This window comes from Methanolobus sp., assembly GCF_016278365.1.
In the GTDB taxonomy this organism is placed as follows: Archaea; Halobacteriota; Methanosarcinia; order Methanosarcinales; family Methanosarcinaceae; genus Methanolobus.
Map to the genome: position 1 here is coordinate 172,332 of NZ_JADQBZ010000008.1, position 230,686 is coordinate 403,017.

At 41.7% G+C, this 230,686-nt stretch carries 206 protein-coding genes, 5 tRNA genes and 1 pseudogene (2 of these 212 only partly in view); 83 read left to right on the forward strand and 129 right to left on the reverse strand.

What is annotated here, in order from left to right; all coding sequences use genetic code 11:
* Positions 1–982, forward strand: partial view of a DEAD/DEAH box helicase gene (locus QZZ22_RS09425; protein ID WP_292464308.1) — the 3' end only. 1,820 nt of this gene lie to the left of the window's left edge; only the last 982 of its 2,802 coding nucleotides appear in the window; its start codon lies beyond the left edge, outside the window; the stop codon is at positions 980–982.
* A gap of 66 nt (positions 983–1,048) precedes the next feature.
* Here the strand turns inward: QZZ22_RS09425 and QZZ22_RS09430 are convergent, their stop codons facing one another.
* A complete protein-coding gene (locus QZZ22_RS09430; protein WP_292464309.1) occupies positions 1,049–1,471 on the reverse strand; it encodes a peptidylprolyl isomerase in 423 nt (140 codons plus the stop codon).
* A gap of 482 nt (positions 1,472–1,953) precedes the next feature.
* Between QZZ22_RS09430 and QZZ22_RS09435 the strand changes: the two genes are divergently transcribed.
* Positions 1,954–2,496: a DJ-1/PfpI family protein gene (locus tag QZZ22_RS09435; protein WP_292464311.1), complete on the forward strand. Its 543-nt coding sequence runs from the start codon at positions 1,954–1,956 to the stop codon at positions 2,494–2,496.
* A gap of 126 nt (positions 2,497–2,622) precedes the next feature.
* Here the strand turns inward: QZZ22_RS09435 and QZZ22_RS09440 are convergent, their stop codons facing one another.
* A complete protein-coding gene (locus tag QZZ22_RS09440) occupies positions 2,623–3,399 on the reverse strand; it encodes an MBL fold metallo-hydrolase (RefSeq protein ID WP_292464312.1) in 777 nt (258 codons plus the stop codon).
* 81 nt (positions 3,400–3,480) lie between these two features.
* Between QZZ22_RS09440 and QZZ22_RS09445 the strand changes: the two genes are divergently transcribed.
* Positions 3,481–3,565 (forward strand) — tRNA-Leu (locus tag QZZ22_RS09445).
* Between the two features lie 181 nt (positions 3,566–3,746).
* Here QZZ22_RS09445 and QZZ22_RS09450 read toward each other — a convergent pair.
* Positions 3,747–4,817 (reverse strand): DGQHR domain-containing protein, encoded by a 1,071-nt coding sequence (locus tag QZZ22_RS09450; RefSeq protein ID WP_292464313.1) that lies wholly within the window; start codon positions 4,815–4,817, stop codon positions 3,747–3,749.
* An 11-nt stretch (positions 4,818–4,828) separates the two neighbouring features.
* Positions 4,829–5,449, reverse strand: a complete 621-nt coding sequence (locus QZZ22_RS09455; RefSeq protein ID WP_292464314.1) for a hypothetical protein — start codon at positions 5,447–5,449, stop codon at positions 4,829–4,831.
* Between the two features lie 143 nt (positions 5,450–5,592).
* Between QZZ22_RS09455 and QZZ22_RS09460 the strand changes: the two genes are divergently transcribed.
* From QZZ22_RS09460 to QZZ22_RS09470, 3 genes are all read left to right on the forward strand, one after another.
* On the forward strand, positions 5,593–7,953 hold the full coding sequence (locus QZZ22_RS09460; protein WP_292464315.1) for a DEAD/DEAH box helicase family protein: 2,361 nt from the start codon (positions 5,593–5,595) through the stop codon (positions 7,951–7,953).
* A 103-nt stretch (positions 7,954–8,056) separates the two neighbouring features.
* Positions 8,057–9,292: a restriction endonuclease subunit S gene (locus QZZ22_RS09465; protein ID WP_292464316.1), complete on the forward strand. Its 1,236-nt coding sequence runs from the start codon at positions 8,057–8,059 to the stop codon at positions 9,290–9,292.
* 3 nt (positions 9,293–9,295) lie between these two features.
* Entirely contained in the window at positions 9,296–10,849 is a 1,554-nt protein-coding gene (locus QZZ22_RS09470) for an N-6 DNA methylase (protein WP_292464317.1), read from the forward strand.
* Between the two features lie 142 nt (positions 10,850–10,991).
* Here QZZ22_RS09470 and cas1 read toward each other — a convergent pair whose 3' ends face one another.
* Both cas1 and QZZ22_RS09480 read right to left on the reverse strand, forming a co-directional pair.
* Complete coding sequence (cas1, locus tag QZZ22_RS09475; protein ID WP_292464318.1) at positions 10,992–12,206, reverse strand: CRISPR-associated endonuclease Cas1; 1,215 nt, start codon at positions 12,204–12,206, stop codon at positions 10,992–10,994.
* On the reverse strand, positions 12,203–13,063 hold the full coding sequence (locus QZZ22_RS09480) for a hypothetical protein (protein WP_292464320.1): 861 nt from the start codon (positions 13,061–13,063) through the stop codon (positions 12,203–12,205). The genes cas1 and QZZ22_RS09480 overlap by 4 nt, the downstream gene beginning before the upstream one ends.
* 162 nt (positions 13,064–13,225) lie before the next feature.
* On the opposite strand from QZZ22_RS09480, the gene QZZ22_RS09485 reads away from it, so the two are divergent.
* Genes QZZ22_RS09485 through QZZ22_RS09500 form a run of 4 tightly spaced genes read left to right on the forward strand, consistent with a single transcriptional unit; the run spans position 13,226 to position 17,085 of the window.
* Positions 13,226–13,375 (forward strand): hypothetical protein, encoded by a 150-nt coding sequence (locus QZZ22_RS09485; protein ID WP_292464321.1) that lies wholly within the window; start codon positions 13,226–13,228, stop codon positions 13,373–13,375.
* Positions 13,372–14,016 carry a ubiquitin-like domain-containing protein gene (locus QZZ22_RS09490; RefSeq protein ID WP_292464322.1) on the forward strand — a complete coding sequence of 215 codons (645 nt, stop codon included), beginning with the start codon at positions 13,372–13,374 and terminating at the stop codon, positions 14,014–14,016. The genes QZZ22_RS09485 and QZZ22_RS09490 overlap by 4 nt, the downstream gene beginning before the upstream one ends.
* Positions 14,017–14,041: 25 nt before the next feature.
* Entirely contained in the window at positions 14,042–14,392 is a 351-nt protein-coding gene (locus tag QZZ22_RS09495; protein ID WP_292464323.1) for a hypothetical protein, read from the forward strand.
* Entirely contained in the window at positions 14,389–17,085 is a 2,697-nt protein-coding gene (locus QZZ22_RS09500; protein ID WP_292464325.1) for a DNA polymerase, read from the forward strand. Before QZZ22_RS09495 ends, QZZ22_RS09500 begins: the two co-directional genes overlap by 4 nt.
* A 278-nt stretch (positions 17,086–17,363) precedes the next feature.
* Here QZZ22_RS09500 and QZZ22_RS09505 read toward each other — a convergent pair whose 3' ends face one another.
* Entirely contained in the window at positions 17,364–19,073 is a 1,710-nt protein-coding gene (locus QZZ22_RS09505) for a caspase family protein (protein WP_292464326.1), read from the reverse strand.
* A gap of 964 nt (positions 19,074–20,037) precedes the next feature.
* On the opposite strand from QZZ22_RS09505, the gene QZZ22_RS09510 reads away from it, so the two are divergent.
* Positions 20,038–20,973: a hypothetical protein gene (locus tag QZZ22_RS09510; RefSeq protein ID WP_292464327.1), complete on the forward strand. Its 936-nt coding sequence runs from the start codon at positions 20,038–20,040 to the stop codon at positions 20,971–20,973.
* Positions 20,974–20,984: 11 nt separating this feature from the next.
* Here the strand turns inward: QZZ22_RS09510 and QZZ22_RS09515 are convergent, their stop codons facing one another.
* Complete coding sequence (locus QZZ22_RS09515; protein ID WP_292464328.1) at positions 20,985–21,317, reverse strand: hypothetical protein; 333 nt, start codon at positions 21,315–21,317, stop codon at positions 20,985–20,987.
* A gap of 686 nt (positions 21,318–22,003) precedes the next feature.
* On the opposite strand from QZZ22_RS09515, the gene QZZ22_RS09520 reads away from it, so the two are divergent.
* The gene (locus tag QZZ22_RS09520; RefSeq protein WP_292464329.1) at positions 22,004–22,708 is read left to right on the forward strand and encodes a winged helix-turn-helix domain-containing protein; all 705 of its coding nucleotides are present in this window, start codon (positions 22,004–22,006) and stop codon (positions 22,706–22,708) included.
* A gap of 495 nt (positions 22,709–23,203) precedes the next feature.
* Here QZZ22_RS09520 and QZZ22_RS09525 read toward each other — a convergent pair whose 3' ends face one another.
* The 5 genes from QZZ22_RS09525 to QZZ22_RS09545 all read right to left on the reverse strand — a co-directional run bounded on the left by QZZ22_RS09525 (position 23,204) and on the right by QZZ22_RS09545 (position 28,347).
* Positions 23,204–23,464, reverse strand: coding sequence for a hypothetical protein (locus QZZ22_RS09525; RefSeq protein ID WP_292464330.1), 261 nt, complete (start codon positions 23,462–23,464; stop codon positions 23,204–23,206).
* A 346-nt stretch (positions 23,465–23,810) separates the two neighbouring features.
* Complete coding sequence (locus QZZ22_RS09530; RefSeq protein ID WP_292464332.1) at positions 23,811–24,536, reverse strand: TetR/AcrR family transcriptional regulator; 726 nt, start codon at positions 24,534–24,536, stop codon at positions 23,811–23,813.
* A gap of 42 nt (positions 24,537–24,578) precedes the next feature.
* Positions 24,579–25,379 carry an EFR1 family ferrodoxin gene (locus QZZ22_RS09535; RefSeq protein WP_292464333.1) on the reverse strand — a complete coding sequence of 267 codons (801 nt, stop codon included), beginning with the start codon at positions 25,377–25,379 and terminating at the stop codon, positions 24,579–24,581.
* 493 nt (positions 25,380–25,872) lie between these two features.
* On the reverse strand, positions 25,873–27,174 hold the full coding sequence (locus QZZ22_RS09540; protein ID WP_292464334.1) for a M18 family aminopeptidase: 1,302 nt from the start codon (positions 27,172–27,174) through the stop codon (positions 25,873–25,875).
* A 384-nt stretch (positions 27,175–27,558) separates the two neighbouring features.
* Entirely contained in the window at positions 27,559–28,347 is a 789-nt protein-coding gene (locus QZZ22_RS09545) for a winged helix-turn-helix domain-containing protein (protein ID WP_292464336.1), read from the reverse strand.
* A gap of 284 nt (positions 28,348–28,631) precedes the next feature.
* Here QZZ22_RS09545 and QZZ22_RS09550 point away from each other — a divergent pair, with 284 nt between their 5' ends.
* Entirely contained in the window at positions 28,632–29,285 is a 654-nt protein-coding gene (locus tag QZZ22_RS09550) for a hypothetical protein (protein ID WP_292464337.1), read from the forward strand.
* A 350-nt stretch (positions 29,286–29,635) separates the two neighbouring features.
* Complete coding sequence (locus tag QZZ22_RS09555) at positions 29,636–30,019, forward strand: hypothetical protein (protein WP_292464339.1); 384 nt, start codon at positions 29,636–29,638, stop codon at positions 30,017–30,019.
* Positions 30,020–30,308: 289 nt separating this feature from the next.
* Here QZZ22_RS09555 and QZZ22_RS09560 read toward each other — a convergent pair whose 3' ends face one another.
* From QZZ22_RS09560 to QZZ22_RS09570, 3 genes are all read right to left on the reverse strand, one after another.
* Positions 30,309–30,950 carry a VTT domain-containing protein gene (locus QZZ22_RS09560; protein WP_292464340.1) on the reverse strand — a complete coding sequence of 214 codons (642 nt, stop codon included), beginning with the start codon at positions 30,948–30,950 and terminating at the stop codon, positions 30,309–30,311.
* 208 nt (positions 30,951–31,158) lie between these two features.
* Complete coding sequence (locus QZZ22_RS09565) at positions 31,159–31,944, reverse strand: winged helix-turn-helix domain-containing protein (RefSeq protein WP_292464341.1); 786 nt, start codon at positions 31,942–31,944, stop codon at positions 31,159–31,161.
* 736 nt (positions 31,945–32,680) lie between these two features.
* Positions 32,681–33,436 (reverse strand): hypothetical protein, encoded by a 756-nt coding sequence (locus QZZ22_RS09570; protein WP_292464342.1) that lies wholly within the window; start codon positions 33,434–33,436, stop codon positions 32,681–32,683.
* Positions 33,437–34,080: 644 nt separating this feature from the next.
* On the opposite strand from QZZ22_RS09570, the gene QZZ22_RS09575 reads away from it, so the two are divergent.
* On the forward strand, positions 34,081–34,689 hold the full coding sequence (locus QZZ22_RS09575) for a hypothetical protein (RefSeq protein WP_292464343.1): 609 nt from the start codon (positions 34,081–34,083) through the stop codon (positions 34,687–34,689).
* 197 nt (positions 34,690–34,886) lie between these two features.
* On the opposite strand, the gene QZZ22_RS09580 is transcribed toward QZZ22_RS09575, so the two are convergent.
* The 3 genes from QZZ22_RS09580 to QZZ22_RS09590 all read right to left on the reverse strand — a co-directional run bounded on the left by QZZ22_RS09580 (position 34,887) and on the right by QZZ22_RS09590 (position 36,786).
* Complete coding sequence (locus tag QZZ22_RS09580) at positions 34,887–35,249, reverse strand: STAS/SEC14 domain-containing protein (protein WP_292464345.1); 363 nt, start codon at positions 35,247–35,249, stop codon at positions 34,887–34,889.
* 135 nt (positions 35,250–35,384) lie between these two features.
* Complete coding sequence (locus QZZ22_RS09585) at positions 35,385–36,170, reverse strand: winged helix-turn-helix domain-containing protein (protein ID WP_292464346.1); 786 nt, start codon at positions 36,168–36,170, stop codon at positions 35,385–35,387.
* A gap of 199 nt (positions 36,171–36,369) precedes the next feature.
* Complete coding sequence (locus QZZ22_RS09590; RefSeq protein WP_292464347.1) at positions 36,370–36,786, reverse strand: VOC family protein; 417 nt, start codon at positions 36,784–36,786, stop codon at positions 36,370–36,372.
* A 227-nt stretch (positions 36,787–37,013) separates the two neighbouring features.
* Between QZZ22_RS09590 and QZZ22_RS09595 the strand changes: the two genes are divergently transcribed.
* Positions 37,014–37,832, forward strand: coding sequence for a DUF1638 domain-containing protein (locus QZZ22_RS09595; RefSeq protein ID WP_292464348.1), 819 nt, complete (start codon positions 37,014–37,016; stop codon positions 37,830–37,832).
* Between the two features lie 69 nt (positions 37,833–37,901).
* Here QZZ22_RS09595 and QZZ22_RS09600 read toward each other — a convergent pair whose 3' ends face one another.
* Genes QZZ22_RS09600 through QZZ22_RS09610 form a run of 3 tightly spaced genes read right to left on the reverse strand, consistent with a single transcriptional unit; the run spans position 37,902 to position 40,687 of the window.
* The gene (locus QZZ22_RS09600; protein ID WP_292464349.1) at positions 37,902–38,678 is read right to left on the reverse strand and encodes an alpha/beta hydrolase; all 777 of its coding nucleotides are present in this window, start codon (positions 38,676–38,678) and stop codon (positions 37,902–37,904) included.
* Complete coding sequence (locus QZZ22_RS09605; protein ID WP_342765103.1) at positions 38,656–39,924, reverse strand: radical SAM protein; 1,269 nt, start codon at positions 39,922–39,924, stop codon at positions 38,656–38,658. Before QZZ22_RS09605 ends, QZZ22_RS09600 begins: the two co-directional genes overlap by 23 nt.
* Before the next feature lie 28 nt (positions 39,925–39,952).
* On the reverse strand, positions 39,953–40,687 hold the full coding sequence (locus QZZ22_RS09610; protein ID WP_292464352.1) for a hypothetical protein: 735 nt from the start codon (positions 40,685–40,687) through the stop codon (positions 39,953–39,955).
* A 318-nt stretch (positions 40,688–41,005) separates the two neighbouring features.
* Between QZZ22_RS09610 and QZZ22_RS09615 the strand changes: the two genes are divergently transcribed.
* Together QZZ22_RS09615 and QZZ22_RS09620 are read left to right on the forward strand one after the other, a co-directional pair.
* Positions 41,006–41,596, forward strand: coding sequence for an isoprenylcysteine carboxylmethyltransferase family protein (locus tag QZZ22_RS09615; RefSeq protein ID WP_292464353.1), 591 nt, complete (start codon positions 41,006–41,008; stop codon positions 41,594–41,596).
* A gap of 651 nt (positions 41,597–42,247) precedes the next feature.
* The gene (locus tag QZZ22_RS09620) at positions 42,248–42,517 is read left to right on the forward strand and encodes a hypothetical protein (protein ID WP_292464354.1); all 270 of its coding nucleotides are present in this window, start codon (positions 42,248–42,250) and stop codon (positions 42,515–42,517) included.
* Between the two features lie 164 nt (positions 42,518–42,681).
* Here the strand turns inward: QZZ22_RS09620 and QZZ22_RS09625 are convergent, their stop codons facing one another.
* Positions 42,682–43,224, reverse strand: coding sequence for a DUF4352 domain-containing protein (locus QZZ22_RS09625; RefSeq protein ID WP_292464355.1), 543 nt, complete (start codon positions 43,222–43,224; stop codon positions 42,682–42,684).
* 492 nt (positions 43,225–43,716) lie between these two features.
* Here QZZ22_RS09625 and QZZ22_RS09630 point away from each other — a divergent pair, with 492 nt between their 5' ends.
* The 5 genes from QZZ22_RS09630 (at position 43,717) to QZZ22_RS09650 (ending at position 49,025) form a co-directional block, all read left to right on the forward strand.
* Positions 43,717–44,115: a DUF6326 family protein gene (locus QZZ22_RS09630; RefSeq protein ID WP_292464356.1), complete on the forward strand. Its 399-nt coding sequence runs from the start codon at positions 43,717–43,719 to the stop codon at positions 44,113–44,115.
* A gap of 244 nt (positions 44,116–44,359) precedes the next feature.
* On the forward strand, positions 44,360–45,466 hold the full coding sequence (locus tag QZZ22_RS09635; RefSeq protein ID WP_292464357.1) for a tetratricopeptide repeat protein: 1,107 nt from the start codon (positions 44,360–44,362) through the stop codon (positions 45,464–45,466).
* Positions 45,467–45,927: 461 nt separating this feature from the next.
* Positions 45,928–47,610 carry a hypothetical protein gene (locus QZZ22_RS09640; protein WP_292464358.1) on the forward strand — a complete coding sequence of 561 codons (1,683 nt, stop codon included), beginning with the start codon at positions 45,928–45,930 and terminating at the stop codon, positions 47,608–47,610.
* Positions 47,607–48,074: a hypothetical protein gene (locus QZZ22_RS09645; RefSeq protein ID WP_292464359.1), complete on the forward strand. Its 468-nt coding sequence runs from the start codon at positions 47,607–47,609 to the stop codon at positions 48,072–48,074. Before QZZ22_RS09640 ends, QZZ22_RS09645 begins: the two co-directional genes overlap by 4 nt.
* A 258-nt stretch (positions 48,075–48,332) precedes the next feature.
* Entirely contained in the window at positions 48,333–49,025 is a 693-nt protein-coding gene (locus QZZ22_RS09650; protein WP_292464360.1) for a YggS family pyridoxal phosphate-dependent enzyme, read from the forward strand.
* Between the two features lie 666 nt (positions 49,026–49,691).
* Here QZZ22_RS09650 and lon read toward each other — a convergent pair.
* The 4 genes from lon to QZZ22_RS09670 all read right to left on the reverse strand — a co-directional run bounded on the left by lon (position 49,692) and on the right by QZZ22_RS09670 (position 54,401).
* The gene (lon, locus tag QZZ22_RS09655; protein WP_292464361.1) at positions 49,692–52,079 is read right to left on the reverse strand and encodes an endopeptidase La; all 2,388 of its coding nucleotides are present in this window, start codon (positions 52,077–52,079) and stop codon (positions 49,692–49,694) included.
* Positions 52,080–52,177: 98 nt separating this feature from the next.
* Positions 52,178–52,597 (reverse strand): MarR family winged helix-turn-helix transcriptional regulator, encoded by a 420-nt coding sequence (locus tag QZZ22_RS09660; protein WP_292464362.1) that lies wholly within the window; start codon positions 52,595–52,597, stop codon positions 52,178–52,180.
* Positions 52,598–52,687: 90 nt separating this feature from the next.
* Positions 52,688–53,389: a transcriptional regulator FilR1 domain-containing protein gene (locus QZZ22_RS09665; RefSeq protein WP_292464363.1), complete on the reverse strand. Its 702-nt coding sequence runs from the start codon at positions 53,387–53,389 to the stop codon at positions 52,688–52,690.
* A gap of 226 nt (positions 53,390–53,615) precedes the next feature.
* Entirely contained in the window at positions 53,616–54,401 is a 786-nt protein-coding gene (locus QZZ22_RS09670) for a winged helix-turn-helix domain-containing protein (RefSeq protein WP_292464364.1), read from the reverse strand.
* Between the two features lie 560 nt (positions 54,402–54,961).
* Between QZZ22_RS09670 and thiE the strand changes: the two genes are divergently transcribed.
* The 4 genes from thiE to asnB all read left to right on the forward strand — a co-directional run bounded on the left by thiE (position 54,962) and on the right by asnB (position 59,238).
* Positions 54,962–55,570 carry a thiamine phosphate synthase gene (gene thiE / locus QZZ22_RS09675; RefSeq protein ID WP_292464365.1) on the forward strand — a complete coding sequence of 203 codons (609 nt, stop codon included), beginning with the start codon at positions 54,962–54,964 and terminating at the stop codon, positions 55,568–55,570.
* A gap of 17 nt (positions 55,571–55,587) precedes the next feature.
* A complete protein-coding gene (locus QZZ22_RS09680; protein WP_292464366.1) occupies positions 55,588–55,896 on the forward strand; it encodes an MTH1187 family thiamine-binding protein in 309 nt (102 codons plus the stop codon).
* Positions 55,889–56,932, forward strand: coding sequence for an AIR synthase family protein (locus tag QZZ22_RS09685; protein WP_292464367.1), 1,044 nt, complete (start codon positions 55,889–55,891; stop codon positions 56,930–56,932). Before QZZ22_RS09680 ends, QZZ22_RS09685 begins: the two co-directional genes overlap by 8 nt.
* A 416-nt stretch (positions 56,933–57,348) precedes the next feature.
* The gene (gene asnB / locus QZZ22_RS09690) at positions 57,349–59,238 is read left to right on the forward strand and encodes an asparagine synthase (glutamine-hydrolyzing) (protein ID WP_292464368.1); all 1,890 of its coding nucleotides are present in this window, start codon (positions 57,349–57,351) and stop codon (positions 59,236–59,238) included.
* Between the two features lie 89 nt (positions 59,239–59,327).
* Here asnB and QZZ22_RS09695 read toward each other — a convergent pair whose 3' ends face one another.
* A complete protein-coding gene (locus tag QZZ22_RS09695; protein ID WP_292464369.1) occupies positions 59,328–60,704 on the reverse strand; it encodes a right-handed parallel beta-helix repeat-containing protein in 1,377 nt (458 codons plus the stop codon).
* A 343-nt stretch (positions 60,705–61,047) separates the two neighbouring features.
* Between QZZ22_RS09695 and mtaA the strand changes: the two genes are divergently transcribed.
* Positions 61,048–62,076, forward strand: coding sequence for a methylcobamide:CoM methyltransferase MtaA (gene mtaA, locus QZZ22_RS09700; RefSeq protein WP_292464797.1), 1,029 nt, complete (start codon positions 61,048–61,050; stop codon positions 62,074–62,076).
* A gap of 162 nt (positions 62,077–62,238) precedes the next feature.
* On the opposite strand, the gene QZZ22_RS09705 is transcribed toward mtaA, so the two are convergent.
* The 10 genes from QZZ22_RS09705 to QZZ22_RS09750 all read right to left on the reverse strand — a co-directional run bounded on the left by QZZ22_RS09705 (position 62,239) and on the right by QZZ22_RS09750 (position 78,195).
* Positions 62,239–63,861 (reverse strand): methylamine methyltransferase corrinoid protein reductive activase, encoded by a 1,623-nt coding sequence (locus QZZ22_RS09705; RefSeq protein ID WP_292464370.1) that lies wholly within the window; start codon positions 63,859–63,861, stop codon positions 62,239–62,241.
* Between the two features lie 15 nt (positions 63,862–63,876).
* Complete coding sequence (locus tag QZZ22_RS09710) at positions 63,877–65,001, reverse strand: uroporphyrinogen decarboxylase family protein (RefSeq protein ID WP_292464371.1); 1,125 nt, start codon at positions 64,999–65,001, stop codon at positions 63,877–63,879.
* Positions 65,002–65,046: 45 nt separating this feature from the next.
* On the reverse strand, positions 65,047–66,654 hold the full coding sequence (locus QZZ22_RS09715) for a TCP-1/cpn60 chaperonin family protein (RefSeq protein WP_292464372.1): 1,608 nt from the start codon (positions 66,652–66,654) through the stop codon (positions 65,047–65,049).
* Entirely contained in the window at positions 66,651–68,585 is a 1,935-nt protein-coding gene (locus QZZ22_RS09720; protein ID WP_292464373.1) for a hydantoinase/oxoprolinase family protein, read from the reverse strand. The genes QZZ22_RS09715 and QZZ22_RS09720 overlap by 4 nt, the downstream gene beginning before the upstream one ends.
* A gap of 138 nt (positions 68,586–68,723) precedes the next feature.
* The gene (locus QZZ22_RS09725; protein ID WP_292464374.1) at positions 68,724–70,628 is read right to left on the reverse strand and encodes a methyltransferase cognate corrinoid protein; all 1,905 of its coding nucleotides are present in this window, start codon (positions 70,626–70,628) and stop codon (positions 68,724–68,726) included.
* A 324-nt stretch (positions 70,629–70,952) separates the two neighbouring features.
* The gene (locus tag QZZ22_RS09730; RefSeq protein ID WP_292464375.1) at positions 70,953–71,693 is read right to left on the reverse strand and encodes a winged helix-turn-helix domain-containing protein; all 741 of its coding nucleotides are present in this window, start codon (positions 71,691–71,693) and stop codon (positions 70,953–70,955) included.
* Positions 71,694–71,810: 117 nt separating this feature from the next.
* Positions 71,811–74,297 (reverse strand): GAF domain-containing protein, encoded by a 2,487-nt coding sequence (locus QZZ22_RS09735; RefSeq protein ID WP_292464376.1) that lies wholly within the window; start codon positions 74,295–74,297, stop codon positions 71,811–71,813.
* 139 nt (positions 74,298–74,436) lie between these two features.
* Positions 74,437–76,080, reverse strand: a complete 1,644-nt coding sequence (locus QZZ22_RS09740) for a methylamine methyltransferase corrinoid protein reductive activase (protein WP_292464378.1) — start codon at positions 76,078–76,080, stop codon at positions 74,437–74,439.
* 706 nt (positions 76,081–76,786) lie between these two features.
* Entirely contained in the window at positions 76,787–77,569 is a 783-nt protein-coding gene (locus QZZ22_RS09745) for a winged helix-turn-helix domain-containing protein (RefSeq protein WP_292464379.1), read from the reverse strand.
* Between the two features lie 281 nt (positions 77,570–77,850).
* On the reverse strand, positions 77,851–78,195 hold the full coding sequence (locus QZZ22_RS09750) for a hypothetical protein (protein ID WP_292464380.1): 345 nt from the start codon (positions 78,193–78,195) through the stop codon (positions 77,851–77,853).
* 192 nt (positions 78,196–78,387) lie between these two features.
* Here QZZ22_RS09750 and QZZ22_RS09755 point away from each other — a divergent pair, with 192 nt between their 5' ends.
* Both QZZ22_RS09755 and QZZ22_RS09760 read left to right on the forward strand, forming a co-directional pair.
* The gene (locus QZZ22_RS09755) at positions 78,388–78,939 is read left to right on the forward strand and encodes a peptide-methionine (S)-S-oxide reductase (protein ID WP_292464382.1); all 552 of its coding nucleotides are present in this window, start codon (positions 78,388–78,390) and stop codon (positions 78,937–78,939) included.
* 68 nt (positions 78,940–79,007) lie between these two features.
* Positions 79,008–81,176 carry an FAD-dependent oxidoreductase gene (locus tag QZZ22_RS09760; protein WP_292464384.1) on the forward strand — a complete coding sequence of 723 codons (2,169 nt, stop codon included), beginning with the start codon at positions 79,008–79,010 and terminating at the stop codon, positions 81,174–81,176.
* A 1-nt stretch (position 81,177) separates the two neighbouring features.
* Here QZZ22_RS09760 and QZZ22_RS09765 read toward each other — a convergent pair whose 3' ends face one another.
* Complete coding sequence (locus QZZ22_RS09765; RefSeq protein ID WP_292464385.1) at positions 81,178–81,915, reverse strand: formylglycine-generating enzyme family protein; 738 nt, start codon at positions 81,913–81,915, stop codon at positions 81,178–81,180.
* A gap of 393 nt (positions 81,916–82,308) precedes the next feature.
* Here QZZ22_RS09765 and QZZ22_RS09770 point away from each other — a divergent pair, with 393 nt between their 5' ends.
* The 6 genes from QZZ22_RS09770 (at position 82,309) to QZZ22_RS09795 (ending at position 88,474) form a co-directional block, all read left to right on the forward strand.
* Positions 82,309–82,974 (forward strand): corrinoid protein, encoded by a 666-nt coding sequence (locus tag QZZ22_RS09770; protein ID WP_292464386.1) that lies wholly within the window; start codon positions 82,309–82,311, stop codon positions 82,972–82,974.
* A gap of 273 nt (positions 82,975–83,247) precedes the next feature.
* Positions 83,248–84,267 carry a methylcobamide:CoM methyltransferase MtbA gene (mtbA, locus tag QZZ22_RS09775; RefSeq protein WP_292464799.1) on the forward strand — a complete coding sequence of 340 codons (1,020 nt, stop codon included), beginning with the start codon at positions 83,248–83,250 and terminating at the stop codon, positions 84,265–84,267.
* A gap of 419 nt (positions 84,268–84,686) precedes the next feature.
* Complete coding sequence (locus QZZ22_RS09780; protein ID WP_292464387.1) at positions 84,687–85,397, forward strand: hypothetical protein; 711 nt, start codon at positions 84,687–84,689, stop codon at positions 85,395–85,397.
* 42 nt (positions 85,398–85,439) lie between these two features.
* Complete coding sequence (locus QZZ22_RS09785) at positions 85,440–86,849, forward strand: aldehyde dehydrogenase family protein (protein ID WP_292464389.1); 1,410 nt, start codon at positions 85,440–85,442, stop codon at positions 86,847–86,849.
* A 31-nt stretch (positions 86,850–86,880) separates the two neighbouring features.
* Complete coding sequence (locus tag QZZ22_RS09790; RefSeq protein ID WP_292464391.1) at positions 86,881–87,690, forward strand: SDR family NAD(P)-dependent oxidoreductase; 810 nt, start codon at positions 86,881–86,883, stop codon at positions 87,688–87,690.
* Positions 87,691–87,736: 46 nt separating this feature from the next.
* Positions 87,737–88,474 (forward strand): DUF5714 domain-containing protein, encoded by a 738-nt coding sequence (locus tag QZZ22_RS09795; protein ID WP_292464394.1) that lies wholly within the window; start codon positions 87,737–87,739, stop codon positions 88,472–88,474.
* A 16-nt stretch (positions 88,475–88,490) separates the two neighbouring features.
* On the opposite strand, the gene QZZ22_RS09800 is transcribed toward QZZ22_RS09795, so the two are convergent.
* The 15 genes from QZZ22_RS09800 to QZZ22_RS09870 all read right to left on the reverse strand — a co-directional run bounded on the left by QZZ22_RS09800 (position 88,491) and on the right by QZZ22_RS09870 (position 102,882).
* Positions 88,491–89,264, reverse strand: a complete 774-nt coding sequence (locus QZZ22_RS09800) for an ABC transporter ATP-binding protein (RefSeq protein WP_292464395.1) — start codon at positions 89,262–89,264, stop codon at positions 88,491–88,493.
* Positions 89,261–90,055 carry an ABC transporter permease gene (locus QZZ22_RS09805; protein ID WP_292464396.1) on the reverse strand — a complete coding sequence of 265 codons (795 nt, stop codon included), beginning with the start codon at positions 90,053–90,055 and terminating at the stop codon, positions 89,261–89,263. Before QZZ22_RS09805 ends, QZZ22_RS09800 begins: the two co-directional genes overlap by 4 nt.
* Positions 90,052–91,035 carry an ABC transporter substrate-binding protein gene (locus QZZ22_RS09810; protein ID WP_292464398.1) on the reverse strand — a complete coding sequence of 328 codons (984 nt, stop codon included), beginning with the start codon at positions 91,033–91,035 and terminating at the stop codon, positions 90,052–90,054. The genes QZZ22_RS09805 and QZZ22_RS09810 overlap by 4 nt, the downstream gene beginning before the upstream one ends.
* The gene (locus QZZ22_RS09815) at positions 91,036–92,031 is read right to left on the reverse strand and encodes a radical SAM protein (protein ID WP_292464399.1); all 996 of its coding nucleotides are present in this window, start codon (positions 92,029–92,031) and stop codon (positions 91,036–91,038) included.
* A gap of 51 nt (positions 92,032–92,082) precedes the next feature.
* Positions 92,083–92,823 carry a class I SAM-dependent methyltransferase gene (locus QZZ22_RS09820; RefSeq protein WP_292464400.1) on the reverse strand — a complete coding sequence of 247 codons (741 nt, stop codon included), beginning with the start codon at positions 92,821–92,823 and terminating at the stop codon, positions 92,083–92,085.
* A 64-nt stretch (positions 92,824–92,887) separates the two neighbouring features.
* Positions 92,888–94,024: an AMP-binding protein gene (locus QZZ22_RS09825; protein ID WP_292464401.1), complete on the reverse strand. Its 1,137-nt coding sequence runs from the start codon at positions 94,022–94,024 to the stop codon at positions 92,888–92,890.
* A gap of 39 nt (positions 94,025–94,063) precedes the next feature.
* Positions 94,064–95,506 (reverse strand): radical SAM protein, encoded by a 1,443-nt coding sequence (locus QZZ22_RS09830; RefSeq protein ID WP_292464403.1) that lies wholly within the window; start codon positions 95,504–95,506, stop codon positions 94,064–94,066.
* A 61-nt stretch (positions 95,507–95,567) separates the two neighbouring features.
* Positions 95,568–96,029 carry a hypothetical protein gene (locus QZZ22_RS09835; protein WP_292464405.1) on the reverse strand — a complete coding sequence of 154 codons (462 nt, stop codon included), beginning with the start codon at positions 96,027–96,029 and terminating at the stop codon, positions 95,568–95,570.
* A 44-nt stretch (positions 96,030–96,073) separates the two neighbouring features.
* Positions 96,074–97,186, reverse strand: a complete 1,113-nt coding sequence (locus QZZ22_RS09840; protein ID WP_292464406.1) for a uroporphyrinogen decarboxylase family protein — start codon at positions 97,184–97,186, stop codon at positions 96,074–96,076.
* 502 nt (positions 97,187–97,688) lie between these two features.
* Positions 97,689–98,471: a winged helix-turn-helix domain-containing protein gene (locus tag QZZ22_RS09845; RefSeq protein WP_292464407.1), complete on the reverse strand. Its 783-nt coding sequence runs from the start codon at positions 98,469–98,471 to the stop codon at positions 97,689–97,691.
* A 560-nt stretch (positions 98,472–99,031) separates the two neighbouring features.
* Positions 99,032–99,106 (reverse strand) — tRNA-Glu (locus QZZ22_RS09850).
* Between the two features lie 67 nt (positions 99,107–99,173).
* Entirely contained in the window at positions 99,174–99,524 is a 351-nt protein-coding gene (locus QZZ22_RS09855) for an Lrp/AsnC family transcriptional regulator (protein ID WP_292464408.1), read from the reverse strand.
* Between the two features lie 36 nt (positions 99,525–99,560).
* A complete protein-coding gene (locus QZZ22_RS09860; RefSeq protein WP_292464410.1) occupies positions 99,561–99,785 on the reverse strand; it encodes an LSM domain-containing protein in 225 nt (74 codons plus the stop codon).
* 139 nt (positions 99,786–99,924) lie between these two features.
* Positions 99,925–100,299 (reverse strand): DUF3467 domain-containing protein, encoded by a 375-nt coding sequence (locus QZZ22_RS09865; RefSeq protein WP_292464411.1) that lies wholly within the window; start codon positions 100,297–100,299, stop codon positions 99,925–99,927.
* A gap of 105 nt (positions 100,300–100,404) precedes the next feature.
* Positions 100,405–102,882, reverse strand: a complete 2,478-nt coding sequence (locus QZZ22_RS09870; RefSeq protein ID WP_292464412.1) for a DEAD/DEAH box helicase — start codon at positions 102,880–102,882, stop codon at positions 100,405–100,407.
* 108 nt (positions 102,883–102,990) lie between these two features.
* Here QZZ22_RS09870 and QZZ22_RS09875 point away from each other — a divergent pair, with 108 nt between their 5' ends.
* The gene (locus QZZ22_RS09875; RefSeq protein WP_292464413.1) at positions 102,991–103,821 is read left to right on the forward strand and encodes an RAD55 family ATPase; all 831 of its coding nucleotides are present in this window, start codon (positions 102,991–102,993) and stop codon (positions 103,819–103,821) included.
* Positions 103,822–103,856: 35 nt separating this feature from the next.
* On the opposite strand, the gene QZZ22_RS09880 is transcribed toward QZZ22_RS09875, so the two are convergent.
* From QZZ22_RS09880 to QZZ22_RS09920, 9 genes are all read right to left on the reverse strand, one after another.
* Positions 103,857–104,657, reverse strand: a complete 801-nt coding sequence (locus QZZ22_RS09880; RefSeq protein WP_292464415.1) for an MTAP family purine nucleoside phosphorylase — start codon at positions 104,655–104,657, stop codon at positions 103,857–103,859.
* The gene (locus QZZ22_RS09885; RefSeq protein WP_292464416.1) at positions 104,644–105,768 is read right to left on the reverse strand and encodes a DUF373 family protein; all 1,125 of its coding nucleotides are present in this window, start codon (positions 105,766–105,768) and stop codon (positions 104,644–104,646) included. Before QZZ22_RS09885 ends, QZZ22_RS09880 begins: the two co-directional genes overlap by 14 nt.
* Before the next feature lie 106 nt (positions 105,769–105,874).
* Complete coding sequence (locus tag QZZ22_RS09890) at positions 105,875–106,504, reverse strand: 6-hydroxymethylpterin diphosphokinase MptE-like protein (protein WP_292464417.1); 630 nt, start codon at positions 106,502–106,504, stop codon at positions 105,875–105,877.
* A gap of 17 nt (positions 106,505–106,521) precedes the next feature.
* Complete coding sequence (ileS, locus tag QZZ22_RS09895; protein WP_292464418.1) at positions 106,522–109,695, reverse strand: isoleucine--tRNA ligase; 3,174 nt, start codon at positions 109,693–109,695, stop codon at positions 106,522–106,524.
* Between the two features lie 476 nt (positions 109,696–110,171).
* The gene (locus QZZ22_RS09900; RefSeq protein ID WP_292464420.1) at positions 110,172–111,011 is read right to left on the reverse strand and encodes a DUF1638 domain-containing protein; all 840 of its coding nucleotides are present in this window, start codon (positions 111,009–111,011) and stop codon (positions 110,172–110,174) included.
* A gap of 39 nt (positions 111,012–111,050) precedes the next feature.
* Entirely contained in the window at positions 111,051–111,821 is a 771-nt protein-coding gene (locus QZZ22_RS09905) for a DUF1638 domain-containing protein (protein ID WP_292464421.1), read from the reverse strand.
* 150 nt (positions 111,822–111,971) lie between these two features.
* Complete coding sequence (locus QZZ22_RS09910) at positions 111,972–112,550, reverse strand: TetR/AcrR family transcriptional regulator (protein ID WP_292464422.1); 579 nt, start codon at positions 112,548–112,550, stop codon at positions 111,972–111,974.
* A gap of 186 nt (positions 112,551–112,736) precedes the next feature.
* Positions 112,737–113,321, reverse strand: coding sequence for a DUF2115 family protein (locus QZZ22_RS09915; protein WP_292464423.1), 585 nt, complete (start codon positions 113,319–113,321; stop codon positions 112,737–112,739).
* 823 nt (positions 113,322–114,144) lie between these two features.
* Entirely contained in the window at positions 114,145–114,339 is a 195-nt protein-coding gene (locus QZZ22_RS09920; protein WP_292464424.1) for a hypothetical protein, read from the reverse strand.
* 179 nt (positions 114,340–114,518) lie between these two features.
* Between QZZ22_RS09920 and QZZ22_RS09925 the strand changes: the two are divergent.
* Positions 114,519–114,634: pseudogene (locus tag QZZ22_RS09925) on the forward strand (IS1 family transposase); the annotation flags it as partial.
* Positions 114,635–114,690: 56 nt separating this feature from the next.
* Here the strand turns inward: QZZ22_RS09925 and QZZ22_RS09930 are convergent.
* The 9 genes from QZZ22_RS09930 to QZZ22_RS09970 all read right to left on the reverse strand — a co-directional run bounded on the left by QZZ22_RS09930 (position 114,691) and on the right by QZZ22_RS09970 (position 122,106).
* Complete coding sequence (locus QZZ22_RS09930) at positions 114,691–114,987, reverse strand: N-acetyltransferase (protein WP_292464426.1); 297 nt, start codon at positions 114,985–114,987, stop codon at positions 114,691–114,693.
* Entirely contained in the window at positions 114,984–115,268 is a 285-nt protein-coding gene (locus QZZ22_RS09935; protein WP_292464427.1) for a hypothetical protein, read from the reverse strand. Before QZZ22_RS09935 ends, QZZ22_RS09930 begins: the two co-directional genes overlap by 4 nt.
* Positions 115,269–115,460: 192 nt before the next feature.
* Complete coding sequence (locus tag QZZ22_RS09940; RefSeq protein ID WP_292464428.1) at positions 115,461–115,826, reverse strand: hypothetical protein; 366 nt, start codon at positions 115,824–115,826, stop codon at positions 115,461–115,463.
* A gap of 45 nt (positions 115,827–115,871) precedes the next feature.
* Positions 115,872–116,495, reverse strand: coding sequence for an NTP transferase domain-containing protein (locus QZZ22_RS09945; RefSeq protein ID WP_292464429.1), 624 nt, complete (start codon positions 116,493–116,495; stop codon positions 115,872–115,874).
* A gap of 1 nt (position 116,496) precedes the next feature.
* Positions 116,497–117,315, reverse strand: coding sequence for an adenosylcobinamide-GDP ribazoletransferase (cobS, locus tag QZZ22_RS09950; protein ID WP_292464430.1), 819 nt, complete (start codon positions 117,313–117,315; stop codon positions 116,497–116,499).
* Positions 117,312–117,908, reverse strand: a complete 597-nt coding sequence (gene cobZ, locus QZZ22_RS09955) for an alpha-ribazole phosphatase CobZ (protein WP_292464431.1) — start codon at positions 117,906–117,908, stop codon at positions 117,312–117,314. The genes cobS and cobZ overlap by 4 nt, the downstream gene beginning before the upstream one ends.
* Positions 117,909–117,948: 40 nt before the next feature.
* Entirely contained in the window at positions 117,949–118,935 is a 987-nt protein-coding gene (locus QZZ22_RS09960; RefSeq protein WP_292464432.1) for a cobalamin biosynthesis protein, read from the reverse strand.
* On the reverse strand, positions 118,932–120,425 hold the full coding sequence (locus QZZ22_RS09965) for an aminotransferase class I/II-fold pyridoxal phosphate-dependent enzyme (protein ID WP_342765097.1): 1,494 nt from the start codon (positions 120,423–120,425) through the stop codon (positions 118,932–118,934). The genes QZZ22_RS09960 and QZZ22_RS09965 overlap by 4 nt, the downstream gene beginning before the upstream one ends.
* A gap of 73 nt (positions 120,426–120,498) precedes the next feature.
* Positions 120,499–122,106, reverse strand: coding sequence for an aminotransferase class I/II-fold pyridoxal phosphate-dependent enzyme (locus QZZ22_RS09970; protein ID WP_292464433.1), 1,608 nt, complete (start codon positions 122,104–122,106; stop codon positions 120,499–120,501).
* A 99-nt stretch (positions 122,107–122,205) separates the two neighbouring features.
* Between QZZ22_RS09970 and QZZ22_RS09975 the strand changes: the two genes are divergently transcribed.
* The 6 genes from QZZ22_RS09975 to QZZ22_RS10000 all read left to right on the forward strand — a co-directional run bounded on the left by QZZ22_RS09975 (position 122,206) and on the right by QZZ22_RS10000 (position 126,780).
* Positions 122,206–122,958 carry a TIGR00266 family protein gene (locus QZZ22_RS09975; RefSeq protein WP_292464434.1) on the forward strand — a complete coding sequence of 251 codons (753 nt, stop codon included), beginning with the start codon at positions 122,206–122,208 and terminating at the stop codon, positions 122,956–122,958.
* A gap of 33 nt (positions 122,959–122,991) precedes the next feature.
* Entirely contained in the window at positions 122,992–123,663 is a 672-nt protein-coding gene (locus tag QZZ22_RS09980; RefSeq protein WP_292464436.1) for a metallophosphoesterase, read from the forward strand.
* Between the two features lie 44 nt (positions 123,664–123,707).
* The gene (locus QZZ22_RS09985) at positions 123,708–124,217 is read left to right on the forward strand and encodes a hypothetical protein (RefSeq protein WP_292464437.1); all 510 of its coding nucleotides are present in this window, start codon (positions 123,708–123,710) and stop codon (positions 124,215–124,217) included.
* A gap of 22 nt (positions 124,218–124,239) precedes the next feature.
* Complete coding sequence (locus QZZ22_RS09990; protein WP_292464438.1) at positions 124,240–125,403, forward strand: tRNA (guanine(10)-N(2))-dimethyltransferase; 1,164 nt, start codon at positions 124,240–124,242, stop codon at positions 125,401–125,403.
* Positions 125,404–125,512: 109 nt separating this feature from the next.
* Complete coding sequence (locus QZZ22_RS09995; protein ID WP_292464439.1) at positions 125,513–126,094, forward strand: MarR family transcriptional regulator; 582 nt, start codon at positions 125,513–125,515, stop codon at positions 126,092–126,094.
* A gap of 2 nt (positions 126,095–126,096) precedes the next feature.
* Positions 126,097–126,780 (forward strand): DUF2110 family protein, encoded by a 684-nt coding sequence (locus QZZ22_RS10000; protein WP_292464440.1) that lies wholly within the window; start codon positions 126,097–126,099, stop codon positions 126,778–126,780.
* Between the two features lie 2 nt (positions 126,781–126,782).
* On the opposite strand, the gene QZZ22_RS10005 is transcribed toward QZZ22_RS10000, so the two are convergent.
* Positions 126,783–127,517, reverse strand: coding sequence for an ArsR family transcriptional regulator (locus QZZ22_RS10005; RefSeq protein ID WP_292464443.1), 735 nt, complete (start codon positions 127,515–127,517; stop codon positions 126,783–126,785).
* A gap of 107 nt (positions 127,518–127,624) precedes the next feature.
* Between QZZ22_RS10005 and QZZ22_RS10010 the strand changes: the two genes are divergently transcribed.
* The gene (locus QZZ22_RS10010; RefSeq protein ID WP_292464444.1) at positions 127,625–128,647 is read left to right on the forward strand and encodes a class I SAM-dependent methyltransferase family protein; all 1,023 of its coding nucleotides are present in this window, start codon (positions 127,625–127,627) and stop codon (positions 128,645–128,647) included.
* Between the two features lie 40 nt (positions 128,648–128,687).
* Here QZZ22_RS10010 and QZZ22_RS10015 read toward each other — a convergent pair whose 3' ends face one another.
* The 4 genes from QZZ22_RS10015 to QZZ22_RS10030 form a co-directional block, all read right to left on the reverse strand.
* A complete protein-coding gene (locus QZZ22_RS10015; RefSeq protein ID WP_292464445.1) occupies positions 128,688–129,161 on the reverse strand; it encodes a DUF2124 domain-containing protein in 474 nt (157 codons plus the stop codon).
* A 77-nt stretch (positions 129,162–129,238) separates the two neighbouring features.
* Positions 129,239–130,201: a methenyltetrahydromethanopterin cyclohydrolase gene (mch, locus tag QZZ22_RS10020; protein WP_292464802.1), complete on the reverse strand. Its 963-nt coding sequence runs from the start codon at positions 130,199–130,201 to the stop codon at positions 129,239–129,241.
* Between the two features lie 118 nt (positions 130,202–130,319).
* A complete protein-coding gene (locus tag QZZ22_RS10025; protein WP_292464446.1) occupies positions 130,320–131,798 on the reverse strand; it encodes a response regulator in 1,479 nt (492 codons plus the stop codon).
* Positions 131,799–131,899: 101 nt separating this feature from the next.
* Positions 131,900–132,346 (reverse strand): hypothetical protein, encoded by a 447-nt coding sequence (locus tag QZZ22_RS10030; RefSeq protein ID WP_292464448.1) that lies wholly within the window; start codon positions 132,344–132,346, stop codon positions 131,900–131,902.
* Between the two features lie 376 nt (positions 132,347–132,722).
* On the opposite strand from QZZ22_RS10030, the gene QZZ22_RS10035 reads away from it, so the two are divergent.
* Complete coding sequence (locus QZZ22_RS10035) at positions 132,723–132,902, forward strand: hypothetical protein (RefSeq protein ID WP_292464449.1); 180 nt, start codon at positions 132,723–132,725, stop codon at positions 132,900–132,902.
* A gap of 32 nt (positions 132,903–132,934) precedes the next feature.
* Here the strand turns inward: QZZ22_RS10035 and QZZ22_RS10040 are convergent, their stop codons facing one another.
* From QZZ22_RS10040 to QZZ22_RS10050, 3 genes are all read right to left on the reverse strand, one after another.
* Positions 132,935–133,165, reverse strand: a complete 231-nt coding sequence (locus QZZ22_RS10040; RefSeq protein WP_292464450.1) for a cytochrome b5 domain-containing protein — start codon at positions 133,163–133,165, stop codon at positions 132,935–132,937.
* Between the two features lie 405 nt (positions 133,166–133,570).
* Positions 133,571–133,765: a hypothetical protein gene (locus QZZ22_RS10045; protein WP_292464452.1), complete on the reverse strand. Its 195-nt coding sequence runs from the start codon at positions 133,763–133,765 to the stop codon at positions 133,571–133,573.
* Positions 133,766–133,877: 112 nt separating this feature from the next.
* Positions 133,878–134,591 carry a protease inhibitor I42 family protein gene (locus QZZ22_RS10050; protein WP_292464453.1) on the reverse strand — a complete coding sequence of 238 codons (714 nt, stop codon included), beginning with the start codon at positions 134,589–134,591 and terminating at the stop codon, positions 133,878–133,880.
* A gap of 266 nt (positions 134,592–134,857) precedes the next feature.
* Here QZZ22_RS10050 and QZZ22_RS10055 point away from each other — a divergent pair, with 266 nt between their 5' ends.
* From QZZ22_RS10055 to QZZ22_RS10065, 3 genes are all read left to right on the forward strand, one after another.
* Entirely contained in the window at positions 134,858–136,867 is a 2,010-nt protein-coding gene (locus QZZ22_RS10055; RefSeq protein WP_292464454.1) for a heavy metal translocating P-type ATPase, read from the forward strand.
* Between the two features lie 312 nt (positions 136,868–137,179).
* Positions 137,180–137,419 carry an SHOCT domain-containing protein gene (locus QZZ22_RS10060; protein WP_292464455.1) on the forward strand — a complete coding sequence of 80 codons (240 nt, stop codon included), beginning with the start codon at positions 137,180–137,182 and terminating at the stop codon, positions 137,417–137,419.
* Positions 137,420–137,422: 3 nt separating this feature from the next.
* Positions 137,423–137,947, forward strand: a complete 525-nt coding sequence (locus tag QZZ22_RS10065) for a cytochrome c (RefSeq protein WP_292464457.1) — start codon at positions 137,423–137,425, stop codon at positions 137,945–137,947.
* A gap of 151 nt (positions 137,948–138,098) precedes the next feature.
* On the opposite strand, the gene QZZ22_RS10070 is transcribed toward QZZ22_RS10065, so the two are convergent.
* The 3 genes from QZZ22_RS10070 to QZZ22_RS10080 form a co-directional block, all read right to left on the reverse strand.
* Positions 138,099–138,227 (reverse strand): hypothetical protein, encoded by a 129-nt coding sequence (locus tag QZZ22_RS10070; RefSeq protein WP_292464459.1) that lies wholly within the window; start codon positions 138,225–138,227, stop codon positions 138,099–138,101.
* 202 nt (positions 138,228–138,429) lie between these two features.
* Positions 138,430–139,431: a glycosidase gene (locus tag QZZ22_RS10075; protein WP_292464460.1), complete on the reverse strand. Its 1,002-nt coding sequence runs from the start codon at positions 139,429–139,431 to the stop codon at positions 138,430–138,432.
* 89 nt (positions 139,432–139,520) lie between these two features.
* The gene (locus tag QZZ22_RS10080) at positions 139,521–141,068 is read right to left on the reverse strand and encodes an oligosaccharide flippase family protein (protein ID WP_292464461.1); all 1,548 of its coding nucleotides are present in this window, start codon (positions 141,066–141,068) and stop codon (positions 139,521–139,523) included.
* A 686-nt stretch (positions 141,069–141,754) separates the two neighbouring features.
* On the opposite strand from QZZ22_RS10080, the gene QZZ22_RS10085 reads away from it, so the two are divergent.
* Genes QZZ22_RS10085 through QZZ22_RS10095 form a run of 3 tightly spaced genes read left to right on the forward strand, consistent with a single transcriptional unit; the run spans position 141,755 to position 146,450 of the window.
* The gene (locus QZZ22_RS10085) at positions 141,755–144,073 is read left to right on the forward strand and encodes a glycosyltransferase (protein WP_292464462.1); all 2,319 of its coding nucleotides are present in this window, start codon (positions 141,755–141,757) and stop codon (positions 144,071–144,073) included.
* A 26-nt stretch (positions 144,074–144,099) separates the two neighbouring features.
* Positions 144,100–145,050: a glycosidase gene (locus QZZ22_RS10090; protein ID WP_292464463.1), complete on the forward strand. Its 951-nt coding sequence runs from the start codon at positions 144,100–144,102 to the stop codon at positions 145,048–145,050.
* A gap of 47 nt (positions 145,051–145,097) precedes the next feature.
* The gene (locus QZZ22_RS10095) at positions 145,098–146,450 is read left to right on the forward strand and encodes a glycosyltransferase (RefSeq protein WP_292464464.1); all 1,353 of its coding nucleotides are present in this window, start codon (positions 145,098–145,100) and stop codon (positions 146,448–146,450) included.
* Positions 146,451–146,507: 57 nt separating this feature from the next.
* On the opposite strand, the gene QZZ22_RS10100 is transcribed toward QZZ22_RS10095, so the two are convergent.
* The 4 genes from QZZ22_RS10100 to QZZ22_RS10115 all read right to left on the reverse strand — a co-directional run bounded on the left by QZZ22_RS10100 (position 146,508) and on the right by QZZ22_RS10115 (position 149,545).
* Positions 146,508–146,831 carry a hypothetical protein gene (locus tag QZZ22_RS10100; protein ID WP_292464465.1) on the reverse strand — a complete coding sequence of 108 codons (324 nt, stop codon included), beginning with the start codon at positions 146,829–146,831 and terminating at the stop codon, positions 146,508–146,510.
* 195 nt (positions 146,832–147,026) lie between these two features.
* On the reverse strand, positions 147,027–147,362 hold the full coding sequence (locus QZZ22_RS10105; protein WP_292464466.1) for a carboxymuconolactone decarboxylase family protein: 336 nt from the start codon (positions 147,360–147,362) through the stop codon (positions 147,027–147,029).
* A 143-nt stretch (positions 147,363–147,505) separates the two neighbouring features.
* Positions 147,506–148,417 carry a DMT family transporter gene (locus tag QZZ22_RS10110; RefSeq protein WP_292464467.1) on the reverse strand — a complete coding sequence of 304 codons (912 nt, stop codon included), beginning with the start codon at positions 148,415–148,417 and terminating at the stop codon, positions 147,506–147,508.
* 66 nt (positions 148,418–148,483) lie between these two features.
* Positions 148,484–149,545 carry a hypothetical protein gene (locus QZZ22_RS10115; protein WP_292464469.1) on the reverse strand — a complete coding sequence of 354 codons (1,062 nt, stop codon included), beginning with the start codon at positions 149,543–149,545 and terminating at the stop codon, positions 148,484–148,486.
* A gap of 121 nt (positions 149,546–149,666) precedes the next feature.
* Here QZZ22_RS10115 and QZZ22_RS10120 point away from each other — a divergent pair, with 121 nt between their 5' ends.
* From QZZ22_RS10120 to mtaB, 5 genes are all read left to right on the forward strand, one after another.
* Positions 149,667–151,157, forward strand: coding sequence for a small ribosomal subunit Rsm22 family protein (locus tag QZZ22_RS10120; RefSeq protein WP_292464470.1), 1,491 nt, complete (start codon positions 149,667–149,669; stop codon positions 151,155–151,157).
* A gap of 167 nt (positions 151,158–151,324) precedes the next feature.
* On the forward strand, positions 151,325–152,089 hold the full coding sequence (gene mtaC, locus QZZ22_RS10125) for a methanol--corrinoid protein MtaC (RefSeq protein ID WP_292464471.1): 765 nt from the start codon (positions 151,325–151,327) through the stop codon (positions 152,087–152,089).
* A gap of 269 nt (positions 152,090–152,358) precedes the next feature.
* A complete protein-coding gene (locus QZZ22_RS10130; protein ID WP_292464473.1) occupies positions 152,359–155,115 on the forward strand; it encodes a PAS domain S-box protein in 2,757 nt (918 codons plus the stop codon).
* 590 nt (positions 155,116–155,705) lie between these two features.
* Entirely contained in the window at positions 155,706–156,470 is a 765-nt protein-coding gene (mtaC, locus tag QZZ22_RS10135) for a methanol--corrinoid protein MtaC (RefSeq protein WP_292464474.1), read from the forward strand.
* A 12-nt stretch (positions 156,471–156,482) separates the two neighbouring features.
* Entirely contained in the window at positions 156,483–157,862 is a 1,380-nt protein-coding gene (gene mtaB / locus QZZ22_RS10140) for a methanol--corrinoid protein co-methyltransferase MtaB (RefSeq protein ID WP_292464475.1), read from the forward strand.
* 233 nt (positions 157,863–158,095) lie between these two features.
* On the opposite strand, the gene QZZ22_RS10145 is transcribed toward mtaB, so the two are convergent.
* Positions 158,096–159,004, reverse strand: coding sequence for a S16 family serine protease (locus QZZ22_RS10145; protein WP_292464476.1), 909 nt, complete (start codon positions 159,002–159,004; stop codon positions 158,096–158,098).
* Positions 159,005–159,168: 164 nt separating this feature from the next.
* On the reverse strand, positions 159,169–160,266 hold the full coding sequence (rsgA, locus tag QZZ22_RS10150; protein ID WP_292464477.1) for a ribosome small subunit-dependent GTPase A: 1,098 nt from the start codon (positions 160,264–160,266) through the stop codon (positions 159,169–159,171).
* 113 nt (positions 160,267–160,379) lie between these two features.
* Here rsgA and QZZ22_RS10155 point away from each other — a divergent pair, with 113 nt between their 5' ends.
* From QZZ22_RS10155 to QZZ22_RS10175, 5 genes are all read left to right on the forward strand, one after another.
* Positions 160,380–161,123 carry a class I SAM-dependent methyltransferase gene (locus QZZ22_RS10155; protein ID WP_292464478.1) on the forward strand — a complete coding sequence of 248 codons (744 nt, stop codon included), beginning with the start codon at positions 160,380–160,382 and terminating at the stop codon, positions 161,121–161,123.
* A 251-nt stretch (positions 161,124–161,374) separates the two neighbouring features.
* Positions 161,375–162,670: a DEAD/DEAH box helicase gene (locus QZZ22_RS10160; protein WP_292464479.1), complete on the forward strand. Its 1,296-nt coding sequence runs from the start codon at positions 161,375–161,377 to the stop codon at positions 162,668–162,670.
* A 273-nt stretch (positions 162,671–162,943) separates the two neighbouring features.
* Entirely contained in the window at positions 162,944–163,285 is a 342-nt protein-coding gene (gene eif1A, locus QZZ22_RS10165; RefSeq protein WP_292464804.1) for a translation initiation factor eIF-1A, read from the forward strand.
* Positions 163,286–164,218: 933 nt separating this feature from the next.
* Entirely contained in the window at positions 164,219–172,363 is an 8,145-nt protein-coding gene (locus QZZ22_RS10170; RefSeq protein ID WP_292464480.1) for a toxin TcdB middle/N-terminal domain-containing protein, read from the forward strand.
* Between the two features lie 60 nt (positions 172,364–172,423).
* Complete coding sequence (locus QZZ22_RS10175) at positions 172,424–173,020, forward strand: hypothetical protein (protein WP_292464481.1); 597 nt, start codon at positions 172,424–172,426, stop codon at positions 173,018–173,020.
* A 604-nt stretch (positions 173,021–173,624) separates the two neighbouring features.
* Here QZZ22_RS10175 and QZZ22_RS10180 read toward each other — a convergent pair.
* Together QZZ22_RS10180 and pncB are read right to left on the reverse strand one after the other, a co-directional pair.
* The gene (locus tag QZZ22_RS10180; protein ID WP_292464483.1) at positions 173,625–173,834 is read right to left on the reverse strand and encodes a TRAM domain-containing protein; all 210 of its coding nucleotides are present in this window, start codon (positions 173,832–173,834) and stop codon (positions 173,625–173,627) included.
* A 205-nt stretch (positions 173,835–174,039) separates the two neighbouring features.
* Positions 174,040–175,242 (reverse strand): nicotinate phosphoribosyltransferase, encoded by a 1,203-nt coding sequence (gene pncB / locus QZZ22_RS10185; protein ID WP_292464805.1) that lies wholly within the window; start codon positions 175,240–175,242, stop codon positions 174,040–174,042.
* Between the two features lie 183 nt (positions 175,243–175,425).
* Between pncB and QZZ22_RS10190 the strand changes: the two genes are divergently transcribed.
* Complete coding sequence (locus tag QZZ22_RS10190; RefSeq protein ID WP_292464485.1) at positions 175,426–176,199, forward strand: winged helix-turn-helix domain-containing protein; 774 nt, start codon at positions 175,426–175,428, stop codon at positions 176,197–176,199.
* Positions 176,200–176,222: 23 nt separating this feature from the next.
* Here QZZ22_RS10190 and QZZ22_RS10195 read toward each other — a convergent pair whose 3' ends face one another.
* Positions 176,223–176,600: a hypothetical protein gene (locus QZZ22_RS10195; protein ID WP_342765098.1), complete on the reverse strand. Its 378-nt coding sequence runs from the start codon at positions 176,598–176,600 to the stop codon at positions 176,223–176,225.
* An 84-nt stretch (positions 176,601–176,684) separates the two neighbouring features.
* On the reverse strand, positions 176,685–177,548 hold the full coding sequence (locus tag QZZ22_RS10200) for a hypothetical protein (RefSeq protein ID WP_292464487.1): 864 nt from the start codon (positions 177,546–177,548) through the stop codon (positions 176,685–176,687).
* A gap of 367 nt (positions 177,549–177,915) precedes the next feature.
* Here QZZ22_RS10200 and QZZ22_RS10205 point away from each other — a divergent pair, with 367 nt between their 5' ends.
* A complete protein-coding gene (locus QZZ22_RS10205) occupies positions 177,916–178,692 on the forward strand; it encodes a HAMP domain-containing protein (protein WP_292464488.1) in 777 nt (258 codons plus the stop codon).
* Positions 178,693–178,860: a hypothetical protein gene (locus QZZ22_RS10210; RefSeq protein ID WP_292464489.1), complete on the forward strand. Its 168-nt coding sequence runs from the start codon at positions 178,693–178,695 to the stop codon at positions 178,858–178,860.
* Positions 178,861–179,165: 305 nt separating this feature from the next.
* Here QZZ22_RS10210 and QZZ22_RS10215 read toward each other — a convergent pair whose 3' ends face one another.
* Complete coding sequence (locus QZZ22_RS10215) at positions 179,166–179,330, reverse strand: hypothetical protein (protein ID WP_292464490.1); 165 nt, start codon at positions 179,328–179,330, stop codon at positions 179,166–179,168.
* A 349-nt stretch (positions 179,331–179,679) separates the two neighbouring features.
* Between QZZ22_RS10215 and QZZ22_RS10220 the strand changes: the two genes are divergently transcribed.
* A complete protein-coding gene (locus QZZ22_RS10220; RefSeq protein WP_292464492.1) occupies positions 179,680–180,504 on the forward strand; it encodes a winged helix-turn-helix domain-containing protein in 825 nt (274 codons plus the stop codon).
* Between the two features lie 414 nt (positions 180,505–180,918).
* Here the strand turns inward: QZZ22_RS10220 and QZZ22_RS10225 are convergent, their stop codons facing one another.
* Positions 180,919–181,182 (reverse strand): hypothetical protein, encoded by a 264-nt coding sequence (locus tag QZZ22_RS10225; RefSeq protein WP_292464494.1) that lies wholly within the window; start codon positions 181,180–181,182, stop codon positions 180,919–180,921.
* A 397-nt stretch (positions 181,183–181,579) separates the two neighbouring features.
* Here QZZ22_RS10225 and QZZ22_RS10230 point away from each other — a divergent pair, with 397 nt between their 5' ends.
* The 3 genes from QZZ22_RS10230 to QZZ22_RS10240 all read left to right on the forward strand — a co-directional run bounded on the left by QZZ22_RS10230 (position 181,580) and on the right by QZZ22_RS10240 (position 183,949).
* The gene (locus tag QZZ22_RS10230; protein ID WP_292464497.1) at positions 181,580–182,338 is read left to right on the forward strand and encodes a peptidylprolyl isomerase; all 759 of its coding nucleotides are present in this window, start codon (positions 181,580–181,582) and stop codon (positions 182,336–182,338) included.
* Between the two features lie 98 nt (positions 182,339–182,436).
* Positions 182,437–182,522 (forward strand) — tRNA-Ser (locus QZZ22_RS10235).
* A gap of 542 nt (positions 182,523–183,064) precedes the next feature.
* The gene (locus tag QZZ22_RS10240) at positions 183,065–183,949 is read left to right on the forward strand and encodes a VOC family protein (protein ID WP_292464500.1); all 885 of its coding nucleotides are present in this window, start codon (positions 183,065–183,067) and stop codon (positions 183,947–183,949) included.
* Positions 183,950–184,039: 90 nt separating this feature from the next.
* Here QZZ22_RS10240 and QZZ22_RS10245 read toward each other — a convergent pair whose 3' ends face one another.
* The gene (locus QZZ22_RS10245) at positions 184,040–184,183 is read right to left on the reverse strand and encodes a hypothetical protein (protein WP_292464501.1); all 144 of its coding nucleotides are present in this window, start codon (positions 184,181–184,183) and stop codon (positions 184,040–184,042) included.
* Positions 184,180–184,458, reverse strand: coding sequence for a hypothetical protein (locus QZZ22_RS10250; RefSeq protein WP_292464503.1), 279 nt, complete (start codon positions 184,456–184,458; stop codon positions 184,180–184,182). The genes QZZ22_RS10245 and QZZ22_RS10250 overlap by 4 nt, the downstream gene beginning before the upstream one ends.
* A gap of 190 nt (positions 184,459–184,648) precedes the next feature.
* On the opposite strand from QZZ22_RS10250, the gene QZZ22_RS10255 reads away from it, so the two are divergent.
* Complete coding sequence (locus QZZ22_RS10255; RefSeq protein ID WP_292464506.1) at positions 184,649–184,855, forward strand: hypothetical protein; 207 nt, start codon at positions 184,649–184,651, stop codon at positions 184,853–184,855.
* Positions 184,856–185,282: 427 nt separating this feature from the next.
* Here QZZ22_RS10255 and QZZ22_RS10260 read toward each other — a convergent pair whose 3' ends face one another.
* The 17 genes from QZZ22_RS10260 to dph5 form a co-directional block, all read right to left on the reverse strand.
* Positions 185,283–185,720: a nucleoside 2-deoxyribosyltransferase gene (locus QZZ22_RS10260; RefSeq protein WP_292464509.1), complete on the reverse strand. Its 438-nt coding sequence runs from the start codon at positions 185,718–185,720 to the stop codon at positions 185,283–185,285.
* 591 nt (positions 185,721–186,311) lie between these two features.
* Positions 186,312–186,701, reverse strand: coding sequence for a cache domain-containing protein (locus QZZ22_RS10265; protein ID WP_292464511.1), 390 nt, complete (start codon positions 186,699–186,701; stop codon positions 186,312–186,314).
* On the reverse strand, positions 186,670–187,158 hold the full coding sequence (locus QZZ22_RS10270; RefSeq protein ID WP_292464513.1) for a hypothetical protein: 489 nt from the start codon (positions 187,156–187,158) through the stop codon (positions 186,670–186,672). Before QZZ22_RS10270 ends, QZZ22_RS10265 begins: the two co-directional genes overlap by 32 nt.
* 9 nt (positions 187,159–187,167) lie before the next feature.
* Entirely contained in the window at positions 187,168–188,313 is a 1,146-nt protein-coding gene (locus tag QZZ22_RS10275) for a transporter substrate-binding domain-containing protein (protein ID WP_292464515.1), read from the reverse strand.
* A 455-nt stretch (positions 188,314–188,768) separates the two neighbouring features.
* A tRNA-Ile gene (locus QZZ22_RS10280) sits at positions 188,769–188,843 on the reverse strand.
* 21 nt (positions 188,844–188,864) lie between these two features.
* A tRNA-Asn gene (locus QZZ22_RS10285) sits at positions 188,865–188,937 on the reverse strand.
* 251 nt (positions 188,938–189,188) lie between these two features.
* Entirely contained in the window at positions 189,189–190,226 is a 1,038-nt protein-coding gene (gene amrS / locus QZZ22_RS10290) for an AmmeMemoRadiSam system radical SAM enzyme (protein WP_292464517.1), read from the reverse strand.
* Positions 190,227–190,335: 109 nt separating this feature from the next.
* A complete protein-coding gene (locus tag QZZ22_RS10295; protein ID WP_292464518.1) occupies positions 190,336–191,289 on the reverse strand; it encodes a hypothetical protein in 954 nt (317 codons plus the stop codon).
* On the reverse strand, positions 191,249–193,219 hold the full coding sequence (locus QZZ22_RS10300; RefSeq protein WP_292464520.1) for a LamG-like jellyroll fold domain-containing protein: 1,971 nt from the start codon (positions 193,217–193,219) through the stop codon (positions 191,249–191,251). Before QZZ22_RS10300 ends, QZZ22_RS10295 begins: the two co-directional genes overlap by 41 nt.
* A 10-nt stretch (positions 193,220–193,229) precedes the next feature.
* The gene (locus tag QZZ22_RS10305) at positions 193,230–193,664 is read right to left on the reverse strand and encodes a type II secretion system F family protein (RefSeq protein ID WP_292464522.1); all 435 of its coding nucleotides are present in this window, start codon (positions 193,662–193,664) and stop codon (positions 193,230–193,232) included.
* On the reverse strand, positions 193,661–195,187 hold the full coding sequence (locus tag QZZ22_RS10310; RefSeq protein WP_292464524.1) for a type II secretion system F family protein: 1,527 nt from the start codon (positions 195,185–195,187) through the stop codon (positions 193,661–193,663). Before QZZ22_RS10310 ends, QZZ22_RS10305 begins: the two co-directional genes overlap by 4 nt.
* 10 nt (positions 195,188–195,197) lie before the next feature.
* Complete coding sequence (locus tag QZZ22_RS10315; protein WP_292464526.1) at positions 195,198–196,892, reverse strand: type II/IV secretion system ATPase subunit; 1,695 nt, start codon at positions 196,890–196,892, stop codon at positions 195,198–195,200.
* A gap of 289 nt (positions 196,893–197,181) precedes the next feature.
* Positions 197,182–198,081: a carbohydrate kinase family protein gene (locus QZZ22_RS10320; RefSeq protein WP_292464528.1), complete on the reverse strand. Its 900-nt coding sequence runs from the start codon at positions 198,079–198,081 to the stop codon at positions 197,182–197,184.
* 18 nt (positions 198,082–198,099) lie between these two features.
* Positions 198,100–198,441 carry a DUF555 domain-containing protein gene (locus QZZ22_RS10325; RefSeq protein ID WP_292464530.1) on the reverse strand — a complete coding sequence of 114 codons (342 nt, stop codon included), beginning with the start codon at positions 198,439–198,441 and terminating at the stop codon, positions 198,100–198,102.
* A gap of 46 nt (positions 198,442–198,487) precedes the next feature.
* Complete coding sequence (locus QZZ22_RS10330) at positions 198,488–198,769, reverse strand: DUF357 domain-containing protein (protein ID WP_292464532.1); 282 nt, start codon at positions 198,767–198,769, stop codon at positions 198,488–198,490.
* 23 nt (positions 198,770–198,792) lie between these two features.
* Positions 198,793–200,490, reverse strand: a complete 1,698-nt coding sequence (locus QZZ22_RS10335) for an ATP-binding protein (protein WP_292464534.1) — start codon at positions 200,488–200,490, stop codon at positions 198,793–198,795.
* 103 nt (positions 200,491–200,593) lie between these two features.
* Positions 200,594–201,397 carry a diphthine synthase gene (gene dph5 / locus QZZ22_RS10340; protein WP_292464536.1) on the reverse strand — a complete coding sequence of 268 codons (804 nt, stop codon included), beginning with the start codon at positions 201,395–201,397 and terminating at the stop codon, positions 200,594–200,596.
* Positions 201,398–201,906: 509 nt separating this feature from the next.
* Between dph5 and QZZ22_RS10345 the strand changes: the two genes are divergently transcribed.
* From QZZ22_RS10345 to QZZ22_RS10355, 3 genes are all read left to right on the forward strand, one after another.
* Complete coding sequence (locus tag QZZ22_RS10345) at positions 201,907–202,137, forward strand: hypothetical protein (protein ID WP_292464538.1); 231 nt, start codon at positions 201,907–201,909, stop codon at positions 202,135–202,137.
* 188 nt (positions 202,138–202,325) lie between these two features.
* Positions 202,326–203,276 (forward strand): endonuclease/exonuclease/phosphatase family protein, encoded by a 951-nt coding sequence (locus tag QZZ22_RS10350; RefSeq protein ID WP_292464540.1) that lies wholly within the window; start codon positions 202,326–202,328, stop codon positions 203,274–203,276.
* 217 nt (positions 203,277–203,493) lie between these two features.
* Complete coding sequence (locus QZZ22_RS10355; RefSeq protein ID WP_292464542.1) at positions 203,494–204,246, forward strand: radical SAM protein; 753 nt, start codon at positions 203,494–203,496, stop codon at positions 204,244–204,246.
* Here QZZ22_RS10355 and QZZ22_RS10360 read toward each other — a convergent pair.
* Positions 204,232–205,413 carry a three-Cys-motif partner protein TcmP gene (locus QZZ22_RS10360; RefSeq protein ID WP_292464545.1) on the reverse strand — a complete coding sequence of 394 codons (1,182 nt, stop codon included), beginning with the start codon at positions 205,411–205,413 and terminating at the stop codon, positions 204,232–204,234. The genes QZZ22_RS10355 and QZZ22_RS10360 overlap by 15 nt on opposite strands.
* Before the next feature lie 186 nt (positions 205,414–205,599).
* Positions 205,600–205,731: a hypothetical protein gene (locus QZZ22_RS10365; protein WP_292464547.1), complete on the reverse strand. Its 132-nt coding sequence runs from the start codon at positions 205,729–205,731 to the stop codon at positions 205,600–205,602.
* A 271-nt stretch (positions 205,732–206,002) separates the two neighbouring features.
* Between QZZ22_RS10365 and QZZ22_RS10370 the strand changes: the two genes are divergently transcribed.
* Genes QZZ22_RS10370 through QZZ22_RS10380 form a run of 3 tightly spaced genes read left to right on the forward strand, consistent with a single transcriptional unit; the run spans position 206,003 to position 211,476 of the window.
* Positions 206,003–208,846, forward strand: coding sequence for a DEAD/DEAH box helicase family protein (locus QZZ22_RS10370; RefSeq protein ID WP_292464550.1), 2,844 nt, complete (start codon positions 206,003–206,005; stop codon positions 208,844–208,846).
* 3 nt (positions 208,847–208,849) lie between these two features.
* Positions 208,850–209,968, forward strand: a complete 1,119-nt coding sequence (locus QZZ22_RS10375) for a restriction endonuclease subunit S (RefSeq protein ID WP_292464553.1) — start codon at positions 208,850–208,852, stop codon at positions 209,966–209,968.
* Positions 209,965–211,476: a class I SAM-dependent DNA methyltransferase gene (locus tag QZZ22_RS10380; RefSeq protein ID WP_292464555.1), complete on the forward strand. Its 1,512-nt coding sequence runs from the start codon at positions 209,965–209,967 to the stop codon at positions 211,474–211,476. The genes QZZ22_RS10375 and QZZ22_RS10380 overlap by 4 nt, the downstream gene beginning before the upstream one ends.
* Before the next feature lie 119 nt (positions 211,477–211,595).
* Here the strand turns inward: QZZ22_RS10380 and QZZ22_RS10385 are convergent, their stop codons facing one another.
* Complete coding sequence (locus QZZ22_RS10385) at positions 211,596–212,033, reverse strand: hypothetical protein (RefSeq protein ID WP_292464558.1); 438 nt, start codon at positions 212,031–212,033, stop codon at positions 211,596–211,598.
* Positions 212,034–212,100: 67 nt separating this feature from the next.
* Positions 212,101–212,703, reverse strand: a complete 603-nt coding sequence (locus QZZ22_RS10390; protein WP_292464560.1) for a site-specific integrase — start codon at positions 212,701–212,703, stop codon at positions 212,101–212,103.
* A gap of 302 nt (positions 212,704–213,005) precedes the next feature.
* Here QZZ22_RS10390 and QZZ22_RS10395 point away from each other — a divergent pair, with 302 nt between their 5' ends.
* Complete coding sequence (locus QZZ22_RS10395) at positions 213,006–213,467, forward strand: hypothetical protein (RefSeq protein WP_292464563.1); 462 nt, start codon at positions 213,006–213,008, stop codon at positions 213,465–213,467.
* 95 nt (positions 213,468–213,562) lie between these two features.
* On the opposite strand, the gene QZZ22_RS10400 is transcribed toward QZZ22_RS10395, so the two are convergent.
* Both QZZ22_RS10400 and QZZ22_RS10405 read right to left on the reverse strand, forming a co-directional pair.
* The gene (locus tag QZZ22_RS10400) at positions 213,563–214,687 is read right to left on the reverse strand and encodes a DUF3800 domain-containing protein (RefSeq protein ID WP_292464565.1); all 1,125 of its coding nucleotides are present in this window, start codon (positions 214,685–214,687) and stop codon (positions 213,563–213,565) included.
* A 241-nt stretch (positions 214,688–214,928) separates the two neighbouring features.
* Positions 214,929–215,423 (reverse strand): hypothetical protein, encoded by a 495-nt coding sequence (locus tag QZZ22_RS10405; RefSeq protein WP_292464568.1) that lies wholly within the window; start codon positions 215,421–215,423, stop codon positions 214,929–214,931.
* Between the two features lie 370 nt (positions 215,424–215,793).
* On the opposite strand from QZZ22_RS10405, the gene QZZ22_RS10410 reads away from it, so the two are divergent.
* Positions 215,794–216,195, forward strand: a complete 402-nt coding sequence (locus QZZ22_RS10410; protein ID WP_292464570.1) for a DUF1699 family protein — start codon at positions 215,794–215,796, stop codon at positions 216,193–216,195.
* A 317-nt stretch (positions 216,196–216,512) separates the two neighbouring features.
* On the opposite strand, the gene QZZ22_RS10415 is transcribed toward QZZ22_RS10410, so the two are convergent.
* On the reverse strand, positions 216,513–216,920 hold the full coding sequence (locus QZZ22_RS10415) for a hypothetical protein (protein WP_292464572.1): 408 nt from the start codon (positions 216,918–216,920) through the stop codon (positions 216,513–216,515).
* 613 nt (positions 216,921–217,533) lie between these two features.
* Here QZZ22_RS10415 and QZZ22_RS10420 point away from each other — a divergent pair.
* Positions 217,534–217,935, forward strand: a complete 402-nt coding sequence (locus tag QZZ22_RS10420) for a DUF1699 family protein (RefSeq protein WP_292464574.1) — start codon at positions 217,534–217,536, stop codon at positions 217,933–217,935.
* Positions 217,936–218,016: 81 nt separating this feature from the next.
* Here QZZ22_RS10420 and QZZ22_RS10425 read toward each other — a convergent pair whose 3' ends face one another.
* Positions 218,017–218,523, reverse strand: a complete 507-nt coding sequence (locus tag QZZ22_RS10425) for a CARDB domain-containing protein (RefSeq protein WP_292464576.1) — start codon at positions 218,521–218,523, stop codon at positions 218,017–218,019.
* 119 nt (positions 218,524–218,642) lie between these two features.
* Positions 218,643–218,933 (reverse strand): hypothetical protein, encoded by a 291-nt coding sequence (locus tag QZZ22_RS10430; RefSeq protein WP_292464578.1) that lies wholly within the window; start codon positions 218,931–218,933, stop codon positions 218,643–218,645.
* Positions 218,934–219,273: 340 nt separating this feature from the next.
* On the opposite strand from QZZ22_RS10430, the gene QZZ22_RS10435 reads away from it, so the two are divergent.
* A complete protein-coding gene (locus QZZ22_RS10435) occupies positions 219,274–219,561 on the forward strand; it encodes a hypothetical protein (RefSeq protein WP_292464579.1) in 288 nt (95 codons plus the stop codon).
* Complete coding sequence (locus QZZ22_RS10440; RefSeq protein WP_292464581.1) at positions 219,555–219,866, forward strand: hypothetical protein; 312 nt, start codon at positions 219,555–219,557, stop codon at positions 219,864–219,866. The genes QZZ22_RS10435 and QZZ22_RS10440 overlap by 7 nt, the downstream gene beginning before the upstream one ends.
* 77 nt (positions 219,867–219,943) lie before the next feature.
* Here QZZ22_RS10440 and QZZ22_RS10445 read toward each other — a convergent pair whose 3' ends face one another.
* Together QZZ22_RS10445 and QZZ22_RS10450 are read right to left on the reverse strand one after the other, a co-directional pair.
* Positions 219,944–221,023, reverse strand: a complete 1,080-nt coding sequence (locus QZZ22_RS10445; RefSeq protein WP_292464584.1) for a transglutaminase domain-containing protein — start codon at positions 221,021–221,023, stop codon at positions 219,944–219,946.
* A 40-nt stretch (positions 221,024–221,063) separates the two neighbouring features.
* Positions 221,064–221,909, reverse strand: a complete 846-nt coding sequence (locus tag QZZ22_RS10450; protein ID WP_292464586.1) for a hypothetical protein — start codon at positions 221,907–221,909, stop codon at positions 221,064–221,066.
* A gap of 203 nt (positions 221,910–222,112) precedes the next feature.
* Between QZZ22_RS10450 and QZZ22_RS10455 the strand changes: the two genes are divergently transcribed.
* Both QZZ22_RS10455 and QZZ22_RS10460 read left to right on the forward strand, forming a co-directional pair.
* Positions 222,113–222,523, forward strand: a complete 411-nt coding sequence (locus tag QZZ22_RS10455; RefSeq protein ID WP_292464587.1) for a hypothetical protein — start codon at positions 222,113–222,115, stop codon at positions 222,521–222,523.
* Between the two features lie 65 nt (positions 222,524–222,588).
* On the forward strand, positions 222,589–222,939 hold the full coding sequence (locus QZZ22_RS10460; RefSeq protein ID WP_292464589.1) for a hypothetical protein: 351 nt from the start codon (positions 222,589–222,591) through the stop codon (positions 222,937–222,939).
* 1,263 nt (positions 222,940–224,202) lie between these two features.
* Here QZZ22_RS10460 and QZZ22_RS10465 read toward each other — a convergent pair.
* From QZZ22_RS10465 to QZZ22_RS10480, 4 genes are all read right to left on the reverse strand, one after another.
* A complete protein-coding gene (locus QZZ22_RS10465) occupies positions 224,203–224,604 on the reverse strand; it encodes an SEC-C metal-binding domain-containing protein (protein ID WP_292464590.1) in 402 nt (133 codons plus the stop codon).
* 759 nt (positions 224,605–225,363) lie between these two features.
* On the reverse strand, positions 225,364–227,838 hold the full coding sequence (locus QZZ22_RS10470; RefSeq protein ID WP_292464591.1) for a DUF927 domain-containing protein: 2,475 nt from the start codon (positions 227,836–227,838) through the stop codon (positions 225,364–225,366).
* Between the two features lie 97 nt (positions 227,839–227,935).
* Complete coding sequence (locus QZZ22_RS10475; RefSeq protein ID WP_292464593.1) at positions 227,936–228,313, reverse strand: hypothetical protein; 378 nt, start codon at positions 228,311–228,313, stop codon at positions 227,936–227,938.
* A 958-nt stretch (positions 228,314–229,271) separates the two neighbouring features.
* Positions 229,272–230,686 carry the 3' portion of a tyrosine-type recombinase/integrase gene (locus QZZ22_RS10480; RefSeq protein WP_292464594.1) on the reverse strand. It continues 97 nt past the right edge of the window, so 1,415 of the gene's 1,512 nt are visible here — the last part of the coding sequence; its start codon lies off the right edge, out of view; its stop codon occupies positions 229,272–229,274.

Genomic DNA, 230,686 nt, shown 5'->3' on the forward strand with positions numbered 1-230,686 from the left:
CGATGATGATCTTGGCCAGTATTCCCTGCAGATGCCAAAGTTCACCTTGAGCACGGAAGCTCTATGGCTGGAGATGCCTGTTATGTTTGCTCAGGCAGTGGAAACGCATGACTGTGACTTTGCAGGCGGTATCCATGCCATCGAGCACGCAATTATCGGGATGTATCCCTTGCACCTGCTTGCCGATAGGAACGACGTTGGTGGAGTGTCAGCCACCGAACACCCCGACCTTGCAGGTAAAAGTGGGATATTCGTGTATGATGGGCACCAGGGTGGAGTAGGTTATGCTGAGAGCGGATATGGGAAGATCGTGGAGATGCTTGAGGTCACACTGCGGTCTATCGAGGGATGTCCATGCTCCGAAGGCTGCCCTTCTTGTATCCAGTCCCCAAAATGCGGGAACAATAACAATCCACTGGACAAGGATGCTGCCATCATTATGCTCAGGAAGATGCTTGGGAAGCCCGAGTATATCCCGCAGAAGAAAAAGACGAATCTCAAGCCCAGAGAGCATCAGGCGCCAGCAGCCATCGAGAGATCGAGGGAAAAACCCTTCGATACCGTAAGCGCTCTTGAGAGAGCAAGAAGGAAGCTCCGGCAAAGGGGTAACAGGAGCGCAGCAGAATGGATCAATGAAGGGATCACAGCAGGAAAGGAAAAGAAAGATCATGTTGCTGCCTATGAATGTTTTGAAGCCGCTTTGCAGCTTGAGCCTGATAACGGTCTTGCTTTAATGAACAAGGGCATAACATGCATTTACCTGCGAAGGTACCAGATCGCCCTTGACTGCTTTAACAGACTTATTGCCACGGGACGCCGGCAGAGTTCGGTCTGGGTGCAGAAGGGTATCTCTCTGTATTATCTTGGAGACTATAAGAACGCTATTGCAGCTTATGATGAAGGCCTTAAGTTAAAATCAGGAGATCCTAGGATACTGGACTTGAAAAAAAGGGCCGAGCAGAAGATGCCTGACCACAAATAAATTTCCTTTTTCCTTTAAACTTAAAGAATACCCGGAGCCTGTAGTCATAACACCGGGTTTTCTCGTTTATGCCTCGACAATCTTTATATTGAAATTCAAGGCCTTACCGGCAAGGGGATGATTCATATCAAGTGTGACCTGTTCATCGCCCACTTCAGCTACTTTTGCAGGTATTTCCTGCCCATCGGGGGTTTTCACCAATAACATCATTCCCTCTTCGATTTCCATGTCTGAGCTGATAACCGTTTTGGGAATCTTTTGGGTCAGATCTTCATTGTACTCACCATAAGCTTCTGATGGTTCTATCCTGAACTTTTTCTCTTCCCCTTCTTCCATGCCCCTGACGGCTTCTTCAAAACCGGGTATGACCTGGCCCGCACCTACCGTAAACTGGAGAGGTTCACGGTCATCTGAACAGTCGAACACAGAACCATCATCCAAGGTCCCTGTGTAATCTAGTTTTATTGTATCTCCATCACTTATTGACAATTTATCATCTCTATTATCTCTATTTGTTTAAAAACAAGCCTTAACTCATTCCATTATTCAGGAGGTCGCCCACTTTACTTAGGTTTTTTGCTTATGCCCTGGGTCTCTGCTGCTATAACAGAAGGCTGCGGGGATGTTTCTATCCATATACTATTCGCAAAGAGTTTTTGCACTTTGGAAGTGGCTCCGGTGAAGGAATATAAGGAGTGGCAAGCAAGAAAACCGCTTCTATTCCTATCGTAAAACTTTTATCTTATTGGAATACCTGTGGGACGGGTGCTTATGACTTAAGCGGGCGTAGTCAAGTATAAGTACCTGAAAATAAAATCTATTTCGTGATGACTATAGTAATGGCTGCTGTTGTATAAAGTGGAGGCTAGAAAGAAATAATCTGATAATATTTTACAACAGCCGGCTTCACAATATTGAGAGTATATTTAGAGTGATATTTAGAGTAATATTTGATAATTTAGAGTGATAATATGACAGGATCAGATATAGCAGACAAGAAAATACTAATGGTCATAGCACAAAAGAATTTCAGGGATGAGGAGTTCTTTGAACCCAGGGAGATATTTGAGGATGCAGGAGTGGATATAACAGTTGCAAGTAATAGTATGGATGAGGCTGTAGGTATCCTTGGCAGGAAGGTGAGACCTGATATTAGTATTGATAACGTCAATATTGCGGAGTTCGATGCTGTGGTTATTGCCGGTGGTGGGGGTTCAAGGGAATACCTCTGGTCCAATAAGAAATTGCACAAACTTGTCAGGGATGCACATGAGCATGAAAAAGTAGTTGCTGCGATATGTATCTCTCCCGTGGTCCTTGCCAGGGCAGGTGTGCTTGAGGACAGGAGGGCTACTGTATTCAAAGATTCCGCATGCATTAAGGAACTTGAGAAGGGCGGCGCTTCCTACGAGGATGAGGATGTTGTCATCATGGACAATGTGGTGACCGCCGCCGGACCAAAGGCTGCGGAAGAGTTCGGTGAGGCTGTTATCGAGGTTCTGGGAAAACTCTAGAAACTGCCGATGTCAAATTCCAGTCCTGTACTTTTTATCTGTAAAGGTCAAAATTAATAAGACCAACTTTCAGGGCAGCGGTGCTGGTGCACCGCGCCCCTGTGGGTATTTTTGAGGCCGGATGGACTATACCTCGATCTTCATCAGGTCAGAAGCAATGGTGATGTTGCCTTTAAAGTAGTTTATTATATGTTCTACAGCTTCTGCTTCACGTCCCTGCATGTGCGGGTAAAGATGTACAAGATAAAGATGCCCGACTTCGAGAGGATACTTTTGCATCATGCCGGTGAGCATATCCGGTGTGGCGTGATTCGTTGTCTCAAAGCCCAGAGGAAAGGAGCATTCATGGATAAATGCATCCGCACCGTCTGCGAACCTGAAGAGCATCTCCGAGGGCTCGGTGTCGCCGGTATAGACCACTGCCTTGCTCTTACTCTCCACCCGGTAAGCCAGTGAGGGAACACTATGGACCGTAGGCGTGCAGGTGATGATGCTGTCATCCCCTGTGTCTTCACCCCTGCCTTCCGGAGAGAATGCTTCTCCTCCGCGCAGCTCGGTTATCTCTACCTTGAACTTGTCCTGAAGATAGTCATAGGGCGCCATGACCTTGCCGAACCACTCCTGCGTTCCCTGTGGCCCGTAGATATGCACGGCATTTGTCGCGCCCGAGAGCCACCTGGCCTTGAGCAGCGCCAGCACGTCCCCCACGTGATCAAGGTGCAGGTGAGTCAAAATCACTGTATCGATGTCCGTATGCCCGTACCCCGCTTCCACGATCCTCCCAAGGACCCCGCAGCCGCAATCGAAAAGCACCGGCCTGTCGCCAATTTCCATGATCAGCCCTGACTGCACTCTTCCAACCTGCGGAATCCCGACACCTGTTCCAAGAAATGTTACCTTCATACTTATTAGAATAAGGGTTAAATAACTTAACTCTTATTAGTGGCTTACACTTCCAGAGCCAGTAACTCTGTTCTTCTCAATGCGAGGGTCGCCCAGCCAGGTCAAAGGCGCTGGACTTAAGATCCAGTATCGAAGGATTTCGAGGGTTCGAATCCCTCCCCTCGCATCTTGTTTTTGGGTAATAGGTATCCTGAAAAACAGATACTCAAAATTTTATGAAGTGTTGTTGAATAAAACTTGTTTATTTTGTGCGAAAACACTTAATAACATATTTGAAACAAGATTAAATTCATTAAAAAAGTTAAAATTTAGCGTATAACTATAATTACAATTATGTAAATATCCTACTAAAAAGTATTAGATTCGAAATCTTTTACACATTTGATTATGATATCAGCTAATTCCTTTTGCTCTTGCCTATTTGAACTAAAATGTTCTGAGGTTAGTTCTTTGTTTTGATTTTTAAGTTCATATTTAAGTTTTTCAAAAATTTCTGTAAAGAAATTAATTGACAGAGTCCCTTTCTTCTTACCTAATGAATATAATGGCTCGAAAGCAGTAAGAATTGCACCATATCCAAGTGTTTTTGAAAGGATATATTCATCAGGGTTATTCCATTCTTTTTCAAATACATTTTTGACAGCCGTAAATAGATTAAATAATATTTTATAAATTACTTCATCTTTATCATCTATAAAATAAGATCGCAATGGAACATTTTCATCAGGATCAAAAGGTATATCTTGCTTAGAACACCTCAAATCTTTATCTGGAGTCTTAGAAATTAAAGGTAGTAAATACTCTATGAAACTGCCTTGAGAAAGTGATTCCATTTCACTTTCTTTTCTACCTAGAACTTTTAATCTTCTATAAAATGGAGAATTGTAATCACTGTTTAAAAGTTTAGCAATTACGTGACATGTTTTCTGAGGACTCCTGTATGAACTCAATTCAAATAAATCATATATCAGCGATTTGGAAACTGGCCTCTGTGTGCTATTAATTATTGAAAAAACTTCGGCTTTTTCTTGATCGGTTAACCCGAACATGAAGATTATTGGAATATTAAATTTTACACGATACTCTGATCTCTTAAGACCTAAAAGTCTATGTTGACCATCAATAACTTCGCCTATAATATCTTCATCACAAAATTCAAAAACACTTTCATTTATTTTTAATCCTTTACTTTTATCTTTGTCAACAGCAATTATTATTGGAGTTGGAAAAGTTGCATTTGGATCAGAAGAATATTCTTTAATTTCTTTAATTCTTGGAGAGACTTCTTTTCGCTGAATTCCTTCATAGGAATCTGATTTTTCGTCGAACTTTCGTTGTCTAATTCTGGTACAATTTAGAATAGTTTCCACAGGTAACACGCTCATATAAAATGTACCAATTGGTTGCTCAACAGGCAACAGTGGTGCTTCTATTCTAATAAAATCCCCTCCCCATCATCCTCTACAGTGTCAACTTTATCCATTAACGCCTCTGTATCCGCGTCTGAGTCTATTTGATCATCTAATTTGTTATAACTAGGATAATCCAAATCCAAGTAAGATAAACAAAACAGATAAATCACCAATATTATAGAAAGAGTATGTACTGTAATTTGTATGAAATCTATACTTGAAGCTTCGTCTGTTCCTTTAGTAGCATACTCCACGAAAGTTGACATATACAATAAACTTAAGACAATTAAATCAACTACCGCAATTGAAATTGAAGAGAATTTATATGACATGAATGTAATTCTTTTTGCTTCCCTATTTCTAAGAATCATATCTATAAAAATTATTGATAAATAAGAAGCGCATAGAACTATCGAAATACTATAGAAGATACCCTGTTGAAAAATTAGTATTAATATTTCAGTAGGCTCCGACTGATTCTTGTAAGCTAAAAACACTGCTAGAACACCAATATGACTAACAATAACTGACAAAAACCAAATTATAAAAATTGAAGGTACTTTGAATACTACAGAGAAAGGCTTTAGAATTGAACCAAAGCATTCTATCAAAGATTTAGCCCAACTATGAGTACTCATAAGCTACATAAAATGTTTGATAGTTTATATCCTTTTTGTAATTTATTAAAGCTGAAAATAAATCTCTAATGAAAATAGAAAACATAACACATTTATAATTTATTGTACAATGCATACTACACAATAATTTATTGATGGTAAAAATGGGATATAACGAAGCAGATACCAGAGCAAAACTTATTGATCCAAAGCTTCATTCAATCGGTTGGAAAGAAGATCTAATAAGACGTGAAACTACTGCTGGTGCTGTTGAAATTATAAACGGCAAAACAAAAAGAAAAAGTGGTAAAGCTGATTACCTCTTATGCTTACCAACCACTAAAGGCCAAAATCCGTTGCCTGTAGCAGTTATTGAAGCTAAAAAGGAAGATGAGTTTGCTGGCTTTGGTATTGATCAGGCCAAGGAATATGCAAAGTATCTAAATGTTCCTTATGTGTTTTCAACCAATGGGCATTCCTTCGTATCCTATGATGCTTTTAATAAACTCTTTAGTGACGAGCTTCCTCTAAATCAGTTTCCTACGCCTGATATATTAAAATCTCATTATGAAACGGGAAAGGGTTTGTGCCTTGAAGATGAAATGGCAAAACCCTTACTTGTGCCCTATAAAGGTGGTCAATCAGAAAGGCGCTATTATCAGGATGCAGCCATTAGAGCTACATTTGAAAAGATAGCTTCAAAAAGGGAGAAATGGAACAGAGTTTTATTGTCTCTGGCTACTGGATCTGGTAAAACAAGAATAGCCTCTCAGATACTTTACAAGCTTGCTGAAACAGGACAACTCAGAAAGGCATTGTTTGTCTGTGACAGAAACGAGTTGAGAAAACAAGGCTTTGGCCGGATGTTTGCTGTATTTGGAGATAATGCTGATTTTGTTGAAAATAAAGATCCAAAGAAGAATGCTCGTATTATTGTTTCTACTTATCAGGCTCTTGGTATTGACGAAGACGGAGATGAATCGTTTTTCCTTGAGCATTTCCCGAAGAACTACTTTAGCCACATTATTATTGATGAGTGCCACAGGAGTGCTTGGAACAAGTGGAGCATTGTTCTGAAGAACAACACTGATGCAGTCCAGATAGGCTTAACGGCCACGCCAAGGCAGATTAGTGGAGGCAATGCAGATGAGAGAGGCACAGATGAGAAAATCAGCCAAAATAACATAGAGTACTTTGGTGAGCCTGTTTATGAATATCCATATCACAAAGGATGGGAAGATGGTTATCTGGCAGCCTGCGAGATTGTAAAAAGGCATCCTGATATTGATGATAGATTACTTAGTGGACAAGAGATCGTTAATATGGGTGCTAGGGATGCAAAGACAGGTAATCTACTGACAATTCATGATACAAGAGAAGCTTACGGCAAGAAAAACTATGAAAGAGATCTCATCTTGCCTGACAGAGTTAAAGCCATGTGTGAAGATCTGATGAATATGTTTGAAGAGACAGGCAGTCTCAAGCAGAAAACAATAATTTTCTGTGTAAACGACAAGCATGCTGGTGATGTGGCTAATACATTGAACAATCTCTACATTGAAAGAGGATTACCTGAATGTGAAAAGTTTGCTTTTAAGTGTACTCAAAAAGGAATCTCAGCAGGAATTCTTGGTGAATCTCAGGAAGTGCTTATAGCAAACATGAGAGGAAGCCAAAATTCTCATTTCATTGCAACAACTGTTGACTTACTAACAACAGGCGTTGATATTCCATGTATTGAAAATATTGTTTTCTTCAATTATGTAAATTCACCTATCCAATTCTACCAGATGGTAGGCCGTGGAACGAGAATTGATGAAGGCTTTAACAAGTATATGTTCCGGATTTATGATTATACAAATGTCACAAGGCTATTTGGTGAAGACTTCATTTCAAGTCCAAGACCTACACCTTCAAAGCCTTCAAAGAAAAACGAAGATGAGAAAAGAAAGATAGCAAAGGTTCAGGGCTATGAAGTAGAGATCAAAGACGAAGGGACCTTTATCCTGATGCGTGATGATGCCACAGGAAAAGAAAAGCCTGTCACCATAGAAGAGTACAAGGAACAGTTAGCAGCTTCTCTTGTGGATCAGGCCAAGGATATAGACCTTTTAAGAGAAATGTGGATAAATTCTGAAGACCGTAAACACCTTATTTCAGCTCTACCAGGCGGCAATCAAGGTGCATATTTATTGAGAGAATTGCTTGAACTAGATGATTGTGATCTTTTCGACCTGTTTGCTGAGATTGGATTTGGAGTTCCTGCCAAAACAAGAGATGAAAGGGTTGAAGCCTTTGATTACAAAAATAAGGACTGGCTTATGAGCTTACCTTCTGACTCCTCAGAAGTTATCAAGGCACTAGCAGACCAGTTTAGAGAGAATGGTATTGAAGAACTGGAAAGCAAGGATGTTTTCAATATTCCTTCTGTAAAAGTTGCTGGTGGTATAAGGGCACTTGGCAAGATTGGTGTGAAGGTTAGTACTCTGATTAGTGCTGTTAAGGAAAGATTGTTGGCTGCTTGAAACTTTTGAGCAGGTTTCTCGCAAACTGTTTTATTCTTCCATGTTATATTGAAGTCAAATTAAATATCTGTTTAAAGCATGAAATAACTGGAAGTTCTGAAAAATGGGAAAGGAAAAATTACCAGATGGATGGAGATGGAGCACCTTAAAAAAAGAATGTATCATTAATCCTAGAAAACCACAGTTACAAGTAGATGATCATCAAGGAACATCTTTTGTTCCTATGGAAGCTGTAGATGGTGATCGAGGAATAATTAGTGAGATAAAAGTTGTGCCCTTTCAAAAGGTAAAAAAAGGATATACTTATTTTGAAGAAAATGATGTCCTCTTTGCTAAAATAACACCTTGCATGCAAAATAAGAAAAGTGTTATTGCAAGAGGCCTAATTAATAAGTTTGGGTTTGGTAGTACTGAATTTCATGTGTTAAGGTGTAAACAGCATGTCATACCTGAATGGATATATTATTTTGTAAGAAACCAACAATTTATAAATGAAGCAGAAGGTAATTTTACAGGAGCTGTAGGCCAACAAAGAGTTCCAAAATCATTTCTTGAAGATTATCCGTTCATAGTACCACCCATAAGCTTTCAACAAAAAATTGTTGATCATATTGACAAGGAAATATTTCACTGTGGTCAGATGAAGAGAGAAATTAGGAAGGAACTAGAAACATTTGAAGATTTGATTACTAGCGTTTACAAAACGTCGTTTGAAAATGGATCGTTTCAAAAATATCCAATTGCATCAATCGGTGATGTGTGTATGAAAGTAACTGATGGTACTCATCACACTCCCAAATATACAAATCATGGTATCCCCTTCATATCGGTGAAAGATATTCGGCCGGATAAAATATCATTTGAAGGTACTAGATTCATAAGTGAAGATGAGCATAAACAACTGATAAAAAGATGCAATCCTAAAAAAGGTGATGTTCTTTATACTAAAGTCGGTACTACAGGTATTGCAAAACAGATTGATACTGATAGAGAGTTCTCTATATTTGTCAGTGTAGCTTTGCTAAAAGTAGATAATAATAAAATCAAACCAGAATATCTCGAAAAAGTCTTAAATTCTCCAATATGCAGGCAACAGGCAGTACATTATACAGAAGGAGCCGGTAACAAAAATTTAGTTATTAGAAATTTGGTCAAGATTAAGCTCCCACTCCCTCCACTTGATGAACAAACCATCACAATAGATCGATTGAACGAAAAGTTGAACATTTTATATGATGTAAGGGGAAAGCTTATCGAAAAAGAGACAGCAATAACCCTGCTACCTGCATCAATCCTAAATGAAGTGTTCGGAAAATACGAAATCCCAGAGAAGGTGTAAATCGTGGCTAAAAACAATGGAAGAAACGTTTCTGATCAGTCAAGCATGAACGCTTACATTAAATCAATATGTAATATCATGCGTAGGGACAATACTAAGGGTGCCATGGAGTATATTCCCGAACTTACTTGGATGATGTTTTTGAGGATTCTAGATGAGAAGGAAGAAGAAGAACAGCTACAAAGTGAGGCAGTAGGTGATAACTTTGAGCCGTCTCTAGAATATCCCTACAGGTGGAGAGACTGGGGAAGTCCTGATGGCAAAAAGAGAAAGGAACTTCAGGCAAGCCATATGAATGCTTTTCTTGATTTTGTCAATGAAGATTTAATTCCTCACCTGAAAGCTTTCGATGATCATGAAGAGAATCCAAACGCTACTAAGAGACAGAAGATAATCTCTCAAATATTCAGGAATCTCAATCATACAAGATTGGGTAGTGAAAAGAATCTACTGGATGTTCTGGACAAAGTTGAATATCTGACATCTGAAAACATAGATGATACACACCAGTTCCCTCTGTCACAAGTCTATGAAGGTTTGCTTCTCAAAATGGGTGAAATGAACAATGATGGTGGACAGTTCTTTACACCAAGAGAAGTTATAAGAGCAATGATAAAGGCTGTTAAACCTGATGTCAAACACAATGGTGAGTATGCAACCTTCTATGATCCTGGCTGTGGCACAGGTGGCTTTCTGGCTGAAAACTACACCTACTTAACCAATCCTGAACTATCCGACTTAAAACTTACTGCTTCAGATTACAGCCATCTCAAACATGATGCTTTCTGGGGTTTGGATAGCAGCTTTACAGCTTTCCCTATATCTCTTGCAAACCTTGTGTTACACGGAATTGACCAGCCACATATTGGCCTTAAGAATACTCTCAGTGGTAGAGTAACATACATGGACCTTTTTGAAGGAGCACCATACAAATTCAATTATATCTTTACCAATCCACCCTTTGGAGGAAAAGAAGGAGACGATGCAAAGGCCCACTTTGCTTTCAAGACAGGTAATACTCAAATATTGTTCATACAACACATTATTGACCATTTAACTGATGATGGAACCTGTGCAATGGTTATTGATGAAGGTGTGTTGTTCAGAACCAATGAGGCTGCCTTTGTACAAACAAAAAGAAAACTCCTTGATGAATGTAGCCTCTGGTGTATTCTGAGCCTTCCACAAAATGTATTCTTAAATGCAGGAGCAGGAGTTAAGACCAATCTTTTGTTCTTCACAAAGGGCAAGAGCACTGAGAAAGTTTGGTATTATGACATGTCTGATATTAAAATACTCAAGAAAAGTCCTCTAACACTTGATAAGTTTGATGATTTTCTTATGAGGCTCCATTCAGACAAGGAAGAAGACAAGATCAGTGAGAAAAGCTGGTATATGGATATTGATACCGTCAAGAAAAAAGAATATAATCTCAAGGCAGTCAATCCTAATATCACTGAAAAGGAAATACCAAAACCGGCTGAATTGATAAGGATAATTGAAGAATCTCAGGCAAAGATTAATGAAAGCTTACAGAAGCTCAAGGAATTAACTTGAGTTTCAATCATTTTTGTCTGTTCCTAGTCTCTCGTTTATGTATCTTGAAATTGTCTACAAGTAGTTATCTTTTCTGTCTCCTAGATTTGTCTCCCGAATTCCTATAACAAGCGACAAAAGAGACATCATGTCTCCTCCAAAATTAGGTAGTTGCAATAAGTTTCTCCCATTGCTCCAAGCGTTCTCTCACATGAGCATTAAGTGTAAAAGGCTTATCTGCCTTCGCATTTTGTTTCATGTAATGCAATGTTCCTTTTGAAAAACCTAGTTTTTTCCAATCAGAATATGAAATACTGAGTATCTTCTGTCGTATGTCGCTTGAGTCCTGTCGTTTTGTCTCATATTGTGGTTCTATGAAATCAATGTCCTTTCTTTTGTCACTTAAATATTGAGCCAATTCCCTAGTTTTCAGGAACATAACATAACTCCACATTGTCATATTCTCTTTGTAACTGACTCTCTTGTTGAACCATAAATTAATCTCTTCAGTTAGCTTCTTAGCTCCACTTGGTCTTAGCCTCAGTGAATAACTCTCAGTCCTAATGAAATCCTTGATTTCCATTCTCTCAGATTCTATCAGGCTAATTACTGCAAAATCAACAAGGAAGCGGTAAGGCTCTTGCAGATCATAAGCTAAACTGTTCTTGCTAGGTGTCATTTCGTGCAAAAAACCCACGTGAGGGTCTAGGCCCACAGCGTTAATGGCCCTTAGGCCCTCTGCCTCTAGCAAAGCGTAGCCGTAGTTAAGCATAGCGTTTACCATGTCCCCTGCGCCTGTGGCTCTTCGGCTCGAATCAATCCTTGATTCAAAATCGTATTTCTCAGGAATGGCTTTTGCAAATTCATTCCAGTATTTGTAGGCAACACCACCCTCTACACCCATTATTTCTTTGATGGTCTTAGCCTTCTTTAGTTTCTCAAAATCCTCTGTTAAATCATACTCGATTTCAGGATACCTTTGTTTGAGGTAATCAAGTACTACAAGAGTTTTGTCAAACTTAGCTTCGATGAAGTTCTTTGCTATGGTGACTCTTGCTTTTTCATCCTCAAAAGCATGATATTGAGCAAACTTTGTTTTGACGTTAGTGCTTTCAGGAGGAAGCATTGTTGTCAATAACTTGCCATCCCAGTTGAGAACTGATATCTGGACATTATGCTTTATCAGCCATCTGATTGCGTCAATTGTAAGGTTCCCGTTCTGACCATAAATGATAATGCTATCAATATCAATTCTTTTTGGAGAGAACACATATTCCTGAAGTTCATCAGTTGTCGAGAATCTTCCATCTTTGACACGTAATTTGGCATTATTTACACGGATATCTATGCCATTTCCATTCAACAGTAAAAATCTCATTTAAGATCACTCCTCAGAGTATTAACATTTCCATCAAGCAACGCTATATCTATACCCTTTCTTGCCTGATCTCTTATTTGAGAAAGAACCTTGACATTTTTGTGCTTACCTTTATTTCTCAACTCAATTTCAAGATTGAAAAGCTTCGTCCTATTCTTTTCGATTAACTTAGCAGCATATAGTTTATCATACTCATCTTTTACATCTGCAAAGTTTTCCATTGTTTCAGCATCTTTGATAAGTTGTTCAACTACAACTTCATCATCATACATGCAAAGTAAAGCAATAATATTCCCTCGAAGAACAGGACGTTGTTCAGACAGAGGTGGTATATTTCTCAAAAGCGATCTCAACTTGGTAAGCAGTAAGTTGGTGTCACTTGGTTTAATCTTTTTATCCACAATATAGTGATGAATAACTACCATTAGTTGATATGATAATTCAATGTCTTTTTCACTAAGATTTTTAACCAGAATATCTAATTGCAAAGGTTCTAGAATATAATAATTTTTATAAGTATCCATTTCCCCTAAAGCAGCTATTTTAGCTTCAGAATTACTATCATCAAATAGTTTAAAGACAGCATCAACATGCTTTTTTATTTCCGTATTCTCCTTTAGCAAAAAGTACTTTTCACGATAATCTGTTGGATTAATGCCATATTTTGTGACTTGTTTGGCAGACAATTTTTCTATGAATCCAGCTTCTTTCAAGTCCTCTAAGTGTCGAACAATTGCTCTAACACTGCGCTCACCTTTAAAGGCATCTAAAATATCTGCCCTCTTTACAATTCCATAGCTAGAGAGGTATTCTTTCAACTTTCCATCTAAGTCTTTGCTTTTCCCTTGTTTACTCACCCAAACACCTCTTTTTTTACAAATGTAATATTTTCTAAATATAAGCCAAATACATCTAAATAGTCATTATTTTTTTCTTAATTATATGACAAATAACATCAAATTAGATGTCATATTATAGGTCAAATTTGAATATAAACCATGCGGTTATTTTAGGTATTGATGAGAAAAATGTCACCAATAAACCGCTTAACAATAACATTATCTCCCTATTACAGGGAGAAACTCGAATTGATGTCGGACTTCTTTGGATGTTCCCAAGCTGAAGTTGTAAGAATTGCCTTGATGAAGCTCTGGGAGGAGGAGAGATGAGCAGACCAAGATTCTCTAAGGAGTATAGGACCTATGGTGAATGGCTCAAATCTATGCCAAGAGATACCAGGTATGCAAAAGAGATCATCAGGAAACACAAGCTCAACCCTTCAGCTACACTCAACACTCTTCGCAAAATCAGGGTATCGGATGTATCTCCAGCTCTGAAAGCGTACGCTATGCTTTCTCCTGAAGAAGCCGACATGAGAACGAGAGCCCTTTTAGCTTTAAGCAATCTAAGGAAAGGAAAGAACTTCACTTTAGCTGCAAAGGAGCAAGGAATCAGTGTAAAGGATGCTCTCAGACACCTTGGTAATGCTGTCTTTAAAAAGAGTGGCAAGTGGGTTGCCACAAAAACAGACAGCATTGAAAGGAATAGATGGATTTTCTCGAATGGTAAAAGAATCAGTGTTGTAGTCAATAGCTCAAGGGATGGATCTCTTATCAGCAGATATCTGAATGTTGTCAGGATTGCTCTGAATAAAACAAATAAAACTCTACTTGAACCTTTCAAAGATGTCAGGATAAAGGGAGTAGATGGTAAAGAATATCCACTTGAGACTGATCTTGACAAGCTATACGAGCTTAAGGAACAGATAGAAGATTCTGAATCATTGCCAGTATACGACAACAGAATCTGAACTTTTTGATAATTGAGGGTTAGGTTTGTCCAACGAAGATTTCATTTTACAGATAAAACAGCAAGCTAAGGATGAACAGCTTGTTAAAAATGGTATCTGTGAAATTTGTGGAGAAACCAACCCTTATGCACTGAAAATCTACGAAAATCACCATATTTCTACAAGAGCCTTTTCGAATGAAACAAGGGTTCTGTGTCTGAACTGTCATGCTGCTGTAACGCATTTTCAGAATGAACTGCCACCCAAGTTTAGGTCAAGTAAATTACCTTTAGAGAAGAGACTAAACTACATTTTGCTTACACACGCAGCATTAAGAAAACGTATGGATGAAGTTGAAATTGATCTTTTAAAACGAAGTTATGAGGGAATTGAATGAATAAAGTAGCTTTGCGAATATACCCTACGAAAAAAGAAAGTAACAAGAAAAAGAAGACTAACTTTAGATATGAGAAGGAAGTTCCTGAATTTACTAGAGTTTTTACTTTTGATACAGAAACAACGGCTGATGAATATCTTAACTTAAAATTTGGTTACTTTGATGTACATGAGAATGATGTTTTTCATTATGGTGGCCTCTTCTGGGATGAGAGACATGTTTCAGAGAAAGAATACAAGATACTAGAAAAATTCTCTAAAAAGCATAACATACGCTTGTTTTCTCTTAAGCAGTTTATCACGATATTCTATCTGGAAGTCTATGAAAGAAAAGCTCTCTGTATTGGATTCAATCTCAATTTTGATCTCTCAAGAATCATTCTTGATTATGGTCATGGAAGGTACTCAGGCAAAGACGGTTTTTCTTTTTTGCTCACTGAGGATACAACATACCCTAGAATACGCATAAAACATCTTACAGGGAGATCATACAATGTCGAGTTTACAAGAGCGAAGGGTAAGTACAGGAAGGAGAGGACGTTCAAAGGTCATTTTCTGGATATCTGTAATCTAGCATGCATTTTGACAGATAGCAAATCTCTTACTCTTGAAAAGGCATGTGACATATTTGATACACCAATAAAGAAGCAAAAAACAAAGAAGCACGGTGTGATCACTCCAAAATATATTGCTTATAACATTACAGATGTAAAATCCACTTATGAGGTATTCAAAAAAGTAAGGCAGGAATATGAAAGATACCAGTTAAATATTTCAATGACTGATGTCTACTCTGCTGCTTCTCTTGGAAAACAAGCCCTCAAACAATGCAATATCACACCTTTCATGGATCAAAATCCCGATTTTCCTCCAGAGGTTCTTGGAAAAATAATGAGTGGATACTATGGAGGGCGATGTGAATGCAGGATAAGAAAAACACCTACAAAGGTTACAGTACTTGACTTTTTCAGTATGTACCCAACTGTAACACTACTTCTTGATCTCTGGAAATTTGTTGTCGCAAAAAGTATACAATACACCGATGATACAGAAAATGTTCGTAGATTGATAGAGTCATTCACTTTAGAAGATGCACTAAATCCTGATATATGGAAGGATTTAGTTGTCCTTGTTGAAATTGAGCCTGAAGAAGACATTTTTCCAGTTAGGTCAAAGTATAGTGAAAAGGATGCGACCTTCAATATTGGAGTTAATAAAATAACATGGGACAAAAGACTGTTTTACTTCCTACCCGATGTTTTAGCCTCAAAGTTGCTTACAGGCAAATCTCCAAAAATCAAGAAGGCTATTAGGTTCATTTCAGAAGGCATTCAGGAGGATCTCAAGGAAACAGAGGTCTATGGAGTTCATGTAAATCCAAAAGAAGATAATCTTATCAAAGTCCTTGTTGAACGCAGGCAAGAGATTAAACAAAAAATGAAATCACTTCCTAGAGACTCACATGAATATGATGTTCTTGATGCACAGCAAAAGGCAGTTAAAATTCTTAATAATGCAACTACATACGGTATTTACATTGAAATGCATCCAAAAGATGAGGAAGATTTGACTGCATATAGCAATATTGATTATGAGACAAAAGGGATATTTGAAGAAACAGCAGCGTTTTTCAATCCGATAATCGGTGCATGCATTACAGCAGGATCACGTTTGTTAATTGCTATTGCTGAAAGGTATGTGATGGATAAAGGGGAAGTTCATGCATATATGGATACAGATTCAATTTTTGTTCCTCCACATCTTGCAGAGGAATTGAGCCACCTCTTTGATTCACTTAATCCTTATGACTTTGATAAGCCAATTCTGGAAATAGAGGATGGAATGGAACACATCTGGTTCTATGGTATCAGTTCCAAAAGGTACTGTTTGTTTAGAAAAGAAGGAAATAAAATCGTTATTCCCGAAGGAAAGAAACTCTTCTATAAACTACATGGTTTAGGACATATCACAAATCCTTTTAGTCTTGAATTGAAGGAAGGAGAACATTGGCACAAAAGATTATGGGATGACATTCTCAAAGTTCATTTCCATCCTGAAGAGTTAATTGATGTATTGGAGACTTACGACAATTATGCAGTTATCTCCATTTTTACTGTATCAACTGGAAATGTTCTATTACGCTTCAAGAAAATGAACGAAGGCAAGGAATTTTCTGAACAAATCAAACCTTTCAATTTCATGCTTGTTGGAAGTGGTGCAACAGTCAATGAGAAAGGAGAGAACATAAAACCCATTGCTCCTTTTAACAAAAACCCTCAGGTAGTAGTCGAGAAAAAGTGTATAGACTCTTATACAGGAGATATTTGTCAGGGGAGGCACCTCTGGAAGCCGTTAGCTGACGTGTTTCTTAGCTACATAAACCATCCAGAAGCCAAATTTGAAGGTGATATTGGTGTTCTACAAAGAAGACATCTAAAGCCCACAGGATGCGTGTATGTGGGCAAAGAAGCCAATAAGATTGAGATGCAGGAGTTGGATGGTATTCATATTGATATTTATCCCATAATTGAGGATATTAGGGAATTTGTACTCAACTTAAGTCCTGCTGAAGCTAGAGAAATAGGGATTAAGCACAGGAGTTCATTGAAGCAATTGAAGGATAGGGTAAGAGAAGGTGACTTTAATATGAGTACCAAGGAGATGAAGAAGGTGCTAAAAGCCATGTACTCTTAATTTTTCATCTTTCCTTTATTAGAAAGTAATATATAAATACGTAAAAGAATAATAGGCAATACTAACAAAAAAGAGTAAGTGATAAAAATGGGTGAAACATTAGAATTCTTGGAAGGTATATGTGAAGGCTGCAAGTATTTTGAAAACTGTAGATGGGATTATAATCCTGAAGAATGTCCACATGCAGATTTCAGCTAAATAAAGAAATAAAACACACATGAGTTAGGAGAGAACTTAACCTAACTCTGTTATATGTAGTCAATTTGAATAACTTTTCGTTATTGTGGAGCTATTTTATTCAATCTTTCAATCGCTTTATGGAAAATACTTTCTAAACGGAAATAACGACTTCCCCTGTAGTGAGTTGCCAGATTGTTCAACCTTTGAATTATAATTTTTACAAACTCATTTGCTGGTATTTCAAATAAACTTGTAATAAATCCATTCAGTTCACCACTTTCTAATTTTGAGATAACTCTATCAAGTACGTCAAAATCATTAAATGTAAAATATGTTGGGTAAAAATGATAGTAGGAATCTGTGGATGAATGACAATCAAACAGGAAACAAATCTCATTCATGTCTTCTATATCTTTTCTATTGAAAACATCTTGGTTAATCCATTCTGGTTCATAAATATAGTTAAGGAATTCATCTACATTCGGAAACATATAGAGTGACCAAAAATTAATGTGATAAATTATAGGTGCAGTTAGCCCGTGATAATCAAGTTGGTGATTAATTATTTTCTTTAGCAGATTGACATCCTTTTTACTATATGCTGTTGCTATTATAGAAAAAAGATATTCTGCTAGTATGTGTAAGGGAATTTCAATTATTGCTGTGGTTCCACTCTTCCCACGGCAGAGTTTCTTAAAATCAAGTATATAATCCAAATTGTTCATTAAACATCTAGAATTGTAATAACTAATATCATAATCAGATATTAAAAGTAAAGGTTTTAGGTATTCCCTACAAGACTCATAATATGGTATTGCATTTTCTGTTTTAGCGGAATATTCTACATCAGGAATGAGCAATCTTTTGTAGAGTAAACTAATGAATGACTTGAAGGATTTATCAAGTTCTATGAATCGGTCTTCACTTATTAATTGAATTATATTTCGTTCTATCGATGTAAGTTTTGCTGGACTTATATACTCATAATTTTTAGCTAAACTAGAAGTTGGAACAATAGTCGTATCAATTTGTATTTCATCTGGTGTAAAGTCTTCAGAATCTGGTAATGTTATGACTTTAAACTCTTGATCACTAGAGCTAACTTTAGGATTTTGCTGATTATCAGTAACTGTTCTTACTTTAGTCGAAACTAAACCATATACTTCTTCATATGGGGAAGAGCGCTCATGTAACCCTAATTCTTTAAGGCTTTCAATTAAACTATGCGTAAAAATACCATGTCCTAAATCTCTGTACTCTAATGCGCTTTCATGAGAATCACATGCTGCAAAGATACAAGTGCCTTCATTCTCTCCTACTATTTCAAACAAATCATCAACTTTGAGGTCTCGCAAATTGAATTCATCTGATATTTCTCTTAAAGCACCTCCACTGTGGCATGCATCAAAAAAGACCAATTTAGATTTAGCTTCAAGTGAATTTATTTCCTCATTGAGATCAAAAAGGCTTATAGAAGTTATTTCCACCTTAGATGTAGGATCAAAATTGTAAGGACATATAAAACTGTTTTTCGAATTTATTTCTTCGTGATCAGTAGATTTTGCAAATCCATGGCCTGCAAAGCTAAGTATAAAGTAATCCTCGTCTCTAATCCTTTCCCTGATTTCGTGAATGTTTTTTAAAATTAATTCTTTTGAAGCATTTTCATTGATAAGCAATTTTTTAAATTCGCAGTTAAACTGTGAGTAATTGCTATAAATTAATTCAGCGTCAGCTACACAAAAATCTAAGTTCCTAAAGTGAGGATAATCGTTGATTCCAATTGACAAAAGGAAAATTTTACCCATGCAACCTAAATGACTACCACTCTATAAAAACAAATCTGTTTTTTCTACGAAAGTAAACCGTTCTTATTACATTATTGAATTATGTATTTTAAGTGCATACACTTTTTTATTAGATGCTTTTAATGATTTTGCATCGAGACCACATAAAAATGGAGGTATCTAGATCCCTGAAACATTAGGAGTAGGGGGATTCTTCCGGTGTAAAAAAGAAAGGTAAGTTATAAAGGTCTTGGATAGAATTCCCCACAACCATAATCATCGGTGACTAACAACTGTCCCCCGACCGGTGGATATCTACGGCATTCCCCCTCATGTTTATTAGTATCACTATATTCTATAGGAACAAAAAAACGGCAATGCATACAGATGGTGGGGATGGTAGCGCGGATGCCATTTGATTTTCTAGTCTGTTCAGTGTTGATGAACGGCTTGGCATCGATTGGGTTGACCTTAAACATCGGTCCTGTTTTATTGATATCAAATAAGGGTTCCATATATTATCACACAAACATCTTAAATTAATATATATAAACTTTTGTCAAGTTTTATTATTACCATTTAACATTTGCATATAGTTTTTTGTCTTAGTAGAAATTTTTGTAAGTTTTTATACAACTATTTCATATTTCAGTGAGTTAGTATGTGAGAAGCTGAAGTAGTCGAAATTTTAAAAAATTTAACTTAACCTTTTTATCATGAGTTTAGAGTATTGTTATACTTTTATGTGTGAAACCCTTTGAAAAAATATTCAAAATGATTTTCTTAGAAAATTAGCGTACACTTTTTTATCGTTGTATATATCCCCGCATCTTGTTTTTGGGATATAGTTAACTCTGTTTTTTTGTACGCTATTACATTTCTAAATTAATACAAAAAAGATATATGTAGTGTGTTCAAATAACTCTTAGAACATACATTGATTAATAAAACAATAAATTTTCTAAAAAACATCACAAAAGATGTAATGTTTGATCTAGCAAAAGACCATATAAAACTAATTATTTTAGTAATTAGTTTACCGATTGTCTATTGGCTTAGAGAAACTATTTACAAGTTGCTTATATTTCAAATTCAGATTTGGCAGGGAATTGTATTTACTATAGCATTAGCTCTAGTTAGTTTTTTAATTACAAGTTTTATATCCAAAAAACAGTATGATATGACTAGATTTGGGTTACTTTGGAAAGTAATAATTTTAAAAAATAGAATAATATCCTTAAAAGGTCCTTTTTGTAAAGAATGCGATTGTGATATTTCACATCGGTTAGAATCAACTTTTGTAGAAGACACGCATTTAAGTAGTCCAAAATGTCAAAAAAATCATGAAATAAAGGCTCAACCGATCACTAAAATAAAAGATGATGTTAAGAGAATAATTGAATCTGATTTGAAATCAAATAAAATATTAGAAGTCAATTGGTCATTCTATGGAATTGAAAAAGGATTTTTTGAAATAAAAAATAAAGGAATATTTAATGTTACCGACATAGATATTTTTGTTAGTGCCAATATTGGTGGAGAAAACAAAACAATTGGAACTTATACATTAAATAGCTTAGATGCCTCGGAATCTTATAACCTTAATGATAAGATTACTGAAGATTTGGGGAATCTGCTAGTGGAATCAGACTTAATTTCCTTAATGCATGAAGAGATTCCTGAAGAACAAGAAAATTATTATGGTGAGAATGTAACTTATTGGCGTCCATTCGACTTTATTAGGCTTAGAAAGAATTTTAAATACCCTATGTTTGTTGATTTAACTTATAAGCTTAAAAGGAAACAAAAAATACAAAAAAGTAAGTTTTTATTGACCATGAAATCAAAACGAGATTGGAAAGCTTATGATTATTATCAATTTGATGATGATTGTAATATAAAGCTAGAACGAGTTAATTAATTAATATTAACTCAAAGTTGTAACAATTTTTTCACATTCCTGCTCTCAAAATTCAAATCTTCTTCCTTTGCTTTTTTCTTCAAATAAGCCAACGCACTCCTATGCTTGATTCCGAGTTGTCTCGCTCTTTCAGGAGTTAGATTCAGGATGAAATCATACACTGCTTTTTCATTAATAAACTCCTGAGCCTTCTTTACATCAAGAGCCTGCTCATCAATATTATTGGCTTCTTTGCCGATATAAATAACAGAATCAGCAACAATATGCTTTCTTTCCAATACGCCAATATCACCATCAAATTTGGATTCAGGATGATTAGCATACTCTATTATTGTCCTGCTCAATTGTTTGTAATACTACGAACCTTGTTCCATTTCACCAGTTTCACGATTAATAAAAGGTTCATGTACTATCGTTTGATAATCGCTTGTGTAAGGTGCTAAGGGCTTTACAACTTTTCCATTCTCTTCTGTTGTCTGGAAGCAACAAGAAACCTGAAAGGCTCTTGCAGATCATACCCTAGACCGTCTTTACTTGGGTTCATCTCATGCAGGAACTAAGAGTACTAGAGTTGAAACCTATATGACATTTCAAAGTTGTGAGAGTATATTTTAATTTAACTCATGCTGAAGCCAGGAACATTGGGATTAAGCACAGGAATACACTAAAACAAATGAAAGATAGGAGAGGGAAGGAGAGTTTAACTTAAAAATGAAGAAGATGAGGAAGATATTATGTATTACCATTTGACACATTGCTTTTTTCAATTAGCTTATGCATATAGCAAATTATAAATATGAGGGACTAAAGGTTTAGCTCTTAAAATTTTAAGAATTAGAACATTCATTGATTATATGCAATATGATTTAGTCAGATAGAACAACCAAAAATTATATTAGGCAAATGTTTCATTATAAGGAACATAATTTTGGGGGATAGATTGTAAATGCATAAACCGCTGTGCGATGTTCTAGTCATGTCGGGGAAGAGAAAGGGAGTTCTCTTGCTACTAAAGAATGGGAGAATGGAGATGGAAGAGATCCTTAGATCTCTTGATACAACCAGACAGGCACTGCTTCCTCAGATGAAAGTGCTGGAAGAGCATTATCTTGTTGATCACTACGATGATACTTACGAACTGACAACTATTGGGAAACTTATTGTTGATGAGATAGCTCCTTTACTAAATACAGTTGAGACTCTTGAGAGTGATATTGATTACTGGGGGAATCGGAATCTTGATTTCATTCCACCTCATCTATTTAAAAGGATTAGTGAGTTAGAGGAGTGCACAATAGTAAATCCATCCATTACACAAATATATGAACTCAATGATAAGATAACTGATTCGTGCTATAATTCGGATTCTGTCAGTATGATCGCTGCATCTTTTCACCCGGATTACCCAGCAATCTTCTCTGAAATGGCCAATAAAAATGTAAAGGTAAATGCCATATTCTCCAAAGATGTTCTTGAGCATTTGCAGAAAAACTACTATCCTTTTCTGGAAGAAATGATTAAGGGTAAATCATTTAATATTTCGTTTTTTCCCAAACTGGACCTTGTAGGACTTATTGTTAATGATCACTATATGCTCATGCGCATACTAAAAAATAATAATGAGGTTGACGGACAATACATTCTGTGTAATAATCCCACTGCTCTTGAATGGGGAAAAGAATTGTTTGAATACTACCTGAAGGACTCTGTGCCGATAAATGAGATTTCTAGTTAATGGCCTATGTATGGAATTTAACAATTTGTATCACTGTTAATAAGTTATGACCTTGAAGTTCATAACTTGTAAACCAATAATGCCGAACTATATTTCTTGTATTACTCATACATTAAATATAAATTAAAATAAAGCTTTTGTAAAATCCTTAATGTTCAGACAAGAGTGGGAATCAGCAATAATTTGAAATGCGCTGATATCTATTGAAGATATTCGGTAGTTTTGGTCCACAGGTAGAGTTTTAATAGTTATTCTTCATAGCCAAAGGAACTACAATTGAGTATGGAGTTTACAAAAGCGTATATTTGTTTGATTCTCCCACATTTTGACTTCTAAAAAAGTGCACATGACCTTTTTAGAACTTTCCAGCCCTGCGAAATTAAAGAATGACCGGAGTTCTGATCACTCCGATATTCAAGATATGTTCAAGCAAATAGCTTAACTTCTGAAAGTGCATAGGCTCATTAATATATCTTGCAGAAGATCTAATTTTAATTATTTCAACTCTGGTGATTTCAGGGAGACCCGGAAATCCCAATTTAATTTATTTTTATTTACAGGTATGAAATTACATCTGATCATCGCTTCTTTGAACTGCTTATTTGTGATAAAGAAACCATCTTGTGATTCTTCAAACAAAGTTTTAAGTGCATAACTAGTGTAATTTTTATTTGGTGTTTTTTGTGGGAGTACATTTGACATAATCCACTTGTCTATGGTTTCTTTTTCAATGTCGCTTAATTCAAAATCACTCATTTTACTCAATCCTGTATTCATAATTTGTCAACAAAGTATACTGAACTGTGCCTTGATTTTCTTTACTTGTGACTCATACATTTATAAAGCCACCCTAAGAGCACACAGGTAAGAGTCAATACAGCCTGACAGTGACAAAGACAGAAGGAAAAGGAGATGATTCTACCCCTCAAATACTGCCTCATCACAAGTATCAATGCAATATACTCCTCACTCATTGAACTTTTTCAACTTTTCCCTGGAAAGCCATAGTAGAGGCTTTGAAGAAGGGTGAAAAGTCAATTTAGTTATTTCGGCAAAGAAGAAGGTATTTGGAAAAATTATATAGTTAAGAAATCTTAATAATTTAAGATGTCTTTGTCTTTCTCTTCTCAGGTGCCACAGGCTCGGTTAAAAAGAATCCAAATGATGCGAGATCTTTGACATCCATTTTGTGAGTTTTCTCACCGGAAGAGATAGCAGGAGTTATGAAACGGAAAAACTCACGGGCAAAATGCTCATAGCTGAACCCCTCCGCTTCGAGTGCCAGTTTCCATTTATTTTCCATTGACAAGATGCCCATGAAGGATATCATAAGGTACATAGAGATCAGGAATGGATCGAGATCGTCCCGGATCGTACCGTCATCAATACCCTCCTGGATCGCATCCCGCAGGATCATGCGGCAGGTACCATATCCCTTTCCAATCTCTGCAGTACACGGGTTCTCTTTGGAAAAACGCTCAGAGCCGTAAAAATGAATAATTCGAAGATAATCGGGATATTCCTGTGAATATTGGTAATAGGCCTGACCCATCAGGGCTACCTTGACAACACCCGGCACTTGTTTCTCCATGCATTCCATGTATTTTTCTTTAAGGATCCGGATACCACGGAGGACAATATTTGCAAAAAGAGTCTCCTTATTTTTAAAATACAGATAAATGGTAGCTTTGTTCAGTTCGACTTCGTGGGCGATGTCTTCCATTGAAACATCTTCATAACTCCTTGAAAAAAAGAGACGCTCGGCTGCATCAATGATCTCGGTCTTTCGCTGTTCCTTCTCCCGTTGTCTTCTATCGGCGATTCCCATATCCATTCCACCTAAGCTCTATTTAATTTAAAAGCTTACTCATTAGATAAAACATTCAGGTTCCTTCCGTTGGCTATAGAGCGTATGAAGGCGCACTGATGCGTCTTTGACCATTCCCGGCTTCATCGATCTGGCATTTTGCGGGCAGTTTTTGATACACGCGCAGCAGGTAATGCATTTTTCCTTATCGACCAAACTGGGATTTTCTGGATCAACAGCACCAACAGGACACTTCTCTGCACATATCCCACACTGCGAACACTCATCACTGACTGCGATGAAATCAACGATCCATAATTTTGTAACTCCTCCATAAGGATAAGTGCCAGGCACATGCACATCAGAAATCTGGGAGATTGATGAGATGGAGTGTAGTTTTTTACGTATTTCCCGTCCAAGTACTTCTGCATGATTCAAATCCTTTTCATCGGGACGTCCCTGTGCTGTTGCTGTCTTAGGATCTGAGAATGAGTGTTCCCCGATATATGCTGCACAGGCAATGGGGATGCATCCACATTTCATCACAATGTTTTTTACTTCGAGTAATGCGTCGTCATATACCCGATTGCCATAAACCACAACACAAACCGTGGGTGTATTATGAGCTTGAATTGCATTCAGCCATTCATTTAATAATGCCGGCACTCTTCCCATATACACGGGAACTGCAACAACAAGCAATTCATTTTCCGAGGTCATTAATGGTTGTTTTCTTGCATCTGGTCTGGTAATATCAATCAATTCCATGGTGCCTGGATTAATACCATCTGCAATGCCCAGAGCAACCGCTTTTGTTGTCCCGGTCGGTGAGAAATAAACTAATTTCACAGATTCTATTTCCATTTCATTCACTCCATCAATTGTTTATGAATTTACAGATAATGCATTTCATTCGACATCACTTTCAAGATACTCGGGGTTCGCTTTCCGTCCAGTACCGTCCAGTAAACGCCCAGGTTTTATATTGAGCGTATTTACTCAAAGTTAGATTATAACTACTAGTTAGTGAATAACTAATATTTAGTATAAATATGTATCTCACGGGAAGATATCAAATACCGGAAGAAGGTTAAAATATTATGCCTGATGGATAAGAAATTGAACAAATAAAAGTAAAACTTCTAGCTTATTCACATTGTTGCTTCCATCCTAAAGCAGCAAAAGAACTTCCGTTCTCTTCTCTGATGCAAACAACACATCAAGCAGTGATTTCTTCATTTGCAGTGTATTCTCTAAACTAATTGCAATTAAGAATATTTCACTCAAACATATTTCTTATGCATCTCTGATCCTTATACTACTTTAGAGCCTGCTTTCGTACTTTTGAAAATATGCATCATTCCTCCAGTTGGAAAAATGTCCTGAATATCTCGATGGAGTCCAGGAAGTCCTGTTTGCCCATCAGCTCCCTGGCTGAATGCATTGCCAGCATCGGCACCCCTACATCCACAACATGAACAGGCATATATTTGCTAAGCAAAGGACCCAGGGTCGTTCCGCCGGGTTGGTCCGAATGGTTCACGAACTTTTGATATTTTAAACCGGCTCTGTCACACAGCTGCTGAAAAGCTGCAATGGTCTCCACTTCCGATGCATAGGAACGATTACAACTGATCTTGATAGCCATCCCCTTGTTCATCACTGGCTTATTAGTGATATCGCTCTTTTCACTGTAATTGGGATGCAATCCATGGGCACAGTCAGCCGAGATCACAAAGAAGTTCATCGCCTGATGGTTGGGTTGTTCCCTCACCGACGTGCCCATGCGAATTCTCTCCAGAATAGTGCGCAGCATCATGGAGTCAGCACCCTGGCGGGTCATGGAACCGATCTCCTCATTGTCCATGAATGCCACCATGTTAATCCCGTCCTTATGCTTCGACTCGACAAGAGCTTCCATAGCAGCATACACCATGGACAGGTCGTCGATCCTTGGACAGGAGATAAATTCCTCTCTAGCCCCCACCAGTATACCTTCTTCGCAACAATAGACGCTTAGATCCATGTCCAGAATATCTTCACGGCAGACCCCGGCTTCCCCCGCAACCAGATCCAACAGGTAATTATCTCTGACCTCATCTTCTATCAACCGGGTCAGGAGAGGTTGCATTTCTTTTTGAACCTTGATCTCCACACCTTTATTGACCTCGCGATTCATATGGATGGCCAGATTAGGGATGATAAGTAAAGGCCTTTGGAAATCCAGATGGATCACTTTGGGCTTAAGAACATCGTCCGATTTCACAGCTATTCTTCCTGCAATGGATAAAGGACGATCGAACCATGTGTTCAGGATAGGGCCGCCGTAACGTTCCACATTCAGTGTCAGCAACCTTTCACTGTTCACCTCTGGATTGGGTTTGACCCTGAATCCGGGATTATCCGTATGCGCAGCAATAATCCTCACCCATTTTGCTGGAAACTGGTCGCTTCCGACAGTAAAGCCCACCAGCATGGAAGGATATGGGGTCAGATAGTATTTCCCCGACTCATTCAAGGTCCATAGGTCATTCATTTTCAATTCCATGAAACCTTCAGCTTCCAGACGTTCTCTTATGGAATCTACCGTCTGAACGGGTGTTGTCGCTTTTTTCATAAATCCAAAAAAATCATTGATATAATCCCTGATATGACCCATATTTGCCACCTTTCTCACGATACCCTATTCATTCAACTTTGCAATTACCTTTAAACTATTCTTTTCAGAGTTTCTCACTTGTGGGAGATTAAATAATGACAAAATCTTTTTTCTTTTGTTTTAGTGTCATAGTAGATAATAGATTCTCAGGATACTTAATACTGTATTAATACTGTAACTTATACTAAGAAATAAGTCTCTGGGACAAGGGTGCAATTCATCAACTCAGCCCGTAGAAATAAACGACTTTTTAATTAGACCTGTTTTCAAATTATTTTCTTTGTTAAACTTACTAAATAAGTTGATACTTTTATACGTGCTTTCTATTTTCAACAAAACGACACTAGTGCCATAATATGAAAAGACTAAAATAAAAAAGAATAACTAAACTACAGTTATTGGTATGGCATCTTTTAAATAATACTCGAACAGGTTCTTTGCCCATATTAATGCAGTGGGATTACAGGAAGATACATATTTGTGGTCGTAATTCCCTTCATTAGTGAGTAACCTCATCATAAAGGAAACTTCATTGTATCCGAATGCCACGAAATCCATTCTTTTTGGATATAGGCATACTTTGTTAAGATTACTTCCAAGAAGATTCCTCAAAGGTTCGTTCTGTTCCTCGTTAATTTTTGCGAGAAGCTCTGTGGAGACCACCAGAGACATGTTTACTCCATGTTTCTTGAAATCTTCAAGTAATGATGGAAAACCAGGGAAAATAAATGTCGTGACAGAAACCTGGAATGCGGATTTTTTGGCATTTTCTACTTCTTGTTTACTAGGTTCACACACTTCTGTCGAAGGAGGATTTGTTACCACTGTGCAAGGTCCAAGTTCACTAAGTCTTTTATATAAGTGCGGAGGAATAAAGTCCAGATTGTGGGTTCCCCAGTAATCAATGTCACTGTCAGCAACTTCAACAATATCTAGAAGCGGGATCATCTTATTAACTATCAGCTTCCCGATGGCCGTTAATTCGTAAGTATCATTGTAGTGAGTAACAAGATGATGCTCTTCAAGTACCTTTATCTGAGGAAGTAGTGCCTGTCTTGTGGTATCAAGAGATAGGAGAAGATTTTCCATATCCTGTGCTCTATCCTGTAGCAGCAGGAGAGTGTTTTTCCTCTTCTCTGATGCAAATATCACATCAAGCAATGTTTTTTTCACTTGCACACATCCTAGTGATCAACTGTAATTTCAGATAGCACTACATTAAATGATGAGCTATTGATATTTATAAGAAATTAAATCAGCTTCAATAAATATTTTTATGTTTTAACGGAGTTAACTTCCTCACTTTATGGAAATCTGTTCCACATATCCGACTTTTCCTTACATGAAAATTCAGACTTAGAAGTTCATTACTTATTTAACTTATAAAAAAGCATATAGAATTACTACATTGGAAGTGTGGTAAAATAAAAACAATAATCATAATAGTGCTACTTTTAATGATAGTACCTGTAAGTGCTGTTTCTGGTGAGAATGATATTGATTACGATACGTACAGGAACAGCTGGGATTTACTTAATGAGGATAAAAATGACTGGGTATGTGTGGACCATGCAGTAAATTACTCAAGACACAATCCTGAATGGGGGATAGTTATCCCTTCGCCATCGCCGCGTTTTAGTGTTCAGCCCCACATGACGAATTATAAGATCAATGGCAATACTCTTTTGATACACGAAGCGCAGGTAAACATCACATATGAGCTCGAAATCGTGGATGGGACCATGATAGTTCCTTATTATGATGATTTTCCAGGTTCGTTCACAAGATACTGGGAAGGTAGCACATATTTCCATTTCATCCCAAATGAAACAGGTGTGGTCAGGGTATATACTGTTTTAAAAGATAATCGTGATGAGTTTTTTGATTATGGTCATATAAATCAGGGTAACGTTACAAACACTACAGTAGAACTTGATTACAATGCTACTTCCGTGGTGTCCCAGAGTAATGTCGGCAGCACAACTGATGATAAAAATATATCAAATCATAAAATCACTGATGATCACTATCTTGAAAGTATTGATGAGCCAGAGGGATATATCACAAAATTTATCCAGTTCATAAAATCATTCATAGGTGCATTTAGATAGTTTGTGCATTAGTTGGTTGAAGCACCAACCCAACTTATTAAATCTGGCCCAATAAAAGTACATTGAACTTGCTAATAAGTTAAAAACACAAAGAGAACCATAAGCTAAAATCAACGGGAACGAACTATTGGGACTTATGATTGATATCTTCCAGACAATATTGTTAAAATAAGTGTTTTTGGCGGAGATGGTGCTATGGGTCAATTACTTTTAAAATAAGCTCTTGAAGAAGTATTACATCAAAACGTGTGTTGTATGGATCCTGATAAAATCACTTTTTAATAAGTAATATTGTTATCGAAAATAACTTATCTGCTGAGCTTATTCAATCTATTAGGGGGTTATAATCAGTGAGAAAGCAGCTGATAATATTGTTTGTAGTGCTGGCAGCTGTGTTTATGGCTATCGGATGCACTGAAGGTGGCGATGTTAATGTGACACCGCCAGAGGCTGACATTGAAGGTGGTGATGTTGATGTTAATGTAACACCGCCAGAGACCGATATTGAAAGTGGTGATGTCAATGTAACACCACCAGAGAACATAACTGTACCTGAGGTTGATGTCGAAGGTGGCGATATTAATGTGACACCGCCAGATGTTGATGTTGACACAGAGAATGTAAGTATACCGGATGTAGACATAGACACAGAGAATGTAACTGTACCTGAACCTGAGGTTGATGTAGACACAGAGAATGTAACTGTGCCTGATGTAGATGTGGATAGCAATTGATCCCACTGAAGTTACTCTAACTTAAGAAGATACATTCTTCTAAAATTCAGGCATCGTGGTTAACACGGTGCCTATGTTTTTAATGTGAGAGATAATGCCTTTTAAAGAGTCCCTATTTTCCTATTCAGCATAAGGAATGATGAATATCTTCTGCTTAGTAACTCACAATCCTGTTTTTCAATAGTATATCCGAACTCACTTTAATTAACAGTTTCATTTTACCAATCAATTGCCAAGCAATTTCCCTGGTTTCCACTGACATCTCTGCAAGTCCTTATTATCCATTATTTCAATGATTTTCCGTGGATCTTTTTAGTATACTCCAGACTATGATAGGTATTGCAATCCCAAAAAACAATGGGAGCAACCATTCAGAAAAGTTATCAGAAGTACTTCCAACATAAGCATAATACACTGAAACAGGAATTATTCCGAGTAAGCTCAGGATAATGAATTTGCTCCAGGAGATTCTTGTAAGCCCGGCAAAACAAGCCATTGTCTCAGACACTATTGGAATCATTTTTGAAAGGATTAGTATTCCTTCTCCCCACTTTATGAACCATTCGTCCATGGATTGTTTTTCTGCTTTGTCAAGGAATAGTCGTGTTTTTCCCAGTTTCCTTGTTATGGCAAATCCTGCCAATGAAGCAAGCAGAGATCCTGTGACGTTTATCAATGTTCCTATGAAAACCCCGTAATAAGCTCCGGAAAAAGTCATTAATACTGTGGAAGGCATTGGGAGAATAAGGTCGATAACGAGAAAGAATATTATTATAGCTGCTGCAAAAGGACCTGATCCCACAACAAGTAAATTAATTTTTTCAAAGGTTATTAAGCCCGAAGTCTCAAATATCATAAACAAAAAAAGGAATGCAGAAGCAAGTATTACAGGAATGTGTTTCCAGCTTAAGGCTTTTTTACCTTTTCTCATATAATTTCTTTCCTTTTAATCTACGGTCTTAGTATGAAATTTGGTATCCTTCAATTGTTGTCTCACATCTTCAGCCGTTTCTCACATGTTTGATATTTCCACTTAAGATGCGATATTTGGATTATGGGGGACCAAAATCAAGCTATTGGGACCGAGTTACCTGCCCCTCGAGAGTTAACCTGCGAAAACTAACAGCAATAAAAAATTATTAAAGCTCGGTTATTGGGATGGAGTCTCTCCTGTAATATTCAAATAGTTCCTTTACCCATTCAACTGCTTCTGCATCAAAGGAGATGAGATATTTGTAATCATACTCCCCGGTGATTGTTAACGGACTCATTCTCATATACAGGTCATTGTAAGCAAATGACATGAATTTCATCTCCTTGTTATAAACTGAAATATGAAAGAGCTTACTTTTAATTAGCTTCGCAAAGACTTCATTGGCATTGGTCACAGATGAGTCAAGCATATCAGGGGAAGCGATAACATGCACATCTATCTCAAGTTGAACGAGATCAGCGAACAGTTCAATGAACTGAGGATGATAAAATATAGTAGCTACATTAAGTGAGTTCGATTTACTCGAAGTATCATAGAAATCCTTTAAGAGGTCATGTATTTCAAGGAGTGTGGGGACCATGACCTTACTGTTCCTTATCTCGCTTATCCTTTCTAAAAGGTGAGGGGGGATAAAACTGAAGTCGTGATTTCCCCAATACTCAATATCAATCTCAAAAGTATCAAGAATATCCAACAGAGGAGTCATCTTTTCAACTATAAGTTTTCCAATCGTTGTCAGATTATAAGTATCATTCTCATGTAGAATAAGATGATGTTCTTCCAGTATCCTTATCTGAGGAAGCAATGATTGCCTGGTTGTCTTGAGGGCACTGAGAATATATTCCATTTCCTGTGCCCCACTTTGCAGCAACAGAAGAACTCCTTTTCTCTTCTCAGATACAAATATGACATCAAGCAAAGGTTTCTTCATTTGTGGACCTTCTATAAAGCAATTATAATTTCAGATAGGACTATATTTAATTATACGCCTTCTATTACTTATAATATTTTGAAGCGGTTTATATAGTTAATATGGTGCCTTAAAGGATTCTTACGGCATAGCTGTTTTATTTAAGAGTTAAGAGTAGTGTAAGCTTTTCTCAATAGAGGCAGGAATAAATATTTAGTCTCGTGTGTTTGCAAAATGAGGTTATCCAATTAGAATTTTGATTTTAAAGCCTATTCATTTTTTCATTAAGACCATCTGTTTTTCAAACTATTATATAAGACACAGACCTACAGGATCAACAGAGATCTGCAAAAACGTTGGGTCTTAAAGCCCCGCGAAAAATAGGATCCGTGTAAATCCTGTGTGAATCCATGTATGAAAGAATCTATAAATGTAACTTAACAATTGGAAGCTAAGGATAAAGACCGTCTGAATATCTAAGACACTGGTTAAAAAGACGAATGCGGATCATGAAATACTAAGGAACGCCGTCAAATTAGAACGGGAGGGTTTCAGGAGCTAATTAGAGACTATCAAAACAAATACCTAAAATTGCGGCCTTGCTCATAAAGTCTCTTTGATTACAAACTCAGCTTCTTGACCACAAAGTAGCCCTTTTGACTATAAACTATGCATTTAATCATTAAGTCGAGTAACAATATCACATATTGCTATCGATTCCTTAAAGTGAATCAAATTTCAGCATTTGGAACTGGAATTATGATTCCGAACTTTTAATTTCCCGTATCTCTGGATATCTACCTTCCCCAGCAAACATGATATTGTCTGCTTTAAACCAGCTGTCCTGAGAACCTATCAGCGTAAGGTGACAATGTTGCGAGTAAGAATCTTGTCTACGTGAGTTGTACCAGCTATTAGTCCCATGTACACTTACAACAAGATTGACTTTAGCATCTTCTTCACTAATGTCATATTTCACATAAATGTTAGAAAATGATTTTGAAGAATTATCTGAGTTAATTGGTAGAATTAAAGCATTCTCTATGGGTTCAAGAGTGTCGATAATATAGTCCGTTCCATAATAAGTGTCAAGCACAATATTCCGTTTTTCACTAACCATGATTGGCTCTACGTTTTCAACAGCTATCATAGTACCGTTAGGTGTTTCCACAAAGTAACAATCCCATTTCCCAGTATAGACATTGCCTTGTTTCACATCAGCAATAAAAGATTCACTTACTAACAAATTATCTTTTCCTGAAACTACTGGAATGTATATGATCACATTATCAATTGTAGTCCTAACGCCAGGGGTAGATGATACATAAAGTTCAAGATTGTACATGTAGTCACTTTTAACATCATCTCCATAATATTCCCAATCCATACTATCCTGCACACTTTCTGCAATACCCAAAAAGATCAAACTGCCAAATATTAAAATATACTGCAAGAACAACACTAAAAGTAGGATTATGGAAATGCCAAAAACAGCCTTAATAAATTTATTCATGAAATACCTAAACAGTATTTACAATTTTCTGAGAATATAAACTTTCCTACCTATGATGGCACAATTTAATTATTTTGTGCTTAATGAGCACGACAATTACACAACTATCGGTCAAGATGTATGGTTCAATTCATAACAAGTTGTTGATGTGTAATCTGACCACAAAGTAAGGCACTTTATGAGCAAGCCCTAAAATTACAATAGTTATAAATATGATCAACTTAGTATAAAGATGCCGGTTGCCTGTCAGTAAGCGGCACAGAGAATACAAGAAAGATTTAATTGAAAAGGAGAAAAAGCCATGTCTGAAAATGAAGAGCGAATGTTTACTACTTCTCCCCTGCCACCCGTATTACATGGATTCAGATTAAGAGATGTGAAGACTCAAAACAAAATACATTCGATACCGGATAGTCACGCAGTCAGTGTAGAATAATAGTTAATTTTCTGCCAGGCACTGATACTTATCACACATATCGGGCCTGCTATCTTTATCGAGAGGCGGCCATTCGGGCAGAAATAATGGAAGGTTGTTATGAAGACCAGTCTTCATGACACCTTTTACCTGTTCTCATCATCCGGTGCACTTATCCGTATCTGAAGCAGTATTCAAAGATCACTTATCGTTCGAAGGAGGCTTCTCAATGAAACTACCTACGCCCATAAAACATGCCCTGATCGAAGCAACAATTTCCATGTACATTGAAACCTATCCGTCGTCCAGGAGTAGTAAAGAACCCCTTGCTTTTGCGATCCCCATGATCAAAATCCGGGAGGATACAGAAATATTCGGCATCACTGACTCCGACATCCAGGCTACAGTCGCCGGAAACCCAAATTCCTTGTCATACATCAAAGACTCTGACGTCGTACAGTTCATTCCTCCATTTACCCGAGCCTGCAACCTTTACGATAAGGTCCTCAATAATATCAAAACGAACACATCTGTTGATCCAAAAACCACAATCTTTTATGACCCTACGATAAAAGAAGAACTCATCTACCATTTCTTCAGTGGCTCAATCGTCCTGATGGTCCCCGAAGACCTGTCCGACCTGTCACAGCTTAAATTCGCTCTAACGGCCGGAGGAAGTAAGCTCCGATCTATCATTGATATAACAGGTGGCTGGGTCTACCTTTTCCCGAAGCATATAATGCAGTCTCAGGAATGTGGCAAAATATTAGCCAGGGATACGAATGTTGATAAGGTCCTCGCAAGATATCTGGAAGAAATATTTCCAATGGAAGTCTGAATATCTGACATAATTTTCGGGTCATCGGCCTGTACCTCTCATCTGGTCAATGATGGGAGACAGGAAACCTTGGTTCGCCAACATCGAAGCTAGCCGGATGTAAACTTGGCCGATATATTGTTTTTTAACTTCTCTGGGAAAAGTTCAGGTTGAATGGAAAATGAGAGTTTTCCACTCAACCTGAATATGATACGGATTTATTCGCTTATCCAGGCCTTTGCTTCAGCAAGCTCTTCATTGCTGTAAGTCCTCACCGGGCCGGGAATTACATACTTGAATATTTCCATGGCGTTGATTACCCAATCCTCATCAGAGACAACTGCTATTTTTTCAAATGATGTGAAGTGTTGTGTAGCGGCCTTAGCATCTTCCAGCATAGCCTTACGGGTGAATCTCTCAAAATCCTTGTCCAGCTGGTAGAGAAAACGAATTTTCCCATACTTTTCCTTTTTGTCCTCAATAAGAGGAACCAAGACCTTGTCGTAGTCTTCCTCCTTTACTACTCCGCTTGCATTGACTGCGACTACTTTATCCGGCATCCCCTCTATAATTTCTATCATTCCACACCTCCATTTCTGATTTACTTTGTTAGATAACGCTACGATCAATCAGATTTGGTGCCCAAATTTATATAAGCATATCCGCTTCAAGTTTGAGGTCCCTGCAGATCAAAAAATAAAAGTGCTGAACATTCATCAAATCCCGGTTATTGGTGTTGAACCCTTCAGGTAATGATCAAACAGTTCTTTCCCCCACTCAAGTGCAGTACTGCTATATGACATCAGCTCTTTGTTATCATACCGGCCGTCCTTTTTTAACATTGTCAGCAAAATACAGTAATCATTCAATGTAATGTAAACAAAATTGAATGGTTTACTATAAAGGTAGAACTTAATATAGGGATTGTCCAGCAATTCCTGGAAATCATTATGATTTTGTGTTCTAAGCTTGTCAAAGAGCTCTTCCGAAATAACCATTAGGATCTCTGTTTCATTACTTGTCCATAAATCAAACAGTTCCATGAAATTAGGATGAAATATAGTAGTGGCAGCGTACATTTTATTTGAAATAGCAGACTTTTTTGTAAAATCCTTGTTGAGCTCGTGTATGTTAGATATGCATGGTTCATTGACACGATATTGACCTAGCTCACTTATTCTGCCCAGCAGTTCAGGAGGGATGAATTCCAGATCGCGCTCTCCCCAAAAGTTAGTGTTAAAATCCAGGACATCTACTGTACTCAATAAAGGTTTCATTTCATCCACTATCAGTTTTCCGATACTTGTCAGTTCATAAGTGTCTTTATGGTGAGAAACAAGATAATGGTCTTCCAATATTCTAATCTGCGGAAGTAATGCCTGTCTTGTTGTATTAAGAGCACTGAAGAGAGATTCCATTTCCATTGCCCTGTCACATAACAGCAGGAGAACTCCCTTTCTTTTCTCGGATGCAAACACCACATCAAGTAGCGATTTCTTCAACTTGTGCACATCCTGATAATGAACTGTAAATTCAGATCGCGTTATATTAAAGTATAAAGCTAGTGCTATTTATAGTGAACTACATGAAACCCTAATAATACTTCTAGTGCTTTAAGGGGGCTACCGTATTGTATTAATTCGTAATTTCCCACAGTCTTTACTATTTCCCGAGCAACCCTAAGCCAATGCTCGCAATTCATTATTCATCGTAATAAATAAACTGCCAGCCAACTCCGAATTTATCTGTTACGAATCCATATAATTTACTCCAGAACGTTTCCTGAAGTTCCATACCTACGGTACCATCCGTTTCAAGTTTGCTGAACATTGACCTTATTTTAGCCGTATCTTTAATGTTAATTACAAGGCTGATGTTGTTCCCCACGGTGAATGGCATATCTGGCGGGATATCGGAAAACATCACAGTGCTTCCCTCTATATCAAGAGAAGTATGCATTACCAGATCCTTTGTCTCTTCCGTTAGAGGAAAATCCTCATCTGCAGGCGCATCTTTGTATAACATAAGTTGAGGTTTTTCTGTTCCAAAGACCTCTGCATAGTATTCCACAGCTTCACGACAGTTCCCGTTAAAATTTATGTATGCCTCTACAGACATTTCTGACACTCCCATCTTTAAGTATGCTTATTATAACTGATGCCTACTCCGTTAAATAGCTTACTCATGGTCCAAAACCTATTATGGATTGCCGGATGAAGGGGAATTTAATATAGGAGTTGTGAGAGAAGATAAATGCCTTTTCAGATAGTGCTGGCCAATTACCAGCCAATTGGTCGTGAACCTCACTGTAAAGCATCCCAAAAACTAAAAAGGAAGTACCTGAAATGCCATCGTTGTATCTGATATCATGCAGGATGTTCGAAGATGAGCTTGTTCATATATTTGAAGAAGAAGATGAAGAAGATGAGAGTACTCGCCTGATAGTTATCGAGAATCAAAATATCAGCGAGATTGAAAAGAAACTGAATGAAGCATCTGTGAAATATGAAAGGGCATCATTTGAGGAGTTCCCTCCTAAAATTAATTCAATCGATGACTTTGTAGTTGTTCTGGATCTGCTGGAATTTGCACTGGATGCTAATCCTCAGACACTCAAAGAGGAGGTTTACAGAGCCATTGAAACAAGAGGGGAATTATTTGATGGCATCCTGGTCTTTTATGGGCTCTGTGGCAATGTGCTCGACTCTCTTGAAAATGACTTTGCCTATCTGGAAATTCCTGTGAGAATACTTAGGGACTCACAGGGGGAAATTGTGGATGACTGCATCTGTGCCGCCTTTGAGAGCAGAGGTGCTTATGCAGAGGCCATTATGGGTGAAAAGAGAGGCGAAGGAACATATTTCCTCACACCGATGCAGGCGGCTAACTGGAGAGAGATGCTGGTACTTGCCAAACTGGCCCCCAATCCGGATGACACCGAAATGATGAGAATGGTCTTTGAGTATTCCGGTTACAAGAATGTAGGAAAGGTAGACACAGGTTTATGCTACGAAAAAGAGTTCCACAAAACAGTAGACGAATTCGCCAACCTCTTTGATCTAAAGATACGGTCTTTCACAGGTTCTACAAAGGTAACAGATGAATCATATCATTCTATCAAGAAAGATATCATTCAGGAAGCATCTGAAAAACCCGTACTTTAATCATCATCCACAGGGTTCACAGAGATTTTCCAGATATGCTTCATGAAAATTTCAACAGACTCGGAAAGATCAGATCCCATACCATTTGTTCAAATACTTAAAAACAATATTGTTGAATTCATCGTATTGCTCTATTGAGCAGACATGCCCGCAATCATCAATTACTTCTACATGGGAATTGCGGATTCTCTTACTGTACTTCAAAGTATCCTTTAAAAAAAGATAGTCCTGGCTCCCTGAAACATATAAGACCTTGATAGTATCATCCAATTCATCCAGCCAGGGCAGACTGTTCGTTGTCTGTGGGATTATATCCAGCCATTTACAAAACTCATCATAGCCCAATTTCTTTGCTTCATTCACAAAGATAACTCTTGACCTTTTGTGGTTTCTTTTTGGCATTATGACATAGGCGAAGAACCTGTACAGTATCATATAATTGATCGCTCTCTTGAATGTTATTGCCAGGAAAAGCAAACTCCTTGTCTTCAAATTGAACCTGACTATTCCTCCTCCCATAATCAAAGAATTCACTTTTTCGGGGTACAGCATGGCAAATCTTAAGCATATCAGCGAACTAAAGGAAAAGCCCAGTAAATTAGCTTTCCCTACCTGATAGTGATCCAGGGTATTTTTTATAAGCTCACATACTTTTTCCAGGTCCAGATCCTCATTTACTTCTCCTTTATGCATTTCCAGGACAAGCAGGTTATAATACTTTGAAAAGAAACCGACCTGTTTTTTCCAGGTCCTTGCACTACCTCCAAAGCCATGGATAAATACTATCCATTCAACAGAGCTGCTCTTATAGTAAACTTCGGCACTAAACTTTTTTTCTTCTGCCATCGGTTATTCCTTTCTTGAAAGCAAAGTATTTCAAGAACCGGGGGAAATTCTTCTGGTTATGCTCCGGCATCTTCCTAAATAGCTCTTCTGCCTTCTCTTCCCACTCTTTGGCCCGTTCAAAGCTTTTCTCCGCAAGAGCTTCAGCCGGTTCAGGATTAGCTAAATGGGTTGACCTTGCTCCTCCGGCATTGACCACATCAATGATAGCCTGTGGATTATCTATCAAAGGACAGGGCCTTAAAGGATTTTGTGAGAACGGCTGAGCGTCTCTAAAAGCAGTGAAGAATTTAGACCTGAGGGCTTCAGCAAGAGATACTTCGTATATGTTCGAATCCGAGTAATGACAGAAGGCACAGGGCTCCACATCACCCTTGGCATTTATATGAGCAAAACCAACTCCTGCACCAATACAACCGAAAGACAGATGCCCATTGTTCCAGAAATCGATGATAACATAATCATGTTTTATGCAATAATCCCTGATCCTTTCCTGTACGTATGCTCTTTGCTCGGCCGTGCACACTAATGAAGTATCAGCATCGCTTCCCACCGGTATATATTGGAATAACCAGCCAAACCAGGCACCTTTTTCACGCATATGATCAAGGAACTCATCACTGGCTATGGTCTTATAGTTCCTGGAATGATAGCAGGCAGAAAAAGCAAACGCAATACCTCTGGACCTCAAAATATCCATTGCCTTGATGGCTTTATCATAAACACCCGGTCCCCTTCTGAAATCGGTTTCTTCTTTTGTCCCTTCGATGCTTATAAAAACATTCAAATTCCCCAGTTCAACCATTGCATCGGCGAGCTTTTCATCTATCAGAGTTGCATTAGTAAATGCACCGAATGTCATTTTGTTATGTTTTCTGCACAATTTCAGGATATCGTCTTTCCGTAGTAAAGGTTCACCGCCAGTCATTAAACAATCCATGATCCCTAATTTTTCAGCCTGGTCTAATATGTCATCAAACTTCTCATATGAGATATTATGGCCGCTTTCATAATCTTGAGACCAGCATCCTTTACACTTTAAATTACAATTGCTGGTCGGGTCTACCAAAAGAACTCGTGGAATAGAACTTTTATTTTTGAATCCACTATATAGCTCTTTTAAAGTAATGAAATTGCCCATCGTTAAATGAGTAGTTATTCTCTTGGCTGAAAAAAATTGCTTACTTCTGTAGATGTAAGCTTTATGATGTGGAAATGGAGGTATTCTTTCTTTATTTCCATTGATCATTAAATATTTCAATTGCAAAACTCCTGACCTATTTTTTAGTTACGGATACTTTTTGAGGAATAACTCCATCAAAAACGAATTCACCGTTAGAATTAGAGGTCAGGCTGTTTATTTCAAGGCCGGGGACAACTGTATATATCCGAGGGAAGAATTCTTCCATTACGCTTACGCTTTCGTCTTCCATATATGTATCAGGAAGTGAAACCGCTCCGAGAGAAAATGCTTCCGGATCTCCGCTTAATTGGTTATTTGTAATGCTGATTCGTCCTTTGCTATAGATATTTAAGTTATCCGGTAGTGGAAGAGGAACATCGTCTGCAACATCAGAGTACAGGTCGGCTTTAAGTCTTTTTATATCTGCGGTGCTCGATCCCTCCATTGTTCCATCCGGTAAAGCTTTTACCTGTAAATTGTCAAACCACCAGAAACCTGGTGCAATCTCATTCAGTAAAGCCGTTGATTCTTCAGCAGTTAAAGTGAATTCTTTCCTTTCATATTCTGAAAACTCAAAATTATAATCATTGATTGATTTCTTTTCCGCGTTCTTCTTATATTCTTCCAGTTCTTCGCCGGTCATACCTTCGTATTCAACCATAATGCCTGTTTTCTCTAAGGCACTTACATAGTCCGCGTGAGTGTATTCAACCCCAAGATCTTTCGGTCCGAATAATGAAAAACTTGCATATACCCAAGAAACACTAGCTATAATTAATACAAATACTACTAACAATACGTATTTGAGTTTTCCTTTTTCTGCGCTCATTGTATCACCTATTTATTATTCTAAGTGTATAATAATAATCTCTGCTTTATTCTATTTAAGTTAATACCCAACCATTTGTATTCAAAAGTAAACAAAGAATATTCACCTTGTTTTTCTGTAGGACATATAACAAAAACTAAGTATATTGTCGTTAATCCCACCGGGAATATATGCTTTTCTATCAGAAACGGTCTGGCTTTAAATGAGTCCCTGACCAGTGGTTACTATTTTATACTGTGATTACGAGGTTACAATTCTTAGATCGTTCACAACTTCTAAATACATCTTTCTCCAAATAAGAAAAGGAGATTCTAAAAATTGATTTCATCCACGATAATCCTGATTCTTTGTCTGGTGGCATTTGCAGCCATTCACAGCTTCCTTGCAAGCCTGCGCTTCAAACGTTTTATCAGGCGTGCCTTAGGTGCCAAGGCGGACAAATTGTATATACCTGCATTCAGTCTAATAGCCGTGGTGACGATATTACCACTTCCTTATCTGCTGTACAAGAACCCGGGGCCGTTCCTTTATATAATTCCATCTCCATGGCGCTGGTTCATGGTCGGCGGACAATTAGTTGCCGCAATCGTTGCTCCCATGGCTTTAAGGGATGCGCCCCACCGATTCAGGGTAAGTTCACAGCTATCCGGATCAGGAACTGCTGAAGCAGGCCGTCTTGATATCCGGGGCATTTACCGCTGGGTGAGGGATCCCTTCCTGCTCTCCGGACTTGTCATAATGTGGTTAACTCCCTTTATGACCGTCAACCTGCTCATTATCTACATTTTGACGACCGTATACCTGTACCTGGGATCACTGCACTGGGAAAGCCGACTGGTGGCACAGTTTGGTAATGAATACAGGGAATATCAGAAGAGTGTTCACAGGATAATTCCGAGCTTAAAGTGATAGTGATAAAAGATTTCTTCACTTTCACAGTTCAACAAGAGGACCTTCCGGGAATATTTTCCTGAATACAAAATCAACAAGCTGACATGCAATAAACACTACTAGAGGATACGCGAATACGGCACTAATAGCAAGCTTATAAACCCAGGTTAAAGCCAGATCTTTTGAAAAACCAACTGTTAAAATTGAAAAAATAATGACATTAAAGTTGCCATTCCACCAACAAAAACTAATGCAGTTAACCTTCTTTTCTGAAAAGATGTATGATTGTGTTTGTGTAATTTGAATACTAATTTCATCCCATACCTTGCTACAATAAAATATTCAAGTGTAAATGCCACTATAAAAGTAAGAGGAAAACTTAACCAGATTATTTAAATATATCTGCAGAAAATCCTTAATGTATTGTTGTGTTGTATGCTGTCATTACGAATGCCATAAAGCAAACAAAAATAAATGTATGAATGAGATTTTTCCATTTTTTTATCAAATTCTCACCTTGTGCATGTGAAAAATTTATTAAATAATAAAGTTTAACACAAGGAGTACTTATATGTATCAGAAAATTGACACCTTCTTATAGCAGCGCATTAGTAACAGATAAATGATAAATTTAAAGCATGATACTTATCTTTAAAATTAGGTGTAAATATGGACAATAAACCAATTGCAGTTGATGAAGCATATGAAATTAGAGATAATCAGTTTTGGTATAACAGTTGCAAGTTTCGTAATTTAATTGAGGATAAAAACAGCATTAAAGTCAATATTGAAGGTCTTGGAACTCATACATTCTTACATTCTATGAAGGGAAATGATGGGCGCATAACACTATCATATACAATTCCAGCTACACTTCAACAAAAGTGGAAAGACTATAGTCATCAGCTAGTTAGAGTAGAATTAAGAGATGTGAAATAATTTACACTATTTTGACATATTCACTCATGCTTATTAAAATGTAAAAACGCTAAAGTTAATATAAGTACAATAGGATTTGTTCAGGAGAGTAAAAACATTACATAAAAGGAAAAGGATAATCTCAGATTGTCTTTACCTCATCAACAATCGAAGATTAAATATTTTTATTCTGGAACCATTCCAATATCTATTCTTTTACCATCATCCCAAAACGAATCTCCAACTTCAGCATAATACTTTTGTCCACGTGGAACCTCGAAAACAAGATATACTTCCATTGGGATTTCAGGTCTTAATTCATCAAGTCCACGTTCCCATGTAGTATAACCATTAAGTGGTTCATATGTTTGCCCCTTTTCACTAATCAACTTCACATTATTATCAGGGTCATAATATTTTCGTGTGTCACTTCCAAGGTTTTCAAACTCTACACCAAGATCTATCCATGCAGGGTCATCATTATCAATATCGACTTCAGTAATTGTGTATGCAACTTCACCAACAATAACTCTATCACCAACTGCATATTTTCCCTGTGCAACTACTTCGTTAGCATCATTTTTTGTATTGCTATCATCAACTACATTAATGTTATTCATCCCTGTATCCGCAGAATCTGTATCAACTGAAAGTCCAATAATTAATAATAAAACAAATACTGCTACTATACCTAAACCAATTTTTAATATTTTTTTAAGAACTGACATAGTACCTCCAATTACTACAATATATTTAAAAAATACTAAATATGTATTGTTGTTCTAATATCGACCCATGTCAAAATTATAGATACTATTTTCCATAATGGTATTGTGAGGCTGTGAAGGGAATTCAGAGAACTCTCTGATGAACAGTGGAAGCTTATTAAACCGCACCTACCACCACAACCTATTTGTCGGGAGAAGGAGCTGAGAACTTCAGTTATCAGCTGTATTTCATTTGTCCTGATAATCGGGTGTATATGGGAAGATATGCCTGAAAGTTATGGTTCTTATGTAACCGCATGGAAAAAGCTAAAATGAATGACGAACCCCGCTTAACTGGTTTGTGTCGCTATAGACTTAGGTAAAGAGCCCGTCATCAATCATGTTCCCACTATTATTCTATTCTGTCTGAGAGAATATATCAATACCACCGCGTTAAGTTAATATTTTATAGTACATTACTTACTTTAAGATATCTCTAAGGGGGCATAAATTTTGGAAGACTGGAAGATAAGGATTTCAGTGCTTTGGTTAATTGCATCAGTTGCTTTTTTAGCTCATCAGATTATAGTGCTTATGGAACCAGGGGTTATAGCACAATTAATGGCAGGAGAAGCTGAAGGTCAGAAAATAAGCCCTGGTATGATACTGTTTTTTTCAATCTTAATTTTGATTCCAATGATGATGGCTTTCCTATCTCTTACCCTGAAAGATCCGCTGAACCGCTGGGTAAATACCATCGTGGGCGCAATATTTGCTGTACTATGGTCCTTTAGCGTGGTTGAAGCGATACAATCTGCATACTGGGGCGGAGCATTAATGACGCTTTCAGCAGTCGTAGCTTCAGCACTAATCGTATGGTATGCATGGAAGCATCGCATAGTTAGTGGATGAACAAAGCGTTTGACTCTGCTCTGAATGTCCATTGGGAACATGGCATTCTTTTTATAGTATTTACGGGAGTAATTGTTCCGATTTATGGATCATTACCTTGCATATCTTGCAGAACTGCTCACTGAGAGGTGCAAAATATTTCTGGCAGGATATTCCTTAAGTACTAATATATTAGTATTTAATATATATTTTGAATAGATTTCTGCAAGATAGAATACCAGTTCAGCAGAATCGGAGATAAAGTATGAGATTGCCAAAAACATTAATTTTAATCGTTTTATTGATAGCAGGTTTCTCTTCCGGATGCATCGAAGAGGAACAGCAGGTCCTAAACACCGGGGAACTTTACAAATCAAACATGTATTATGAAGCAATTGCATCTGTTGATAACATACAGGTGAACGAACCATATTACATAGATGCCTTGAATTACAAAGGAAAATCACTCTACGCACTTAGCAGGTATAATGAAGCAATAGGATGTTATAATGAAGTCATAGAGATGGACCCTGAGAACAGCAAGGCATGGGTTAACAAAGGTAACTCTCTTCTTGGACTTTATGAATACGATGAGGCAGCCGCATGCTATGGCAGAGCAATAGAGGCCAATCCGGAATTTGATGAAGCATGGTCTGGAAAAGGAATAGCCCTGTACTTAAATGGCAGTTATAATGAATCAGCAGAGTTCTTTGAAAGATCAATTGAATATTCAGACAAAAAGATAACATCCGACCCGGATAGTTTTGAGGCCTGGTATAACAAAGGAATATCTCTTTCTTATATTGGAAGGACCAACGAGTCACTCGGATGCTATGAGAAGGCAATAGAGATCAATCCCGAATATGCTGATGCATGGAGAGGAAAAGGGTATGAACTTATCGAACTCGGCAGATATGACGACGCAATCCAATGCTACGATAAGGGAATAGAGATCAATCCGGAAGATGCCTATGCATGGGTAGGAAAAGGATATGTACTTTACAAATTTGACAGATACGATGAAGCAATAGAATGCTTTGATAGATCAATAGAAATTTATCCGGAAGATGCCTATGCATGGGGAAATAAAGGGTATATGCTTGGTGTACTTGAGAGATATGATGAAGCAATAGAATGTTATGACAAAGTAATAGAGATAGATCCGGAATTTACCTCTGCATGGAAAGAGAAAGGATATGCACTCTATAAACTTGGCATGTATGACGAGGCAATCCAATGTTACAATAATGCAATAGAGATCAATCCTGAATATGCCGATGCATGGAAAGGAAAAGGAGATGCTCTTAACGAACTTGGCAGGTATGATGAAGCAGATAAATGCTATAAAAAAGCAGAAGAACTTAGCTCTTAAGCTAAAAAGATCATAGCATTCATTAGATACTCGATTAGACAAATGAAGGTATGACCTATGAATGTAAGCTGTTCAATTACACTGACTGGCGAAGCAGGAGAATTTATTGGTAATCCCTGTGCATGGGATGAGTACAAAAGTACTACTTCCGAAAGAAAAACTGGTAATAGTATACATGCTGAATCAACCAGCGAGAAAATTACAGACCAAAACGGTTGGAAAAACATAAACTGAAACAAAGTAGAAACAGATGTTAATAGATTACAAGTCAGGATTACGGAAGCAGCAATTATATTCGATGCTTGAGCTGTATGAAGGGAAAACTGCACTTATCTATTGTTTCAATGCAAATAAGTTTTACGAAAGGAGTCATTGCATATCAAAAACATATTTATGTGGTCAGATAATATTAATCATATATGGCAAATAATATATTAATTATTCTTGTTCTATTTTTTGTTTTGGTATCGATACCTACTGCTGTTGCAGAATATGACCAGAATGAAGTCAAAACGATAGTCCATGAAGCTGCAAAAGAGATAAAGCCTGATCTCACTGAAAGTGGATTATGGTATGCAGGAGACGCCGAGCGTATTGGTCTGGTCAGTTTCTCTGATCATGGGCCTTTGACATCTGACATGCAAAACATCGGTTATTGGGACATGGATAAAAGGCTTGTCATTGGAGAATTTCCGGGACAGATAGTAAGCAGCAGTATAATGTTCTCAGCCCCGACCCCCGGCGGACACAGAGTTGTTGTGCAAATAGACGGCTACAATCTTCTTATATCGGATATCCGACCGGTAGCTGAAAATATATTCATCCGACTTGTTGAGCGTTCTGTTGCGAATGGGGCAGTCGGCCAGAGTGGTACAGGTGAACAGCAAACTGATGAATATTACGGGGAATTGCCCTCTGACCTTGCAGACACAGGAGATACAGTTGTTGATTCCGGAGAGCTGTCAGACCCGTACGATGATACCAGATCTATAGACTCCGGGTACACGGAATATGAAGACGATACGGACAAGATAGACGAACTGTTATTCACCTACGGATTGCTGGAAAATGAAAAACTCGTTCAAAATAGAGGTGAACTTCCTATAGAGGACATCAGCCAAAAAGACATCGAAGATTATCAGAATGTCAATATGAACTATGTACTGCCTGATGATTTTGTAGCGTCCATACAAACCCAGGCAAATATTATTGATATGGTAAGGAAAGAGAGTTCTGAAGACATTGACGGAATGGGTGGGATGGATCTGAGTGAAGTACAGGATGTTGGGGCAAACAAAGAAATGATTAAACAGGCATTTGCACATGATTTCACATTTGATGACGAAAGTCCTGTTGAGATGACCGGCGGGGCGGACTATGCTGGAAAGGACAGGGTTGCAGGTAAGCTTGATGACATCATGACCCTTGAAAAGATGGACAAGACTTCAACAAATGTCCTGAAAAAGATGAAGACCGGACACGAAGCTGCATCCTTCTTTTCAGAAGACTACTCCAATTCGAAGTTATCACAGACCTTTAAAGAAATAGATCGAATCAAGAGCGTAAAAGATGAAGTGGATAAATATGTGGGAGCCTACAATGATTATGAAAAGCTCAGCGAGATGAAAGGAACTTCAGGCACAAGCGTAAAAGCTCTTTATGTGGTCGCAAAAACAGGGCAGGAAGTTGCCGGCAAGGTTCCTGTGGTCGGCGAGTTCATAAAAAAGGAAATGGAAATGGTCGAAAAGATTGTAATGGTAATGCCCGAACTTGATGATGCTATAAAGAACAGTGACTTAAGACAAGGCAAAATAACGAGCGGTGGCATCGGGACTTCCACACCGAATGCTTTCCTGAGTAAATACGGAGCGAGAAAACAGACTTCAGACGGGCCTGTCTATTCAATGCCTTATACTGATGAAACGGGTAAAACACATGAGATTAACCCCGACCTGTGGATCAAGATCACAGTTAAGGGGGAGACATATTATGTGCCTACAGACGAGGAAGAGAAACCAATCGGTGACGTTGCTATAAAAGATGCGGGAAATAGCTGGAAACCCTGGAAATGGGATAATTGTCAGGTAGTCAAACGTACTGATCCTAATATCGCCTACAACAACGGGGAGGAATACGACCTATGAAAAAAAGAACAATGGCAATTATAGGAGTTGTAGTTCTATTCCTCCTGTTCTCTGGTGGAGATGATAACAGTTCCACAAACGGTAATAAAGATGAATGGTCTCCGATGATATCCAATGCTTACAATTTGGACGCAGCAGCCAGTATGTCCATATACGAGTCTCTCGCTTTTCAAGGCATTGATGATGCAACCGTGGAAGTTACTCCGGAGCGTGTATTTGTTAAATATGACCAGCCATCTGTAAAGTCAGACTCCGATGCTCTCCTGACATGGTTCTATATAATGGGCGTTGCGGCCGAAACCGCTCCCGGTACAGATGAGATCACCATACAAATGTATGCAGGCAGAGAACCCCTCTTTGAAGTTAACGTGCTTACTGAGGATGTCCGGGACTTTCTGGAATATCGCATAACCATAGACGAATTCAGAACAAAGGTCCATGTCAAAGCAATAATGCAAGCCTAAGGCGTTACCAACTCTGTAAATGATTCGTGAAGCAAGGGGTATAGTTCCTGATGTCCTCTATCCCTTTAACTGTTTTTGAATTATATGGACCCAATGCCAAGGCAAACGAACTTTTTATATCAATCCATCTCATTTAACATGGTAAGCGACCTGAATTATATGTGAATAATGCTTAATTGACATTCAAACCTCTTCCGAAAAAGAGGAGTTGACTATCTTTCATCATATCATTCAAATAAACACAGCCGGGGGAAATCAATGGCAATCGATGAAACCATAAAGGCACTCCTCAAAGAATTAGGAGAAACAAAACTCGTGTGCGTTACCAAGACAGTGGACCCGGCGAGGATAAATGAAGCCATCAGAGCCGGAGCTACGATCATAGGGGAGAATCGGGTCCAGGAATTCGAGGATAAATGTGATGAGATATTGCCCTGTGAAAAGCACTTGATAGGACACCTGCAGACAAACAAGGTTAAAAAAGCTATCCAGCTCTTTGATGTAATCCAGTCAGTTGACTCTCTTAAATTGATTCGGGATATTGACAGGAAAGCCGGGGACAATGACAAGATACAGCAGGTATTCCTCCAGGTCAACATCGGAAGGGAGCCACAGAAGTTCGGCTTTGCTGAAGAAGAGATCGGACAAGTTATAGCCGAAATCCGGTCACTCCGGAATATCCAGGTGAATGGGTTCATGTGTATAGCCCCCTTTGTACCTCCTGAGCAGACCCGCCTGTATTTCAGGAGCATGAAAGCTCTTTTTGATAAAATGCAGCAGGAGCTCCGGGTTACACTGGATAAACAGGACAGTCAGTATATTCAGAATAACATCGATATCAGGGAACTATCAATGGGAATGTCAGGGGATTACAGGGTTGCCATGAAGGAAGGGGCTACGATCGTTCGCATCGGTTCTGCAATATTCGGGGATAGGGAATACAAAAAGTAGTATCGATTGCTTCAGTGGATAAACACAGCATGTACCAAGATAATCCGGTATATACTTCAGTAACAGATAATATGAATTCAAGTTCCAATTGAAATTATAATGGCATTAAAAATCAGCTGGCGAATAAAATAAAACATCGTTCGTACAATTAAGAACAGATGGGGTTATATATAGACAAGACTTAGTAGATACCGCGAGTGTGGGTCACTCGCCCTATCCAGAAAGAAATATTGGGGAATATTTCGGATTCGTTAGGAAAGAGGCACCTTAAAGCGTGGTGGTTTCCAGGTGCCTCCTCTCACCTTAATATTTAATATATTTGTAGGCTTAAGATTAGCTTTTCATATAAAAAGTATCCCTAATGAAATTTCTCTTGACTAAGATATCTAATTGGTTTCTGAAACCCTCCCGTTCTAATTTGATGGCATTCCTTACTATTTCACGATCTGCATTCATCCCTGAAATATCAAAACACCGATTTACACGGGATTTACAAGGATCTCATTTTTCGCGGGGTTCTAAGATCAACGTTTTTGCAAATCTCTGTTGATCCTGTAAATCCGTGTCTTAAACATAGCTCGGAAGTTAGGGAGAACAAAAAATGAATTTACGGCCCGGAGGCCGTAAACTTTCACATTCACACACCAGGATGAACAGTCAGTGCAATCAAATACTTTGCATTGATACTAAACCATTCCCGTTATGAGATACCATTGGCCTTGGCATGTCAATACCCAGTGCTTCTCTCAGGACATCCTCGATAGTCTCTACAGTTACAAACTTCAGTTCGTTCCGGGCATCTTCCGGTACATCATCCAGATCCCTCTCATTCTCTTTCGGCAGGATCACTTTCTTTATACCTGCCCGGTGTGCTGCCAGAACTTTCTCTTTGATGCCGCCAACCGGCAGTACGGCTCCGCTTAGCGTGATCTCGCCGGTCATGGCAAGTTTCGGATCGACTGTTTTACCGGTTATCAAAGACGTCAGTGCAGTGAAGAGAGTCACACCTGCCGAAGGGCCGTCCTTGGGAGTTGCACCTGAAGGCACATGGATGTGGATATCACTTGCAGTGAAGTCAAAGCTGCTCGCAGTGTTTGCAAGCCGGGACCTGACAAGGCTTAAAGAGATATGTGCCGACTCTTTCATCACATCCCCAAGCTGTCCTGTAAGCGTAAGTTTCCCGGTACCAGGCATGAATGTGCCTTCTATGAAGAGAATATCTCCTCCCACAGGGGTCCATGCAAGCCCGGTAACCACGCCAGGCACGTTTTCTTTTCTTGCTTCTTCCTGACGGATCAACTCCTTTCCAAGAATCTGCGTGAGCATATCCGCCTTCACTATATAAGGAAGTTCAGCCTTTCCTGAAACTATCCTCTCGGATATGAACCTTGCAGTTCTCGCAAGCTGTTTCTTGAGGCCTCTTACTCCTGCTTCACGGGTGTATTTATCGATGATTATCTTTAGAACATCGTCTTTGATCTCTACCTGACCTTCATCAAGGCCGTGCTCTTCCAGTATACCGGGCAGTATGTGATCTTTTGCAATTGCAAGTTTCTCGTTCTTCGTGTAGCCAGAGATTTCAATTATCTCCATTCTGTCAAGAAGCGGTCCCGGGATACTTGCCAGAGAATTGGCAGTGGCTATGAACAATACCTCCGAAAGGTCGTATGAAACTTCAAGGTAGTGATCGGAAAATGTACTGTTCTGCTCGGGGTCAAGGACTTCCAGAAGGGCACTTGCCGGGTCTCCTGAGTAGGAAGACGAAAGCTTGTCTATCTCATCGAGGATGAATACAGGATTCTTGGTCCCCGCTTTCCTTATACTCTGGATGATCCTTCCGGGCATAGCTCCTACATATGTTCTTCTGTGCCCTCTGATCTCTGCTTCATCCCTGACACCTCCAAGGCTTACGCGGACATATTCCCTGCCAAGGGCATCTGCAATACTCTTTCCAAGACTGGTCTTGCCGGTACCAGGGGGACCTGTGAAAAGTATGATCGAGCCCTGCTTCTCATGCTTTAGTTTCATTACTGCCAGGTGCTGGATTATCCTCTCTTTGACCTTTTCGAGTCCGTTGTGATTGCCCTCAAGCACACTGCGGGCCTGGGCAATGTCAATGCTCTTTTTCTTCTCCACTATCCATGGAAGATCAAGCAGGAGGTCCAGATAATTCCTGATAACATGGCTTTCAGGATTGTGATTTCCTCCGGTCTCGAGTTTCTTTAACTCTGAAAGCGCCTTCTTTTTGACATCATCCGGCATCTTTGCACTCCCGATTCTTTCACCGTATCCTCCTTCACCTGAAACAGAGTCCTCATTTTCATTGAGCTCTTCCTGGATGACCTTCAATTGCTCACGCAACATCGCTTCTCTATGTGACTTGTTTACCTTCTCGGCAACTTTCTTTGCCACTTCGATCTGGATGTTAATGTTCTCTTTCTGGTTTGTAAGAATATAGAGGAATGTCAGATAGCGTTCACGAGCGGAAACGGTTTCCAGGAGATCCTGTTTCTCTTCCAGCTCTATCGGCATGAACGGCATAACGTATCCCATTATCTGATCAATGGAATCCATCTTGTCAATAGGTTTGGTGAATTGTTCTGAACTCTGAAAACGATCGCTTATCTCATGAATCGTCTTCCTGACATCTGCCATTATCTGCGTGTGGAAATCTTCATCAAGATCGTGAACATCAGGGATGTCAGTATGTGTAGCATAGAACAATCCATCTCTTTGGTTCAGGGAAACTGAACCTATTCTTTGAATAGCCTGCGCATAGACCAGAAACCCTTCATCAGCAGGTTGTACAAATTTGATCTCTAGCAGATTCCCTGTCCTATACAGATCGTCTTCTGACAAATCTGAAGTATTCGTTCCGCTTTTTGCCGTTAACCCAATTGCATATGCTGATCCTTCATTTCTTATTTCGTCTAGAAGTATCTTTCCTATATTCTTATCAGCCAGTAGTTTTGTCTGGCTATTGGGATAGACTACGACTTCAAAGAGCGGAATTACAATATTCTCTCTGATATTGTTGATTTGTTGTGGATACATTGTTGTTTGTCTCATTTATATATTGATAGTTAGTTAACCGGTTAGTTAATCAGCTAGTTATTTAGTTAGATTTACCCTAACTAATGGTGAATAAAAAATCATCTCACCTTTCGCAGGATCTGTATCAGATCATCCATATCCTTTTCATCCAATGACTCTGCCATCTTTTCAATGAGCTTCAGCAGAGAATTCTGTTCGGACCGGGCTATTATCTGTCCTTTTTCGGTCAGGCGGATATAGAATATCCTCCCGTCATCAGAGGATCTTTCCCTGTAAACGCACTCCATTTGAACGAATTTCCTGACCATCTCAGTGATAGTGGGTTTAGAGTTGCGGGTGATCTTCGCAAGTTTGCTGAACGTTACCTCCCCGTGTTCATCTATGGTTTTCAGATATCCTATCTGCTTCACGGTGATATCCGATAGACCACATCCGGAGAAGATATCGCAAGAGCAATCGCTTTTGATTTTGAACAGGCCTTCAAAAACCGTAAACAAATGCTCTTTTCTTTCCATCATATTTTCATCCGGATAGTTAGTTAGGTGCTAACTAATTATATAGTTGTCGGCTATAGAAGGCAACTGGTCTTAAATAAATACTTCAAGAAATCAGATTCCCACTATCGATACAGAATCCTTTAAATAATATTCAAAGAGCTCTTTTCCCCAATCAAATTGATCTTTTCTACGACATAAAAGATATTTACTCTCGAACTCCCCATTACTTTTTTTTGGACGTATCTTGGTGTAATAATCATTATATGAAAAAGACAGAAAATCCATATTTTTTGTATAAAGAGAAAACTGAAATAACTTGCTATTTATCAATCTTTCAAAATCTGCATAATTGTCAGTCCTTATTTTGTCAAGTAGATTTTTGGAGACAATAAAATGCACGCTCACATTCTTTGCGATCAGTTCTGAGAATAACTCCGGAAATTTAGGGTAAAAGAAAGTAGTAATCCCGCAAAGGGATTTCGACTTTTTGGAGGCTTCATAGAAGTCATTGTTCATTTCATATATAGCCATCAAAGGAGGGTTAATTACTTTACATTCTCCAAGCTCATTTATCCTGTTAAAGAGATTAGGAGGGATAAAACTAAAATCATGGGCTCCCCAGTAACCAACATCCTCACCGAAGATGTTAATATATTCCAGGAAGGAGCTAATTTCATTAACAATCAGTTTTCCAAGAGTAGTCAGATTATAGATATCATGACAATGGTTGATGAGATAGTGCTCTTCCAGTATCCTTACCTGTGGAAGTAATGCCTGTCTGCTGGTATCAAGAGTTTTGAGAAGGTATTCCATCTCCTGTGGACCATCCTGCAATAGCAAAAGCATTTGCTTTCGTTTCTCTGACATGAATACTACATCAAGCAGCGTTTTTTTCATTTGTAGCACATTCCTCTAAATCATTTAATTTTATCCGCATCAAAATTCAATTTAACAGTAGTAATAATTGAACAGCTTCTATTTATAGTAATTTAAATCAACAGCTCCATATTAATATGGACAAATAATCTAGGTTTACCATTTATAGTTCAGTTACTGGTTGAGAGATCTTCAGGTAATGTTGGAAGAGTTCTTTCCCCCAAACAAGAGATTCGGGACTGGAACAGAGCATATGGTTGATATCAATATGGCCTTCACTTGTCAATAAACGAAGGAGAAGATAATGATCGTTATGAGCTACAACCTGAATGCCTATCTCTTTTGAGTACACATAGAGGTTGAATGACTTACTATTAAGAAGCCTGTCAAAGACTTCATAGTGATATGTCCGCATTGTGTCTACCACATTTTTGGTAGTGATAATATACAGCTTTACATCCTTCTGGACCATATCAGTGAATACTGCTGGATAATCCGGGTGAAAAAAAGAAGTTATCACATAAAAAGCTTCAGACATAAACGTTGTTCTTACAACTTCCTGGTTAAGCTGGTATGACTCTGTAAGCGTGAGATTTACTTCCTTGCATTTTCCAAGTTCCCTTAATCTCTCAAAAAGGTGAGGCGGGATGAAATCAAGGTTATGTGTTCCCCAATAATCAGTATCTTCATTGAAAACCTCAAGAGTACCCATTAAAGGACTCATTTTATCCACAAGCAGTTTTCCAATATGTGTCAATCCATAAACATCGTTTGAGCCGGTGACCAGGCAATGGTCTTCCAATATTCTTACCTGCGGAAGTAATGCCTGTCGTGTTGCTTTTAATGATCGGAGAATATATTCCATTTCCTTTGGACCATCATGAAGCAGTAAAAGTGTATTCATTATCTTCTCTGAAGCAAATATAACATCAAGCAGTGGTTTCTTCATAGGTATCATAATCCCGGGAGGTCCGGCTCACCTTGTCTTTATAAGCCACAAAAGAGTGTCTTTCTCTTTTCTATTTACGTGCTGATGCTTAAATATTTTATTACTTTAACTTGAAACAACCAGTTTGGTATCCCGGTAAAGGAAATACACATAAAATGAGATAACGTCATAGTAATATCTCCCTTAAAAATAAAAACATACCACTTCAAGGTAGGTGAGGCGCCTGGAAACCACCACGCTTTAAGGCGCCTCTCTCCTTAACGAATCCGAGATGTTCCCCAACATCTCTCAACTAACCCACTCTTAAATTGCGGTTCTTTCCCCCACGACCCGCAATACCTATTAGATCACTTTTTTTATTTAACCCAATCCGATTTTAATATCAGACAGAGTTTTATTTTTTCCAGGAAACTTTTTTTACACACGAGGCTTATTTTGGCAAAAGAGATTAATCATTATTTGCAGAGGTGTAGGACGTGTTTTAAATAATATTATAACCTTGGAAACAAAAAGCAGGTTTTCATAATACGTCTCTAGCAGACTCAATAAGGAAGAGATCAATGAAAGGGTTCTATTTTATTACTGATGCAAACCTAAGTCTTGCGGGCAACAGAAACGATGTCCGGGCTGCAGCAAAGGCTGGTGCAGGGATTATCCAGTACAGAAGAAAAGAGGGAACAACTGCATCGTTGTATAAAGAGGCCATGGAACTTAAAAGCCTTTGTGGAGATGCAACATTTATCGTAAATGACCGTGTTGATATCGCTCTTGCAGTGGATGCTGACGGAGTGCATATTGGCCGGGATGAACTGCCGGTTAGAAGTGTCAGGCACCTGCTGGGTCCGGACAAAATAATAGGTGTTACTGTGCGTGATCTTGAAGAAGCTGTCCAGGCTGAAAAGGAGGGTGCGGATTACCTGGGTGTAGGCCCTGTTTATCACACTTCTACAAAGAGGGATGCCGGGCCTCCTTCAGGTATCCATCTTATCCGGAGTGTGCGAAGTGCATGCACATTGCCTGTAATAGCTATAGGGGGCATAACTCTCGAAAATGCAGGTGAAGTGATTAAAGCTGGTGCTGATATGATCTGCGCAGTAAGTGCTACGGTTACAGAGCCTGATGTAGAAAAAGCTGTAAGTGACTTTCAAAAACTTTTTACATATTGTTGAGAAGGAGAGTATTATTAATGCTGGCAAGTTTTTCAGTAGTACCTGTTGGAGAGAAAGAAGAGCTCAAAGAACTGATAGCTGAACTGGTACCGATAATTGAGGCTGCAGATGTTGATTATATTATGGGGGCAATGCAGACGACCATAGAAGGCGATCCGGATAAGGTCATGGGAGTGATCATGGATTGCCACAATCATATGAGATCACACGCATCACGCGTTCTCACACATATCTCTATTGATGACAGGGCCGGTGCATCCGGAAGGTTAAAAGGCAAGGTCCGGGATGTGGAGCACGTGCTTAAAAGGAGAATATCTCATGAATAGAACCCGCACAGGTAAACCTTCACCTGACCGGTTGAAGACCCTGCTTGGAACAAATTTTGGAGCGCCAAGCGCTCAGCTCCTCGTCCCTCCCGGCCCGGGTCTTGATGCTGCTGTGCTTGAATTGAAGGACGGAAGTGTTATGGCCATTGCCGAAGATCCGATATTCCCTGCTCCGGGACTTCCACTTGACCTGATGGGATGGTTTACAGTGCATATAGGCGCCAGCGATATTGCTGTAACTGGTATAGACCCTCAGTTTATGACATATACGCTGCTGCTTCCACCCACCTGTCCTGACGAGGATGCGCAGACCATAATCAGATCCATTTCTTCTGCAGCATCAGAACTTGGAATATGCATTGTAGGAGGACATACAGGCTGGTATGATGCTGTTAATATTCCTACAGTAGGAGGCATTACCGTGTGGGGAATTGCTGATAAGGACTCATGGATCTCTCCCGGTGGAGCTCGCGACGGAGATGTACTGCTGATGACAAAGGGGCCTGCAATAGAAGCCACAGCTTTGCTGTCTGTTCTTTATAAAGACCTTATAAGCGGAAGTATGACAGTAGATGCTCTTCAAAGATGTCTTAAACGTGTGACTGAAATAACGGTTGTAGAAGATGCACTTAGTGCTTTTAGTGCAGGAGGAGTGCATGCAATGCATGATGCAACAGAAGGTGGTGTTCTCGGAGGTGTATATGAAATGGCAGAGGCTGCCGGGATAGCTGTCAATATAGATCTTGACTCTGTTGATGTGCCCGCTGATATCATGGAGTTTGCAAAAGCACTGAATTTTGATCCCTGGTATGCCATCAGTGAGGGAACTTTACTTGCTGCTGTTGAGCCTCAAAGCGTTTCGACTGTTCGCAGAGTATGGGATGAGCTCGGCATTAAAAGTTTTGAGCTTGGAGTTTTTGACAGCAAGATGGAGTATTCAATATTTTGTAGAAGCGGTATAACTTCAAAGCTGACCGAACCTGAGACAGACCCCTTTTGGAATTTGTTCTTTAAAGGTCTTGAACCGGAAACTTGACAAAACCTCATATTTGAGACATCACAGCGTTGTTGGAATAGTAAATCCTGCTAAGGTTTGAATTCAGAGAACTACGAATGTTGTAAGAGATCATGAGATGTGGTTTGAGGTAATAATATTCTCCAGTTGCAATCTCATACTTTTTGCCTCAGTATATTAGTATTCAGCATCACTCTAGCCTGATACCATTACAATTAATTTTACTGTATTCTTTTCGACAAACAAGAGACTTAGATATTCCGAGCTCTTGAAGTCTCTGAGATATTCTTGAGATATCTTAGAGGCTCTGAGCTGTTTCATTGCCATTAAGATAGTCCGGTATAGCAAATAGTTCCACTCATTTGATTGATACTTATATTACTTACCTAACAAGAATCCTTATGAGTAATAAGGACTAATTTGTAAAAGGTGGTAAAATGTGTGGGATCACAGGATTTAATTGGAAGAATGAGCGGCTCTTACATCTTATGAACAAGGCAATCTTACACAGGGGTCCTCATGGTGAAGGGACTTTTGTAGAAGATAATATCTCACTTGGACTAAGGAAATGTGCAATATATAATGTGTCAGAAAATATCCGTCAACCAATGTTCACAGGGTACAGGGATCTGACGTTGGTATTCAACGGCATTATTTACAATTTTATGGAACTGCGGGATGAGCTGATCTCGAAAGGACATCGCTTCAGGAGCAGGACGGATGCAGAGGTAATACTCCATTGCTATCAGGAATACGGTGCTGACTGTGTCCGGCATTTCAACGGGATGTGGGCTTTCTGCATATATGATAAAACAAAAGAAACACTTTTCCTTAGCAGGGACAGGTTTGGAATAAAACCGCTGTATTATCACTATGATAATGGCAGGTTCATTTTCGCCTCAGAGATCAAGGCTCTTCTTGAACACGACATCCCCAGAAAAGAGAACAGGGCAATTATTTTCGATTATCTCTACTATAACCTTACCGATCATACGGAAGAAACATTTTTTGAAGGAATCAAACGATTGATGCCAGGCCATAATCTTATGTTTGATCTCACCAATAATGAAATGCATATCTCTAAGTATTACGATATCCCGACAAAAACTACTGAATGCAAAACAGATTATGGAATAATAAGAGAACTCTTCACAGACTCAGTTAAAAGATCAATAGTTACAGATGCATCGGTAGGAAGCTGTCTGAGTGGAGGTATCGATTCTTCATCAGTGGTTGTTACCATGAAGAAAGTTGCTCCTGATATGGAGATCAAGACGTTCTCTATGAACTTTCCGGGGGAGAACATTGACGAAAGCATATACCAGCAAGAGGTCAATACTAAAGTCAATGCAGTGAACTATTCTGTAACTCCGGAATCATCTGACCTTTTGGAGGACGTGAAAGACCTGTTTATGACACAGGAAGAACCTTTTAGCGGAACAAGCGTGTATGGGCAATACCGGGTCATGAAGCTTGCAAGGGATAATGGTATCGTGGTCCTGCTGGATGGACAGGGGGCCGACCAAGTGCTTGCAGGAAGTGCCTATTTCACAGGGTATTACTATTATGAATTGATGAAAGAAGGGAATATCATTGATCTGTTCAGGGAAACAATTCGCAGTTGTCAGCAATCCAGCTGTTTATCGTCATTGATGTATCTATTCCTTCGTATGGTTCCGGCAAATATAAAGAAAACTCTCTATAAGCGCCACAAAGTACCTTATCTTTCAAGGAGCTTCATTAAAGAGAATGAACACCGCAAAGATGTCAGATGGCATCTTTCATCGCTGGATGAAGCAGTATATGGCAGTGTCAGCACGTATGCACTTCCACACCTTTTAAGGTTCCTGGATAAGAATTCCATGAGATTTTCCATCGAATCAAGGGTTCCTTTCCTTGATCACAAGTTGGTAGAATACCTGATGTCTCTTCCTCCCAACCAAATGATCAATGGGGGAGTCACAAAATATGCGTTCAGAAAAGCCATGGAAGAAGAACTCCCAGAAAAGATACTGGCAAGACGCGATAAGATAGGATTCGCAGTTCCTGAGAAGAGCTGGCTGAAAGAAGAGGCAGTAAAAGGTGTCATCAATAATATAATGAACTCTGAAAGCTTCAAATTAAGGAATTTCTGGGAATGGGACAAGGTGGAGAGAGAATTTGAGAGACTGCAGTCTGGCGAGTCCCAAAGCATATTCGTGGGGACCGATATATGGAGATGCATATCTGTCGAGTTGTGGATGCGGATATTTATCGATGGGCAGGATTTCGCAACTTCCAGGGAACAATGTATCCCGAAAAAGCTAGTCCCTGTGCAAATGGCTTGATAGTAAACTTTGCGGCATGCTTCTCTTTAGTTTCCTACATTCACTTTTCTTATTTTAATCGATAATTGTAGAAGAATTATCTCCAGCCCTTATTGTTTAGAGAAGGCATATTCGGCATCATAATAAATGCAGTTTTCTTTGAAATCTACCTTGTTATCTCTTATCTCAATATTGTAGCTATCTTTTGCATTCGACACACTCATACCGTATATAGGCTTAGATATCCTGACAAGGTTCTGTATCTCATTTTTATATACCTGGACATTATTCGTACCTGCCAGATTGATTCCAGTTCCTCCAACATTTGATATCTTGTTCTTATAGATCTGAACGCCGTCAACATGCATTAACACTATTCCCCCGTCATTGGAGTGCAGCCAGTTATTAACATCTTCGATAGTGTTCTCAGCTATGATCACATCCCTGTAGGGCTGGACACCTCCTCCCGGGATGCGTCCTCCAATTACGTAAATACCTGAATCCTGCCGGGTTGCATTCATATTCCCTTTCACATAATTCCCTTTGATGATAACGTTGTGTACTGGCTCAGGGTACTGGTTATCACTATTCATCTGGGCAACCGAGATAGGTATCCTGCAGTCTGTAATTGTATTGTCCAGAATGTAAACATGGTTTGCCCCATGGCTATCGATCCCTTCCCACATGGGATTGTTCTCGATGGTGTTGTTACGGATGTAGATGTACTCGGAATAGCTGTAGGTACTGCTGCCTTTGGCAAGAGCAACTCCATATGCGTTCGGGTTTATCTTTTCTGCATTAATATCCCTGAATAGGTTATCATCGACAAAGATATGACTGGCTTGCTTCCCTATCATTATCCCACAGTAACCATAATCAAGGAACTGGTTGCCTTTTATGGTTATATGGTTGTTGTGATGGGTCGGGGAACGTGTGGAAAGGTATAACCCGTAAGCACTGAAATTCCGGAAAGTATTGTCAAGTATGTAGCAATTATCACTGTTTGTTATTTCTACTATACTGTTGGTGCCTGAATGACGGGCATAACTCTCATCGGGGTCACTGAAGTCAAATCCTTTTATTATGACATTTGAGGCATCTGTTATCCTGAATATCCTGTATCCTATGATCGAGCAATCATTACCTATGAGTGTGATATCCGAGTTTAGGTCTATTGCTGAGGCGACATTATAAGTTCCCTGCTCAAACAGGATCACGCCTTTATCAATTGAACCAACTGCCATCCTGATAGCCTCTTCATCATTAGTCCCATTGTAGAGGACTGCTCCCGTGCTTTTTTGCATAACAGTTATTGCCTGATTCTTCGTAACTACTATATCAGGCTCTTCGGGTACTTCATCTCTGTCTGAAATAAAATACCCATAGGTAAAGTACAGTGTTACAAGAACAGCAATAACCAAAAGAGGCAAAAGTATTTTTTCCGATGAACGGATCTTACGGGACAAGGATTTTTCTTTTCTTCTCATGCGTTGCTCTGCGGATTTTTGTTGTTCACATCCGTTTTGCAATCTGACCCGTTTTACAGTTATGAATGAATAGTTCTAATGATTTATTACTTTAGTGCTGTTTCTCGGGGTATGCTCCTGCGAGTAACTAAATGTTCTATATATACATAAATAAATAGTATCTCTGTGCAGATATCACGCCTGTTTGATGGACGCCTTTCTTGTCCACAATAACTAAAATGTTATAAATAAGACCAACTTTACTTAATCACCATATACAGATCAATGAAGAATATATAGAATAAAAGGTGGGAAAAGCAGAATCTTTCACCCCTGTCCTATACAACTACCAGGATGTAATCATATCAACGAACCAGAAACAGATTTAAGAGAAAAATTTCGGGATATTTTAGATAGAAAAAGTGATGACATCCCTCTTGCTGGTACTGTGACAACAGCAAGTGTAGTTGATCTTATGGATATCTGCGGAGCAGACAGGCCTGAAGCCGACCGCAATCCGGTAAAAATGGCAAAGCTCGCAGGTTCTTTACACACGGTTGCAAATCTAGAGGTCATACGTTATCCATTTGATGTGACCGTCCTTGGAGAGGCGCTAGGCTGTAATATAGATCCGGGTACCAAAGCCCGGACACCATCAATATCCACTCATCCCTTCAAAGACAAACCTGAAGAGATAGAAGTACCTCCTGATCTCCTCAAAAGAGGCCGTATACCTGTTGTGCTGGAGGCATCAAGAATTCTTAGGAATAAAGAAGGAGCAAAAGTCCCACTCGTGGCAGGACTTGAAGGACCTGCGGATCTTGTATCCTATTTATGTGGAATTAACTCATTTCTGACATGGACCATTAAAAAACCCCAACTCGTAAAACAAATAGTTGAAAAGTGTATTGACGCGTGTGCAATCTATGCCAATGCATGCCTTCATGCAGGTGCAGATGCAATAGTCATCGCAGATGCAAATTCCTCCCCGGACATGATAGGTCCGGATGCTTTCAGGAAACTTATAAAACCAAACCTGATAAAGTTTTCAAATAATATCGAAGGTTATAGTATACTTCATATATGCGGGGAAACAGACATCATTATTTCAGATATGCTTGAATGCGGTTTTAATGCTATCAGTGTTGAGGAAAGCGTTAAAGACCTAGACTATGTAGTTGGTCTGGCCCATAAGAACAATACGGCGGTAATTGGTAATGTTTCCACATCAAGGACCCTTTACAACAAAAATGCTGGCGATGTCAGAAAAGAAGCCTTCAAGTGCCTTGCTGCAAATATAGATATACTGGCGCCAGGATGTGGTATTGCACCAGAAACACCTCTAAGGAACCTGTTAGCCCTGGCAGATGCAAGAAATGAATATTACCGATAATAAATATTAAAAGAACAAAAGATATCGATCACACAATGATAGAAATATTTAGTGTTGATTGGTGTTCTTTTTTTATAGACAATGAACTTGTTCATTGGTTCTGACTAAACACTCATTGTACGATTTCATAGACCTTTAACCTGAATCACTATAAATCAGGAATCATGACAATATCCTGATTTCCTTATAATTGATAGCTTTTACAGGACACACATTCACACACCTTTTACATGCTGTCCCAAGGCATTTTTGCGTGCTGTACATTACAACCATGTTCCCATCTTTTTCCATATTCAAGATAGCTTTTTCAGGGCATTCGATCTCACATTGGTGGCACATGATACAGCCAACGGCTTCCTCTTCAACCGTAACGCCAATATCATCGACTATCCTGATATTGTGGTCTTTGGCATCCAGTGCATCATCCAAAATACATTTATCCATTTGAGGTTCAGCAGATACTGAAGGCAGAAGAGGGAGCTTATAGATCTTCAGGAAGCGGTTATAGGATTCCATGTCCATGCCTTCTGTCCAGAAAGATAGTTCGCACGTGTAGAACTTTTTAAAAGTAGCACTTGTGGCCATCATCAGGTGATCGACCTTTATCTTGTTTGCAAGATCGATAACTTTAGCAAGCTTTGAGTCATCTGTCAATATATCCCTGGCAAGGGAAAGCGAAGTATTCCCAAACTGAACTATTCTTTTGGAATACTTTGGACAGGAGCCAACATACATAGCTTTCCATGGATCCACATAAGTTCCTGATGCGCCTGTCATGTATGTGTTCTCAAGTTCTTCGTAAGCAAGCCCGGCTTCTATTATAAGTGTCAGTTGTGCAGCCCTTATAGCACCAATAGCCTTGCCAGCCTCTTTGATGTCATTCTCGGAGATACGTATCCCTTCACCCAGCATCAATTTACCATACTTCAACCGTGGTGGCCTCTCAATGAGCCCTGTCTGCATTGCAAGCGCCAGAGAAGCAATCAGACCAGTGCCTGTTATACCCATAGGTTCCAGGACTGCCCTTTCTATTATATCACCACTACATGGATCCACCAGGTGGGATGGCCGGCTGGTCATGCTCTCATCAAGGACGGTAAGTCTCCAGTACTTTCCTTCCAGATTTACATCTGAGATGGCGCCGGGACCTGCAAGCATTCCACAACTCACTCCCTGCCCTTCGATAGCCGGACCGGCAGCAGCGCTTCCTGTAATGACCCTGTTACCTACTTTGATTGCCATCTCAGCATTGGTCCCATAGTCAGTAACAAGGGTGGGAGCCGTCTGCTCAAGGAAATCAGTTTTCATCATCATTGCAAGTGCATCGGCTCCGACTTCATGCTGGACTGCCGGAGGAACAATAACATCGCATACTCCCAGCCCAATCCTGTTCTTGAGAATACCGCTCGCCGGGAATATCCGCGCCTGACGCTCTACATTTTCGATGCCCAGCCTTTTTTGCATGTTCTTGCCAGCATAGGCAAGGTCCCTTATCTCAGAGTTCTGGAAAAGTGATAACTGTATAGGATTGCCGCACACTGCTATTTTGCTTATCTGCAGAGGATCGACATTGAAGGTGTTTATTAATTTACATACGGTATCTATCATTATCTCATGAGCGATGTCCTCTCCCACAGTGATTGCAAAATCAAGATGGTCTGTGATATTGGCTCCCGGAAGAGGATGCTTTGTTGTCATTGATGTCTTAATTATTTGCCTGGTTCCAAGATCTATAAGCTGCGCCCTGAAACCGCTTGTTCCCAGATCCATTGCTATTCCGTACATCTGATTACCTCCTCCTCAAAAACAAGACCTCATTGCTTCCCAGAGCACTTCCATCTCCTCAGGAGGTGTGTTCAGCGGAATCTCACAGCCAGTGGACAGGATAAATCCTCTGTCAGGAGCTGCAGCCATACAGCTTTTCACTTCAGATGCTATGTCTTTCGTCATCCCTGAAGTGAATATATAAGGATTGATATTACCCATCAGACATATGTCCGAATCATGGAAGTTCCGGAAATCCATGAAACAATATCTCTGGCTGCACCCAATGCTTTTATGGTTGTGAAGTTTCTCACACTCAATTCCATGGTTCTTCCCAAGCGCTTTTACATTTCCGAATGCAAAGTTCAGAGCATCAGGTTCCAGAGCCAGTTCCAGTTCATGGAATGCATGGGATGCGCAGTTATGGGATATTACATATCCTCCGCGGTCCTGGATATGGGAATATAGTTCTTTTGTGTAACGGGAACCGAATTCCTTTGCCATTTCCAGGCTGAAAAGGTCTGAAGCGCTGCCCCCGTTCTCTGCAAACACCCCGTCAGCTCCTGCATCAAGCATCCGGTCTGCAAAGATCATACAACTCTCAGTAAGCACTTCCAGTAATGCATGAAGATTATCGCGGTCCTTTATCATCTCCATACACAGCCTGCTCCCGTCCATCACCTGGGTAGCAAGCATGAGAGGAGTAAGTGAGGCGCAGCTGATAAAAACTTCATCACCGAGTTCTTTTTTCAGCAGGGAGATGGATTCCTCAATAGTCCCCACCCTTTCTGAACGTTCCATGTCCCGGGGGGTTATCTTTTCATATTCCCTGGCAGATTTTAAAGGGTGTTCAGCTATTGAAGGGTAGTAATCGGTCTTAACGTTGGTCTTTGCTCCAAGGGCTTCTGCCTCCACGAGCAGGCAGCCCCAGGGAGACATGACATTGTCGTGATGATACATCTCCCTTGCCAATATCTGCGCTCTTGCAATACCCTTTGCTGAATAGTAAACATCATTTATGGTTGCGTTCATGCGGTCAAGCACAGCATCACCTGCACCAAACCACAGATAACCCAGTGGTACCCTGTCCACCTCTTTCATTTCAAGAGCGTGGGTAAAGCGCTCTCTTGAGGTCATTTCCTCAGCCACTTGCTTTGACACTTCCTCATCCTCCACCTGCTATTATCTACCTGATATTATCCAAAACTATTTTTTCAATAGTATCTTATCAATCCGCAGTACGCTGTTAACAGCCTCGGTTGCCGCAATAACAGCTAGTTTTTTCATGCTTGAAGACTCATAGACAGGAGGACTGTTCTCGACAACCTTTCGTGAACTATCTATCCTGCAGTCCACACCACGGTTATAGTAGTCGCGCATCTTTACCATTGCATCCGTTTCATTGAGTCCCGCATTGCGTGAGAGTATTCGGGGAATCTCCTCAAGAGCATCAGCATATGCAATTATGGCAAGCTGCTCCTTTCCCACTATAGTGGATGCGTATCGCCGGATCATTTGCGCGAGCACGAACTCGATACCTCCTCCACCATTGACTACAAGAGGATTCTTCAGCAGGAACGCAGCATTGTTAAGCGCATCATCGACTGCTTCCTCGATCTTTTCAAGACCATACCTGAATGGCTCCCATATCAGGATAGAGGATATCAGTTGTTCACTGGCAGAGAGGAACAGGAAGTATTCATCACATTTCTTCTCAACATTCACCTCGCCGGCAAAACCAAGGTCTTCGGGCAGAATGTCATCCTTAATGGAAATGATACCGGCACCTGTTACTTTTGATATCATTTCCAGGTCCTTCATCTTCAGTTTGTTAAAAAGAAGGATGCCTTGCTTTGCAAGTGAATCTTCGACTGCTCCGTCAACGCTTCCTTCACAAAGAACCACATCAGCTCCTGAATCAATTACTTTTTTTGCAAGATTCTTCACTGTTCTTTCCTGTTCATTGCGCAGGAGCATGGAGTTGTCAAAGCCATCGATCCTTATGTTATGCTGGGAATTAATGATCTTGCTCTCAAATTTCACATTATAGTTCAATATAAGGATTCGCGCGTCTTTGAAATGACGAGGCATATCATCTCTTGCGGGCGTTTCATCAAGAACGATGCCTGAAATGCATTCCATCGATGGGCCGCCTACCTTTTTGATAACTTTTACGTACTCGTTAAGATCAATGTGGGCATCATCATCCAGATCTTTAAGTTTTGTAAGTGTTTTCAATACAATCTCTGTTATCATCCGGGCCTGTCGGATTCCTACACCTTTGCTCAGGCTGGCATTCTCTATTACAGAATGCAGTTCTTCCTCAGAAACTGCCTGTTTGCTCTCATATTCAAGAATCTCATAAGCCTTGTTCAGGGCTAGCTGATAGCCCTTTATAATGGTCGTCGGATGTAATCCGTCGCCTGCAAGTCTGGCAGCATTCTCAATAAGTGATGCAGCAAGGATGACTGCTGTCTTTGTACCGTCACCGCATGCCCTGTCCATAGACCTTGCAAGCTCTTTCAGGGATGTGACCACCGGATGCAGCACGTCTATCTCTTCAATGATGGTCTTTCCGTCACTTGTCATGTAAATATCATCCGTGGGACTGATTATGATCTTATTCAGCCCGCATGGTCCGAAAGAGGAAGCAAAGAGGTCCTTGATGTCCCTGGAAGCCTGTTCCATATGATGTAGCAGTTCATCCTCTTCCACGTCGCCTGTTATTCCAATGCGATTGCGTACGCTCTGGCGCAGGGCATCCATACTGTCCAGTTCATGCATGCCTCCCTGTTGTGCCATCATAGTGCTCATGCAATCCTCCTGGGACTGCCAACAGCAATACCTACAAGCTTTGTTTCAAGCGGAAGCGTGCCCATGCTTCCAATATCGCTCTTATGAAGCTCAAAATTGACATTATCCATGCTTAGTCCGTAACCTTTCATGTATTCTGTAACTGATTTCTCTACGTGTGCAACTGCATGGTCTACAGCACCCTGGTGATTGTCAAAGATATGCCTTCCCTTGTCTGAAAAGAGAGCATAACTTGAACTGCCTGCCGAAGAAGGCCTGATAAGCAGTTCTGTCCTGTATATGACATCACCTACAAGTGCTCCCACTGCGTTACCGACTTCATAGTGATCCGGAATCCGGATGTCACCATCCATTATTTGGCCCAGTTCCTTTTCGTAGGCTCTCACCGGGGCACCTACCATCACAATAGGGATTTTAGGTTTGAACATAATAAGATCAGAGCACTCAAGGAATTTTTTGATCTCGTCCTTCTTCACACCTGAACTGAAATAAGAGACCATATGCAAAGCAAGGGTCTTCTGGAATTCCTCTTTAAGTTTTAAACAGAATTCATCCCTTCCCATTTTCAGATAACCGGCAAGTATGTCTGCGCCCATGAAAGATGCAGTTCTGTTCCATTCGCCATATTCCCCGAGGACATGTAACGCATCCGTAAGAGTAAAGCCGATCTGCTGGACATATCTTTTCCTGATAAGTGACCGAAGGATATCGATAAACATCAGGGGATGCATCTTCGTCCGCTCCTCTATATCCGACAGCGAACATGGAGATTCTCCAATGGCTTCCAGTACCTTTAATTCCTCATGGCCAAGTTCAGATAATTTCATACAGCAAGAGTCAATACCCCTGCTGATAAAAAATGAAGTCGGCTGCATTATATCGGTCATCATGCGGGGAGAAAATGCGTGCACTTTGGCCAGTTTATCTATCAGGCCGGGATATTCAGCTGCAGCAAGACATAAAGGTATCACTCTCTTTGGACCGATGAACATTTTCTTTTGCACCCATACATGGCTATCTCCTCCAAGAGCGGAAGTGTCCATTTTTATAGCCTTGACCATGGTGCTCCAGCCACCAACGACAGCTCCGGTATCATTTACTATGGGTATTCCATCACGTATCATTGCAATATCGGTGCTCGTACCGCCAATATCCAGGGCAATGCAGGTTTTAAGGCCTGTCAGATGTGCAGCGCCTACCAGACTTGCTGCAGGACCTGAAAATATAGATTCCACAGGTTTTTCAAGGGCCTCCTCTATTTTGACAAGTGAACCATCACACTTCATCATCATCAAAGTTGAATTAACGCCCATCTTTTCCATTACAGATAATATGGATTTAATGAAATCGTCAATCACAGGTATAAGCTGAGCATTCAGCAGTGCAGTGACTGCTCTTTCATAGGCTCCGAGGCTGAGGGAAAGTTCATGCCCGCAGACAACGGGCAGGTCTGTAAGCTCACGGATGTATTCTTTCACCATGATCTCATGGTCAGGGTTCCTCACACCAAAGTAAGAGGAGATAGCAAATGCTGCGACCTTATTCCGATTCTGCAGCACAAATTCCTTCACACTATCCAGACCTTCCAGTGAACGTAGCTCATTTCCATCAGAATCATGTCCCCCCTCAATAGAAAGCACGTAGTCTGTGGGTAATTCCTTGTTTATCGAATAGCCGATAAGTATGAGGCCTGCAGGATAGCCTTTACCTTCGAGGGTTGTGTTCGTTGCCAGAGTTGTAGATACGGAAGTAAAACTAACCTCTTTAAGATATTCTTCCTTCAACCCGCGAAGAGTACACTCTATGCCCTTTACCAGATCGGGATAAGTTGTCAATGATTTGCAAGAATCGATGATCCTGCCTTTTGCAAGATCCATTATAACAGCGTCAGTGTATGTGCCGCCTGTATCAATACCAAGTCCCAGATTCATTATTATTCACCTTTCCTTAATGAAGCGATAGAAGGTAGGGCGGCAGAATGCCGCCTTTTCGGATATAAGCCCTAATTTATCATCGATCACCTCACTTAACTACATAAAAAAGATAAAATAGGATATTATGCGCCTATTTTATCCGATGATGCTTTTCTGCAGCTGCGGGCCAAGTTCCTTAACGGTGTCAACCATTGCCTTGACAGTGTTCAGTGGTCCCCCTGGTGGGATCTCACAACCCGAGGACATCACATATTTGGACTGCATGCCGTTCTCCTTGAGCACTGGAATAACACCCTCTATCAAAGCCTTTGTATCATCCCTGATCTTCTGGACTCCTTTGGCTGAACCATCCATGAAGTCTACCGGATTTATCTCACCCATCATGCAACAACTGTCACCGTACTTGGGGATCAGGTCCGCATAGTTCTGGGAACCCTTTCCTCTCTGTTTAGGATAGTATGCATAGCTGTACAATTGTGTGCCAAACTTCTTGATCTGGGTGTCAAAGTGCACGGCATCAGCACAATTATGAATAATGTACGGCTGGTCGTACTTCTTGAAGAGCGGAAGATGCTGGTCATAAACGAATTTACCATCGAACTTCCAGTAGTCCTCTTCGCTCATTATGACATTATTAGACCAGAGGTTATCTATACACAGGGCATTGCAGGCACTTTCTTCAAAGAAGAGCTCAGATACCTGGCATATGTAGTCGGTACATTTCTGCAAAGCCTCAAGTACGACATCGGGATGTGTTTTCATATCCATCAGCACACGGTCTGCGCCCATGAGCTGAGTAAGTGTGAGAAGTGGCCCTTCGTGGAAACCTACAAATGGAGTGTCCAGTTCCTTATTCAGTTTCTCTGTTGCCGCTTTTGATGCCATTACAAGCTCATATGCACGGGTTCCCTTCTTGACCTCAGGCACTTCAAGATTGTCGTAGTTCTTAAGGTGACCTTCAGAGGAAGGAGTATCATCTTCGGGATACTTGATCTTGCATCCGAAGTCAGCTGATGTGGCTGATAGATCAATAAGCCCAACGAACATATCTGTGTCGAGATATTTTGATCCAAGGAATGCACTCTCAACAAAGGCTTCCGGAGTAGTTGCATACTGCTTGTAGCTCTGGTTGGCAAACTTTCTCATGATACCACAGGCAAGAGGGTATACGGGTAGCCTGTCGACCTTCTTGTCCCCCATTGAGGCCAGGGTCCTGTCCATGTGGGTCATCTGCTCTTTTGATTTGACACCGACCTTCTCGAATTCCTCGATGATCTGTCTGGCAGTCTCCAGTCCGATATCGCTCTTGCCCTTTACCTTCTTCTTTGAGAGCGATTCCCTGTACTTAACTTTACCAAGACTGATCTTTTCCTGATTCCACCTTATCTGGTTGGGCTCAAGCTGTTTTACGTGTTCGCTTGCCCAGTCACTTGCATGCATCGCATCGGCATGGGTTGAGTCGGCACCAATCTCTTTTGCAAAGTCCTCTGATACGGGTGCTCCACCAACCATTACTTTAAGTGAGTCCCTTATACCTTCTTCCTGAAGTATCTCGATGACCTTTTCCATGTTCACCATGGTGGTGGTCATCAGGGAACTCATGGAAATAAGGTCAGCTTTGTGCTCTTTGGCAGCCTCGATGAACTTCTCGATGGGCACATCGGCACCCAGGTCGATCATTTTGAAACCTGATGCAGATAGCATCGTTTTCACAAGGTTCTTACCGATGTCGTGTACATCTCCTTCAATACTGCCAATTACTCCCACGGCAGCCTTTTCTACACCCTCTGTCTTCATTGCAGGGCTCAGGATATCCATACCTGCATACATTGCACTTGATGCGATAAGCAGATGCGGTACGAATGCTTCTCCTTTTTCGTACCTGTCACTGATTATCATCATCCCCTTTGCAAGACCACCTACGATCGCCTCATAAGGGTCTAGTCCATCATCGAGAACTTTCTGTGCAAGTTCTACTGCTAGATCGTCATCGCCTTCAACTACAGCTTCCGCTAATTTATTTAGGATTGCAGCTTCCATAAAATACCTCCTTGAGTTACATATTTCCTTCCAACAGTACTTTATTTCCGTACTATTGACAATAAAGGGTAGGAAATTAAGGTATATAGCATAACTCAAGGTTATTTATTGGAGTTCTTAATATTATCAGCGTCTATTCCAGAGTTAACGATGTTAATACTATTTACTGTACTTAATGATGTAAACGGAGTTAATCAGAGAAACCCGACTCGTGATATTAATGGTATTAATCAGATTAGTATCGTTAATCAGGATACAGTCAAAATTAGATTTATTTCCGGATTATGTTAAAATAGAGGTATAAACTGCAGAATCTAAACCTAGCTACATCTTCTCTATATAGGAAGAATTAGATTTGAAATACTCAAAAAGGTCTTTACCCCAGCTGAGGGCGCTTTCATCAAAACTCATCATTGCATGGTTATGATAGATTCCATTTTTAAAGAAAAGTGAAAAAGATAAAAACCTGTTTGTCACTATACAGGAAGCGAGACCGATATCATCTTCATATACATAGATATCAACATTTCTCAGTTCCAGGAATTCTTTCAATACAGAGCCATACTCACTCCGGAGACGATCAAAAACAGGTGCAGATAGGATAAGGGATAGATTTACACCTTTTCTTGCCAGCTGCAGATATTTAGAAGGGTATGCAGGACTAAAATAAGTAGATACTTCCATTATGTATTCTGCAGCTGCCAGATTACTTTCTAATTTAAGAGGCAATTCATACATACGATTCAGATCTGGCTCTATTAATTGGCATTTCCCAAGTTCCTCCACCCTGTCCTGTAGATATGAAGGTATGGAACCAAAGTTATGGGTCTCCCAATATTCGATATTATCTGAATAGACCTGCAGTGTATTGACTAAAGGGATTATTTTTCGGACTATGACTTCTCCAAAATGTGATAGAGTATAAAGATCATTGTCATAAACGACCAAACCCTGATCGATCAATACTTTGATCTGGGTCATCATGGCACTTGTCGTCACATTGAGTGAGATTTTGATCTCCTCCATGTTCATAGGTCTTTCTATCAGCAAAAGAAGCAGATCCATTCTTTTATCTGATAGGAAAAGTGTTCCCAGTAGAGTAAGTTTTATGTTATTCCCTCACATTCAGATATTAAAAAAAGAAGCCCTGTCAATTCTACACTTGTGATTAGAACCCGGGTCTTACAACTGCTCAATATCATTCCACTTTGGGATTTTCACATGGACCGTACTTCCCTGTCCAGGCTCACTTTCAACCCATATATGACCTTGATGTGCGATGACAGTGTCTTTGCAGATATACAGACTTGATTCGAGACCCTGATACATTCGTGTGATTGAGTCTTCCACCTGATACATCTTGTTAAAAAGATGGGGTATTAGTTCTTTATCTATACCTTCACCGGTATCAGTTATTGTTACATGGAGATAACCATCTTCCTCAAATACTCCGACACCAATGCTATTACCTTTAGGTGTTAAATTGATAGCATTGTGTATAAGGTAGACAAACACCTCTGTAAGTTTCTCTTTATCACCCCTTACCAAAGGAAGACCTGAAGGAATGGCCTTCTCTAATACCAGTTCCTTCTCGTCGATCAGCAGGATCAGGTTAAGTAGCGCATCAGACAGGATACTCCCGATATTCATAGATGCAAATGAATATTCTATTTTTCCGGATTGTTGTAAATTACTGTACAAAACTGTATCGATAAGACGCTTCAACCTTTCCGAGTTTCTCAGGAGCGTGGAGATGGCCTCTTTTTGTGAATCGTCCAGCATATGCAGTGTTTCGTCATCAAACACATCAGAAACATGTAAAGACTCCTGACCCTTTTTTACATTTTCCGCAATGAATTCGGATTTGATCATGTTGACTGATCTCAATTCTGTATTCGCCTTTGAGAGCTCTTCCGAGTATTTGCTTAAAGCACCAGTCAGTTGTTTCCTCTGGACAAGTTTCCACATGCCCTGCATCAGAAGCGTCAACTGGCGGACATCTGATTCATTATAATCTTCATCTTTGTTCCCTACACCTGCTACTGCAACTATGTGGTCGCCGTCAAATATAGGTACATTCATATGCCTTGTCAATTCAACGTGACCTTCAGGATATCCTTTTTTCAAGGAGCTGGGTGCTGCATAATTGTTAGTTATAACAGCTTTTCTCTGCCTTACAGCTTCTCCCCACAATCCGGTGGTCTTTATAGGATAAATGAAGTGTTTATCACTTATACCGCACTCACTCATTGCCGAGTTTGACCAGGAATGCATATTAAGGGCCGTTTCATCGGCGTTCATGAACGCAAGATATCCCAGTTTACTTTCAGTAAGGCGGACTGCTTCTTCCTTTGCAAATTCAGCGATCTCATCTAAAGATGCAGCTGTCATTTCATTGAGTTTGATCAAAGCTTCAAGACGTGACTCATTCAAAAGTTTGGCCTTCTCAGCTTTTTTACGTTCAGTAATGTCACGAGCAACCGATAAGATCGTTTTCTTGCCATTATACTCGATCATCCTTGCATTGATCTCTAAAGGTATTACTGAACCATCCTTTCTGATCGCGGCAGCTTCATACATAGCCTTTCGGTCTCTTTCGATCACCTTGATCAGTTCAGAAGCGCGCTGAACATACCAGGAAGGCACAATATCAAGTGGTGATGATCTCAAAACGTAATCTTTTGTATATCCCAGATTATCCATAACAACCTGGTTCACATCTATGAGATTCCCGTTCAGTTCACTTACATATATCTGGTCATTGATATTATTGAAGATAGTTTTGAACTTATGCTCGGACTCCTTGAAAGTTTCATTCACGATCCTGTGCTCTATCTCTATAGCTGCCAGGTCTGCGTTTGCCTTAAGATATTTAAAACACGCCTTTTTCGGTTCAAAAGGCACATTGAAATACATTACAAAGACACCCAGTATCTCACCGGTGGAAGCCACAATAGGTTCAGCCCAGCTGGCCCTGATACCTGCTTTCAGTGCCACTTCCCGGTGTCTTGCCCAGTAAGGATGCTCTTCGATACTGTCAACTATAACCCTTTCACCCATGTAAAGCGCTGTGCCGCATGAGCAGTTACCGTAACCAATTTCAAGGCCTTCCATAGCTTCCTTGAAAAAAAGAGGGAGATTAGGTGCCACTATCCTACATATGTGCTGTTTTTTCTTGTCAAGCAGCATAACAGCACATATCAGACCGGAACGAACCTTTTCTGCATTGGTGACGAGCAATCCCAGAACATCCTCAAGTGATATTTCAGTCAGAGGCTTCCCATTAGTGGAATTACGCTGCTGCCTGATCAGTTCATAGTGTTTACGCTCGGTAATATCCAGGATAGTTCCTTCGATATGCACATTTTCGTTGTCATAACTTTTTATGTGCACCCTGTCTTCAATATAACGCGTCTCACCAAATCTGGTTATGATCCTGTATTCCTGAATGAACTCTGCAAGTTGCTTATTCAGGTATTTGAAAGCCTTTAAAACAATTTTTTTATCATCCGGGTGGATCAGGTCAGAGTATTTAAATTCTCCGGAATAGAAATCTTCAGGTGTATATCCAAATTGCCTAATGTTATTGGATACGTACTTTACAGGAAAGTCTTTATCGATTTTCCTTGAAATGACAATGATCGGACTACTATTAATTATGGAGTCCATGCTGATTTTCTGATTCAATTGTCCAACCATATTTTTTGACCAGGAAAACTATAGGCATTTATAGATATATATTTGCCCCTTGTTTATATTCTATAATCATTCTTTCATGTGAAAGCAAATTCACAGCGAGATGGGAGAATCACATGACAGACAGATCTTCGCTGGAAACTGGCCTGATCTCCCTGTAATGGATAGCTTTGGCCGGGCAGATCCGGATGCAGCGCTTACAGCTCATACCCAGACACAGGTGAGCCTTATATCCTGCATATACACTTCCATTCTTACTGGTTATTTTTATCGCATTTTCGGGACATTCCTTTTCACATATCTTGCATCCCATGCATCCGAATGACTCTTCCTCGATGATCGTATCCATATCCTGCATTATTTCTATGCCTTCTGATTCTGAACTTGAGATGTCCTTTTTGACCCTCTTCTGGAACAATGGATTAAGTTCCAGAGATGGTATCCGGGGCATATTATAGGACTCAAGGAAACTATTATACACTTCCTCAGGCATACCTTCATTCCAGTATGCAAGTTCACATGCATAGATGTTCTTGAAGGTTTCATTTGAGGCCAGCATGATGTGGTCTGCTTTTATTCTGTCTGCGAGTTCCTGTATTTCCTGCAGCTCATAGTTTCCGAGCACAACATCTTTTGCAAGATCGAGGGAGGTGTTCCCAAACTGAACTATCTTCTTTGCGAACTTAGGTGCAAGACCTATCTTCCTTGCTTTGTCGGCATCCACATAGGTACCTGAAGCACCTGACATATACATGTATTCAAGGTCCTCGAATTTCAGCCCTGCCTCCACCAGCAATGTCAGATGTGCTGCCCTTATGGCACCAATAGCCTTTCCGGCTTCTTCTATGTCCTTGTCACTGAGCTCGATCCCGTCTCCAAGTATGAGCTTTCCGTTTGGGAGGTGTGGCAATGTCTTGATCAGACCCATGCTCATTGCAAGCGAAATAGCAGAAATCACGCCCGTGCCTGTAATACCCAGAGGGGACAGCTCGCCTTTCTCAAAGATGACACCGGTGAGGGGATCGATAAGATGGCCTTTCCTGCCATCCATCTGTTCATCCAGTACAGTGATTCTCCACATGCCTTTCTCTTCATTAACATCGGATATTGCACCGGGGCTTGCAAGCATCCCGCATTTTATGCCCTGTCCCTCTATAGCCGGGCCTGCTGCAGCACTGCAAGTGATTATCCTACCATTGACCTTGAGTGCCATTTCAGCATTCGTGCCATAATCGGTCACTAGGGATATACCATCCTGCTTCATGAAATCAGTCTTGACCATCATGGCAAGGGCATCTGCCCCGATCTCATGTTCAATGGATGGCAGTACGATTAGATCGCACACATCCAGTCCGGAGGATTTTCCGAAGATCTCAATACCGTCATAGATCTTCATGCCCCTTTTCACTTCACCTATACCAAGCCTTTGTTGCATGTTCTTGCCGGCATATGCAAGGTCCCGTATTTCGATGTTCTGGAACAGGGAAAGCTGTATAGGATTCCCGCACACAGCAATTTTTCGGACCTCCTCGGGAGAAACGGGGAGCATATCAAACATCTTTTGAATTGTATTGACCATTATCTTATGTGCAACATCTCCGCCAACCTGGATGGCAAAACCAAGATGATCGATAACATTCCCTCCGGGAAGAGGATGTTTCATCGTCATTATAGTCTTAAGAATACTTCTTGATTCAAGGTCTATTAGTTGCAACCGAAAACCACTGGTGCCCAGATCTATTGCAATACCATACATAAGATGTCCTCCGTATTACTTTATTGAAATGTCTGAAAAACCGCTTAGTCCATCAGACTATGCAATGCTGTATGAAAACAATCTGCCATTAAGCTATAAATAATAACTTCAAGTAATAAAGCAGAAGCTGCGATATTATCAATAATGATGGTAAAATTAATGCGGTTGATTTTAACGGCGTTAACTCCAGATTGACAGGATTGATAAAATCAAAGCTATTGATTTAATCGGTGGAACTATCAGAACAAGGTTTTCACTGAAATCAGTGCATTAGAATACTGATTTGCAAGACCCTTAATATTGTGGAGACGGGCCTTGCAAATCCGAAGTAGTACTGCGTGATATTACCACGCAATTCGCAGAAATGTTAGGGAAGTGCAATTCACATTGTATGATGGAGGTAGACTGGATAGACCCAGTTTTAGTGAAATGTTTTTCTGCACCTACTTCATGCCTTTATTTGGGCAATCACGCTATTAGCATGTATATATAAATAATAACCCTTGGTAATTTAACGACCGTGTATGTGTTATCAAACAGGTGTCATCCGGTCCAACTATAAATAATACACATGGTATGTTCAGGATTCAGCAGAAGGTAGAAAACAGTGGTAAATGGTGAATAAATACCTTTGATAAAATCAACAGCATGAATCAGAAAAACCTTAATGCCCTAAAGAATAGAATGGAAGCGCAATAGAAATTATTTATTTGACTTTCTCTGCCATTTGCTTATAGTGTGCAAACAGATCTTTTCCCCAAAGACGGGCACTTTCATCAAAGCAGAGCAGTTTTTTATGGTCGAATATCCTCTGCGTATTAAAGAAAGAGAGCAGCATCATATTATCTGTGACAGAGAGAGCACCTAATCTTATCGCATCATCATTGCATACGAAAAGATTTGAGTTCCGGGACTCCATCATTGCATTATATTGATCAGTGTATTCTTCTTTCAATCTGGTATATACGGACTTTGTCAATATGAGATTAAAATCCACTTCTTTCCTGGCAAGTTCAGAATAATTATAAGGACACGTAGGGCAGAAATATGAATAATAAGTAGATACGCTTGCCGACTGCTTTAAGCTCATGCATAATTCTTTTGGTGGTTCGAAGAGATGGTTCAGATCCGATTCATGAACTATCACTTTTCCCAATTCCCCAATCCTGTCAAGAAGCTCTTCGGGGATAGCGCACATGTCCCGACTTTCCCAGTATTCTTTATTCTCCTCAAGCACATTGAGTGCCTCTATGAGAGGCTTTGTTTTTTTAACTATTATCCTGCCTATATAGGTCAGCCGGTATTCGTCGGACTTCTGTTCAATAAGGCCCTGCTCAATAAGAATCTTTACCTGGGCCATTATTGCACTGGTGGTACCTGTAAGGGAATCTTTTATTTCGTCGATGGTTGCCGGCTTATCCATTAACATAAGAAGAGTGTTTTTTCTTTTTTCCGAAAGGAACACCGTGCTGATTAATTCGGCTTTCATTAATATCCTCTTACGTTATACTGTTATTGATTTATTTAGACGTTCTTGCTTAATTAATTTTCGTTCATTTCACCGAATATTATGCTAATAGTTATCACGCACAACTACTTCTTAAGTCCTGATATAGCCAGGTGCCTGATCACACAGAGCATAATCTTAGGAACTTAACCGATATAAAGCCAACTCCCGACGATTCAAAACCGCTTTCCCGGCTTCGACACTCGTCCAGGCAGGATATGTGGAAATTAGATAAGAAATATGTGCATAGATTTATTTTCTTGTTACCTGCCAGGCCTTTCTCCAAAGGTATTATTATACCGCTTTACTACAGATCCGATATAGTTGGACGTAGTTCGTGAAGAGGTCTTAGACATGAAATTGTTGAGAGGGAATTCCGTGTGACAGTGAATACATCGGGCAAGCTCGCATCCCCTTGCCAGACTCGGGCAGTCAGCACAATACTTGGCCCGTGAGTAAAAAAGACTGAAAGACTGGCCACATTCAGGACAGAGAAGCATCCTGTTCGCATCATAGAACTGCTTGTTAACCCCTCTTCTCTGCAATTCAAAAGAATACCTGTCGTCGCGGGACAAATCATCAGCATATCTGTTTTCTCTTTCGGGCACTTATCTACACCTCATAGAATGGCTACGTTTTACCATTCATTTACAGAATATATATAACAACTTACTACAAGCAATCAATGATATGGAAATTATCAATGGCATATTCTCTGTTCAAGCTATGAATTAAACCTGCAGGATATCTTTATGTATCATACTGTTCTGGACCAGAATAAGGATAAATGAGATATTACAATGGAAAAAACTACTTTTGCTGCAGGCTGTTTCTGGGGAGTAGAAATTGCTTTCAGGGAGATTGACGGTGTGTTGAGTACCCGTGTCGGATATACCGGAGGAGTTAAGGAAAATCCCGGTTACACGGAGGTATTAAGCGGGAAGACAGGCCATGCCGAGGCAGTGGAAGTCACATTTGATCCTGCTCTGGTAACTTATCGTGAGTTGCTTACATCCTTCTGGAGTATCCATGATCCCACGCTGACACGCAGGGAATTGATAACACATTTATGGAGCATCAATGATCCTTCCACATTGGACACCATCCCGGATTATGCGGGCAGCCAGTACCGTTCATCTATTTTTTATCATGATGAGGATCAGAGATTACAGGCAGCAGTATCCATGAAGGAGATGGAGAACTCCCTGGGTCCCGGGAAACGAATACTTACAGAGATAGTTCCTGCTACTGTCTTCTATCAGGCTGAGAGCAAACACCAGCAATATATTGAGAACAGCCCGGGAGAAGACAGGGAAAAATTGTGCAGCGTAAGGAACTGCACGATAAAGTAATATATAGTATAATATAGGTACTTTGAATCCCTGCAATATCAACTTCTGAATGAACGGGAGTTATTACTATGAATTTTGAAAAAATGTTCGAACCTGAACTGATCGGAAAATGCAAGCTGATGAACAGGATCGTCATGGCTCCCATGGGGAACATCAATATGGCCGATTCTACCGGCCGGCCCCTGGATAAGATGATAGAATACTTCATCGAACGGGCAAAGGGAGGAACAGGTCTTTTGATTACAGGACTTGTACCGGTGTCTTACGGGATCGATCCCACGGTATCTGAAGATAATGACACCAGTTATTTCCCGCGAATCGATGGTACATCAAGGACCCGGCTTTCAGGTTGGAGGGACCTTACCGCCGGAGTACGGCCTTACGGGTCAAAGATATTCATCCAGCTTACTGCGGGGCTTGGCAGGGTTGGCTCTCCTGAACCTGCCTTAAAAGGAAAGATACTGCGATCGTCATCCTGGAACAGGAACTTTTACGTGCCCCAGATACCTCATGTCCCGTTCTCTGACAGGAGGATCAAAAAGATTGTGAAAAGCTTTGGCCAGTGTGCAGCTAATGCAAAATCTGCCGGTTTTGACGGCGTCCAGATACACGGTCACGAAGGTTATCTCATGGACCAGCTGACATCTGACCCATGGAACCGGAGAATGTTTGGCAGGTACAGGGACAAGAACCGCTTTGGGATCGACGTTGTAAGAGAGATCAAGAAACGCTGCGGAGAGGATTTCCCTGTTATCTACAGGATCGATCTGACCCAGGCCTTGCAGGAAACATACGGGGATGCGATATTCAGGAAACGTTTCCATGGTAAGGAAAGGACAGTTGAGCAGGGGCTGGAACTCTGCAGGGTGCTGTATGAAGCCGGAGTAGATGCATTCGATGTTGATAAAGGCTGCTATGAGAACTGGTTCTGGCCACATCCGCCTGCTTATTTCGATGATAGCATCTATGTTGAAGAGATCGCTGGCAGATTGAAGGAATTCTTCCGCAAAGAGAACATCGATGCAAAAGTGATAGCTGTCGGAAAGATGGGTAAACCTGAGTGTGCCGAAGAAGTCCTGGAGAAAGGATGGGCGGATTTTGTTATGCTTGGCAGGCCACTGCTTGCTGACCCCCGCTGGCCTGAGAAGGTTAGGCAAGGCAGGACAAAGGAGATCATCCATTGTATAGGAGACCAGGAGGGATGCATCGAGTCATTTAAAAAAGGAGGGCATCCCTGCTGTTCTGTCAATCCGTACACCGGTTTTGAGGAAAAGAAAAAACTGGTAAAAGCGGAGAAGGTAAAGAAAGTCGCAATCATAGGTGCCGGACCGGCAGGCTGCGAAGCTGCAATGACCGCCCATAAAAGAGGGCACCATGTGACCCTTTTTGAAAAGAGTGGCAGGATTGGCGGGCAGTTATATACAGCCAGCAGGATGTCCATCAAGCATGATATTAAAAGATACATTGAGAATCTTGAATACCAGATGAGCCTGCTTCAAAAAGAAGAGTTGGAAGTTGTATTCAATACAGAGATTGGGTCGGAGAATATCAGTAACATGTTCGATGTGATAATATGTTGTAACGGCCTCAGAATGACCATCCCTCCAGTCGAAGGACTGGATAAGGTCAGGCACCGGGAAGTCAGGGATTTTCTTGATAAGGGCATGGAATTGCCGGCCGATGTCAAGAAGATCCTGATTGTCGGAGGAGGAATAATCGGTTGTGAGGTCGGTTATTCCCTTGCCTATGAAAAAGGTGTCAGTGTCACTATAGTGGGAAAGAACGATGCATTGATGCCTGATACTGTAATGGCTAACAGGGGCCAGATGCTCTGGATGATGCTTGGAGGAGGTTCTCCTTCTGGAAAGAGGGAAGATGCTTTGGAAGAACCTGTCACCGTTTATAATGCTTCAAAGGTCACCAGGTTCACAGAAGGCAAGGCCCATATAGTGGCAAACAAAGGCAGAAGCGATCCCTATACTCCATGGAAAGCCCTGATACCTGATAATGTTAAAAATCCATTCAGCAGGAGACTTGACCCGAATAATGTGGAAGAACTGTCTGTGGATACAGACCTGGTAATATTTGCAACCGGAGCACAATCCGATGATGAACTTTACTATAAGCTGCTAAAAACCAGAGATGCTATTGAAATATACTCCGCAGGCGATGCGAAAGAGCCTGGGAGAGTATGGGAAGCTATTAACGGAGCAAACGAGATAGCCAGGAATATATAATTCAGACTTCCTTTACTATACGCACTCCAATCCTTCTGCTGCGACGGCCGTCCGGGGAATAATAATAGCGGCTTGCTGAACGGCAGCCCACGGCAGAGGTTATCCAGCTGCCACCGCGCAGGACATACAGGACCTTCGCATTGTCAGCAGTCTCTTCCCACGCACTGCCATCTGCGGGAGCGCCTTCGTAGCTCTCGTGATACCTGTCCCGGACCCATTCCCACAGGTTACCATGCATGTCGTACAGCCCCCATGGATTTGGTTTCCTCTGTCCTACAGGAAAAGTCCCGGTGCTTTCATTTTCTCCATACCAGCCATAATCACTGAGTTGTGCTTCGTTATCTCCAAATGAGTATCTACTGGTCGTACCGGCTCTGCATGCGTACTCCCATTCAGCTTCTGTTGGAAGGCGGTATTTATCGGTGGCTTCTTTTTCATTAAGCCTCCTGATAAACTCCTGTGCTTCGCTCCACGATATCTTGTCAACAGGCCGGTCATCTCCAGAAGCCCTGGAAGGATTAATACCCATGATGTCAGTCCATTGTTGCTGTGTCACCTCATATCTGCCCAGAAAAAAGTCATCCATTATGCTTACTTTATGTAAGGGGCGTTCGTTCCTGTACCAGTTTTTCTCATCTGACAGTGAACCCATGCAGAACTCACCTGCGGGGATCAAAACAAACTCCATGCCTAGTGAATTGGTATACACTTCAGGGGATGTCCCATTTCCATTTGACATTCAGTGAACTCCTTTTTATTGTCTTTTTTAAAAAAGGAGTTCACATTTCATTCCAGTTATATTCATGCTTTTGATATAATCAATAGCCTTGTTTTTAGCCCTGCCGGGATTTTCCGAGGTGTCATGGATTCAGAATATGCACACAGCAAAATCTATAATTCAGACCGGGAACAGACGATTGATAATAATCATGCTGTTGGTTAATTACCATGAGTTATTATATATACGTATACCCGAATACCGTAATTGTCGATAAGTGATAAGTAATTGTCATCTTGTTGGCCTAAGCAAAATATGATTGTCAGATCATGGTCAAAAGCGGAAAAGGTGGAAAACTCAACATGCTCCGTGTTACTGACCGGCATTAGCAATAAAACATTTGGAGGCGTTTCTATGGAAGAAAGCGAAATAATAAACGGATTAACGAATGCGGTAGTCAATGGGAAGAAAGACCAGGCTGTGGAACTGGCAAACCAGGCACTTGCAGCTGGGATTGAACCTTACAAGGCGGTCATCGAGGGTCTTGCAAAGGGCATGGAAATTATGGGTGAGAAGTATGACTGTAAACAGGCATTTATGCCCCACCTCCTGATGGCCTCCAATGCAATGTATGGAGGAATGGATGTACTCACCCCTCACATGAAATTAGAAGGCGGTGCCAAAAGAGCAGTCCTTGTCATCGGCTCTGCAGAAGGAGATGTTCACGACATTGGTAAGAACCTTGTCAAGACCATGATGAGTGCAATGGGCTTTGAGGCCATTGACCTGGGTAAGGACGTACCGATAGGCAAGTTCACTGAGGCTGCTATCGAAAACAAAGCAGATGTCATATCTGTAAGCACACTTATGACCTCCACAATGGACAACATGGAGAAGATCGTAAAGAGCTTCACAGAGAAAGGAATCAGGGACAAGGTAAAGATCATTGTCGGTGGAGCCCCTATAACCCCTGACTATGCAGCTGAGATCGGAGCAGACACATCCAAGCCGGATGCAATGGAAGCTGCAAAGTGGGCAAAGGAAATCGTAAAGGATCTTCCTGACAACAGGTGGAGCTGAGTAGACAAACTGGAATTTATGTATGTAACTCATTACTGCATAAATTTCTATTTTCTTACATATGGGTCAAAGGCGAGAGTAACATCTGCTAATGCTTATCTGCAGTAAGAAAGATGCTTTACTCTCCCAAAAAAGTATTTTGCAGAAATGGATGGAATTGCTGCAGGCGCTGTCACATTCCTGCGAGATACACTTAACAAATCTATACCACTCATAGCTTGCTTTGCAGCAGGCAATACTAATATTATGCAATTATCACAGGAGTTCAGTTCAATGGTAACATACACCCCTAAAGAGAGATTGGCACGTGCTCTGACAGGAAAACCTGTTGACAGGATGCCTGCTGTCTCATTCACACAGACAGGCACGGTCGAACAGATGGAAGCAGCTGGCGCATTCTGGCCTGAAGCAAACGATAATGCAGAAACCATGGCAAAGCTTGCAGAAGCAGGCCACACTGTCGTGGGATTTGAAGCTGTGCGTGTCCCGTTCGACATCAGTGCAGAAGCTGAGTTCTTCGGCTGTGACATCAAGGCAGGCACAAAAGAACAGCAGCCATCTGTAAGCAGCCACTGTGTAAAAGATATGTCTGATGTCCAGAGACTGAAGAACTTTGACATAACTCAGGGCAGAGTAGCTACTATCTGCAAAGCGATAAAGATCCTTGCAGACAAGTATGGCAAGGAACTCCCTATCATGGCAAGCATGCTTGGTCCATTCTCCCTTGCACAGCACATGAACGGCGATGACTGGTTCATGGCAATAATGACAGATGAGGAATTCGCAACAGCACTGATGGATCTTGCAACAGAGTTCAACATTGCATACGCAAAGAAAATGGCTGAGAACGGTGCCGACACCATGGTCATCATCGACCCAACAGCAAGTGCAATGCTCATTGGTGACGAATATTACGAGAAATACGTAGTACCTGCGCACAGGAAAATCGTCGATGCAATGCATGAGATAAACGTACCGGTAGTGATCCACATCTGCGGTGACACAACAATGAGCCTGGAGCTTATGGAGTCTTCCGGTGTGGACGCCATCAGTGTTGACCAGAGCGTGGATATTGCAACCGCAAAGAGCAAGGTAAACAAGGCAATGATCATTGGAAACCTTGACCCGGTAGCAGTTCTCTGGAAAGGCACCCCGGATACAGTCAGGGAAGTTTCACAGAAAGCTATCGATGCAGGTGTCGACCTCCTTGCTCCTGGTTGTGGAATCGTAAGCAAGACGCCTAGCGTCAACCTTCAGGCAATGGTCGAATCCGCAAAGAACCGTAAATATTAAGATCAAAGATAATGCTCCGGACCCTTCTTTCATGTTCTTGGTCACCAAACCGTCCGGAGACATTATTTTTGTAGTCTGGGGGAGCCAGGGCTTGCAATCAAAGATGCATTCGGGTCTTCACCAGACTATCTACCTCCATCCATCCATCCATCCATCCCTGGCCAGTGAAATAACACTGGCCCATTTCCCATAACAGCAGACGGCCTTTCCAATATATCAAATGAAAGGTTTTACCCCAAATATATCATATGCAAATAAAACATAAAAGTGTGATCTGAATGTTATCAAAATTGATTAGATACCTTCCGTGGGAAAAAAATACAGTTGACCTAAATGTACCTTCTTTTCAATCATTAAACAGATCAATAGAAAAGAAAAGTCAAATCCTTTTTAACAATGTATGGTACTTTGCCATATTCATGCTCACGGTCATACTTGGTATCCTTGTGTTCTACAGGCACACGCAGAACGAGGTCATACCAGCCATAATACTTTCGATCTTGTGGGTGCTTTTCTGGAATAACAGTATGCTTAAAGGCAGGATGCTCCTGGTGATAGCATCTGCCTTTGGATATGTGCACGAACTTCTGGGCGTCCAGCATGGGTATTTCACATATCTTGGCGGAGCTATAGGCGGCGCTCCCATATGGCTGATTCCAGGCTATGGTGCTATATTCTGGTCTTCCTATAACCTGTGGAAGATATTCCAGGAAAGATATTCGCAACAACAATGGTTCCACAGAGTGAACTATTTCATAGTCGCAAGTGTGGCTTTAATGGTTGTGGCAGATTACGCCATTTTCGATCTCTCCCTGCAACCGATGGCAATACTTTTGAAGTTCTCCCTTGCACTCATGCTATTCAGTAGCCTTGATGGTCTGAGACTTGCATATTTTACGGGCTTCTTCACTGTCCTTACCGAGTTCACAGGAGAGATGCTGGGAACATGGATGCATCCTGATTTTTCGCTCTTCTCCCTGATGGCAGGATACGTGTTCCTTCTCTGGATATGCATCACGCTAAGTGAGGTGATAAAAGGTAAGAAAAAATGGGGCAAGATAGAGCCGGTAGCTGCTGTTTCTATAACATCATTCTATATATTGCTGCTACTTGGGATAGTAGCTGTTTAAACACAGGGATATGTAAATAAGCACGCATGAAGATGAAATGTCATGTATGAGGAAATCAGACGCGTATTCAATTTGCAGCAGGCAAAGTGGCCACAACTGGCCCGCCTGGATACCTCTGAGAGGATAGAGCGGTTGGTGCGTATTGACAACTATCTCCGTGATGAAAAGCACCTTTCTGAACTCTGCCAGGCCATGCATAAGGACTTCCGCAAGCCGGAAGTGGAGGTAATTGCTACAGAAGTTGGTGTTGTGCAGGCTCAGATATCCCATGTGAAAAAGCATCTCCGCCGCTGGATGAAGCCACGGAGGGTACCCACTCCCCTGCCACTTATCGGAACCCGCTCTCATATCCGGTACGAACCAAGAGGCTTGGTGCTAATTATATCTCCCTGGAATTTTCCCCTTAACCTGTCACTGGTACCGCTGGTCTACGCTATAGCTGCCGGTAATGCGGTCATGCTCAAACCCAGCGAAATATCGGCTCACACTTCATCATTCATAAAGCGCATGATGGATGAGCTTTTTGAAGAGAGTGAAGTTGCAGTCTTTGAAGGCGACGCATCAATTGCCAGTTCATTGCTTGACCAGCCATTCAATCATATCTTTTTCACAGGCAGTCCCAAAGTTGGCAAGATAATCATGACCAAGGCTGCCAGGCATCTCTGCAGCGTTACCCTGGAGCTTGGAGGAAAATCACCAGCCATTATAGATGAAACGGCAGACATCAGCCGGATAGCCCGGCGTGCTGCCTGGGCCAAGTCTGTCAACAACGGACAGACATGCATCACTCCGGATTACATATTTCTCCATGAATCAATAAGAGAGCCCTTTATCCGGGAATTCAGAACTGCACTGCAGCAATTATATGACCCGGACGGCAGGGGAATAAAACAATCCCCTGACTACTGTCGTATTGTCAGTGATGCGCACTTCATGAGGCTGAAGTCCCTTTATGAAGATGCGCTGGACAAAGGTGCAGGTGTTCTGGCTGGTGGTGAGTTCGATGAGTCCGACCGCTTCATTTCCCCTACCTTGCTTGACGGGATCACTGAGGATATGGACATTATGCAGGAAGAAATATTCGGTCCCCTGCTTCCGGTGCTGACATACAGCGACAGGACAGAAGTAAGGAATATAATAAACCGTCTCCCAAGACCACTTACTCTGTATATAGCCAGCCGGAACGAGAGCAACATCGAGTACTTCATGGAAAGCGTATCTGCTGGGGGGACTGTAATCAACGATTACATGTTGGGTTACAGCAATCCTTCCCTGCCCTTCGGAGGGATAAACAGCAGCGGAATTGGCAGGTCATTGGGTTTTCACTGCTTTACAGGCTTCTCCAACGAACGCAGCGTAATACACCGCAGGTGGGGATCATTGAGCATGATACACCCGCCATATAATGATCGTGTCAGAAAGCTTATCAAAACACTGTACAGGTGGATGTGAATATGCCTGGGCATAAAGACGAAGGGAAACTATGAAAGATGACAGGAAGACAGTGCTTATAACCGGCGGTTCCGGTGGGATAGGACTGGAGCTTGGCAAGCTTTTCGCAGCAGATGGCTACCGTTTGGTCCTTGTAGCGATGCCCGGTGAAGATCTTAAGCATGCGGGAAATATACTGCAGTCCATCAGTCCGTTCACCAATATCTTCCTGCTGGAAAAGGACCTGTCCCGGCCAGGAGCGGCAACAGAGGTATATGAGTTCACCCATGCCCATGACCTCACTGTAGACGTGCTGGTCAACTGCGCCGGTTTTGGCACTTACGGTCATGTCAATGAGATAGATATTGAAAGGGAGCTGGCCATGCTGCAACTGCATATCGGGACACTTTATCATCTTACAAGGCTCTACCTTCGGAAAATGGTAGAAAGGGATGATGGTCAGGTCATTAATATGTCCTCAATATCGGCCTTCCAGCCAAATCCGACTTTTGCAACTTATGGAGCCAGCAAGAGCTTCATACTCAACTTCAGCCGGGCCCTTAACTACGAATTAAGGGAACAGGGATCCGGAGTCAGGGTATTAGCTGTTTGTCCTACTGCTGTTAAAGGCACTGGTTTCCAGACAGCTGCAAGGATGGAGTGCTCCAGGGCATTCAGTTCCTGGATGGCTACAACACCCGCTATCGTGGCCCGCGACACGTACCGGGCTATGCAGCGTGGTAAGGATGTGGTGATACCGGGAAGGGGATTTGGCTTCGGACAGGCTCTGGTAAGCCTTCTCCCGGCAAGCTGGCAGATGAGGATATCCCGCTCCCAGCTGCGGGAAATAGAATCACTATAAGGACAAAACTTAGGTTTACAGTTAGAGGTTAAGCAGGTGATATAAGATGATAAACATTGATACGTTGTGCAATGAGAAAAACAACTGTATGCTATGCGGGAACAGGATAGTTCACTCCTGCCAGGCAACTACTGCAAAATGTCACTACTGCGGTGTTGAAGAAGAAGCTTATATCCAATGTAAGGACGGACATTATATCTGCAATGCCTGTCATTCGCAGGACGCACTCAAAGTCATTGAGAACATATGTCTGAGCACCGATATGCAGAACCCTGTAACACTGGCCGAGAAGATCATGAAGCATCCCAGTGTGCATATGCATGGACCGGAGCATCATGCACTTGTGCCCGCTGTCCTTATAGCAGCATACCAGAATTACACAGGGAAGAAGAAAGAAGCAGATATTTTAGAGGCCATCAAAAGAGGAAGCAAAGTTCCCGGCGGCTACTGCGGTATCTATGGAGCATGCGGTGCAGGAATTGGAGTTGGGATCGCTGTTTGTATACTGGCGGAAGCCACTCCGTATACACCTTCTGAGCGCTCTCATGCAAACTGGGCTACATCAGGGACCCTGAGGTGCATTGCAGATGCAGGAGGAGCCAGGTGCTGCAAAAAAGCAACCCGTATCTCTCTGAGAAAAGGAGTGGCATATCTGTCAGATATGTTTGGCCTGCTGTGGTATGAGAATCTGGACTTGTCTGCGAAATGTAATTACACAAAGTACAATAAAGAATGCGACGAGAACTGTGAATATAAGGACAGATCTGGGATTGATAACAATTAAAATTATCACTATCTACTTAATCCATTAGTCTGCCAAATATATGGCCTTTTAGCATTGAGAATTCCTGGGTGCCTGTCAATGACAGTTGGCGGGGACGCTCAAAAGGTACAGTTATCTCTTCAATGATCCTGCCTGGCCTTTTACTCATGATGCAGATGCGATCTGACATTAACAGAGCTTCTTCCACATCGTGTGTGATGAAAACAACTGTGTGCCTATAGTTTTCCCAGAGACCAAGCAGCAATTGCTGCATGCTGTAACGTGTCTGGGCATCCAATGCTGCGAATGGTTCATCCATAAGCAGGACCTTAGGCCTTAATACAAGTGCACGTGCCAGGGCAGCCCTTTGCTGCATGCCACCGGATAACTGGGAAGGATAATAGTCCCAAAAACCGTCAAGTCCTACAGCTCTTATATATTCAGAAGCTATCTCTTCTGCTTCGTTCCTGCCGTTCTTCCTTAGTTTCAGCCCGTAAAGGATATTGTCCTTAACGCTGAGCCATGGAAACAGTACAGGTGACTGGAACACTACTGCTCTTTCGGGAGAAGGTTCTCTTATGCGTTCGCCGCAACAGGCTGCATGACCGCTGTCCGCAGGCTCAAATCCTGCAAGGATATTAAGGAATGTGGATTTACCGCAGCCGCTTGGGCCTAGTATACTGACGAACTCACCTTCCCTGATCTCAAAACGGATATCCTCCAGAACCTTTAAAGAGTCATGCTCGCCGGGGCGGGAAAAACTTTTGTTTATTCCTTCTGCTGACAGGTTCGTGCGTTGCATGACTTTCATTCTTTGTTCTCCTCCCTTAGCAGGTCCAGCCTTTTAAAAGAACCGACGAGTATCATATCGCTGATGCGGCCAAACAATCCTATGAATATCATAGAGACCAGGATCATCTCTGCGTGTCCCAGCATCCGGGCATCCATCATCACCGCACCCAGTCCATATGTCACACCTGTAAGCTCACCCAATACCAGATAGGCCCAGGAGATGCCCAAACCCAGCCTTAGTCCGGCCAGAGTGGAAGGCAGGGATGCTGGTATGATGACCGTAGTGAATATCGTCAGCTTATTGGCACCCAGCATCCTCCCTGCACGGATGAGTAAAGGAGGTACTGAAGAGGCCCCCTGGGCTGCATTCACATATATCGGGAAAAAGGCTGCCAGTGAAATGAGAAACAGGGTTGTGTTCTCTCCCACGCCAAACCAGACCATGGCTATGGGCAACCACCCAATGCCGGGAATGATACGGATAAGATGTACAGTAGAATCAAGAGAACTCTTTGCAAGGGATATACGCCCTGTCAGAAAACCCAGGGGAAGTCCCACAGCAACGGCCAGACCAAAACCCATCGCCACTCTTTGAACGCTGGCAAGGGTATGTACTAAGAGTGTCCCTGCATAAGGTGTTAGATTCGCATGCCCGGTAGCAAAATCGACTGCCACGCGAACCAGGTTCGATGGCGAGGGAATAAGATATGCCGGCACTCCTCCCTCCAGAGTCACAAGATACCATGCGGTAAATATCAATGCTGGAAGAACGAATCCTATATAGTCCACTTTCCAGTTACTTACTGTCATGCGGTTTCACTGTTTTGAAGATCATTGCGTGCCTGTTCCACAAAGCTCCGATCAAAGAGGACATCCATATCCGGTACTTGAGTGATCATGCCAAGTTCCTTCATCCTTAAGGCAAGCTGCTCTGCCTGGATTACATAAGATTCATCCATATACCATGCAAGCTCCATGTTATCCTGTGCAATCCTCAGCACCTCAGGGTCAGTTCCAAACTCTGAGGACATAATGATCCATTCATCCTGATTTGCATTGAGGTGTTCCGTAGCTCTTGCATGGGCTGTCACCAATGCCTGTATCCTTTCCCTGTCATTCTCTATCATGCTCCTGGTTGTGAGCATGCCTGCATTGATTGTTCCCACGCTTTCTCCATAGTAAGGATAAACAAGCACACGCCCGTATCCATTCACAATCGCCAGGGACGGATAAGGTTCACCACTGCAGAAAGCATCCACAGTACCCTGTGACAAGGCCTGTCCCATATCAAAGAAGTCGATACGTTGAAGGGTCACGTCTTTTTCGGGGTCTAGTCCTGCCTGCTCCAGTGTTTCAAGCAAAAGTACATGATGCATGGTTCCCGGCACATAGGCTATTTTTTTGCCCCTCAGGTCTGCAGGCGTGTTGATGTCGGAATCATTCCTCACTACAATTGCAGAGCACTTGTTAGCAAGCCCGCTCACAACAACCACCGGCTCATCCTTAGAAGCAGCCGTGATTGCAAGTGCTATTGTCGTACCTGTCATATCCAGGCTTCCCGCAAGCAGTGCAGCTTTCTGGTCACCGGGATTTGTGAAGGGGAGCACTTCTACCGAATACCTGTCGTCAATGTAGTCCTGATAGAGGAAAGGCTGTATGGTCTGTGCGGTCTTCCATGTTCCTACTTTTATTTTTTCTGTACCTTCAGATGCATGGCCTGTGCACCCGGATGCCAGAAGGGATAAAAAAAGGATGAACAGCATGCATAACATGGAGACGCGTTTTTGCATTCAGTTCTCCCTCCCGGAGTAAAATCCATATCCTGCATTCGTGAAATAATCCCTGGCAGTTTCCAGGCCGAAACCATGCCATTCAGTCTTACAGTCAGCACCTTCCCTTGGGATGGCTCCGGTCTCGACAACAACCACATTAGCACCCCATTCCACAGCAAGCCTTGAGGGAGGATGTGCGCATATGTCCGGTGCATGATAGCCGGCAGCCAGACGTGTCACAGCTACTATCTGTGCATGTCTTCGCTCCGAAATTTGAGGATAATCACTTAGAGGCGTGCCGGGAAGAGGTACCCTTGCCATAACACCACACAGTCTGGCATTATACTCCATTGCTGTCAGGAAGACGTCGGCAATTTCGGAGTTCGTGTGTTCTGTGCCAACAGGCTCGACAAGGTAGGCAAGGTCCAGCGGAGAACTGTTTACAGAAGCAAGGGTTGCGATCCTGTCTTCTGGTTTGAATCTCGTATTTATGCCTTCGCGCAGCCGGATAGTATGATATACCATCTGCGCCCCCGCGCCGGACAGGATTTCTGCTTCTGTCTCGTTGAACTCACCCGTATTGACAACGATCTGGTACTCTCCCGGAATTGAAGCCCTGATATCCCTGACAACCTGGGTCAGTCTTTCAATCCCGTAAAACTGCGTAGTCCGTAAAGTTATCCATCTGGCTCCATGGGAAACGAATTGGCGGACCAGTTCTATAATCTCCCGGGAGTCCCGTTCGCTTTCATCCTTCACAATTCCCCATTTACGGCCAAACGCACAGAAATCACAGTTCATAGCACATTTCTTATAATCAACACCAATTGAAGCCCAGACACTCCCGCTGTTCCCTGTGACCACGGCAGCAACTTCCCTTGCCACCTTTCCTAGAATTTCCGCATCCTTTGAATCCGGGTCTATCTCCAGTAGAGCGATTATATCATCCCGGTTCAACCTTTCACCTTTCAATGCTTTTTCTTTTGATCTCTGGATAAGGTCTAAATCAGACAATCTTACTCACCACTTTTGTTTTAACGTATTTGCTTAAGTCAACAGAACTTTTCAGCTTTTTTTTCTCAGAGTAACACGATACAGTTTCTTAGGCAATTCTCCTTCTTTGAATTCCGTAATATCCAATACATCATGGCCTTCCGACAGAAGGTCCACCTTTTCTCTGCTCAGGAAATGCACGATGAATCCTCCCTGAATCTCCCACATATCCTCACCTCTGTGGATACCGGTCCCGTACTGGGGATCATTTGTATGTCTTGTGGTGAATATGTTCAGTCCTCCGGGCTTAAGGACCCTCCTGACCTCTGCCGAAAGTGAGCGTAATTCAGAAATTGTCAAGGGCATACAGTAAAGCATATGAGAATAGCATGCATCGAATGTGCCATCCTCAAAAGGCAGCCTGTTCCTGACATCATGCTGCATGGGAGTTACAGAACCTGATACTGAGGACTCACTGGCTTTCTCCTTCAAGGATTTGATTCCTTTTTCGCAATAGTCAAGGGCAGTTACATCAAAACCATTCATTGCAAAAAACAGGGTATCTCTTCCCTGTCCAAAACCAAGCTCAAGGACTTTTGTCTTGCCTTCTTCCTTCAACAGCCGAGCTGCCCACCGGGCCGGACTGCTTGGGTCCTCGCCAAACATGGAAGCATTGATTGAAAATACGCACTCCCAATGTTGCTGTTGTCTGCTCAGGATGTCTTTATCTATATCCGTTCCTCTCTGGTTCACTGCATCACTTCCACAAAAAAGCATCAGAACGGTAGAGCCGTCCCATGAAAAAATGTTCATAACATTCGTTTCTGAAAGAAAGATTAAGAAAGGAACCGGAGTCCCTCCCTTGAGATATGAGCTCTCAGAAGTTTATTCTCTTTATATCACTTATCCGCTGGTCAAAGCAGGCGCCACAATTGCACGGCTCGTCAATGAGAGCTGTGATATCCCTTGTCCTGTAGCGGATAAGGGGCATACACCTTCTCCGGAGGGTTGTGACAACAAGCTCTCCTTCCTCACCGGGAGGTAGCTGTTTCCCGGTTTTTGGGTCAATGACCTCAACCAGGAAATCCGGGTTGTTGAGATGGAAACCATCCTGCTCAGAGCATTCGATTGCATTGGCCAGCCCAAGTTCTGTCATGCCCCACTGCCTTAGGGTCTTGCAGCCCCATACGCTCTCTATATCCTCCCTCATGGAAGGTGTCAGGGGTTCGGATGAGCAGATTATGGTCTTTATTCCCATTTCTCCGGGCTTTATAAGCTCACGGACGGCCTTTGAGAGGTCATGCAGGAAGGATGATGTCCCAATGATAAGAGTCGTTCCTGACTCCCTCATGGTCCTTAACTGATCGTCCGCATCCAGGGAATCATTAATTACCGACTTATAACCGGCAAGGGCACAGGCCTTACTGAGTACAAGACCGGGGTCCCAGGTGGCTGTTATGGTGGGATACATTATCTGCAATGTATCTTCTTTAGAGTCCATTCCTGCCATTTTCAGGCCCGAGATGACCGAGTCGACAATTTCCAGCAGTTCGTCCTGGGTGTACGCCATTCTTTTGAGCATGTTGGTGGTGCCGGAACTCGTAAACTCCCTGGCTATCTCCTTTCTTGATACGCAAAGGAAATGATACGGATGCTCAGCCAACAATTGCTGCTCGGTCAGTGGCAGTTTCTCCAGGTCCTCATATCCGGTAATCTGAGAAGGGTCGATACCTGCTTTTTCGTAAATCTCTTTATAATAGGGACTATTCTCCAGTACATACGCCATCAATTGCCTGAACTTTATGAGCTTGTACTCATTGATGTAATTCCTGTCAAGTTCCCTCTGGCCAAAGAACTCTTTCAACTCCCGATTGTTCTTCACGTCATTCCTTATCTTGGCCAGACCCCATTGTTCAAGAGGATTCCCGGTCCCGCCTTCTATTTTCCGGGACTCCAGTCTCCTTTTTGCTATATTCATCCGAACAGCAGTATTGATCTTTGCAGAAAGACTCATTTTACGCCTCCTGTTTTCCTCATAAAAGAAAAATAAAGATTAAGTGGCATTCCTGTAAAGGAACTTGCCGTCACAATCGGTCATATTGTAGTTGCAGAAGGGAACAAACCTTCCATCACGTGTCACCACATGTATGCAGCAGTTCTCCACTCTTTCTTTCTCGTATGACCAGACGTCCTGGAATGCCATTGTTGAGATGGTTAAATAGCTGTTCCTGCTCATCTCGATAAAGTCCGCCCATCCTCCGCCCAGGCGGGAGTTCTTTGGAAGGATATCAGTGATAGGCTTTTCACAGCATGAGCCTTTCACGGTCAGCTGGCTTAGAGGCTTCTCGCAGCATGAGCTCTTAATAAGCAGATCACCGCATGAGGATTTCTGAGCATCCTTCTCAGAACCTCTCCACCTGCCCATGATAGACTTCTTTGTTTTGCTTGCCACATCAGAAGCGGATTTGAGTGCTCCCAGTGAGACATTGGTCAGTGGCAGGAAGCCATTGCTGTCGATGACTGTCAGGCAGGTTGCTCCGCAATGGGCATGAGGCATCAGTGAAGGTGTGAAATTCTCAACCTTCAGCTGGCCCCTGGTCTGCTTCTCGATCTCCCGGAGAAGTTCCAGAATGGTGATCCTTCCTTCACGACCTGAAGGTGCACGGCCGGAATAGAATACAGGCTGGAAGTGCACGCCTCTTACGGTCGGAACCCTGCTGCCTGCAAACTCTATGATCCTGCCGACTTCGTGCAGGTTATAGTTCTTAGCCACAAGGGGCACAAGAACGACGCCGATGCCGGCCTTCTCGCATCTGTTGATGACCTCGGACTTTATGTCAAAGAGCTTCTTTCCGGTCCTTTTCATATAAATATCATCTGATACGCCATCAAATCCAAGATAGATAGCATCTATACCTGCTGAGGCGATCTTATCAAAATAATCCTGGTCGCTGGCGATTCTGCGACCATTGGTATTCAATTCTATGTGGTTGATGCCTACTTCCTTTCCCATCCTTATTATCTCAGGCAGGTCGTCCCTCATAGTGGGTTCTCCTCCTGATATCTGTATGCAGGTTGGTTCGTTCTGGCATTTCTTCACGGTTTCGAACATGAACCTTATTGTTTCCATATCGGGATCAAGGCTCTTATCCATTGAAGAGCTGGCAAAACAATAAGCGCACCCCATGTCGCACCTGTCAGTTACTTCCACAACTGCCAGGCAGGTATCCTGTTTATGAGAGGGACAGAGGCCGCAGTCGAAGGGGCAGCCTTTTTCTACATCAGTTAAGGATGCCCTGGCACGTGACCTATTAACCTCGAAACATTCCTCCATTTGTCGGTAGTGACCTATATCTTCAGATATAAGGGTTGTAAAACTACCATGGTCAGGGCACTCCTTCTTTATGTAGACTTGTCCGTTCTCTGCATACTTGATGCCGCCTATTTTTCCAAGGCATTCCGGACAAAGGCTTTCTACTGTGCTTATCGGTTCCATCTGTTCCCTCTCTGGTTGGTTGTGTAATCTACCTGAGAATCCTTCTGATCCTCAGATAATTTTAAGCTCTCTTTTCTTCAAGAATCGCTTCTGCTGTTTTGAGTGTTGACTTTGCCATGCCTGCTGATACATACATTTCGCCGCATTTAGCACAGACAAGACCGGGGCCGGGCCTGGTGACTCCCAGGTAGCTCATGTCAACGTTTCTCTCCAGTGCAACCTCTCCACACTTTGCACATATCCAGTCGCTTGCGTCATCATATTCCACAGGCTTGATCTCTCCTCCGGTAATACCGAGGATGTTCATTTTGTGGGTGTAGACATCAAGCAGTTCAGATGCAGAGTAGACAGCGTAGATGGTTAGATTCTCAGACGCACCCTTTGCAATACAGGTGTTCCCGTCCTTTGACTTGAGTTTTTGCCCGCTGGATTCCGAATTCTTGATAATATCCAGGATCTCCTCTTTCCTCACGCCGTTGTCCTTCAATAAATTGTCCGCTTGTTCAGTTATCTTTATATCCATAAGAAACCCTCATTATTTTATACTGTTATTATTCATCCCCTGTTTCAGAACTTCTCATACTTTCCGAAATCCTTGGCAGCTCTTACCAGTGCGTGGACGTTAACAGGTGGTGCGTTGGTCGGACATTCGCATGCAGTTCCCAGGATGAATCCTCTCGGACTGTCCTTACCGGCGATTACCTGTTCCTTGGCCTGTGCATAGACCTGTGCAGGTGTACCGCGGTCAATCAGCTTTGTATCAACAGTTCCGAAGCAGGTGCACCGGTCTCCGAAGTTCTCTACAAGCTTTGATGTTGGGAATATGTTCTGTCCGTCGTATCCTATCTGGACAATGGTGAAGGGGCTCATTGGTGCATCCTTCCACAGATCGAAATCATCGGTGTGGTTACCACAGAGATGGTAATAGACACCAGGACCTGCGCCTGCATTGAGGACTTTCCTGACAGCTCTGGATACCGGCTGGTAACTGAACCTCTTGATCTGCTCCCTGTCCATGAGGTCACCACTTGCTATTACTGAGCCGGTGATCATGACGTTGGCTCCATATCTTTCAGCAGTGGCCCTGCATGCATTGACCATGTGGTCTCCGGCCTTTACACAAAGCTTGTCAACAAGTTCAGGCTCTGTGATCATCCACATGAAGACATCTTCGATGGAAGCCCAGTTAGTAGCCACTTCCATGGTACCACCCAGCTGGGTGATCGGGGCGAACATCTGTGGGTATTCGTTCTTTACTGTGTCGAGCGCTTTGTAGTGTGTTGTGAGTGTCGGGCCTTTCACAAGGTCCTCTGTGCTTAGCACTTCAAAGTTATCGACATCTTCAGCGGTCTTTATCGGACGGTTTGTGATGCCTGGAGGAGCGTTGGTCTGGATCTTTATTTCAGCTCCATAGTCGGCTCCCCAGTAATCCGCATACAGGTAGTGACCAACCGGAGTGACATCATAGAGTTCACAGGCGCCACATACCATTCTTACTGCTTCATCAGGATTTGAATAGAAATATCCTGCGTTCTTTCTGTACAGAGTAGCTGCGTGTGACAGAATGATGGGGTCCACGATAACTCTATCCGATGGCTTGTCCACCCACGGTGTCGTCCATAAGCTTCCTGCCTTTCCTAGCCAATCTGAATCTATTGGGATATAATCTTGTGCTGGCATACTTTATCACCAATCTTTTGTTGTTACGGGTTAGGGAATGGTGAAAATAGTAAACTTTTTCCATCCATAACCACCAATTTGAAATCAAATCTTTTTACAGTCAATCATGCAAATTATGAATTTGTCATTATTGACAATAATTGGTATCTGGACGTAGATATATATAATAACTCATGGTAATTAGTCAATGCCATTATTATTATCAATTGCATGTTCAAGGTTTGAATTGTAGTTTTTGCCGAGAGCATATTCTTAAACTAAAGCAGTCAGGAAAACCCCGGCAGGAAAAAAATTAACACCTTCGATAATATCGAGACCATGAATGATACAGATACAGTATATATTTATTACAAAACAAAATGCACATAAAAGAAAAACAGAGGAACAGAAAAATAATGTCTTTGCAGTACCCTTCGAATACCTGTACGAATTTGCACACACTTTTAGGATGAATCCCTTGCAAAGTTCTTATTGATATCTTAAAAATGGAATCCCGAATATCTCATTTGACTTTTTCAGCTATTTGTTTATATTGCTCAAAAAGGTCCATTCCCCAATGGCGTGCAGGATCTTCAAAACTGATGACCTTTTTGTGATCGAATATTCCCTGCTTATTAAAGAATGCGATAAGCATAAGGTCATCTGTTATTGACAGAGCACCTAAACGAACAGTATTATCGTCGCATATGAACATATTGGAACTGGGAGAATCCATCATTGCTTCATACTGCTCTGTGTACTCTTCTTTTAACCGGGTATATACGGATCTTGTCAATATCAGGTCAAATTCCACTTCTTTTTTCGCAAGTTCGGCATAATTCATGGGGCAACTCGGACAGAAATAAGAATAGAATGTCGATGCCTTCGTGGATTGCTTCAGACTAAGACATAACTGCTTAGGAGGCTCAAAAAGGTGGTTGAGATCAGGCTGATACACCATTATTTGCCCAAGATCGCCAATCCTGTCAAGCAAGGGATCAGGTATAGCACTCATATCCCTGCTTTCCCAGTACTCTTTATTCTCCTCAAGGACATTCAGCGCTTCCATCAGGGGCTTTATCTTTCGTAGTATGATCTTCCCGATGTAGGTCAGACTGTATTCATCAGATGTCTGTTCAATGAGACCCTGCTCAAGAAGGATTTTCATCTGGGCCATTATTGCACTGGTCGTTCCTGTAAGGGAATCCTTTATCTCATCTATAGTGGCTGGCCGCTCCATTAACATAAGGAGAGTGTTTTTCCTTTTTTCAGAAAGAAACACTGTACTTATCAGTTCTGTTTTCATTATTGCCTCTTGAGTCGTGATCCGCAGTGATCATCTAAAACACGGTACTTGTTTTGCACATTGCCAGAGTTACCGTTTCATCAAATGTATGCCTGCCTCCCAAGTGATCATGTGACAGATATCCAAATTGAGAACTATCAACAATTGATTTATCAATAATTGATCTTATTCCTTTTTTCACGCCGTTAACTCTCATTTTGCTTCAATTTACTGTGAGTTATTTAAATCTACAACATTAAGCAGACATAACCATAAGTAGACATCTACCTTATAATTAGTTAGTCTTATCGTCGATGAATCATGACTGATATAAGGTCATTCCGGGATGCTTATAACATTTACTGTCTCAAGCACTAACCAGTGAACTTAGTTTGAACTGCTTCTTAGTTTTCATTGGCAGTTAAATCCTATTCAGTCATGTTACGGATATATTAGAAATATGTACATATAGGATATTTAAAAATGTATCGTTGGCCTTTTAAGAGGCGTGTATGTAATCCTTAGAACAGGGGAAGTAAATTAGCAGGTATAGATTGTTAAATTCCAGAAAATATTGTAGGTGCTCCGATCGGGATTCGAACCCGAGTCTTCGGCTCGAAAGGCCGGAATGATTGGCCGGACTACACTATCGGAGCACGTCGATTTCGCTCTAGATGAGCGACTCCAACATAGTACATATCAGTATTAAAGCTTTCGCCCGGATCAGTATATTTCTTCCTGTTCTTCACCTTTTTCAAGATTCATTACCCAGAATGTGAGCTTTTCACAGCTTTCCGGCTGGCATGCATCCCTGCAGCCTGCGCAGGGGGAGAATACCTCCCCTGCCATGAGTAACTCAAAAACCGGCTTCTTCTCCTCTTTCACTTTCAGGAGATATGTCCTGGCACCATTGGACACGGCCTGCTCACGGATAATGAGCTCGTCCTCCAGAAGCTTGGAAATAACCCTGGAACATTTACGGCTGTCGATATCCAGCATTTTCCATAGTTGATTCTGAAAAACGCCACCCTCCTGAGAGCGAATGACATTGAGAGCAGTTTCTTCAATACTCATATCAATTTACCAATACAGTATTAATTAATTTTATAATTAGTCTTCCATTGGAATGACAAGAATTATATTGTTTCCACGAAGGACAACGGAACCTAGAGACCTTAGACGCTCACCATTTGCTATTTCAATGGTATCGACAAGATGGAGGTTCATGTAATCATCTGCACTGCTAAGGGTTCCTTCAAGCAGGTGAAGGTCACCTTTCATCTCAACCTGGATTTTCGATCCAATCAATTTCTGGACTTTCTTATTAGGGAACAAAATTAATCCTCACATCATTTTAAAACAACATTAGAGCCTTTCCGGTTATAGGCTAATACAATAATACAATCTAATATTTATTACTGGCGATTTGACCTATACTATACAATTGACAGGAACTGCCCATACCCCGGAACATCTACATATACCCCTGAATCTCAGTAGTAGCTTGCTGTGTTTCAGCGTCATCCTTCTTATTCATATTCTCATGTGGTCTCCTTATTGGGCCAAACATTTTCTCATAGTCCTGGATATGCTGATTAAGCCACCTTGCAAGCTCCATGGCGGCCAATGGGGAAAGTATTACCTCCGTTTCAAGCCTCCTCTGGATCACCTGTTCCTCAGATGCCTTATCAGCAGGCAGAGGAGTATCATTATAGAAGCCGATCCTGAAATCGTACGGACTGTGCCCACCCACAGCTCCGATAGAGTAGACCTGTTTAAAATCATCCGGTTTGAACAGTTCTATCCTTACTTTCCTTTTTCCTCGTATCCCTTCTGATTTTTCACTCATATTAATGTTTCCTTGCAGACGGGCTTATGCCATCTGTCATATCATATCTGTTGGCATCATTATAATACATTATGATAACACACTGCTTATGATGAACATGCACAGTTATCCTTCGATCTCTTTTTTCAGCCGGCGAGCTTCAGATGCAATCTCTTTTTTGGAGTAGGTTTTTGCTATCATCTCAACAGCATCAAGATTGCGCACTGCACTGTCCAGATATCCGAGCACATCTCCCGGATAGGCGGTAATCCCGTAAAGATTCTCTATCTTCCTTACAATACCTGCCGGATCGTATCCCTCAGTCCGGATCATTATGATCCTTTCTGAGAACTTACGCTCAGCACAGCCACAATGTGGAGAATCACGGCAACTGCAGGTCAGGAACTCGGATGCAAAATCAAATAATTGCTCCCGTAGAGAGATGTCCAGTTTTCCCATGTTCTCTCCCTCAAAGAGGATATCCAGTGAAGCCCCCTGGAAAACCCTTGAGGGGAGGTTAATATTAAGGGCGGCGGATATCCTGGAAACATACTTAAAATATACTCCGTCAAAGAATTCAAGATTAGTAATAATAGAAAGCGGGCTCTGGTTCATTAGCACAGCATCTCGTATAAGGAAAGCCCTGGAAACAGAAAGGAAATGGCCTGCAGCAATCTTACCGAAATTTGTCAGCTCAATAGTGCCGTTCTTCCGATAGAGGAATTTTTGCCTCTCAAGCCTTCGAACGAGTACATCGACTGCATAACCTGCAAGCATATTCCCATGTATCTTCATAAGGTCCTTTTCTGAAGATGTAACGGCTGCAGTTGCGAGAATCTCCTCAAGCTTCTCCTCCTCACCGTAATCAACCTTTGAATGCAGCATTTCTCCCTTTAACAGTTTCAGGGCAACAGTATCTTCCGTATCGCCCTGGTCACCTGTATATCTCTTGCCCGGCACCGCAAGCAACACCACTTCTCCCAGATCATGATAATCCGGCCTGCCTGCGCGTCCCAGCATCTGGAGGAACTCCTGCATATTAAGCCACTCGATACCCATTGCAAGAGAATCGAATATTACCTGCGATGCAGGAAAATCGACACCTGCCGCAAGAGCTGCTGTGGTCACTACAACCGGGAGCCTGCCCTTTGCAAAACTCACTTCCACTTTCTTGCGCTCCTGGCTTGTCAGTCCTGCATGATAGGGTGCCGAAGGGATGGGAAGAGCTTCGGATATGCGATGGCAGTTACGCCTTGAGTTCGTGAAGATTATGGTCTGCCCTTTATGCCCCTTTGAGGAAATCTTGCTATATTCCTCCCTGGCAAGCTTGGTCATGATATTTATCTTTGAATGCTCCGGGCAGATCACCAGATGTCTCTCAATGGGAACCGGCCTGTACTCATACTCGATAAGTTTTGCATTCAGATGCTTTGCCATTATCTCAGGCTTTGCCACGGTGGCGGACAGGTAGATGAACTGTGCATCAGGCGCGCTATACTTGAGCCTTGCTATCACACCGTCAAGCCGATGGCCGCGCTCCGAATCCTCGATAGTGTGCACCTCATCCACGACAACAGTGCCAACCTGCCCCAACATGTCCGCCGCGCCGGTCCTTAAAATGTAGTCTATACCCTCGTAGGTACCTATAATGATATCAGAATCAAGGGATCTGCGCATTGAATCCGTTTTAGATGCCTTTATACGTGCACTTCCAACCCTGATGGATGTCTGAATCCCCAGTCCGGAGTACCTCTCCGTAAACTGGTCGTATTTTTGGTTTGCAAGTGCTACCAACGGAACAAGATACAGCAGTTTTCCCTTCCTGCGCAGGATATTCTCGATACCCGCAAGCTCTCCGATAAGTGTCTTACCTGTGGCTGTCACTGAGGTCACAAGCTGATTCTGGCCGTTCAGAAGTCCATTCTTTACTGAAATAGACTGTACCGGCAGGAGCATATCTGACTTTTGAAGCAGGAGGTCCTTGAACTTCCGGTTTATCGGCAGATCCTTTATCATGGAAGTAGAAACCTCCGTGCTTGCTGCTATTGAATCAAACCTTGTGAGCTCATGGTCGAGTTCTTCAGGGCTTAGCATGGACAAGGTTCTGTCAAGGTCCTTTGTGCTTAGCAGTATTTCCTCCAGTCTTTCGCATACTTCCTCACCATAAGTCACCTGTGAGCTTGAGAGAACTCTGGACAGCTCATCCTTAGCGCAATCAGCGCATATTTTCTCCCGATGATATCTCACGGATCTCCTGTTGAGAAAATTGAACATATTCTTCAGCAGGCAGAATCTGCAGACATCCACAATATCAGCGCTAAGCTGGAACCCCTGCAACATATCAAGGACAGTGGCCGTCTGTTGGGCATCCCCGTCCTTTGCTATCATAATACGGGCTGCATTCCTCAAAAGGTCTGTCAATTCGGAGGGAGGATGCAACTCCTCTTTGTTATTCAGGACGACCTTGAACTTGTGGGGCCGTGGTCCTGTAGCAGTCTTTTGCATGACCAGCTCCCCTACAAAAAGAGGCCTTTTCATTTTATCCCGTATCGGAAGAACGGTTATTTTCGTCCTGTCGGCAATTATTAGTATCCAGAGAGTCATCTGCGCATTCAGATAGCACAGTGAGTATAAATACTATTGGCTTTATGGAAGGCATAAGTAAAAATATAAAAACCAATATATTATTCCTTGTTTACAAGGGGCAGGACGATGTTAACAACCAGATCTTTTACGGCAAATTCCTTTACGCAGGATGATACATCAAAGGACCAGGAAGAGGTATTACTGTACGATAGCCTCAAAAAGCCGGCTTCTACTGTGGCGTACCAGGAAGAACCAACACTACTTTCAACAGGAATATCGGTCCTTGACAGGACTCTTGGCGGGGGCTTGCCTGCTGGTTCAGTATCATATTTCTCAGCCGACCCCCGCTCGATGTCAGAAGTATTCCTTTATCAGTTCACACAATCCCGCAGGACCTTTTATTTTACGACCGGGAGAAGGCCCAAGTTCGTCCTCAATGACATAATCAACCTTGGATTTGACCCGTCCAACATAATTTTCGTTGATGTATATAGCGAATATTATTTTAGCGCATGCGGCGAGATGTCAGAAAATGTAGGCAATGAATACATCGATTCCAAAATAATAGAGTTCACCGAATACAATCTGCGCAACATTGTCAACGATTCAACGGGTGAGGAGATCAACCTGATCATCGATTCATTTTCTTTTTATATGAATCTCCGCGTTAACCCCGGGCTTATTCGCCAATTGACCAACGTTATTTATGAAATTACCAAGGAGATACAGTGTCTGACACATCTCTACGGTCATAAGGGCAGTATCCCGGAAAGAATGGGAAATGAAATATTCGCCACGGTTGATGTGATATTTGAATCATCCCTCGAAACGAACTCTGATAAACTCGTCAGCAAACTGGCCATACCAAAGATAAGAGGAATGGTGCCAAGCCCGGAGCTGATCAAGTTCAAGATCGGTGAGGGAGTGCAGATAGATACTTCAAGGGACATTGCCTGAAGTCTGTTCCTCCAGATAAACAGTGCTTGTGTCACTCATAAACAGGCATCTGTATCTGCTGCATACCTGCAGTTACAGTCGCGATGTGCAGGGATATCACCTATGGCACCAAGCAGGACATCCAGAAGAATCTCCTGTCTTTCCTTAAGGGTTCTGACGACCTCCGAAGCAGTGACTTTCTGAGCACCCATGCCACATGCATTATTGGTAACAGTGCAGATAGAAGCATAGCACAGGTTTAGCTCTTTCGCAAGAACCACCTCAGGTACACCTGTCATGCCCACGACATCCCCAATCCGGTTCATCATTCGAATCTCTGCCCGTGTCTCAAACCTTGGGCCTTCGGTACAGACATATACGCCCTCTGCAAAACCGATGTCTTCTTTTGTGAGCGTTGCTTTAAGGCTTTGCCGTATCTGCGGACAGTAAGGCTCTGTCATATCAACATGGATAGTCCTGCTGTCATGGAAAGTAGATATCCTGTTACGGGTCATATCCACAAAATCATCCGGCAGGAAGAAACTGCCGATAGGATGCCCCTGCATTGTACCTACAGAATTTATTGAAATGATCCTTTTAATATCAAGTTCCACGAATGCCCATACGATGGCTCTATAGTTCACCATATGCGGAGGAAGATGCTTCTGGCCGTCAGCATGTCTGGGTATTATAACACAGTTCTTGCTTTTGGTCTTGAAAGGGTAAGCCCGGACCTCGCCAAAAGGAGTTTCCACATTTATTTGCTCAGAAGCTTCTGGAAAAGAGAAGTTCACACCGCCAATCACTGCAACATCAAAGCCGGAGCCTGTGAGATATCCTGGTCTATGTGTCTGCATTATTGCTACCCTTCAAAAGTTCTTTCTCTTCCATCCTGATACTTGTAGAGACTTTTATTCCTGCCAGAGCAATGATTATAGCTGCAACTATGGAATAAACGAAGTACTGCACTCCCACTGCAGGGTCGATATTGCTGCCACCTATGACCGTGCTTATGGATATCAGGTATGTGCTTGCACCCCAGAAGAGCAGGCCAATGGATATCACAAAGAAAGCAGGTATAATATATCTGAAAGTAGACATCCTGTTCTTGTAGCAGTCAATGATCTTCCCGACATCCGCAATCAGGATAGCGCTTACATATAGCCAGACAGTAGTGTTTATGAAAACCGTCGCCAGAGGTACCAGTCCATAATACCAGATGCCTTCGCGAGTGTAAAGCGCCCATATTCTGCTAAGACCAAGTACACTTGCAGCAATCATTACAAGAAGCGCGGTAAGGTAGGTAAGGAAGGTCATCCGCCCTGAATGGAAAGAATCTTTTATACGCTCCCCATAGACAGATATCGAGTCACCGAAGCCTCTGTAAAGCATATAGAGACCTACTGCAGCAAGTATCCCGATAATGGCACCCTGAGGATAATTGATCATAAGGAAAAATGCATAGATAAGCGATGCCAGTCCCAGAGGTACGAAGAATGTCTGGGATATCTTCGGGTCATTGAAAGCGTGCTTGATAATATAATAAGTACTTTCCAGATTTGCGCTCTGCATAACTACAATACGCTTGACAGAATCGACCTTCATCCTGGACTGTACGATCGGGAGCAGGGATTCATCTTCCGCCCCGTCAGAAATGAATATAGCAGAGCTGAAGTTGAAACGCTTAAGGAGGACATCGAGCTGGTTTGCTATCTTCTGGTCTGATATAATGCCGATGTTCTTATCTCCGGCAAGGGTGATCAGCTCTGCATCAATATTCCTTGCAGTCAGATCATCAAGTACCTTGATACCGCCAAAGATGGTGTTAGCATCCGAGTCTTCGGGATCCGCGGTTGCAAGTTTTACAGCTGCCTCTATGTTCGCCTCTCTTCCAATAACAGGCCCTCTAACATTAGCTTTTACACCAAGGTCGTCATCCCTGTCTATACAGAGGATCAGTATTTGCATATAACTCCACTTGCTATTTGATAAGGAAATATAAATAGATTCTCATAAAATCATTACAATGATAGACTATCTTATCATCAGATATCCATACATATGAAACCGAACTTCATAGAAGTAACTCCTCTATAAGTTCTCTCGCCCAGCGCAGTTTCTTCTTTTTGATAGGAGTAACATCCTCATCATAGAAATCAAAGCCTATAAGATCAATATTGGCCGCACCGAATTCTCTTGCAAGGAAAACACACCTGTCACCATCACTGAAACCGCCGAAGTTATAGACATTTTCAAGGGGAACTGACTGAGTACTTCCAATAATATTATGAAGAAATGGTATATACCTTTCAAGTTTGCCGATATTATCCCCGTGAGCATGCACAACCATAAGTGAACCTCTGCTGTTGGCGATAATTTCTCTTTCGACATCTCCGTCAAGGTCTGTCACTATTACATCCGGCACTACACCAGAATCAAGTATGACAGCCGCAGCTCCGTCAGCAGCTATGATTACGTACTTTTTAGTGTCAACAGACTCAAGTTCATTTTTAAGACATGGTGCATTGCCACATACAAGAGCATTCTTACCTCCTATAAGTTCATGGAGGACAGACACTTTTGCGCTCTTTGCAGGATCAAGCATGCGGGAGAGAATGAGAGCCGCACGCTCATCCTCTTCCCTGCTGAAACCCATATCTTCGAGTATCCTTGAGTATACAGGTTTCCATATTTCAAATTCCATGTTTCTCCTTTTCAGTTTCAGGATGGCGTTATTCCAATGCTCATAGACACGCCTTCAACTTCCCAGTCTTTGGAGAGCGTTCCGCTGGAATCAACATCAAGACCTATTACCTGCACATCAGCCCTGATCTCCTTTGCGATATGCTGCTCAAGATCAAGGACCAGGTCAAGTACCCGCTCGTCCTCTATCCTGATATGTACCTTAATGTTTTCGTCAACCGCGAGATCAAGCTCCTTACGCATATCCTGCACCCTGCGGATAACTTCCCTCGAAAAGCCTTCTGACTCGAGTTGCCGGGTCAGTTTTGCATCAACATATACACTGCCTGCATTGAACTCTGCGCTTGCAACCGCTTCGGGCAGTTTTTCCTCGAACTTGACCATTTCCGGTGTAATGGTTGCCATACCGCCGGGAACTTCAACTTCAGCCTGCCCTGTTGCAACAAGGGATTTACGAAGGGCGATAACATCGGCTTTCTTTATCGCAGCCAGGATCTTGCCTGCATCGCCTTTGAAAACAGGACCGATAGTGCTTGGGTTCGGAACAGCTTCGTATCGTAGTTCATCCCATGGCTGTCCGGGAGCTATGAGTACTATGTCTTTTGCATTGGTCTGATCCATGAGCACGGACCTGAGGCTTGCCACGGCCTCTGCAACCTGCTCATTGACAGGAGTGACTACTATTCTGGCCACTGGCCACCTAAGCTTCCTGCCGGCTTTCTGGCGGGCATTGGAGGATGCCTCCACCATGGACCTTATCATATCCATATGAGTCTCAAGTTCCTTGTCCACAAGAGATTCATCAGCAACCGGCCAGTCGTTCATATGAATAGATTCAGGTGCATCCGGGTAGACATTCCTGACAAGGTTCTGATACATCTCTTCTGCAAGATGCGGCATGAACGGAGCAATCACCTTGGCAGTTATGACAAACACTTCATACAGTACCCTGTAAGCAGCAAGCTTATCCGGATCATCAGCCTCTACCCATGTCCTTGGCCTGATAAGCTGGATATACCATCTGGAAAGATCCTCCAGGACGAACTCATTGATAGATCTCAGAGCCCGGTGCAGGGTATACTGGTCCATCGCCTTGTTGACATCATTGATAAGTGACTGTGACCTTGAGAGTATCCACCTGTCCTCCTTCCTCATGTGCTCCCGTACGGAGTCCAGTGATACTTTTGAGGGGTCAAATTTGTCCAGCACCATGTAAGGCAGTGGGAATCGATATACATTCCAGAGAATGTTCAGTGTCCTGTTAATTGTCCCGAGTTCCTCACTATTGAACTTGAGATCTTCCCAGGGTGCAGTGGCTGACATCACAAAGCAGCGAAGAGTATCGGCACCGTATTTTGAGATGACCTCTTTTGGCTCTATCACATTGCCAAGACTCTTTGACATTTTCTTGCCTTCCCCATCAAGGGTGAAGCCGTGCATGAGCACACTCTTGTAAGGAGCTTTCCCGAATGCCACCATGCTTGCTCCAAGCTGTGAATAGAACCATCCGCGGGTCTGGTCATGCCCTTCCGTGATGAAGTCTGCCGGCCACCACTTGTCGAAGTCCTCTGTGTTCTGTGGGAACCTGAGGGTTGCCCAGGAAGCTACGGCTGAGTCGAACCAGACATCGAATACATCCTCTACACGTTTCATGGTACCACCACACTGGCAGCCAAAGGTGATCTCGTCAACATATGGTCTGTGCAGTTCGACATCACCGGAGATGCCAGACAGTTCGATAAGCTCCTTCTTGGTCCCGACAACATGCATACTGTCGCATGTCCGGCATTTCCACACGGGTATGGGAATGCCCCAGTATCTCTGCCTGGAAACACACCAGTCACGTGCTCCCTCGACCCAGTCCTTGAACCTTGAGGAACCTGCCCATGAAGGGTACCAGTTCACATTCTGTATCTCGGCAAGCATCTGCTCCTTGAGATCTGAGATCTTAATGAACCACTGTTCTGTGGCAAGGTATATGATAGGTGTCTTGCAGCGCCAGCAGTGCCCGTACCTGTGAGTGATCCTGCCCTGGGCAAGTAGCAGGCCGCGCTCTTTGAGGTCTTCTATAACAGTTGTGTTAGCGTCCCTGATATGCATTCCTGTATAATCACCGGCTGCTTCAGTATACCTGCCGTCAGAACCTACCGGACAGAATATGGGCAGTCTGTTCTTGATGCCGACATCAAAGTCATCCATACCGTGCCCTGGCGCAATATGCACACAACCGGTGTTCTCGGCGGTCACGAAATCGGCAAGATAGATGTTATGCTCCATGGCTGCCTGCCTTGGCACCTTATCTGCAAGAGGGTGCTCGTATGACAGCGAAGTGAGGTCCTCGCCAAGCATGCTTCCCAGTATCTCATAACCGGCATAGCGTCCTTTCTTCAGGACGGCCTCCACAAGCTGTGAAGCAATAATGAGCACCTCTTCACTGCCTTCTGAAGTTGTTGCCTTTACTCTGGAGTACTCAAATGAAGGGTGAACTGCTACTGCAATATTGGAAGGGATAGTCCATGGAGTGGTGGTCCATATGACAACATAGGTGTTTTCCTCACCCTTGAGCCTGAACTTGACGAATATGGAAGGGTCCGCCCTGTCGCTGTACTCTACCTCTGAGTCAGCGATGGCTGTTTCGCACCGGGGACACCAGTTGACAACGCGCTTGCCCTGCTCCAGCAGGTTCTTCTCCTGGGCTTGTTTGAGGGTCCACCATGCCGCCTCGATGTACTCGTCACGCAGGGTCATGTAAGGGTCTTTCCAGTCAAGCCATGCGCCCAGCATGCGGAACTGCCCGGTCATGTCGTCCTTCTGGTTTAGCGCGAATTCCTTGCACTTTTCGATGAAATTACCGACGCCATACTTCTCGATATCCTTCTTGGAGGTGAAACCAAGCACGCCTTCAACCTTGACCTCGATTGGCAGGCCATGCATGTCCCAGCCCGCACGGTCAAGTATGTCATAACCTTTCATTGAGCGGTAGCGCAGAATGGAGTCCTTGATTATCTTGTTCCATGCAGTGCCCAGGTGGATGTGCCCTGTGGTATACGGTGGCCCGTCCACGAAAAAGAATCTTTTTCCGCCTCTTCTGTGCTCACGTACCTTTGAGTACGCATCCGATTTTTCCCAGAAGTCCTGGATCTTCCTTTCCAGTTTTTCCGGGCTATACTGATTGGTAATCTCCTCTAACATCAAAGGTCTCCATACTCTAATTCGATCTGGATATTCCTACTGCAATATTCAATTTAATAATTATGGATGAAACTCACAGGTTATAGTTAAGTTTTGTTGAAAATGTGAGCGTGGGGGTGAGGGGAGGAGTGGGTTGAGGGGAGGTGTAAGAAGTCAAAGTTAATCTGGAGATAAAAGTTTCTGGCTGCTGTTGTCAACGAGTTGCCACATGGAAGATATTGGTAGAATGATAAAGAGTTCAAATCTAATCCTTCACACATTCAGGAGGGTAATAGGTATCCTGAATTTTAGATACGCAGAATTTTTGGAAGTTTTGGATTTTTGGTTAATATTTAATTCGTAGAGATTATATCAATACAAACATAAAATTCGAATATAACTTGAAATTTTTGAAGTCTGATATCTAGATTTGCCTGGTGAGGCAGAGTATTTTCAAATACATATTTCTCAGGAGCAGATAATCAGGTGTTTTGACGTTAGCACTCCATGTTCTTGCAAATACTTGTTTTTGTTTCCATGTATGAATTGATGGCTATGTTCATTGTTCCATCAATGTCGATAATCTCCATGTCGAAGATTTTTGCAAATTCGGAAACATTCCGATGAAAATTATTATCTTTAGAGTTTTGATTATTGATTTTAAAAAGAAGACTGTACATCGGACTGCTGAGATATTTTCTGACGTTTTGATAAGATACTGTGGATTTGTAATCTTTTTCGTTCATGCTTGACAACCACATTGGAGTTGCATATATGGCTCCTCTTCCATTTCCAATTAACATCGTTTTCGTGTAAATTTCATTTCCACCGAGTGCTATGCTAACACAGTCATCAACAATGTTTTTTTCATCATCCCTCAGAAAATAAACCGGGCAATCAAGCCTCTGCAAATCATCCTGTATTTTTTCAGAACTATAACCACATTTCCCATAGAAAAGAAGGATTCCATCTGATATTTTTGACATTTCTTTTGCATTCAGATATACTTCAGATTGTAAATAATCAATCTCAGAATGTAAATCCTTTCTCAGAAGATTCACAACAACCGTTAATTCTCGTTCTTTCTTCCGATTTAAGGCATCACACATTTGCTTTAGAATGGGAATATTCGAAAACCTCTTCATGAAACTATCAGGTAATCTTCTATTGCGCTCTGAAACAATAGAATATAACCTATCAGAGGAAAACACAAAAGGCCTGAGATTCTCAGACTTGAGTTTTTGTACCAATCGGAAACTGTTTCTGTTCTCTACCACAAACAAATTTTTAATTTCAAGGTCTGTTGAGAGAACATAAACTAACTCATCCTCAAGCATTTCGCAGGAAACTATACTTAACACAGGCATAATTATTGTTTACATAGTTTTATTCTTTATTTCATCCTTTATCGAAAAATAACATTTCTCGAATATTTCCTGATTGCCACTGACCTCAAAGGTACTGTACCCAAACAAATTGGCATACTCTTCAATCTTTGCGTCGATATCTTTCACATATGTTAGGCCTGTATTGACTTTTGCAACCCTTGAATATCCTGCCAAGTCATTGACCATTTTTGCCATCTTGAACGCTTTTTCAGGGTCAGAATGATATTTAGCAAAGCCTAGAAGTTCTTTCCATGAACTGGCATACATGGGAGTGAAGAAGAAAGCAGGTTCCTTACTGTTTGCTTTAAGCAATTTCAGATAATTAGCTCCACCACCAACCGTAGCTCCAATGCAGTCATCCACAATTCTTTCATCATCTCTGAGTATCCTGACGATGCAACCATCTTTTTCAAGGCAGAAATCCTCTTCTACCTTACCCAGGACATTACCACAAAGGCCGTAAAAAAGGAGTATACCATCGGAGAAAGAAATCATTTTCTTAATATTCTGGTAAACCTCGAATTTCAGCGTTTTTGGTACTGCATGAAGTCCAAGTTCCAGAATATTAACTACAACAATTGATTCATTTTCATCCATTTCTCCGAGATGATATGGTATCTTTTCAAAAGATATGATATCATAAGAGACATGCTGTTCACGAAGTTTTTCTTTAAATTCTGAAATGTTTTCATTTTCTACGATTATAATCTTATCAATTTCAGAATCATTGGTAAAAAGCCAGACTATTTCATCTTGCATTATCTTACATGAGATTATACTCATAACGGGCATCACAGATATCCTCCTTTTTTTGTATATTACTAGTTTTATTTCTTTAGATTCAAAAAATAATACGATAAATAGACAACATTTACCTACATGTAGGTAGGCAAATGGTTGAATAAAAAATCAATCCCTCCATCCAAGACCTAATTTAATTGAAAAAATTGATCTGACAAGTGTCTTTCTACCTTTAATACTGGATAACAGTCTGGCACCCATCAGTGTTTCAACTATCATTTCTGAATGTGATTCTACTGTATCTAAAAATTTAAACTCCCCCTGTTCCAGGCCATTTTGAAGAACATTGGCAAGCCATTCAAGTATATCGTCCAGTAACAAAATATCTTGATTTTTAACTTTCTCTGGGAGTTCTTGAAAATCTATTATCACTGAACCAGGAGGACAGATGCATTTCCCTTCATCAAACTCCTGCAATGCATAATCAAAATAATATTGAAGCTGCTCACGAGCAGACTTTTTGGATTCAACCATTTGTGCAATAGACATGGCTAAGTAATTTCTTCTTTCTTCAAGTAAGGCAGCAACCAAGTCTTCTTTTTTAGGATAATAGTGGTGTATTGAAGCATTTTTTATGCCAAGCTGCTGGGAAATATTCTTGTAACTAAATCCATTATAGCCCCCACATTGCAAAAATAATCTTGCATAACGAAGTATCTGTTGGTTAGTGGGGTTAAGATCTGTCATATTAATCCACATTTTTCCTTATTCTTATAATAGTTGGATTAAACTCATACATTAAATACCTACCTACATATAGGTAGACAATAGTTAAACTGGAAAACAATTAAAAAATCAGATTAAAGAGAATCTCAAAAGAAGCAAATGATTCAAAGCTAATGTTGATGCTTGCACATACTTAAAAAATGATTTCTAACTGATTGCCCTGCAAACACAGTATTTGCACAAGGACATTTCCTCTAATATATTCTTACTCTTTGCAGGACAATAATAAACGCCATCATTTTCAAAGATTGTCTGATCTTCATTTACGTACATTCCCAGTGGGTGGAGTGGCTCTTTCGCTATAAAAGTCAGATATGTGGAAATAATGCGAGTATATTCCTTCAAATCTCTTTGATTGGGAGCATACTCATCCATATACTTGCTAATCCTGAATGTAAAATCTTCAAGCTTTCCAATGTCTATCTCCTCAGATAAATCAGTGCAATCTCTTTCTTTTAACTCGAAAAAGTTCTTGCGATTATATCTTGCAAGACATTGGATATTGTACTGGAGACTTCCATAAGGGCTCTGAGTATCTTCTGTTTCTTTTTCAGTAATCCTTGTTAAATACTCAGAAGACATATTGGCAGCATCTTTCTTTAATAAGAGCAATAATTCACATGAATTAATATGAAATCCCCCAATTTTGCATATGAATAAACAATCAAATAGTTCCGTGAAATAAATATTATGATTAATGTGAACACATAATTTATTTTTATTTTGCAGCATGATGGTGTATAGACAAAAGAGGAATAAGCTCTCACATCAGCTTATCCGCAAGTTTCCTCATAAACCTAGCATTCAGATTTAGGTCTCCTGTTTGCCTAATCCTATCCTGAATCCTCTTAAGAGTACCCTGTAAGCAATACCAATCTTCCTAGCTGCTTCAGGAGTTAGCTCCAATATTTTCTGCTTGATAGATTCCTCATTAATAAAAGTCTGAGATTTTTTAAACCCTAATTCCTCTTTATCAATATCGCTGGCTTTCTTCTTTAATATTTCAACGTCTTCTTCAAATTCAGTACTTCGCTAATTTTAAATGAGCCCCAGTGAATTTTTTCACGGTAGCCTTATATGCGGTAACAATGCCGCTTTATGTCACTCCTACCACCAGATTCCCGTAACGTTTCTAAAGTTAAACTAAAACCAAAACAATGTATAATGCCGTTTCTCAGTACTCTATACTGCAGGCAAAAAAAGTAGAGACATCTCCTGAGAGGATGTCTCATTTTTGGGGTGGTTGGATTGGTGGTACACACTTCACAACAATTAATTGATGTGGGTACACAGATGATATTCATCTATAAATAGATAAACTTTTCTATCAATCGCAAGATTTGACTGTACATACCAGAGTTATGAGTGAATAGAGAGAGATTGAAGATGAGCAGTATGAGACCACCTGGAAGATCAGGTATGCCTCATGCCTACTGCTGGTTATGAAGTGATAGGCATCTGCCAGGAGAGGAAACTGACAGAAACCCAATAAATCTGCAATTATGATCCAGGTATTTTACCTGGGATAAAACCAATAAAAGAATGTTTGAGAGGATTACCGGGTTGTCTTTGGTGGTAAAGTGCGGCTACCCGAACCGGGAAAATTGTCAACCATCAAAGCATCAAGATCTACTTTTTGCTCTCTTATCCATTCCTCATCCATAACTTTTATAGGTAAATCATTTATGTATTCTTTCAGTATCCCTACAGAATTTACATCCTTTGCTGTTTCAGATACATTAATTTTCATGGAGACACCTTTGACTATGCAATAAGAAGATTTGACTATTTATCGTCGAGTATTGCTATTCATTCATCAAATATAAGCTTTTTTATATTGACATATTAATATGCATCTACAGTCTTAGAAAATAATTAATTTCACATTAAGCTAAGCGAATACCAGACACCAGTACCAAATATTTAAGAGAAAATTAGATCGCTACCGTCGAACTGGGTGAAATACACACTCATACCGGAAACAAAATAAATATTGTTGGATCAGGATTGCTGTTGATAGAAATGGGAAGAAACTCATCAACTGCAGGATGTCAAATGATGCAGGGGAATCGGCCAGGAGTTGTTTTCAGAAGAGAAACACTCAAGGAAGACCATGCCCCGGCTCCAGATCCATCTCGTAGCATTTGGGTCCCGGGCCGCAGACATCTTCAAGTTCCCTGAGGATACGGAAACCCATGTTCCTGTAAAGGTTGATGGCAGGAATATTCTCCCTGGCCACAAAAAGAGAGATGCAACTGACGAAACTCAGCTTCATCTCGCGGATACCTTTCTGAAGGAGTCTTTTACCTATACCACATCCTCTGCGATCACTGTCAACTGCAAAAGAATAAAGCGTGGCGGTTTTGTGGATGTGCGAATAGGATAATACAGGTCTCACGAAAAAGATGCAGTACCCACGACCTTGCCCCGGTCAAGGGAAGCATAACAGGTTTCATTAAAAAAGCGGCAGTACATCATGAACATCCTATCGTTTATCCCGGTGAAGTTCTCATGATAGAGTTTTAGGACATCAGCCATCAGATCATTGTTTATTCTGATTATTTTATGGTCTTCGAACGTGCTCCATTTTTTAGTCATCAGGCTGCCAAAAGCCAGCCGTGGGGCTTTTAATGGCTGCCTTTTACCTGTGCGTACTTTCCTCACTAACTGACCGGCCATTGACACCACAACACATTGATCCTGCACCCAGGCAGGCATCCTTTAAAAAATAATCAGGATATATATCTGATAACAGGTATTTGATCAGGAAGGGTATAAGTCAATTGGAACTAAGGTCCTGAAGACAGGACCGGTCCATATGTCTATTTGTATGCATTGCACCCTTTGCAGGGACTTCCGATAAAGGGGGCATCACTCCCCTTCAAGCACAACGCCCTGGACCTGTTCAAGAAGGATGTCGGAGAACAGCAACTTCTCAATAGTTCGTGCAACATACCTGCGATGCTGATGCTTCTGTATATCCTCGTTCATCCGCAGGTCGGAATCTATCTGGATTCTCATGAGCGCAAAACGAAAAGCATCCACCTCTTTGATATCCATGTTGTAGAAGGCCTCAATGTAAAAGGGCAGTTTTTGAGGATGTTCTATCACTTCACATAGCATCAGTGACTCCTCAGGGATAACCTCAATTGAAGTTTCAGGGTTGAGCTTGCCGGTTATCAGCATCAGAGTCTCCAGAGAATAACTCCGATTCATGATAGTAATATTGCGATCCATATGAACACATCCTTTAAAATTAAGCTTGCCGGAAAGTATTTTGTTTTATTCTTTACCGGCAGTTTTTTCCAGCAGTACCTCTTTGCACTTCTCAAGGTCGGCTGCAGTATTAACGTTCAGAGCCAGTTCGATATTTTCCAGCACGAGGCTAACATAGGCCTGCTCGCGTTCAACATCTTTCCCGTCCAGGATATTGACCCCTGCAGGAACTATAAGCTTGCCTTCCCAGTTAAAGACCGTATCCGGCCTTATACCGAGCCCTTTGCACACCCATATGGGAGAGAACACGGACATCGCAGGTGTTCCGCAAGTCTCATACTTTCTGATGATATGCCCGATTATCTCCGGATCAAGCAAGGGTATGTCCGACATCAGGATAAGCACGGGTTCGGTTATGCCTGCATCCTTGACCGCATAGACCATATCTGCCACATAGTTGCCACCACCTGTGTTTATAACTTCCACCCTGCCATTGTAGCGGTTAAGGATAACACTGCCTGTGACAGGCGTTGCAGGCGAGACGGCAACATGGATCTTTCCGACTTCAGGTGTTCTCTCAAGGGCATCGATAACATATGAGATAAGAGGTTTGCCAAGCAATTCTACCGTGGGTTTTTCACCCATTCCGAGCCTGCTCCCAAAGCCCCCGGCCATAATTATAGCGTCCATATCAGACACCTCCAAAACCGTATTTAAGCGCAAGGAAGATGGCTACCAGCGCAATGGTCCTGCCAACTTCGTTGGATGCACCAATGACATCACCATTAACACCTCCAAAGTGCCTGTTACTGATATTGATAAGCACCATGGCTGATGCAATAGATGCAACAAAAGCTATAGGTCCGACCAGAGGGAGACCGATATACCAGAAAGCCAGCGTACAGGCAGTGATGCCCATAGCAAACCCTGTCAGGTACTTTGGAAGGGTCGTGCTTTTTACCAGAATGGAACCAAGACCTTCATGTATGGACTTCCCGAATGCGGCTATCGTGAGCATGCACTGCATGGCACTGACCTCGGCAACGAACAGGGAAAGAAGGATGACCATTGCTGTACCTGCGATCGAACCGTCCGGAAGCAGGAACTCTCCCGTGAGAAGTGACACCAGAGCAGCATAGAATGCCAGGAGTGCAAGAGCTGTAAAGGCCACTCCTCCAATCCCAAGAGACATGTCTTTAAGCGCCTTGAGCTTCTTCTCGCGGGAACCGTGGGCTGTCAGACCATCCCCCATGTCGGCAATGCCATCAAGGTGGTTAAGTCCCGTAATATAATAGACAAACACTATAATGAAAACAGCACTCAGCTGGGGAGAGAGAAATGACTGCAGACCAAAGGCTACTGCACCCATAATAAGGCCAAGCACAATACCTACGAGTATGTGCAGGTAGGTCCTCTTGAAGAACTCGTCAAGACCTTCCATTGTGATCCCGACAGGGATGGTGGAAAGGAAACCAAAACTGGAGCGTACAGCCAGTAAGAAGTTGTTCATCCTGCGATCACACCACCCAGATTGCTGTCATGTCTCTTCTTTTTCTCAGCCGCATTCTTTCTGGCGGCTTCGGCCATGCTCCGTGTATACATGCTGGCAGATACACCTCCAATAAGCCCGCCAATCACATCATCCATAAAAGGTCCAAGAGTTGCAAGAATACCAGGTTTCTGCTTGTCAAAACGGACAAACTCGAATATCCCTTTATCACCACTGATGTACTTGGCAATACTCATTCCTATGACCTCATCAACTATCAGGAATGTCAGGTCTTTTTCATAAGAGCTCTTGCTTATGTTCGGAAGAGTACCTGCAACGCCTTCCTTCTCAAGCAATACACCTGCATAGACCAGCATACAAAGGTTCGGGTCGGAAAGGGCTATGTGCAATTCTTCCAGGAACCTTTCTTCAGCAAGCTCCCTGGTCTCGATACCCGGATGCGGAGCATACAATGCCAGAGCAGTATCAACAAGCATCTCAACGGTAATACCTTCATCCCTGAGTATATCAATGATATCGTGGGTGATATCACCTTCCAGTTCCTCAGGCTGTCCTTCCTTGAGGTTCGTAGATTCTATATCCGATAATTTCATTGCCATCACTTTTATCATTTGTTTTTATGTACCTGCCAACTCATCCAAGAATAAAATAGATCATCAATGCAGATGCGCCAACCGCCATAAACGAAGCGGTCAGTATAAGCCTTGAGGTAAGCCATATATCCTCTGCCACGGGATAAGCCTTATATCGTTCTCCCAGAAGATAGGTGTTCGGTTTCTCAAGTCTTACCCTGAGAGCACCTGCTGTGGAAGCCATGGGAAAACCGGAATTCGGGGAGGGAGTCATTAGTCCCTCTGCCAGCCCGAGTTTGAGTGCATCCGATGCACTTAGCTTTTTCCTGTTTCCTGAGAACAAGTTCACGACCACAGCCGCCATACAGATGAAAATGACTGAGATACGTGCAGGTATCCAGTTGAAAACATCATCAGTTTTTGCAGAGAACCAGCCCAGCTTCAGGTACTTTTCGTTCTTGTAACCGACCATGGAGTCCAGGGTGCTCGTAGCTTTGAAAATGTAGGCAGCGACCAGACCAAAGGGGCCAAAGAAAGAGTAGAACATAAGGGGACTCAGTATCCCGTCCACATAATTCTCGGAGCTGGTCTCAATAATAGCAGAAGAGACATGATTCTCATCCAGCCGGGAGGTGTCCCTGCTAACATACATGGATACTTCCCTGCGTGCTTCATCAAGCTTACCTGCCTCAAGCCTGCTGCGTACATTGCTGCCTGCCTCGAACAGGCACCTGACAGCAAAGGTCGCCTTAAGAAAATATGCAGCTATCAGAAGACGCAGAACCCTTGGTATTGATTCGACGCTCAGGACAAGCATCACAGCGTATGCCAGGGCAGATGCAAAGCCAATGGTGACCAGAGCAAGGAATATTCCGTACAGCCTTCTGTGCTTTACAGGAGCCGCATCCTTAAGCCTGGAAATGAGCTTCCCCATCCAGACCACAGGATGAACGGCAAAAGGAGGCTCGTTGAGCATAAGATCATAGGCATAGGCCAGGAAAAGAATGATTATGAGATCCTCTGCCCCCGGCATCACCGGCATGATCATAAACGAGTCCCCATGGCTTTCTTCCAGGCTTCCTTTACGCTTTCCTTATTGCAGCCTTCCTTTGTCAGGACAGAAAGCATATCATCAACCACCTCGGGCCTGTGGACCATTTCACAATAGAGGCAGCTCCATACCTTCCCGCCTCCTGAGCTCTCTATCCACTGGCCACCGGTACGCTCATCATTACATGGGTAAAAGGGACAGAAGCAGAAAGTGCAGTCCTGGCCGAGAAAATGACAGGGATAATAATCACATTCCAGGTTACTTCCAAGCCTTCCGCAAGTTGCGGCCTTTGCAAGATTATCGTGAAGCATGGATTCTGCCTGCTCACTTCCCCATTCCGACACCACTTTTCTTATAGTGTCCAATATGCGTTTGTTCTCTTCTCTGGTCCTGACAGCAACCCGAATGTGATCTTTGCCCGACTCCTGGAAGGAACTGCAATCACGGATAAGCACACCATGTGCAGCCATACGCTCCGTCAGCTCGGTAGAATCCATGGAAAATTCGGAGATATCCACGTAAATGTAATTTACTGTGCTCTCGGTTGGCTTGAACCCGCGCCGATTCAGCTTTTCCATAAGGTAGTCCCTTTCAGCCTTGATGAGATCTCTGGAATCCATCAGATATTTGCTGTTTATCCCGCCTTCCATATTGAGCAGAGCCGTTGAAACAGTATCAGCTATGCAACCCAGGTTCCAGGAAAGCCTTGCGTTATCAAGCACTTTTGCAAACCTGCTGGATGCGATACCAAAGCCCATCCTGATACCGGGAATAGCGAACGCCTTTGTGAGGGAACGCTGTATGAAAAAATACTCGTTGCCTTCAACCATGTCAGCAGCACCCTGAGATGGATCGGCAAGTTCTATGAAGGCCTCATCAAGGAAAAGAATAGTGTGGTGGCGGGCGCATTTTTGAGCAAGCTCTCTTACCTGCTCGCGGTTAAGGAGTTTTCCTGTGGGGTTATTAGGATTACACACAAAGATCATCTTTGCTTCTTCAAGGATATCACCACTGATATCCGGAAGGTCTTCCTGGCGGATGTACTTTATAGTTGCACCAAGCACCCTGCACTGGACTTCGTACTCGCTGAAGGTCGGCTGCGGGATCAGGACGATGTCACCTTTTCCCACAACACATTCCGCGACAAGCCGGATTATCTCGGTCGAACCATTGCCGGGGATTATGTTATCAGGCCTGATGCCCATGCCTGTGAATTTTGCCGCCGCCTCCTTGAACTCAAGATAGCGGTTGTCAGGATATTGCTCCATTTTCTGAAGCCCCTTGTCAAGTAACGTACGAAGTACCAGGCCTGTATAAGGGTATTCAAAAGGAGTGCCAAAGGGATTCAGGCTTGCGCTCGCATCAAGGATCTCGCTCTCCGGAATTGCATATTTCTGGGAGTTTTTGCGTATCAGTCCACCATGAGCACTGGGCTCGAATTTCAACAGATGCTCTTTTACCGGGAGAGAGGGCGTATTTTCTGTCACGATGATCACAAACTCTTTTTATAAACATATATTAGTTCTTTTAATATAATGATTCCATCAAGACACTTTTCGGTCACAATAGAGGCAGGACAACCTCGATCCATGCTTTACGGATATTCTCATCCGTATCTCCGTCCTCCATAAGGACATCCAGTATCTTCTCTGCCACTTTTGGCTGGTGAAGCAGTGTACAATGTTCACAGCTCCAGACCTTGCCACCAATAGCACTATCTATCCATTCGCCGCCTGTTCTCTCATCACTGCAGGCATAGAAAGGACAGAAACAGAACGTGCAGTCCTGACCGAGAAAATGGCACGGGTAGTATCCACATGTGCCACGGGTTGCTGCAACCCTCTCAGGACCCTGCTCAAGGGTTTCCACTAGTTTTTCCCTGGCTTCTTCCCTGCTAAACTCTGCGTAAACATCATCCAGCCGGGATATTAGTTTCTCGAAGTCATCTTTTGAGCGCACTGATATACGAATAAAGTGCTTTTGTCCTTCAAAGAAATCACTGCATTCCCGGAAAAAGATTCCGCGGGAAGCGAAGCATTTTGTAAAATACTCCGAATCCATGAAATGCTCTTTCATGTCCACCAGGACAAAGTTGGCATTACTTTTGAGAGGGTTAAAACCATATAATGAAGACAGACGCTCGATTATGTACTGCCTTTCCTCTCTGATAAACGTGCGGGAATTTACCAGGTAATTGCTATTCATTCCTCCTTCCATACTGAGAACAGCTGTGGCAATCTCCTCGGTGACTGACCCTATGTTCCAGGAAAGGCGTGCAGCATTCAACCTTGCAGCCAAGGGCAACGAAGTGATACCGTAGGAGAACCTGATTCCCGGCAGGGAAAAGGCATTCACTATCGAGCGGGTCACAAAAAGATAATCCCTCTTTGCAGCAAGGTCTGCAACACTCTGGGACGGGTCGGATAACTCGATAAAAGATTCGTCAACCACAAGCAAAGTGTCCTGCTCAGCACACCTTAGGGCAAACTCACGGATCCTGTCACGGGATACCAGGTCGCCTGAAGGGTTATTGGGGTTTGAGAAAAAAATGACCTTTGCCCTCTCAAGTGTCCTCTTGGGCAACTGAAGCATTTCGTTCAGCTTGATCTTGTGAGGCACAGCACCGAGAGCTTCGCAGGTTCGGTAGTATTCGGCAGGGCAGGGCATAGGAACTATTACTATGTCACCTTCATCGACAACAGATTCAAGTATAAGCCTGAGCAGCTCACATGAACCGTTACCAGGTACTATATTATCCGGCTCTACTCCGTTGCCTGCAAAACGAGAGGCTGCAGTCCTTAATTCAATATACCTGTTATCCGGATATTGTTCCAGCTTGCAGGTTGCCTTTTCTAGAAGAGCTTCAATATCAAGGCCGCTTTCTTTAAACCTGAACGGACTTCCAAGAGGGTTCAGGCTCACGCTGAAATCAAGAATATCTGATTCCGGGATCTTTGCTTCTTCGGAAACCTGACCCAACTGCCTGCCGTGCTTGCAGGCAGATAAACCCAGTAGATAGTGTTTAAACGGAGGCTGGCTTTCATCTTCAGACACAATAATCAACAACTGTTTAGGCACAGGACATATATTAAGGTATTCAAGTTCAGTTGTGCACTTCATCAAATGACATGTATTGCCTGTATTGACGAAGAGTGCTTGCCAAGTCAAAATTATTTTTAATACAGATAAATTAATAAAGTTAGCTCGCCAAGCTAGGAGGGATTAATCTAGGAATACTTAATTAAACTATCCCAAAGAGGAATAAAAATGGCAGATGAAATCGATTATAAAGTAATCGGAAATGATATGCAGTTAGTTGAGATCGAGCTAGATCCCGGCGAGTCTGTGAGAGCCGAAGCAGGCGCTATGATGTACATGGGACCTGGGATCAAAATGGAAACATCCACCGGCGGAGGACTACTCAAAGGATTGAAACGCACACTCACAGGTGAAAGTTTCTTTATTACCAGTTATGTCCACGAAGGAACAGGAAAAGGATATGTGGCTTTCGGTGCACCCTACCCTGGAAAAATAATACCCATCGACCTGAAAGAAGTGGGTGGACGCTTCCTGTGCCAGAAGGACTCTTTCCTGTGCGCGGCAAAAGGTATAGAGATCGAAGTAGCCCTTACTAAAAAGATAGGTGCGGGCCTTTTCGGAGGAGAGGGTTTTATCCTGCAGAGACTGACCGGTGACGGGCTGGCCTTTCTGCATGCCGGAGGCACGATTATCAAGAAAGACCTTCAGGCAGGAGAAGTAATAAGGGTCGATACAGGATGTATCGTTGCTTTCTCCGAAAAAGTAGATTACAATATTCAATTGGTAGGCGGTTTCAAGAATGCCCTGTTCGGTGGAGAAGGGCTTGTGCTTGCTACATTGAAAGGCCCTGGCACCATATATCTACAGAGCCTGCCGTTCTCGCGTCTTGCGGACAGGATAATGGCTGCTGCATCTTATCAGCGCAGAGATGAGTCCAAGGGAGGACTGGGAGGGCTCATTGGAGGCGACAGGTCTTTCTAAAAGACAAATTGACATAGGGAACAGCAGATCGACATGAGAATATTCGCAATAGCAGACCCCCACGGGAATTACTCCCCTATCAAAGCCTTGCTTGAGAAAGCAGGCAATGTGGACGCAGTGCTCATCGCAGGTGACATCACTAACTTCGGGCCTTCCGAAAAGGCATCCGAACTCATTGAAATGTTCAGCCAGAAAGTTATGGCTGTACCAGGGAACTGCGATCCACTATCGATTACGGAAATCTTTGATAACTCCTCTGTCAGCCTTCATAATAAGCTGGAAACCTTTGGAGGAATCACTTTTGTGGGGTTTGGCGGATCAAACCCTACACCTTTCTGCACACCTTTTGAGATAGAGGAATGTGACATCGAGGAGAAACTTGAAAAGCTCATGTCGGATGCTCAGGACTATAAACAGCCCATAGTTCTTCTTACCCATGCCCCTCCTTATGGCGTACTGGATGCCGTCAGGGACACACATGTTGGATGCAGATCGCTTGCAAAGTACCTGGGAAAGGTTAGTCTGATAGTCTGTGGACACATCCATGAGGCAAGAGGGATCAAAGAACAAAATGGGACCATCGTCGTCAACCCTGGAATGGCTGCAGCAGGGTTTGCAGCCCTGATAGATATAAATGACCCGGATGATCCCACTGATGGAATAAAGATCAATGTCGTGCTCATACAAGCTGACAGGAAACAATAGGAAACTATTATACTCTCAAAACCATATTTAATAGAGGTGATGTCATGAATCTGAAATGGATTGCTGTATTAATGATATTATTCTCTCTTCTTGTTGCCGGCTGTGTATCAGATAATGATCAGGACGATACGGACGGAAACATCTCAGAGGGAGAACAAAACGAAACTATAGATGAAGGAACTCCTGAATTAGATAATGAAACTTCAGAGGATGAAGAAACTCCGGTTATTGATAACGAAACAACGGCAGAGGATGGAACCGACAGCGGAGTCACTGTTGTCCCGTCAACAGGCCCCAGCACATATACTATACGCCTTGAGAACTTCCTCGCTCTGCCAGCAAACCTGAGCATAAACTCAGGAGATTCGGTTGTCTGGATCAATTTTAACAGTCCTACAAGGAACTTTGTGCTCATGAGCAATGAAGAGTTGTGGGAGGACCAGACCATAGGATACAGAGGAAGGTATGTACATACTTTCAACGAGACCGGAACATATACGTACAAGATACAGGGTTACGAAGAAAGGATGAAGGGAACCATTAACGTTATATAACAAAGTACCTTCTGAGAACCGGATGAACATAAGAGCTGTAAGAGAAGGTGAAACCGAAATACTCGTTCCGGTACACGAGGAAGGAGTATCTTTTCCACCTTCCCAGGCTCCTGTTTTTTATAATCCTGCCATGGAACTTAACCGGGATATTTCCGTGGCTGCTACATCTGTTTTTGCCAGAGACCTGTCTGTCCGTCGCGATATGGCCCTGGAGGATATAAGATACGTTGATGCACTCTCAGCGTCAGGAATCCGCGGACTAAGGATTGCCAATGAAACAGGCATCCATGCAACTCTCAATGACTGGAGTGAGGACGCTTACGAACTCATCCGGCAAAATATTAAGAACCTTGATCTGGAGCAGAATGTTGAAGCAAAGCGTAAAAATGCCAATGTGCTTCTTCATGAGAGCAGGTTCAACATCGTGGATATCGACCCCTTCGGGACACCTGCACCCTTCCTGGCTGCAGCTGCACGGTCTGTGGTGCACTTACTCGAAATAACTGCAACAGATACTGCTCCGCTATGTGGTGCACACCTGCATTCAGGCATCCGCAAGTATGCTGCAATTCCTTTCAACAACGAATATCATAACGAAATGGGAGTACGTATCCTCCTGGGAAAGATAGCCAGGGAATTATCTGTCAATGACAAAGCCATGGATCCGCTGCTGTCACATGCAACGCGCCATTATGTACGCACCTACCTTAGAATAGAGAAGGGAGCAAAGAAGACTGACAGCATGCTGGAACAGGTAGGTTATATAGCTCATTGCCCTTCATGCGGTTCCAGGCAGGTCTTTGCGGGAATTGCCACATTCATAGGGAAAGAATGTCCCAAGTGCCTTTCTGAAAGAATGATTGGAGGACCACTCTGGCTTGGCAGATTGCATCAGCCGGATTTCTGCAATGAGGTCATTGCGGAGATAGAAATCCGCAACCTGGGTACAAAAGAGCAGGCAAGGAAGCTGGTGGAAATCTGCAGGGATGAACTCGAGACACCGATGTTCTATGACCAGCATATCATGTGCAAAAAAATTGGTGTCTCACCAACCACTATAGAAGGTTTTTTAACAGTGCTGAGAGACAGAGGATTTGCTGCATCACGGACACACTTCAGCGGGACTTCGTTCAAAACGGACGCAGACATATGTGAGATAGAAAATGTACTGCTCTCACTCCGATAAACATATATACTATTTTCCCAATAATGATATATACATTAATATATAATTGATTATCTAATAATACTTATTACATTCATAAGCTCTTATCCTGGGCTTGCAGGGGATACTGATGACAAACGAATATGCTGAACAACTTTTTTTACAGGAGAAACCCGCGCTTGCACTTCTTGCGATCTGGTCTTTCCAGAAGACCTATGCCTCGGTAATAACCAAAGAAATTAATTCAACATTCGCTCATACCACCAAAATACTTTCAAAGATGGAAGAGCATGATCTGGTCAGGTTCTCTATCGAGGGGCGGGTAAAATATGTGGAACTGACAGAACATGGATATAAGGTAGTGGATGCACTCAAGAACCTTATAATAGCACTTGAAGGTGAGATGGCTGAAAACCTGGAAGAAGATATGGAAGAACAGGAAACGGAATTATCTTTTAACCCCGGTTCTCTCGAAGACAGGGTATTAAGACTATATGGGAATATAAGCTCTGTATACGAAGAAGTAAAAGACAATGGTGAAGATCCTGATGCCGTTAAGAGAAAGATAGGCCCTTTCAGCCGTGACATCCAGCTACTCATTAAAAATATCGAACAATCGGAAGATGAAATCGATGATATCTCCCTGGACAGATTGTCCAGGATACAGGATATATTCGATACTGTTATGAAGCAGGAAGTAAAATTCGGGTAATAATGATAACTATCCAATTATTGATCAAAGTCTATGGTACCAGGGAGCGTGCCATTCATGCTGCACAGATCCTCATTGATAACGACATGAAGGAGCTTGACGCAAAATCGCAGATCTCAATATCTGAGGAAGGATGGCTCGTTCTGGGGATAAGCGGAGAGGATGAAGAATTTGCTGCTAATTTCCTTGTTGACAAATATGGTTCACCTTTGAAGAAAGTGAACAAAGGCGATATCTGTAAAGGTTATGTAAGTTCCATCGAAAAAGATCATATTATAATCGATATCGGAGTGCCGGTTGTTATCAAGCAGGCGAGCCTTGGAACACTTGGGACAGGAGATGCGCAGCAGGTAGCTTCCCGCTTTGGGATCATACCCCATATTCCCCTGGAAGTAGAGATAGATGACGAAAAAGGTCTCATCGGTCATCTGTCAAAAAAGCAACTTGATGTCCTGTGGAACTGGAAGAAATCTGGTTTTGATCATGTAACTGCCAATTCTGTGACCCGATCCGAGCTCAAGGCAGCTATTAAGAAGACGGGGCACGCCAGAGATATTTTCGGCATTGAGCGCCTCGGGCTGATGGAGCACATGATTACCTGCCGTGAAGGTACGGACGGCCCGGGCATTGTTGCAGCCATTGGCAGGCATGTAAAAGGGGAACTGGGAGTTATCAAAGCAGCATAAGTTCAGCGCATGACAAAAAGGCAAGCTCCGCAGTTTCGAGTGCAGTCAGAGACAATCTCCATGTTGCATTGGACTTCGAATTTATCACTGAAGACACCTTCAAAAACGCCCTGCGCAAAAGAGCAGAGCACTTTAGTTTTTATGGGAAGAGATCTGCAGTCAAAGAAGTCATAAACAGCAATCTGCAGAGGTTCTTTTTCTACGACTGAGAAACTGCCGATATTGTTTGTTTTCCAGAAAGCCATCATTTCCTCTAACAGGTCATCAGGATGCGTTGATGTAAGATTGTTGGAAATGCTTTTCCCGACGTCCCTGCCAATGTCCCTCATTATGGGAGTGCAGTTGATGCCATGAGCAAGAAAACCGTACTGTACTGCATAAAATATGCATGTGAGGCTTCCATATTTACCAAGGTCACGGGATGCGATGATATCCAGCATATCAGTATAATGCCTGACTCCGGGTTCCTGGGAATATGCAAGATATTGGCACTTCAGGAAATATATTTTTTTGCGTCTGTCATCGGGATCGATCTGTTCCTCCAGAAGGTTGCCGGATTTGAGGTCCTTAAGATGGACCGATATAGTTGCCTTTGCTTTTCCGGTGTGGGTGACAATCTCATCAAAAGAGCGGGGACCTGTTTTTAAGAAATCCAGAATCTTTATTTTGACAGAACCGTTCAGTGCAATGAAACCAGCTTCCGTGGAAAAAATAGCAGTACTGTCTCCATTATTCATGTAGTACGTAATTAATAAACAATCTATATAAATGTTCGCTGAGTAGCGAATAATACTCTCAGCATCATAAAGTATTTGCATAACAACGACAATCAGACAGATGGATCATGAGTGTTAAAAGAGCAGTTGTCGTGCCTATTTCAGAGGCAGAGGCCATAAGGAATGAACTCTTAAAAAATGGGATGCTGGACCACGAGAGGAAAATAAAGGTAAGCAACTCAGATGGAAAGGATTTCCTGGAGATACCTGTCGCCTGTGAGATCACAGGCATGGACACCATTGAGCAGCAAAATCCCGAATACTACGGCAAGTCCCAGTCTCTCCGGGAGCGCCTTGAGGGACTCATTCCTGAGACAAGCCTGAAGCTGATCCCTTCCGGTTGGCATATAGTAGGAAAGATAATCGTCGTCAGCATAGATGAGCGTATAGAAGGGCATAAGTACCTCATAGCCCGGGAACTGCTCGGGATATACCCTTATTGTCATACAGTTGTACGCGACCTTGGAATTGAGGGACAGTTCAGGCAGCCAAAGAGGGAGATCCTGGAAGGGACATCCACGGAAACCACTCACAAGGAGAACAATTGTCTTTTCAGGCTCGATGTTACAAAAGTGATGTTCTCAAAAGGTAACTTATATGAAAAGAGCATCATGAGCAAAACAGGTTCAAATGAGACAATAGTTGACATGTTTGCAGGCATCGGTTACTTTTCAATACCAATTGCCATCCATGCAAAACCTTCTAAGGTATATGCAATTGAATTGAACCCGGAATCCTTTGAATACCTGCAGGAAAATATCCGGCTGAACAAAGTGGAACATATTGTTGAAGCCATGAGAGGGAACTGTGCGGTACTTACTCCACAGGGTGTTGCAGACAGGGTACTCATGGGATATGTAGGCACTACCCATGAGTATCTGGAGTATGGCATAAGGGCCATCAAAAGTGCCGGTGGCATACTGCACTATCATGAAACGGTTCCGGAGAAACTTATGTTTGAGAGGCCCGTTTCCAGGATAACGGAAGCGGCGCTGCGCGAGGGCAGGCAGGTTGAAATAAGGGGATGCCGGAAGGTAAAGAAATACTCGCCAGGTGTTTGGCATGTTGTTGTAGATGCGTGGATAAGTTAATCTATAACTGATGCAACACTGAAATTGATTTCAAGCCTTTTCAGGATTGCTTAACTTCGCTTGTGAGATCTGCATCAACAATATAGTCAAAATCAATTGTATCCGTCCAGTTCTGATTCTGGAAGATGGACTGGAAACATACTCCGAGGATCAGCTTTTTTTCAGAGCCTTCAAGAATGGAATCGATCATTTCTTTCGCCTTTAATGGTTCAACACCTATTTTTGGCATCGCAAGCCCGCCAAGCAGGACAACCGTATCGGCATGGAAGTCAGCCGGCTCCCCAAGCTGCATGCCTGAAGGCGTTGAAACTATGGACCTTGCATCCTCCAGTCCCGTATCAGGCACGAACTTCATTTCCCTGTCGCTGCCCCTGATAACATAGGCCATCAGCTCGGCAAATGGCGTACAGAATCCTGCGGATCCGACAAAAGTGATTGTTCTGGAACCATCCACCAGTTTCCTGAAGTCGGTAAGCTGGCCGCCTATACCTTTTGAAGTGCTCAGTACTTTCATAATACACCCTCGTTTTAAATATAGAAAAGGAATAAAGAGAGTACAAGCCGGGGCTGTACTCAATACTGACAGGAGAATTATACTTCCTTAACCTTGAATGATTCAAGGAGGATACCCGGATTGATCTTTCCGCTGGTGAAGGACTTCTTGGACTTAAGGTCGTTTATCGTTATCTTTGCTGGTGCGAACATGCCTGCATCCACCTTGAAGAAGTCAAAGCCGGCCTCTTTGAAGGTGTTATAGAAGGGCTTACCAAAGTCCTTAGAGGTTGTGGATGGGGCCTTCTTTACGAATTCCTCGAGCTTCTCGGCATCTCCGTACTCTACGGTGTAATAGGTCTCACCACAGTAGATGATACAGTCGTTGGTGGAACCCATGCACTTTGTATCGTCCCCGACTATAGGTGCAATAGGGGCAACACCAAAACCACTCTTAATGGTGTTAATGTCAAAACCGATGGATTCAAGTTTGTGTATACCTGTCTCGACCACGCGGGCTGAGATCTGCACGCAGCCTGCGATGGAAGCTGTGGGTGCAACAGCAATATAAACATTCTCTGTGTCGACACTGCAATGCTTGGCTATATATTCAACTACCTCTTCGGTTGGAAGGGCACTTGATTCCATGACAAGTACTGCAAATTCGGAATCATCCTTGTAACCGATCTCCTCATAGAGCTCTTTTGGCTTGAGACCAAGTGCTCTTGCAGGACCGGAACCCATTCCGAAGTATTTACCTACGGAGATTCTCCAGCCTGCATACTGGGAAGCCATGCATGCAATTGTCGGATGATCTGTGGCAACCTGTATTGCCGGCACGGGAAGCCCGTCAATATCGAACTTAGTATAGCTGATATCTGCAAGGTCAGCAAGACACAACCGTGCAAGGTACATACCTGCATCATAGCCGCCTTCCATATCGACACCACAGTCAATGATCGTTGCACCATTCTCAAGCTCAGTGGATTTTATCTTAAGCTCTTCTTCCCAGTCAAGCATCTCATCGATGATCGCAATTCCCTTTTCGTTGACACTTATCACATTATCACTCTTATACAGTTGATTGACTGTCATTGTACAGGTAAGCATATATAAGTTTCGAAAATATGCATGCCAGCGAGCACAGATGAAATGTGCTGATGTTATAACTGCAGAACTCTTACTCCGCTTTTTTCAGTGTCAGCCAGAAAACACTTCCCTGACCTTGCGGGTTGTCAAGCACCCCAACCTGCTCATTATGCAGATCAATTATCCTCTTGACAATTGCAAGCCCTATACCACTACCTCTTACACTGTCCTTATGCAGGCGCTTGAAGCGCTCAAAGACCGCAAGTTTGTCCTTGTCAGGAATACCATCACCCTGATCCGTGAAACTTATCTTCCATTTATCCCCTGCATCATCAATTTTTACTTTAATGATGCTCTCATCAGCAGTATATTTCACAGCATTTGATGCAAGATTGCTGAACACCCTTTCGATCATAGGGTTAACCACCGCGGGATATGCTCCTTCGAATAGAAGATCGATATTAACTCCTTTGTTTTGCATGTCCAGTGAGAAATTGTGAACAGAATCCGTTAACATAGAAGCAACATCCATCCGGACAAATCCAATCTCGTCAATTGATTCAAGTTTTGCAAGATGGGCTGCACCCTCTATAAGATCGATAAGTTTGTTAGTGGATTTTGAGATATTCTCAATGATGGACTTCTTGCTTTCATCCATCTCGACATCTATCAGGAGTTCACTAAATGATTTAATAAGGCCTGCAGGATTCAGGAGATCGTGCCGCAAAATGTCAGTAAAGAGATCCTTGAGTTCGTTGGAACGTTCCAGTTGACGGGCGTATTCATTTAACTGGACCTCTGCTTTCCTTCTTTCAGTGATATCTTCCCCGGATATCAGTAACCCGGAGAAATTGCCCTCCTCATCCCTGAGCAGAGAATCATACCATAGGAAAAAACGCTCTTCTCCACTGCTGACTATAAGGGGATACTCTTGATATTCGTGCTGTTTGGTAACTCCCCTCAACAGGTCATCGTAAGATCTCCTCACATCAAATGAATAGTTCTCCGGGACGAAAGAACTTATCCAGTTCTTGTTAACTATCTTCTCCTTTTTGTACCCCAGGAAGTCCGAACCTTTCTTATTGATATGTACCAGATTGTAATCTTTATCCAGGACTGCTATCAAGATACCTACATAGTCCATATAGTCATAAGCCTTGTTGCGGTCCATAAGCAGAGCATCATGCTGCTGCTTGATTCTTAAAAGAGATGAAAGTTTCCGGTCCAGCTCAAACTTTCCCACTGGTTTTTTCAAAAATTCATCAGCACCTGCCTCTATTCCTTTCTGGTGATCCTCCTTTGAGGTAAGTGCCGTTATCATGATTATAGGGATAAAATCTATCTTGTAATCATGCCTTATGATCCTGCAAACTTCATAGCCGTCCATGTCAGGCATCATAACATCAAGTAAAATCAGGTCAGGCTCTTCGGTTTTCACCTTGTCGAGTGCATCTTTGCCATTATAGGCAGTAATAACATCATAGTCGTTACTCAGGTATGCACGCATGAGCTCTACATTCAGTAGCTCGTCATCGACAACGAGTATTTTATGTCTGGCTCTGGAAATCATATATGAATCCTAGTATAAACTTAGATTTATATATAATTACCGTAATAAATGCACTTTTGCAAATAATAGTTAAATGATCAATGCAAAATACAAGTAAAATCCTACGGATGGTCAACTATTTCTATAGATCTGACCACTACATGATCGATAAAAGGCTCAAACCCGACGATATCTTCTTTTGTTAGGCCTGTTGAATCAAAAACGATTTGTCCTTCAACTGTGATAGAGGAATCGGGACTGATGGTCCTATTGATAGCGAGTGATGTATTCTCTGCAATGATCCTGCTTGAAATATCCGCCCCAAAAACGGGCTCAATACTATCAATATGTACAGGCCGGTCTCTGTCATTATGGAGTAGAAAACTATAGGAGTAAAGTTGCTGGTCACTAATGTTCTTATTAGACATTCCTATTGCAGCCGAACTCTCCGTGATGCTTAACTCTCCGAGCACAACAGGCTCAGCAACAAGCATAGCCGGTCCCAGTCCAATCAGAATACCTGCAACAAGTGCAACAACATAATAAAGGAAACTCTTATTTGTGCGCATCTTAAGAGAAGATAACGCAAAATTACATAAGCTCTTTGGGGCCAATATCAAGAAATTCACTGTGGGTAAGAGGTGCGAAACTGAGATAACTTAATACTTGATACTAGTTGGTCTGTTAGCACTGCTGTTGGTTGGTCTGCACATATCTCAGAAAAGATGCCTTAATGGACATTTCGCACCCCGTTCTCCCCATTCTAATATTGGCAGAGTACTATATATAACTACTCAGAAGCCATGGCAGAAATTAAACCGGAATGCTGCAAACTATTTATAACATTGTATGTATAATAGTAAGTGCGAATATCAGGTTTCTCCATATATTACAGGAGATGAGAATATACACTGTTCAATATGTAATTATAGAAGATCCATTCCTTTGTACACTAAATGCGCAGGGATTGCCGGGAGAACCAGAGCCGGAACATCATATTATTGCAGTCATCCCGATATTGACAATCCGGTACCTGTCATTCCTTCAGATTGTAGCATACTTAATGACTGTCCTGCAATCAAACAACGTGATGATGTTTCAACAGAACACAGAACAGCCGGTTAACACGCGACCAAGGATGCAGCATATGTCCTTATTCAGTCTGCTAATTCTCCGATGATCTTATAATCCTCAAAGACTTCATCTGCGTGAGGTGCATCGTCCATCTGTTCTGTCAGATCGCGTCCGCCTTCATGCTCGTAATGCTCCCCATCCATCCAGGTATCACTGCCTGTCATATCATAGACATTTCCTTTATAAACAACGTATATTTCTTTTGAGTTCTTGCCATCATACTTTAAAAGCTCTTCTCTTGTGAATTTCCTCATATTTGCCCTCCCTGTTTAACCTTATATCTCTTTACGTTTGTAAATTCATATCTCTTTCGACGACATAGATTTTTGATAGCTTTTTTATCCTCGAGGATGAGAAGATATCAGGCTGGCTAAATCTATATAGACGAATATTTTATATTTAAACACCTATATAGGTATCTTTTTGTAGGATAGGAACAATCTGTGCGTTAGACCCATGATCCGGGAAAATTATTTTCTTGAGTGATTGGTCAGAAAAACGGACATGAATGAAAAACGGTACATCGAAAAAACGGAAAAACGGAGATCAAGGAAAAGATGAGGCACCTGAAAACCACCACGCTTTTGGGTGCCTCTGTCCTTACACATTATAAATACAGGACCTCATCTTTTGATTGATTATACTTCTACTTATCTGCATTACTTCTTGAGGCGTTCATTATGTTTATTATTGCCTCGTGAGTCTTTACACCACGCGTCAATCACAAGGTCATCGGCACTTCTTGTATCCGGACCTTCCTCGGGCACTTCACACCAGCTATCTATTTCACTGTCAATAAACGGTACTTCAATATCCTTTACAGATGTCTCTTTTTTCGTTTCTTTAGTTCTCATCCTGTTTTCTCCTGCCAGGCACTTCTCCTGCAAGTAAAAATGTTCCCTGATAAGTATTAACTAAAAGTTACCTGCCTGAAGGGCGCTGCTGCAGGCAGGTCATTTATCTTTATTATGCAGCTGATTGCATAGACCTTATCTCTACAAGCTGACCCCACATCCTGATACTCATCATATCCTCTACCGGATATGCAGTGAACTCTACTTCCAGCCCGTCTTCCATGAATTCCTCCTCAAGATTCATGGGATCGTAGTTTGTGTTATCCTCACCTGCTATCCCATAAAATCCTCCTTCAAGGTCAACATAGATCACAGTACCTGTCGCCATTATCATGTTTTCCAGAGGCACAACATTCACAGTGAGCTCGAAAGCATCTTCTTCACCGGTAATATCTTCCCACGGGCGTTTGTAGACTGCTGAAATGTTCTGAACGCCATTCTCAATGAGATCGAAAGTCCAGACGTGTACACCACCGACACCAGTCAATCCCTCGTCTGCAGAGTGCTGCACATACGTGTCATTCACGAGTGAGAGACCGGAACTTGCTGAAAGGTTCCATGAGTAGCCTGTAGTTGGGTTCTCTTGAAGTTCTATTATTATAGTATCTCCCTTAAGAGCCCTGACGATTTCTGTGTTGTTATCTTCTATGTACACAGAAGTTATGGGTTCAAGAGCGGGAAAGTCATTTGCCGGTGCATCCTGCCCTTCAGGAACATCTGCGTCGCCATTATCCTCAATCCCACTATTATTATCCATGCATCCCGATGTCAGGACTGCAATTGCAACAATCCCTATAATAAGTAATATACCTAATGTCTTTTTCATATTGCATTTTCTCCTATACGTTAACATAGCATTCTCGATATTTATGCATTGTTTAAGCTACAGCTACGCTCGCACTTTTTCTATCCCAAAGATTACTGCTTATATAATAGCACCAACAAATAGTTTAGAGTCGATATTAGAGTACATCCAGAGTACAACTGTCCGGATATTCTTTCATCTAATGGTTACAGGCATAGGGGTAGGAGTTTGCCAAAAATGGATTAGATACAGGTAGTGACAGCAGTATGAATCAAAATCATGAACACATGCATAAAGATAGAACAGATGAGGAGAAGCCTGAAAAACAAAAGGAGATAATGAAGCAGGCCCGGCACAAGGACCACCATGCAAGTATGATGGAAGATTTCAAAAGAAGATTCGTTGTCTCCCTGGCAATTACCATCCCTGTCCTTATTCTATCGCCCCCCATACAGGGCTTCTTCGGCTTTGAACTTACATTCCCGGGATTTGAACTTGTGCTGTTCGTACTTTCCTCGCTGATATATTTCTACGGAGGGTTCCCCTTCCTTACAGGATTTATCAGTGAGCTTAAGAGCAAAACACCCGGAATGATGACGTTGATAGCGGTAGCCATAACTGTGGCTTACATATACAGTTCTGCAGTGGTGTTCGGGCTTGAGGGAGAGATGTTCTTCTGGGAACTGGTCACCCTTATAGATATCATGCTACTTGGACACTGGCTTGAGATGCGCTCTGTGATGGGAGCTTCAAGGGCACTTGAAGAACTGGTGAGGATAATGCCTTCTGTGGCCCACCTGATAAAAGATGATGAGATTGTGGACGTGCAGGTTGACGAACTTGAAGTAGATAATAGGGTGCTTGTCAAACCCGGGGAAAAAGTGCCTGTAGATGGTGTTGTTACCAAAGGCGAGACCAGCGTTAATGAAGCCATGCTCACTGGTGAATCCCTGCCGGTTACAAAAACAGAAGGAGATACGGTTATTGGCGGGTCCATAAACGGCGAGGGGTCTATTGATGTAGAGGTTCGAAAGACCGGAAAGGACACTTACCTGAATCAGGTTATCGAGCTTGTCAGGAGTGCACAGGGCAGCAGATCCAAGACGCAGGACCTGGCAAACCGGGCAGCTCTGATACTTACTATAATAGCCCTGAGCGTGGGTGTCCTGACCCTTTCAGCGTGGGTATACTTTGGCAGTCCTTTTGTCTTTGCATTGGAGAGGGCAGTGACTGTTATGGTCATAACCTGCCCTCATGCCCTCGGGCTTGCCATACCCTTAGTTGTAGCTGTATCCACTTCCCTTGCGGCTAATTCCGGCCTGTTGATAAGAGACCGGCAGGCATTTGAAAGAGCAAAGGACCTGCAAGCTATAATATTTGATAAGACCGGAACTCTGACTGAAGGGAAGTTCGGGGTAACCGATATAGTAACTCTGGCAGACATCAGCCAGGATGAGATACTGAAACTTACCGCTTCACTTGAATCGAATTCAGGGCACCCGATTGCAGTGGGAATCGTTAATAGTGCCAAAGTAAAAGGGTTTGAGATAAAAGGCCCGGAAAATTTCAATTCCCTTCCCGGGAAAGGTGTTGAGGGTATCGTTGAAGGTAGAAGGTTAAAAGTTGTCAGTCCTGGTTATCTCCGCGAGAAAGGAATAAACGTAAATGATGAGAACATAGGGAGAGTAGAAGAGCAGGGTAAAACGGTCGTATTCCTTCTTGAGGACGACAGGCTGCTTGGGGCTCTGGGACTTGCAGATATTGTCAGGGTAGAATCAAAGGAAGCCATAGACCGACTTAAGTCCATGGGCATAAAGTGCATGATGCTTACAGGAGATAACGAGTTTGTAGCCAGGTGGGTAGCTGGAGAGCTTGGACTGGATGAATACTTTGCAGGGGTGTTGCCACATCAAAAGTCTGAGAAGGTAAAAGAAGTTCAGCAGAAATATATTGTCGGGATGGTTGGAGATGGGGTAAACGATGCCCCTGCACTTGTGCAGGCAGATGTGGGAATAGCTATAGGTGCAGGTACGGATGTAGCTATTGAAAGTGCAGACATTGTACTTGTGAAGAATGACCCAAGGAATGTAGCTGATATAGCCGTGCTCGCAAGGAAAACGTATTCCAAGATGTTCCAGAACCTTCTCTGGGCCACTGGCTACAACGCTTTTGCGATTCCCCTTGCTGCAGGTGTGCTTTACACTTCCGGCATACTCCTCTCGCCTGCAGCCGGAGCTTTTTTGATGAGTATCAGTACGGTCATTGTTGCCATCAACGCAAAAACACTTAGAATGTGATATAATATATGTGATATAATATAAATGTGAACCCGAAATCAAAAGATATATCAGATATTAAAATAGAGTAAATATGTAAAAAAGGGAGTTTTTACTTAGGGGGAATATAAGAAATGATACATGGATTATTAACGGCCTGGCTATCAAAGAAATTACTGCTTCTTCCAAAATGGCTTTTAATATCTGTGGGAGCTGTTATGCTGGTAAACTGGATTCGGGAGCGCAAAAAAGGTACCGCTTAAGGTATCCTTTTTTGATTTTATTGAGATTACGCGTGCGTCTGGTTAACTGGCAGACCGGGGGATATAAGAAATGACTTTTATGGATGGTATGATGGGCTACTATGGCTTTTTGCCTATGTTCATGGCCCTGATATTCTGGATACTTATAACAATAGGAATTGTGCTGCTGGTAAAGTGGTTCATCGACCAGAACAGGATCCAGGGTCAAACAAAAGATATGTCTGCCCTGGAAACAGCTCAGTTACGGTATGCAAGGGGAGAGATCACCAGAGAAGAGTTCGAAGAGATTAAAAATAATCTGGAGCGATAAAGTATGGCCAGAATGACCTTAGTAGTGATTGCACTTGCATTGATCATCCTGGGTATAGCCGGAATGATATATGTTTTATCAGCTCCGGGCTATCTTCCTGGTGTAAGAGGACCCGGTTATCAAGATACCGACTATCCCATCGATAGTGATGCATTGGAAATAGATTATGGATCCAATGGTGAGATGATATACTACACAGGATATAACCAATCAGGGCAGCGCATAGATACAAGCGGAGGTCCGCACTGGTTCTATGTGCACGAAGGTAGCTGTGTACATTGCCATGGAGAAGATGGGCGAGGAGGAGTTCCCGTAATGATGGGATATGTAGTACCAGCAGATATTACTTATGAGGGACTCACTTCGGAGGAACACGCAGGACACGAGCCATACACTGAAGAAACTATCAGAAGAGCTATAAGATCAGGAGTTGACCCTGAAGGACGCCCTCTTGACCCGACCATGCCAAGGTGGGATATGAAGGATGGGGACATGAGCGATCTGATAGATTATCTGAGAACCCTGTAAAGCTGTGAGCAAGATTTATACAGTTCATAAAGTTCATACAACAGCATTAAAAAAGCTAGAAATAAAAATGCTAAAAATGTAAAAATAAGCTACCTGAAAGCAGGTAACTTTGCTGGCTTATATCTATCGGGAAAGCATAATCTAAAGCAATTTATCTGCCTTTTTCATGTTTTCCTTCTTCCACCATGGTCAGCTTGGCACCGCAAGTATCACATTTCCCCTCAGCAGTAATCTGAGGCTGCTTTTCAACATCCTGGTTGCATACTCCGCACTTTTCCATATCTTTCACCTCCCCCCATTAGATTAAGATACATTCAAAGTCTATCCTTATCAGGTATAAACCTAATCACTCTAACAGCGCTACCTGACCATTATTCCGAAACAAAAATAATAGGGGCCACCAAGGAGACGCATCAGAGAGTATACAGAAATGAATATCAAAAATATAATTTATCGCAGTCATCTGTGATACCTTCCGGGAATTAGCATCTTTCCATGTAATCAAGGATCTCTTTCATGCTTGCTGTTGCCAGTGCCACACAGGTGTCTGCGCCTCCGTAGTACATCCTTACCTCATCCCCGTCAGCGATCCATCCACATGGGAAAACAACTTCATTCACATCACCAACCCTTTCATAGAGCTCGCGTGGTCCGAATACCCATTCATCAGTTCTTTTCAATACTCTGGTAGGATCTTCCAGATCCAGCAGGGCAAGACCCAGTTTGTAACTCATCTTAGATGTAGTACGCCTGACTCCGTGATACATCACAAGCCAGCCTTTTTCAGTCCTCAGAGGCTGAGGGGAGAGACCTATCTTATTTGCATCCCACCAGCCACCTTCACGGGCATACAGGAGAACCTGATGATCCCCCCACTGCTTCATATCTGACGAGAAGGATATCCACATATTGGCTTTGGTCAGACCGCCTGCCACAGGTCTGTGGATGAGAGCCCACTTACCGTTGAACCTTACAGGAAAAAGTGCTGCATCTTTATTCTCCGGAGGCAGGACTGCACCCAGGCGCTTGAAATCCTTAAAATCCCTTGTCCTGGCAAGTGAGGGCAGAGGACCTGAAGAAGAGAAAGATGTATAGGCTATATACCACTGCTTCTCGTCTTCAATATAAGTTATGCGTGCATCCTCTATACCATACTCTTCCTCAGGGTAGTTCTCAGGATCAGCCGGAAATGTAGGGTGCTTATCTATCTTCCAGTCATCATAGCCGTTCCTGCTCCTAGCCACTGTAAGATGTGAGAAACCCCGGTGGTCTTCGACCCTGACCATGAGGAGAGTTTCCCCGTTCACCAGTACAGCTGCCGGATTGAAAACAGAGTTGGCCGGATAGGGCCAGTCTTTTGCTTTAAGTATAGGATTCCCATCATATCTTGTGAAAAGCCTGTGGTCTCCCGCAGGCTTCCAGAAGATACCGGACTTTCTTTTACTGCTTCCGTTGTGTAATGCACATTCTTCTCCCAGTCCCATGCTGATACTCCCGCCATATTATCAACGAATACTCAATACAACTTTACTGTTGAGCATAATATAGCAACTTTTTGGGTCTTTCTTCTGTATCAAAGATTCCTGAAAGTTCGTGGCACAAAGATTCCGATACTACGCCTGACATTTGTACGTACTTGAGTGCGTACCTGTTTAGCTATTTTCCTGTCATCATCATTAATCACACCTGAATATTGACAGATGATAATGTACAAGACTACGAACATGCCGTAAACCCATAGCAAACCAACGGTAGGGAGTATTAACTTGAATACCATCATGATCGATATGAGTGCTATACAGACAAGCGTGAACTTCTTGTAAGCCATTGTGAAAGGGTGCATTCCATGCGTCCTCCATGCTCTCAGGGTCATTAGAAGCTCGATGGTTGCAAATGATGCTGCCGATGCTGCAGCTGCCCCTATCATACCGTACTGTGGTATCAGCATGAAATTGAGCACTACATTGATTACAGCACTTGCAGTTGAGCACTTCATCAGGAAGCCGGAATCACCTACTGCCATTATTGTATGATAGTTAAACCCGAAGTACGCGTTTGTGATGAAACCAAGTGCAAGTATCCTAAGTACTGTGGCTCCAGTTGCATATTCATTTCCGTACAGCCTGGTAAGTATGGCTTCCGGATACACGAACATGAGTGCAAATATGGGGAATGAAAGGACGAAGCACCATTTTGTTACTACCTTGTAGAGGGAACTAAGAATGTCTTTGCGACCTTCTCCCCAAATCCTGGAAGCTACCGGGATATACACAAAACCCATGGAAGTTATTATTATTGTGAGGAAGCTGACCAATGGGTAAACTGCACTGTATACACCAACGACCTGCGAGGATTTGAAGTATCCCAGCATTATGGTATCGGTCCAGGTCATAAGGTTGAGCAGGGTAGCGCTTATCAGTAGCGGGAACGAGTACTTGACAAGCTGTTTTGTAGGCTCACTAAAGCGGACCTTGAGCTCTGGCTTAAATGGCGGGTTCTTGATGAAGTATACAACCATCAGGCCGAATGTGAACACCATTGAGAGGAGATCTGCAAGCACGAATGTATGAAGGGAAACTCCTGCAAGTACTGCTATAGATACAAAGGCCCATAGGGATACGGGTCTTATTACATCATAGAAGTACATGTTGACGTTAGTACGGTCAAATCCTCTGTATACTGCTATGGCTATATTCATGAATATCGTAAGCGGAATTGCAAAGATCATTATCCTGATTATTGCAGATATATTATCCTGGGTATCGAACATACCTGCTGCAGCTCGTTCAAATACTATCGGGGAAATGAACATAGCCAGCACTCCTGCTACAAGGCCCATAAGCAGGCCGGATACGACAATTTCCTGTATTTTGTGGTCTTCGTTCCTTCCCCTGAAGTATGCTATATATCTGGGTACACCCTCGTGCAGGCCCAGCGTGGCGATAGCACCTGTGAGGGAAATAACGGTCAGTGCGAGTGAGTAAGTGCCGAAATCTGTCTGGGACAGGTTCCTTGTCAGCACTCCTTTGATGAGGATGTTCAAAAGGAGTCCGCTAATCGTACCTGCGAATATGACTCCTGAACCTATTACTATTCTGTTTACGGATTCGTTAAGTGACATCTAGTTACCACCCATTTGTTGTTAGTAACCAGTCTGTGGATAAGCCATGATTTGGGGAAGCGGAGCGTCTTTCAGTAGCCTGAAGCTGTTTGTGGTGAATATATAGCCCCGGCTAGAGAAGACGTTCAGCCATAATCATCTCTAATGCTCCACGTGGTGGTTTGTTGAGCAACGAGTCGACAACATGTACATGATATAAAAAGCTTATTATCGATTGTGTCTTATAAAATTATATACATAAGTACTTGTGCAAGTAATTATTACGGTATATACTAAAGAACATTCTCATAAATTAGAGATATAACTCTTATAGAACATACCTATTTTATTTATTACTCACTCGCAAGCGCCTTATCAGTGTGTAGTAGTGCCCTGTAAAAGCTGGTTTTCTCTGGAATAGTGCCATAATCAACCTGAGTGGCGCCATTGAAAAAAAACACGCTTAGAAATTTGTTTGTGAATAAGGTTAAATACAATTTTGCCCAATAGGTATTTAGGGTATCTGGTCACCTAAAAACAAAATCCGGTGGTCGGGTGGGGATGAAAGGACTGATGTTACAATTCAGATAGTATCTTTGAATAATGGAATTGTTAGTTGCGGCTTAACTTACATGTTTTGAGTAGAGTTGACACATTATATATTCTCAATAGCATATTCAAATTTACTGCAACCGGGGGGTAATTAGTTGAAACGAAAATTAAAAGTACTATTTATCGGAACGTATGTTCCGCGAAAATGTGGAATAGCTACATTCACTTCTGATCTGCTTAATTCTGTATCACAGGAAAACGATCTTGATGAATTCAAAGTCATAGCTCTCAACGACATCGGTGAAAACTATGAGTATCCCGATGAAGTTGTTTTTGAAATAAGAAGGGATCAACTTGAGGATTACAACCTTGCAGCAGAATATATCAATGGAACAGATATCGATGTGGTGTGTCTTCAGCATGAGTTCGGTCTTTATTGGGGAGATGCCGGCGATTACATATTTGAGTTGCTCTCAAAAATAGATAAACCAATCGTAACGACATTGCATACTGTGATAAAAGATCCGGAGCCTCCATACCGCAGAGTGACGGAGAAACTTATGCTGTATTCTGATAAAATAATCGTGATGAGCAAAACAGCAAGGAATATACTGCGCGAGGTGTACGATACACCTGAAGATAAAATAGAACTTGTATATCACGGAATCCCTGATTGCCCTTTTACAGGTTCAGAGGTGCATAAGGAAGCGCTCAGATTGGAAGGTTCTCCCCTTATCCTTACCTTTGGCCTCCTGAACCAGAATAAGGGCATAGAGACTGTGCTGGATGCACTTCCCGCAGTGGTTGAAAAGTATCCTGACCTTACTTACCTGGTACTGGGTGCCACCCATCCTGAAGTCAAAAGGAATTTCGGTGAAGTGTACAGGGAGTACCTAGAAAAGAAAGTCCATGAACTTGGGCTGGAGAAAAATGTTATTTTTCACGACAAGTTTGTCCAGAAAAAGGAACTGTATGAATATATCCTTGCCAGTGATATTTACGTATCTCCGTACATTCCCAAAGAACAGGTTGTCAGCGGTGCCCTGAGCTATGCGATTGGTATGGGTAAGGCAATAGTCTCCACACCTTACTGGTATGCTCAGGAAATGCTGGTAGATGGTCGTGGAATGCTTGTGGGTTTCAAGGATAGCGAGGGTTTCAGCACTTCATTGTTACATTTGATCGGAAATCCGCTGGAGTGCAACCGGATGCGCAGGAAAGCATATGATTTTGGCAGGCAGATGATATGGAAGAATGTAGGCAAAGAATATGTCAGTTTATTTAAGCAGACGCTTGAAAAGAACCCTCAACCTGCCGTTGAGACCATGACTGATTTCTCCATACCTTCCAACTTACCCAAAACTAATCTTGAATATCTTATTTCGATGACAGATGATGTCGGCATTTTCCAGCATGCAACCATGGGAGTGCCAAGTCGAAGGCATGGTTATAGTACTGATGATGTAGGGAGGGGATTGGTCGCGCTGACAAGGGCGGCTTCTTCCGATGAGCCACAGGCAGGGGAAATAAAAAGACTTGTTACTGTTTACCTCAGCTACCTGGACCATGCGCAGACCGAGAGCGGACATTTCCATAACTTCATGAGTTACGACAGGAAGTTCCTTGATGACAACGGAAGTGATGATACTTTCGGACGTGCATTATATGGATTGGGACATGTCTGTGCCTCCCCCCAGCTGCCGCAGAATCTGCGCAACCATGCGCTTGAGATTGTCCGCAGGTCCAGGCCCGTTATGGACGATATCCATGCACCCAGAGCAAAAGCTTACACTATGTGCGGTTTGTATGAGATGCTGGATAAGGGGATAGATAAGGATACATTCCTTCCGGTGTTTGTAAAATATGCGGACTTCCTCGTCAGTTTATACGAAACTAACATGCAGGAAAAGTGGGAGTGGTTTGAAACTGAAGTGACCTATGGCAATGCCAAGATGTGCGAAGCACTTATGCTTGCATATAGTCTTACCGGCAATCCAAGATACAAGGAAATAGGGATCAAAGCTTTGGATTTCCTTACGTACACACAATGGAACGGGGAGTTCTTCGACCTTGTAGGGAATGAAGGCTGGTACAAACATAAAGGAAATAAAGCGATATTTGGCCAGCAGCCTATTGATGCTGCTTATCTTACGGAGGCTTATGTCACTGCCTATGAGGTTACACAGAATGAAAAATATATCCAGTTTGCAAACCGTTCTTTCGAGTATTTCCTTGGAAGGAACAGGCTAAAAGCTATCATGTACGACCACTCTAACGGAGCAGTATGTGACGGCCTTGACCCCAAGGGAATGAACCCTAACCAGGGAGCTGAATCTGTAGTGTGTTTCATTATGGCCCTAGAGATGCTAGCCAGATACTCCGACAATAAAGCTGTTGCTCAACAACATGAAACTGGTAAAGGATTAATGGGGATCTACGAGAAGAGAGAGTTCTCCTCAAACGGCCTTAGTTGAGTGAAATCTGTACTGGGGGAATCATTATGGAATGGGAAGACCGCGGAGAGCTGTTCAAACGTTATGATGGGAATCCTATACTTAAAGCAGAAGACTGGCCCTATCCGGCCAACTCTGTTTTCAATCCGGCAGCTGTACTGGTGAACGGGGAAACTCTCCTGATGGTCAGGGTCGAGGACCACAGAGGATTTTCCCACATGACCGTTGCAAGGAGCAGGAACGGCTATGACGACTGGAAAATAGATAAGCACCCTACATTTCCGGCTGATCCTGAGAACTATCCTGAGGAAGAGTATGGTATAGAGGACCCGCGCATCACATATATAGAAGAACAGAATGCTTGGGCTGTAGCATACGCAGCCTATTCTGAGTCAGGGCCTCTGACAGGGCTTGCAATGACAAAGGATTTTAGAACTTTTGACAGGATAGGAGCCACCCTGCCTCCGGAAAATAAAGATGCAGCACTTTTTCCTGTAAGATTTAATGGAAAGTGGGCAATGCTCCACAGGCCGGTTTCCAGTATATCTAATGCTAAATCAAATATATGGATATCATTTTCTCCGGACATGAGATATTGGGGAGATCATCAGGTTCTCCTGTATGCCCGTGAAGGTGGCTGGTGGGATGCAAATAAGATAGGTCTCTCCCCTCAGCCAATTCGCACGGATGAGGGATGGCTGATCATGTATCATGGAGTACGCGCCACGACATCAAAGATAAGTTATCGCCTTGGTCTGGCACTGTTAGATATTGAGGACCCGAGAAAGGTCATCTGCAGATCGGAGGGGTGGATATTCGGACCCCGTGAGCTATATGAGAGAACAGGCGATGTCAATGACGTTGTTTTTCCCTGTGGATGGGTTCGCGATAATGGGGAAGTCCGCCTGTATTACGGAAGCGCTGATACGTATGTATCCGTGGCGACTGCCCAGTTATCCGATCTACTGAACTACATGCACACAAGTCCAAAATATTAACGCTTATTAAATCAATCACTTTTTATCGTGGGGAGGGGGAAATTATAATGAGAGTAGCTATGTTATCTCCAATCGCATGGAGCACACCGCCTAAAAAATATGGTCCGTGGGAATATATTGTGTCCTTGCTGACGGAGAATCTGATAAAGAAAGGTATCGATGTTACCCTGTTCGCAACCGGAGACTCAACTACGGCAGGAAAGTTGCATTCTGTCTACCCAAGACCTTACGAGGAAGACAAAGAGATGAATGTGAAGGTTTATGAGAGTCTCCATATATCTGAGGTTTTCGAAAGGGCGGATGAGTTCGATATAATTCACAACCATTTTGATTTCCTGCCGCTTACGTACAGTGGGCTTGTGGACACACCAGTGGTCACGACAATACATGGTTTTTCTTCAAGGTCTATCCTGCCGGTGTACAAGAAATACAACCAGAATACATTTTACGTGTCCATCAGTGACTCACACAGATGTCCTGAGCTGGATTATGTGGGCACGGTACTTCATGGTATCGAAGTGGAAAGCTTCCCGTTCAATGAAAAACCACAGGATTACATCCTGTTTTTATCACGGCTTGACAAATTCAAGGGTATAAAGGATGCTATAGAGATAGCAAAGAAATCCGGAATGAAACTCAGGATAGCGGGCTTTATTCCTGATACGCAATATTTCGAGAAAGAGGTCAAACATCTGATTGACAATGAGCAGATAATCTATGAAGGTCACGTCGACCCTGAACTTAAAAGGGAACTGCTTTCAAATGCCTATGCTTTGATTCATCCGGTCCATTTTGATGAGCCTTTCGGGCTGGGGATAGTTGAGGCGTTTGCCTGTGGTACGCCTGTTATAGCCTACAACCGCGGATCAATGCCTGAACTTATACATAACGGAGAGAACGGATTTGTGGTTAATGATATTGACGAGGCTGTGGATGCACTGAGAAATATCAGCTCTGTTTCCCGTAAAAGATGCAGGGAGATTGCGATGAAGAATTATTCAGCGGACAGGATGGCAGAAGAGTACATCAAGGTCTATGAAACTATACTGGAAAAACGCAAAACAGAGGAAAAACGGCCCTGGGGATATTATAAAGTGCTATCTGACGACCCGGGCTTCAAGGTCAAGACCATTACCGTGATGCCGGGAGAAAAAATATCCCTCCAGAGACATTTCCACAGGAGTGAACATTGGTTTGTGGTGGAAGGTAAAGGCGTGGTTGATGAAGATGAACAGCGCTTCAAGGTCGAGGATGGGGATTCTGTAGACATACCCACAAGTGCAGTACATCGCATCATGAATACGGGAGACGAGAATCTTACTTTCGTTGAAATAGCAAAGGGGGACCAAATAGAAGAGGAAGATATTGAAAGGCTTGAGGATGAGTACGGGAGAGTATGATGAGGGCGTGGTAGCAGGTATAAGAATGCCCTGCCAGTCCGACGCTCTGCTCAGGCTTCATACCTCATTGAACTCTATGCTTACTCTTTCATTCTTTTTGGAGAGGGATTTTGACAGCATTCCGGTTTCCATCCTGCACACATGCAGTACGCCGGCGGGCACAAGGCAAATGGGTGTGCACTGTGCTTTCTGTGCCCTGTCCATCACGTAGTTGTCCTTGATGTCCATTGTTTCCATCATGGGTATCTCCATGTGGGACATGCTCTTAATCTTGCCACATGGGGATTCAATATCGACAACTATATTCTTGCCTTCGAGCTTCCCGGTTATCTTGTGGGTAAAACCGCAAATGGATGAGTTTACAGTGACTGTTGTTGACATATAATATCTCCTGTAATGCTTTTGTCCTGTCCCTGATTGGTATCATAAGTGATAACAGATGAGACAGATATTATATTAGTTAAAAGAGTGCCGTCATTATATAACAATTGTGTGAGGACAATTGAGTAGACACTCAATTGCCCTGTATATGCATTCACCAAAAGTGCTCCGTAGTGCGCACCTGGCTCACAGACTTTATTTTCCTTCGTCACCCGCACAGCAGCAGGAAACATTGCCCTTTAGTATCTCTTTCCATTCCCCTATGACATCATGGGTCCAGCAGTCATCGGCTCCTGCCGCTTCCCTCATGGTCAGCGCGAGGATGTAGGTAAGCTCCTTGACCGTTGCACCGGCTTCCAGTGCGCCTTTGAAGTGCTTCAGGACGCATGGCTTTGACCTTGCCTTAATGGAAAGTGCAAAACAGAGGAATTGGTACGTCTTCTCATCAACAGGTCTTTTCTCTTCATAGATCTTGTCGATCTCGTCAAGCTTTTCTGTAAATTCCGGGAAGAACTCTTCAAGCATTCTCATTTATGATGACTCCGCCATATTTTTTAACACCGTTAACATTACAGTGCCATTTCAATATCACAGCAAATAGTGGCACTTCAAAATATGTTGAAGCACTTTATATTTAAGCCTGATTCCCTGTTATTGCCAGACTCAAATATCGTCTAGACCTGCACCCTGAAAAGTTTCCCAAATTTCCTATGGCTTTTTTCAAGGACTGCAACAGACGCACCAAGCAGAATGAAGATACACCCAATTATCGTGCTCAGATACAATGGTGTATGCAGGATAGTATAGTCGAAGAAGATACCACTGACAGGCTCGATCAATGCCAGAATACTGCCGGTCTGGGCTTTGATCTGGGATATGCCGCTGACATATAGCAGTGCAGCAAGTGCTGTGTTGATAACGCCAAAGAACACAAGCATGCCAAGATTGTCAAGCAGAACTGGCTGCGAGAGTTTTGCACCAAAGGGAAAGAGCAATACCACGCCGATGAGTGTGTACCAGAATAACTGCGCCACGCTGCTGTAATCGTCTTTCAGGTAGCGTATGACCATTATTTCACTGCCGAAAATAAAGCCTGATAGGATGCCCGCTGTTATTCCTATTACATACGTACCACCGTTGCTGAAACCATTGATTGCTGCCTGCAGGTCTACAATGAAAAGCAGTCCCGTAAGAGACAATGCCAATGCCACCATGCCTTTGCGGGTTATGGGCTCTTTCAGGGTAACAGGAGAGAGCAATGTCACATACATGGGAGCCGTATAGAGCAGTAGTATGGCAACAGAGAAACTGGTGTACCTGATGCAGACAAAATATGTTAGCAGGGTAGCTGTGTTAATAATTCCAAGCAATAGCAGGTATTTCTTTTTCCTGCGCGGCATTATAATAGATATCTTGCCCGCAATTACAATGAATACCAATAAGGAAAGTACCCCGAAGAACTGTTTGTAGAAGATGAGCGAAAGAGTAGGAACGGCCTCAAGCCTGTCTACAAATAGCCCCAACATGCCGAATATCACCGAGCCTGCTATCAGCTCCATATAGGCTTTTTTGGGTGCCATGCTCATGTGGCGCAGAAGGGCGGATTTAGATAAATATGTTTGTCCAGGACAGGCTCCAAATAAACTGCAAGGTCATGTCAACAGGTAGAATGTAGATGGCCGGGCTTCCACCCAGCCAAGGTCCTCCATCATCCTTACATCCCTTTGCCTTACTTGCAGAGTATAATTGCATGTTTCACTGTCCAAGCGCTCGCTTTCAAAATTTGATATCTCGATGGAGTATATCTCGCCAAAATATGCAATGGCTATTTCTTCCTCGTGTGGTTCTGCGGGGAACTGAATATTACCCTCTTCATACCATTGTACCCACGGAGCCTCATGGCAAGGCATCGAAGATTCCATTACAACCAGATCCGATAACATTCTCTGGTACATTTCATCCCATACGCCGTCTATAATAGCAGATGTGACCTTTCCCCCGGCCACCATTACGACGATTGTATGCAGTGTTACTACCTGAGCTGTTGCCTCACCGGACCTATTGCCGTAACCTGCCTGACTGCTCATGAACTCATAAGTTATTTCATGTTGCTCCGGGAAAGAATCCAGGATCACATGATCAGTAAGAGTCAAGTTAGAGCCGTCATAGGCATAGGTTGGCGCATTGGTTATCCATTCTTCGGCTATGTCACGCGCTTCTTCGGGAGGGGTGGACATAGCATGCATCCTGAGCCGGACCAACTCCCGGTCTATCTCGCGAAGGTCCTGTGGCATGTAATCCTCGTAGTAAGGATCTACTTTGACAGTCTTGCTGAAATTATCCTGTATCAGGCTTATTTCCACCACACCTACATCAGCAACGATCGGCTGGCCCTCCCGAGGCTCGTAGGTTTCCTCCATTTCCAGGAACTGGTTGTCCCTGAAAAGCCTTAGAAGATCGTTGCGCACGCTTTCATTTATGGTCCGGACATACCTGCTGGTAAGTTCGCGATCACCACCATAGATGCTGAGATTGACAGCAGTCTCATTCACAATAAGCTCCTGGATAGCCATTTCCGGGAGGGTGAAGGCACCGTATGTCAGGTGCACGATAACAGCATCGTCGGATATAGTCTGCAAATCGTTATTCCTCTCAGCACAACCTGCACTGAGAAGTGTCAGTAATAAAATTAATACAAGTGTTCTTCTGTTCATAACAACCCCACATAATAATAAACTCTGGATAATCTGTCCTTCGTTTATTTTAATGTTCTCTGGCCACAATGCCCACAATATATCACTAACTTTATCAGGAGTTGTGTCAATCAATCCATCAATGACTGAGAAGGAAGTAATATCCGCACTGAAGTATGTTTCGCGCATGAAAACTGAGTTCATGCTGTCCGAGATGCGAAATTACATCAAGAGCGAGATGTCTGTGCAGGACATTTACAGGGCAGTACATGCCTCATTCATGGACCTGGGGCTGGACGCCATCCCGGCGGAAGGGGATTTCAGGGTAGTCCGGGCGCCCAAAGGTAATATAGAATTGACCGGTCCGGAGAAAGAAAAGAATGAAATGTTCTTCCAGTCTCCAGGGGTTTCCAGGAAACTTGAAAGGTTAGTGGAACAGTACTTAGAGAAGAAGACCGGGAAAAGCTGGGACGACCCTATCCTCATGGAAAGGATAAGAAGAGCAGTGCTCTCCCAGAAAGCAGACTACTGGAAGGAAGGCAAATCCCGGAAAATAACGTACGATAAAGGTTACGATGTTGTGGGATATCTGGCATACCAGTTCCCTGTGTATTTTGTGCAGTTTCAGCACATCCTGTACAGGATGGCGAAAGAAGGTCTGCTGAAGACACGCATGAAGATACTGGATGTCGGAAGCGGGCCGGGAACAGTGCCGCTTGCTGTGACAGACCTCTATAACAGGCTGGACAACCACATGGCAAGCATCTATTCAGTGGAAATGTTCGATGAGAATCTGGAAGCCTACAGGTTTATTGTGCCCCAGTATGCTGCAATAAAATCAAGGATATCAGTTGAAGAGCCTATAAAAGCTGATATCAAGAAACTGGATATTAACCTGATACCTGACAAACTTGATCTGATAGTGTTCTCCAACGTCCTTAATGAGATAAAGGGAATGGACGTTGAGCAAAAAGCGGATGTTGTTAAGAAGTTATCCGAGAAGCTTGCCCCTGATGGAAACATAATTATCATTGAGCCTGCTGACAAAGTAAACTCCACACAGGCAAGGAAATTGATCCTTGCCCTCAAAGGTGTGGGTCTTAGCATCTATAGCCCCTGCTCTTTTATCTGGGGTAGCGGGTGCAATCCGACCGAATGCTGGAGCTTTGAGCAGCAGGGTGACATCATGCCTACCAGACTCATGAAGAAACTGGCTGAATGTGACGAACCTTATCGCTACATCAATACAGACATAAAATATACATATGCCATCCTACGCAAGGATAAGCTTACAAAGATCAAATTCAGGGTGCCCCCTAAAGCGAAATTCGCAAGACTGTCCAAGCTTGAAATTCATAAAGGTAAACGTATCAATGTTATCTGCTCCCTGATGTCAGGGGACCTTGGAGACGGAAAGTACAGCCTGTACAAGATATGCGACGGGACTTCAGTAAAACCAGTATATGCAGTCATCCCGTTAAGCAGTCTGACCCTGGAAAACAAGCTGCTCAGGGAAACAAAGTACGGGTCTGTCCTTGCTATCGAGAACGTGCTTGTCAAATATAATGAAGCCAATGATTCGTACAATTTGCTTGTCGGGAAAGGAACTGTCGTGAGCCTGGTAGAAGAATAACTATTACCTATTCCATTTATGCAGATACAGAGGCCACGTATATGTGGGTGCAAAGTAATCGATGGTAAGAGTATCGAAGATAACTGTATATACTAGAAGATTTGATTTACCTACCGCTGAGTGTGCGCCAGTAAACACATTGAACAGAAGTTAAAAACGGTGCCTTTATGCTTGAAATAAATCCCACTTCCATTCTGATCAGATATAATGTCAAACTTGAAAAAGAGATGTCTCCTGACGACGTGGCAAGAGAACTTTTCCCGGAAGATGAACTGATCCGTGATATTGTTGAAGCTGTTTTTGAGGGAGATGAGGACGAAGTGCTTGTTGCCCTTCAGGAAGCCATGGACCAGGGAAAAGATGCACTTCAACTGATAGATGATGCCCTTATGGCAGGGATGGGTATCGTTTCAAAGTTATATGACGACGGATTGCTTTACCTGCCGGATGTCATGATATCAGCGCAGGCAATGACCGATGGAATAGAGTATTGCAAGCGTGCCTCCGACCGCAGCCATGAATTCAAGGCGAAGGTCGTATCCTTTGTAGTTGAAGGAGATGTTCATGATATAGGCAAGAAGATACTGACAGTATTCCTGAAGTCCAACGGTTATGAGGTCATAGACCTTGGAAGTGATGTGCCGGTAGATGAGGTCATCAGTGCGGTGATGGAGCACAGGCCCATCATGCTTACAGGCACAGCCCTTATGACAACTACAATGTATTCTTTCAGGGAGATCAAGGACCGCCTTCATGAGAATGGCATTGACATTCCTTTTATCTGCGGTGGCGGTGCCGTGACCCAGGATTTTGTGACCCGTTATGATATCGGGGTTTATTGCGATGACGCGGCAATTGTGCCAAAAATAGCCGATCAGGTGTTGAATAATGCAACTATCGAGGATCTCAAGGAACAGTTCCACAGGAACTGATCATCAAAGGTTACCGGGACTTAATGTTGCTCACATCCAAAGACAGATCCTTGTGTGTGTAGATTGGATTGAAGGAAGCGTCCTATATTAGATGTGAGCAATTAACATTTGTTTACCTAGTATTTAATCTCTCTTTTTGGCTAAATATTTTTGATACTGCCAAAAGAAACAACCAAGGAAAAGCAGCAAAAAAAGGAGATGTCTCTATCAGTTCCAAAAATAGTGCATATAGAACAACAGATGCATTCAATAGGGACATTGTTCCGGATATGCCAGAACCCGTCCGGCAGGAACATAATCTTGTTAGCGGAGAAAACAGCTTTTTCAGGGATATCCTTGACACGGTACAGGAACCACTTGTCGTACTGGATAGTACCTTGCTCATTGTCTATGCTAACAAGTCTTTTTATACATTTTTTAAGGCAAGGCCAGAGGAACTATTAGGAAAAGACTTATCCTTTGTAAGAAGAGCCCAATGGAACATACAGGAACTAAGACCACTGCTTGAAGACACATTCAATGGCGTTACCTGTGGTGACTTCAGGGTAGCCTGCAATTCCTCTGCCGGGGGCAAAGCATTTTCACTTCATGCCCGGAGTCTTCCAGCCAATGGGAAAGCCGTCCAGCGAATTATTCTTAAGGTGGAAGAGGCCGCAGTACAGAATGACCGGCGTGAGCCAGGTCTATGTGATATGAACTATTTTGATCTGGTGGAGCAAGGCAATGATGGCATTGTGATTCTTCGGGAGGGGGTTTGTGTATTTGCAAATTCCAGATTCTCTGAAATGACAGGTTACCCCGGAGAAGAAAATACAGGTAGAAATTTCCTGGAACATTTACCTGAGACATATAAGCGAATGATTTCAAAGAGGCTTCAGAAGGTCCTCAGGGACATGAAAAACCCCGGCCGCAACAATGAAGTGGAAATGCTCACAAAAGCAGGCGATTCATTTCCTGCAGAGATCAGTTTCTCATATATCAAATGTGAAGAAAAGCCTTTGGTAATGCTCAATATTAGAGATATAAGAGAGCGTAAGGCATCTGAGGCTGAACTTAAGGCTTCCAGGGAAAAGTACTCTACACTCGTTGAAGAAAGCAATGACGGCATTATCATTATTCAGGAAGGCACACTGAAATTCGCAAACCGTAAGTTCTCTGAACTTACAGGTTATTCCAGGGAGGAACTTAACAACCAGCAGCTGACAGAATATGTCCCTGATATATACCGTCGGATGCTCTCAGGCAGACTCCGGAAAGTCCTTAAGGACATGCGCAGCCTTCGCCATAACAATGAGGTAGAGTTTGTCACAAAAAACGGAGCCCTTCTGCCCGCTGAGATGGGGCTCTCTTTCATCAGCCACGAAGGACAGCCTTCAGTGATGATAAATGTCAGGGATATCTCCTATAGGAAACGTGCAGAAGCGGAGCTGAGAGATTCTGAGAAGAAGTATTCCACTCTTGTTGAGAAAGGTAATGACGGCATTATAATTGTGCAGGACGAAGTACTGGTATTCTCAAATACGAAGTTCTGCGAGATAAGCGGTTTTTCAAAGGAAGAACTGCTTAGGAGACCCTTTGAGGATTTCCTCCAGGCTGACTATAAGCGTGTGGTGATGAAAAGGTTCAGAAGGAGCCTGGAAAAGAACCGTGATACTCCTATGAAATATGAAGTAGAATTGCTTTCAAAGGAAGGGACCAATACTCCTGCTGAAATCAACTCTTCAGTAATAGAAAATGATGGTAAACCGGCTGTCATGGCTATCATCAGAGATATTACGCACCTTAAGAATAAGGAAAAAAGGTTGCTTGAACTTATAGAAGTACAGAAAATAATGGAGTCGGTAATAAAGAGCAGTCCTGCCGTCATCTTCTTCTGGAAGCCTGAGGACGACTGGCCAGTGGAATTTGTATCAGAGAATATATCACAGTTTGGATACAATGCCGAGGACTTCATATCAGGTAAACTGCAGTATGGTGATGTGGTTCATCCGTCGGACATAAGCAGGCTTTCCACCGAGACTGAACAATGGTCCCGGGACGTGGAGAATCTCTCCTATGAATACCGCATACTTACAAGATCGGGCGAAGTGCGATGGGTTGATGAAAGATCTGTTGTCAAGCGTGATCCGGATGGTAACGTGCAGTATGTGCAAGGTATCGTGGTCGATATAACCGAGCGCAAGAACGTGAAGAACTTCATGCATATAGTATCAGATCCCGGAGAGATCTTCACCCCGGGAGGAGATCCGGGGGATATGTTCAACCAGTTGCTTGAGCTAGCTACCCAGGTAGAGAATATGGATTCAGGAGCTTTGTATCTCATCGATGAAACCACTGGTGATCTTAACCTTGTTGCCCATAAAGGTTTCTCGCCGGATTTTATAAAAAGCATAAGACATCATCCGGCTGGTTCCATACATAAACGAGTAATGATGACAGAGTATCCTCTCTATACCAGGTACTATGAACTCAATTCCATGATACCCGGTAATAAGCCTATTAACGAGAGACTGGAAGCCACGGCAATCATCCCCGTAAAACACAATGAAAGGCTGGTAGCCATATTGATGCTTGCATCCCACAGTTCTTTTGAGATCCCGTTCAATGCCCGCAGCACTCTTGAAATAATAGCTGCACAAGTCGGTCCTATGATCGGGCGTATGAGGGAACAAGTGGACACCCATAAGGATATGAAGAATCTAAAGGTCATTTTTGAAACGATAGAAGAAATTATATTTGTGATTGATAATGATGGCTGTATCCTTTATGCTAATCCGTTTGCATGCAAGTGCTTTGATTATACAGAGGAAGAGCTTAAAGGTATGAATATTCTTAAATTACATCCGCAGAACAAGCTGCTTGAAGCTGCCCCTGTTATTGCTGATCTCATTGCAGGCAAGGTGTCTGTGCATAACATTCCTTTTGAGACAAGATATAAAAAACTCGTCCCTGCCGAAACACGGTGCACTGTGGGACAGTCGGATGATAAGAACATCGTAATTTGCCTTTCAAGGATAGAGATCTAGAATAGCAGATCTCCTGTCTTTTTTGCTCACTTTAAGTCAGCTCTGACTTTTTGCAAGAGTAAATATTTTTTCTTAGAATCGATATTACTGATTTCCTGATATGGGTAAATTCTTTTTTGAGCTGGAAATGACTCTTTGAATTATATAATATAAATGTTTCTCTTAAAGTTGGTCTGATATTACATATAGCAATTACAGTTTTCATCAAAACCGCATCAATAGACTGGTTGACTACTAGAAACAGTAAATTGTATACATTAAGCAATGTATTAGTTTAAATATGCATACATAATAATGCGGGTTTTATGCACCTATAAAAGCATTCCCATATAATAAAAGTGAATTATTATGTATACAGAGAGATGACAACTAAAAAAAGCATACAATAAGCATTATATATTACAAAGCAATCAGAATATTGATATTTTGTATGATGCATTATCTTTTTATATTAGTATAGGTCTTCCGCTACCTTTATATACTAAAAAAAGATTTTGAGTAAGGAGGTTCTAGACGGACCCATTGTGTAGATTGGATTGAGCTTGTTTCAAGCTCAGCTAATAGATCAATAAATTGAAGGAGGTATAGAATTGTTAATAGTAGACAAAGAAGGTATCCTCATAAGATACAACGTTAAAATGGAAAAATCAATGACCCCTGAAGATGCAGCAGCGGAACTCTATCCAAAGGATGAGCTCAACCGTGCAATTGCAGAGGCAATATTCGAGGGTGAAGAGGATGATGTAATCGATGGTCTCAAGGCAGCAATTGCAGCCGGGAAAGATCCGATATCCCTTATTGATGACTCACTGATGGTCGGTATGAAAGTCGTTACCGAACTGTACGACCAGGGTGTAATCTTCCTTCCAAACGTCATGATGTCCGCAGATGCAATGCTCGAAGGTATCGAGTTCTGTAAAGCAGAAGCAGGATCATCACCAAAGCCAAAAGGAAAGGTAGTTGTCCACGTTGCCGAGGGTGACGTTCACGATATAGGAAAGTCAATCGTAGCAGCACTTCTCAGGGCAAACGGCTATGAAGTTGTCGACCTTGGACGTGACGTCCCGGTAGACGAGGTCATTGCATGTGTAAAGAAAGAAAGCCCAATGATGCTCACAGGTACAGCATTGATGACAACCACTATGTTCGCATTCAAGGAAGTTAACGACAGACTCCTCGAAGCAGGCATCAGGATGCCATTCCAGTGTGGTGGCGGAGCAGTCAACCAGGATTTCGTTTCAACCTACGAGCTTGGAGTATATGGTGAAGAAGCAGCAGACGCACCAAAGATGGCAGATGCAATACTGGCAGGAAAAAGCCTGGCAGAATTAAAAGCAACATTCCACAAACACTAAGAGGTGAGCTAAATGGCAGTCAAGAAATTCACAACAATGGCATACAACAATGCTGATGAGATGGTATTCGGTCGTGCAAAGAGCCCTGTAAAGGCAGGTCTGGATCTGGAAATCGGTGCAGGTTACACAACCGCCGAGGTTAACTACGCTCCAAGACCGGAAGCCGGAGAGACAAAAGAGAAACTCGTTAACGAGTACCAGAGAATCACAAGGGACATCATGGCAAGGATGGTCCAGGTCGGTTTCCCATCAGTAGTACTTGAGACAGAGCACGTCCAGCAGATGACCAACAACCCAACATGGGGAGCAGAGGTCGCACACGCACAGAAGACCATCATGGAAGAATACCATGAAGAGTATGGCATCAAGTGCGCACTCAGGCACACCCCTGGTGACATCAGAGAAGACAAGGACTTCCTCCAGCTCAGAGGCGACAAGTACAACGTCGTCATGGAATCATTCGAAGCAGTAGCAGATGCAGGCGCAGACCTTCTCTCCATTGAATCAATGGGTGGTAAGGAAATCTTCGACTACGCAGTTCTCAGGAACGATATCCCAGGCATGCTCTACGCAATCGGTGTTCTCGGCAGCATGGATATGGAGTACCTCTGGCAGGGCATTGCAAAGGTCGCACAGCAGAAGAATGTGACTCCAGCAGGTGACACAGACTGTGCACAGGCAAACACTGCAATGTTCATTGCAGGTGGCCTCCTTGACAAGAACCTCGCACACACCCTCGCGATCATCGCAAGGTCACTCGCAGGTGCAAGGACACTCTCCGGATACGAAGCAGGCGCAACTGGTCCAGGAAAAGACTGTGGTTATGAGAACATCATAATCAAGGGAATCACCGGTATGCCAATGGCATTCGAAGGTAAGACTTCAACCTGTGCACACTCTGACGTTATGGGTAACCTCATCATGCAGTGCTGTGACCTATGGTCCAACGAGTCCGTTGAATACCACGCAGAGTTCGGTGGTACAACCGTACAGTGCTGGTCCGAGTCCCTCAGCTACGACTGTGCACTCATGAACACTGCACTCAAGTCCGGTAATGAGAAGATCCTCAGGGACCTCCTCATGGCATCCGACAGGTTCAGAGACCCACAGTCCTACATCCTTGCATACGACAACGCATTCAAGGTAGGACAGGCAATCGTAAAGGACGGAAACGACATCTACCTCCGTGCAAAGAACGCTGCAACAGAATGCTGCAACCTGCTGACAGGCGCAGAGGGTCTTGAGATGACAAAGTTCGAGACCAATGCACTCAACAAGGCAGCCGCAGAACTTGCAGCTCTGACCTCAGACTCAGAGAAGTTCATGAGCGACTGCATGGAGAAGTACAAGGCAGAAGTAAAGGTATTCAAGCCAGAGAACTACGCTCTCTAAATGTAGTAAGGACAGAAGTTTTCTTCGGAAAACTTCTTCCTTTATATTTCAGGTCAAATTTCACAACACTATTACCTATTACGATATCACACTCATCGGCCTTGCAGGAAAAGGGTCACATCGCCATCAATTCTACCTCCAACTCCACAATTATTATTATTATTATGGCCTTGTGCAAGTACTAAGATTTCCTGTAGGGCCTTTGACTTTACACAATAGAAAATATCCATGTTTTAATCTACGAAAACATATTCCATTATGTCATCGAGATCACTGACATACTGCACTTCAATACCAATCTCTTCTTCAATATATGACTCGGCATCGACCATTTCACTTTCGCCTTCCGAGATGACAATGCTTCCTACTCTGCGCTCGCTAACGCTGGAGATCTCAAGCAACCGGTTCTCTTCCGGAACAAGGAAAAGCTCCTTCCCGGTCTCCTTTGAGATTTGTGCCTTCTCAATAATCCCGCCTACGGCACCCACATTCCCACGTTCATCAATTGTACCGGTGATCGTCACCAGTGGATTCAGCTGCTCGGAGTTGATGGAAGATATCATTAGAACTGTCATTAAAGCACCGGCACTTGGTCCATCGACTCCGGGTATCTCTTCTGTTGCCATTATACTGAAGATGACATCACTTTGTGTCAGGTTGGCACCTGTACGCTCCTGTGCAAGGGAGACAGCTATATTTGCTGTGTCCTGGAATACCACACCCATAAGTGGCACTGTCTGTACCAGCACCCTTCCTTTCCCAGGGACCATCTCCACGGATACGTCAAGCATGGCTCCTTCCTCTGTGACTGTTTGCCTTACAAAAGGCCCTCTTTCGATAAGCTCTATCCTCTGGACGACGGCAGGTGCCTGCATAGTAGCATTGCCCAGGAATGTCAGGAGACATTCCTCGTCCCCTGCTTCTATCTCCATCAGCCTGTCCCTGTAAAACTCAAGCTGCAAGTCACATGCCTGTAAAGACTGGTTACATTCCTCAAGCTGTTCCCTCAGTTCACTATTTGTTTGCTGAGATGACTCATCCCCCTGCATTTCAAATCTCTCGGTTATCGTATCCGGTCCGAGAAAATACATATTGAAAGCCAGGGAAACAAGAAGTAAAAGCACAATACCCCTATTGCCCATTGTAAGTATGTATGTACGTTTTCCTATTTACGGTTTCTCTGCATATTCTTTATACTGATAAACGCAGTAATCAGCGTTTGAAGATGTGAATTCAATGTGATCCGGTCTGAAGGCCTCCAGAATAGCGGGGATATATGCCTGATATCAGATATAGTACTCAGGAACTATCGTCTTTCCTTGTATTCCCGGTATTCTCTGGCACTTACCTGCATTCCTTTGTGCTTTTTCTTTTCAAGTCTTTTAAGACCGATCTCTGATTTTTCAGACTGGAAAGCAAGTTCTGCATTCAATTTCCGGTAACTGTCCAGTCTTTCCTTTGCAATGTTCCCTTCCATGACTGCTTTTTGAACTGCACACCCCGGTTCCTGATTGTGGGTACAGTCCTTAAAACGGCAGTTCTCAGCTATTCCGGCAATATCGGAAAAGGCTTTCCCAAAACCTTCATAACTGTCACCTAGCTGTAGCTCCCGGATACCGGGATTATCAATAATTGCTCCGCCGTTTGGAAGCAGGAATAACTGCCTTACTGTGGTAGTATGTCTGCCTCTTTCATCATCTTCCCTGACATCTTTGGTCTTCTGGACAGCTTCATCAAAAAAAGCATTGATCAATGTAGACTTCCCAACTCCGGATGACCCAATGAGTGCCACAGTTTGACCTGGCGCAATATAAGCCTCAAGTTTGTCCAGCCCTTCTTTTGAAAGGGCACTGATGGCAACAACAGGAACGTCACCTGCGATATTCCTTATTCTGTCAACAGATTCAGCCGGTTTATCCGTAAGATCTGCCTTGTTCATTATAATTACAGGTTTTGCTCCCGAGGAATACACAACTGTCAGATAGCGTTCAAGCCTTCGCAGGTTTAGATCTTTTCCTGCTGATGTAACGATAAAGATAGTATCGATATTTGCAGCAATTACCTGTTCTTCACTGCTGTCTCCTGCATCACTTCTTGAAAGGCACGTTTTTTGGGGCAATATGTTGACTATTATATACGAATTCAGCCCGGCCTGGTCCAGCAAAACAACAAAATCTCCCACAGCTGGCTGCTTACCGGACTTCAGAAGCGCACCTGATATCCCGGCTTTTATGGTAGTGCCTGAGATGAGAATCTCCCACACCGTCTTATGTCTTGATACAACCCTGCCGGGTATGTATGAGCCATTATATACGGAAAAAGCGGACCCTAGTTCTTCATCCCATCCTGGGATTGCAATTTTGTCAGCATGACCGGGAATTTCAGGTAAAGTCTGCCAGTTCATGAGTAACCCTTATCCGTCCAGTTAGAAATATTTTGTGATAGACACATTAAAACCACAATTCAACGAATATCCGGGACCACAAAATGTTTAACAGATAAAATTTATGGCGTTCTATGGACGAATCAGTAATTTTTGAGATATTTGAGGAGTTGCCACGCCAAGGTCCCGGCAGCAACAAATGTACCGAAAAAGCCTTCGACTTGCTTCGACCTCTTCCTTCAGGTGCCAGAATACTGGACATAGGATGCGGTGTGGGCATGCAGACCCTTCATCTTGCGAGCATATGTGAAGACTGTCACATCACTGCAGCTGACGTTTACCAACCATATCTGGACAAGCTGTTGGAAAAAGCGGCAGAAGAGGGATTATCCGGCAGGATCTCTACAGTATGTGCTTCAATGAACGATTTACCTTTCAAGGATGAGGAGTTCGATGCAATCTGGTGCGAAGGAGCGATCTTTGTCATAGGTTTTGAAAAAGGTCTTGACTACTGGAAAAGCTTCCTCAGAGAAGGCGGTTTCATGGCACTGACAGAGGCTGCCTGGTTTACCGAAAACCCATCAGAAGAGGCGCTGCAATTCTGGCAGGAAGCCTATCCCGACATAAAGAGCATTCCTGAAACTGAAAAAGAAATCGTGGCAGCAGGTTATACCGTGATTGATACTTTCAGGTTACCTGCATCTGCTTGGTGGGATGATTATTATGACCACTTTGAGAGAAGGCTTGATTCGATAGAAGGAAAATTCAAAGGCAATGCCGATGCCGAATCTGTAATAGAGTTCTCCAGAAAAGAGATAGAGGTTTTCAGGGAACATTCTGATGAGTACGGGTATGTGTTCTTTATCATGCAAAAATAACGCAAAATAGAATGCACTCCTGCCCCGCGCTCAGTGGGTACTGCAAAGCGGAATTTATCTTTATTCCACCGACAGACTTAATTCCTTTGTTGCTGTTATAGGGGATATTGCTCTTTATTGTTTTGGTTCAACAAAGCAACTTGGAACATTGACTTTAAAAATGATATGCTGGCAGGTGAACGATCCTTGAGGTCATCGCCTGGACGCTGCACTTTAAGGATTAGCACTTAACCACTAAAGGAATTTATGAAATGGAATCTATAACATTCAGTCAACTTAATCTTTCACAAAGTATTTTAAATGCCATTAAGGATATCGGTTATGAAGAACCGACCCCTATCCAGGCGCAGGCAATCCCATTAATAATGGAAGGTAAGGATGTGGTCGGACAGGCACAGACAGGGACTGGGAAGACAGCAGCCTTTGGTATCCCTGCCCTTGAGCTGGTGGATCCGGAATTCAGTGATGTGCAAGTCCTCGTACTCTGCCCGACACGGGAACTGGCAAATCAGGTTTCAGATGAGCTGACCAAACTCTCTGCATATCAGAAACTTAGAATACTGCCTATATATGGCGGACAGAGTCTTGAAAGGCAGATCAAGGCCCTGCGCAGGGGAGTCCATATCGTCATAGGGACACCCGGAAGGGTTATGGATCACATCGAGCGCAGGACACTCAATCTTGAGAACGTGGCAATGGTAGTTCTCGATGAGGCAGATGAGATGCTTGACATGGGTTTCAGAGAGGATATCGAGCTGATCCTGACCAAGGTGCCTGCTGACAGGCAGACTATCATGTTCTCGGCAACCATGCCTTCACTGATAATGAAACTGACAAAAAAGTTCCAGAGGGACCCTCAGCTTGTCAAGACCATTCACAAGAAAGTTACAGTTCCCAACGTGGAACAGTCTTATTTCGAAGTGAAGTTCCATGCAAAACCAGAGGTACTCTGCAGGCTCATCGATATCTATGATGTTAAATCATCCCTGGTTTTCTGTAACACAAAAAGAGCGGTTGACGAACTGGTCGATACTCTCAAGACAAGAGGATACCTGGCAGATGGCCTTCATGGTGATATGAAGCAGCAGCAGAGAGAACGAGTCATGGCCAGTTTCAGGAAAGGGGACATCGAGACCCTGGTTGCTACTGATGTGGCTGCCCGTGGAATAGATGTGGAGAATATAGAAGTTGTTTTTAACTATGATCTGCCCCAGGATGAAGAATCATATGTCCACCGTATAGGAAGAACCGGAAGAGCAGGAAGGCAGGGAAGAGCTTTCACATTTGTTACCGGCAGGGAAATATACAAGCTGAAAAGCATCCAGAAGTATACCAATGTGAAAATACTCAGCCAAAAAGTGCCTACAAGAAGTGATGCCGAGGATATAAAGGCTAATATGCTGGCACAGAAGGTCAAAGATACGATCGATTCGGGTCATATTGGCAAATATATAAACTGGGTCGAGAGTATAACGGAAGGAGAGTATACATCTGTGGATGTTGCCGCAGCACTTGTGAAAATGAGGCTTGCCGAAGATAATAAGTAATCATTGGAATATGCCGGTTTCATACCGGCGTTAATTTGGTCATACGGTTCAAGTTATATATAGTGAACAACATAGTTTGTTTAAACTTGAGAGCTTACAGGCCTTAAATACGGCCATGTATGGCCACAATTTAACAGAGACCCGAAACCGATTTTATTTGAATAGGATTTCAAGTGTTTTGCACCTTTTGTGTAATGGCATTTCATTGAACATTCCTTTTTTAATAAAGAACGAGCAAAACACGCACTAAGCAAACAATAAAGAGGAATTAATCTGGCTAATTATAACAGTAGGAAAAGACAAAGTAATGTAAGCAGTGGAAGACCCGGGGATGCTCCTGAAGTTGTTCGTGTCAGGACACCGCGTAAAGACAGGAATGAAGTTCTGGCTACCGTTTCCAGTATGCTGGGAGCAAGCAGGGTGAGATTGCAGTGCATGGATGGTACGGTTCGCATGGGCAGGATCCCCGGTTCAAAGAAGAAGAGAATGTGGGTTCATGAGGGAGACATTGTAATAGTGACCCCATGGTCATTCCAGGATGAAAAGGCTGACGTCGTATGGAAATACACCAGGCCGCAGGTCAACTGGCTTGAGAATAAGGGATATCTTAAATAAAGAGATGAGCCTTCATTTCTTAATTTCTTTCGTGACTTTTGCTAGAACGTCATGCTGGATTTCTGATTTAAAAGCCTGCTCTTTTTTCATTTAGACTGATACTTTTTAGACATTCTTTCAAAATACTTCATTAAGACATTCATTTATATAGATGAGCACGGATTCCGGAAAGACTTGGTTTAGAAATCCCCCATGTGAAATCCGTGTCCCAAAGATAATCCAAATGAAATGTACCCTGTTGTTTTAGGAATATATCTTATAGTTGATGTTTTGATTTATATTGTTTATCTTTTTAAGGGAGTTTGTCTATTTGAATTATAGACTCAACTTGCTTCTAGAATTTTTCTAAGCTTTCCTTGGATTCTTTAATCTCTTCCTTAATAATCTCGAATTCAGATATTTCTCTCATGAGGTACTCCTTTGCAGCCCTCTCAGTCTCGCATTTTTCCTTCAATTGCTGATACACGGGACTACTTGCCACATCAATATCTGTAGATATGGTCACAAAATGGACATACTTAGCATATATTTCTTCAAGTGCTTTTGAATGACCTCATAGTAGTGAGATTTTGAACCTGAAAGTGTTTGAAAATGATGTCATTTTGTTCCTGAAAGTTGGAGATAGTATACAGCACAATGTATCAAATCATAAAACATCTATGGGAAACGTTATGGGGAAGTATAGTTAGCTGAGATTTGAATAACGAGACTGCATTTGTTTATAGTAATCGAGCCGTTGCAGGAAATCGATTTTTGTCTAAAAAATTTCAAGATCAAATCGAAAAATTTAAATACAATTTGTTCGTATTTTTTAATAATAATATTTAGTATTAAACAGATAATCAAGATCTGTTTAAACTAAAAGATGTGGGTAGTAACATGGCACAAAAAAATACTGACTTACTGAAAAAGTTAATTGCAATATTTATGGTCTTGATTCTGATTACGCCAAATGTATATTGTCTTGAAAATACTGAATCTAGCAATAGCGAAACTGCTGAAGAATCAAATACTGAAGCAAATATAAACTCCGAAGAGGATTCATCTTCAATAGATGAAGAGAAAGTAGACACAGAAACATCAGACCAAGATATGGAGAGTGTTGATGAAACTGATATTTCAGGAGATAGTGTTGAACCTTTATCCACATCTGAAGAAACACCTCTAATGATAGAGGGAAAAGCATATTTAGATCCTACTCTCGAAAATGAAAATGATTATTTTGATACTAGTCTTTTTACTGGTTCTTTTGTTTATATGTATTTAATTGAAACCGTAAAAGGAAGAGCTAATCTAGAGCCAACAGTTTCTCTTACATATTCCAGTAGTTTAGGTTCAAAAGGAACCTATGGATCATTGGGGGTGGGTTGGTCACTAAATGATAATTGCATCGTAAGGGATACAAATTACACTGTTGAAAATACTAATGATGACAAATTTATTCTCGTACTTGATGGTTCAAACCAGGAATTAATCTACGTAGAAGAAGAGGGTTCATATCATACCGAAACTGAAAGTTTCATGAATATCACCAAAACTACAACAAACTCTAATTCATTTGGAGAATGCTGGATTGTAAAAACTACTGATGGAACTATATATCGTTTTGGGTATAACAATGATTCAGAGCAAAGAAATTCTATCAGTTCAAGAGAATATGTTAGTAAATGGTGGTTGGATCTGATAGAAGATGTAAATGGCAATCAAATTAAATATAATTATGTAGAAAATCCAAGGGATGGAGAAATTGGTAGCGTTTATCTTGACAATATAACGTATAATGACGATCTCTCTGTTATTGATTTTGATTTTGAAAACAAACCGCATGTGTTTACTCTGTATGAATATGGTAACAAGATTATTGAGAAAAACTTGTTATCAAGCATCACAATCAAAAATAATGGATCTATCTTGTGGAAATACGAGTTAAACTACGAAGAAAGAGACGCAAGAGATTTCTTGACAAGTATTTCAAAAATCGGACTCAATGGCCAAGCGTTTCCTAGCGTTGAATTTGCTTACTATACTCCAGATGACTGGGCAAGCACTACTAACTGGATCATGCCAACTGAACTCTCATCTGGTACCGGTGATTCGGGAGTCAGAATGGTAGATGTGAATGGGGATGGACTGGTAGATGTGGTAAAAGCACTTTCAGGATCAACTTTTGAAACATGGATAAATACTGGAAGTGGCTGGACAAGTACTACCAACTGGATAATGCCAGTTGAACTCTCATCTGGTACCGGTGATTCGGGAGTCAGGATGGCAGATGTGAATGGGGATGGATTGGTAGATGTGGTAAAAGCACTTTCAGGATCAACTTTTGAAACATGGATTAATACTGGAAGTGGCTGGACAAGCACTACTAACTGGATCATGCCAGTTGAACTCGCATCCAGTTCTGGTGATTCGGGTGTCAGAATGGTAGATGTGAATGGAGACGGATTGGTAGATGTAGTAAAAGCACTTTCAGGATCAACTTTTGAGACATGGATTAATACTGGAAGTGGCTGGACAAGCACTACTAACTGGATCATGCCAGTTGAACTCGCATCCAGTTCTGGTGATTCGGGAGTCAGGATGGCAGATGTGAATGGGGATGGACTGGTGGATGTGGTAAAAGCACTTTCAGGATCTACCTATGAAACATGGATAAATACAGGAAGTAGTTGGGAAAGTACTACTAACTGGGTCATGCCAGCTGAACTCGCATCCACTTCAGGTGATACGGGAGTCAGAATGGAGGATGTGAATGGTGATGGACTGGTAGATGTGGTAAAAGCACTTTCAGGGTCAACTTTTGAAACATGGATAAATACAGGAAGTGGCTGGACAAGCACTACTAACTGGATCATGCCAGCTGAACTCTCATCTGGTACCAGTGATTCGGGAGTCAGAATGGAGGATGTGAATGGAGACGGACTGGTAGATGTGGTAAAAGCACTTTCAGGATCTACCTATGAAACATGGATAAACACGAATAAAGATGCAGATATTCAGTCGGTTAATTACAAGGCACCGTATCTAATGAAGGAAATTCATCATTCATCCGGTTCAAACACAACTGTTAGTTATGTGCCTTCAACAAAGTTCGACAATACGGGTAATGACAATATTGCAGATTTGCCTTTGAGCATTTGGGTTACAAGCCAACTAATAAGAGACAATGGAATTTCAGGTGCTGGAAATGTAGTTAAAACTACAAATTACTCCTACAAAAATGGGATGCAATATTTCAATTCACCAGAAGAGATAGAATTCAGAGGATTTGGTGAAGTTACTGTTGAAAATGACTATTCCATTACCAAACATCTTTTTCACCAGGACGAAGTCATGAAAGGAATCGAGAACTACACCGAAGTGTGGGATAAGAATGGAAATATCTACAGTGCATCAGAGAGGGAATATACCTTCAATCAAACATATCCTGATGTCAACCTCATTTTGTTGAGTTCGGAATCCATAAAACAGTTTGACGGGCTTGTGCAGAGTTCAAATTCTTCTATCGGATGGTCCTCTTTCACCGAATATGAAGAATATGACGATTACGGGAACCCACTTTCCATAACAGATTATGGAGATGTTGATATTGCCGGTGATGAAAGGCATCTCCATTTTGAATATGTCAATGAAGAGAATCCGTGGATTATCGGGAAGAAAACTCATGAATGGCTGGAAGATTCAAGCCAGATAAAGAAAAGTGAATCATGGTATTATTACGACGATTCAAGTGATAACAGTAACATTAGCAAGGGGGAATTGACGAAGATAGTATCATGGAACAATATAGGAAATAACCCAATTGTCCTATATAACTATGATAACTATGGAAATATCATTCAAATCACAGACCCAAGAGGTTTTTCAGAAAACATAGATTATGATGAAAATAGGATATATCCTATCTCCATTGAGAATCCTCTGGGGCAAAAAGAGTTCTATGAATATAACGATCTTGGCAGAATTACAAAGATTATAGATAGTAATGGAATATCTACTGAGTATGTTTATGATGATTTGCATAGGATAAAGAAGATAATAAAACCCTATGATAACCCAAGTTTACCATCTATCGAATACACTTATGACCAAGATGGTCTGGCTCCAGAGAACATACATACTCATTTTCTAGAGTACAATGGTACCAGCAAGGAATCTAATCCATACCCGATTTATACTATTTCTGACCTGCAGGCCATCAATAATGACCTGTCAGCTCACTATATCCTAATGAATGACATTGATGCAAGTGAAACAAGCACGTGGAACAGCGGAGCAGGTTTTGTTCCAATAGGTACCTCCGCAGAGATGTTTACCGGAAGTATAGATGGAAAAGGATACAAAGTCGATGGACTGACCATTAACAGAGAATGGACTAATGCTCAGGGATTCGTAGCCTATTTAGGTGATGGCGGAGAAATCAAAAATCTTGGGCTGACCAATATTTCTGTTCTTGGATATCAATATGTGGGATCTCTTGCTGTCTTCAACCACGGTACAATTTCCAATTGTTTCTCAACCGGAAGTGTAACAGGTAGACATAACAACGTGGGAGGACTTGTTGCAGGCATCCATTCCACTGGTAGTATTTCGGACAGCTACTCAATGTGTGCTGTTACATGTGCAGGTACTCAGGCAGGTGGTCTGTCAGGATTCAACAGTGGAAATATTGCAAGATCTTATGCAACAGGATTTGTCGATTGTAGTAGCACCAAGGGTGGTATCACTGGAACTAATTCGAATACTGTAACAGGCAGTTATTATGACTTCCAGACCACAGGTTGTTCGGATACAGGCAAAGGCACTCCCAAGACAACGACTGAAATGTGGACTCAATCAACCTTTGTAGGTTGGGACTTCATTGGTGTCTGGTCGATATCAACACAAGTAAACGATGGTTATCCTTACTTACAGTTCGCGAGCAGTGGCACACAGCCTGGGGATGGTACAGCATCGAACCCATATCATATTTATGATGTCTATGATTTGCAAGCCATGAATGGTAGTTTTCTTGAGTACTATATTCTGATGAATGACATTGATGCGACTGAAACAAGGATGTGGAACGACGGAGCAGGCTTTGATCCTATTCAGGCTTGCTGCTTTCTAAACGGCAACGGACATAATATTACAAATTTATACATATACCGTCCTTCCGAAAGGTTCGTCGGCTTATTCGAGTCCGGTGGAGACATATACAATCTTAATATGATAAATGTCAATGTTACTGGCAATTATCATGTAGGAGGACTTGCAGGAGAAGCTGGTGGTACATTCAGCAATATAATCATAACCGGAAATGTTACATGCATAACCGAGGCAGGTGGAGGTTTGAGTGGAGCTATGAGTGATGGAATTGTAAAAAATGTAAGTACAAATGTAAATGTAAATGGGGATAGTATGATCGGTGGTTTGTCGGGTTATGCATTATTTTCCACGATAGCAAACTCAAAGTCAATGGGAAATGTAAAAGGCACATACGATGTTGGAGGACTACTTGGGTCAAGTGGTCATAGTACAATACAAAACTGTTACTCTGTAGGTCACGTTGTGTGCGGCAGTTATTATACTAAAGGAGGACTAATAGGGACTATTGGTGATACAACAGTTACATCTTCTTATTATGATTCCCAAAAAGCGGGATGTTCAGATACAGGAAAGGGAACTCCTAAGACAACCTCCCAAATGCAAACACAGTCAACTTTCGTGGGTTGGGACTTCTACGATACATGGGTGATGAAAGACTATCCTGAACTGAGACGTCATGATTCCACCTTTGAGTCTATAGACTCATATGATGGTTTTGGCCAAACAATTCAGAAAACGTATGAGGGTGAAAATGGATGGATTACTCAAAATACAGAATATAACGAACTTGGCCTGGTATCAAGTATTGAGGTTCCCCATTATATATACCAATCAGCTCCATCCGTTACCTACGAATATGACCCAATCGGCCGACCCAAGGTTATCACAAACACAGATAACACCACCCTGAGCTACTACTACGAGCTTGAGAACATCACAATCACAAATCAGAACGGTATCAACAAAACTCTGAAAAGTGATATTTTCGGAAATATCATAAATGTCTATGAGTTTAACGAAGGTGAAACCTATATCACAGGTTACGTTTACGACGCTCTGGATAATCTTATAGAGATTATTCCAAACTCGTCTTCCATAGATGATAACCCGATGCAGTCAATTGGTAGTGGTACTGAAGCAAGTCCATTCCCGGTCTACACTGTTTCCGATCTGCAGGTTATCAATAACAATTTGTCAGCGCACTATATCCTGATGAATAATATTGATGCAAGTGCAACTTCCACGTGGAACAGCGGAGCAGGTTTTGTTCCGATTGGCACATCCACTGAGATGTTTACCGGAAGCATCGACGGAAACGGATATGAAATAGATGGACTGACCATCAACAGAGAATGGACTAATGCTCAGGGATTCGTAGCCTATTTAGGTGATGGTGGAGAGATTCGGAATCTGGGATTGACTGATGTATCTGTTCTTGGATATCAGTATGTAGGTTCTCTTGCTGTGTTCAACCACGGTACAATTTCTGATTGTTTCTCAACCGGAAGTGTAACAGGTAGACATAACAACGTGGGAGGACTTGTTGCAGGCATCCATTCCACTGGTAGTATTTCGGACAGCTACTCAATGTGTGCTGTTACATGTGCAGGCACCCCGGCAGGTGGTCTGTCAGGATTCAACAACGGTAATATTGCAAGATCTTATGCAACAGGATTTGTTGCTTGTAGTAACACCAAAGGTGGTATCACTGGAATTAATTCGAATACTGTAACAGGCAGTTATTATGACTCACAGACCACTGGTTGTTCGGATACAGGCAAAGGTACACCCAAGACAACCGCTGAGATGCAGACACAGTCAACCTTTGTAGGTTGGGATTTCACTAATACCTGGACTATGCAGGGCTATCCTAAACTGAAACTTGCATCTTCAACATCACTTACTCCACATGTGTATTTCACTTATGATTCCCTTGGAAGAAAAGTGGCAATGAGTGATCCAGATATGGGTGACTGGACGTATGAGTATGATCTCAACGATAACCTGATAAACCAGACTGATGCCAGGGGAGTTTCAATACATCTTACATACGATAGCCTTGATAGGGCCACTGCAATCGATTATCTTAACGATGCTGACGTCAGTTTCACATATGACCTTGATTTAAATGGCACACTTTCGCAGGTGACGAAAGGTGATATAGTGTCAAGTTATGACTATGATCAGCGTTATAGGATTGTGGATGAGACTATAACACTTGACAGTGCACCCTATACCACGTCCTATGAGTATGACAGCATGGACAGGGTTACGAGAATAACTTATCCTGATGCTTCAAGTGTTGATCTTACCTACAACGAACAAACTCTTCTGGAAAGTGTTGAAGGGGTTATTGATAACCTTGACTACAACGCAAGGAACCAGATAACCACCAAGGAGCTTTCCAACGGCGTGGTCACGACCTATACCTATGACACAGATAAGTTGCTGCTGGACAGGATATACACAGAGAGTCTCCAAGACCTGAATTACGAGTTCGATAATGTAGGCAATATCCTTCAGATACAGGACAATGTCATGAATTCCGTTAAAATCTACGGGTATGACGACCTGGACAGGTTAACCCGCGCGGACATGTCGGTCAACAGCGTGCCGACTTACCAGAGGGATTTCACCTATGACCAGTATGGCTGTATCCAGCAGGTGGATGAGAACAATGTCATGATATCCTCTTACGGATACTCGCTGGTGCCTTTCCATGCTCCTTCAAGCTATAATGGAAACAATCTTGACTATGACTCAAATGGAAACCTCATTGAGGACGAAGATTTTATCTACGTGTACAATGATGCAAACCAGTTGAGCGAGGTGCGTTACTCAGGTAACAATTCTCTTGTGGAGAAGTACTGGTACAATGCGGGTGAGCAGAGAGTCAAAAAGCAGAATGCTGATGGCGAATTCACTTACTACGTCAACAAATTCTATGAAGTGGAAAACGGTACACCCACCAACTACTTCTTCCGTGATGACGAACGCATAGCCAAGCAGACAGCCGGAGGCATGGAGTGGTATCTGTCGGATCATCTCGGCAGTACTACAGTGCTTATCAATGAGAGCGGGCTTGAGATTGAGCGTACCGAGTACTATCCGTACGGTCAGGTACAGTCCGGCGGTCTGGAGAAGTACGGTTTCACAGGCCAGGAAAACGATGCTGATACCGGGTTGATGTACTATGGTGCGCGGTACTATTCGCCTGAGTACAGGATATTCGTGCAGCCCGATTCAATGATACCTGATCCGTACAATCCTCAGTACCTTAATAGATATGCTTATGTGCTGAACAATCCGGTGATGTATACCGATCCAAGCGGGCATGTTGCTGTGGTTCCTGCGTTAGTTGGTGCAGGTTTGGCTGTTGTGACTATATGGTCTTATTATGACTTTGTACAGGCTACAATAGCTTGGAATAAGCGCGAGCTGAGTACCAATAAATTGATGGCTAACGCAGTTCTTACTCTGCCAATTACTGGAGGGGGAGCAATTAAACTATCTATGAAACTTGGTAAATCCAAGAAAGTTATCCAAACTGCAAATAAAGGATTTAAAAGTGGTGGAATAAAAGGAGGTCTCAGTCCATTTGTAGAAGGCATATCTGTCAAGGCTGACGATATTGCCCTTTATATTGCTACAGACGGGGTGCTTGGAGCAGGGTCATATGCAGTTAATCATATAGATTCGGGCGTAGATGCTACGATTGTAGAAAATACTGTTGAAGGAACAAGACTTGGGGATGTACTAAAGCAGGGAAGTAGCACTAAATCTGAAGTTTCATTGACTGTAACTAGTACTACATCCAAAGTTTCGAGTACTGTAACTAGTACTGCATCTAAAGTTTCCAACTATGTGAGTAGTACTACATCTAAAGTTTCGAGTACTGTGAGTAATACTACATCTAAAGTTTCGAATTATGTGAGTAGTGTCAAAACAACAATATCAAATAAAATAAAAAGCTTATTTAGGAGGTAATGTATTACAAGCTTATAACTACTAACAAACAGCATGGTGTATACACTTAGGAAGTATCTTATGAGTGAACCAGTTTTAGAACTTAGGACTAAAATCTCAAAAGAAAAACTAGTGTACACTATTTGTGATTTTTACTGGACAATGGGTCATAAGACAATAAAACTTGGTAGAGGATTCGATGATGATATCAATTATGAAAATTATGATCCGGTAAGAAGGATTGGAAATACAAGTGATATTTCAGAAATAAGTGTACAAACATACAAGAAAAAGCAAAATAAGCATGTATTTTTCGACTCTATAAATATAAATTTTACAGAAGAGAGGTTTGAAAGGAAAATAATATGGGATGTAGATCTTGGATTTAGAGAATGGCATCTGGTCTATCTTTTTATAGCTTTTTTTGCTACAACATATTTTGCATGGATTATATGTCCCTCTGATTCTCCATGGCACCGATATTGTTTTATTTTTTCTTTTCCCATATTTTTAATCGCATTGGTTTGGCCACTGTACTATTATTTATTTAAATACAAAGCCAATAAACTCGATTCACATCCGGATACGCAGAAATACAGAAGGGATTTTGAAGAATTTATTCGTAGGAAGGAGAAGGAATTGCGCCCTGAAAGTTATTTAATGGATAATGAGAGATAATCTAGGCATAACCACGCTTCACCTACAACGTACAATGCGGACGACAAGAGAGTCAAGAAACAGAATGCCGTTGGCGAATTCACTTACTACGTCAACAAATTCTATGAAGTGGAAAACGGTAATGCCACCAGCTGCTTCTTCCATGATGACGAACGCATAGCCAAGCAGACAGCCAGAGACATGAAGTGGTATCTCTCAGGCCATCTCGGCAGTACCACCCATTTCATCACAAGAGTTGTCTTTTTTTTGCAGAGTTCCTAAACCCAAAAATCTGTGAGAATATAGCACGCTCTGTCATTAATTTGCCATCTTTAATGTCTTGGTTAGCTTGTTCTATCATCTGACTGGGAGTCAATCCCATATAATTGTAGTAATGCTTCAAAACAGACAGATATCCTTCCCAAGTATTGGGCGCCGGATTGACTGAACGAATAGTTTTTTATGATGGGATCTTTTTTAAGTTCTGATAGCTTCACTTTCATTCCCTACCTACCGATTTTAAAAAACCTACAATGAGGTTAAGGTTTTTTTAAAAAGTGATCATTAACTTAAAAAAAGAGATTTTGAAGGAACACGTTCCTTCATATTAGATCATTTGGTGCAGTTATTCTGCAACTTGGCCAAAAGCGAACTTGCGCATCACTTTTGTAACTGTGATAGTGACTTCGTCGCCAACCTTGGTGCCTGGGACAAAGATAACAAAGCCGCTTACTCTTGCGATTCCGTCGCCTTCTCTTGCAATGTCTTCAATTGTTACTTCGTAATTCTCGCCGGCTGTTACCGGTGCTGTGGTTTCTTCGGTTCTGTTGAACATATAATTTCACTTCCATTTTGGGTATAAGCTTAAAAAGACATAACTACACTTGAAAACATAACGGAAAAGACGTACTATTTAACCAAATACCTTCTAATGCCATACGTTTAACAAAACAGTTAATCTTAAAGCACACCTACTACGTAATAGTGATATATAAGCCTTGTGCCATTCATCCACTATTATTTATAATTCAGGGCGGCTATTATTCATCAAGACCTTTCCTGCCAAAAATATAATTTGCAACCCTGAGAGCATCAATGTCACCGGTCTCCTTTCCTTCATCATCACTCAACTTGACCACGGGGATGCCATTAACCGTGTGCAGTTTAATGACCATATTAAGGGGTGGACTTGTCCGGAAGAAATCCGGATTATTCGTGAGGCTTGTACCTATACCAAAAGTGCAGTTTATCTTTCCCCTACAATGATCTTTTATTTTCAAAGCATCCTTTGCATGCAGGGAATCACTGAACACAATAGTCTTTTTTAGTGGGTCGATACCCATTGTCCTGTAATGTTCTATAACCTTGTCGGCAAATGTGATCGGATCCCCACTGTCATGTCTCACGCCATCATACAGTTTTGATAGTTTCATGTTGAAATTCGCAAAGAAAGCATCCGAGCCAAAGGTATCTGATAATGCGATTCCCAGCTCACCTTTGTAAATCCCGGCCCAGTTCTCAAGAGCAAAAAGGTTTGCATTCCTTAGGCCTACAAGAGCGGAATTTCCCATGATCCATTCGTGGCCGACAGTACCCACTGGATGGATGCCATATTTCATTGCAAAGAAGACGTTGCTTGTGCCAGAGAATGTTTTCAATCCAGTCAGAGTCTTTATTACCCGGTCATGGAGTTCAAAGCTTCTGCGCCGCCTGGTCCCAAACTCCGAAAATGTGCAGTTGTTAGCCTCAAGTTCCCTGCCTATATCCATTACATAAGAACTGTATCTGTCTGCGACAGAATCTCCCTGCTGAGTATATCCATAATCCTTCCACTGCGTTTCTACAACACTAAAATAGAGCTCCGATATGACAGCCATAAGCACGATTTCCCAGAGAATGGATTTATGCCATGAACCACTTATCCTCAGATCAAGGTCTTTGTCCCGGGTGAGGCACACGCTGATGTCAGAAGGATCAAAGCGGTAGTTCTTCAGGTATTCCAGATACATGGACTTAAAATAAGGACATTCTGCCTTCAGCCACTGGTATTCATTATCGGTAAGGGCCAGTGAAGGGATATCCTCATCTATCACCCTTCTTAGCTCCCGGACAAAGCCTTCTGTAAAACGCTGAGTTCCCCTGTTGATGAACCTGTACTCAGCAACAGCATCCGGAAAAAGTTCCAGGACCGCCATTTGCATTGTAAATTTGTAAAGGTCATTATCAAGAATAGAGTAAATCATCAGATCTTTCCCGTATTTTATGGATGCCTGCATCAATACTACGTTCCGTATTACTTCCTTTGTATATACCTATTTGTGTGGAATATCGGGCTACTTCTAAAGTATCCGTCATGAAAGCAATCCGATACACATTAATATAGATAAGTGTCATTAAACTGTACAAAATGACTCACGGGTGCATATATGAAAAGTAACGAAGCTAAAGCAGATATACAAAATCATTATTATGAAGAACTTGCGGGGATAAAAGCGGATATATCATCTCTGAGTCAGGTTGTTGCCCGGGTGATCGAACAGGCTAATAACCAACAGCTGAACATGATGTTTTCGGAGCTGAAGAACGATATTTCAAAGCCGCTCATAAGCTACATGATCCAGGATAGCAAAAGTGCCCTCAGCAGTAAGATGAGCGCGGACTGTGACAGGAAAGAAATATGCAGGACAGCTTTTGAGAACCTGCTTCAGGAAACCGCGTTACTGCTTATGGATAAAGAGGTGGGTGAGGAGGTACTTGAACAATACGAGAAGCGGTTTGATGAGCTCAGGGAATTCGCTACTACCGAGAGTTGTGGTGCATGCACATCCCATGCTTCAGAAGTGTTCACAAAACAGCTGGACCTTATCCGGTCATTGAATGTCTCCGGCAAAAAAAAGAGTGTCATGGTGAGCCCTAGTATAAGCGAGCTCCCTGATGATTTGGTCAGTTGCATATGCGAACCTCTCGCGAACAAGCAGCGTCTTTTGATGCTCCGGGCACTTAGTACAGGGTCAAAGAGCTTCTCTGAACTTTCCAGGACAACAGGGCTTCGGGGAGGTAACCTGCTCTTCCATCTCCAGAAACTTACCGATAGCAGAATCATCGGTCAGATGAATGAACGTGGTGACTACTTCCTCACTCAAAAGGGTTACACAATCCTTCAGACACTTGCCGAGCTATACAAAAACCTCCGGGAATGAAGAAAAGTAGAAATTCAAATGTCTTATTTCAGGTAAATTATGTTTCCGGGAGGGCACTCATTTCCTGCCACATATATTCCCAGAAGCTCTTCTGCTGCCTCCGTCCCCAGTTGTTCTTCCACCAGTTCTAGAAATACCCGGATATACTGAGGAGGAACACAACCAAGACTCTCCTCGCCGCTTTTGATAAGGGTTACCAGATAACCAAGCTCCCCTTCATCAAGAAGCGAGATGCGCCACTTAAAATCCTCTTCGTTCTTGGAATAATGATTAGAAATAGGCGGTAATATCGACCTATAAGGTGCCCTTGAGCCTGAACACATAAGATCCGCACATTCCGGCGCAAGCTTTTTCAGCAATTTGATGTCCCTCGTGGATAGTTCACGTACCAATATGATCACCTGAAACTCATCTGAAGATCAGATACTAATTGTTTTAAGGCCACAAGTAGTTAACCGGCCATTGACAGACAGATTGCCATTCCATCATACAAAAGGCTTGATGGACATCTGCTGTAAAAAGAGGTTACTCTCAAGGAGCTTTGAACATATGGCCATCTCTCTGATGTCAGCCATTGCCTTGTCAAGTTTTTGATTAAGCTCCATGACTTCTTCTTCGAGGGTCCTGATATACTCGGACTGCTGGTCAGTGCGTGCATCGAGCTTACGGATGTCCAGGTGTTGACGGTGCATGGTCACATGCTTGCCAATCTCTTCCTCAGTCCTCTGTCTGAGCTGGACCAATTCGCATTTGCGGGACTCCACCTCCTGTTCACGGACATTGAGTACTTCTGATAGGTAATCCACATAATTGCGCTTGCGTTCTACCTTCTCACTATCCACATCGATACCAATGTCCATGGATGCAAGTTCTGCCTTTCTGGCGACAATCTTCTGTTCCCTGCGGTCAAGCCTTTTCTGCGTTTTTTCAAGCTGGTCCTGCCTTTTATGGATAGCAAGCTCTTTCTCGAACTGTGACCTCAGTATTCTGTAATGTTCACTTTTACGTTTCTCAAGAGAATCAAGATCAAGATCATATCTATCAACACGGGATTTGAGGTCCTTTTCTTTTCTGGAGAATTCTTCTCTCCTCTTTTCGAATTCCTTTTTTGAAAGCCGGAGTTCCTCATTCTTGATCAGAAGTTCCTCGTACTCCATTGAGATAAGCTTCTTAGCTTCCCTTATCTTCCCATATTCTTCAACGATAAGAGATTCATCGGATTTGATCTCCTGTTTCATCATGGCGATCTCAGCCCGCTTCTTCTCGATCTCATCGAGTTGACGGAAATAGGTGTTTTTGGTATCCTCCAAAGCCTGGAGCTGGTTCATGTAGTACAGTTCTTCACTCATTTTGACACCTTTTTTGACACCTGCGCCTTAAAGACCCTATCTGTGATGAATCCTGAATTAGCATATGGATTATAGAGGTTTTAACATTGATTATTGTATGCAATACAGAATTGTTATGTCGAAATATAAAAATCCCATGTTCATGATTTGATGCAAAGTTGATGGTTTAGGGACTTAAAAACACAAAGTGCGTACATCTTATATGCATAAGAATAACAGAAATCGAAAAATATATATAATTATTAATATAATTAATTGTGATTTACAATTATGTAGTTATAATAGAGAGGTAAAAATGGTAAAATGGTATAACAGCCTAGAAACAAAGTTAACTGTAAGCTTTTTGGTACTGATTTTACTAGTATCAATGAGCACCTTCGCATTTACAGTTCACGAAGCAAAAACAGCCATAACGGACCAGATGAAAGAAGAACTGATCCTCACTGCGAAAATAATGTCAAGCCAGATCGACGGGGATCTTCTGAGCCAGATCAATGTAAAAGAAGATACTGAGAACGAAGCGTTTATGCAGGTATATCAGAAACTTGACGAATTAAGAGGAGATAATACTGACATAATTACATATGTATATATAATGAGATTGGATGGGGAAGGGAATGCCAGATTCATTGTGGATGTTGATTACCTTGAAGATGGAATCATAGATGTTTATGCTGACCAGCTTTATGAGGATGCCCCGATTGAAGATATAAACATGGGTATGTTAGAGCCCTCTGTTTCAGAAGAACCTTACACAGATGAATGGGGCACATTCATGACTGGCTATTCTCCCATATATGATTCCAATGGCAATATTGTAGGTGTCCTTGGGGTTGATTTCGATATTGCTACTGTTAAAGAGAAGCAGGATTTCCTGAGTTCCCTGGTATATTACATACTGATTGGATCAATACTTGCTGCCAGCTCGGTAATTATGTATTTCTCAAGGACGATCATTAAGGACCTGAATAGTATCACGAAGGTTGCAAGAAGTATCTCAAACGGAGAATTGAATGTAGACCTCCCAACAATAAAATCCAAGTCCGAGATCTATGAATTGAACGAAGGGATGAAGAGTGTGCTTGCTGTGGTTGAATTCCTTACAGATGAAGTTAATGAAAACTCGAAGGAAGGTGACCAGTAAATGGGTCAGAAATTACAGTCATATTTTGAGATTGCAAAAACAAAAGGCGGTCTTGGTGCTCAGATAAAGCTTGCTGCAATAACAAAGATGAGCGCAGCAAAAGCATCATCTCAGGAAGACTCACCAGAGAACATAGCATTATTTGAAAAAGCAATTTCCATGCTTTAACTTTTTTGGCGATGTAAAAACTCACAGAGGTGCACAAGTATCAATAACGACGACCACAGAGAATACAGATCCTACAGAGAAATGTTTCTCTGGTTTCCCGAGATTTAATTCTCTGCGTTCTATGTGAACTTGTGCAGCTCAAATTAAAACACAAATTTTCTACCGGCTCTTTTTATATTTACCGGAGGCAATTTTTTAAGATTCATCTGGAATTTATGCACTGTAATAATTTGATTTCTTTGAAAAATTGTATTTGGATGATTGCCTGTTGATGGCCTGCTAATACTCAGATTTCTCCAGATTTCTCACTCTTCCAGACTTCCTTCGATCTTGGAACCATCATAAGTGCAGCGAGTATTTATCACTCCCTGAAGGATTGGTTTATAGGCAGCATCCTCATCAGCTGCAACTACAGCAGGACTATCGTAATTGACATCATTTCTTTCTGCCCACGTATTTAATGATTTCATATTTTCTCCCATCCTCTTTTTTACATTTAACCCAAATTTACTAATCATTAAGGAGAAATAAGACACCTCAAACCAGTAGGATTCAGGTATCTCCCTCCTTGTGAATCCGAGATGCTTCCAGCACCTCTTAATAATCCACTCCTGTATTCACGAGCACCCCGCGCTCGCAAGACTTAGTAAGCGATTTTCACATATAACCCAAACTGTTCTTAATATTACGAACAATATTATTTTTAGGTTGCAGAGGATATTTTAATAACACCATAATTTCAATCGTGGGCTTAAAATAAAAAAAGTTGTGGCTTTAAAGAGAGGTAGTTTACTTTAAATATTTCCTAGATGCATAATTATGGACACGGGATGGTTTGCTTTAGGGATAGTGCCAATTATGAAGAAACCTTTACTTGATGTGATATTTGCATCCGATAAACGGAAAAATTCACTGCTTTTATTAAAGGACGAACCAATAAAGATGGTCACTATTCTCAATTCATTAAAAACAACAAGGCAGGCATTACTTCCACAAATGAGGATTCTGGAAGAGCATCAACTTGTACACCACTTCGATGATACATATGAACTGACAACTATCGGAGAACTGATAGTTGATAAGATGGTCCCTTTTTTAGATACTGTTGAAACTCTGGATACTGATATTGATTACTGGGGAACTCATAGCCTTGATTTCATCCCATCTTATCTCTTGAAAAGAATAGGTGAGCTAGACTCATGTATTCGAATCGAGACTTCTTTGCATGAGATATTTGAGGAAGACAAACAGTTTACTGAAGAATCTAAAAAGTCAAAATCCGTATTCACTATAAGCTCCTACGTATTCCCGAATTTTGAAAAGACACTTTCCGAGCTAATAGCAAATAACGTATCCACATATATAATTATTTCAAAAGAGCTCTATGAAAAACTCATCCACGAAAATCCAGAGAATACTCAGGCATTGGCAAAAAGTCCTAACATTAGTCTGTACATGTATCCGGGTAGTTTTGGCTTCTTATCTATTTCGATCAATAATTACAGCATGTTGTTGAAATTGTTGACAGAAAAAGGCGAGTATGATAATAAGAGAATAGCTTGTTCAGGTGATGTTACACTCAAGTGGGGAAAAGAGCTCTTTGAATATTATTTAAAAGATTCGGAATTAATAACAGAGATCTGACTAATCTGCAGTATGAACACTTTCTATGACAAAATATATTTTAACTCTCTATCTGAAAGAAATAGAATGAGGCATCTGGGTACCACCTCATTTTAAGATATCTATTTCTTAAAGATACCGAGATGTTTCTAGTATCGCCCAATTAATTCATTTCCATATTTACAAGTACTTCAATGCCCGAAAATATACTAGATCTCGTTTTCATTCAGTCTAAACTCGCTTTTAAGCTCGGTTCATTACTTCAAGCCAGATCATCTTTTGTTCGTAAAGAGTATTTAAATGAAAGGGGAATTCCACCCGGATACAAAAAAATAGGTGATGATACCAATGCGATATCAGCTGTATAACGAAAATGACAAATCCTTATCCCAATATGGAATTCTACGAACCTTTTTAAATATATCGTTACTTGATTCAATCCTTAAGCACTTCAAGGAGTGTATCAGCTTCCTGTTTTGATACGAAGACCCCTTCCTTATTATCACTAACATGTACTCCATTATCATTGAAACTCATGTTGATGAATCCAAATGTCGACATCGTACCAAGTGTATCGTCAGAACCTATTCCTTCGAGTTCCATCTTGAGGATAGAAATGTAGTTGTTTGGAACAAATATTGCGTCACCGCTAGTGTCTATAAGAACTATGCCGTTTTTATCAACTGAAAAACTGTTCATTCTAATTCTCCGTTTTTTAATATGCCTGATACATTGAGTACAGACTATTTCCTATATATTCCTCCTCGAATAAAAACCCAATGTTATAATATAGTTCGACAGTTATCGAATTATCAGTTACTGACCGTTTTCAAAACAATATATAACCCTGCAATATACCTGCAATTGACTAGGCGCAGAATCGGATAGATTACACCCCAGTCCAAAATGTATTCCTTCCACTGTGTATAAAAGTATTTTTGAAACTACCCGGAGTTATAAGTCATTGATTTTTAAGGGATAATCGAATGTTCTCTTTTTGAGTGCCTTGACTGCCAAAAGGTTCTTAAAGAAATATGAGTATAGCGTGCAAGTAATTCTATTCATAAGCAGTAACCAATTAACTGAGTTGATCAATTTGGCAATCGAGAAAGGCGATTTCATAAAACTTAAGTATACAGGAAAGTTCAGCGACGGCATGGTTTTTGACACAACCGATGAGCAGCTTGCAAAGGATAACGGTATCTTCAACCCTCGCGGTGTTTACGGCGGGGACATTATCGTTGTCGGCTCAGGCCAGACCATCAGGGGACTTGACGAGGACTTCGTCGGCAAGGAATCCGGATACACCGGTACACTGACTGTGCCACCAGAGAAGGCTTTTGGCAAGCACAACCCGGCTCTTGTGGAAACCCTGTCTGTGACCAAGCTGCAGGATCAGTTCAAGGACAAGAACCCATACCCAGGCATGCCCGTTGAAGTCAACGGTAAACGTGGTGTCATTGCGCAGATCATTGGCCGCAGGGTCCGTGTAGACTTCAATCACGCTCTTGCAGGCAAGGAAGTCGAGTACGACTACACCATCGAAGAGAAGATCGAGGACCCTCTTACAAAAGTAAAAGGCCTTATCGCCCTCTACACCGGCTTTACTGATATCGAGGCTGAGATTACCGATGACCTTATTCGTATCGTCACCCCTATCGAGCTCAGCTTCAACCAGAGATGGCTCGTAACCAAGGTCAACATAGCCAACGAACTTATCGACAGGCTCGGCATACCCAATCTCGAGTATGTAGAGAAGCACCCCTATGTGCCACCAGAAATGGAAGCAGAGGACATAGTAGAAGTGCCTGCCGAGGAAAGCTCAGAAGCAGAACCTACCGAGAGCGAGGAATAACCCTCCCTCTCCCTTCATTCTTTACCCAATAACCAACCCACAACGTTTTGTATCAAAAGCCTTATATCTGAATCTGTTATTTAGGAACCATTCAACATGCTGAGGTAGCCAAGTGGTCCACGGCGCCGGTCTTGAAAACCGGTAGTGCTCACGCGCTGCGGGAGTTCGAACCTCCTCCTCAGCGTTTTTACTACTATTTTGTGAAATTGGATTTTGCTAATTCTATGGATTGAAATCCTGACTACTCTTAATTACAGCGTTTGCCATTCATAAAATAGGAACCGCTTTGTATGAAACTGTTTCTGATAGTGTCGAGATTGATTGATTTCTAGAGAGTCTTAATTATGGTACGAATTGAGAAAGGTGCCATGAAAAGTAAAATTTTAAGTGAAATATTATTTCATGTATTCCTTATGAGAGATGATTTCAGAAGGATGAAAGTTTTAGGAAGATCGAAAGCTTACTTTCCGGCTGTATGCATCCTTTTCTCACTTACTGGCCCTTAAGCAGTTCCACTAGTCGATCAGGTTTGAATACATACACGACTAAAAAATATTAGTCTTATTCAGCGACATGCATGAAAGAGCAGGAGCTACAAGTTTTGCAAAAAACGTAATAAAAAACATAATATAGAAAAGATAAATCGATTAAGTAAGCTCCTACATCAATGTTTCCTTCACCCCTTTATATTATGGTTACAAATTTTGCTATATAGAAGGGATTAATATGCAGAAGATAGTTCCACATTTCTGGTTTGACAAAGAGGCCCGTGAGGCAGCGGAGTTCTATACTTCTCTTTTCAAGGATTCGAAAATTAAGAACATAACAACGCTTTATGATACTCCGTCGGGAACATCAGAAACAGTTGCCATTGAGCTCTCAGGCCAGGAGTTCATGCTGCTGTCAGCAGGTCCTCTTTTCAAATTCACTCCGGCTATATCATTCCTTATTGCCTGTAGCACAAAGGAAGAGGTGGATGCACTATGGAGGAAACTATCCGAAGGTGGCACGGCGCTTATGCCTTTAGATGCATATCCGTTCAGCGAAAGATACGGATGGGTGGAAGACAGATATGGTCTTTCGTGGCAGGTAATGTTCACAGGCGACAATGGGATGACACAGAAGATCACCCCGACGCTTATGTTCGTCGGTGACCAGTACGGGAAAGCAGAAGAGGCGATCAATTTTTACGCATCGGTGTTCCATAATGCAAAAATTGACCATATCCTTCGCTACGGAGCAGGTGAGGAACCCGATAAGGAAGGAACTATAAAGCACGCTGCTTTCATGCTTGAAGGATATGAATTTGCGGCTATGGACAGCGCTCGTGAGCATAATTTCACTTTCAACGAAGCTATTTCATTCATGGTATACTGCGATACCCAGGAAGAAATTGACTACTACTGGGAGAAGCTGTCGGCAGTTCCCGAAGCAGAGCAGTGTGGCTGGCTCAAGGACCGCTTCAGTGTCTCATGGCAGATCGTTCCCACTGTTATGGACGAGATGATGCAGACAAAGGATGAAAAGAAACTGGCACGTGTAACTGAAGCATTTCTTAAAATGAAAAAGTTTGATATAGCGGGACTGGAAAAAGCATATGAAGGGCGATGAAGCGGGCTCTGAGATAGTGACAGAGCTCTTGGAGTTTGTTTATGGCAAAAGATAACTCGATTTCGGGATATTTGAGGATGTTTATGTGGACTAACCATCATATTTAGTAGCGTCGTTCTTGTTCTTTATAGATTCACGAATTGTCATTTCCTTTTTGGAGTCGGAAGCCCTTTCCTTCAAGGATTGATACTTGAGAATTGCCTCATCGATAAGGACTACCCGAACCTCCTTCACATTCCAATGCCTCTGGACACCGCTTTGTTTAAGTTCCGATTGTTATTATGTATCCAGGTAATGCCTTTGATGCTTACTGCAATCTTGTTGCTTTCTTCAAGGTACTCCAGAATAGTCTTAAGAGTAGTATGATTAACCTGCCTGGGTAAATGACGCTTTAACCCAGCTACAGACATAACGCTTTCATCCATCTCTTGAAGGGTGTTTTCTACCATCTTTATTGTGTTCAACGTAGGTGAACGTTCTGGTCTTTTTATTGATTCTGCTTTCTTCATATCACTACCCTCCCATAGATATCAAAAAGTATTCTATTGATACCATTTGATAACTAAAAGTAACATATTCGTTATTGCATATCTTTGTTTGTATCTGCCACATCTTTTTAAAAAATGAACAAATTGGGCAAAACAATTATAATATAATAAAAGATATATACAACTGTATTTCATAATATTGGTGATTTATATGAGTGATAAAAAAACACACGGAGTACCGGCATTATTGTCTTTTTTCATCCCAGGGCTGGGCCAGCTCATAAAGGGTCATATCTTCAAAGCGATTGGTATATGGGTGGCACTGTTCATTAGCGGAATGCTTGTTACATTTGTGATAGGTTTGATTACGACTCCACTCCTCTGGTTGTGGCAGATATTTGATGCGTATAATAATTGATATCTTTTTATTTTTCATTAGTTCCCATTTTAATTTTTTCCTTAAGTAACCTACCCCAAAGACTATTATTACCGCAAGTCCCAAGAGCTCGGCCATAAAAAGGGAAAGCATGTGAGGATTCTCCATGTCCCCAAGATGTCCGTAGATTCCCAGCAGAAACCGTCAGAAATATCTTACAACTGCCAGTGAGCAGTTCTGCAAGATCTGCAAAGTAATGGTCCGTGAATTGGAGTAATGACTTAGTAAATATTATAAAATGAGTGCCAAGTTCCCAATGAACATTTAAGATAAGATATTCACTTAACGCGGTAGTATTGATATATTTTCTCAAACAGAATAGAAGATAGTTCGCCTGCATAAGCACAAAATACATTTATAGATGCTTCATTGCCCTAGGTCGCGCTAAATAGGTACTCCGTGCAAAGTATTACAGAATAAATTGTTTTAACATAAACTCTAATTCATGATACGACTTTGCTATTCTATTTTTCAGTGCTCCTACAATTAAAGGATTGTCTGAATCTCCCATAATTGATCTGGAATCTGTTTTGTATCCAATGCATTCTTTACCATAAGCGTAAGCAAGACCGATTTCAACACATGCCCCTTCATCCGGAACACGACCATCTAATAGAAACAAAACAATATCACTATTTTTGATATGATGTATATCCATTTCGAATATAATTTTTGTCGCTTCTTCTTTACTATAACCTTCTGAAAGTAAACTGGAAAGTAAATGTCCGTCCCTTTGTGGTAAAAAAGTACTAAATCCCATTTTTCTCAGGTTATCATCTATTTTTTCATTGAACTCGTGTTCAGCAATTGAAAACAAAGGACCTGCGACATATATTTTGGTGTTCATTTAGTTTCCCCATATCACAATTTTATACGCTTTAAAACAATAATATCATTAAACGTAAACTGAAAATATCTATCGGCCATTCCAGCCAAAAGATCCCTTACAATTTCTGCCTCACCTTATTTGGAGGGATTTTTGTGCATTCAATTACTTAGATCAACGTGATTTCAATTATTATAATTACAATGTTTATTTTTAATATATTTCTGTCCCTCACAAACAAAGCAACATGGAGTTATAGGTGTTTAGATGAGAATAATTAATATTGCTGCGACATCGTTTGCTAAGTCATGGCAAAGAGGAACTCCTGATGGAATAGAAAAATTGAGGGGATGGCATAATTCAGGAACGCCCAGAAGCGCGTAGGGCGCCCGAATCACACCTGTGCACAGTTAATCATTGTTTTGCAAATATATATTGATATTGTAAGTATGGTGAAAGTATTGTAGATTGTATCATGAAAGTTCACAAGAAAAAAGAAAGGGATTAAAGCCCCCTTGTTAGTCTTTTTCTTATTACCATAGATGAGCCCCAGAATGGTAAGCTTGTCTGTGGAAGTAACTGATCGCGGGAAAATAAAAGCCTGTTGTGGCCTTATACACCGCAACTCTTGAAATTGCCACTGCAGACAATGTATGATCTGCCATCACTCCCAGTTGTCAACCGGTAGTAAGTGGCCTTGTAATACAGGTTTGGCCGGACCGGGTGCACATAGACATAATCCATCCAGCCAGTTCCGTTAGTCAATGCCCCTGCCTTGATCTCATCACGGAACAGCTTGCCGGTAACATCGGTCTTGCCCTTAAAGTTGTTACCGACCAGCAGGATGTTGTCAGCATGGGCGACCATGGTCAGATCTATATCGTATACGAAGACGTAAAGACCGGGATCTTCCAGGTTCCTGTATGGTGCTTCGCCTGCACTGATGCGCCGGAGGGGCTTTTTAACGATTTTATGAGTAGCTACAAAGGGCTTCGCCTGCACTGATGCGCCGGAGGGTATCCGTAGCATTCTTTCCGATGGCTGCAGCTGTAGTGTCCACAAGCGAGATCACATCCCCGTCGGTGAATGTCTGCCGGGCGCAGCCTACCCCGAGATTGCGGTAGATTATACGCTCATACTCGCTGACTCCCTGCTCATCCTTCTGGCTTCGTACAGTAGCCAGAGCCTGCTGGAAAGCGCTCACTGAGCTATCCGGGACATCACTGCTGAAACCATAGTAGAGGTCTTTCTCGCCCAGGGTATATATGTCCTCATAGGCATTGAGGTCTCCGTCCTGCATCATCTGATATCGCCCGGCGAGAGCCCCCGTTGCCCAGAGATCGATCTGCCCGTCTTCCAGCATCTGGAAAAGTTCCCCGGGAGCCTGCCCCAGGACCAGACCGGAAGCGTTTACACCACGATCGAAAAGGAGATCGTTCTCGACGGAGTCTTCGACCACACCGATCCGTTAGTTGTTAAGCTCCTCCGGGGAGGAAACGATAATATTACTTCTCATCGGAGCAAAGACAACAAAGTCCATTTTAGTGAAGGGGCCGGCCCATTTGAAGGACTGCTCCCGCTCAGGGGTTTTTACCATCGAGAAGAGCACTGTGCCGGTATTGCTCCGGGCTGCCTCATAACCTTCGGTCCATGGAACAATGCGTACGTCCTCATGTGTGCGGTTCACTCCAATGTTCAGGAAGACCGCTTCAAGGATATCCACGGAGATACCGGTAACATTCCCATCTTCCTGATAGTTGAACGGAGCCATCTCCTCTGTCAGGTAATCGAGTTGATCGAGGCCGACGGATGGATAGTGCCTCCCAAGGACCCGCTCATATACGCTGATACCCGTGACATCTTTCTCCTGTTTGAGGTCATCGAGTGCCTGCTGGAAAGAGTCGACGACCGAATCGGGGATGTCATTACTGAAAGCATAATAAGTTTCCTGGACATGTAACTGATAGACGATTCTGTAGCTGTAGTAGTTCCCGGTCGCCTGTTCAGTGAAGTACCTGCCTGAGGCTTCAGGGCATGCCCACATATCGATATCACCATTGTCAAGCGCGGCAATCAGAGCGGACATATTGCTTTTGGTTACTATCCGGCTCTGGTCCACACCTATATCGAGCAGGTACTGAATAGCGATATCGTCAGTAATCACTCCGATACAGTATTCTCCTAGGTCTTCAGGGCCGTCAACACTAATCCCGCTGTCCGGTCTGGCAAAGAGGACCTTCCTGTTAGTATAGATTGGCCCGGCCCATTTGAACATATCCTCCCTTTCGGGAGTCCTTGCCATACTGAAGAGCACTGTGTTGTTTTGCGTGAGAACTGCCTGATACCCTTCGGTCCAGGGGACAAGATGCACTTCCTCCCGAGATACTTTTGCACCCATCCTTTCAGTTACCGCTTCGAGCATATCAATAGAGATTCCCTGAAGGGTCCCGTTCTCCTCATAGTTATAAGGAGGTAGTTGTTCAGTGTAGTAGACAAGACCGGCGGATGACATGGGGACGTCTTCAGGCCCCGAGATACATCCGGATGTCAGGACCAGTGCTCCGAGCAGTGCCACGATAAGAGAATGACAGACATAACGTCGATAATGCAACATGAATGAGCATATACTGTTAAATTATAAATAAATACTGATTTTGATAAATATCTGCAAAAGATGAAACGCAGAAGCCATGGAAAGTCAACTTACCCTATGGAAGTTTTGAATACATGTTGTAGAAAACAGTGTCTGCATGCAAATAGAGAAATAGTTTTACTAAACCGGCACGAATTCAAAGATGAAACTCAACTAAAAAAGGCTACTATACAAATAGGATGACTTTAACTCGAAACACCTCTTTCAAAACATTGAAAGTATTGGTAGTGCCTAATCAGCTTTCAGTCTGTTTTCTTGGAAATTACCAACTTGTATCTTATTAGGCTCAATTGAAAAATATGCACTCCAATTTAATCTATTTGAGTCGCCCGCAAGAATAACAAAATGAATTCATTCTTTTGACTGAATAGCGCTAAAAAATCGCTTTCATAAGAGGGCTGCCTAAAGTTTTAAAGTGGGCCTAACCGGATTCGAACCGGTGACCGCTCGGTTATGAGCCGAGCGCTCTAACCTGGCTAAGCTACAGGCCCGTTCTGAAAAAAGATTTAGAGCGCCGCAAACAGGGCTCGAACCTGTGACATTCTGGTTAACAGCCAGACACTCTACCAACTGAGTTATTGCGGCTTTTTGGTGGCGCCAACGCGCGAATCCTCTTAATGCACTTATTGCTTTTAAACCTTTTGATTGACGGCTCATTTTTCCTGGTTTTCGGTACCATTCTTATCATTTCCAAGACAATTTTCCCGTAGTTACCTCATAATAATAATGATAATCATATATCTTTAATGATATATGTTCCATCGGAAACGAGGGGGTGCAATTAAAAAATATTTTTTAATATGTAACTTTCGTACCTCAGTATGTTCTTGAAATCATCAGCATTTTTTAGTATCGCCGCTATCCTCGTTGAAGATACATATCTGTTTCCCGCAGTGCGGACAAGCCATGTCTTCAGTGATATTGTATTCCTCGGTATCGAACATACCCCGCTTTATCAGCAGCTCATTACATTCATGACAGAAGGTGTTCTCCTTTCCACTACCAGGCACGTTACCGATATAGATATAGTGCAGCCCTTCTTCCTTTGCGAGATCATACGCCATCTCAAGAGTTTCCAGTGGAGTTGGTGGCACATCTGTGAGCTGGTAATATGGGTGGAACCGGGTGAAATGTACTGGAGTGTCAGCCCCCAGATTCTCATAGATCCATCTTGACATGGACCGAAGTTCCTCTGGATCATCATTATGAGTTGGTATCACCAGATTGACCACTTCTATATGCATTCCCAGTTCGTGCGCCAGCTTTGTGGCCTCCAGCACCGGTTCAAGTCTCGCGCTTGCCATCTTCCTGTAGAACTCATTATTAAAAGCCTTGAAATCCACCCTGAAGGCATCCAGGTAAGGCGATATCTTCTTCAGCGCTTCGGGAGTGATGTAACCGTTAGTGACATAAATAGTGGCAAGCCCAGCTTCCTTTGCAAGCCTGGCGCAGTCGTAAGTGTACTCGTACCATATGGTCGGCTCATTATAGGTCCAGGCGATGGAGCTTGCGCCAAACTGAAGCGCCCGTGAAACAGCAGTCTCAGGGTTTATTTCTCTAGACTGGGATGTGTCTACCTCCACTTGGGAAATAGCCCAGTTCTGGCAGTGTTTGCATCTGAAATTACAGCCTATGCTCCCCAGAGAATAGACTGCAGAACCCGGATAGAAATGGTAGAGCGGTTTTTTTTCTATCGGGTCAAGGGCTTCGCTGGAAACCACATTATAGTTCAGGGTGTACAGTGTTCCGTCCCTGTTCTCCCTCACCCTGCAAAACCCCCGTTTCCCAGGCGAGATCTTGCAGCTCTGGGCACACAGTTTGCAGTGCACCTTCTTGTCATCAAGCCTCTCGTAAAACATTGCTTCTTTGATCATGAAAACCCCGTTTAAAAATGTAACTTAATCATTGATAACTTCAGCGTTGCAACTGCTGCAAAAAACAGGAGTTATGGTTAACTTGGAATATTAAATCAGATAATCCTTTTCAAGACACCAGGTTCAGTCTTGCATCAAAAGAAGTCTTTGTAACATTCAATTTTATACCCCCGCCGTCAGTATCTGCCAGGAAGAACACAACGGCAGTTGAATTTGAATTTATTGAATAATCCGTTTCCTTAATACCGGCATCCAATGCCATCCTTTCAAAGAAAGATTCCCACGAGGAAGGATAAGAGCTTTCAACTGTCATGGTCACATCCGTGAAGAGTACACCATCCCAGTGCAGTGGCTCCGACCCATTGGTTTGCAGGTGCAGTTCCTCTACAGAATTGCTGCTGATACTTCTTTGAGGACCTTTCATATCAATGGCATTTATCTGAAAAGTTATATTGGTGACGTTATCGGTACTTCTCAGATTCATATTAGGAGAAAGGCGCATCAATGAATACTCATCCTGCGAAAGTATCAGGGCACCGTTCTCATACACGTATTTCTGATCAACAAAATAATTATTGGAAGACACATAGCTGACAGTGCCCATATCCACAAAAAACACATCACTGCTGTAAGTAATATAGGGAGTTGTTGCTACAATATGCATGCTGAATGCTTCATCATTTATCGCCAGCCTCCCACCGGATTTACCGGCGCCGAACATGGGCAGGCTCCCTCCCCCCATCCTGAAAGGAACGCTCAATGAAAGACCTGTTGAAGGCTCTGCCATGACATAGGCAGAAAGCATGTCAACATCGTTCTTCATCCCTGCCATGTCATAGAAGACATCATCCATATGGGATTGTTCAGCAGCCGTTTTCCATTCGGGGATATACTGCACGTTCACAACAGTTATGACAGACATGATGATCCCAAGGAGAAGCACAGCCGCTACTACGGTAGATACGGCATTTTCACAGGACATCATAGATCTTATCTTCATTTCCTTTCCCTTTTTCCTTGTATCACACATAGAGATCGTATCTTTGCTGTACTTCGCTTGCATCCAGTGCATAGCTATAGATGACAACTTCATCAAGCCGGCCCTGCAGTCCGTAAACACTTCCTGGTAGTTGTGATCCGATTTGCAAAGAACCGGATGAAGGATTTGAAGCTATACCTGAACCTGATTCAATATTGTCAATATTTCCATTTATATACATTATCAATGATGTCGAATTCCATGTAGCGACAACATGATACCAGGATTGTGAAGTCAATTCGGTGTTTGAAATAACTGAAAATTCCCCATCATTCAAGGAAAGAAGTATTCTTTTATTATTGCCAAGGCCGCCGAATCGGAGACTATAACTTTCATCTGAGCGGTCGTTTTGCTCGCCTTTATGCACAATTCCGGCATCGTTCCTGTAATTCTGGATATATACCCACGCTTCAACAGAGCCTTCTGTTATGAGATCAAGATCAGAGCTATGTGGCACTGTTATGTATTCTTTATTACCGGATCCTTGACCTGAACCCTGTTCAAACTCGATCGCACTGTTGTTTACACCAGAAGGTACTCTGTCTGCTCCTGAAATTATCCCATCATTCCCGCCCTCGGAATCGACAACAATATTATCAGTGCGTACATCAAAACTCCACAAAGAGACAGGAATTGGTAGTGGTGTTTCAGGATTGCCCGATTGCCCTTCAGATGAGAGCTGGTAGTAACCGCTACATTTTAAATATGTGCCTGTAGGACCGAAATTAATCTGAGTGTTTCCCGGACTGTAAAATCCGATGTTGGAGATGTTGATTGCAGAATCATTGGTTTCCCAGTTGATTATGATATCACCATCTGCTTCAAGATATGTCTGGCTGTTATCCGATGGAAGCTCGTATCTTAAAGTCGAATAATAATTCGATATAGGCTGAATATAGATACTGGTGACCTGTCCGGTGTCTTCCAGATTGCCGTTTATGTATAGATTGACATTCAGATCAAAGGTTGATATCTGGGAGCTACCGATATCCATGGAAATTGCCCCTGCAGTTTGATCATTAACGATTTCAAGCGTTATGGAATCACTTTGATCCAGATCGTATCTTACCCCATCTATGTCTACATACCTGTAATTCCCATCGTTTGTAAAACTGACATAACCACCATCTTTTATGATACCTCCCTTTGCAGGTTTATTAAGGAGTATTCTGTCTGCATAGGTGCCCTGAGTACCAATAACAGTTACAGACCGGGAACTACTGTCTGTGTTCCCATCATCATCTGTGACTGTCAGAGATACAGTATAATTCCCTGCAGAAGAGTACTGGTGAGAAGGATTCTGGGCAGTTGAAGTATTTCCGTCACCAAAATTCCAAGACCATGCAATAATGGTGCCATCCGCGTCTGAAGATTGATCCGTAAAGACAACCGTTTCATATATAACTGGATCCGGGGGTAAATATGTGAAATTTGCAGATGGTGCCTGCGGTCCTCCATTTCCACTCCCATTAGATTCTGAGCCTGCACCCAGTGCTATTTCATCACCAAGGAGTGAACCGCTCTTTATTACGATATTTGAACCTGTTTGCAGTAATATAATGCCTACATAATCATCCTCATTGATACTGGTGTTCCAGAGGGCATCAGTCTCAATCATAATAGTCTCACCCAGATACCAGCTATCGTCTCCAAAAAGCTGTACAAGCTGTGATGGAGAAATGTCCTGGCGAGTCCCGTTCAGGTTAAGGATGACTTGAACTTTGTTTAGGTCCACCTGTTCGCCGCCTGTGTGTCTAATGTAGATAGTGTCAGAATCCACATCCACCCATCCGCCAATATTTACATGGACCCTTTCATCTGCGCCCACATAAGAGAACACGAACACAGCTATCACAGAAAATGCAAGTACTGCAATTGCTGTCATCAATACTTCACCGATAACCTCGGAAACTGCATTGGTATCATCCCGGAATGTGTTTTTGTGATTACTCATGCGGACCAGCTCATATCAAGAAGGCAAATACCAGATAGGCTATGAACATCATTGTCAGGGAATGCTTGATTCCCGAACGGATGTTACCGGCTCCCATCTTCCCGGCAACTATACCTGAACAGAAACCCTGTATCATTGCCGCATGGAAGAATATCATTGTATAGGCATCTAAATCGAAATCGGTTATCAATGGCATACCCGTCTGGGCAGTGCCGCTGGCAGAAGGTATCGCAGGCAGGAAGTAGGCTGCAAGTATATAAACTATGAAAAGGAATACCATAAAAGCAATGTAGATTATGAAAACATACACGAACATCTCTGCGTTACGTTCCTTTTTGAGATGTTTCTGGACATCAGCATCATGAGCGGCTATTGTCAGCACACTTTTAATGTCACTGGTGGTTTCATTAGCCTTTATGATAAGCGTGATTATACGCTGTGTCATATCTGTCCTGATACGGTATTCGAACTTCTCAAGGCATCGTCAAGCTTTGCTCCCCATGACAGGTCGTTGATAAGCCTCCCTACCTCAGCGTGTAGCAAGCCAATCTTCATCTTCATGCTCATCTCAATGGCATCGACCAACACTATTCCGGCCTCATTGATGCTAGCAAGATTGTTCAGGAACTCAGGGATATGCGATTCAATTTGTCTTACACGATGATTCCTCAGTTCATTGAATATTACGAAAGGAACAAACATTATCAGCAACGAAATAAAAATATAATCATCGATTATTGCCACAGTAGCAGAATTAATGTTCCTGAAAAGTCCAATATTCAAAGAACCAGTGTATCCCCTGATATTCCACAACAAGTATATCGCTGCAGTCGGGACACTGAGAACAAATACATATCCAGGTGCGCTCTTTAAAAAATTGAATGGATGAGTGAGCGTATGAAGTACCCTAAGGATCTTTTCCCGGAACAGTATCTTCTTTCGAAGTTCATTCTCGTTCTCCGGACCCGGCCTTATCCTGACGTGGGAAAATACGTCCAGCTTTTTTTCCTTTAAATATACATTATGCAGGTTGGAACCTTCCCCGGTTATTGAACTTAACAGAAGTACAAATATTATCGTGCTCAGAGGAATTAGCAGATATATCATATAATTCAGGATCAACATGGAACCCGTATTTATGAGCCCCAGCACCACAAGTATAGTAATAAGGAAAAGTGGACCAGCCACAAAAGCAGATATGTATATCTCGGCCATCACTCCAAGTGTCTCAAAGAACAATTTCTGCTCCTTAGATGCTGTCAGACGGTACTGGTCATTCTTAGCCCGGAGGTAGGAGGTCACATCCCCTCCACTGGCGACGATGGATGTAAGCCCCTCTATAAAGTCTTTAAACTTTTGGGATGGTGTTCTCAGACATGCTTTTTCGAGGGCTGTCAAAAGGTCTGTACCATAACACTCCATGTCCTTGACAATATAGCCTATCTCTTCAGCAGAAGCGCCATAGATATGATAGTTGTCAGTGATGGACCTCATAATATCCAGCAGGTTCAGGCCCCCACCTCTGCTCATGGCGTACAGGTAAGCGGTTGTGTGCGGCAGAGACTGGTTAATAAGTGAACTTCTTATATTTGCCTGTACCTCGGGAATGGACATGTAAACGTAATATGTCAGGGAAAAGGCAACAACAAAGAATGTAATACATAGTAGCAGAGAAAATATAAATGGAAAATTTGCACTTATAGTGGCGGGTACTGACCACGGACCCACCTGAGACAGTGCCATACCCTTAAAAGAATGTAGTCCAAGGGTCATTCCGGCAATTGCAGCGAGCATTCCAATAAGCAGAGACACAAGACATGCCTGCGATACGTACTGCTCCACCAGCATGCCCATGCCCGCTTTACGCAACATGTTGCGTGTATCCATAAAGCGATCTATGTTCCTGCGGATATATTTTCCAAACAGCAGATGTGCAGTAAAGTCTATTGCATTAATTATAAAGTTCACCTGTACACCTTCACTCACTGTTTGCGAGTATATTCTCAAGAGTACCGTCCTCTATTGACCGAATCACCATTTCGGGGTCTGCGGAGTAGGCCTGCACAACAAGAGAAGTCATGACATAATCCCGTATGCCTTTATCGCGCATATATTCGAGGATGCGCTGTCTCACTTTTATCTCGGAAGCAAGTTTCTCTTTATCCCACCCACGGGACTGCATTACCTTCGCAAGAGCATATGAATCACCGCTGCGCTTGAAAGTATCTGTAATAGGATTCCAACGATAAAGCTCATTGATGCGGATATAGCCGGTCTTGGTATCAATACCTGTGAGCTCCACAATACTGTGTGTCCTGCGTACGCGCTTGTCCTTGACAAAGGTCTGAACCTGTATGCTCAGTATGTCCAGGGACTGCAACATCACATGGGGTACGTTAAGCGGAGGGCTGTCCAGTCTGTTAACAACAGTCTGCACGTCTCCCGCGTGCATGGTCGAATAAGTGGCATGGCCTGTGGATATTGCCTGGAAGAGGGTCAGAGCTTCCTCGCCGCGTATCTCTCCTACAAGAATGTACTCCGGACGCTGGCGCAGTGCAGATCGTAACAGATCGTACATTGTAACTTCTCCTGAGCTACCTGCGCTCAGCGATTTCCTGGTAACTCCTGCAATCCAGTTGTCATGGTGCAGGGTCAGCTCACGCGTATCCTCAATGGAAACGATCTTTGAAAGAGGAGGGATAAAAAGGGATACTGCATTGAGTATAGAGGTCTTGCCTGATGCAGTACCTCCTGCAAAAATGGCACAATTGCCATTTTCGATAGCCAGCCAGAAATATGCCATCATCTCAATGCTACATGTATTATAATTTATGAGGTCAATGGCTGTAATAGGGTCTCCCCTGAACTTCCTGATGGTAAAGGAACTGCCTCTTGTGGTTATCTCTTTTCCCAGAGTTGCCTGCAGCCTGGAGCCATCAGGAAGCGTTGCGTCCACCATTGGTTCACTTATGGAGATATGCTTCCCACTTTTCTGACACAGTTTGATCACCAGGGAATTAAGCTCCTCCTCCGCGAAAGAGATGTTTGTTTTAATGTTGCGGTACTTGTTATGGTACATAAAAACAGGGACTTCCACCCCATCACATGATATATCCTCTATATAGGGATCAAGCATGAGTGTGTTGATCCTGTCATTACCAAGAAAATTGCGTTTGAGATAATAGAGGACCCTGTGCATGGATGCAGTTCCAAGGTCTGCATGATACCTGCTGAAGAGAGAAAGGGCATGCTCTGTAAGGATAATATCCTTATCTTTTCTGGGCCCAATGCCTCCAAGACTCAGGATGTCACGAAGATCATCATAGACTCTTTCAAGCACATCCCTTTCGTAAAGGGTAAGCTCAGGCTCAGCGACATGATAATTAAAGATGTTACCTTTTTCGAGAATACATATAAAAGAGAAAGGCTCATTGACCCAGTATCTTTCTACCTCTGTGTATCCCGCAGGTATCTCCATTTCTACAAGAGGACCGTGCATTTGAGGATCATAGGCAGGGAGAACTTTTTTTGACTTTACCACACTTGACAGCCTTTCTTTGAGACTGGCATAGAGGGATGTGTTCTTCTCCGGAGCTGATGCTTCCGTAAGATCTTTGTCCTGCAAAAGCGGAACTATTGTGCTAGATTCAGTGTACTCCAGATCCGGGGCCATTAAATATATGATGTCATTTATATATAAAAGCCTTTGTTTTAATAAATGTAATAAGCAGAGAACATAAATCAAGATAGAAATAGAAATAGAAAAGCAATTTTGAGAATCCCAATTCAAATTTAGTGATATTTATTAAAGTCTGTACCAATCTGCGTAAATCCGCATCTTGTAAAATTAAGAGATTGTGTTATTCTGATAAGCCGAATGATGCTTTAATTATAGTTCACATACAGTAAATCGAATCGTGAATAAAGCGTAAAAGGACAAAGAAAAAAAATATTAAAGGATATCAGGTTAAAGCATCTAGTTTTCCGAAATGTTTCTCGTACCTTTCCTGCATCTCTTCCCAGGAAGGCAGGTCAGTCTGACAACCGATGTTCTGCACTGCAAATGAAGCAACTGTGGCACCTATCCTGCCACATGTCTCAAGAGGATAGTTACGAGTATATGCCAGTAAGAAGCCAGCTCTGTAGGCATCGCCTGCACCCGTGGGATCAACAGCCTTCACCGGGACTATGGGGATGTTGATCATTTCCTCTGCATTATGAATGATACTTCCTTTGGCGTCGTATGTGACAACAATGGTTTCTATCGTTTCCAGAAGCTGCTCAAATGACCTTTCTGTCATCTCGCATACACGTTGGATCTCATGCCTGTTAGTGAAAAGTATATTCGTGTTCTCAATGATGCTCTCGAGGTTTTCCCTGGGATAGGTTACAAGGTCCTGTCCGGGATCGAAGGAAACGAAACGAGCTTTTTTTGCAATCCTTGCATTGAATGTTGAGTCAGAGGTTGCCAGATGTACGAAATCGATTACCGGTGGCTCCAGTTCTTTAAGGTGGACAGATGCACCCCAGTCGAAATAGGTGCTCTGGCGGTGTTCCCTGTCAGTGAATACAAAGGCCCTTGTGCACTTTTCATTTGCATATCTGTACAGGAGCGAGAGGTCAACCTTATGGTCCTGCAGTTTTGCTTCATAGCCACTTGAACCAAAATCACCGCCGACAGCTGAGATTAGCTGGCAGCTTCCTCCAAGTCTTGCAATCCCGACGGCAATATTAGCGGCGCCCCCGCCAAAATATTCATGATATTCTATAATGGGCTGGGACTCGTCGTGCATAGCTATGTTCTCAACATCGAAAAGAAGGTCTATGGCCGCGTGGCCGACAATGGTGATGACCTTTTCCATGCTCTCACCTGCTACAGTTCATTCGAACTCTTCGACTTCCACTACATCCAGGGGGACGTCCCTGAGCGCTCTCCCTATAACGGACTTTGCGATTCTGGCAGCATGCTCGTCGCTTTCAGCATCAAACACTTTCATCTCCAGGACAAGACCCACTATGGCGGTGTTGGCTGCAACGAATACGCTGCTGAATGGTTCATTACAGGACGGACAGAATGTGGTCCCGACATCAACTTCCACATAATCGAGTTTGGGGTTAAGGCGTTTCCCGGCTTCAGAAATAGCAACACCAATTGCATCATCGCCGGACTTTACATCTCTAACCAACCAGGCAGCTTCAAGTGTAACATGATAATTCGTCATATTTTCTCTCCGATTCACATCTCTTTCTTCTTCACTTATTAATTACTCAAATGGTAAATAGAACATCGTCATCAACATCGAACAGGCCAAGCCTTGCGCCTGCGTCCAGCCAGGCATGTCCGTAACTGAAACACACAAGTGCGTTCACGGGATCATCATTTTCCATAAAGTGCAGTCCGTCATTGTAGTATGATGTGGCCATCGTGCGATAGTCTATGGCTACAGTGTACATGTGGGACCTGTCTATGGGAGCGACCCTGGCTTTCTCAAGCGCAGCCCCCAATAGCACCTTATATCTCTTAACCTTTTCATTCAGTTCCGCAGCCATGCCATATCACTCATCTTATAAGATTATTTGCTGCCCCCGAATATCCGTGTGAACAGTTTGCCTCCCTCACTTCTGGGAGGCCGGGAAGGCTGCCTCTTTGGCGGAGGTGCGTTCGTTTGCTCTTTCTGCTCTTGCACTGCAGGGCTTTCCACGACTGGAGGCGCTGACACAGGTGTTAACGGCACGTGGGTTTGCTGTGCCTTGACAACAGGTACTCTGGTGGCAACCTCCGGCTCAGGGATCGGGCCTTTTGCCTTTGCCGCCTTGAGAACGTTCACGGACTCTCCCCCATGCTTTGACTTTCTGATGCGTATGTCTACGAGTATAGGCCTTTCGATGTCATTGCTTACAAGCATGGCAACACCGGCCGGAAGTCTCATAAGTTCGTCCTCTACATAGGAACTCACGCCCTCAAGACCTTTACTGATAGCTCTTAGATCGTTAGGGTTTGTGACCTTCATGATTATCTGGGTGCCGCACTGGGAAAGCACGTTCTTGTCCACCCTTGCCGGACGCTGGGATATAACCATCATTCCAAGGCCAAACTTCCTGCCCTCGGATGCAATCGTTCTGAGAATGTCAGTGCTGACAGTCTTGCTGAAGCCTTTTTCTGGTGCGTAGTTGTGAGCTTCCTCGACAACAAGCATTCCCGGAGGTATGTGGTCCATCTTCCGTGCCTCAAACATCGCCGAGCAGATCTGTGAGACAATCATGCTTTGCATGTCAGGCGGGACACCTTTGAAGTCAAGTATGGCAGCCCTTCCCTTGCGGACAAGTGCCCCTATAGGAGTGGGATTTGGTGAAAGGATGCCGGTCTCGTTTATGCCTTCAAGCATACTGATGACGTTCCACCGGGCCTTGCTCTTGTCATTACTGACTGCGAAAATGATGTCTTCCAGTGTGTATGTTTCCATTTCCGCCCTTATCTTTTGTATCGCCTCATAGAGTATTCCTGTATGAGTGGTATTGAAATTCTCCGGGAAAATGGAAACCAGGTCTTTTACAGTGAGATTTATACCGTTGAGCCTGAACAGTTCATCTGCAGCAGGATTTATTGCTTTGGTCGCAGGAGTGTACACAGTAACCCTGTCTGCATAGGATTTCGGCGAGACGCCAAACTTCTTGAAGGCTTCCGGGTCTTCGGGCGCCTCATTCTTAAGCGATGCATATTCGCTATGCGGATCTATAATCAGAAGTGGAATATCACGGTCAAGAAGCTCCTCCAGCAGCACTGCGGCGGTATAAGACTTTCCGCTCCCGGTCTTGGCAAGGATGCTGCAGTGCTTCTGCACAAGACTGTTGATACTTAGCTGAACCTTGATGCCGGTACCCTCCAGCAGGCCAATGTTCATGTCCTCACCGGAAAGCCCCAGTACGGAACGTATTAGTCCCTCGTCAGCCACATATATAAGGTCCCCGGGACTGAAAGGAATAACAGGGGACCTGAGCATCCCATCACCATCGCGGGTGCCGATCACTATGGCCTCGGCCACAATCCTGTCATCACTTTTGTCCTTTCGCTGTCCGCTCTTTGCTTCCTCCAGTGTGAAGGAATCGCTTGAGCGTGTAATAGATAATACCTGTGCGAGTACCCAGCCGTCGGTCTCATGCCAGGCTTTTATATATGCGCCTCTATGGACTGCTGTACTGTCTGAGACAAGTAACTTGAATTCCAGAGTTCCTGTCTCTCCAAAGATAACGCCTACTGAACCTCGAACCATTTTTCATCCCTCTATTCTTGGTCTTTATTATATGTTTGCCACGTATTATTATATTTTCCCCGGCTGGCAAGTTCCTTTTTAGAATGTTCCAATACAATTTCCTTCAATCTTCAATATCTTCAATGATGGAAGAAGGTCCCCCGGCAAGCTTTACGAGGGCTTCGGCTTCGACAAAGTGCAATGATGCAGGGATGACCAGGATGTGCAGTGGGGCGCCAAAATCGCTGTCCTTGAGAAGGTGCGCGTAGCCTGCCTTTACTATGGGCGTCGGTGAGCCGGCCCTGGAAATGCCGACAGCAAGCGTATTATCCATGATTCCTTCGCCTCTTTTTTTTTCCACTTCCATTAGAAGAGCAAGCGCATGGTTCACTGTCATGTACCCTTTCTCCCGGTCTATGTCCAGGAACATCAATGTGTGCATGTTGTGCTGCCTGTTGAGCTTTATTGTGTCATAGGGAGTTTCGGAAACGACAGTGACGCCTCTGCTGCTGGTGTATGGATGAGGTATGGTGGTGGCCTTCCCAAAACGGTAATTCTGCAGGCCGGAAAGTCCGCAGATGGCTGATGCAATGGAAGCACCGTGAATGAGCCGGGTCGTGATGCCCGCATCCTGTGCCCGCAGGCGAAGGTCGACATGGGTAGTGGAAACCATGGTGTCCCCGCCTGTCAGAAAAACAAGGTCCTTGTCTGTTGCCTGGTCCAGCCAGCAGGGGTTCTGCTCCACATCTTCCCTGGAAAGGATATGAACCTTCTTTCCATATAGTTCCTCCAGCTTTTCAATGGTCGTGCCCATGAGCACCGAAGTATAGAACTCCGCAAAGACCATGTCTGCCTGCTGTATGGCTTCAAGCCCTTTTAGAGAGATATCTTTTTCATCGAAAAGACCCAGTCCTATGAAAGTAAGCATGGTCTGGATAATGACAGACGTAAATAAACAATTGTCGCATAAGACCACTAATTAATTGCATAAATACTAATTCAATTTTTTGATTAATATCCAAATAAAGTAATTTACGCTTTTGATATCATACTGTTAACACATCAGTTATACATTTATCTTATCCCTTCTTAACTTTAAAGATAATACCTACTTTCATTCAAAAAGAATAGAGTTTCTGTTATAATGGTCATTCGGGAAACCCCACGAAGTCCAATCTTTAATCTGAGAAGGAAACTGGAAATTTAATACGTTGCGAGTGTTTCGATAAACTCTTTGGAAAATATGCGTGTAAAATGTTGAGGTCAAGTCGGTCTGCGTGGTGACGAACAGACCGGCTTACATGCTGGCTTCTGATTCTCTTTGTTCAATGAATAAATTATTTTGAATATATATAAATATTATTGCAATTTACTTGTATTCTCACTTTCTCCCCACTCGGCATATGCGAATATAGTTGCCGTATCAAACATCTAACCATGAACCCACCCATTGAACCAGAAATATACAACAGGGTTAATACCTACCGCCAACAAATCCGTACATCCGCATTGACGACTTTCGACATTCCAAGAATCATTGATACATATCGTGACCTCGACACAGAGAAGGTGTTCAGGCACATTATCGTAGGTAATGCATGTTCATGGAATACATACGAAATAGCATGCGTACACTATGAAAAGTATCAAAGGCTCTTCAAGTTCTGATAATTGAATATGGCATGGATGATGGTCGGTTGGTTGGATTTTAATTTGTATCCATGCCATAAGTACAATCATATTTACAACCTGTATAAATTATTTGAAATGAATCTGGATAATTAAGAGTATGTCATCCAGATATTAAGAAGCCATAAATATTTTAATGGACCTATTGCCTGCATAGAGGGGCATACATGAAACTAAAAACGATTACGATTCTCATCCTTATATCACTCACATTTGGTTGCATTTCAGACAGCAGCGAATTCATCAATGAATCAACACCCAGTACTGAAGTATCCACAACCAATGTGACACAGTTTATCGAAGCACCAATCACTAATGAAACTACAGATGCACAAGTTGAGACTGCTCTTGAAACTATAAGAGTCGGTGCCTTTAACGTACAGGTATTCGGAGTCACCAAAGCCTCAAAACCCGATGTCATGACCGTCCTTGCAGACATCATCCGCACATACGATGTCATTGCCATACAGGAAATTCGTGACTCCTCTCAGACTGCCCTTCCTGCACTCGTGAATCTCGTTAACTCAGATGGTTCACAATATGACTATGTGGTCAGTGAAAGGCTCGGGCGCACGAGCAGCAAAGAACAGTACGCATACATTTACAATACCCACACAGTTTCAATCAGCAATGCCCACACTTACCCTGAGCCCGATGGGACAGACCCATTCCACAGGCAACCCTATATTGCCTCTATAGAAGCCCTACAGGGCAATTACGATGCGGTCCTGATGGTAATCCATACTGACCCAGATGAAGCCACAGAGGAGATTAATGCACTCGGTGATGTACTTGCATACGCTCAGTCACAGAACCCTGATGAAGGGGATTTCATCATCATGGGTGACCTGAATGCAGATGGAAGTTACTTTGATGAAGATGGAACATCTGACCTTGATGCATACTACTGGGTGATTGATGATAGTCAGGATACAACTACAAAGTCAACCGATTACACATATGACCGCATTATACTCACTGACACATCTGATTTACATCGTGAATATGGTGTACACAGGTACGACCTTGTATACAATCTGACACAAGAACAGACGGTTGCCGTATCAGACCACTATCCGGTGTTTGCGGAGTTTGTGATTGACTTTGATGCCGATTAAATGTATTTTATCTTTAATATTTTAAATCATATTCTCCAGCATAGAATACTTTCATAGTGCTTGATTAATCCATATATATAACGAGATATAACATTGTAAATAGACATCAATTGAGGAAATTGAATGTTAAAATGAAAGATAAAACTATATATGAACATTCAGTATCATTAAAAAACCTTTTTATAATTACCCCATTAATCTCAAGGAAACCAACAATATGACATCCATTATTTATGAGCCGAGAGGTAGAGCAAGAGAATATTGCGAGCTTGCCGCAAACCTTTACAGAGGTTGTAGTCATGGATGCACTTATTGTTATGCCCCTTCAGCAACATTCCGGAAAAAAGAGGATTTTTCTATTCCTACTGTCCGAAAAGATGCATTAGAGCAATTAAAAAGAGATGCAGTGAAACTTGCCAGTGAGGAAGAAACAAGAGCTATATTGCTATCTTTCACCACAGACCCTTACATACCTTTAGATGTTAAGGAAGGGTTGACAAGAGAAGCAATTAAAATATTACATGGCAATAATCTAAAAATTGAAATTTTAACAAAGGGTGGAAAGAGGTCCGAAAGGGACTTTGATTTGTTAGCATCACGACCAGAGTTGAGTCGATACGGTGTTACATTGGTTTTCACAGATGAAAAACAAAGACGTGAAATAGAACCCTTTGCCGCTCCAACTAAAGAGCGCATAAAATCCCTTAAAAAAGCACATAAAATGGGTATTCCTACGTTTGTTTCACTTGAGCCAGTCTGGACTGCTGAACAATCTTTGGAATTAATAGATTTAACGCACGACTTTGTGGATTTATTCAAAGTCGGTAAATTGAACTATAATAAGCAACAAAAGGAAGTTGATTGGTGCCAATTTAGGCATGATGTTATTGATAAACTCAAAATGTATGGTAGTGATTTTTATATAAAAAGAGATTTGATGAAGTGTGCCCCTTCACTAGAAATCAAATAATGAAGATTGACTGTGTTCCTCCATGTCTTCAACTTCCAGAGGTTTGACTTCCTCTGCAGCGTCTTCAATCGTTACAGGAGTGAAATGTACCATACATGAGTCGGACATTCCACCCCTTTTACCCTTTCCTTCAATCGAAATTTTTGATTTACTTTCTAATTGAAGCAATGCAGTTTTGTAGTCGCCGGTCACATATGGCAAATCATTAGCAGTTTGCATTCTTACGGCTTCGTATGTCAAAGACTGTCCATTGAAAATGTCAGCAAGATATTCCTGTAGGGATTCCAAATTATCGAAATTACCTATCGCCATTTGTCCTTCTGCCGGACCAAGATAACCAAATTGCTTTTTTGTTCCAGCGTTGTACATCACGTTTTTCATTACTTCGCAACCCTTAAAATTATTAGTGGCGTGAATAAGGTAATATGTAGTCCTCAGTTTTCCATCTGAATTCACTTTGAATGGAAATGTGAATTTTACATTTGCACCTTGGTGCAACTGGTCTCTATATATCTTTAAAAGAGCTGCTTCTAAATCCAAATATTCGTACTCCTCTTCGGTTAATGCCTTTACGTTGGGAATACCATACAGTTCTTCTATGCTCCGTGCATGCCCCTCACTAGGTAAAAATCGATAGACGTATTCAATCATGAAATTTATGAAGACTTCTGTTCTTGGAAGAGCTAATATTTTCTTGATACTATCAAATGGAATCCCACTAAAGCCAAAGGGGTCGATGAAATAAAATGATGGGTGACTACAGTCTTGGACAATTGTATCAGCGATGTCAGCAAATTCATCATTTATTATATTTTTAATGGTTATGCCTGAATAACCGGATGAGTCTTGATTTAGTTCATCTTGTATTACCTTTACTAAATTCTCATGGTTATTTTTGTTTTTTTCAATAAAGGTTAGCTCTACGTGTTTAAGGAAATCAAATTTTCGTATGACATCCTTTACTGCACGCATAATAATCAAAGGAGAGCCTAGTTCTCCATTCGTATAAAGACCCCTGCCTGCAAAACAATCAAAAAAGCAAACAGTGTTATGATATCTACCAAGGATTTTTATCCACGCTTCCAAGTACTTTCTTAGAATTTCATGTTTGACTTCGGTATGTTCTTTGTAAATCCATTTTTTCGGGTCATCATCAGCAAGGGGCATGTTTTCACCAAGAGTATCTGTTTCATTGCATTTAGGGGGTATTACAAAATATGTGAAACTTGCATAAATAACTTAGTATGGCATGGTGAAACTATTCAATAGATATTGATGTAAAAACATATGTTAGATACTCATTTTGCTGCAACATTACTTTGCCAGCACATTCATTGAACAACGTCCGCACCATCAGCACATGCGGACCATATAGATGTTATCCTCAAGGTCAACCCTAGTCCTCAGTATCCACAACATTTCAGTATCCATGACTGATGCAGTTGCATACTTTACTTTGAATTTTTTGATGAACTCATATTTCAACGTAGACTCACCAAATGTGTTGGACTGGTCTTGGTATGGGTTGGGGCATTATCTCCAAATGTCGTCCGTCATTTTCAATCTCTTTTGAATCAAAGACATTGGACAGTTTGACTTGAACAATAGGAAAACTGCACAAACTGATTATCTTTTATTATACAGGCACATAAGGTTCAACACTCATACAGAATATGTTTCACTTATCAACTTATTTATAGGACAACAGTAAATATACAATAAACTTTGGATATTCACTTTTTAAAGAGGTTTTCCAGTGATTAACCTTTCCGAGCATCAAACACGTCTCCAAAAAATAGATATCCTGCTGAAAGAGCAAGGGTGGGATGTTCGTAACAGGTCACAGGTAATTGTTGAAGTTGACACCAAACAATCGGATTTCACGAAGCATATCTATAAACAAATACATGAAACTTTCAGGAATGACGCTGAGAGTAAATATGTTGATTATCTCTTGCTCGACAGAATAGGCGACCCTGTTGCCATCATCGAAGCAAAGAGAACAACAAAAGACCCGCTCCTGGGTCAGAAACAGGCTGAAGAGTATGCTGATGATATCAAAGCTCAAACCGGGAAAGATGTGTTTATATTTCTGTCAAATGGATATGAAATATGGTTTTGGGACAGAGAGCGATATCCTCGAAGACCCGTAAAAGGTTTTTACGCTCAAAAAGACCTGGAACGACTGGACTTCCAAATAAAGAATAGTAAAATCAATCATGCTACATCTGTCAACCCTTCGATTATTGACCGGGACAAGAATGTGGAGGTAGTACATCGAGTAATTGAACACATCCACAACGGTCATAGAAAAGGGCTTATTGTCATGGCAACAGGGACAGGTAAGACGAGGGTTGCAATGGCAATCATTGACCAACTCATGAGGGAGATGCGTGTTCAAAAAGTATTATTCCTGACTGACCGACAGGCACTGAGGAAACAGGCATACGATAAAGGTTTCATGCGTTTTTTCCAAGATGAACCAAAAGAAATAATTCTTTCCGGTAACTACGATTCTACCAAAAGCCTGTATGTTTCCACAATACAAACGTTTCAGGAAATATATACACAGAAAGACAGTAAGGGCAGATACAAAATATCTCCCGGTGAATTTGACCTGATATTCTCAGATGAAGCCCACAGGTCCATCTATGTAAAATGGAAAGACATTTTCACATATCTGGATACTATCCAGATTGGACTTACAGCCACCCCTGCAGACCTCATGGACAGAGATACTTTCCGATTCTTTGAATGTGATGATAATGCTCCAACTGCTTTATACTCTTATGAAGAGGCTGTAAAAGATGGAGTTCTGTGCGATTTCCGAAAGAATGTATCGGGTGCACGGACGTACTTCCAGATGGAAGGACTGAAACCAACTGATTTAACTGATAGTGAACGTGAAGAACTACTGAGTAAAGGCATAGACCCTGATTCCATAAACTTTGAAGGTACCGATATTGAGAAGAAAGTTGCACTAAAGGGAACATCGGAAGCCATTGTCAGGGAGTTTATGGAAAACTGCATTACTGATGAATCGGGCAGTCTTCCTGCAAAAACAATCTTTTTCGCAATCTCAAAAACACATGCTTCGAGACTGGAAGAAGCATTTAATCGCCTTTATCCAGAATATAAAGGTCAACTCGCCAAAAGAATCATTTCAGAAGACCCGCGGGCACAACACCTTATCAATGACTTTGCAACTAAGGCATATCCAAGAGTTGCAATCTCGGTTGATATGATGGATACTGGAATTGATGTCCCCGAAATATGCAATCTTGTGTTCGCAAAACCGGTATTTTCAAAAATAAAGTTTTGGCAGATGCTCGGTAGGGGAACCCGTGCAGATGGTGCCTGTGAATATCGAGAATGGTTACCTAACGGTAAAAAAGAGTATTTCAAAGTATTCGATTTTTGGAACAATTTCGATTACTGGAACATGAACCCGGAAGGTGTTAAAAACGAATCACCCGAATCCATTACAAATCGTATTTTCCTGTTAAGGCTCAAGCAGTTAGGAGAGTTGATGTCAAGGGGTGACTCTGCCCATGCAGAGAAGGTGAAAGCGGAGGTACTTGCAGACATTGAATCATTACCAAAGGATTCAGTCAGTGTGAGGGAACAACTGCAGGACGTGGAGAAAGCCCTGTCTCCGAAACTATGGGACAATATTGCGATAAACCCAGTAGAGTTCCTTCAGAAGAAAATAATGCCTCTGATGAAGTACAAACCGAATGTCAACTTGAAAGAGTCAACATTTATTCTTCGATGTGAAAAACTGGCATACGCCATTCTGATGAATGATACCTTGGAAATTGAACGTCAGAAAAAATCCATTGCCGAGATGGTGGACTGTTTACCAAGGACTCTGGATAAGGTCAAAGATAAAGAAGAGTTCATTGACAGAGTGTTATCAAGCTCTTTCTGGAATGATATTGGTTTTGATGACGCAAAGATGATTATGGATGAACTGTCTGCCCTGATGCCCAATATGATGAAGGAGCCGAGAGATACCATTGTCATCAATATGAGTGATACGATACAGGAACGGAAGCAGTGGATTCTCAGTGACGATAATGAACCAGAATATGCCGTTCAATACAGGAAAAAGATTGAGGATTGGATACGGGAGCTTGCAGAAACTCATCCAGTTATCAGGAAAATAAAAAATGATGAGGTTTTGACTGAAGCTGACCTGCAGTCATTGGAAAACACATTGCATAACTCTCAGTTTGCTGTGAGCGAATCCAAATTCAATGAGATGTATCACATCCAGAATACCACTTTGGTAGAGTTTATACGGCATATATTGGGTTTGTATGACTATCCCTCCCCTGATGAAAAGATAAAGGATGCTTTTAACACCTATATCATTGAAAACAATAAACAATACAATGCAGACCAGCTGAATTTCATCAGGACACTGCAGACAATGTTCCTGAGAAAGAAACATATTGAATTCTCGAATCTGTGGAATGCACCTTTCACCAATTTCGGTACAAACGCACCTATGCCAATGTTCAGTCAGGAAGAGTTAAATGCCTTTGTCGGTATTTGTAATGGAATCGAGAGGGATTTGTTTACAGCAGAGGCATAACGGATGGAAAATGAGTTACCGGATGGATGGGAATGGAAGAAGCTTGGAGACATTATTGAATTAAAGTATGGAAAAGGGCTAAAGGGAGAAAATAGAAACCCGAAAGGGAGTATTCCTGTATATGGTTCTAATGGGATTGTTGGATACCACGATGAATCAATGGTTCCAAATCCATGCTTGATTCTTGGAAGAAAGGGGTCAATAGGTTCTGTACACTTGTCTAATACATACTGTTGGCCAATTGATACTACTTATTACATAAATCCACCGGCAAATGCTGCTCTCAAGTACCTATACTATTTCTTATCAACATTAAATCTCAAATCACTAAACAAATCTACTGCAATTCCAGGACTCAATAGAAACGATGTTTATTCGAAAGATATTCCACTCCCACCTCTCGAAACCCAACATAAAATTGTCGCTATACTTGAAAAAGCCGAAGAAACTAAAAAACTGCGGGCACAGGCTGATGAACTGACACAGCAGTTCCTGAAGAGTGTGTTTGTGGAGATGTTTGGGGACCCAATTGCGAACCCAAAAAGATGGAATAAAAGGAAACTAGGGGAGTTGTGCAGAATAAGAAGAGGTGCTTCTCCACGACCCATTGAAAACTATGTAGGTGGTACAGTTCCTTGGGTCAAAATAGGAGATGGAACCAAGGGGAACGACATATATATCGAAAATACAGCTGAAAAAATAATAGAAGAAGGTGTCAAAAAAAGTGTTTTATTGAAAAAAGGCTCTTTAATATTTGCAAATTGTGGAGTTAGTTTAGGTTTTGCACGAATACTCAATATTGATGGTTGTATTCACGACGGCTGGCTTTCATTGGAAGATATTAGTATCGAATTAAATATAATTTACCTTTTAAAGTTGATAAACAGCATCAGTAACTATTTTAGATTAACTGCTCCTGATGGAACTCAACCTAACTTGAATACAACAATAATGAAGAACTTTGAAATTCCTGTCCCTCCGTTGTCGATGCAAAACAAATTTGCAGACTTTGTTGAAAATATAGAAAAAAGTAAACAGACTCAGCAACAATGTCATCAAGAAATTGATATGCTTTTCAATGTACTTATGCAAAAAGCCTTCACCGGAGAACTGGTATCATGAGACTTTCACCTGACAAGAAATCACAGATAGACTCCCTCTGGGATAAATTTTGGAGTGGTGGTCTATCCAATCCTCTATCATCCATTGAACAGATGTCATACCTTATCTTCATGAAAAGGCTTGAAGATATGGACATATTGGAACAACGGCGAGCCACTGCAATGGGAAAGGAGTATAAATCCATCTTCGTGGGAAATGAAAGTTGCAGGTGGTCACACTGGAAACACATGTCAGCTGTGGAGATGCTTCCCCATGTAAGAGATGTGGTTTTCCCCTTCATCAAAAGCATTCACGATGGGGAGAAAACATTATTCTCCAAACATATGAAAGATGCAGTGTTCATTATTCCGAAGCCTGCGCTGCTAAAAGAAGCTGTTGGGATAATTGATGAACTGGATATCTCCGCACAATCATCCGATGTACAGGGAGACCTCTATGAGTACCTACTCAGTCAATTATCCACTGCCGGAAAGAATGGTCAATTCAGGACACCAAGACACATAATCCGGATGATTGTGGAACTTGTTGACCCGGATGTCAATGACAGAGTTTGTGACCCTGCTTGTGGTACGGGTGGTTTTATCTTCAGTGCCTTCAGGTATATTTTGAAGAAGTATACAAGTCCTGACATGGTTGAAATTGATGAAGAAGGAGATTACCATAATCTCATCGGTGACCATATAACCGAGCAAAGTCATTGGGACAAACTGTACAATGACACTTTTTATGGGTTTGACTTCGATTCAACGATGGTACGCATCGGACTTATGAACATGGTTCTTCATGGTATCAAATCCGCTCATCTCGAACTTGTTGATACCCTGTCAAATCAGTATGAAGAAGCGGAAAAATATACAGTCATCCTTGCAAATCCACCGTTCAAGGGTAGTATCGATAAAACTGATATCAATGACAAGCTCACTCTTGGAACAACAAAGACCGAGTTGTTGTTTGTAGAGCAGATGATACGCCTGCTTGAGGTCGGCGGCAAATGTGGTGTTATTGTTCCCGATGGGGTGCTATTTGGCAGTTCAGGTGCTCATAGAAGCCTTCGGAAGATGCTCCTTGATACATGCCAGCTTGAAGGTATTGTTTCCATGCCATCGGGCGTATTCAAACCTTATGCCGGGGTTTCCACAGCTGTATTGATATTCACCAAAGGTGATAGTACAGAGAAGGTCTGGTTCTATGATATGGATGCAGACGGTTATTCACTGGATGATAAGAGAAATCCGATTGACAGGAAGGGAGATATTCCTGATATCATTGCAAGATTCAGGAACCGGAAAACTGAAAACCCCACAGACCGAAAGGGCAAGTGCTTTTTTGTACCTGTGAAAGAGATAAAGGATAACAATTATGACCTTTCCATATCCCGATATAAAGAAATCGAATATGAAGATGTAAAGTATGAGAAGCCTGAGGTCATTATTGATAAGATTGAAGATTTGGAAAGGCAGATACTGGAAAATATTTCAGAGTTGAGGCAGCTGGTGGGAGAAAAATAAGATATGCATACCAAACACCAAGCCGTGTTTGGACACATTTATGATTCATACCAGGGTTTAGGTCAGAGCGTTTATGCCTGACCATACCTTTCCGATGTGTATTTCATATACAGTAAATGTTATAATAACTGATATCCGGCATTAATCTTGTAATACCTAATATCCTCTGTAAGCACATACGTATCATCAAGAGTAAAATTAAATGTTTGCTGAGGCTTTAGTTGGATAAATGTGACTGATTTAGTAGTATCCTTATGAGAAAAAGGTAAATTTTTATTTCGATTGTAGAAGGATACATTGACTTCAGAAAGGAATATAGTCTTGTCACCTATATTCGTAATGTTCCCTTTGACGATGTATTTGTCTCTCAAATTAAGGTTGACCTTTTCCTTTTCACATGTATGGAAAACTACTATGTTTGAATCATTAATAACAGAAAATGTATTTGCTCCAGTTGGAGTAAAATCCGAGGATAGGTGGTTAGACTCCAAACAACCCAAGGTACTTACTAAAACAAAGAGCAACACATAGAAGGCGGCAATTGATTTCATTTTCATACAACCACACTTACTGCAGATAAAAATATATAATGAAATATTGATTCATGAGTTAAAAAACTTATTATTACATCAAACTCACAACATGCTGCTTAATTATATTCCTCTCAATATCCGGCGTTATCCTGGCATAGAACTTCGCTGTGGTCAACGTACTGCTATGATTCAGCCTGTACGATATAACCTCTAAAGGAACTCCCTGTGAGAGCAGATAGGTCGCCAATCCGTGTCTGAAGAGATGAGGATGGGTTTTCCTTATCCCTGCAATCTCACTGTACTCCTCGAGCATCTGGTTGACGTACTGTCGGGTGATAATACTCTCGTCCTTTCCGAACCCTATGAACAACGGACCTTCGACCTTCCATGTTCGAATGTAATTTGAAATAAGCAGTGCAATGTCAGAGTCTATGCTCAGGGTGTGCCATACACTTCTTTTTTTCACGTAAAATTTGATTGTCAGGCCACGGAAGTCAATGTTTTCGGTCCTGATGCTCAACACATCACTAATCCTTCCGGCAGTTATCCACATCATCTGAAGGAGGAGTTTGTTTCGTTCCTTTATCTGCAGATTGCGTATAGATTTACGTTTGAGGTTATTATATTTGATTTCAACAGCTTCGAGCAATGAATGATATTCATTAATAGTCAGGTAATCTGTTGCTTCCTGCAATACTAAGTCTCTTGTTTGAAATGGAATTATTCCTGTCATTTTTCCTGCACTCCTTTTTGTTTACAATAAAAGGAAATGTAGGAGAATATAAACATTTTGTATACTTTAGTTGGATAATTTATGCAAGAAAACAGATGTAATCGAACCCTAATGTTTACATTTTATCTAATTTTGTAAAAGACTATTTTGTTAAACATGTAGATTATTGTTTTTCATATTTTTATATACAAAAAATCTATATATTAATTTGTTAATTATACTCTTAACTTTTACACTATGTGCTAAAAACTTGGAGAATTTCAATGGTAAGTATTGTAAGAATTCAAGAGCTAATAAAGAATGCAGGTTGTCCCAAGTGCGGGAAGCCTATAGACCACGTATGGTTCTGTCGAAACGATTACATGCCATGTGAACCCATTTTCATGAAGCACCTTGCCCCAAGAATATGTAAATTGAAGCCTGTCTACGGTACATATCGTATCTGCGTTTCTGATAGTGAACGTCATAAAGAATGCAAGCTTTTGAACCCCGATTTCAAGATTTTTAAGAACCTAAATCTCAAAGAAATTCAAAATTTCATGCAAGAACATACCTGTCCAAAATGTGGCGATTCCATAGATATCCTTGAAATAAACATTGGCGATAAATCAAGAAAAGAGAATGTCAAATTAATCCATGTCAGTTCAAGGCACTCAGACGGCAGTATTTATTCTTATAGTGAATGTTTTTTAAATAATAACCAATTCTACGACATGATGATTTAAAAAATATTCTACTGCATGTTGTATAAAAAAGGTCCTACCATTTGGCACCTTTGATTTTTAATTTTAATAATGAAATGTCCCTTCAAAATTAACATTCAAAACCATCTATCAAGAGTTGCTACACTTGGGTCTGTAATAATAATAGGACGGTTGAAATAAAAAGGGTTATCATGATTAAAATCAGCTTTATCACCATAAATTGTTAGACATGACATTATATCGCCTCTCGGAATTTCTCTTTTTGGAAAGAATGAGACTTGATAAGCTCTCTTAAAATGGTTAAACTCACGATAATAACTTCCAATCCAACCAGGACCATCTGGATTTCTTTTTCTATCAACCAAGACTTCCATTACAGGTTTAAATTTGAATCCAATCGCTTTTTTATTTGAATTGGTATTCCCATGAAGGCAAACATATGTGGCTCCCAGTATGATATCCATAAGTTGAATTAAATGAGATTCTTCGGAGTTACTTTTTCGATGGTCAGAATCAATAAATTGAATCTCATCATTGATTATGTTAACTCTTTCGATTTCATCGCAAACTTTACTTATTGCATGCCAAGGAAATAAGTCATGTGATTGTTGGTTCCCTGCATCGTGATATATAGTATTAATGACGACTTCAAAATCCTTGAAAAAGTAGTTCAGTCCTCCTTTCAAGACTGTACGATAAAAGCGATTGTAGAGATTATAATCCACATCTGAGCCAGTACCAAATTGTCGAAGGTCCATCTTTGTGAGATTTAATCCCAGAATATTGAAGTACAAAATCTTACGGTGATTGATGCAAGCTTTTTTCTGAATGAAGTTAATCCATTTTTCTGCAACCCTGAATTTCGCATCTGTTCCTAATTCATTATAATGGATTTCGGTATTATTTTTTGTATGGAACCTACACTGTTGAGAACATTCAGATTCAGAATGATGCCAGTTATTGTGTTGTATGCATCTACAGTTGTTCAGGATAGTCAGGAGTTCTTCCTTGTATTGGAGTGGAACAAAAAGAGCGCCAATATACATCCATTTCGACCCATCAGAGGGGTCTTCAACCTCATATATTTCATCACAATAAATATTGAGCTCAATTTTGTTTTTAACATGTACCAAATTAATAAAAACCCCTTCAGCAATTTTATGTTTACTATGTGAAGTGCTTACAAAATAAAAATGTTTTGATTTGTATTCATAGGTTGGCTTAAGCAGAAAACACTTCACTATGTATTCAACATTTTCAAATCATGCCGCTGCATATTTTTTGGACTCCTATATGTGATGCTAGTTCGGTGAACTTTGGCACTTGTGCCAAGTCACCGGACGAAACGAATAACGTGAGTGGGCATGAATCGAAGGGTGTGACCCCCCTTCATATATGCCCACATCCGGCCACAAATGGTGTTCGTAATATATGCCCAAAAGCCGGACAAATATGCGCTCACTCGTTTGACCACATCGGAGGTCACATGTATGTTTTTCCGATATAATTCCTACAGGCGAAGAATACAGCAATACTCTTACATGTGAGAATTTCATCATACATTTTATGTAGGTCTGCAATCTTCATGAGACTCAGTTTTGCCGGGTTCAAGCCCATATACTCACCAAGTTCCATCAACTCAGTCCGTGAAAGAGACCGGATAATTTCCATTGACTGCTGATAGTTTGACTTCTTCCTTTCGTTAATACGTTGTTTCTCCGTCAATGCGAACTTGAATTTCGATTGTTTGTCAATATGGTTAGATGATTTCAGAGCTGTGACCTGTTCACGCATTTTTCCAATGTGTGTACTGGCGATAACAGAAGATGCATCTGTTTCTCCAAGTAACTCCTCAACCGTATCAATGGATTGGTCCCGCTCCCAGCAACTCAGCGAGTCCCAATAGTGAATTAAATTTTTTAGCTCATCACTTGCCATATCGATTTTCAATTCTTCTGGTACGTTTTTTTCCGTCATATATATTCCTCAGAATGTAATTAGATGATATTTGCAATCAGGTCCTGTATTTTTGCATTTCGCGTTGAATGTCACTGACTGAAACTTTTTCAATATTTCATGCACAATAATAAAATACATCAGAGAGAATATAAACGTTGTGTGGTGGGTTTAATCACTTTTCATATGGCAGAGCCACATGCAAGTTTCGGATTACAGTAAAACAGTGATGCAGAGTAGACGTTCCAATTGATACAAAATGATGTGTTGAAAAAACATTATTTAGAGAACTCAGATTATCATGTTTATTTATAACAAGTGCATGCATATTGAACGCTTGTGCAGACATCATCTCAATAAAAATCCATTTAATGATTTATAGGACAGTAAGATGAGAATCAGAGTTGTAAGCTCAAAGGATGAGATAAATACTCTTGAATATAATGAGCAGATAGTTCATTTTACCTTCAGACCTTCAAACGAGGATATATTATCACTGGTGACACAGTGTCCAGACGTGAAAGCAATCCACATATCACAGTCTCACAAGAAAACTATCTCAAAATCCACAGAGATGTTACTAGAGATGCAAGATATTATCCTCATTGTGGGTAATATATGGGGGCACAGGAAAGACATCAATCAATATGTGGATGTTTCAAAGGGTATGTATCACCGTATCAACCATTATAGGGCGAATGGATTTTCAGATGTGGAAATAGAAGCAAGGCTCATTGAAGAAATGTATGTGAGTGCTGACATTATTCAATTTTTCCTCAAAAACGGCGAGTAGTATCTAACTCACTTGGTTTTCTAAGACCATAATCATTTTTCTATGTTGTCCGTGTAGCTCAAGACTATCAGATAGGATGAGTACAATGTCAAAAGGTAAATCACACTCGTTTCGTATAAATCACTATAAATATACGCATTGAATAATTGAATGTCTGCAGCATTCTCTGAATTCGAAAGAGGAATTGAAATGCTCCTGTTTTAAATAAAATACGTTAGGCATTATATGAAATCATAATGTCCTTATACTCTGTGGAATTTGTCATACTTTTTTGATACTGAATACTTTATTCGGGAGCCAGAAAATCTTCAGATTTACTACTTCCGTTTCCATATATTTGTATGTGAGTTTCCATTTTCATCAGTTTCAGATTCAAAAATACAGGCAGTACCGTCAAGGCGAGAGAACTTTGGAGACAATGCAAAGTAATATACAACTCCTTGAAAACGGTCTGCAGGACCATTATCTTTGAGCTTTCCCATTCTAGAAGTTATGTATTTAAGAGCGTCTCCTTCTTCAGTCATGTTGATTCCTCGACCTTTACCGTAAAGTATGCCCTCTTCCGTGGTAACAGTTGAGTATGTAAATATATCGGAAACCTCAAATCCCAGCAGTTTACCATGTCCCTGTCCAATAGTTTCAATTATGGGTCCGTAGCTCCTCGATGGAAGCACCCTGCTAGCGACCTTTTTACTATCGGACTCACCTATCATTTCACCTAACATAAAAGTACTCTCATTTATTAATTGAAGAAAATAAGATTTAAAGTATCACGAAACAAAAATCATTACATAAAAACCACTCAGGATTTATCAGTCACCAGAGACATATTTAATTAAGTGGTGGGACATTACTTACTGGGTCGAATAGGTGAAATTGGGGAAAAAAGACAGATGGTTCTACAGTTGGTAAGATAGGATTCTACTTTTCTAGGTACGGAATTTTACATCTATACAATGTTAAAGACATTATTGATTTTGAAACACTACACGATGTCGTAAAACAGCTGGACATCATGGTAAAAGAACGATTTGAGCCATTGCCTCTTGCAACATCACCTGAAGTCATGAGACATTCAGATGTTGTTACAGTAGAAGACCGAATAGAACCATTGCCAAAATCGGCTAAAAACAGGTCTATATTACTCTTATATCCGAAAAACTGCGTATGATGATTTTGAAGTTTCAACGTTGAAACTTACATTGCAACTATCTTTAATATCAATAAATCATTTGTGTGAAAAAATGACTTTGACAGACTACTGTATATACAGTCGTTTTTAAATAACTTGTAAGCGTAACGCCGTGAAAATCAATTTATGCACATGGTGAAGATAAAATGAAAATCCGAGTAGTAAGTTCAAAAGATGAAATTAATTCCCTTGGTCCAAACGAACAAATGATACACTTTGCATTCCGACCATCAAATACGGATATCTTTACGCTTATAACCAAGTGTCCAGATGTTAAAGCCCTACACATCCCGCAATCATACATCAAAACTGTTTCCAAATCAATTCGCATGTTCCTTGAGATGAAAGGTATCGCTCTCCTGGAAGGCGATGTATGGGGTCACAGGAAGGATATCAACGAGTATTCCGAGATTTCGCAGGGTGTTTATGACCGTATAGACGAATACAGGATAGATGGTCTATCGGATGAAGAGATTGAGGGCAAGATGAGTAGGGATTTACATATGGGGACAGACCTAATCAGATTCCTGTTGAAAAATAAGAAATGATTGGTATTCTTTCAGTTTTTAAATACCTTTCATAATTTCATTTTTGCAGGGTTAATCATAAACACCTAAACCTGTAATTATTCACTTTTTACCCATTTTACTACCTACAATCAATAATAAGGCAAAAACAATCAGAACGAAAATGAATGTCTGCAACGAATTTGAATCCGTTGTTGTGGTTTCAGGGGTTTCATTCATGAGTCCTGCATCTTTGATTGTGTAAGAGAATGTGTATCTATCTTCAAGTCCTGTACCACCCATTGCTTGAAGTGTAGCTCTACCTTCATAATCACCTTTTACGTCCGTGGGGATGATTGTAAAGGACACGGTTTGTGTTTCACCAGCTTGCATATAGATTGCTTTTGTAGATGGTGAAAGACTAAAGTATTGTGATTCACCAGAAATTTGTGAAAGAAGTTGAAGATTTACCGGGCCTTCACCACCATTATTTTTAATAGTGAACTCAATCGTAGCAGTGTCAGTGTCAAGAATTGTACCTTTAATAGAGTGGGAAATTATTTCGGCAGAAGCGGTATTTGAGCAAGCAAGCAAAATAATTAAACAGATAATGGCATATTTTAATTTCATATAAATCTCTCCGAATATTATAAAATACTTTATTACAATCCAATTTTGTTTATCCCCCAATTAATTTCGAATGAAAGAAGCATGAGATATTTCATCTATGAGGTGTGTAGATGTCAATTTCAACATCCTGAAGCTTCCTTTACTAGGGCATCAATGTAGACTTCTAGGTCATGCATCTCGAATCTGGAGTGACATAAAAGGAAATTCACCGCATGAGTAACGGTTGGCAGGTTGTGAGACCTGCCACGTTTCACAGGTATCCCAAGCAAGTTGCATTTCTGCATAAAAAGAGATTGCAACTCGTTATGTACCTTCGATATTTTCTCATAGTCAGGACTCGCCACCTTGACGGAAGAAATATCCTTTTTGGAGATAGCAAGAGCTATCTGTTTACCTGTACCTTTTACCATAATACATTCTCCATTAAATTAGAGTCACGCTGTAACGTGACTAAAAACTGTATAATCTAAATACTATTTAAATTTTCTGTTTTTTGGAAATATGATAGCAAGAGAAAGGTTAAATAGAATACTGATTAAGAACTGAGGGAGGTGCGGTAGTATGTGCTGTAACACATGCTTTTGGCACAATCACTTACATCCTGGACTTACCATCCAGGGTGCATTCTCCAGATTGTGCACGCACCTTACCTAATTATTCGCCTTTTTAGAGCATAAATAATTTACATTGAGTGGAAATAAAACTGCACTTTCTGTTTCATATTGCAGAATGTTTATTTTGAGAGTTCGTATGTTATTGAAATCGAAAGTAACATATATAATAAATACTTTATGTTTGAACGGTGATTTCATAAAACTAAGAAGGCCTCGAGGAAGACCACCAACAGATATTATATCTTCCATTTTTTATTGGATTCACGTTGTAGTTGGAACTATACTAATGAATCCTACATTGTTGATGGGTATAGTTGGTGGTATTGGTGGATATTACATTGGCCATAGTTTTGAAATGATAATAGTGGGATTTGTAATAGGTTCTGCTCTTGGTTTTGTTATTTTTGAGGGAAGAAGATGGTAAATATTTACGTTCCCGTTCTTCTCACACTTTTATTATATCTGTTATTTATACGGGATTCAAAATTAAAAAAATACAATTTATCAGAATGCCATGTTGAAGTTTTTTTGTATTCTTTTGGATTATCTACAAGCATTTTACTGTCACTGTCTTTGATATTATATGCCTTAAATGGCAAAGTCATTTTAGGATTGTCGGAAGAAATGCTTCATCTTGGAATTTTCATTGGCGGAGTCACTTTATTAATTTCAACTCTGAAAGGAATAAACTCTAAGTTGAAAAAGAATCATAGCAAGAACAATGACTGATGTATTCTGTTCTGCAACTACCTCTTTTATTGTGGTTTGTAAGTGAAATTAGTTGGATAAATAAGCGTTTACACTGCTCATCTACTAATATTTTGAATTAATTTGAAGAAGTTAATATCAATCACTATCAAGACTTCACCGATAAACACAATAATCAATATAAATAAAATGTAACCACCAATGAGTTTATTCGATGTATTCCATTCATCTAAGGTTATTTCTGTGATACCTGTGTCTGCACCTAATAAAATGTTACTTCTAAATGTGTAATCCTTGGTTTCGGGCTCAATCACTCCTATTGTATATGTAACTCCATCGTACACTCCAAGAGTTACTTCAGCCATTCCAGATTCGTTTGTTTTATAGGGCATTCCCATCAATAATGATGAGCCATTGTAATGAAGGTTGACATAAATAAGTCCACCTGTAATGTCCTTTCCATTTCTTAATGCATGAATTATAACTTTTTGTGTATTTGGAATATATGATTCCATATTGTTAAAGTGCGTTTCATTTTCAACATAAAATATTGGTCCCATTAAAAAGTGATATTGTGAATAAAATATTGACTGATTAATAGGAGGAAAGGCATTGAACCCTACATCAGCAATTACCCATTCTCCACTTTCTAATTGAACTTCAGACCATGCGTGGTTATTTACAGTCATTCTGTATGGGTCTATAAATCCAGTAGTATAGACAGGTCGGTAAGTAAGCCCAGTTCGGGTTACCAGGTCTCCAAAAACACATGCTAGTTCCCCACATGACGCCTTTTTGAGATAAATACTCCATAAAGGGTCCGGTGTATTTGGTCTAAGGTAACGGTTTTCAAATGCAGAATCAAATGTATCAAAACTATTGGTCTTAGGAGATATGAAGTAATCCCTTTGCCATAAAATAATATTGGATATCAATTCAGTATTGTTTGAAGATTGTTCAATTAATTCTTTGCCTATTCCATCCAAATAGATATTAATTTGGTCTTTTTGAACAAAATGATAGTCCACATAAAGGTTTCCTAAATAGGCAACATAAACGACTAATGATATTGTGATTATCGCTATCAAGACTCTACGAAGCTTCTTTAATACCAATTGTCTGTCATTAACAAATTTACCGAATAATTTAGTTAAAACAGAATTTTTCATATAGTTCATTTATTTTGAAAAGTAGATATACATTTTGATTGTTTCACCATCACCATCTCAACAACTTGTCTTCAGCCATGCCCTTACCACTTACGACAATTCCATCCTTTCGCATTTGCTTAATGAAGAAAACTGCACCAATAATCCCACCCTCATCAAGCATCCCCCGTGTGTGACCTCGACCATGTTCCGGATTTGACATACCTAAAATTTCCACACTTCCATTTTTATAAAGTTGGAGATGCTTCATTTTGTATGGCCACATATCTCCCCAAGACTTGAAGAATCGAAAATCTAACATGTGGCGACGGGAAGCGTATGCCCGGGCGAGTTTCTGTCTACGCAACACGCGCTCTTGCTCCTGTTTTTCTTCTTGTGGGCTTTTGGTTGGAGGTAGGCGTGGTTTACCTGTTGCAGTTTGTTTTTGCATTAATTCCAGAATGCGATTCAAGCGCATAATCTCGCTCTCTTTCGATTTTAGTTCGGCCATCAAGTGTGCAGTCTCTACATGCGGGTTTACATTTTGAGATGAAGGGGAATTCCCAAATGGTGAGGTTATGCTAGGGAAGCGGTTTTTGACTTCATTTGCGACAGCTTCCTGGAACATTTCATTGTCGTTGAGGATTTGAGATACTCTTCTTTGCAGGTTGGCATACTTGATTTCTTTGTATTTGAGCGGATTTTCAGCATGCTCTTTGCCTAACTTTGTCAGGCTGTAAATGCGTGGATTAACATCCTTGTCGATGGAAATGTAACCCCTCCTTTTAAGTTGAAAGAGAGCTGACCTATATGCACCATAGTTCGGGTGTCCTACCTGCTCATAAATTTCTCTTGATGATTTGTTCCCCTGCAAAAGTGTCCGTAAAACCTTTGATTTAAATTCATATTTTTTCATGAGTAAACATTATTATCGTTTACTTAATTAAATACTTTATCTATTGATCAAATAATATAGTTATGTGGGAGTGGAGGGCAAAGTGACAGGTCGATATGTATAAACTTGTAGATGTGGCACGAATCAAGAAATGAACGATATTAATTGCAGATACATAATGAAAGGTTTTTATCTGTAGACAATTTCTTAATAATGGTGAAAGCATGACCTCGAATAACAGTCCCAAATTGCAGTATGATAAGGTATACGACTATCTGTTAGAAATCGCATCGAATGGTTGTTCAGCATCACTTGTGAATATTGGTGACAAGGCATATAGACGGCAACTTAATCAGCAAAAAATAATTGTTACCTATGGGGATGTGCTCAAGAAGTTTGAGATGATACCTAATAAGATTGAGCACCAGCAGGAGTTGTACCCCATACTGGATAAAATCAATGAGGATACTTTCCCCATATTGCTATCTGTACTCGTCGTAAACGGCAGTGATTTCATTCCCAGTAAGCCATTCTTCAAAAAGTGGTTGAAAATGGATGACCCTACCGATAAAGAGCGTGTTGAAGCATTTAAGAAGGAGTTAATGAAGGTACGGGAACATTTTTGTGATGAATAGATGGGAGTCTCTGAAAGGAAATGAAGTAAAACCGGTTTGAATATTAAAACGTTGAAGATGAGAGTATGAACGAAACTAAAAACTTCACTAATGTTGAAATGTCGTGGGCAACACTCTTGAAACAACTCGGTCCGCAAGGCAATGACTTCAAGATGTTTGGCATAAGACCCCGGGCAGATGCCAAATACTTCAATGCAAGAACTGCAGGGGAACAAATAGTCATAGATATCGCCAAAGTGCACTCAAACTCATCCGAAATTAACGTTGATAGACATATCAGTTTCAAGGAGTTCAAGTGCGTTGCGGGGAAGTATAATGATTATGTCTCAGGTGTTAAAGGCACCCGAGAACAGATGCGGGATGAATGCGGACAGAATACATCCTATTTGATATCGTTGATTCATTATTTATTGTGAGCATTCATCAGGACAGGTTACATATTTCTTAAATAAATTTAAGAGTTATAGGGAAGCAGAGTGACATGTTTTTGAGAGTAATTGAATCCTTTATATTGAGGATAAAGGCACTTTATCTTCAATTAACCCAATTACGCAGATGTTTATCATGTAGCTTTCCAAGAGTTACGTTTTAAGTCACCTTTGTAGTTGGCGACGATTTGTGAGGATATGAAATTTGGATGAGATGAATAAACCAGGGAGTGAGTATCCCAATACAATATCCCAAGTAGTGTCCCACAATGTTTACTGTATTTCCTGTTTCGGTTCGTATGTTATCTGGAAACATAACAAGCCATAATTTAACCATCAAAAGTGTGCCTAAACTAATCAATAAAATCACTAGAGTGAAGAGCACATACTCTACGTATATATTTTTGGAATGGGTATTATTAATGTAGGACGATATAAATGAGAAGATATGTGTTACATCTTCTCTAGCAGATAACACACAAAGAAGAATCAGGAAAATAAGTGGTGCAGTATATCCGTCAACACCTACGTACTTGAAATTTACCAAAACAAGTAGGTTGAAAAATATCACTGAACATAAAATGTAATTGAGCTTAGTTAGTTTCAAACCAGCTTTTGTATAGATATATACGAAAATCAATGCCACTAAATAACCACTTAAAGCTGAAACAATTCCGGAAAATCCTAAAAAAGCGTTAGTGTCGTTGCCTGGGTACTTCATTATGTTATAAGCAGAAACAACAAAAGGCACTATCAAGTAGATAAGGACTGTGTCGTAATAAAACTCTTTCCGTGTGCGAATTTTTAATATTTTATGCAATACCAAGATGAGAGAAATGAGGAATAAATAAAATGTCAGGTTGTTGGTAAAGTGAGACACTCCAGCATGGGCAAAGTTTGAGAAATATATTGTATAAATAGTCGGATTCGCAGTATATAAGGCAAAACTCTTGTTTAGTGGAGTAATGAAAACTGTCGTGAGGAATAAAGGAATTAGGATGCAAAATAGATATATGTCAAATAGAGTTCCATACGAAAAAGTATATTTTTCCAATTTAATGTTGGCATTGTTCAGGATTTTTGAAAACATTTTTGACCAACTATGATGCAGTGTGACTTCATTACAATCTATACATGAGTTCATCAGTTATAATTATTTATCCTGTATGTTAACGGGTGTATAAGGGTAGTTAATGCGTACACAATACATCGCATGTAATATCGTTAACTAATTATCAATAGGATATTCATTCACTCTTCTTTCTCACACTCAGGGCAGGGCAGTCCATATCCTTCTTCGATAAATTCCCACTTACCATCTTTCAATTGTGTGTATTCTCGACTGGTTTCGGAGTGACCATGTTTGCAGACAAGGTCTACTGTTATGTAGGGAATGTCATCACCATCCAGATTCTGATAAGAGTTTTCTGCGACGACAGGTTCAAAACCTTCCGCACGTATGGATTCGAGAATTTGTTCCTTGGAATCGAATATGTAATTGTCTTGACCGGAAAGACCGGCAGATACACTGACTGTTTTCATGTTTTGCATAAAGGCTTTCTTTTCTTGGTTGTCCTTATCCATGCAGCATTTTTTGTACTTTTTGCCACTGCCACATGGACATGAGTCATTTCTTCCGGTTTTGACTGGCATATTACCACGCTACATAGTGTGCAATTAATCTTATATTTATCACGTTGGTGAAACAATGAACTTCAAGGTGAAAATGTCGTTTGGTTTCTGTTACTAATGAAGGGATATTCAGCTATGATTATATGTGTATGGTAAGACGGTAACAAAAACTGACACACGTCAAGGTGATTGAACGAATGACACATGGCGAGGGTGACAGGATACCAGGGGTTCAAGCTGTTCGTATTTTATTACAGGTGCTTTGACATGTGTATGTATAACCGGTAATAAGGTAGCAGTGATTGCAAAGGATAAAATATAGAATAATAGATTATAGAGCATGCTGTTGCTGGTTATTAAACTATTCCATATTTGTAATCATTTCTGCAGTAGGGTGTAATCGATATGATAAGACAGTTTGTAATCATTATACTAAGTTTGTAATCATTTCTGTATCATTTTTGTATCATTTTTTTCAGCATGCATCGGCACTTGTTATCAAAATAAGATATATTTTAGAAAAAGAGTATAATATAAAACTACTTCTCTTACATTATTTCTCAATGGTAGTTATAACGATTTTAAAGAAGAAAGTTTTCCTAAATTCTATAGGTCATTTTTTCTAAAAATAGCCTTAAAATGATAACAAGTGACAACTGCTATCGAAAAAAATGATACAAAAATGATACAAGATTTATCTCAATTGATAAAAATGCCATATACATACCAGAATTTCTCTTGTATCATTTTTTGCTAGCAAGAATAGGAAATTGATACAACTCAATCATAGAATTGAAGCTTTTCATTGATGCTCGATGCAGATTCTTTTTGAGCAGGTGATTTCGATAATGGACTAACAGCCGTTTTGCCTATTACTCCATTGAATCCAGCACCACCATTTTGTATGTACAATCCGCCCGCATTGGTGACTGAGTATTTCTTAAGGGCTCCACTCTTAGAAGTATCAAAGCCTGCGATTGTGTTAGTACTGGTAGTTTTGGTATGTGTTTCTGCATCCTTAGCAGCTGCATCAAATGCAAAGTCCATACCGATAGCTTCCTTGATTTTCTTGATGTCCAGAGTTATACCAGTCACCAGTTTATCGTTAATCCGATTGGTTGAAGTATATCCTGACCTTTTGCCTTGAATAACCAATATACCGTTCGCTTTAAAGTCTTCCATCATTTTAGTGTAGTATCCATGTGGTTTCTTATTTTTTGGGTCACTGACTCCAAGTGCGTCCTTCATCTGCTTTGAAAACAAACAAATGTATGTATTGTCCCAATGTCCAGGCATTCTTTTATTGGATATATTGCCATGAGGATTATAATCCGTGATTCCTTGGGGTTCTGCATCATTAAAGTACATTTTCTCTGCCTGTGCATATTGGAAGATATCATTAAGCGCTTTATGCCACGTAGGACAGTCGTCCAGTTTCTCAACATATTCCCCATATACTTCTTTGACGACATCTATTGGATTCATTGCAGGGATACCAATGTCCTTGAATACTTCTTCAAGTATGACTCCGGCAAGTGTGAGAACTGCAAGACTAGCACCCATACGGTTTTTCATCATACTATCTTTGTTCTGATACAGTGCAAGGCATTTCTCATATTCAGCCTGCAAACCATCCAACATACTGAAAACTTTTTGTAGGTATAGTTCTATGATGTGGCCATAGTTTCCGGAGCGTATCTGTGTCGGTATTACTGTGTCTTCAAAGTGCTTCACACCCTCTACATTCACCTTCATCATTTTCCTGACTTCAAGCACCCTGACCTTTTGACCACTGTTGGCATTGTCATCAAGTATGGGGTTCTCACCATTGATTGATATGATATTGCTCCATTCAACAGGCTTGTTAATTATATGCCCGCCATCCTGTTGTTTCATCTTGAACCTGTCATGTCCTTGTGCAAAACGATAGATGAGCTTGCCAAAATGGTCACTTTCACCTGCTAGTGTCGATTCATCAAAACATACAAGATGGTTATTAAGAATGTAAAGCAACTGCGGATTTGATGCTGCTGTTGAATCTGCGGGAATAATCAATTCGGCAGGATTACCGTAGAGACCGATTGCTCCTTTATCTTTTAATGATTTACCTTTAGACGTGTCAAAATTAGAGTTTATTACAAAGGTTGCAATCCCCAGTGGTTTAAGCAGTGGTGCTGCCATTGCAGCATAACAATGAGCTCTCAATACTGGGTCACATATGATATCCTTTATTCCATCAATCCATCCTTCAAGAGTACCTGCCTTACTTAGTTTTGGAGATATTGTCTTTTCAATATTGACTATGGTTATGTTACCTTTTGGAGAAAACGTCCTATCACCAACTTGGAAAGCTTCTTCATGCCATCCGTTCCTATCGGTAACTATAAAGTTATGTAGATGAACTGATTCCATAGTTTTCCTAAAATATTCTTGAAGCATACCAGACTTATTTTCAGTAATATTGACTTTCGCTGACAATGTTTCTATGATGCCTTTCTTTGACAGTATTTGTCTCGTAATGAAGATGTCTTGATACTCCTCACCGTCGTTAGATAACCATTTAATCAAACCATATTGGTCACCACCATCCTTGGATTTCCCCATACCGACCAATATACAAAAATCACAGATGGGAGTGAAAAACAGAAATCCATCTATTCCTTCAATTTGGTATAAGGTCTTCCCACCATTGGAATTATCTTTTATCGCATAGCCATTAGGCAAGACGTATTCTTTCCACGCATATTGATAATTGTTGTTCCCATGGTTTCCAGAGCTGATGCCCTTTAGCTCCGTGAACAGTTCCATTGATTTAGTGTAATTATCCTTTATATCTTCAATACCATTCAATTCTTTTAGTAAATAGTCTAAAAATTTTGATATCTGGCTTGTGGTATATTCTTCAGAGATTATCTTAATCATTGATGCGAGTTCTCTTCTACATGCTATTGTTGCTTTACCTGTAGGGGTCCTAAAAATATCGTCATATGAAAAGACAACAGGGTCATAATTGTTTTCGACTTCTTTATGAGAAACTCGAACTTCGATAACATATTTATATGCTATAATATCAATAGCATCATTCACAGTAAATACAATATCATTCTCAGGAATTGGTATAATCCTGTCATTGATAAGACAGTTTTCAATTTCCTGATATAAGGTTTGGATTTCATCTTCGCTGGAAACGTCTTGAATCAGTACGTTTTCCCCATCATCGGAACTATCTTTAAATACTTTAATGTCATCTTGCATTATAATCACCGTTTTAATAAAAGAGAAGTGCATTGCCTGGCAGCAATTCACTTCGATTGTTTATTTATTTCAGGTCGATTTTCCAACTTGACCTTTTTTATTCATCCTCATTCTCAATCCAGAGGATTGTGTCATATGGTCCATACATTATGTTTTTCTCCCGAGACCAACCTTGCATATTTCCCCGCAGACATTCAGAGATTTTCCATTCACAATGACCGCATACTCTAGCTTGTAACATTGGACTCAAAATTTCGGGATTGCTGATATACATATTGTGCGTGGTTATGCAATCGAATATGATTTTCTTTGCTATCACATCTCGTTGGATATACATACCTGCGTCTCTCATATCATAGAAATATTGCATAATCCATGTAATGTATTCACTCTTGCTTGTGGTGCCTCTCTCGGCCTGCATTCTGTCTGCTATCTCTTTTGGGATTGTTATATAGTACTCGTTTTTTCTAGTCATTTTATACGCCTCATCGACTTAAATTTTCAAAGTTAATCATAATACTTCATTTCTGTATAGTGGTTGAATCACTCAAAGTGATTAGCCGGAAAAGACATCAATAGCCACAGCTATTTTGTCTTATGATAAGCAATGCTTATATATCAAAAAAAGATATTATCTCATATACTCACCTCTGTGTGAGTCGAGGTATCTGAGAGCGTCATTGGCATTCCCGACCAAGGTAGAACCGATGGCATTCTCATTGATTTTTATCGTCTTCATCATTTTCACCAATCAATATTTTTATTTAAATGAGTGTCAAACAGAAAGTGCTCTCTGGTCAACTGTTATATAGTGCTGATGAAGTAGATATGCTATATAAGCCGACCGATTAACCGGACCTCTTTCGCTATCTATTCGATTCATCAAGTTTTCATCCAAACTGATACCTGTTTTTCTTACTGTCATCTTATCACCACGTACTTTGGGTACTTACTTCGCTGGTAAGTTCCATGGTACGCTAAGTACAACTAATGCGAACGTGTATATAAACATTACCCACTCGTTACACCTTTAAAACGATATGCTTTGACATCATCTCAAAAAACTGCATAATATATTAAGCTGCATAGCAACCAGCATCGAGAGGGGCTCTAAATTTCTTGCGAAGTTTAAACCATGCTTACAATGAGACTGCAGAACAAAATAGATTAAGTACGCTGCTTCATCATCATTCTTTTAAGTCTACGACGTATCCAGATTATTCACTGCAGGTATCGCGGTTGAGATTGATGCCTGTGTCATGAGTGAAACACTTCCATGATAATGGTAACTCATTGGCCTTCAAAAACGCGTCATCAACATCCCTTCCTGATAGAAAGAGGGCATCTATAAGGACACCCTTCCAAATGCTTCAGGACTATTTGGAAGGTTACCCCTTGCCTGCCTGTCAATCGTTCAACCAAGGGCTTCTGTGTCATTCCTTAGACTCGCCCTCAATCAATTCAGGGTCGATGTAAGGTTCATATTCACGTGGCTTTTTGACCTTTTGGAGTTTCTGTAACATCCTGATTGCGTTTGTGTCACCATCAATTACCTTCTGAATCAACTTCTGAGTGTCTTCACTCAGCTTACTATCAATTTCTACATCATTTGCAATATGTTTTTCAAGTTGAGCAATCCTTTCGTTTTGCTTCATGTGCTCGTATCTTTCTACTTTATAGGTGGCATTTTCTGCTTTCAACTGTTCGACTTCTCCCACTTTTTCAATAAATTGTGGATTATCCGCAATTGCAACATTCTTATCGATGGTTAAATACACTTCATATTTTTTGTATATCTGTAGCATTTCTGTATCATTGGGAATATAATACGATTTCTCGACACCTAAATCATGTCCTAACCAATATTCAATGAGCATATTATTACAATTTGCATTGACTAGCGATGTCTTAAACAAATCACGCATGTTATGTGCTCTTACAGGATTGTATACGAATTTTCCATTACTTAATCCAGATGCTTGTGATATTTTCCTGTATCTGTCAGCAATAGCATATGGTGTCATGATACGTCTTGATTCATTCATATCAGCAAGATATGCATCACTAATCCTGTCAGAAATGAATAAAGGTGATGTAGGTGTTGTTTTTGTTTTTATATATTTTTTTTTATAAAAATTGATATCAATCCTATCAGGAATTGCATCACGTAATTTTAAATATTCGATTACAGATTGACTTGCTTCAGGTGTAAGGAATGTGGTATACTCTACATCGGTTTTTAATCGCCTTATATGCAGGACTGTAAATCTTTTTGTAACATCTTCCATTTTTTCAGGGTTGTAACCACCAATGAAGTCTTGAACTGTCAATGACGATAATTCGGAGGCACCCATTCCTCCTGCAAAACCACACATTAGTAATGCTCTATCTTTTACTTCCGCAAATTTTAAAAATATTCTCAACTCATCTTTTGTTGGCATTTTTTCATTATCTTTGAGCGTTTTGGGCTTCTTATTCTTTTTTGGGGAACGTGGTATTGGGATACTTCTAAATCGATAGAATGAAGCAGTGCATGTCATATACATAGCAATAGCATTTTCTGATAGTTTTTTCCTGTTGTTTCGAGTTTTCGAAATTATTTTACCATCTGCATCCCTTATAACTCTGTATAGATTATCATCATTATCCGTTTCGTAGGTTGTCACGTTGCCGCATTCATCAGTTTCTTTAATATGTAGATGTTGCCCTTCATCTAAAAATCTTTTAAAGCGAGGTAATAAGAAATACAATTCTTTTTCATCATCAAATAGACCTGCTTTAATATCCTGTTTTGCATTTTTTATCAATTCTTCAGGAGTTTTCCCCGTATAACATGTGTAATAATGCA

Coding starts and splice junctions, on each gene's coding strand:
- amrS (WP_292464517.1), bottom strand. CDS start 190,226: ATGATCAAAGAAGCAATGTTTTACGAGAGGCTTGATGACAAGAAGGTG.
- QZZ22_RS09660 (WP_292464362.1), bottom strand. CDS start 52,597: ATGATGGAAAGAAAAGAGCATTTGTTTACGGTTTTTGAAGGCCTGTTC.
- QZZ22_RS09810 (WP_292464398.1), bottom strand. CDS start 91,035: ATGCAAAAACGCGTCTCCATGTTATGCATGCTGTTCATCCTTTTTTTA.
- QZZ22_RS10090 (WP_292464463.1), top strand. CDS start 144,100: ATGGAATGGGAAGACCGCGGAGAGCTGTTCAAACGTTATGATGGGAAT.
- QZZ22_RS09465 (WP_292464316.1), top strand. CDS start 8,057: ATGGGAAAGGAAAAATTACCAGATGGATGGAGATGGAGCACCTTAAAA.
- QZZ22_RS09645 (WP_292464359.1), top strand. CDS start 47,607: ATGAAAAAAAGAACAATGGCAATTATAGGAGTTGTAGTTCTATTCCTC.
- QZZ22_RS10145 (WP_292464476.1), bottom strand. CDS start 159,004: ATGGGCAATAGGGGTATTGTGCTTTTACTTCTTGTTTCCCTGGCTTTC.
- QZZ22_RS10335 (WP_292464534.1), bottom strand. CDS start 200,490: ATGGTTCGAGGTTCAGTAGGCGTTATCTTTGGAGAGACAGGAACTCTG.
- QZZ22_RS10110 (WP_292464467.1), bottom strand. CDS start 148,417: ATGAGCATGGCACCCAAAAAAGCCTATATGGAGCTGATAGCAGGCTCG.
- QZZ22_RS10445 (WP_292464584.1), bottom strand. CDS start 221,023: ATGAACTATATGAAAAATTCTGTTTTAACTAAATTATTCGGTAAATTT.
- QZZ22_RS10030 (WP_292464448.1), bottom strand. CDS start 132,346: ATGCGCACAAATAAGAGTTTCCTTTATTATGTTGTTGCACTTGTTGCA.
- QZZ22_RS10115 (WP_292464469.1), bottom strand. CDS start 149,545: ATGAACAGAAGAACACTTGTATTAATTTTATTACTGACACTTCTCAGT.
- QZZ22_RS10105 (WP_292464466.1), bottom strand. CDS start 147,362: ATGAGAATGCTTGAAGAGTTCTTCCCGGAATTTACAGAAAAGCTTGAC.
- QZZ22_RS09730 (WP_292464375.1), bottom strand. CDS start 71,693: ATGGATCTGCTTCTTTTGCTGATAGAAAGACCTATGAACATGGAGGAG.
- QZZ22_RS09435 (WP_292464311.1), top strand. CDS start 1,954: ATGACAGGATCAGATATAGCAGACAAGAAAATACTAATGGTCATAGCA.
- QZZ22_RS10180 (WP_292464483.1), bottom strand. CDS start 173,834: ATGTTCAACAGAACCGAAGAAACCACAGCACCGGTAACAGCCGGCGAG.
- asnB (WP_292464368.1), top strand. CDS start 57,349: ATGTGTGGGATCACAGGATTTAATTGGAAGAATGAGCGGCTCTTACAT.
- QZZ22_RS09460 (WP_292464315.1), top strand. CDS start 5,593: ATGGGATATAACGAAGCAGATACCAGAGCAAAACTTATTGATCCAAAG.
- QZZ22_RS09685 (WP_292464367.1), top strand. CDS start 55,889: ATGAATAGAACCCGCACAGGTAAACCTTCACCTGACCGGTTGAAGACC.
- QZZ22_RS09765 (WP_292464385.1), bottom strand. CDS start 81,915: ATGTCAAATGGAAATGGGACATCCCCTGAAGTGTATACCAATTCACTA.
- QZZ22_RS09805 (WP_292464396.1), bottom strand. CDS start 90,055: ATGACAGTAAGTAACTGGAAAGTGGACTATATAGGATTCGTTCTTCCA.
- QZZ22_RS10440 (WP_292464581.1), top strand. CDS start 219,555: ATGGTAAATATTTACGTTCCCGTTCTTCTCACACTTTTATTATATCTG.
- QZZ22_RS09760 (WP_292464384.1), top strand. CDS start 79,008: ATGAATTTTGAAAAAATGTTCGAACCTGAACTGATCGGAAAATGCAAG.
- ileS (WP_292464418.1), bottom strand. CDS start 109,695: ATGTTAGAGGAGATTACCAATCAGTATAGCCCGGAAAAACTGGAAAGG.
- QZZ22_RS10225 (WP_292464494.1), bottom strand. CDS start 181,182: ATGAACAGTTTTTCAGTTGATAAAAACGGCATAGTTCTTATAGACACT.
- QZZ22_RS09865 (WP_292464411.1), bottom strand. CDS start 100,299: ATGAGTGAAAAATCAGAAGGGATACGAGGAAAAAGGAAAGTAAGGATA.
- QZZ22_RS10325 (WP_292464530.1), bottom strand. CDS start 198,441: ATGACGAATTATCATGTTACACTTGAAGCTGCCTGGTTGGTTAGAGAT.
- QZZ22_RS09825 (WP_292464401.1), bottom strand. CDS start 94,024: ATGAGTCTTTCTGCAAAGATCAATACTGCTGTTCGGATGAATATAGCA.
- QZZ22_RS09570 (WP_292464342.1), bottom strand. CDS start 33,436: ATGAATAAATTTATTAAGGCTGTTTTTGGCATTTCCATAATCCTACTT.
- QZZ22_RS09625 (WP_292464355.1), bottom strand. CDS start 43,224: ATGTCAGTTCTTAAAAAAATATTAAAAATTGGTTTAGGTATAGTAGCA.
- QZZ22_RS10410 (WP_292464570.1), top strand. CDS start 215,794: ATGAGAATCAGAGTTGTAAGCTCAAAGGATGAGATAAATACTCTTGAA.
- cobZ (WP_292464431.1), bottom strand. CDS start 117,908: ATGAAATTATCGGATATAGAATCTACGAACCTCAAGGAAGGACAGCCT.
- QZZ22_RS09990 (WP_292464438.1), top strand. CDS start 124,240: ATGAACATAAGAGCTGTAAGAGAAGGTGAAACCGAAATACTCGTTCCG.
- cobS (WP_292464430.1), bottom strand. CDS start 117,315: ATGAACAACTTCTTACTGGCTGTACGCTCCAGTTTTGGTTTCCTTTCC.
- QZZ22_RS10240 (WP_292464500.1), top strand. CDS start 183,065: ATGCAGAAGATAGTTCCACATTTCTGGTTTGACAAAGAGGCCCGTGAG.
- QZZ22_RS09945 (WP_292464429.1), bottom strand. CDS start 116,495: ATGGACGCTATAATTATGGCCGGGGGCTTTGGGAGCAGGCTCGGAATG.
- QZZ22_RS09565 (WP_292464341.1), bottom strand. CDS start 31,944: ATGAAGAAACCTTTGCTTGATGTCATATTTGTATCTGAGAAGAGAAAA.
- QZZ22_RS10385 (WP_292464558.1), bottom strand. CDS start 212,033: ATGAAAATGAAATCAATTGCCGCCTTCTATGTGTTGCTCTTTGTTTTA.
- QZZ22_RS09560 (WP_292464340.1), bottom strand. CDS start 30,950: ATGAGAAAAGGTAAAAAAGCCTTAAGCTGGAAACACATTCCTGTAATA.
- cas1 (WP_292464318.1), bottom strand. CDS start 12,206: ATGAGATTTTTACTGTTGAATGGAAATGGCATAGATATCCGTGTAAAT.
- QZZ22_RS09575 (WP_292464343.1), top strand. CDS start 34,081: ATGAAACTACCTACGCCCATAAAACATGCCCTGATCGAAGCAACAATT.
- QZZ22_RS09600 (WP_292464349.1), bottom strand. CDS start 38,678: ATGGCAGAAGAAAAAAAGTTTAGTGCCGAAGTTTACTATAAGAGCAGC.
- QZZ22_RS09580 (WP_292464345.1), bottom strand. CDS start 35,249: ATGATAGAAATTATAGAGGGGATGCCGGATAAAGTAGTCGCAGTCAAT.
- QZZ22_RS09440 (WP_292464312.1), bottom strand. CDS start 3,399: ATGAAGGTAACATTTCTTGGAACAGGTGTCGGGATTCCGCAGGTTGGA.
- QZZ22_RS09725 (WP_292464374.1), bottom strand. CDS start 70,628: ATGGAAGCTGCAATCCTAAATAAATTAGCGGAAGCTGTAGTTGAAGGC.
- QZZ22_RS09540 (WP_292464334.1), bottom strand. CDS start 27,174: ATGGGTCATATCAGGGATTATATCAATGATTTTTTTGGATTTATGAAA.
- QZZ22_RS09720 (WP_292464373.1), bottom strand. CDS start 68,585: ATGAATCTGGGACTTGGTATTGATACAGGCGGCACATACACTGACGCT.
- QZZ22_RS10345 (WP_292464538.1), top strand. CDS start 201,907: ATGAACCCACCCATTGAACCAGAAATATACAACAGGGTTAATACCTAC.
- QZZ22_RS09780 (WP_292464387.1), top strand. CDS start 84,687: ATGCTCACGGTCATACTTGGTATCCTTGTGTTCTACAGGCACACGCAG.
- QZZ22_RS10190 (WP_292464485.1), top strand. CDS start 175,426: ATGAAAAGTAACGAAGCTAAAGCAGATATACAAAATCATTATTATGAA.
- QZZ22_RS09840 (WP_292464406.1), bottom strand. CDS start 97,186: ATGCCAGCACAAGATTATATCCCAATAGATTCAGATTGGCTAGGAAAG.
- QZZ22_RS10075 (WP_292464460.1), bottom strand. CDS start 139,431: ATGGGACTGGGAGAAGAATGTGCATTACACAACGGAAGCAGTAAAAGA.
- rsgA (WP_292464477.1), bottom strand. CDS start 160,266: ATGAACTGGCAGACTTTACCTGAAATTCCCGGTCATGCTGACAAAATT.
- QZZ22_RS10000 (WP_292464440.1), top strand. CDS start 126,097: ATGATAACTATCCAATTATTGATCAAAGTCTATGGTACCAGGGAGCGT.
- QZZ22_RS09670 (WP_292464364.1), bottom strand. CDS start 54,401: ATGAAGAAACCACTGCTTGATGTTATATTTGCTTCAGAGAAGATAATG.
- QZZ22_RS10315 (WP_292464526.1), bottom strand. CDS start 196,892: ATGGCCCCGGATCTGGAGTACACTGAATCTAGCACAATAGTTCCGCTT.
- QZZ22_RS09620 (WP_292464354.1), top strand. CDS start 42,248: ATGGACAATAAACCAATTGCAGTTGATGAAGCATATGAAATTAGAGAT.
- QZZ22_RS09590 (WP_292464347.1), bottom strand. CDS start 36,786: ATGTCTGTAGAGGCATACATAAATTTTAACGGGAACTGTCGTGAAGCT.
- QZZ22_RS10275 (WP_292464515.1), bottom strand. CDS start 188,313: ATGTTGCATTATCGACGTTATGTCTGTCATTCTCTTATCGTGGCACTG.
- QZZ22_RS10255 (WP_292464506.1), top strand. CDS start 184,649: ATGAGTGATAAAAAAACACACGGAGTACCGGCATTATTGTCTTTTTTC.
- QZZ22_RS10435 (WP_292464579.1), top strand. CDS start 219,274: ATGTTATTGAAATCGAAAGTAACATATATAATAAATACTTTATGTTTG.
- QZZ22_RS10080 (WP_292464461.1), bottom strand. CDS start 141,068: ATGTCACTTAACGAATCCGTAAACAGAATAGTAATAGGTTCAGGAGTC.
- QZZ22_RS09755 (WP_292464382.1), top strand. CDS start 78,388: ATGGAAAAAACTACTTTTGCTGCAGGCTGTTTCTGGGGAGTAGAAATT.
- QZZ22_RS09525 (WP_292464330.1), bottom strand. CDS start 23,464: ATGAGTGATTTTGAATTAAGCGACATTGAAAAAGAAACCATAGACAAG.
- QZZ22_RS10465 (WP_292464590.1), bottom strand. CDS start 224,604: ATGCCAGTCAAAACCGGAAGAAATGACTCATGTCCATGTGGCAGTGGC.
- QZZ22_RS09680 (WP_292464366.1), top strand. CDS start 55,588: ATGCTGGCAAGTTTTTCAGTAGTACCTGTTGGAGAGAAAGAAGAGCTC.
- QZZ22_RS09485 (WP_292464321.1), top strand. CDS start 13,226: ATGAGAAAAATGTCACCAATAAACCGCTTAACAATAACATTATCTCCC.
- QZZ22_RS10050 (WP_292464453.1), bottom strand. CDS start 134,591: ATGAAAAAGACATTAGGTATATTACTTATTATAGGGATTGTTGCAATT.
- QZZ22_RS09535 (WP_292464333.1), bottom strand. CDS start 25,379: ATGGAAATAGAATCTGTGAAATTAGTTTATTTCTCACCGACCGGGACA.
- QZZ22_RS10175 (WP_292464481.1), top strand. CDS start 172,424: ATGAGTGAACCAGTTTTAGAACTTAGGACTAAAATCTCAAAAGAAAAA.
- QZZ22_RS09490 (WP_292464322.1), top strand. CDS start 13,372: ATGAGCAGACCAAGATTCTCTAAGGAGTATAGGACCTATGGTGAATGG.
- mtaC (WP_292464471.1), top strand. CDS start 151,325: ATGCTTGAAATAAATCCCACTTCCATTCTGATCAGATATAATGTCAAA.
- QZZ22_RS10060 (WP_292464455.1), top strand. CDS start 137,180: ATGACTTTTATGGATGGTATGATGGGCTACTATGGCTTTTTGCCTATG.
- QZZ22_RS10425 (WP_292464576.1), bottom strand. CDS start 218,523: ATGAAATTAAAATATGCCATTATCTGTTTAATTATTTTGCTTGCTTGC.
- QZZ22_RS10320 (WP_292464528.1), bottom strand. CDS start 198,081: ATGGAAAAGGTCATCACCATTGTCGGCCACGCGGCCATAGACCTTCTT.
- QZZ22_RS10260 (WP_292464509.1), bottom strand. CDS start 185,720: ATGAACACCAAAATATATGTCGCAGGTCCTTTGTTTTCAATTGCTGAA.
- QZZ22_RS10220 (WP_292464492.1), top strand. CDS start 179,680: ATGGACACGGGATGGTTTGCTTTAGGGATAGTGCCAATTATGAAGAAA.
- QZZ22_RS09605 (WP_342765103.1), bottom strand. CDS start 39,924: ATGATCAATGGAAATAAAGAAAGAATACCTCCATTTCCACATCATAAA.
- mtaB (WP_292464475.1), top strand. CDS start 156,483: ATGGCAGTCAAGAAATTCACAACAATGGCATACAACAATGCTGATGAG.
- QZZ22_RS10045 (WP_292464452.1), bottom strand. CDS start 133,765: ATGAGAACTAAAGAAACGAAAAAAGAGACATCTGTAAAGGATATTGAA.
- QZZ22_RS10010 (WP_292464444.1), top strand. CDS start 127,625: ATGAGTGTTAAAAGAGCAGTTGTCGTGCCTATTTCAGAGGCAGAGGCC.
- QZZ22_RS10160 (WP_292464479.1), top strand. CDS start 161,375: ATGGAATCTATAACATTCAGTCAACTTAATCTTTCACAAAGTATTTTA.
- thiE (WP_292464365.1), top strand. CDS start 54,962: ATGAAAGGGTTCTATTTTATTACTGATGCAAACCTAAGTCTTGCGGGC.
- QZZ22_RS10200 (WP_292464487.1), bottom strand. CDS start 177,548: ATGAGTGAAGAACTGTACTACATGAACCAGCTCCAGGCTTTGGAGGAT.
- QZZ22_RS09745 (WP_292464379.1), bottom strand. CDS start 77,569: ATGAAAGCCGAATTAATCAGCACGGTGTTCCTTTCGGAAAAAAGAAAA.
- QZZ22_RS10375 (WP_292464553.1), top strand. CDS start 208,850: ATGGAAAATGAGTTACCGGATGGATGGGAATGGAAGAAGCTTGGAGAC.
- QZZ22_RS09835 (WP_292464405.1), bottom strand. CDS start 96,029: ATGGATATAAAGATAACTGAACAAGCGGACAATTTATTGAAGGACAAC.
- QZZ22_RS09790 (WP_292464391.1), top strand. CDS start 86,881: ATGAAAGATGACAGGAAGACAGTGCTTATAACCGGCGGTTCCGGTGGG.
- mtbA (WP_292464799.1), top strand. CDS start 83,248: ATGGTAACATACACCCCTAAAGAGAGATTGGCACGTGCTCTGACAGGA.
- QZZ22_RS10295 (WP_292464518.1), bottom strand. CDS start 191,289: ATGCAAGCGAAGTACAGCAAAGATACGATCTCTATGTGTGATACAAGG.
- QZZ22_RS09715 (WP_292464372.1), bottom strand. CDS start 66,654: ATGAGCACTATGATGGCACAACAGGGAGGCATGCATGAACTGGACAGT.
- QZZ22_RS09610 (WP_292464352.1), bottom strand. CDS start 40,687: ATGAGCGCAGAAAAAGGAAAACTCAAATACGTATTGTTAGTAGTATTT.
- QZZ22_RS10205 (WP_292464488.1), top strand. CDS start 177,916: ATGAGCACCTTCGCATTTACAGTTCACGAAGCAAAAACAGCCATAACG.
- QZZ22_RS10065 (WP_292464457.1), top strand. CDS start 137,423: ATGGCCAGAATGACCTTAGTAGTGATTGCACTTGCATTGATCATCCTG.
- QZZ22_RS09830 (WP_292464403.1), bottom strand. CDS start 95,506: ATGGAACCGATAAGCACAGTAGAAAGCCTTTGTCCGGAATGCCTTGGA.
- lon (WP_292464361.1), bottom strand. CDS start 52,079: ATGTATCCACAACAAATCAACAATATCAGAGAGAATATTGTAATTCCG.
- QZZ22_RS10120 (WP_292464470.1), top strand. CDS start 149,667: ATGACTGAGAAGGAAGTAATATCCGCACTGAAGTATGTTTCGCGCATG.
- QZZ22_RS09705 (WP_292464370.1), bottom strand. CDS start 63,861: ATGTACGGAATAGCAATGGATCTGGGAACAAGCGGTTTCAGGGCGCAG.
- QZZ22_RS09905 (WP_292464421.1), bottom strand. CDS start 111,821: ATGCAAGATGAAATAGTCTGGCTTTTTACCAATGATTCTGAAATTGAT.
- QZZ22_RS10215 (WP_292464490.1), bottom strand. CDS start 179,330: ATGAAATCATTAAATACGTGGGCAGAAAGAAATGATGTCAATTACGAT.
- QZZ22_RS09650 (WP_292464360.1), top strand. CDS start 48,333: ATGGCAATCGATGAAACCATAAAGGCACTCCTCAAAGAATTAGGAGAA.
- QZZ22_RS09520 (WP_292464329.1), top strand. CDS start 22,004: ATGGAAGAGATCCTTAGATCTCTTGATACAACCAGACAGGCACTGCTT.
- QZZ22_RS10355 (WP_292464542.1), top strand. CDS start 203,494: ATGACATCCATTATTTATGAGCCGAGAGGTAGAGCAAGAGAATATTGC.
- QZZ22_RS10155 (WP_292464478.1), top strand. CDS start 160,380: ATGGACGAATCAGTAATTTTTGAGATATTTGAGGAGTTGCCACGCCAA.
- QZZ22_RS10100 (WP_292464465.1), bottom strand. CDS start 146,831: ATGTCAACAACAGTCACTGTAAACTCATCCATTTGCGGTTTTACCCAC.
- QZZ22_RS09855 (WP_292464408.1), bottom strand. CDS start 99,524: ATGAGTATTGAAGAAACTGCTCTCAATGTCATTCGCTCTCAGGAGGGT.
- QZZ22_RS10070 (WP_292464459.1), bottom strand. CDS start 138,227: ATGGAAAAGTGCGGAGTATGCAACCAGGATGTTGAAAAGCAGCCTCAG.
- QZZ22_RS09550 (WP_292464337.1), top strand. CDS start 28,632: ATGATAGTACCTGTAAGTGCTGTTTCTGGTGAGAATGATATTGATTAC.
- QZZ22_RS10455 (WP_292464587.1), top strand. CDS start 222,113: ATGACCTCGAATAACAGTCCCAAATTGCAGTATGATAAGGTATACGAC.
- QZZ22_RS10415 (WP_292464572.1), bottom strand. CDS start 216,920: ATGTTAGGTGAAATGATAGGTGAGTCCGATAGTAAAAAGGTCGCTAGC.
- QZZ22_RS09975 (WP_292464434.1), top strand. CDS start 122,206: ATGGCAGATGAAATCGATTATAAAGTAATCGGAAATGATATGCAGTTA.
- QZZ22_RS10460 (WP_292464589.1), top strand. CDS start 222,589: ATGAACGAAACTAAAAACTTCACTAATGTTGAAATGTCGTGGGCAACA.
- QZZ22_RS09695 (WP_292464369.1), bottom strand. CDS start 60,704: ATGAGAAGAAAAGAAAAATCCTTGTCCCGTAAGATCCGTTCATCGGAA.
- QZZ22_RS09875 (WP_292464413.1), top strand. CDS start 102,991: ATGTTAACAACCAGATCTTTTACGGCAAATTCCTTTACGCAGGATGAT.
- QZZ22_RS10450 (WP_292464586.1), bottom strand. CDS start 221,909: ATGAAAAAATATGAATTTAAATCAAAGGTTTTACGGACACTTTTGCAG.
- QZZ22_RS09915 (WP_292464423.1), bottom strand. CDS start 113,321: ATGCTGCAAAATAAAAATAAATTATGTGTTCACATTAATCATAATATT.
- QZZ22_RS10095 (WP_292464464.1), top strand. CDS start 145,098: ATGAGAGTAGCTATGTTATCTCCAATCGCATGGAGCACACCGCCTAAA.
- QZZ22_RS09785 (WP_292464389.1), top strand. CDS start 85,440: ATGTATGAGGAAATCAGACGCGTATTCAATTTGCAGCAGGCAAAGTGG.
- QZZ22_RS09455 (WP_292464314.1), bottom strand. CDS start 5,449: ATGAGTACTCATAGTTGGGCTAAATCTTTGATAGAATGCTTTGGTTCA.
- QZZ22_RS09735 (WP_292464376.1), bottom strand. CDS start 74,297: ATGGACTCCATAATTAATAGTAGTCCGATCATTGTCATTTCAAGGAAA.
- QZZ22_RS09770 (WP_292464386.1), top strand. CDS start 82,309: ATGGAAGAAAGCGAAATAATAAACGGATTAACGAATGCGGTAGTCAAT.
- QZZ22_RS09845 (WP_292464407.1), bottom strand. CDS start 98,471: ATGAAAACAGAACTGATAAGTACAGTGTTTCTTTCTGAAAAAAGGAAA.
- QZZ22_RS10420 (WP_292464574.1), top strand. CDS start 217,534: ATGAAAATCCGAGTAGTAAGTTCAAAAGATGAAATTAATTCCCTTGGT.
- QZZ22_RS10025 (WP_292464446.1), bottom strand. CDS start 131,798: ATGATTTCCAGAGCCAGACATAAAATACTCGTTGTCGATGACGAGCTA.
- QZZ22_RS09920 (WP_292464424.1), bottom strand. CDS start 114,339: ATGAAAATTAATGTATCTGAAACAGCAAAGGATGTAAATTCTGTAGGG.
- QZZ22_RS10395 (WP_292464563.1), top strand. CDS start 213,006: ATGGTAAGTATTGTAAGAATTCAAGAGCTAATAAAGAATGCAGGTTGT.
- QZZ22_RS10475 (WP_292464593.1), bottom strand. CDS start 228,313: ATGACTAGAAAAAACGAGTACTATATAACAATCCCAAAAGAGATAGCA.
- QZZ22_RS09595 (WP_292464348.1), top strand. CDS start 37,014: ATGCCATCGTTGTATCTGATATCATGCAGGATGTTCGAAGATGAGCTT.
- QZZ22_RS09935 (WP_292464427.1), bottom strand. CDS start 115,268: ATGGCCGGTCAGTTAGTGAGGAAAGTACGCACAGGTAAAAGGCAGCCA.
- QZZ22_RS09870 (WP_292464412.1), bottom strand. CDS start 102,882: ATGACTCTCTGGATACTAATAATTGCCGACAGGACGAAAATAACCGTT.
- QZZ22_RS10360 (WP_292464545.1), bottom strand. CDS start 205,413: ATGCCCCTTGCTGATGATGACCCGAAAAAATGGATTTACAAAGAACAT.
- QZZ22_RS09900 (WP_292464420.1), bottom strand. CDS start 111,011: ATGCTTGAGGATGAGTTAGTTTATGTTCTCTCAACAGACCTTGAAATT.
- QZZ22_RS09800 (WP_292464395.1), bottom strand. CDS start 89,264: ATGAAAGTCATGCAACGCACGAACCTGTCAGCAGAAGGAATAAACAAA.
- QZZ22_RS09885 (WP_292464416.1), bottom strand. CDS start 105,768: ATGCAAATACTGATCCTCTGTATAGACAGGGATGACGACCTTGGTGTA.
- QZZ22_RS09500 (WP_292464325.1), top strand. CDS start 14,389: ATGAATAAAGTAGCTTTGCGAATATACCCTACGAAAAAAGAAAGTAAC.
- QZZ22_RS10250 (WP_292464503.1), bottom strand. CDS start 184,458: ATGAAGAAAGCAGAATCAATAAAAAGACCAGAACGTTCACCTACGTTG.
- QZZ22_RS09985 (WP_292464437.1), top strand. CDS start 123,708: ATGAATCTGAAATGGATTGCTGTATTAATGATATTATTCTCTCTTCTT.
- QZZ22_RS10350 (WP_292464540.1), top strand. CDS start 202,326: ATGAAACTAAAAACGATTACGATTCTCATCCTTATATCACTCACATTT.
- QZZ22_RS09940 (WP_292464428.1), bottom strand. CDS start 115,826: ATGGATCGCAATATTACTATCATGAATCGGAGTTATTCTCTGGAGACT.
- QZZ22_RS10055 (WP_292464454.1), top strand. CDS start 134,858: ATGCATAAAGATAGAACAGATGAGGAGAAGCCTGAAAAACAAAAGGAG.
- QZZ22_RS09980 (WP_292464436.1), top strand. CDS start 122,992: ATGAGAATATTCGCAATAGCAGACCCCCACGGGAATTACTCCCCTATC.
- QZZ22_RS10015 (WP_292464445.1), bottom strand. CDS start 129,161: ATGAAAGTACTGAGCACTTCAAAAGGTATAGGCGGCCAGCTTACCGAC.
- QZZ22_RS09910 (WP_292464422.1), bottom strand. CDS start 112,550: ATGACAGATCTTAACCCCACTAACCAACAGATACTTCGTTATGCAAGA.
- QZZ22_RS09995 (WP_292464439.1), top strand. CDS start 125,513: ATGACAAACGAATATGCTGAACAACTTTTTTTACAGGAGAAACCCGCG.
- QZZ22_RS10330 (WP_292464532.1), bottom strand. CDS start 198,769: ATGGCTGCGGAACTGAATGAAAAGGTTAAGAGATATAAGGTGCTATTG.
- QZZ22_RS09795 (WP_292464394.1), top strand. CDS start 87,737: ATGATAAACATTGATACGTTGTGCAATGAGAAAAACAACTGTATGCTA.
- QZZ22_RS10040 (WP_292464450.1), bottom strand. CDS start 133,165: ATGAGGAAATTCACAAGAGAAGAGCTTTTAAAGTATGATGGCAAGAAC.
- QZZ22_RS10130 (WP_292464473.1), top strand. CDS start 152,359: ATGCCAGAACCCGTCCGGCAGGAACATAATCTTGTTAGCGGAGAAAAC.
- QZZ22_RS09820 (WP_292464400.1), bottom strand. CDS start 92,823: ATGAACATTTTTTCATGGGACGGCTCTACCGTTCTGATGCTTTTTTGT.
- dph5 (WP_292464536.1), bottom strand. CDS start 201,397: ATGCTTACTTTCATAGGACTGGGTCTTTTCGATGAAAAAGATATCTCT.
- QZZ22_RS09740 (WP_292464378.1), bottom strand. CDS start 76,080: ATGTATGGTATTGCAATAGATCTGGGCACCAGTGGTTTTCGGTTGCAA.
- QZZ22_RS10300 (WP_292464520.1), bottom strand. CDS start 193,219: ATGAGTAATCACAAAAACACATTCCGGGATGATACCAATGCAGTTTCC.
- QZZ22_RS09890 (WP_292464417.1), bottom strand. CDS start 106,504: ATGGAATTTGAAATATGGAAACCTGTATACTCAAGGATACTCGAAGAT.
- QZZ22_RS10405 (WP_292464568.1), bottom strand. CDS start 215,423: ATGACGGAAAAAAACGTACCAGAAGAATTGAAAATCGATATGGCAAGT.
- QZZ22_RS10305 (WP_292464522.1), bottom strand. CDS start 193,664: ATGACACAGCGTATAATCACGCTTATCATAAAGGCTAATGAAACCACC.
- QZZ22_RS10380 (WP_292464555.1), top strand. CDS start 209,965: ATGAGACTTTCACCTGACAAGAAATCACAGATAGACTCCCTCTGGGAT.
- pncB (WP_292464805.1), bottom strand. CDS start 175,242: ATGATTTACTCTATTCTTGATAATGACCTTTACAAATTTACAATGCAA.
- QZZ22_RS10430 (WP_292464578.1), bottom strand. CDS start 218,933: ATGGTAAAAGGTACAGGTAAACAGATAGCTCTTGCTATCTCCAAAAAG.
- QZZ22_RS09505 (WP_292464326.1), bottom strand. CDS start 19,073: ATGGGTAAAATTTTCCTTTTGTCAATTGGAATCAACGATTATCCTCAC.
- QZZ22_RS09530 (WP_292464332.1), bottom strand. CDS start 24,536: ATGGGAATCGCCGATAGAAGACAACGGGAGAAGGAACAGCGAAAGACC.
- QZZ22_RS10210 (WP_292464489.1), top strand. CDS start 178,693: ATGGGTCAGAAATTACAGTCATATTTTGAGATTGCAAAAACAAAAGGC.
- QZZ22_RS09635 (WP_292464357.1), top strand. CDS start 44,360: ATGAGATTGCCAAAAACATTAATTTTAATCGTTTTATTGATAGCAGGT.
- QZZ22_RS09510 (WP_292464327.1), top strand. CDS start 20,038: ATGTTTGATCTAGCAAAAGACCATATAAAACTAATTATTTTAGTAATT.
- QZZ22_RS09665 (WP_292464363.1), bottom strand. CDS start 53,389: ATGGAATACCTTCTCAAAACTCTTGATACCAGCAGACAGGCATTACTT.
- QZZ22_RS09880 (WP_292464415.1), bottom strand. CDS start 104,657: ATGCAGACACATAGACCAGGATATCTCACAGGCTCCGGCTTTGATGTT.
- QZZ22_RS10470 (WP_292464591.1), bottom strand. CDS start 227,838: ATGCAAGATGACATTAAAGTATTTAAAGATAGTTCCGATGATGGGGAA.
- QZZ22_RS10005 (WP_292464443.1), bottom strand. CDS start 127,517: ATGAATAATGGAGACAGTACTGCTATTTTTTCCACGGAAGCTGGTTTC.
- QZZ22_RS09960 (WP_292464432.1), bottom strand. CDS start 118,935: ATGATCATGCCGGTGATGCCGGGGGCAGAGGATCTCATAATCATTCTT.